The sequence below is a fragment of the Microbacterium sp. CBA3102 genome, assembly GCF_007954505.1.
Taxonomy (GTDB): Bacteria; Actinomycetota; Actinomycetes; order Actinomycetales; family Microbacteriaceae; genus Microbacterium; species Microbacterium aurugineum.
This window is the reverse complement of sequence record NZ_CP042412.1, coordinates 2,156,034-2,386,719: the sequence shown is the minus strand read 5'-3', so window position 1 is coordinate 2,386,719 and position 230,686 is coordinate 2,156,034. Positions and strand designations below refer to the sequence as shown.

The window sequence follows — 230,686 nt, the reverse complement described above, 5'->3', positions numbered from 1 at the left end:
CGAGGGCATGCGCACCGCATACGACCTCGGCTCCGAGTGGATCTGGATGATGGACGACGACGTCGAGGTCCTTCCCGAGGGGCTCGCGAGAATGGGAGCCTGGAGCAGCCGGTTCAAGAGCATCCAGGGCCGTCGATTCGACTACGACGGCAGCGAATTCTACTGGCAGTACCGCATCGCCGAGCGCATGGGCATCCCGATTCCGTTCGCTCCTTCCGCCTTCGATGAGAGCGGATACAAGGAGATGAACAGCGGTTGCTTCGAGGGCATGTTCATCCACCGCTCGCTGGTGCAGCAGATCGGTCTGCCCGATCCGCGCTTCTTCATCTACTGGGACGACCAGATGTACGGCTGGTTGGCATCGCGACTGACCACCGCGGTCATCGTCGATGAGTTCGTCCTGCGACGCACGCGGGAGATCAAGCAGTGGGACATGGGCATCCGCCACATGAACGCCTCGAGCAACGCCTACCGCTACTACATCATGCGCAACCGCGGCTTCATCAAGCAGTACTACCGGGTCCACGGCGTCTACAACCCGCTCCTCTTCGGCCTCGGCACCACGGCGACGTTCTTCAAGGAGCTCATCCGCCTCGTCTTCGTCGAGCGGACCGTTCGCGGCACGAGCAACCTCTTCCGCGGCATCCGTGACGGCGGCAAGGTCGGACGAGACCGCAGCTGGCAGCCGATGCCCCCGTTGGAGGCGTGACGATGGACGAACCGCAGCCCGAGCTCCGCTGGGCCCCGCTGCCCCCGCAGCCGAAGAAGACCGGAAAGGTCTGGCTGATCGTCGGGCTCGTCGTCGCTGCACTCGCCATCGTCGGTGCACTGTTGTTCTTCTTCCTCCCGCGCGGGGACGCGCCGGCACCGACGGATTCCGCCTCACCGTCGCCCTCGGCCACCTCAACCCCGACTGCGACTCCGACGCCGACATCCTCCCCCACGCCCGAACCGGTGCAGACGCCGCAGGTCACAGCGCCGCCGGTCGCTGACCCGTCGATCGAGGTCTTCCGCGAACGGGTCAGCGGATGGCTGGGCGACGCCCCCCGCGGCCTCGACATCATCGCCGGCGCGAGCGGCCAGGACGCTCTGCCGGTCCTCGACACGCTGCAGCAGGATGCACAACGACTATCGGACGCGCTCCCTCCGTCCTCGATCGAGCAGCAATGGCGCGAAGGGGTCTCGACCTACGCCACCCGCCTCTCCCAGCTGCGTAGCGCCATCACCGACGGCTCAGGCGTCGCCGCAGCCGTCGAGGCTGCCCGGTCGTCGGTTCAGCAGCTGAGGAGCCTGGCCGGACTCTGAACGACCGTCACGCCGCGTAATCGGCGTTGTAGCGGTCCAGAACCTCGCCGATCGGCGCATCGAGAGCGAGCTCGCCCTTGTCGAGGTAGAGGCCCCGCGTGCAGAACCGACGAAGATCTCGTTCGTTGTGACTGACGAAGAAGAGCGTGCGTCCGTCGGCGAGCAGCTCGTCGATGCGCTTGTAGCACTTGTCGCGGAATGCCTTGTCGCCGACCGCGAGGACCTCGTCCACGAGCAGGATGGGCTCGTCGAGCTGGGATACCACGGAGAAGGCCAGACGGACCTTCATGCCGTTGGAGAGGTGCTTGTAGGGCGTCTCCTCGAACCCCGCCAACTCGGCGAACGCGATGATGTCGTCGTAACGACGCGACACCTCGTCACGGGACATCCCGTGCAGGCCCGCCGTGAGCCGGACGTTCTCGCGCACGGTGAGGTCGCCCACGAAGCCTCCGGTGATCTCGATCAAGGGAGCCACGCCGCCGTTGACACTGACCGTCCCCTCATCGGGGAGCAGCACCTTCGCGACCAGGCGAAGCAGCGTGGACTTGCCCTGACCGTTGCGTCCGACGACGCCGATCGACTCACCGGGTTGCACGGTGAAGGAGACGTTGCGCAGCGCCCAGAACTCCCCCGGGCGAGACCTGCGGGAGGCACCGGCGAAGAGATCCTTGAAACTCCGGCGCCCGCGCCGGTTTCTTCGGAAGTGCACACCGAGGTTCGTGACTTCGATCGCCGCAGCCATCACAGCTCCTTCAGCACGGGTCGCTCCAGGCGTCCGAACGTCCACATCCCGAGCGCGAGAATTCCCACGCACATCACCGCGCTGATCAGGATCGGCATCGGATCCCAGAGGTCGGCGAAGAAGCCCACGCGGTAGAGGGTGAAGATCCCGGCGAGCGGGTTGAAGGCGCCGATCACGTCGAACGGCGCCGGGAGGTCCCGGAAACTGTAGATCACCGGCGAGGCGTAGAAGAGTGCCCGCAGGATGAGCGCCGTCGTCCGTTCCAGGTCGGTGTAGAGCGCGCAGAGCGGCGCGACCAGGAGCCCGAGCCCGACCAGAAGCATCGTCTGCAAGACGACCGCCACCGGGAACCACAGCAGCAGCCAGTTCACATGCGCACCGCTGAACACGGCGAAGAGCACCAGGACCGGCATCGAGAAGAGGAACTCGATGCCCTTGCTCAGCACGATGCGGTTGACCCAGATCGAGCGCGGGATCGCCGTCGAACGGACGAGCCGGGCATCCTTCTTGAACGCGCGGGTGAAGTCGGACACCGAGGTGTTGAACCATACCCACGGCAGCAGCGCCACGATGAGGAAGACGATGTAGGGATCTTCCCCCACGCTGCGTCGGAAGATCTCCGTGAACACGAACCAGTAGATCGCGCTCATCACCAGGGGGTCGAGGATCGACCAGAGGTACCCGAGGGAGCTCGTGGCGTAGCGGACCTTGAGGTCGCGAGCCGAGAGCAGCCACAGCGAATGCAGATAACGCCGGGGCGTCCCGGGCGCCCCGACAGCAGCGTGACTCACGATGTCGAGTCTAGGAGAGAGTGTTGTTCCAGAGCGACAGCGCCGAGCCGATGGCCATGTGCATGTCGAGGTACTGGTAGGTGCCGAGGCGCCCGCCGAAGTGCACGCCGTCCTCCCCCTTCGCGAGCTCGCGATAGGCCAGCAGCCCCTCACGGTCGCTCGGGGTGTTGACCGGGTAGTACGGCTCGTCCTCGCGCTCGGCGAACCGGGAGAACTCCCGCATGATGACGGTCTTGTCCGAGTCGTACACGTCCTTGCGCTCCGGGTGGAAGTGCTTGAACTCGTGGATGCGCGTGTAGGGCACGTCCATGTCGGGGTAGTTCATGACGCTGGTGCCCTGGAAGTCGCCGACGTTCAGCACCTCCTGCTCGAAATCGAGCGTGCGCCAGCTGAGCGCCCCCTCCGCGTAGTCGAAGTAGCGATCGACCGGGCCGGTGTAGACGACGGGAACCTGTCCGACGGTCGCCTTCTTGCTGAGCGGCTGGGCGTCGTCGAAGTAGTCGACGTTCAGCTTCACCTCGATGTTGGGGTGATCCGCCATACGCTCCAGCCACGCGGTGTAGCCGTCAGTCGGAAGACCCTCCCACGTGTCGTTGAAGTAGCGGTTGTCGTACGTGTAGCGCACCGGCAGGCGGCTGATGATGTCGCCCGAGAGCTTCTGCGGGTCGGTCTGCCATTGCTTCGCGGTGTAGTCGCGGAAGAACGCCTCGAACAACGGGCGTCCCACGAGGGCGATGCCCTTCTCCTCGAAGTTCGAAGCCGTCTTGACGTCGAACTCCCCCGCCTGCTCCTTCACGAGCGCACGGGCCTGGTCGGGTGTGTACGCCGACTGGAAGAACTGATTGATGGTGCCGAGGTTGACCGGCATGGGGAAGACCGTGCCCTTGTGCGTCGTGTAGACGCGGTGCACGTAGTTCGTGAAGCTCGTGAAGCGGTTGACGTACTCCCACACCGTCGCGTTCGAGGTGTGGAACAGATGCGCTCCGTAGCGGTGGACCTCGATGCCTGTCTCGGGCTCCGCCTCGCTGTAGGCGTTTCCTCCGATGTGGTGGCGGCGGTCGATGACTGTCACCTTGCGGCCGGCTTCGGCGGCACGCTCGGCGATGGTGAGGCCGAAGAAACCCGACCCGACGACAAGAAGATCCATGTCGTCCATCGTATCGGCGTCTGGCTGGGAGCTTCAGCCAGCGACCCCCATCGCCTGGGCGAGCGGCGGCGCCAACCGACGGACGTAGTCCAGATTGAGGTGATCGGCGTCGTAGTAGACAGACACTCCACCGATCACGGCGTAGCACGCGTCCGAGTCGCAGAAGTAGGGATCTGCATCGAAGGCGCGGATCGCCGGCGACGCCGACTGTGCGGCCGCGACGAGATAGGGGTCGCTGGGCTGCGCCTCCGATCTCGGAACGGCGCAGGCGCCAGGGTTGCCGGCGTTCACCACCACGCAGTCGGGAGAGCGCACCTCTCCGTTGAACGGCACACCGCCGAGGGGGATGACGGTGATGCCCGCATCAGCCCACTCCGTCCAGGTACGCACGAGCCCGTCGGCGAACTGGACGTCCTGAGGACGACCCGACCCGTCCTCGACGAGCTGTACGCGGCCGGCGGAGGAGGTCAGCACGAAATCGGGCTTCTGCTCGACGACGGCTGCGCGCACGGCCGTCGACCAGTCCCGACACTTTTGCTGATCGGCTCCGGGTGCCGCCTTGCGAAAGCCGACGAACGGGACATCGATGACGGGGCATCCGCCCCCGAAACTCGCCGTCACCGACCAGTGGTTCTGACGCGCGAGATCGAACACCGTCCCCTGCCACTGCTGCGCGTGCGAATCGCCGACGAGCCAGACTGTGGTCGGATCCTCGGTGCCATCGCTGAAGTCGCATTCCACCGTGGCGGTCTTGTCGCCGAACGGCAGCAGGTCCCGGCGGGCGACGCACTCTGCCGGGACGTGGAAGTACGAGTTCCGCGGCCCCATGACGGTCTCCACGGCTGGAGCGAAGCGGTCTTCGCAGCTCACCGACTGCGGCATTGCCTGCGGCCCGACACATTCCTGGATGGTCACGGAGATCGGCGGCACGTCCGCTGCCGCGCGGACGTTGCCGGCCAGCATCAGGGCACCCCCGGCGACGATCACAGTCGCCATGCCTGCCAGCATGGCAAGGAAGGTACGTCGATTCGACGCGGCGACCAGGCGCCAGCGTTGCCCGGGACGCTCCACCAGCCGATACGTCAGCCAAGCCAGGACGAAGGCGACACCGAGGATGCCGACCTTCATCATCGTCGTCATCGTGCTCGCCAATGCCGACGGGACAAGGACGATCAGCGGCCAGTGCCACAGATAGAGGGAATACGACACGTCCCCGAGCCATTGCACGGGGCGCAGGGAAGTGAGCCGCGAGTGCCACAGCCGCTGCGTGACAGTGCCCGCGGCGATTACCGCTCCCGCGCCGAGTACGGGGAGGAGCGCATACGCGCCAGGGAACGGAGTCTCCGGCCCGAACGCCACGGCCGACACGGCAATCACGACGAACCCGATGATCGCGACGACGTTGGCTGCGAGCCGTGGCAGTCGTCGGAACGTGACGAGAGACAGGAGGCCGCCGATGCCGAATTCCCACGCACGCGTGTAGGTGACGAAGTATGCCTGACTCGGCATCCCCGCGGTCGCGAACATGCTGATCGCGATGCCCAGCGTGACGACGACGCTGAGCGTGATCGCGGCCACGAGGCGCGGACGCCACGCCTTCTTCGCAGCCCACCACCAGGTGGCGAGGAGGAGAAGTGGCCAAACGAGGTAGAACTGTTCCTCGACCGACAGAGACCAATAGTGTTGCGCCACGGTTGCCTGGTCGTTGAGAGCCGAGTAGTCGACCGACATCGCGGCGAGGAACCAGTTCTCGACGTAGCCGGCACTCGCCATGATCTCGGCTCCGCCGCGCGTCCATCGCGGGTAGGGCAAGACCAGGAGGGTTCCGACCGCGCTCACGAGGAGTACGAGGAGCGCGGCCGGGAGCAGTCTCCGCACGCGCCGGGCGTAGAACGACGCGAGCGCGATACGTCCGCTCGAGGTCGCGTCGCGGACCAGATGACTCGTGATGAGGAATCCGGAGATCACGAAGAACACATCGACACCGATGTATCCACCGGTCAAGCGCATCGGCCACAGATGATTCAAGACGACCGCGAGGATCGCGATGGCGCGTAGCGCCTGGATGTCAGGGCGGAAGCCCCTCCTGACAGACGACGGGGCTTCCGGCGTCTGGATCAGCGTCAGCGTCAGGCCTCGGTGTGCGCAGTGCCGACGACGATGCGCGGCGTACCGGCCCAGCGCGCCGCATCTGTCGCCGCTCGTCCGTCGACGAGAAGCTTGATGCCCGGCAGCTGCGCAGGCGTGAGCTCCCTGTAGTCGGCGTGATCGGTCTGCAGGATCGCGAGATCGACTTCTCCGCCGATCGTGTACGGCTCGAAGCCAAGGCCTCGCAACTCCTCGTCGGTGTACAGCGGGTCATGCACGACGACCTCGGCACCGCGATCCTCAAGGGCCTTCACCGTCGGGAAGACGCCGGAGAACGCCGTCTCCTTGACGCCGCCGCGATAGGCCGCGCCGAGCACGACCGCGCGCTGCCCGCTCAGGTCGCCCAGGATGCCTTCTGCCTGCGCGACGAGCCGCTCCGGCATGGAGGCGTTCAGCTGACGCGCCACACGGACGATGTCGGCATCGGGGTCCGTCGACAGGTACAGACGCGGGTAGACGGGGATGCAGTGGCCGCCGACGGCGATGCCGGGTCGGTGGATGTGGCTGTAGGGCTGCGAGTTGCAGGCTTCGATGACCTTGTAGACATCGATCCCGTGCGAGGCGGCGAAGAGCCCGAACTGATTCGCGAGGCCGATGTTCACGTCGCGGTAGGTCGTCTCGGCGAGCTTGGCCATTTCGGAGGCCTCTGTCGTGCCGAGGTCCCAGACCCCGTTCGGACGAGGAAGGTCGGGGCGCTCATCGAACTGCAGCACCGCCTCGTAGAACTCGCGTGCGCGGCGGTTGCCCTCGTCGGAGAGCGCGCCGATGAGCTTCGGGTACTTGCGGAGGTCTGCGAACACCCGACCGGTGAGCACCCGCTCGGGTGAGTATGCCAGGAAGAAGTCCTCACCCTCGACAAGTCCGGAGCCCTCCTCGAGCATCGGCTTCCAGCGGGTGCGGGTGGTCCCCACGGGGAGCGTCGTCTCGTAGGAGACGAGGGTCCCAGGGGTCAGGTGCTCGGAGAGCGAGCGGGTCGCGGCGTCCATGTACTTGAAGTCCGGTTCCCAGGTCTCATCGTTCACGAAAACGGGAGCGACGAGCACCACGACATCCGCACCGGGGATCGCATCACCGTAGTCGGTGGTCGCCCGCAACCGTCCGGAGGAGACCAACTCGGAGAGCCGCTCCTGGAGTTCGGCCTCGCCGGGGAAAGGCTCCTGCGCTGCGTTGATCGTGTCGACGGCCTTCTGGTTCACGTCGACGCCGATCACCTCGTGACCGGAAGAGGCGAACTGGACGGCGAGGGGAAGCCCGATCTTTCCGAGGGCGACGACGGCGATACGCATGGTCTTCATTCTATGGTGCGAGGACCACGTGAACGCCATCCACGCTCCCGGCGTCAGCACGTCCGGTCAATGCTCAGGCGAGTCTCAGGCAGAATCGAAAGGTGGATTCCCTCATTGGGCGCCGGATCGCGCTCGTCTCGCGCATCTTCACGCCCGAACCCGGCGCTGCCTCTCTGCGTTTGCGAGCGCTCGCCCGTCGTCTGCACGACGGAGGAGCGAACGTCGCAGTCTTCACGAGCACCCCTCCACGTGGCACTCCGTCCGCCGAGCCCTCCGAGCACTACTCCGTCTCCCGCGCGCCGGTGCTACGCGATCGCGCCGGCTATGTCCGCGGGTATCTCCAGTATTTGAGCTTCGATGTGCCCGCCTTCTTCCGCGTGCTCTTCGCGCGCCGATTCGACGCGCTCATCGTTGAACCCCCGCCGACCACAGGCGTCATGATGCGCGTCGCTGCTTGGGCGCGCCGCACGCCGTATCACTTCTACGCGGCCGACGTGTGGTCAGAGGCAGCCGCTGTCGCCGGCGCGCCCGCTTTCGTCGTTCGAGTGGTCCGCTCGTTCGAACGTTTCGCCTATGTAGGTGCGCGTTCGGTGCTCGCTGTCTCGGAGTCCGTCGCTGAGCGCGTTCTCGCGGTGTGTGAAACCGCTACGGTCACCGTCGTCGGGAACGGTTTCGACACCGATGTCTTCCGCCCCGACGGCACCATGATCGTCTCCGAGCGACCGTACCTTCTCTACGCCGGCACGGCTTCAGAGGTTCATGGAGCGATCATTTTCATCCAGGCCCTGCCTCTCGTTCTCAGCGAAGTTCCGGATGCGAGAATCGTGTTCATCGGACAGGGTTCGGAGAGAGACGCGATCTCCGAGGCAGCTGAAGCGCTGGCACCGGGTGCCGTCGAATTCATGTCACGCATGAGCGCTGAGGAGACGGCGATGTGGATCCGCGGAGCACGCGCTACCTTGGCGAGCATGCTCCCGCACGGCTACGACGCGTTCCCGACGAAGATGTACGCATCCGCTGGTTGCGGTGTCCCTGTGGTCTATGCGGGTGACAATGCTGACCAGGAGTTCTTCGATCAACCGGGATCCGGATGGACCGCGGACTACGAGCCTGCTGCTGTAGCGAACGCGATGCTCGAAGCGCTTCGGCACGAGCGCGACGAGCAGGAGACCCGACAGCGGGCAGAGTGGGCAGAGGCGAATTGGTCACTCAGGGCCGTGGCCGATCGCATCGTCGACAGGCTGAACCCCGAAGCGAAACCCCACCCAAGCCGAGAAAGAGATGCCACAGAATGAGCAACGAGCGGCCACGCATCCTGTGCATATCCCTCTCCCCTCTGCGCAGCGACGCGCGCGTCCTCCGACAGATCTCGCTTCTGAGTGAGATCGGTGATGTCACCACGGTGGGCTTCGGAGCGGCTCCCGACGGCGTGTTCGCGCATCACCAAGTTCCCGAAGGCCTCTCGACCCTGCCCCAGACGCCGCTCGGAATCGTGCGCCTCGCATTGCGAATGCACAGGTCGGCTGAGATCTCCGCGCCGGCTGTTCGTTGGACAGCGAACCGCGTCGGCGGGCATACTTTCGACTTGGTCGTCGCGAACGAGGCACGAGCGCTGGGCGTGGCGCACCGCATAGCCGACGGAGCTCCTGTCTGGGCGGATATGCATGAATGGGCCCCCGAAGAGCGCACGCACATTCTCCGTTGGCGCTTGCTCGTCGCCCCGTTCATGGTGCATCTATGCAGGACGTATCTGCCGCCGTCGGCGCTCGTGACCACCGTAGGAGACGGCATTGCCGCCCTCTACCGGCAGCAGTTCGATGTGCCTGCCTTGGTCATGCGCAATGCCGGCGGATTCCGCGCCCTCAAGCCTTCGCCCGTGAGCGACGAACAGATCAGGCTCGTCCACAGCGGAGCAGCGATTCACGGGCGACGACTCGAACTCATGATCGAGACAATGAAACTGCTTGATGCGCGCTTCACTCTAGATCTCTATCTCATGCCCGGCGGCGACGGAGGAGCCTACCTGCGAGAGCTCCGTGCGTCAGCCGCGCCGGACAGCCGGATCACCTTCCACCCGCCAGTCCCGCCGGAAGACCTCCCCCGAGTGCTCAATGCGTACGACGTCGGGGTGTTCTGGATCCCCCCCACTCACACGAACGCACGCCTGACCTTGCCCAACAAGTTCTTCGATTTCGTACAGGCGCGTCTGATGGTGGCTGTCGGCCCGTCGCCGGAGATGGCCGAGTTGGTCACGCGCCACGACCTGGGTGTGATCAGCCATGACTTCACACCGGAATCGTGCGCACAGTCGCTAACGTCACTCGACATGGAATCCGTAAGATCAGCGAAGGCCGCCTCGGATGCGGCAGCGCAGGAGCTCAGCTTCGAAAACGACGCGGCTCACATCCGCGCAGTCATCGAGAGCATCCTGGGTGCGCGGTCCGGCGGCGAAATCCCCCCACAGGAGGAGAAAGCGTGAAGATCGCTCTGAACCTCTATCGCGAGCTCCTGCAGGCGCTTCCCACGGACGCACGTCGTTTCCTCAACGTCTACGCCACACTCCTCGCGTCACTCGCCGTGTTCGACGCTGCTGCCTTGGCTCTGCTGGCCGTCGTGATCGGCCCACTTTCCGTCGGCAATGCGGTGACCCTTCCGCTCGTCGGCACTCTCGACAGCGCAGGTGTAGTCGTCGCGATTCTCGTCATCTGCGCGCTGATGATCACGAAAGGCGCTCTTTCCGCGCTCGTGATGCGCTGGGGATCGCAGCGCATCGCCACCTACGAGGTCGCTCTCGGGGATCGACTGTTCCGGGCCTACCTCGGCGCATCCTGGCAGGAACGTCTCACGAAGAACTCCACAGACATGCTCCGTTTCACAGACGGCGGTGTCGACGCCGCAGTGAACTCGTTCATTCGGCCCGGAGCAACGTTGCTCGGCGAGGTAGTGAGCATGGTTGTGATGGTGGGCACCATAGCCATCGTTCAGCCGCTGATCGCTCTGGTGACTCTCGTCTATCTGCTGGCGCTGGCAGCCGTGCTCTATCTGTGGATCGCTCGCCACTCTCGCCGCGCCGGCGAGATCAACGTCGAATCAACGATCCGCACCTCCCGTCTCATCCTTGAGGTGATGTCGGCCCTGAAGGAGGTCACCCTCCGCCGAAAAGAGCCTGAGGTGGCCGAGGTCGTCGAGCGGAGCCGAACACGCAGCGCACGGGCACGGGCGAACATCTATTTCCTGGGTCAGGTGCCTCGCTACGTTTTGGAATCAGGAATCATCGGCGGCTTCATCGTCGTCGGCGGTGCCGGATTCCTGATCGGCGGACAGGAGCAGGCGATTACCGCCGTGGCGCTCTTCGCCCTCGCAGGGTTCCGCATGGCCCCCTCCGTGATCCGGTTTCAAGCGGCAATCTCGCAGATGCTGGCTGCTTCGATCTACCCCCGGCGTGTCATCGACGAGCTCACCGCTGCGGAGCACCACATCACTTCGGTCAACGAACGACCGACCGTGCCGCTGCCCTCGCCGATCCACAGGATCAGCTTCCGTGACGTCACCTTCGGCTACGACCCGACCGCTGACCCCGCGGTCGAAGGTGTCTCGTTCGACATCGATATCGGAACATCGGTGGCGTTCGTCGGCTCTTCGGGCTCGGGGAAATCCACCCTGGTCGATCTCCTCCTCGGACTTCTCGAGCCGCAGTCTGGACGCATCGAGATCGACGGGCTGGATGTGCAGCATGTCGCGAGGGCATGGCGAGATCACGTCGCGTATGTGCCGCAGGAAGTCGCGCTCTTCGACGCGAGCCTGGCACAAAATGTTGCTCTCACCTGGACGGATGACTACGACGAACAACGCGTCATCGAGGCGCTACAGAGCGCCCACGTTTGGGACATCGTCGCGAGCCGCCGAGATGGAATCCGGGGATCTGTGGGAGAGCGCGGCATGGCACTGTCGGGTGGGCAACGACAGCGCATCGGGATTGCCCGGGCGTTGTACTCCGATCCCCTCGTTCTCGTCATGGACGAGGCAACCAGTGCGCTCGACACGCAGACTGAGGCCGCAGTGAGCGATTCCATCCGCGCCATGACCGGCGAACGCACCATCGTCACCGTGGCGCATCGGTTGGCAACCGTGAAGCACGCCGATCAGATCTTCTTCATGAAGGGCGGCCGTCTTGTGCACTCGGGAACATTCGATGAAGTCGTCGCGGCCGTGCCAGATTTCGCGCGGCAAGCGGCGCTTGCAGGTCTTGCGCCCATGCCCGCTGAGGGAATCGGCGGCGCTCAGCCTTCGGGACCGCACGAAGTGTAATCTTGACGAAGAATTTCTGTCGCCCACACGCGACGAAGAACCGTCCCCACGACGAACCTCGGCGTCACCGAGGGATCAAGGAGCAACAGGTTGGCAATCGTAAACGGAGAATCCGTCCAGACTCCTGACGAGTCTCGGCCGTATCAGCGGTGTGTGCGAACCATCATGGACACCACCGATCCGGAAATCTGGTTCGACGAGCAGGGCGTCTCCTCTCATGCGCTCCGCTTCGATGAAATGATGCGGGCTGACGTTGAGGCAGCGCAGAGCGGACAGCGAGCTGGCGAACTCGACGAGCTTGTTGCAGAGATCAAGCGCGCCGGCCAAGGCAAGCCCTATGACTGTATCGTCGGCGTCTCCGGCGGGGTCGACAGCACCTTCCTCATTCTCCAAGCGGTCAAGCTCGGCCTCCGCCCCCTTGCCGTGCATTTCGACAGCGGCTGGAACTCAGAGCTCGCCGTCGACAACATCCACAACATCGTCTCCCGCCTCGATCTCGATCTCTACACCCACGTCGTCGACTGGCGGGAAATGAAGGACCTGCAACTGTCCTTCTTCAAGGCCTCAGTGGCCAACTGCGATATCCCCACCGATCACGCCTTCGGCTGGGTCGCCTACCAGCAGGCCGTCAAGTACGGGATCAAGTACATCCTCTCGGGGGCGAACCTCGCGAGCGAGTCGATCTTGCCTCAGTCCTGGGGATACAACGCCTCCGATGCCAAGCACGTCAAAGGCATCCAGAAGCGGTTCGGCTCCGTCAAGCTCAAGACCTATCCGTTGATGGGGCTCTTCAAGCGCCACATCTGGTACCCCTACTTCCGCGGTGTGAAGACCGTCAAGCCGCTCAACCTCATGCCCTATCGCTACAAAGATGCGAAGCGGGAGATCACAGAGGAACTCGGGTGGCGAGACTACGGCGGTAAGCATTACGAGTCTGTGTTCACGCGCTACTTCCAGGGTTACTACCTCCCCATGAAGTTCGGATTCGACAAGCGCATCGCTCACTACTCCTCGCTGATCCTGTCCGATCAGATGACTCGCGAGGAAGCGCTCGAACTCATGGAGACGGAGAACTACCCCGAGGGACTCCGGAAACAGGATCACGAGTTCATCGCCAAGAAGCTGGGCGTCAGCGTCGACGAACTCGAGCGCATCTATGCGCAGCCGCCGAAGGACTACAGCGAGTACCCGAATGCGAAGAAGCAATGGGAGCTCGCAATGGCACTCGTTCGTGTTCCCATGAAGGTGCTCAGGGCGCTCGGGATTCGCAAATGACTGTTTCCCTCGTCGACTACGGTCTGGGAAATCTCGGGTCTGTCGCGAACATGCTCAAACGCGTCGGCGTCCAGAGCAGGCGTGTGACGACCCCGGAAGAGGTTCTCGACAGCGAGCGGGTACTTCTCCCGGGGGTCGGAGCGTTCGACGCCGGGGTCCGCCTCCTCAAGGAGAGCGGTCTCCATGAGGGACTGCAACAGTTCGCGCGCACGGGGCGCCCGCTCTTGGGCATCTGCCTCGGGATGCAGTTGCTCGTCGACACGAGCGCCGAGGGAAGCGAACACGGCCTCGGCCTGATCCCCGGGCATTGCCAGCGCTTCGTTGAGAGCCCCCGGCTCCGCGTTCCCCACATGGGTTGGAATCACGCACGAGCTTTGCGCTCGGACTCCCTCCTCCATGGTGTCATGGAGGACAGCCGCTATTACTTCGTGCACAGCTACCATGTCGTCCCCTCGGCGACGGAAGATGCGCTCGCGGAGACTGAGTACGGCAACACCTTCGTCTCGATGGTCCGCCGCGAAAATGTCATGGGCGCCCAGTTTCACCCCGAGAAGAGCCACACCTTCGGCATGACCATTCTGAGGAACTTCGCGAACATATGAGTGCATTCCCCCGTGTCATCCCCGTCCTCCTCGTCAGCGACGGCTATCTTGTGAAGCCGGTGAAGTTCCACGGCGACAAGTACATCGGGGATCCGATCAACGCCGTACGCATCTTCAACGAAAAGCAAGTCGACGAGCTTGTTATTTGTGACATCGACTCGTCCGTCAAAGGCGCGGGGGTGAACTACTCACTCATCGAGGAGATCGCCAGCGAGGCCTTTATGCCCGTCGGTTACGGCGGCGGGGTGTCATCCGCCGCCGAAGCTCAGCGCATCACCGGTATCGGTATCGAGAAGGTGATCTTGAACTCTGCTGCTTTCAACAGACCCGAGGCGATCGGCGAGATCTCGGCTGCGCTCGGTTCTTCGAGCACGGTGGTGAGTGTCGATGCGAAGAAGCGCCTTACGGGGGGCTGGGATACGTACTCGCAACGGGGGAAGAAGAAGCTCGGGATGACGCCCGCGGAGGCCGCGCGGCTGGCCCAAGAGCACGGAGCAGGTGAGATCATCGTCTCTGCAATCGACCGGGAGTCGACGTTCTCTGGCTATGACCTCAAGCTCGTCACTGCCGTCTCAGAGGCAGTAACGGTGCCGGTGATCGCGCTTGGAGGCGCCTCCGGGTACGCAGACTTCGCGCCGGCCCTGGAAGCAGGCGCGTCCGCCGTTGCTGCAGGCAGCATGTTCGTCCTGAACGGCAAGCACCGCGCCGTGCTGATCACCTATCCGACGCCGGATCAGATACGCGCGTTGAAGTCCTGAGCGCGCCCGCCCCTTCCGTCGATCGAGGAGCTTCCTTGTGACCGTCCGTCGAAAAATTCTCGTCCTGACTTACACGCCCATCGCGAGGGAACCGCGAGCACTCAAACAGATTCGATTCCTCCGGCAGCACCATGACGTCACGACCGCCGGATTCGGGCCGGCTCCTTTCGATGATCTCCCCCATATCGAACTGCACGATAGCCGACCGTATCGCGGAGGTCTGCTCGGGCGCGCGCTCTACCTGGCCCTGCTCCTTCTGCGTCTCTACCCGTTGGTCACGTCGCTCAGTCCTCGCGACGACGCCGCACGCTCGCGACTGGCAGGCACGCAGTGGGACGCGATCATCGCACACGATCCGCAGACAAGTGCCCTCGCGAGCTCTCTGTCGACGACGCACGGAGTGATCGCAGACCTGCACGAATACTCGCCTCGGCAGAATGAGCATTCGCGGCTCTGGCGCATCCTCATCGCTCCGTACGTGCGGTGGCTGTGTCGCACATATGTGGCCAAATCGGCCGCGATCGTGACCGTTGGGCAGGGCATCGCCGACGAGTACTACCGAAACTTCGGCATCGTGTCCACGGTCGTGATCAACGCGACGCCTTTCCACGACCTGACGCCCGGCGCTGTCAAGCAACCGATCAAGCTCGTCCATTCAGGCGTCCCCGGCGTCCAGCGCAAACTCGAGATCATGATCGACGCCGTCCTACAGACGCGGGCAGACGTCACCCTGGACTTCTTCCTTGTCGACGATGGTTCTGCCTATTTGCAGTCCCTGAAGGAACGCGCTGGCGGTGATGAGCGGATCCGGTTCAACGACGCGGTTCCGTATGCCCAGCTCGTGCCCACGCTCAATCGCTACGACATCGGTCTGAGCATCTTCGCTCCGACCACCTTCAATCTTGCCTGGTGCCTCCCGAACAAGTTCTTCGACTTCATCCAGGCCCGCCTGGGAGTCATCGTCGGACCGTCGCCGGAGATGAAACGCATCGTCACGAGGAACGGTATCGGCCGGGTAATGCCCGACTTCGAGGCGTCTTCTCTCGCTGCTCTTCTGAGCGAGATCACGGTCGACGACGTGGAATCCTGGAAGAGCGCCTCTTCCGCGCACGCCGTCGAGCTTTCGAGCGAGAAGCAGTCGGAGATTTGGGGCGACATCATGGAATCGGTGTTCGGAGACGACGAGCAGGCGCGATGACCCCCTCAACGGGCCTGCCCTACAGCCGATCGGTTCGTCTACTTCTCGACGTCGAGGATTCCGAGCCCTCCGAACTCCTGGAACCGCTCCCCGGCACAGCATTGCCGCTCTGGCCTCGGGTGCGCATGTTCTTTGCGAGCGCCCTCGCCGCCGTGGAACTCGGCGAAACCGGGGTGCCCCAACGGCAATCTCGGGCGAAGACCTATCGCAGACTCGCACGGTCGTTCCTCCCTTCCAGGCATGACGCAGCGTGGCTTCGGGGGCGCTCCCCCGTTGTCATGGTCGCGAGCGGCGTCACGACCTCCCGGGAGGGCGGGTACGAGCGCAATTGGCTCGTCGGCGATCTCGCAGAAGCCCTCGGCCCGGAGGCAACTCTGCTCCAGTGGACCCCGCCGCACCCCGGAATCAAGCCGGCCTTCCCGCGCACGCGCAGCCTGGACGCGATCAACGCACGCACGGATCTACGTACGTATCGAAGAGAACTGTCCACGGAGACGGCAACAGCGATCGATGTTCTCGTGCACCGCTATGCGGCACTCTTCTCTGGTGCGATCTCCGCTGAGCAAGAGCGGACGATCGCAGCGTCGGTTCGCTACCAGGAACGGCGAGCACCTCTCCTGCAGGACGCATTTCTCACGGTCATCGATCGTCTCGACCCTCACACCGTTGTCCTGGAGGACGCGTCCTACGGTCACCGCGGCGGACTCATCCAAGCGATGAAAAAAGATGGCCGACACGTCGCAGAACCTCAGCACGGGTGGATCGGCCCGTCCCACGCTGCCTACAACTATGGCAGCATCTTCCGCCATGAGGGCCTGCATTCGCAGATTCCAGACGAGCTGCTTCTCTTCGGCGAGTACTGGGGCCGCAGTATCCAGCATCCTGCAACGCTGACGACTATCGGCAAGCCGCATCTGCAACGGGCGATGGCGTCGGCACCACCGGTCGCAGACCGCGAGAACATCGCCTTGATCGCCAGCAGCATCACTGACCCCGATGCAACGACGAGTCTCATTTTGGCCCTACGCAAGAAATTGCCGGGCTGGCGGCTACGCTTCCGTCCGCACCCCTCCGAGCGCGCGACTCTCGCCGACCGGTATCCCTCTCTGATCGACGTCGTCGGTGTGGAGATCGACCCCCACGACGACCTCTACGAGTCGCTCGCCGACTGCCGCGCGGTGGTCGGCGTAGCCAGCACCGTCCTCTTCGAAGCGGCCAGCTTCGGTTGCGACGTCCTGGTGCGTCGCAGCCCCTTCACCGAGTACTACGTGGGCGAGCTGTTCGGACCCGCCTACGATGATGCTCGAGACGTCGAGGCCATGGCAGCTCGTCTGCGCGCGGGCAACACGCCCGTCGACGTGGAATCGTTCTGGGCGTCACACAGTCTCGATCTGGTCCGACGTTGGGCCCTATCGACAGGAACGGCAGACTAGAGTTCCCTGGTGCGCTCAGGCCGCTTCACTCGACTACCGCGGATGGTCGATGCAACAGTCCGTCCGCGGCCATCCTTTCAGCAATCTGCACCACTTTGGCCCCCTCGTCGAGCGTCACGATACCTTTCGCCGCCCCGTTGATCACCGAATCGCGGAAAGCCTCGTGTTCGGCGAGTAGCGGTTCACGGCGCTCGAGCGCGAAACGGGTGACATCACCTTCGACGACACCACGGAAGGTCGAGACCTGCTCCCATTCGCTGCGGATCGTCCCGTTCTTGAAATACGTCAGGTCTGCCGTCAGCGTGTCCGCGACGAGCGAGCCCTTCTCGCCCGTGATCACGGTCGTGCGTTCCTTGAAGGGCGTCAACCAGTTCACCGTGTGCGACGTGATCGTTCCCGAAGAAAGCGTCCCCACCGCCAGCACCATGTCCTCATGCGGACGACCACTGCGGAACGTGGTGCGTGCATTGACAGACACGTACTGCTGTTGTGTCACCCACGCCGTCAGGTCGATGTCGTGAGTCGCCAAGTCCTTGATCACCCCGACATCCGCGATGCGCCCAGGGAACGGACCTTGGCGCCGCGTGGTCACCTGATAGATGTCACCCAGAAGGCCGGCCTCGATCCGCTGACGCGCGGCCTGCAACGCAGGATTGTATCGTTCGATATGGCCGACACCGCCGATCAGCCCCTTCGCGTCGAAGAGATCCCGCAAGGCGCGAGCATCCTCGCTCGTGGAGGCCACCGGCTTCTCGATCAACGCGTGGATGCCACTCTCCGCCAAACGCGTACCCATCTCGAGATGGTAGACAGTCGGAGCGGCGACGACCACGTATGAGAGGTCTTGGGCGAGGAACTCGTCGAGGTCGCGGAACACAGGGCGGTCGTGAACGAAATCCGGTGTGGATTCCGCCGGGTCAAAGACACCAACGAACTCGACTCCCGTGAGCCCGGCAAGAATTCGCGCATGATTGCGCCCCATCACTCCCAGCCCCATCACGCCCGCACGCAGAACCATCAGGCGCCTGCCTTCGCGACGGCGTTCACCGCGGCGACGACGCGCTCGAGGTCGTCACTGCTCAGCGACGGGTGCACGGGCAGCGATGCGACCTCGCGCGCGGCACGCTCCGTCTCCGGAAGGTCGAGCCCCGGCGCGAAGTGCGTCAGCGAAGGCAAGCGGTGGTTCGGGATGGGGTAATACACGCCCGCACCCACGTTGTACTCGCTCTTGAGCGCGGCGACGAATCCATCGCGGTCCTCGGGGACGCGGATCGTGTACTGGTGGTACACGTGCACCGCTCCGTCGGCGACCGGCGGGACGACGACGCCCTGCAGGTTCGCGTCGAGGAACGCGGCGTTGGACTGGCGGGTCTTCGTCCAGGCGTCGACCTTGGTCAGCTGCACGCGACCGATCGCGGCGTGGATGTCGGTCATGCGTGCATTGAAGCCGATGACCTCGTTCTCGTACTGGCGCTCCATGCCCTGGTTGCGCAGGAGCTTCACCTGACGTGCGAGCTCATCGGTCGCGGTCGTCACCATCCCGCCCTCGCCGCTGGTCATGTTCTTCGTCGGGTAGAGACTGAACATCGCGAACTCGCCGAACGAGCCGACCGGACGACCGTCGAGCGACGCACCGTGCGCCTGCGCCGCGTCCTCATAGAGAGCGACGCCGCGCTCCGCCGCCAACGCCTCGAGCTCACGCATCCGCGCGGGGTGCCCGTAAAGGTGCACCGGGAGGATCCCTTTGGTCTTCGGGGTGATCGCGGCCTCGACCGCCGCAGGGTCGAGAGTGAACGTCTCCGGCTCGATGTCGACGAACACCGGCGTTCCGCCCGTGAGCGCGACCGAGTTGCCGGTCGCGGCGAAGGTGAACGAGGGCACGATGACCTCGTCGCCCGGTCCGACCCCGGCCGCCAGGAGGCCGAGGTGGAGGCCTGCCGTACCCGAGTTCACCGCAACGGACGGTCGACCGGGCACGAAATGCGCCGAGAACTCCTGCTCGAAGGCGGCGACCTCCGGCCCCTGCGCGACCATGCCACTACGGAGCACGCGATCGACGGCCTCGCGCTCCTCGTCGCCGATGATGGGCTTTGCCGGGGGAATGAACTCGCTCACACGATCTCCTTGGTCAGTGTTCCGTCAGTCTCGATGTAGCGCGCGCCCGTCGAGGGGCACACCCAGGTGTTCTCGTCATCACCGACGACGAGCGGTACACCCGACTCCCCCACCCAGCCGATGCGCTTCGCGGGGACGCCGGCGACGAGCGCGAAAGCGGGGACGTCCTTGACGACGACGGCGCCGGCAGCGACCGTCGCCCAGGCGCCGATGGTCACCGGCGCTACGCAGGTGGCCCTCGCGCCGATGGCCGCCCCGCGCTCGATCGTCACGCCGACAGGCTCCCAGTCGTGCGCGCTCTTGATCGTGCCGTCCTCGTTGATCGCGCGAGGGTACGTGTCATTGGTGAGAACCACGGCGGGACCGATGAAGACGCCGTCGCCCAAGCGCGCCGGCTCATACACGAGCGCGTAGTTCTGCACCTTGCAGTTGTCTCCCATGACGACGCCCGTCCCGATGTACGCGCCTCGACCGATGATGCAGTTCTCGCCGAGCTGAGCCTGCTCACGCACCTGAGCGAGATGCCAGATGGACGAGCCGTCCCCCACACTCGCGGCCGGGGACACATCTGCGGATTCGACAATCCGGACGGGAGTAGGGTGGGTCACTTCGCACGCTTCCTGCGCCACCGTGACATGGCAGTCGCACTCCCTAGTCTATCGGCTGCGGGTGCGACACCTGGCGAATGGCCGAAAGCACGCACCCGCCCTGTCAGAATGGTTGCATGAGCGAAACACCGATCGGCTCCGAAGCCGACAGCACCGCATGGATCGTGATACCGCTCTACAACGAAGCGAGCGTCATCGGAGACGTCATCACGAGCCTCCTGCCACATTTCCCCCACGTGGTCTGCGTCGATGATGGGTCGACCGACGGCTCTGCCGAGGTCGCAGCGCGAAAGGGGGCACATCTTGTGAAGCACCCCGTCAATCTCGGACAGGGGGCCGCGCTCCAGACCGGGATCGAGTACGCTCTGGCCCACGATTCCTGCGAGTACATCGTCACATTCGATGCGGACGGTCAGCATCGGATCGAAGATGCCATCGAAATGCTCGAGTTCGCCCGAACTGAAGACGTCGCCATCGTGTTCGGATCGCGATTCCTCGACGATCGGACGGACCCGGGTTGGATCAAGAAAGTCGTGTTGAAGACAGCCATCCGCGTCACGAACCTCACGACCGGCATGAAGTTGACCGACGCGCACAACGGGCTCCGTGTGATCAGGCGCGACGCCGCCGCAAAGATCGACCTCAAGCAAGACAGAATGGCGCACGCCACGGAGATCGTCCTCGAACTCGGGCGCACGGGCCTCCCGTGGCGTGAGCACCCGGTCGAACTCCTGTATACCGACTATTCCAAGAGCAAAGGCCAGAGCGTGCTCAACTCCGTCAACATCCTCGTCGATCTGGTGGTGCGCTGAGCATGTGGATCCAGTTCCTCCTCATCGCCGCGATCATCGTTCTCGGACTGATCGTGATGCGTCGAACCGGTGCCGACAGTCACCTCGCTATCCGCCGCCTACTCATGATGCTGTTCATCCTCGCGGCGATACTTTCCGTGCTCTTCCCGCAGTGGCTCACATGGATCGCTACCCTCATCGGTGTCGGACGAGGCACAGACTTGCTTCTCTACGCCCTTGTCCTGATGTTCCTCACCTTCGTCTACACGCAGTATCGAAGGAACCTGCAGCTACAACGACAGCTGACGTTGCTGGCACGTAAGATCGCGTTGCTCGACGCGGAAGAAGACGAGGACCGCACTACCCGCAGCCAGTGACCTCATAGAGAACGGCGTCGCCAACGCGATCGACCTCGCTGAGCAACGGCGAATCGGCAAGGTGGTGCAGACCATCGAACGTTGTCCAGTGATTCTCAAACAGCTGACGATCCCCAAAGTCGAGCACGAAGGTCACTCCAAGACGCGCGGCCGCATCACACACGACCTCGCCTCCTTCAGAGAAGCTGCGTGCCAGCAGCTCAGCGTCGGCTCCATAGCGGCCGGTGACGTGAGGGAAGACCACACGGTGCCCGGTGTACGCGAAGAGAAGTCCGGCCCCGGTCAAGGGGTCGCCGAGCACGATGTCTTCACTGTTCAGCCGCCCCGCGATCTTCTCGAACAGGGCCGCTTCATCAGACGAAAGACCCTGCGAGTCCGGGGTGAACGCGAAACTCGAATTCCTCATGTAGGAGAGGTCATTGACGACCGCAGGAATGTGGGTCGCAGCGCCCAGCACCAAGAGCCCTGAGATCGCGCCTGCGAGAAGGCGGGATCCATTGCGCCAGCGGTCACCCACCCAGGAGACGACCACGGCGGCTCCGAGTCCGGCCAACGGGATGCCCCACATCGCGAGAAGCGCTCCCACCCGGGTCGTGTCGTCATACCAGACGCCGACGGCAAGGCTTCGGAGCGACAGCACAGGGAACCACGCCGAAGCGAGATAAAAGGCGATGCTCACGCCATACGAGTACAGGATCCACCACTGACGATCCTTCACGACCCGCCAGATACCGATCGCGGCGAGAGGACCGAGAAGGAGACCCGCAGTGCGCCCGACCGGGCTCAGGAACGCCACCTCACCGAATGCCTGGCTCATGGTTTCGTTCGGCAGCCATTCATGAGTCGTCACATTCGCGGCGAGCCAGACCGCGATCAGCAGTCCGCCGCCGAGCAGCAGCGATCCGACAAGCACCACACGACGCGTCGTGCCGCCCGTCGGCCAGAGCCGAAGCGCTCTCCACACCACGAACGGCACGCTGAGGGCCACGCCCGCGAGAAGAGATGACGGATGGGCAGCAGCGACCGCTGCGGCTGTTGCCGCTGCGGTGAGGATCCACAGGGCCTTCCCTGCTCTTCCGTCGCCGGGCTCGAAGCATCGCACGATGAAGGAAAGAAGAAGAGGGAGAAGCAGGTTGCCTAGGAGGTTCGGATACAGCACCCCCCAAGTCAGAAAGCCGAGCGGAAAGACACTGAAGCCGAAAGCAACCAACGGCGCCCACACCGCCACCGACGGGCGTGAGGGGAAGAGGATTGATGCCAGACAAGCCATCGCGAGCGGCCAGATCACGGCGATCACCGCCACCGTCACAGTGTTCGTCGCGGTGACCACGCCTCCTGAGACAGGCACGACCAAGGCGACGATCGCATGCCACAGCGTGGGATACGTGCCCGTCGCGGCGCCAGGCGTCACCATCGTCATGTGGAGGGGCGACGCATCACCGGTCTGGGTGATGAACTCGACCGCGTTCAGATGGAATAGTCCGTCGTAGAGCTGGCTAGGGTGCGTCGGATCGGCAATACCGAGCGCCACGACCACGACCCAGCCGGTGAATGCGGCACCCAGCGCGCCCCAGACAGCAGGTGTCCGCGAACCACCGAGCCCAGGAACGCCCCGCCCTGTCCAGCGCAGCAACGACGCGATAGCAGTGACGATCGATGCGACGATGGCTACGGGCAGCGGAGACCATGCGAGGCCGAAGACGGGCGCGATCACGGTTGCCGTGGCAACGATCCCGAGCGAAAGCGCGACGGCGGCTCCCACCCGCAGCAATGGGCTAGCCCTCAGGCACATCGCGGCTGGCAGGCCAGGCAACACGATGACCGCTATGGCGACGAGGAGCGCGGGAACTTGCCCGGCCCACGACAGCATCAGGCGTCCACCAGGGCGATCGCACCCTCGACGTCACCGTCGTAAACGACTTCACCTCGGTTGATCACGATGCCTCTGGTGCAGAGTTCCCGAACCATCTCCATGTCGTGACTCACGATCACGAGCGTCTTGCCCTGAGCAATCAGCTCCTCGAACTTCAGACGGCACTTCTCTCGGAACGGAGCATCGCCGACAGAAAGGATCTCGTCCACCAACAGCACGTCGAGTTCTACGTGAATGGCGACGGAGAAGGCCAGACGCATGAACATACCCGACGAATAGTGCTTGACTTCCTGGTCGATGAACTGTTCGATCTCGCTGAACGCCACGATCTCGTCATAGCGCCCCTCGATCTCATGCTTCTTCATTCCGAGGATCGCGGCGTTGAGGAAGACGTTCTCCCGGCCGGACAATTCCGGATGGAAACCCGCACCGACCTCGATGAGTCCAGCCACGCGTCCCCGAGTCAACACCTGCCCTTCATCAGGTTCCATCACGCCGGAGATCAGCTTGAGCAGCGTCGACTTCCCCGAGCCGTTGAACCCGAGGATGGCGACTGACTGCCCCTCGCCGATGCTGATGTCCACGCCCTTGAGCGCTTCGAACTGGCTCGTGAGCTTGCGCCGCTTGAACCAAGAAACGACGGTGTCCTTGAGCGAAAAAGCGTGATTGAGCGTGAAGTGCTTCTTCACGCCGTCGATGATGATGCTGGGACGAAGTGTCTGCGTCGTGCTCATAGATCCTGGGCGAACTTTCCCTCGAGGCGGCGGAAGACGAACTGGCCGATCAACAGTGTCCCGATCGCGATGATGAACGTCCAAAGCGTGTTCATCGCAAGGCCGGGCGGGAGAGCATCCATAGGAAGTCCGGCATAGCCGGGGGCTGAGGTCATCGCCTCCGTCGCGGGACGCCAGAACGCGAAATGGAAGAGCTCGACGCCTTGCGTGAGCGGATTTAGTAGGTAGACCTCGACGAGCCACTGCGGCCAACCCAGGGTCTTCACGACGGCGTCCTGAACCATGACCCACGAATACAAGACCGGCGATGCCCATGTCGCAAGCAACAAGAACAACTCGACGATGTTCTCAGCGTCCCGAAACCGCACGTTCGCAGCACCGAAGAGCAGACCCAGGCCGAGCGCGAATACCATCACGATGATCATCGCGGCCACGATCGCGAGCACCGCGAGAACGGACACGTGCGCGAACCAGCCCAGGAGAGCGCACACAATGAGGAGAAGCCCGACTTGCGGGAGGAAGTGCACGAAGGCCACGATCACGGCGGATACGGCAAAGAGCTGCCGAGGGAGGAACACCTTGCGCACAAGAGGCGCGTTGCCCACGATCGAAGTCGTCGCGTTCTTGAACGCCTCGGAGAAGAGGTTGATGACCACGATTCCGGAGAAGAGGTAGACAGCGTAGTTCGGGATGCCTTTGTCGAGGTTCATGAAGAGCCCGAGAACGATCCAGAAGACGAGGAACTGCGCTGCAGGTCGCACGTACGACCAGGTCCATCCCAACACGGAGTTGCGATAGCGCGTGGTCACGCCTGTGCGCACCAGAAGGCTCAGAAGATAGCGCCAGCGCACGACATCGATCAGCCCGCGGCTTTTTCCCGGGGTATCGAACTCGGAACGCGGGACGGCGGCAAAAAGATCTCGGGTTTCAGTCACTGGCCCACTCATTCGGACGCGACGGCGGGTGCCGTCGCAAGCCCGAGTAGTCTATCCCCTGGCCCGGCGAGACAACTGAACGACGCAGAGATCACCCTTGATCGGACTCGCGCCGAACCAGCTCCGGGTTCTCCTCGAGCAGCGCAAGCACCTCCGCCTGGCCGAACGCCGGCTGCTGATCGTAGAGACGCTCGTAGATACCACGAGCAAACTCCAGATCTGCCGGATAGTCCACGGTCCAACGAAGATCTGATCGATTCTGCGGCTGCGTGACGGAGTGCAGTGCGAAGACGTCAGGACGTCGATAGATGCCTAGAGTGACATGTTCGCGTTCGTCCGGCGCGTTCGAGATCCGATCCGCTTCCCGGAGAGCGGCTGCCCGGATCACCTCGACGTCGAGCCCCCTGGGATACGAACGCTCCAGCGTGTTCGCCGTGTAGTCGGCCCCGCTTCGCTCATGCGCGTCGATCACATCGTCGATCACCGAAGGATCGCAGAGTGCGTTGTCTCCGGTGAGGCGCACGATCGCCTCGGAATCGTCCTCACCGGAGATCACTTGGATGAATCGGGTGAGCACGTCGTCGAGCGGTCCACGGTGCACCCGATACCCCGCGTCTGCGACAGTTTCCGCAAGCAGATCGTCACTCCGATCCGTGGACGTTGCAAGAACGATCGCATCGATCCGCTGGGATCGGGCGATTCGCTCGAGAGCACGAAGGATCAGCGGAACTCCGAGAATCGGTGAAAGCACCTTGCCAGGGAGCCGTGCAGAGCTTGTTCGGGCCTGGAGGATCGCGAGCACCATGTCCCTAGTGTATTCAGGACGACGGTTAGGATGATCACCGTGATCATCATCCGCGCCGTAACGCCCGGGGACGCTGGTCTCCTCCTGTCCTGGCGGAATGATCCCGAGACGCGTGTCGCCTCATTGAGTTCCGCGAGCGTCGATTGGGAGACCCACGTCGCCTGGCTGACACGTACACTCAGCGATCCTCTCCGCACGCTGTACATCGGCGAGCTGGGTGGGACAGCGATCGGAACGGTTCGCTTCGATCAGGACGAGGCGGGCGCCGCCGAGGTCAGCATCACGGTTGCACCGGCCCAACGAGGAAGACGGCTGTCTTTGCCACTTCTTCGGGCGGGGATGGCCACCTACGCAGCGGCGCACCCCTCGACGAAGAACGTCATAGCGCGAGTCAGAGAAGAGAACACCGCTAGCCGATCTCTGTTCGCTGCGGGCGGGTTCACGGAGATGGACCGGTCAGCAGATGGCGTTATCAGGATGACATCGGCTCCAGCAACGTCCACGCAACTCAGCGGAGAAGGTCCCAACTGACCGGAGTTCCCTTTGCCGCCGGCCTGACGAAGGTTCGCTCCAGCACGCGCGGCAGGTCCGAAGGTGGCAGGCCGCCCGCAGGCCTCACGCTGCGAACGTTGTGGGTCGTCACGGCATCACCTGCCTTTACATCTGCGGCGACGTAAAGCGACGGGCGGAGCCGGAGAGACTCGGACTCCGCACCCGTAGCCCACACGTCCGCACTACCAAGCGCGCGCACAGCCGCATCGCAGCCCTCGACCAGCAGTCGAAGCTCCTCGGGTTCCAGAGAGAATGCCGAATCCACTCCCCCGTCCGCGCGACGCAGGGTGACGTGCTTCTCGATCACTGTGGCCCCCAGCGCGACAGCCGCGATCGACACCCCGACGCCCATCGTGTGATCGGAAAGGCCGACGTCGACGCCGAACATCTCTTTCATCACCGGAATCCGCCGCAGGTTGGCGTCGTCCGGCTCCGCAGGATACGAGCTCGTGCACGCCAAGAGCGTCAGATCCGCACATCCGCCCCGCCGGGCGGCCTCCACCGCTTGCGCCACCTCAGCGATCGAGGCGGTCCCCACGGAGAGGATCACGGGCTTGCCGGTCGACGCGACCTGCTCGATCAGCGGCAGATCGACGATCTCCAACGAGGCGATCTTATACATCGGTACGTCGAGACTCTCCAGGAACTCGACGGCCGTTTCATCGAACGGCGTGCTGAAGGCCAGCATCCCGAGCTCCTGCGCCAGAGCGAAGATCGGGGCGTGCCATTCCCAGGGCGTGTGCGCCTCCTCATATAGGGAGTGGAGCGTTCGCGCGCCCCAGAGGGAATGATCGTCGCTGACACGAAACGCTGGCGTGTCGACATCTAGGGTTATCGTGTCCGCCGTATAGGTCTGGATCTTTATGGCGTGCGCACCGGCCTTCGCCGCTGCCCTGACGATCTCCAGCGCTCGCTCGAGTGATCCGTTGTGGTTGCCCGAGATCTCGGCGATGATCAGGGGGCGCTGTTTCGTATCGTTCACAATGTCTCCTCAAGCGAGAATCGAACGCAGAGCTTCGATCACGCGGTCCTGGTCGCTTGCGTCGAGATGCGCGTACATGGGCAAGGAGATCTCTTCGCTGTAGTACCGCTCCGCGACGGGGCACAGCCCCCGACGATACCCGAGGTCCTCGTAATAGGGATGCCAGTACACAGGCATGTAGTTGACCTGGACGAGAATGCCCTCCTCGCGCAGGCGCTCGAAAACCTCGCGGCGACGACCATCATGCACGCGCACCGGGAACAGATGCCACATGGGGTCCACGTCGCTGCGTTTCGTGGGAAGGGTGAGTCCGTCGATGTCGCCGAGTCCGTCCTGGTAGCGCTCGAACACCGCGGTCCGTGACGCCTTGAACTCGGCGAGCCGGCGGATCTGGTTGACTCCGAGCGCGCAGAGGACATCGGGGAGTCGATAGTTGAGCCCGAGCTTGTGGATCTCCTGATGCCACGGGCCCTCGTTCGGATACCGCTGCTCAGCTCGGTCGCGGACGAGTCCATGCCCCCGGAATCCCCGAGAGGCAGTGATCAGAGCTTCGGAGTTAGAGACGACGGCGCCCCCTTCCGCCGTCGTCATGTTCTTGGTCGGGAAGAATGAGAACGTCGTCAGATCGGCGAGGGAACCAACCGGGCGCTCTCGGAGAGTCGAGCCGATGGAGTGCGCCGCGTCCTCCAAGACCAAAGCCCCAGCCGCGCGGGCGATCGGCAGCAGCACATCGATATCAGCCGGATGACCCGCGTAGTCAACGGCCGAGATGACGGCCGTCCGCTCTGTCGCGAGGGCCGCGACCGACTCAGGGTCGATGTTGCCGGTGTCTTCCTCCACATCGGCGAAGACGATCTCCGCCCCGAGCAACGATGCGGTCGACGCCGTCGCGGCGAATGTCAGAGCGGGCACAATGACCTGGTCCCCGGAAGTGACTCCGGCGGCCGCGTACGCGACGTGGAGCGCAGCGGTTCCGCTCGTCACCACCACAGCGTCGTCCGTCCCGGCGATCGCGGCGATCTCGGCCTCGAACGCGGCGACCGTGGGACCTGTGGTCAGCCACTCGCCTCGCAATGCTGCGGCGACAGCGGCGACATCCGATTCATCGATGTACTGATGACCGTAGGGGATCGGCTGTGCCACTAGTCCAAGGTTTCCAGGATCTCGCGGATTCCCTGGGCATCGAGCCACAGGTCGTTGCTGTCGGACTGGTACGCGAATCCGTCCGGGAGATCCTCACCCTGTGGCGGATTGAAGCCCCAGTTGGCGATCGTCGGCAGCACCACGAATCGATCGCCCAGTCGAAGCGTTCGTCGCGCGTCGTCGAGGCTGATCATCTCTTCGTGCAGCTTCTCGCCTGGACGGATCCCGATCTCGTACGTCTCGGCTCCGGGCGCGATCGCTTCGACGAGATCCGTGATCTTCATGCTGGGGATTCGCGGCACGTACAACTCGCCTCCCTGCATCTGATCGAACGAGTCGACGACGAACTCCACGGCCTGAGGGAGCGTGATCCAGAAGCGTGTCATCCGGCTGTCAGTGATCGGCAGCGGCTTCCCCTCGGCCGCGAGCTTGCGGAAGAAGGGAACGACTGAGCCGCGGCTTCCCATCACATTCCCGTACCTCACCACGCTGAAACGAGTCACGTAGCTCGCAGCATAGTGATTCGCCGACTGGAAGAGCTTATCGGCGGCGAGCTTCGTTGCACCGTAGAGGTTGAGAGGGCTCGAGGCCTTGTCGGTCGACAACGCGACGACCTTCTTCACACCGGCGTCGATCGAGGCTTCGACGACGTTCTGCGAGCCGACGATGTTGGTCTTCACGTACTCGAAGGGGTTGTACTCAGCGGTGTCGACCTGCTTGAGTGCCGCTGCATGCACGACATAGTCGACCTCATGCATAGCCCTTCGCAGTCGATCCTGGTCGCGGATGTCGCCGATGAACCAGCGCAGACGCGGGTCATCGGCGAACATCTGACGGGCCTCGTACTGCTTCAGCTCATCCCTCGAGTAGATCACGATTCGACGGGGACCGAGGTTGTCCAATGCGTAGCGAATGAACGCCTTCCCGAACGAGCCAGTGCCCCCCGTGACGAGAATCGACGAGTCCTGCAAGATGGTAATGATGATCCTCCAAGTCCGGGAACGACGGTCGTACTCTGAGAATCACGTTGACCGCCGACTGTCTAGGATATTACCCGTGAGGTGCCTGATCCGCGCAGACGCGACGTTCGAGACCGGCACGGGCCACGTCATGCGGTGTCTGACGCTCGCCGAAGAGCTACGCGCACGCGGTCATGAAGTTCTTCTCCGTGGCGAGCTCGGCGGAATCACCTGGCTGATCGAGCGTGTGGCAGAGGCGGGCGTACGACACGAGCATGTGCAGGCACACGACCTCGCCTGGGCCGATGAGGATGCATATTCCTTCGACGTGGTCGTCGTGGATTCCTACGTGATCGACGTCGATAGCGTGAACGCGATGGCTCGCGTGACGCCGACGCTCGCCATCGTCGATGCGGATCACCGTGGTCTCATCGTGGATCTGTATCTGGATCAGAACCTCGGTGCCGCGGACTTCCCGTGGGAGCACTCTCTCATCGGGGCTCCATTCGCGCTCGTGCGGGCCGACATCGTGCGCCTCAAGCGGGACCGGCTTCGTCCCCTGACGTCGCCTCCGCAAATCCTGTCCTTCATGGGAGGAAGCGACCCGACCGGAGCGATCGTGACAGTCACGCGCGAGCTGCTGTCGTTGCCGATGCCGGTCGAGGTGACTCTCGTCGTGGCCCCGCGTTGGCAGGACGACGTAGACGCACTGATCGCCGACCGGCCCGGCTTCCGCTCATTGGCTCCGACACCGGCTCTCCCCGAGCTTCTCGCTGGCGCCGACGTCGTGGTGTCGGCGACGGGGACAAGCGCCTGGGAGATCTGCACGATCGGCGTTCCCTCGATGTTCATCGCGGTCGTGGACAACCAGAGACCGGGCCTGCGCGCATTGGTCGAGGGTGGGCTCTCGTTGGGCATCGATCTGACCGACCTTCCGGCGCCCCCGGGGACCGCGCCGGAGATCGCACACGGGGTCGAGCGGCTCATCACAGAAGAGTCGCTTCGTGAGCGGCTCTTCTCCGCGTGTAATCACGTATTCGACGGACAGGGAGCGCGTCGCGTGGCCGCAGCGCTCGAAGACATCGCGCGCTCGGGACGTTAGCGGGCGATCGTCACCTTCCCCGTGCCATCCACATTGATCGTCCCGTTCTGGAACGACTGCGAGCAGCCACCATTCGGCAAACCACATGCCTGCGCCGCCGTCGGCCATCCCAACGGACCTCCCACGCCACCGGCCTTGCCATGCGCATCCCGGATCGCGCCCGTCATCAAGAACGCACCAGCCGGCCCCGCATTCACCAGACCATTCGTGAAAGCCTGCGCAACACCGCCACCGTTCGCCGAAACCGGAATCGTGTCACTCACCGGATAACCCAACGCACCCGCCGGACCACCATTGGACTGATAGAACGTCGCAACCGGACCCTTCGACACGACCCGAGCCACACCACCGACGACATAGATCGTCCCGTTCTGGAACGACTGCGAGCAGCCACCATTCGGCAAACCACATGCCTGCGCCGCCGTCGGCCATCCCAACGGACCTCCCACGCCACCGGCCTTGCCATGCGCATCCCGGATCGCGCCCGTCATCAAGAACGCACCAGCCGGCCCCGCATTCACCAGACCATTCGTGAAAGCCTGCGCAACACCGCCACCGTTCGCCGAAACCGGAATCGTGTCACTCACCGGATAACCCAACGCACCCGCCGGACCACCATTGGACTGATAGAACGTCGCAACCGGACCCTTCGACACGACCCGAGCCACACCACCGACGACATAGATCGTCCCGTTCTGGAACGACTGCGAGCAGCCACCATTCGGCAAACCACATGCCTGCGCCGCCGTCGGCCATCCCAACGGACCTCCCACGCCACCGGCCTTGCCATGCGCATCCCGGATCGCGCCCGTCATCAAGAACGCACCAGCCGGCCCCGCATTCACCAGACCATTCGTGAAAGCCTGCGCAACACCGCCACCGTTCGCCGAAACCGGAATCGTGTCACTCACCGGATAACCCAACGCACCCGCCGGACCACCATTGGACTGATAGAACGTCGCAACCGGACCCTTCGACACGACCCGAGCCACACCACCGACGACATAGATCGTCCCGTTCTGGAACGACTGCGAGCAGCCACCATTCGGCAAACCACATGCCTGCGCCGCCGTCGGCCATCCCAACGGACCTCCCACGCCACCGGCCTTGCCATGCGCATCCCGGATCGCGCCCGTCATCAAGAACGCACCAGCCGGCCCCGCATTCACCAGACCATTCGTGAAAGCCTGCGCAACACCGCCACCGTTCGCCGAAACCGGAATCGTGTCACTCACCGGATAACCCAACGCACCCGCCGGACCACCATTGGACTGATAGAACGTCGCAACCGGACCCGCGACGAAGAACGCAGTGGCACCGGTCTGAACGACCGAACCCTTTTGGTATGTCTGCACGCAGGCTCCCTTCGGGAGATTGCAGATGCTGTCGCTCGTGACCCAACCGAGTTGGCCGCTCACACCGCCGGCTCTGCTATGAGCGACGCGGATCTCTCCGGTCATGGAGAACACGCCTGCAGATGTCTTGCCGATCGCGCCTCCGACAAAGGCCTGTTCCTGTCCGCCCCCGCTCGCACTGGAGGAAACGAGGTCACTCGTCGGGATCCCCAGACGCCCCTTGGGCCCCCCTTCCGCGATGTACTTGGAAAGCACCGTCGGTTCCGCAACCGCGTAGGCGTGACCCCCGACTTCGGAGATGACGGCTTTCTGAAAGCTCTGAACGCAGTAGTCGGTGTTCTTCGAGCACGTCTTCGCAGAAGTCGGCCATCCAGTGGCCTGACGCACTCCGCCGAGCTCGCCATGGGCTGTGCGGGTGAGGCCGCTGACAGCGAAGATCCCGCTCGGACCCGCGTTCACAAGCACCTTCGTGAACGACTGGGCGACACCACCGCCGTTCTCGGTGACCGAAACGGGAGCTGAATCGGGGTATCCGGTCGTGGCGACCCCCTGCGAGCGCACCCACAGTGCAATGGATCCCGTCGCCAGAATCACCCCTTTCCCGGGTTGCCAGTATGCGATCGCCTTCTCGAAGACATGACCGCACGGTACCGATCCCGAGCACGCGGGCGCGTCGAGGCGATTGCCCCACGATCCGGACTTCCCGCCAGCCGCCGCCCACGCAGCGCTGATCGCCTGAGCCCCCTCTCCGAGAGCATTCGACTGCGTGGAGCCGAACCAGTCGGTGAAGTAGTTGTAGAAGTTGCGGTTGCCGTACGCCGAGCATCCGTCGCCCTCCCCGTAGCCCGCGCGCATCGCGGCGGCATTGGGCTGGTACGGCGTGTAGTAGTAGAGCGCCGAGGTCGCCTTGTTCGCGACGTAGACCGGGGCCGACCCGCAAGACGCCTTCGGGTTGTAGAGGATGTTCCAGGTCTTGCCCGGGGCGTACCACTGGAACCACTTGCCCTCCATGTAGATCTGCATCTGACGCGCCGCGCCGTAGATCTGATGGAAGAAGCCGATGTAGTTCGGGTCGCACGGGGCTGTATCGGGACATCCCTGCCCCAGCGCGATCCGGTAGCGCCACGCGCTCGGCCAGACGTGGGTGATCAGCCCCTGCTCCTTCTGCAGCATGACGATCAACACCTGTGGGTTGATGTTGCAGGCCTGGGAGACGCGATAGATGATGCGGGCCGCGGACTCGTTCGCGGCGCCGGAGTAGCCGGAGCAGTACGCGTCCGCAGGACGCGTGACGGTGTTCATCCGGAAGTCCTTGAGGCAGACGATCGGCTCGTTGTTCTCATCCCGACCGCCGAGGCATCGTGAGACCTTGCTGTTGAAGAAGGTCTGGATCTGCGCCTCGGTCATCGTGCTCTTGTTCGTGAACACGGCGTCGCTGATGATGTTTCCCGGCGTGAAGCCGACGAGCGTGCTCTTCGCGACTCCCGTCGTCGCCGGATCGGCGACGGCGCTCGAGACGCTGACCGTGGGCGCAGAGACGGAGGCCTGGGCAGCGGCGGCGGGGACCACCGTTCCGATCACCAGGGCGGAGACAGCGAGGAAACAGGTGAGGAGCGGGTGGGTCCTCAGGGTGTTTCGCGAGCGTGGGGCACGTCGAGACATGTGACCAGTGTGACGGAAGTTGCGCGATGATGCCACTGTTGCGCCGTTCACGACACAAGTTTTCGGCGTGTCGCCCTGATGTGCAGTTGACTCTCAGCGGATCACAGGTCGGCGTGCAGACCCCAGAGGCGCTCCCCCGAGCTGGCCCAGGAGAACGCCCTCGATCGGTCGGACGCGAGAATCCGGAGCCGCTCGGCCGCCGGCCCCGCCGCCTGCTCGATCGCACCTGCGATCTCGTCCGCCGCCACGAGCGTGCCGCCGTCCGCGACGACGTCACGATGGGAGCCGGTGTCGATAGCCACGACAGGGACTCCGAGGGCCATCGCCTCGACGGCCCGCCACGGCCAGCCCGCGAAGTCGCCAGTCGCAGCGAAGACCGACGCACCGGCGAGCACGGCCGCACGATCTTCGACTGCCAGCGCACCCCGCACATGGGCGCGACGCTCCGGGAGGCCTGCTGCGGATGCGATCTCGACGTAGCGAGGCTCCGCCCCGTCCGGAGCATCGAGCACGACGGCGTCGACCGCCGCCGCCACGGCCCCGCGGAAACCGTCCCGCAAGGACGACTCCGAGCCGGTGAGCACCACGTACTCGTCCGGCAGCGACAGCGCATTCCGGCGACGACCGGCGTCATCCGGGACGACGAACCCCCGAGGCGGCGCCCCCGCGATCACGCGCACACGATCACCCAGACGTGCGAGTTCGGAGAGCCGCGCAGCGACCGCGTGCGAGGGCACCACGACGGCATCGGCATGTTTGACCGCCCGGCGAAGCATGCCTCGCTGCCAGGAGACCTGGTTCTTCGACAGCAGCTCCGGTGCATCCCACGCGCGCAGGTCCCACAGGGTGACCGTCGTCTGGTCATCGTCGTGGACGCGGTCGTGCTTCACGAGAGGAGCGAACAGGCTCGGCGAATGGATCATGCCGCCCCCGACCCCGGGAGCGATGCCGAGCTGCCAGGAGGCCGCCAGCTCACGACGCGCCAGACCGAGGGTACGCACCTCTCCCACGCCTCGGATCGTCGCGTCGGAGCCCGCCGGAACGATGAGGTCCACCGTGCAACCGGAGGGTGCTGTCGCGATCACGCCGTCGGCCAGATCCACGGCCGCAGAGGCGAGATCGGGGTCGACGATCTGGCCGAGTTGATCCAGAACGAAACGCAGCCGAGCTCCCATGCGCTCAGGCTATCCTCGGGCCGCGACGCCCCCGTGGAGCGCACCACCCGTGGCGCATGAATATCAGCGTTCCCACAGTTTCCGGCCACCACCGGCACCACCGTTCATGCTTGAATGCTCGGGTGAGCGATGGCCGGCTTCCCGTCAGACGCCGATGGATCGGGTGGACCATCGGCGCGTTCCTCGCGTTTCTCCTCATCGCGATCGGGTGGGTCACCGTTCGGGGGATCGGGGCGGTGAACGACCTCCAGGACGTCGCAGACGGGGCGACGCAGCTGAAGAAGACGATCGCGGCGGGAGACCTCGACGGCGCGGAGCCGGTCGCCCGGAGTGTCGCACGCAGCGCAGCCTCGGCCGCCGACCTGACCTCGGACCCGGTGTGGCAGGCGTTCGGCCTCGTCCCCTGGCTCGGTCCGAACTTCCGTGCCGTGAGCGAGATCGCCGACATCGCCGACAGCGTCTCAACGGATGCTCTCGCCCCTCTGCTGGAGGTGGCGGACGGCCTCGATCTCGCAAGCCTCGGGTTCGTGGGCGGCACCATCGACCTCGCCCCGTTCGCCGAGATCGAGAAGCCGCTCCGCACGGCCAGCACCGCGCTCGGAACTGCGGAGCTGCAGGCCAGACGCATCGACGCCGACGCCACCCTCCCACCGCTCGCAGAGGCCATCGATCAGATGCGGTCCGCCGTCACCGAGGCTGCCACGGCGGTCGGTGCGCTCCACGGCGCCGCCGTCCTCCTGCCGACGATGCTCGGAGGGGAAGGCCCCCGCAACTACGTGCTGGCGATGCAGAACAACGCAGAGCTGCGCTCGTCGGGCGGGATCATCGGCTCAGTCGCTCTGCTCCACGCGGAGAACGGGAAGATCACCCTCCAGAAGCAGGCTTCGACACGGGACTTCCCCGCCCTCGACACCCCCCTGCCGCTCAGCGATTCGACGGTCGCCCTGTTCGAGGATCGGCCGGGCCGCTTCCTGCAGAACATCACCAGCATCCCGGACTTCACCGAGGCCGGAGAGACCATCGCCGCGCGGTGGACGGGACGATTCGGCGGAACGGTCGATGGCGTCATCGCCGTCGACGCCATCGTCGCGGAGAACCTGATGGCCGTGACGGGAGACCTCACGTTCGGGCCGTTCACCGCGACCGCCGAGAACATCACCGGCATCCTGCTCTCGGAGATCTACGCGGCCGTCCCCGACCCCGCCGTACAGGATGAGATCTTCGCCCAAGCGGCCGGTGCGCTCTTCAGCGCAGCCTTGTCCGTTGGGGACCCGAAGGCGCTGATCGGAGCCCTGGCCGAATCCGCCGAGGAGGGCCGGATCCGCATCTGGAGTGCGCACGCGGACGAAGAGGAGTTCCTCGCCTCGTCCGCGCTGGGAGGGACGATCCCCGAGGACGATGCGGACGCCACCTACGTGGGCGTGCTGATCAACGACAGCACCGGCGGGAAGATGGACTACTACGCCCGCGGCGCCTTCTCGACTTCCGTGGGCACCTGCAACGGCGCGCCGACGACTCAGGTGCAAGTGACGTGGACCAACGCCGCGCCCGCGGACGCCGCGACGTCCCTCCCCGCCTACGTCACCGGGGACGGCTACTACGGGGTCCCGGCCGGCACGGTGCGCACACTCATCGCGGTCTACGGCCCTGCCGGCGCGACGCCCTCCCACATCGACCGGGACGGCGAAGAAGAGGGCGTGCAGACAGCCATGCTCGATGGCCGCTCCGTGGTGCAGCACGAGGTCTCGCTCGCGCCGGGCGAGTCGACGACGATCACCGTGGAGTACCAGGGAACCGGCGCCGGAGAGCGGCTCACGCAGATCCTGCACACACCGCTGGTCGACGAGCCCGATGCGACACGCAAGCCACTGACCTGCGCATCGTGACATTCCCCGCTCGATAGGGTACTGTCGACTCACTGGGGAATATCTGGAGTCTGCAAACCTGCCGTGGGGGCAGGGAGGCTTCACGCAGTCGGATGCAGGGGTGTATCCGGAGGCGATTCCGCGTGAAATTCTGGGGAGAAATCATGCTGAAGAAACTGGCTGCCATCAGCCTCACCGCTGGCGCGCTCGTACTCGCTGCGCCGGCCGTAGCGACGGCGGCGCCGACGCTCGCTCCGACCGCGTCGTCCAACGACTACCCGACGCCTCCGGGAGTCAAGGTCAGCGACCCGATCATCGACACCTGCGAGGTCTCGACCATCGTTTTCGGAGCAGGATACTTCCTGCCTTCCGAGAACGTGAGCGTCTCCATCTCCGGACTCGAGGCCGCTCGGGCCGCGGGCTCGGGCAGCACCGCTGGCGCAGACGGCGGACTGACCTACACGTTCCGACCCCCGGCCGATGGTGAGGGCTCGTACGCTGTCTCCTTCAACGGATCGCGTTCGTACACCGCCACCATCACGGTGTCGCACGGCCACGACGCGGCCACGTCCTGCGACCACGATCCTGGTGTGGCCCCCGCGGGTACCGAGCTGCCGCTCACGGGCGGAGACAACGCGGCGTCTGCCGGCGGGTTCGAACTCGCCCTCACCGGCGGCAGCGTCTCGCCGTGGGTCCTCGGCGGTGGCGCCGCAGCGCTGGTCGCCGGTGGCGCCCTGGTCGCCGTCGGAGCATCTCGCCGCAAGCGCGCCTAGGTCCGGCTGCCGCCTCGCGCGGTGGTCGACTGGACGACGGTGATCCCTCCCCCTCCGATCACCGTCGTCTGGTGCGTCCGGCGGGCGCACCGCCAGCCCACGGCTCCCCCTCCTCGGAGGTGGTGACCGTGGGCTTCGTCGTGCACCTGGTGCCCGGCTCGCCCGTTCCCGCCGTGACGGAGTGCACCCGATGACTGGAAGGCACCGCGTCAGGGAGCGGGGGTCGGCGTCTCCGTCGGGGGGTGCAACGTCTGCCGGATCAGATCGTGGATGTACGCGTAGTCCGGCTGGTGCTCATCCACTCCGGAATCAGGGGTGAGCTCGATCGTCGTGACAGGCTGTTCCTTCGCCTTGAGCATCAGATCGAAGAACTCCGGCAGCTTGTCCGACGGGAGATCCGTGCTGATCAGAGCCGTCCCCGCCGCCGCCACCTCGTTGAACCTCGTGAGCACCGTCTGCGGGGTGAACTGCGCGAGGATCGCCTCCTGCAGCTCCCGCTGACGCTTCATCCGATCCCAGTCACTCGTCGTGTAGCGCGAACGGGCGTACCACTGGGCGGTGTCACCGTCCATCCGTTGCTCCCCCGGCTCGATCCAGCCGATAGCCCACTCGTTCACATCGGTGCCGGTCCAGCCCTCCGGCGGTCCGCCCTTGGGCAGACGCTCGGTGACGTTGATCTGCACTCCACCGAGCGCATCGACGAGCTCGGCGAACCCGTGCATGTCGACGAAGACGTAGTAGGGGATCTCGATTCCGAGAACACCCTCCGCCGCGTCCTTCGTCGCCTCGATACCCGGCTCGGAGCCGTTGGCCTTCGCGTCAGGATAGAGCCCGGTGCCGCCGTCTTCTCGACAGACCTCCGCGGCGTTGCGGATGTGGTTCATCCATCCGTTCCACCCGCAGGTGGAAGAGCCGTGCCCTTCGAAGCCGTTCGGGTAGAGCTCCTGCATCGGGCTCCCCTCGCTGAACGGCGCGCTCGGGAGTTCACGCGGGATGCCGGTGATCGTCACGGCCCCGGTATCGGCGTTCACCGAGACGACCGAGATGCTGTCGAAGCGCATCGAGTCACGCCCGTCGCCGCTGTCCGCGCCCAGGAGCAGGATGTTGTAGTAACCGTCGCTCGGCTCGACGCTCGGTCCGCTCTGCCCGAAGATCGCCCCGATCGTGCTGCGCACCGACCCCACCGCGGTCGCGGCATACCCGACGCCACCGCTCACGAGCCCCAGCAGCACCAGCGCGACGACCGGGATGGCGAGGCGAGAGGGTCCGGGGACCTTCACGAGTCGCACCAGCCGCAGGGCATCGAAGGTCAACACGACCCAGAGCACGATGTAGCCGACGAGGAGCACCTGGATGACGGTGAGGATCGCGGCGGAGAACAGCCCGCCTCCGATCGTGAGCCACAGCAGGGCCGGGCGGGCGAAGAGGGCGAGGCCGAGCGCCACCACCGCGAGGAGCCACGCCAGCAGAGTCGCGCCGAGCCCGAAGCGGCCGAGCCTGCGGTTGCCCGCGAGCACCTGCGCAGATCCGGGGACCAGGAGATTGAGGGCGACGAGCCACCACCCGCGCTTGGCCATCATCCCCGAGTCAGCCACATCGGGGTGCCGCAGAGGGCGTGTCTCGATGAGCGGGCGCTGTGTTGCGCGCGGAGGCGCAAGGGTCACAGCGACCCCTTCAACCGTTCGTTCTTCTCCTCGACCTGTGCCTCGAGATCGCGGGCGTACGCGTCCACCCGGTCGGCGAGATCCGTGTCCGCCGTCCCCAGGATGCGGGCCGCCAGGAGCCCCGCGTTGCGGGCGCCGCCGATGGACACGGTCGCGACGGGGATGCCGGCGGGCATCTGCACGATCGAGAGCAGGGAGTCCATGCCGTCGAGGTAGGCGAGCGGCACGGGAACGCCGACCACGGGAAGCGGCGTCATCGAGGCGAGCATGCCCGGAAGGTGGGCCGCTCCCCCGGCGCCGGCGATGATCACGCGGATACCGCGGGAGCGTGCCTCCCGCGCATACGACATGAGCTTGTCCGGTGTGCGGTGGGCCGAGACGACCTCGACCTCATGCGGGATGCCGAAGTCGGTGAGCGCCTGAGACGCATCGCTCATCACGCGCCAGTCGGAATCGGATCCCATCACGACGCCGACCAGAGGGGCGGCGGAGGAGTGCAGTGGCTCAGTCACCAGATCAGGCTACGGTCTACCGCTGTGAGAAACCCCGAACGGCGCGCGTCTTGTCCCGCATGTCCGACCGTGAGAGGTGCGCCGGCGTACAGGATTCAGACGAAATGTGCGGCGGCCGCACGCGCGATGTAGACGGCATCGTCGAGATCGTCATCCGCGACGTTCACGTGACCGACCTTGCGACCGGGCCGTGGCGCCTTGCCGTACGTGTGGATCTTCGCCTGCGGGTGCTCGACCATCGCCGCGGGGAAGCGCTCCTCGAGCGTGCCCTCCGCCGGACCGCCGAGGATGTTCACCATCACCGACCAGGCTGCACGAGGAGCCGTGCTCCCCAACGGCAGATCGACGACCGCGCGCAGATGCTGCTCGAACTGTCCGGTGACGGCGCCGTCCTGGCTCCAGTGACCGCTGTTGTGCGGTCGCATGGCCAGCTCGTTGACGAGGATCCGCTCATCGTCGGTCTCGAACAGCTCCACGGCGAGCATGCCCGTCACACCGAGTCCCTCCGCGATCGTGCGTCCGATCTCCTCAGCGACCTGCACGAGGCGCTCGGCTGCCGCGGGCGCCGGGGCGATGACCTCTGCGCATACGCCGTCGCGCTGCACCGTCTCCACCACGGGGTACGCGACAGTCTCGCCGCTGGGGCGACGCGCCACCTGCTGGGCGAGCTCGCGGACGAAGGGGGACGAGCTCCTCCACGAGGAGTGCATCGTCTTCGGCCAGCGCATCGAGCCAGTCCTGCGCCTCTTCCGCCGCGCGGACGACGCGCACACCCTTGCCGTCGTAGCCGCCCCGAGGCGTCTTCACGACACCGGAGCCCGCGTGGGCATCGAGGAAAGCCTGCAGCTCAGCGACGTCGCGCACCGCGGCCCAGTCCGGCTGAGGGACGCCGAGCTCGGCGAGGCGGGCGCGCATGACCAGCTTGTCCTGCGCGAACTGGAGAGCGTCGGGGGCCCGGGTGCACGACCACACCATCGGCGACGAGGGCACGCAGCACGGACTGCGGCACGTGCTCGTGGTCGAACGTGACGACGTCGACTCCTGCGGCGAACGCACGCACCACATCGATATCGCGATAGTCGCCGACCGCCGTCGCGGCGAGTCCGGCGGACATCCCTTCGTCTTCGGCGAGCACCCGGATCTCCAGCCCGAGTTCGACCGCCGGAGCGATCATCATCCGGGCCAGCTGCCCTCCACCGATCACGCCAACACGCAAAGCCATGTGCCGTCTCCCTTCGTCCGACCCCATTCTCCCGCACCTGCGCAGGAGGATCGGACACGTCTCCCCTGCGCGATCGTCGATCACCGGCAGGACGGATCGTGGTCACGCCGTGTCGAACTCGTCTCCGCCCGCCTGCGCGTCGCGATGCGCCAGGATCTGCCCGACCTCGATCTGGTCGGCGAGAGTCTCATGGACCAGCGTCACGTTCGGTACGTTCGCGAGACGCATCGGCGCGTCGACGCCGTTCGACAGGGTGATCGTGCCCGCACCCCACAAGCGCTGCAGCGGCCCGCGTCGGACGGCGATCGTGTAGCCGCGCGCGTGGGACATCTCCCGGCGTCGACGGGCACCGACGCCGTGGTGGGCGATGACACGTCGCGTCGTGACCGTCGTGCTCCGCGAGTACCAGACGATGAACGGCAGCACTACGGCGAGAAGCACGAGCGCGCCCGCCGCGGAGAGCAGCATCCAGTCCTCATACCCCGCCGGGAGGTTGCCGTAGAAGTAGGCCGTCGCGCCGAATGTCGTGATGAGGACGAGTGCAGACCAGAACAGTCGACGGGCATGGCCCCGGAAGCGTGCGATCAGCAACTCCTCCGAAGGCGTGCCGGGCGGCGGCATCAGAGGCCGTCCGCCGAGCGTCACAGGCTGGGTCACCCCACCATTGTGCCTGTGATCCCCGACAAGCCCGTGTGTGTCTCGGCGTGTCAGTTTCCCGCAGGACGCACGTGCACGACGTCACCCGCGGATATCGCGTGCTCCACGCCCTCGGAGATGACCAGCAGCCGCCCTTCCGCATCGAGGCCGATGGCCGTGCCCTCCTGTGTGCGATCGCCCGGCATCGATACCCGGATCGCCTGCCCGACAGTCGCGCATCGTTCGGTGACGGCACCGTGGGCGCCGCTCGCGACGGCGTCTCCGGCGGCGGCGACGAGGTCCGTGAGCCGGGTGTCGAGCGCCGTCACGTAGGTGGCGAGCAGCCGATCCTCGTCGACGTCGACGCCCTGCGCCGCGAACGATGTCGCCGTCGGGACGGGAAGCTGCTCCACCGTCATCGCCGTGTTCACTCCGGCGCCGACGATGATGGCGTCCGACGCCGCCTCAGCGAGGATTCCGCAGATCTTGCGGCCGTCGACGAGCACGTCGTTCGGCCACTTCACCGCGACCGCCTCGTCCGGGAGCTGCGCGGCCACGGCCTCCGCCATCGCCAGTCCCGCGAGCAGCGGTATCCAGCCCCGCGACGCCGGTTCCGCCGGAAGAGCGCGCAACAGCACGGAAACCGCAAGGGCTGAACCATCCGGCGCCACCCAGGTCCGATCGAGCCGCCCCCGACCCGCGGTCTGGTCGTGGGTCGCCAGGATCGACAGGTGCGGCCAGCCGTCCGCGTCGTGCGCATGCCCGCGAAGGTCCGCGTTGGTCGACCCCGTTCGCGCCACCAGTTCCAGGCGCGGCACGATCGCGGTGGAGCGCGGGAAGCCGATGCTCATGCGTCCTCCTCGTCGGCTTCTTCGTCGTCGTCATCCTCGTCTTCGCGGACCGCCCCGACCTCGTGGGCCTGCCATCGTTCCCACTCCTGCATGAGCCCGTCCACGGCGGCATGGAACTTCGCGGTCGCCACCCCCTGTGTGGTGTCACCGAAGTAGTGCTGCACCCACATCCGCAGTCGGGCGATCGCCGCCTCATCGACCCGCACGCGCTCGATCTCGGCGACGACGTCTGCCGCCGACTCGGCGGTCAGCCACTCGCAGTCGGACAGATAGCCCTGCGTGTCGACAGAGGCCTGGTCGTCCGTGGGGCGCGTGATCATCAGCGGCTTCCCCGCCGCGAGCCGGTCGTAGACCATGGCGGAGATGTCGACGATCGCGACGTCCGCGGCGGTGAGCTGCCAGCCGAGCTCGGGGCCGTCGTCGTAGACGTGCTGGGCGCGCGGGTCCGCGGCGTTCGCTGCAGCGATAGCCGCGATGATCCGTCGATGCGCGGCACCGTAGGCCTCATCGACGACGCCACTGCGCGGATGCGGACGGTAGATCACCCGGTGCTGTCCGGTGGCGAGCAGGCGTGCCACGAGGGTTTCGCCGTGCGATGCGATCGATCCGTAGTGCGCACTGGGCCTGTCGCCCTCCCACGTGGGGGCGTACAGCACGACCGTGCGGTCATCGGGGACGAAGGGCAGCGTGCCGGAGTAGTGATCGGCCTGAGGGCGCCCGATCTCGATCGTGCGGCGATCTACGTCGTAGTCCCAGAGCGTCCGCGAGAGGCGGTCCCGCGCGGCCTGGCCGGCCACGAACGCATAGTCGTACGCCTTGTACTGGTTCGTGGTCATGTACATCTTGTCGGACTCGCCGTGGTTGATGAACACGTGCCACCGCCGCCCGTAACGGAACATCTGGAAGTTGCGGGTGTTCTGGTTGACGTACAGCACGATGCGGATGTCCTGCGTCGCGATGAAGCGCTCGAGATCGCGGACCTTCGGCACGAACGCGACCGGAGGCGAGGGCTCGTCCAGGAGCTTCTCGGTGCCCGTCGCCTGCCGCGAGAGCACGACGACCGGCCAGCGGCGGGCGAGCTCCGCGAGCGGACGATACCACTGCCGCATCTGGTACATGTTGACCGCACCGTCGGCGAAGTACACCGCCACTTTGAAGTGCCCCGTCGGATACGGCTCGGTTTCGGCGAGGCGACGACGCACCCGCTGGACGGCGGTCCGGGATGCGAGCGCCCGCTTCAGCAGACGGTACGCCTTCTTCGCGTCAGACAGTGCACCCATCCCTCCAGAGTAGTTCGTCCACGCGGGGTGCCCCGGCCTGTGGACGATCCGGGATGCGACGCGCATGACGGCTTCCCCTCAGGCAAAGCCGGAAGCCGCCGTGACATGATCGTCATGTGCCAGCCGACGAGTCAGCCGCTCCCCTGCCCGGGGTGTCCTTCGTGATGCCGGTGCTCAACGAACACGCCTACCTGGAGCACGCGGTCGAGTCCGTGCTCGCTCAAGACGTCGATGTGCCCACGGAGCTCGTGCTGGCTCTCGGTCCCTCCACCGATGGGACGACGGAGCTGGCCCAGCGGCTCGCAGAGACGGACGAGCGCATCCGGCTCGTCGGCAACCCGGCTGCGCACATCCCCGTGGGGCTGAACGCCGCCATCCGCGCCAGCCGCTACGCGACGATCGTCCGCGTCGACGCGCACTCCGAACTCTCCCCCGGCTACGCCGCCCGAGCGCTGGCCACGCTGGAACGCACGGCGTCGGCCAACGTCGGCGGTGTCATGCACGCCGAAGGGCGTACGCCGTTCCAGAAATCCGTCGCACGCCTCTACAACTCCCCCGTCGGACTCGGCGGAGGCGCCTACCACGGAAGCTCGCAGGAGGGCGAGGCCGAGTCGGCCTACCTCGGCGTCATGCGCCGTGAGGTTCTCGATGAGGTGGGTCTCTTCGACGAGACGATCCGGCGCGGCGAGGACTGGGAGCTCAACCTCCGCATCCGACAGGCCGGCCACCGCGTCTGGTTCGATCCCGACCTGTCCGTCACCTACTGGCCCCGGGAGAGCTGGACGCGGCTGGCGCGGCAGTTCCGCGCGACGGGCGCCTGGCGGGGTGAGCTGGTGCGACGCTTCGGGCGACGCAACGGCCTCCGCTATTTCGCTCCCCCCGCGCTCGTGCTCGTGGCCGCGCTCGCCCTCGTCCTGGGGGCGCTCCAGCTGGCAGGAGTCATCACCGGCGCGGTCTCCTGGGTCGCCTCGATCCTCGTCTACGGGCCACTCGCCCTGTACGTGTTGCTGGTGATGGGCGTCGCTCTCGCGCCCGGCGGCGGCGGTGCGCGCCAACGGCTGTGGACTCTGCTCGTCCTGCCCACGATGCACCTCTCGTGGGGCATCGGGTTCCTCGGCGGCGTGCTCCGAGGCGCTCGGGACACCGTGGATGCTTCGCGCTTGGGCACGCGGAACACGCCACTCCCCTGAGACGGGTGAGCGGCCGGATCAGGGTGTGACGAAACCGAGGTCGAGGATGCGATCGACCACCCGCTCGGCAGCACGGCCGTCGTCGCGGGAGTTGAACTGTCGTCGCCACGCCGTATAGCGCTCGGCGAACGCGGCTTCGTGTTCCGGGTCTTCGAGCGCCGCGGCCAGCTCCTCCTGCGTACGCACCAGCGGACCCGGGGCCCGCTCCGCGAGGTCGAAGTAGAAACCTCGCAACTGACCGCGATAGTGGTCGAGATCCGGTACCAGGAAGTACATCGGCTTGCCCGTGACGCTGAAGTCGAACATCACCGAGGAGTAGTCGGTGATCAGCGCGTCCGCAGCGAGCAGCAGACGCGCGGTCTCCGGGTAGCCCGTCACGTCGATCACGCGCGCTCCGGCACGGTCTCGTCCTTGTTCCAGAGTCCGCGAGTGCCCACGCACGAGCACCACGGCATTCGCCTCCCGGGCGAGACGCTCCGCATCCACGAAGTCGACCATCTCCGCGCGATCGTCACGCCAGGTCGGGGCATAGAGAAGCACCCGCTCCTCGGTCTCGATGCCCAGATCCTTGCGGATCGCGGCGGGTCCCCCGTGATCAGCGCGTCGTTCCGGGGGTACCCCTCCACCCAGATCGGTCGTCCGAAGAACGCATATGCCTTGCGGAGTATGCGCTCGGAGTACGTGTTCTGAGCCAGCAGCACGTCCCATCGACGCGATTCCTTCACGACGGCGGCCATCCGACGCGGATCGAAACCGGGACGGTGCAGCGCGAGGCGCTTCAACGGCGTCCCGTGCCAGGTCTGCACGACCTTCTGTCCGGGTTTGCGGGCGAAACGACGGCGCAGCCAGTCGTTCACGACGAGGAGCCGGGCAGCGCCCCGCGCGTGCCACCACTGCGGGCTTCCTTCGACGACCGCGATCGCCCCGTCCGGCACCTCGACGGAGAGGTCGACGACGCTCCAGTAGCGCCGCACACCGGGCGCCCTCGCTGCGAGCTCCCGGTCGATCGCCCGCGGATTGCAGCCCACGCTGCGGCCGTAGAAGCTCTCGAAGAAGACCGCGTTCTCGGTGCCGCCGGACTGCGCGACGTACCGCTCCTCGAGGGTCGATCGTCCCTCGGCGGTCTCGTACACGGGGTCGATCGGCGGTGCGATGCGGACAGCGCTCCCGGTGACGGCGACGCGTACACCGCGGAGGACGACGGGATCGATGTGCAGAGCGTCGAGGTCGGCGTCCGCGATCTGCAGTTGATACGCGCCGGAGGGAAGCGGAAGCGAAGGCCCGCCCCACCGCGAGGCCTCCAAGGCGAACGTGGCCTTCCAGGTCTTGCCTCCTCCGCTGACGCGAGCCTCCACCCGCGCCCGCGGTCCGACGAGCGCCGCCGTGGCCGGACGCTGACCGGTCCCTGCGATGACCAGCGTCTCTGCCACGTCATCGATGCGGGCCGTTGTCATACTGCTCCCTTCGGCGCGGGGATCCCCCGTGCGCGGATCACGCGGTACACGCGCTCCGTGTTGCGACCGTCCCGATGCGCATGCATCGTCGCGCTGAGCGTAGCGGAACGTGCCGACGCCGCGTCGTACGAGTCGGCATCGGACAGGAGGTGCTCGAGCTGCGTGAGAAGCGACGGCCAGTCCGCGGCCGTCGCGGAGCCGGCGACCTCCTCGAACCGACCGTAGAAGCCTCGAGTGCGCGCATACTCCGCCGCGTCCGGGGCCAGGAAGAGCACCGGCATCCTCAGCAGTCCGACGTCGTAAGCGAGCGAGGAGTAGTCGGTGACCAGCACATCCACGGCGGCGAGCGCAGGCGTCGCATCGGCCAGGACGGACGCGCCGAGCGCGCGGACCCTCCGGCTCGGCAGCGGCGGCGCATAGCCCCCCGCTCCCAGAGGGTGCGACCTCACGAGCAGCACCGCGTTCTGCTCTTCGAGGAGGCGGAGGATCGAGACCCACTCCGCGGCGGACGGCACCGCCGGATCGGGCGCTCCGTCACGCCAGGTCGGCGCATAGAGGATCGTCCGCGCCCCCTCCGGGATCTCCCCGAGGACGCGGTGGAGAAGCGCGGAGGCCGCGTTCCGACGTTCCTCACCCGAGCCGGCGGAGAGCACATCGACGCGCGGCTCACCGGTCACGACCACCCGATCGTCCCCGAGACCGAATGCCGATTCCAGTCGCCCCCTGGCACGGGTCGAAGCCGCCGGCAGCACGCGGATCCGCTGGGCGGTCGCACGGTACAGGAGGGCGATCACCCGGCGTAGAAGCGGTGCCCCGGGAACCTTCGGCACCTGCGTCGTGGCCGGCGAATCCAATCCGATCCTCTTCAGCGGGATCCCGTGCCAGAGCTGGACGACGAAAGCGCCGCCGACGGCGTAGCGGTTGACGTCGCCGAGGCCGTGCGTCACGACGAGGACACCCGCTCCGGCTGTCGCCCACCAGCCGCGCAGACCGTTCTTCCGGACGAAGCGGATGCCGAGAGCGGTCGCCTCCCGCTCCTCGCGCGCGGACCCGGTGAGCCACACGGTCTCGTGGCCGAGCGAAGAAGCGTAGTGATACAGGGCGAGGGCTCCGTCGCCGATGCCTGCGCCGCAGCCGAACACCCAGCGTCGCCCTCGCGGGACGAGGAAGGTGCCGAGGCGCCCGACGGCGTACAACGGGATCCGGAGCAGCTTGGCCGCGTTGCCGGAGCCGAAAGAGAAGGACGCCACCTCGCGAGCCTATCGCGGGGCGGCGTCCTTCTCTGTGAGACCGGGGACTCAGCCGGCGAGTTCGCCGAGCGTCACCTCGATGTCGTAGGACTTGCCGCCACGGACGTAGGTGACCTGGGCATCGCTGCCGGCCGCCGCCGCGCGGACCTGCGCCGTGAGGTCGGTCGCGCTGGTGATCGGAACCCCGTTGAACGAGGTGACGATGTCACCCTTCTCGATGCCGGCTGCCGCCGCAGCGCCGCCGTCGCTCGCCTCGGCGATGTACGCGCCGGCGACGGTCGCACCCTCGACGTTCGAGGCGTCCTGGACGGAGGCGCCGAGGAGGCCGTGCGTCGCTGCGCCATCGGCGATGATCTCGTCGGAGACCCGCTTGGCGATGTTCGACGGGATGGCGAAGCCGATGCCGATGGAACCGGAGTCCTCGGAGTTGCCCGAGCTCGCGATCGCCACGTTGATGCCGATCAACTCGCCCTTGCTGTTGACGAGCGCACCCCCGGAGTTGCCGTGGTTGATGGCGGCGTCGGTCTGGATCACGGCGATCGAGATGGAGTCGGACGTCTGCTGACCAGAGTTTCCGGGGATGTCGAACTGGAAGGGCCCCTGGCCCTGATCGGGCGACTGCTGCTCAGGAGCATCCTCGGAGGAGGAGTCCGGCAGTGCCGACGACGCGATCTGGATACTCCGGTTCAGTGCGCTGACGATGCCGGTGGTGACCGAGTTCGCCAGGCCGAGCGGGGCGCCGAGCGCGACCGTGGTGTCGCCGACGTTGAGCTTCGACGAATCGGCGAACTTCATGGGCGTGAGCCCCTTGGCGTCCTTCAGCTTGATCACGGCGAGGTCGTAGATCGGGTCGGTGCCCACGACCGTGGCTTCGTAGAGCTTCCCATCCGAGGCGGTCACCCGGATCGCGGGATCGGCGACGGCTCCGCCCAGCGTCACCACGTGGGTGTTCGTGAGCACGTAGCCGTCATCGCTGATGATGACACCGGAGCCGCTTCCGGCCTCCTGGGAGCCCGCGACCTCGATGGTGACCACGGAGGGGAGGGCCGACGTCGCGACGGCGGTGGTCTCGTTGACCGACCCGGGGTTGTTGACCGTGACGGTCTGCGGCCCCGAGGCCGTGCCGGAGGACGGCGGGTTCTGAAGACCGTTCAGCAAGGCGCCGCCACCGAACCCGGCGACACCGCCGACGAGCGCGGCCGCGACGATGAATGCCGCGATCTTCGCGCCGCCTCGGGACTTCTGGTCTTTGGCCTTCGCCTCGCCGGGAAGCGTGTCCGCACCGAGGGGCTGCGTGGGCTGCGTGTAGGACGCGGCGGTGGGGATGCCGAACGCGGCACCCGGGGCCGTTGCCGTCGCGGAGTTCGCGGGGGCGGCGAAGACATGCGGCACGGGCTCGACCACGGGCACCGCCGGCACCTGCGAGGTGAAGGTCGGCGGTACGACGTGTCCCTGGACGGGGGCGACGGGAGCCGGCGCGGAGGGACCCGGCGAAACGGCGGACGGCGCGGTGGTGTCAGCGGCGGCCTCCGTCGCCGGCTGAGCGGCGACCTCTGCTGCCTCGGTGGACGGCACGGCGTCGTTCGACGCGGGTACCGAGTGGTCCTGTGTGTTGTCTTCGTTCATGGTGTGTGCTCCTTCAACGACCACTTCAGAATGACGCCTGTGTCTGTGCGTTCCTTATGTCGAAGATGAGTTTCAGCTATGGCCTTAGCCTGTTCTTCATGAGTGTCATCCCCGGCGCATGGCGTCGCACGGCGGCGGGCGCCGGTCTGCTCGCCGCAGACGGAACCGTCGCGCCCACCATCTTCGCAGAGATGTCCGCTGCCGCGGCCCGAACCGGGGCGATCAATCTCGGACAGGGATTCCCCGACGAGGACGGCCCTCCGGAGGTGCTCGAAGCCGCTCGGGCCGCGATCGCCCACGGGGCGAACCAGTACCCGCCGGGTCGCGGCGCACCCGACCTGCTCCAGGCGATCAGCGAGCATCAACGCCGGTTCTACGGGCTCGATGTCGACCCCGGTACCGAGGTGATCGTGACGGCAGGGGCGACCGAGGCGCTCACGGCCACGCTGCTCGCACTGATCGACGGTCCCGACGACGAGGTGGTCGTCTTCGAGCCGTACTACGACTCCTACGCCGCAGCGGTCGCTCTGGCGGGAGCGCGCCTTCGCACGGTTCCGCTCCGCGCGCCCGACTTCCAGCCCGATCTGGACCAGCTCGCGGCCACCGTGAACGATCGCACGCGGATCATCCTCGTCAACGACCCGCACAATCCGACGGGTGCGGTCTTCGGACACGACGTCCTCACCGCGGTGGTGCGGCTCGCTGCGCGGCACGACGCCGTCATCGTGACTGACGAGGTGTACGAGCACCTCTCCTTCGAGGCACCCCACACGCCGATCGCGACGCTGCCCGGCGCCGCCGAGCGCACCCTGACGATCTCTTCCGCCGGCAAGACCTTCTCGGTCACCGGATGGAAGATCGGCTGGGTGCACGGACCCGCCGCTCTCATCACGGCGGTGCTCACGGTGAAGCAGTACCTCACGTACGTGAACGGATCCCCCTTCCAGCCCGCCGTCGCCACGGGGCTCCGACTCTCCGACTCCACCTTCGCCGATGCCTCATCCGCGCTCGCCCACAAGCACGGGATCCTCGGCGACGGACTGCGCGCGGCCGGGTTCACGGTGCACACCCCACAGGGCGGTTACTTCACGGTGGCCGATGCGACCGCGCTGGGCGGCAGGGACGCCGCGGCGTTCTGCCGAGCACTGCCGGAACGTGTCGGGGTCGTCGCCATCCCGTTGACCGCGTTCGTGTCGGAACCGCATCGACAGGAGTACGCGGGACTGGTGCGCTTCGCCGCGTGCAAGCGAGTGGATGTCCTGGAGGAGGCGGCGTCCCGCCTGGCCGATTTCACCGCCTGAGCGTTCGAGGGACCGGATCGTTCCCTCAGCGCGGCACGACGGCGTACCGCCGCACACGGAGCGAGGGGTTCACGGCGCGCACCCGGTCGATCGCAGAGCGTTCCACGACCGCCACCGCGATTCCGGGCGCGGTGCCGACCCCGGCGAGGACGACGCCCTGCGGATCGATGATCTGCGAATGCCCGACGCCGATCGGCGTGGGGTGGTCCGCCGCGACCACGTACACGGTGTTCTCGATCGCACGCGCGGCGAGCAGCGTGGTCCAGTGGTGCTCCTTGAGCGGACCTCGCACCCACTCCGCAGGCACGACCAGCGCATCGGTCCCCGCGTCGACCAGCGACCTGGCGACCTCCGGGAAACGCAGGTCGTAACAGGTCATGAGCCCGAACCGCAGACCGGCGAGCTCGAACGTCGATGCCTCACCCACGTCGCCGGCCTCGATCCAGTCGGACTCCGTCTGTCCGAACGCGTCGTAGAGGTGCTGCTTGCGATAGACCGCGAGGACACCGTCACCCCGCACCGCGACGAGCGTGTTCCGCACGCGGCGGTCGTCCGACGCGCGCTCCACCAGCCCTGCGACGATCACGACCGCATGATCGGCGGCGAGCGCGGTGAGCGTCGTGACGAAGTCCCCGTCGAGGTCTTCCGCGTTCGCCGCGAGGCTCTCGTCCATCGGGTCGACGAAGTAGCTCGAGTACTCGGGGAAGACGATCAGCCTGGCCCCGCGAGCCGCTGCCTCCGCCGTCAACTCCGCGATCTTCTCGCGGTTCTCCGAACGGGAAGCGGTCGGCGCGAACTGACACACGGCGACGGGGACGGCTGCTGTCTCGGACATACATCCATCCTCCCGCATCGACACGCCCGGGGCGTCATCCCCGAGCGCCTCGATTCGCCGAGGTCCGCATTCCGTGATAAGTTACTTCTTGTGCCGCGGGGTGGAGCAGTTCGGTAGCTCGCCGGGCTCATAACCCGGAGGTCGCAGGTTCAAATCCTGTCCCCGCAACAAATGAAAGGCCCTCTGATCTAGAGAAATCCAGATCAGAGGGCCTTTCGCCTTTCCTGCAAGAGCACGTGCGCGTGGACGTCGCCCGCGGGCGCGAAGCCGGCCGGATCACGAGATCTCCCCGGTTCGGATGAGTCGTGGAACGAGCCGGACGAACGCCACCATCACGATCAGCTCGACGATCGTCTGCGTCACCACCACCAACGGTGCGAGAGCGAAGGATGCCGGAAGAGCGAGCGCCAGCGGAAGGACGACGAGCGAGTTGCGTGTCGCGCCGGAGAAGACGATCGCACGTCGAGCGGGGACGCCGAGCTTCGAGACACGACCGGCGACTGCGCCGAGAGGGAGCATCAGGGCGGCGAACCCGAGGAAGATCGGCACGGCGACCCAGAGGTCCGCCAGGCGCGCACTCACGCCGTGCACTTGGGAGGCGACGACGACGGCGAGCGTCAGCATCATCAGCGGCACCATCGCATCGGCCGCCACCGCCTCGACGCTCCGCCCCCACCGCGACCGAGACGCCGCGTACTGCACCGCCCCCGCGGCCGCGAGGGGCAGGAGGATCACCCAGACGAAGGCCTCGATGAACGGGGTGAGCTCGACGGTTCGGACCAGATCCACGCCGACGAACCACCACAGAAAGAGCGGGAGCAGCAGCATCTGTCCGAGCATCAGGATCGGTGCTGCCGCGAGCAGCCGTTCCTTCGCCCTTCCCCCGAGCCCGGTGAACACGATCACATAGTCGACGCAGGGGGTGAGCAGCACCAGGAGGACGCCGGCCAGCAACGCCGCGTCATGCGCCACGAAACGCGAGAGCCCGAACACCACCACGGGCACGATCACGAAGTTCACCGCGAGGAGGACGGCGAGGAACCGCCCGTCGCGCAACGCCCGGCCGATCGCCGGGAAGGGCACTCCGAGGAAGGTGGCGAAGAGGAGCACACCGAGCACCGGGGTGATCGCGAGTTCGAGCGGACGCGCTGCAGAGGGCACCAGCAGTCCCAGCACGCCACCCGCGGCGATCGCCGCGAGATAGAGAGCGACCTGGTGACGCTCACCCCAGACGATCACGCTTCGCATGCCACCAGCATGTCCTGCCGCACGACCACTCGCGAATCGGAGCCGCGCCGGTGGAACAGAAATGGGCGCCCCCTCACGGGGGCGCCCATTTCACTGGGGTGCGGGACGACTCACTTCTCGGCGGCGGCGTCCAGCTCCAGGAGCTTCTCGACGGCCGCGGTGAGGCGCTCATCGGCCTCCGCGAACTTCGTGAGGTCACCCGACTGCAGCGCCGTCTCACGGTCGACCAGTGCCTGCTGCGCGGCAGCCAAGGCGTCGGCCTGCGCATCCGTCGGCTGCGTGGGCTCGGTCGGCGTCTCGCCGGCGTCCGGGGTCTCCGTGTCCGGGTCACTCGGCTCGACCGTGTCGTCACCACCGGCGGCACCGGAATCCCCGCCGAAGAGCGTGTCCAGAGCCTCGGTCAGCGTGTTCTCGAAAGCGACGCGATCACCGAACGCGACCAGCACCTTCTGCAGACGCGGCAGCTGCGTGCCCTCGGAGGACTGCACATACACCGGCTGCACATAGAGCAGACCGCCACCGACCGGCAACGTCAGCAGGTTGCCGTAGATGACCTCCGACTCTCCCTGTTGCAGCAGGTTGAGCTGAGGCACGACGGACGTGTCGGAGTTGTAGGTGTTCTGCACCTGGCCGGGGCCCGGCACCGTCGTGTCCGTGTCGATCTCGAGCATCCGCAGCTGGCCGTAGCCCTCTGCCTTCACGCCCTTCTCCGAACCGGCGTCCGAGTCCACCGCGAGGTAGCCCATGAGCACGTCGCGGCTGCCGCCCGAGCCCTGCGAGTTCGGGATGAACGTCGAGAACATCGAGAACCGCGGGGAATCCTGGCCGGGCATCTGCATCGTCAGGTAGTACGGCGGCTGCAGCATCGACTCGCTGCGCGGGTCGTTCGGCGTCTGCCAGCGGTTGTCCTGCTGTGCGAAGGAGCCGGCCTTGTCGACGTGGTAGACGCCGAGGATGTCGCGCTGCACCTTGAACAGGTCCGTCGGGTAGCGCACATGGCTCATCAACTCACCCGACATGTCGCTGATCGGCTTCAACGTCGACGGGTAGATCTTCTGCCAGGTCTTGAGGACCGGGTCCTCATCGTCCCAGGCGTACAGCGTCACGGAGCCGTCGTAGGCGTCGACCGTGGCCTTGACCGAGTTGCGGATGTAGTTGATGTCGTCGATGGCCAGCGTCGGCGACGTGACGTTGGAGTCGGCGATCGCGTCCGACAGGCTCACGCTCGTCGAGTACGGGTAGGTCTGGCTCGTGGTGTAGCCGTCGACGATCCAGACGATACGACCGTCCACCACACTCGGGTACGGATCGCTGTCGAGCTCGAGGTAGGGCGCGACCTTCTGCACACGGGTCGTCGGATCGCGGTCGTAGAGGATCTGCGACTCCTCGTTCACGAGGTTCGAGAACAGGATCTGCTCGGACTGGAACTTCAGCGCGTACAGCAGCTTCGTGAACGTGTCGCCGATCTTGGGTCCGCCGTCCCCGGAGAACGTCGTCTTGGTCTCGCTGGAGCCGTCCTTGCCCCGCGGGTAGTCGATCTCGGCCGGCTCGGCGCCTTCGGGCGCTCCGACGATCGAGTACTCGGGCGACTTCTCGCCGAAGTAGACGCGAGGCTCGAAGTTCTCCCGGTCCGTCAGGAACCCGGAGGACGGGATGCCGCGCTCGAGGAACACCGGCTCGCCGTCCGAGGTCCGCTGGTTGCCCGCGGCGGCCACGAGACCGTAGCCGTGCGTGTAGACCGCCACACGGTTGTTCCAGTTGTCGCCGTCGCCGAGACCGGACATGTCGAGGTCACGCACGGACACCACGGTGTCCTGCATCTGGCCGTCGATCTCGTAGCGGTCGACGTCCATGGTCGTCTGGAACTGGTAGTAGCCGCGGTACTGCTCGAGCTGACGCACCGTGGGCGGGATGACCTTGGGGTCCATGATGCGGGTCGACGCCGTGGTCTCGGCATCGGCGCGCAGCTGACCGGCCTCGGCGTCCGTCTTGGCGGCGAACGGCGTGGTCTCGAGGTCTGCGACGCCGTAGGCCTCCTTCGTGCCGTCGATGTTCCGCTGGTAGTACTCCGCCTGGTAGGCGTTCTGGTTCGGCTTCACCTGGAAGGTGGTGACCACCCAGGGGTAGCCGACCCCGACGACGAGCGCGGCGACGATCAGGAGCGCCGTGGCCGCGAGCGGGAAGCGCCAGCGGCCGATGACCGCGGTGACGAAGAACAGGATCGCCACGACGGCGGCGATGATGGCGAGGATCGCGAGGCCCGGGATCGTCGCGTTGACACCCGTGTACGCCGCACCCGTGATGCGGTCGTCGGGCTCGACGAGGGTCTTGTACTGGTCGAGCCACAGGCTCGCCGCCTGCACGAGCAGGTAGAGACCCGCGATGACCGCGAGCTGGATACGCGCAGGCTTGGAGATGCGCAGCTCTCCCTGGCCCACACGAACCGATCCGTACAGGTAGGAGACGAGCGCGGTGACCAGCAGCGCGAGGAGCAGGACCGCCGACACGAACGCGAGCAGGATCGAGTAGAACGGCATCGCGAACATGTAGAACCCGGTGTCGATGCCGAACTGCGGGTCGACACTGGACGTGGCGACACCGTTGGCCCAGAGCCACACCGTCTTCCACTGCCCCGCGGCGGCGAATCCGGCGAAGAGCCCGAAGAAGATCGGCATGCCCCACATCGCGAGTCGACGCAGCGGCTCGATGACCTCCTGGTAGCGGTCCAGCTGAGAGCTGAGCCGCACGTACACCGGGCGCAGCCGGTACGCGAGCTGGATGGCGACGAACAGCGGCACCGCCATTCCGAGGAAGCCCACCACGAACATCACCGCCGTGGCGATCCACTGCGTGGTGAGGACACCGGTGAAGCCCAGCTGGTCGAACCAGAGGAATTCGGTGTAGAGGGAGGCGAACACGAAGAACACCGCGATCAGGGCGGCGATGATCACCAGAGAGATGCCGAGAATACGTCGGGACGTTCGAGGCGTGGCCGGAGTCGGAGCTGAGGTCGAGGTCACCCCTCCATCCTAGGCATCGCTCACTGTGCGCAGGCTGTCATCCCGGTCACGGCGAGGTCACGGTGCCCGGTCGGGGATCAGCTGCCGGCGGTCTCGCACGTCGGCAGCGCGGCGACGTCGCCGTCGTCGGCGATCACCTCGAGCGCGGCGAGCGACTCGTCGAGCGTCGCGGTGCGGATCACCTGGAGTCCGTCCGGGACGTGCCCGACGACCTCGTCGCAGTTCGCCGCGGGCGCGAGGAAGAACTCCGCGCCGGCGTCGCGCGCACCGTACAGCTTCTGCCGGATCCCGCCGATCGGACCGACGGTGCCCGCGGCATCGATGGTCCCGGTACCGGCGATATTCTCCCCACCGTTGAGCTCCCCCTCGGTGAGGGTGTCGATGATCCCCAGCGCGAACATCATCCCTGCACTGGGCCCGCCGACGTTGTCCAACTGGATGGTGACATCGATCTCGAAGTCGTAGTCCGTGCGGAGCGTGACGCCGATGAGCCAGGTCGTGACCCCGCCCTCCACGTGCTCCACCGGTGTCACCTCGACCGTCTGCTCCTCGTCATCACGCAGCACGGTGAGCGTCACGGGGTCGCCCGCCGCCACCTGGATCGCCTCTCGCAGCTGCGTCGCCGAGGCCACTGGTGCGCCGTCGATCGCGGTGATCACGTCGTCGGCCTCGAGCACGCCCTGTGCCGGTGAGTCGGGGACGGCGTCGACCACCACGACCTGCGCGCCGGTGTCGTACCCGAGCTCGTTCAACGCGGCTGCGGTGGCCTCGTGCTGTGAGTCGATCATCAGCGTGGCGTTGCGCTCGTCGCGCTGCTCGGTCGTCACGCCTTCAGGGAAGACGGAGTCCAGCGGCACGACGGCGCGCGAGGAGTCCATCCAGGCCAGGGCCAGCTCGAACCAGCTCGGGGTTCGCTCACGGTTCCCCACGACCTGCACGGTGGTCAGATCCAGCGTGCCGGCCGTCTCGAACGTCTCGGCGCCGTCGACCTTGATCAGCGGAACCTCGTCGCCGTCCTTGTCGGTCGCGGTGCCGAGCGTGTCGTAGACCGGACCGGGCCGTTGGATCACATAGGGGGACGGCAGGAACGTCAGTACGACGAGGGCGACGAGCGCGACGATCAGCGCCCAGACTCCGAGTCCAGGCTTTCCAGACCGCGTTCGATCCACAGCATTCCTCCGTCGTTCGCGAGCGGCGTACACCGATCTGCCCGCATCGGGGTCGCGCGCAGAAACCTGTGACTAGCGTAGATGCCACGGCAAGAGATGTGCTGAGAGGCGAGCGACATGGCAGACAACGACCCGACCCCCGAGGACTTCCAGGAGTTCCTCCGACGGATGCTCGCGAACCAGGGCGGTGGCGACATCGACCCCGAGGCGCTGCGCGGCGCGTTCGAAGGCATGGACGGCTTCAGTCTCGACCCCGCGATGATGCAGACGATCATGTCGCAGCTCCAAGGCGCATTCGGCGGTGACCCCTGGGAGAACGCCCTGCGTCAGGCCCTGTTCATCGCCAACCGCGACGGGCAGGGCATCAGCGGCGGATCACGCACCTCACTCGCCGATTCCTTCTCTCTCGCCAACCTGTGGCTGGGCGAGGCGACCACGATCTCGGAGCTCGCCGAATCCCCGATCGCGATGACGCGCGGCGAGTGGGTCGAGAAGACCCTTCCGGTGTGGAAGGAGATCGCCGATCCGGTGTCGACCAGCATCGCCGATGCACTGACCTCCGCGCTGGACACGCAGGTCCCCGAGGAGATGCGCGGCGTCGTCCAGGGCGCCGGAAAGCTGATGCGGGGTCTGGGCGGATCCGTGTTCGCGGCGCAGTTCGGGCAGGTGCTCGGGAACCTCTCGCTCGAGGTCGTCTCCGGTGGCGACGTGGGAATCCCTGTGCTCCCCGCCGGCACGGCGGCCGTGATCCCGCAGAACCTCACCGCTTTCGGCGAGGGCCTCGAGATCCCGGAAGACCAGATCGCGCTCTACCTCGCCACCCGGGAGCTCGCGTATGCGCGTCTCTACCGGCACGCGAAATGGCTGCACCTGCACGTGATGGCGCAGATCACGGACTTCGCCCGCGGCGTCACGGTCGACGTGGATGCTCTGGAAGACGTCGCGAGCCGGCTCGACCCCTCCGACCCGGAGGAGTTGCGTGCGGCCATCGAGGGCGGCGCACTGCTCCCCGTGCAGAGCGAGGCCCAGCGCGAGGCGCTGACCCGGCTGGAAAACCTCATCGCGACGATCGACGGGTGGGTGGACGTGGTGACCGCACAGGCGACATCGCGGCTCCCCGACGGTGCGCGCATCGCGGAAGCAGCCCGCCGGAGGCGCGCGGTGGGCGGCCCCGCGGAGGACGCGCTCGGCGCACTCGTCGGGCTCAAGCTTCGTCCGCGGCGGATGCGGGAGGCGTCGGCGATGTGGCAGGCCGTGACGGACGCCGTGGGTATCGGTGCACGGGACTCGCTGTGGGACTACCCTGACCTGATGCCGACCGCCGAAGACATCGACGACCCCCGGGCGCTCGTGGCGCGACTGCAGGCCGCGGAGCGCGGTGAGCAGCCGGTCGCCGACGAGTTCGACGAGGCGCTGGCGCGGCTGCTCGACGGCGACGACTTCGCGGAGGACAAGCCCGAAGATGGCGACGACGACGACGCTGCCCCGGAAGACGACCGACCCGTCTGACCGACGCGGCGCGGACGGAACCGAGAAGTCGCACTTCTCCTCCCCCGTCATGCGAATCGCAGGGAGTTCTCCACCGAAGCGGCGGAGTGGCGATCGCTGTGCGCGTGCCCCCTCCAGAATCGGAGGGATGCCGCTCACTCCCCCGATCCTCACGCGCGTGGACCCGAACGCGCCACTGCTGTGGCGCGACGAATGCACGCTCCAGCTCGGCTACGACAGTGCCCTGAGCTTCGATGCTGTCGCCCCCTGGGTGGAGCGCCTCCTCAGCCGCTTGCGCTCGCCCTTCCGCCGGGGATCGTTCGACGTGATCGCCCATGCCGCCGGCGCCCCGCGCGAAGAGGCTCGCGCCCTGCTCGCCCGGGTGGAACCGCTCCTGGTCGATGAGCCAGCCGCGGCACGTGCCGCCTGGGTCGAGAGCATCGGCATCTCCGACGGCAGGTGCGAATACCGCGTGCGGGAGTCGCTCGTGGACGAGGGCATCACCCTCGTCGATCCTGCTCAGCCACCCGCTGTCGCCGTCGTGCTCGTGCGAGGCGCCGCCGCCGCTCTGCCGTTCGCCCGCTTCCTCCGTGACGACGTCCCGCACCTTCCCGTGTCGTTCGAACCGGGACGCGTGACGGTCGGCCCCCTCGTCATCCCCGGAGCGTCCGCGTGCCTCGCCTGCCGGGACGCACAGGCCACGGATCTCGACCCGGCCTGGCCCCTGCTGCACGCACAGCTGATCGGTCGCGATCCCGGGCCGATCCGCGCGGTGCAGGTCGCCGAGGCCGGACGGATCGCCGCAGTGCTCCTGGGTGAACATCCGGCTTCGGAGAGCCGCATCGCGCAGGTCAGCGCCGACGGCTCGATCGGGTGGCATTCGGTGAGGTTTCACGAAGAATGCCGGTGCCGCGAGCCGTGGTCCCCATCTCAGCGAGGAACCTCGACGGAGACCGCTCTCCCCGCCCCGCCGTTCTCGCCCACGACAGCGACAGGGTCCTCGCGGCGCGCGTGACACCGACGTAGGCCAGGCGCCGCTCCTCATCGACCGATTCGAAGCTCGTCGCGTAGGAGATCGGCAACGACCCCTCGGCCCACCCGGCGAGGTGCACGTGGGGCCACTCGAGGCCCTTCGCCGCATGCAGGGTCGACAGGGTCACCGTGCGCATCGTGGGCTCGTGCTGGTCTTTCGCGCGGGCCATGAGCGCGTCGCTGAAGCTGCGCAGATCCGCCTCGGGACCGGCATCCTCCGCGAGGCGCAGGATGGCACGACGCGCCTCCCATCCGCCGCGCTGCGCACCGCCCGCAGCCGGCGGCTCCTCCGTGAGACCGAGCTCGCGCAGGACCCGCTGGACCGCGGGGAGGAACCCGTGCTCGGAGGGAGCCACGGCGGCCGCCCGCAGCGCCAGGATGGCCTGACGCACCTCCGGCATCGCGAAGAAACGAGTACCACCCAGTACCGTCGTCGCGATGCCCTCGGCCGCGAGCGCCTGCTGCAGGACCGCGGACTGGGCGTGCGCGCGGTAGAGGACCGCGATCTCCGAGGGCGATGCCCCTGCGGCGAGCTGAGCCGAGATCGAGGCCGCTATCCCCGCGGCCTCCTCGCTCTCGGAGTCGTACGCGGTCACGGTGGGTGCATCGGCCGTGAACTGCTCGCGCGCGGGCACGAGCTCGAGCGCACCGGGGCGTCCGTGCATCAGCGCGTTCGCCACGGTCAGGATCGGCGCCTGGGAACGATAGTTCGTCTCCAACCGCACCACCGTGGCGTCGGGGTGGCGACGCTCGAACTCGAGCAGGAAGCGCTGGTCGGCGCCGGCGAAGGAATAGATCGTCTGGCTGGCGTCTCCGACGACACAGATGTCGTGCCGATCTCCCAGCCAGAGCTCGAGCAGCCGGTTCTGCAGCGGTGAGACGTCTTGGAACTCGTCGACCGTGAAGTGCCGGTACTGCTCGTGGACGGATGCGGCGACCCGTGGCTCCGTCTCCAGCATCCCCGCGCAGGCGAGGAGCACGTCTTCGAAATCGAGCTGACGGCGGTCGTCCTTCAATGCCTCGTACCCGCGCATAAGTTCGATGAGCTGACCGGTGTCCACTCCGCTGATCGGACGGTCGAGCGCCGCATACTGGTCGATCGAGAGCATCGAGACCTTGCGCCACTCGATCTCGGAGGCGATGTCGCGGAGAGTCGCGGTGCTGGGCCGCAACCGGATCGCATCGGCCGCCTGCCCCAGCATCCGTACCTTGTTGTCGATGATCGACGGAGCGGGCGAACCCGCGAGCGTCGGCCAGAAGAAATTCAGTTGCGCGAGCGCGGTCGCGTGAAACGTCCGAGCGGCGACTCCCTCGACGCCGAGCGCCCGCAGACGCCCTCTCAGCTCGCCGGCGGCCTTGGCCGTGAACGTGACCGCCATGACGCGGGAGGGCGAATAGGCCCCGGTATCGACGCCGTGGGCGATGCGATGCGTGATGACGCGCGTCTTCCCCGTACCTGCGCCCGCGAGCACGGCCACGGGTCCGCGCAGGACCGATGCTGCCGCTCGCTGCCGCTCGTCGAGGGCATCGAGTGCGCTCACGCGCGCTCCTCGTACCAGTCGACGATCAACGCGCGGGCGATCGACGCGGGCCCGGGGAGGCCCACCGGTCCCCGCCCTGCCAGCGCGGAGCCGATCTCCGCGCGGGAGAACCAGCGCACGTCGATGATCTCCTCACCATCGGCGAGCGCAGCGGACTCCTCGTCGACGACGGCCCGGAAGCCGACCATGAGGGAACGCGGGAACGGCCAGGCCTGCGAGGAGACGTACCGCAGCGACGACAGCCGCACGCCCGACTCCTCCTCGATCTCCCGGTGCACGGTCGACTCGAGCGACTCCCCTGCCTCGGTGAACCCGGCGAAACAGGAGTACATGCGACCGCCCCAGTTCGCGTTCGCTCCGAGCAGCAGCCGCTCGCCGTCACGGCTCTCGACCGCGACGATCACCGCCGGGTCGGTGCGGGGGAAGTGCTCGCGAGCGCACACCATGCACCGTCGTGACCACCCCGCCTGCCGCAGCTCCGTCCCACCCCCGCATGTCGGGCAGAACGGCGCATCGCGGAGCCAGCCGGCGAGGGCGATGGCGCCGATGAGGAGTTCGGACTCCTGATCGTCGATACGGCCGCCGAGGTCGCGGAGCCCGAGCCAGATCTCATCCGGCGCCGCGTCGAGGGAATCGGTCTCCGGAGGGGCTGCGGCGAGGAGCACCACGGCACCATCGGAATCCCGTCCGAGCAGAGCCCAGGTGGCTTCGACGACGGCCGAGGGAGGAACCCGCAGCAACGTCGAATCGACCACCCGGACGCGCCCTTCACGGACGACGATCACGCGGGTGGCGGGGTCTTCTCGGAGGCGTTCGAGGACGTCCGCCTCATCGCGGAGTTCGGCTGCACGGTCGAGAGACGGGCGCTGACTGGTCATCGACTCCCTCTTTCACGGGCGTGGCGGAGGCGGGACCGCCCCTGAGCCGACCTACCCTGGGGGCATGGGACGCTCTCCTTTCACTCTAGCCGCGGCAGTGACCGCTGCACTGCCCGGGGCGGAGGTCACGGGGGCGCGCCGTCTGAGCGCCGATGGCGATGGACGGTTCGACTCGGCGATCGCCACTCTCACCGATGGCCGTGAGCTCGCGATCCGCGTCGCCGACGATGACGAGACAGCGCGGGAACTGGCTGCCGAAGCGCTCGCCCTGCGCGCGCTGACCGACGGGGCACGCGCCATGCTCCCCTTCCGTGCCCCGGCCTACATCGGCGAGACTCGGCTCGGCGAGGGACGTGCTCTCGTCACCGAACTCCTCCCCGGATTCCAGATCGAGGCGGCCATGGTGCCCGCCGGTCGCGGCGCCGCGGAGTCCATGGGCGCCTCGATCGCCGCCGTCCATGGCCTGCCCACCTCGGTCGTGCGCGGTGCCGGTCTCGCCACGCGCAGCGCCGAGGAGAGCCGCGCAGAGCTGGAGCGCCTGGTCGACACCGCGGCCGCCACCGGCCGCGTCCCCGCGCGCCTCACCGTGCGGTGGCGTGACGCCGTCGCCGACGATGAGCTGTGGCGCTTCGAATCCACCGTCATCCTGGGCGGCGTGCAGGCGACCTCCTTCCTGTTCGACGATCACCCCGAGCGCGGCCCCGAGGTGGTCGGCGTGGTCGGCTGGCACGGCCTCTCGGTGGGAGACCCTGCCCTCGACCTCTCCTGGTTGTCCGCTGCACCGGACGCTGCAGAAGACGTCCAGCGCGCGTATTCTCACGCGATCGACCGGGCGCCGGACGCCGGCCTCGAGGTGCGCGCCCGCCTTCTCGCCGAGCTGGAGTTCGCCCGCTGGCTCGTGCACGGCGACGCGATGCATCGGCCCGACATCGTCGACGATGCGGCGTCCCTGCTGGAGGCACTCGCCGAGGGACTGCGCACCGACGACCTCGCCATCATCGACGCCCGAGGTGTCGGCGTCGACTCCGCACTCGATGCTCTCGACCGCGTGCCGAAGGACGCCGTCGCCGAGGTCGACACGTCGATGCACACCGATGCGTACAACCCCGAGGAGCTGTGGGCGGACTCGGCGGACTCGGCGGACGGGGAAGACACGGTGACCGCGTCCTCCGCCGAACCGACCGCGACCGTGCCCGGCGAGCGCGTCGACGACGCCGACCGTCGTGCCGGGATGCTGGATATCGAGACCGAAGATCTCTCCGGGGTCGCGAGCCTGTTCGCCGGGACGAGCGGTCCGGCCGGCGCGCGCGAGGACTCCCACCCGCGTCCCCCGCGATCCGACGACGAGTACGGCGATTTCGACGAGAACGACTCGGACGAGGCTCAGCGGGCGGCGCGCGCGGCGCTCCAGCGCTGGAAGAGCTCTTCCTCGGAGTAGACCCGGTCGCCGCGGATGATCAGGTCGTCCGCCACGTAGTACAGCGCGACGTCGATCGCCTCCAGCGGCACGTCGTACCGCCGGTGGTATGCGAGTCGATAGAGCGCGAGCTGCAGCATCCGCTCGTCGCGCTCCTTCGCCGTGCGCGGAGCCCTGCCCGTCTTCCAGTCCACGATCTCGATGCGATCACCGCGATCGGCACGCCGGTACACGGCATCGAGCTTGCAGATGACGATGTGTGCCGCTCCCGCATCGACGTCCGGCAACCCGGCGCCGAGGGCGAAGTCGATCTCGATCTCCACCGCGATCGGCTGCAGCGGGCCCCACTCACTGCGCTCGAACGTCGCCTGGAGGACCGCGAGATCCGCGGCATCCGCCGATGCCCCCGGCGCGTCGATCGCCGCCGTCGCTCCGACCGCAAGCTCCGGGGCGACCTCGTCTTCGTCCACCTCCCAAAGCGCCTCGTCCACACGCGTGCCGACGCCGACGAGTTCGGATCTCTGTTCCACCCACGCATGGAAGAGGGTGCCGAGGCGGGTCTGTCGGTACGGTCTCTCCGGCATCGGCCGGACGATCGACGACAGCGTGCCGGAGAAATCCGTCACGTAGTCCTTGAACCGCGATGCCGGCACACGGGTCGGGGCCTCGGCGTCGTTCCCGCGTTGCCGGGCGGCACGTTCGGCCAACAATCGCGTGAGCTCGATCGACGGCTCGGCGGCACCGACACGGACCGCCTCGTCGACGGCCCTCGCTGCCGCCGAGACGGTCGCGCGCCGGGCACCCAGCGGGTCGAGCGGCCAATGCAGGGTCGATCCGGGACCGTCGTAAGGGTTGTCGTCGGGATCCACTGGGGCGATCGGCTCGACTCCCACCACTTCCATCGCCTCGACCAGGTACGGGCTCGGCGTCCGTGGCGCCTTCTGGCCCGCCCAATGTGCGCCGCTGAGCAGGAGATCGGTCCGCGCACGTGTCACTGCGACGTAGGCGAGACGCCGCTCCTCCTGCTGCTGATACGCCCGGTACGCGTCCTTGAAGCGCTTGAGCGCGCCGCCCAGCGGATTCGCCTTCGTCGCGCCGCCTGACAATGAAGCCTGCGCGAGCTTCTGCCTCTTCTGCGGATCCGCCTCCTCCCCCATCGCCTGGACGGGGTCCCACTCGAAGCGAGGGAGCGCATCCCGATCACCGCGGAGGGCGAACGGAACCACGCCGAAGCCGAACCACCCCGAGGTGTCGGAGACACGGCTGGGGAGCTCGTCGACCACGAGACGCACGACGGCGACCGCATCCCATTCCAGGCCCTTCGAGCCGTGAATGGTCAGCAGCTGCACGACACCCGGCTCCGGAGGCTCAGGGCGCGGCATCAGCTCGTCGGTGCTCTCGGCCTTGTCGAGCCACGCCAACAGGCTCCCGATGCTCCCTCGCTCGTCGGCCGCGAGGAAGGCCCGCACCTCGTCTGTGAACGCCCGCAGTTGCGTGGCGGCGATCCGGGCCGGCCCTCGTGTCTCGTTGGCGGCCAGTTCGATGTCGAGTCGGAGCTCGAGTTCGATGAGACGGATCAGTTCCGGGATCGGTTGCGACGCTGCCCGCCGAAGCCGTTCCAGCATCTCCCCTGCGGCACGGACGCGTGCACGTCCGTCCGGGCTGATCGTCTCGAGCAGACGGTAGTCATCACGCACCGCGCGCACCACGTCGACCGCATCGACGATGGACACCGCCTCATCGGCACCGCGCGAGGAACGCAACCGCGCGCGCACCTCTTCCGGCAGCGGTGCCAACGCGGTGTCTCGCTCCGAGAGCGCGCGACCGAGGTCGTAGAGGGCGGCCATGTCGGCGACCCCACCCCGAAGCGGGGTCCCGTGAGGAGGCGGATCAGGGCGGACCCCGCCGTGGGGTCATGCACGACCCGGAGTGTCGAGACGACATCGACCACCTCGGGAGTCGCGAGCAGCCCGCCCAGGCCGAGGATGCGGTGCGGGATGCCCCGAGCGGCGAGCGCAGCCGCGAAAGTCTGCATGTGACGCTTCGACCGGAACAGGATCGCACCGGTGTGCGGACGCAGACCCTGCGCAGCGCCGACCCCGCGCGCCTCATGCTCCTCCCTCCGCGCGGCGAACCAATCCGCGACGGCGGAGGCCTCGTCATCGACCGTGAACGCGTACTCGACGGACACCGAGCCGTCCCCCGCTCCGGGACGAGGCTCGAGGGGCGGCACGTCGAGTCCCGGCCGCTGCAGGGGCTCGAGCACACGGTTGGCGATGCCGAGGATGCCGCGGTCGTTGCGCCAGCTCGTCATGAGGCTGTAGGTCTGCGCCGTTCCGGTGCTCGAGAACGTCCTCGAGAAGGCGTAGAGGTTGTCGGCGCTCGCACCGCGCCAGCCGTAGATGGACTGGTGGGGGTCGCCGACCGCCATCACCGCGGAGTCCCGGAAGAGTTCGGCGAGGAAGCGGGTCTGGATGACCGACGTGTCCTGGTACTCGTCGAGCAGCACGACACGATGCTGCTCCCGAAGCTCGTCGCGCACGTCGGGCGCGGACTCGACGATGTCGTACGCACCGCCCACCTGATCGGCGAAGTCGAGCACGCCGCGGCGCTCCTTCTCGGCGATGTAGTCACGCACCAGACGGGCGAGCGTCGGCAGGCTGAGCAGGTTCACAGCCGCCTTCTCCACGTCGGCATTGCCCCGGTAGGGCGCGAAGGCGAGTGCCTGGTCCCGCGCGATCCGTTCTGCCACCTCCAGGTCGACTCGATGGTCGAGGGCGTCGCCGGCGAGGCGCTGGACCGCGTCGATGATCGTGCCGAGCGCGAAGTCGATGTTCTCCAGCTCAGGAAGATCGCTGCGGAGCACGACCTCACGGGCGAGCATCCAGGAGGCGGCCTGGCTGAGCATGGCCACGTCGGGATCACGGCCGATGCGCGCAGCATGTTCGCGGACGATCCCGTCGGCGAAGGCGTTGTAGGTCGACACCCGCGGACGGATCATCACGTCTTCCGCCGCGCGAGGAATGGCGGGGTCCCACCCGGTGCTGTGATGAGCGGCGAGCTCGTCGAGGACATGCCTGCGCACCACCTCGCGCTGCCGGCCCTCAGCGGACTCCTCGACACGGCGAAGGGAGCCGTCGGCCACGATCTGCGCCAGATGGGGCAGCAGGCCCCGGTGGCCGTACTCGTCGATGACCGCCAAACGGTGGCCTATCCGTTCCGCGAGTTCTCCCGCGGCCTTGCGGGTGAACGTGAGTCCGAGGATCTCGTCACGTCGTACGTGCCCGTTCGCGACGAGCCACACCACTCGCCCGGACATGGTCTCGGTCTTGCCGCTGCCTGCTCCGGCGACGACGAGCGCCGGCTCCGGGGGCGCCTCGATCACCCGCTGCTGCGCGGGTGTGGGCGGAGGCTGTCCGAGCGCGGCCGCGATGTCGGTCGCCGAGATCCCCTCGCCGCCGCTCCACCCGGTCATGCGCTCACCGCCGGGACGGTGTGGATGCGACACGGATGCACGCGGCGCTGGGTGTCGGCGCAGTGCGACTCGACCTGCGCCGTGAAGCTCGACGCCGACATGCCGCGGGCGGCATCCGAGACGCGGCGCAGGAAGGCCGCCCGCGATTCGTCGCTGAGCGTGTGCTGATGCGCGATGCGGTACTCGCTCTTGGCAAGCGTCTTGGAGACGATCACGAGACGCGCCCCGGCCAACGACCCCGGCGGAGCGTCCTCCACCAGGCCCTGCTGGACGGCGACCTGATAGGCCGCGAGCTGCGCGTGCTCGCGCACACCGGGATCCGACTCAGGGTCGTTCTTCCCGGTCTTCAGATCGACCACCACGATGCGGCCGTCCGGGCCGCCAGACATCCGTTCCCAGCCGCGTCCGCGTGCGGCGCCGTGCTCGCCCGCATCCGGCGGATACGCCTCGACGCGATCGATGTACCCGTGGATGATCGCCTGGTTCGCGCGGTCCTCCCCGACGGGATGCACGGCGGGCACCGCGTGCGCATCGCCCTCAGCCACCACGTCGACGGCGAAACGGAACTCCACCTCGCTGCCGAGGACCCGCCCGCCTTCGCGGCGCACCTCGCCGAGATACGTGTGCAGGCGCCCGACGAGCAGATCGGCGCGTCGACGCTCCTTGCGGCCGATCCACTCGGTCTCGAAGTCGAGTTCCGGCCATCGCTCCGCGACGATCGCACGCATCTGCTCGACATCGCCGTCGGGCACCCGCTCCATCGCCTCGTGCACGATCGTGCCGATCCCCGCCGTCGGCGGCATCACCGTGTCTCCGCCGAGAGCCGAGACGACCCAGTTGAGTCCGCACTCCTCGAAGGACTCCATCTTCGAGGGCGAGACCCGCGCGCCGTCGACGGCGAGATCGCGCAGCGGCGCCTGCGTGGAGGGGGCCGTGACGCCGTACCACTCGGCGGGGTCGGCGCCCGGCACGCCTTCTCGGGCGAGGACGGCGAGCTGGCCTGCCGCGTCGCGTCTGAGCGAATCCGAGTGCGCCGCGGTCAGCGTCCGTCGGTACCGGGCGACCAGCCCCCGCAAAGTGAGCGGATGCTCGGCCGATGCGTGGCGCTCCGGCGGGTGCGGGGCGGGCAGGAAGGCGAAGAACGGGCTCGGGGTGAGGTCGTCGTCATCGACCGCGGTGATCAGGAGTCGCTTCCGTGCCCGCGATACGGCTCGCACGAACAGGCGGAGCTCGTCATGCAACGCTGCCCGCCGGCGGTCCAGTACCCCGGGCGGTTCGATGCTCACGCCGGTGCGAGCGGCTTCGAGCGCATCGGCCAGACGCCAGGTCTGCAGCAGACCGCCGCGGAGACGGACGTTGGGCCAGACGCCGTCCTGCACCCCGGCGACGACGACGGCGTCGAACTCCGTGCCGAGCGCCGTGGCCGGAGTCAGCAGCGTGACCTTGCCAGGACGGTCCGGGGTCGACAGGGAATCCTCGGGGACCTCGCTGTCGAGGACGTCGCGCACGAAGGCCTCGGGCTTCTCGTTCGGAGTGCGCTCGACGAAGCGCTTCGCCGCGTCGAAGAGCGAGACGAGCGCGTCGAGCGAACGGGCCGTCTCCGCTCCGGTGGGCAGCAGGGAGATCTCGCGCCACGCCACCTGCAGACGCCGACCGTCGACGGCACGAGCCTGCTCCCACACCCGCCACAGCAGATCGTGGATCGTCTCGCCCTGGTCGGCGGCACGCGCCACCGCCTCGATCGTCTCCGCGAAGCGCTCGGCGGAGCGGGATTCCGGCGAGTCGATGAGCGTCAGGTGGCTGGGGTTCGCCATCGCCTGGCGCAGCAGCTCGCGCGCAGGCGTCGACCCGCCCTGTGCGAGTTCGATGTGCCGGAGGCGGGCGCGGAGACGGCGGAGCCCGATCGCGTCCATCCCCCCGAACGGGGTGCGCAGCGCCTCCTCCAGCGCCTCCGGGGTGCGCTCCTCGACCGGCGTCAACGCGAGGCGCACGATGCCGACGATGTCACGCACGATCCCTTCGCTCCCGAGCGGACGCTGCACACCGGCGGCGCGCGTGGGGACCTCCCTGGCCGCGAGCTCGGTCTCCAGCGTGGTCACCTGACGCGTGTCGTGAGCGATGACGGCCATCCGATCCCAGCGGATTCCCTCGGACAGATGCCAGTCGCGCATCACACCGGCGATGCGGTCCAGCTCTTCGTAGGGAGACGGGGCGACGAAGGTCGACACGTGCGCATCGACCGCCTCCGGGTCGACGGGCACCGGCGCCCGGCGATGCTCGACGCGTCCGGAGACTCCGATCGCCTGTGTGACGGTGCGAGTCAAGGCGGTGAGCGCCGGATGCTGCCGGTGCGCGCCGTCGAGCACATGCACCTCGCCGACGGCACCGGCGAGCTGCGCGAAGAGCTCCGGGCTCGCGCCACGGAACGACCCGGATGAGATATCGGGATCGCCGAACGCCAGCACCGCGATGCCCCGCCCCCGCAGCGCTCTGACGACATCGATCCCTCCGCGGGTGAGCTCCTGTGCGTCATCGATCAGCACGACGCGCAACGGCGCGAGCGGGCCGAGCGTCGCCGCCTCGGCCGAGCGCAGGATGGCAGCTGCCTCGCTGAGCAGGTCCGCGGCGTCGCGGTGCGCGGAACGCAGAGCGTCGAGTACCGTCCGGTACTCGACGAGGAACTCCGCGGCTGCCACCCACACGTCGTTCCCCGATGCGCGGAGCTCGTCCGGCCGGGCCCCGATCTCGGTGCACTCCGCGAGGAACGCGCGGAGCTCCGAACGGAATCCCTTCGACGCGCGCACCGAGCCGCTGAGCGCGTCCGGCCAGGGGATGCGACCGTCTTCGGTGTCACCGGCGAGCAGATCCGCGATGATGCGGTCCTGGTCGGCTCCGGTGAGCAGCGCAGGCGGCTCCGCTCCCTCGCGCACCATCGCCCCCCGGACCAGCTGGAAGGCGAAGGAGCCGAGCGACCGCGCCAACGGCCCCGGGGTCGCCTGCCCGATGCGGACACCGATCCGGTCACGCAGTGCGGTTGCGGCCTGGCGGCTCGGCGTGAGTGCCAGCACCTGCTCGGGTCGCAGATCGGCCGCATCGAGCAGGTGCACGACGCGGTCGACGAGCGTTCGCGTCTTCCCTGTTCCCGGCGCCCCGATGATGACACCGGAGGCGAACGGCTCGGCGGCGATCACAGCTCGCTGCGCGGCATCCGGTGTCATGCCCTCCACGCTATCCGGACGCGGGGACATCGTCGTGCGCGCCTGCACGCGACACCCTCGCGACCCGCCACCCCCGACCTGTGCGCTCACGGCGAAACCGACGCCGGGTGCCGATCCCGCCCGATGCCCGCGGGGTAGAGTTGGGCCAGTCCCCGAACTTCAAGGAGCACGCGTGGAAATCCGCATCGGCATCATCAACACCGGCCGCGAACTGAGCTTCGACACCGGCGTGAGCGCAGACGAGGTCCGCACCCAGGTCACCACGGCGCTGGAGCAGAACGCGACGCACGTGAGCTTCGCCGATGTGAAGGGCAACTCCTACATCGTCCCCACGGCGAACCTCGCCTACATCGAACTGGGCACCGAGGAATCGCGTCGCGTCGGCTTCGTCGCCTGAGCAGACGATGTACATCCTGCTCGCACTGATCGGCGCGTGTGCCCTGGGCATCGCGGTGCATTTCCTGATCTCCGGGCGCGAGCTGCGCGGAGTGGCGCTCGCGCCCGCCGTGGCGACAGCGGTCTCAGCGATCACCTACACGGGTCTGCAGTGGGCCGGCGTCGGTGAGGACAGCATCTGGCTGTGGCTCGCGAGCGTGCTCGGTGCTCCCGTCGTCGCCGCGCTGGTGACGGTGGCGATCACCGGGATGCGCAAGCGGTCCGATGCAGATGCCAAGGCGGCACTCGGCATCTGACGGGCGGCCCAGGCCGTGCCCGGGCGGGGCATGCCTGGCTCGAAGCTCAGCGAGGCCAATCAACTCGCGGCCACGGTAGGCTGGTGATGATGTTGACCAGTCAGGCCCATATCGGCCGCTCCCAGAACGGCGATCTGGTCCTGGCCTGATCCGCGCACCTCCTTGCGTGAGTGAACCGAACTCACCCTCACAACGCAAGGAGAATCATGACAGCACGTTTCAACCACACGATCATCGCCTCGATCGACGCGGCCGAGATGGCCGACTTCTATCGTGATCTGCTCGAAGCCGCCGAGGCGCCATCATGGGGCCCATTCGTCAACGTCGAGATCGCGGACGGCGTCCTGCTGCAATTCGCGGCTCCGCCGATGGAGTTTCCGCCGCAGCACTACGCATACCTCCTCGACGACGCCCACTTCGACCGCGCCTATGGAATCATCACTGATCGCGGCTTGGACCACTGGGCGGACCCCCAGCGGTCCACGCCGGGAGAGATCAATCACGAGCATGGCGGCCGAGGCGTATATCTTCTCGACCCCTCGGGACACTATCTCGAGTTGATCACTCAGCCCTACCTCTGACCAGGTTGGAGCGAGGGCTGGCATCCCCAGCCGTCTACTCCTCACGCTGCGCCGGGGTCGGACCCCACACACAGGACCAGCCCCGGTTCAGCGACACAACCTACGAGGCGAGGCCCATCGCGTCCATGCGCCGCGCGTGGGCTCCCATGAGTTCGGTGTAGACCGGCTCGACGCGCTCGTCGTCGACCTGGAGCAGCTCCGGCCGCAGTGCGGAACGGCAGACCAGGATGGTGTCACCGACGAGGCGCCGCGCCCACATCGACAGCAGGGACCGCCACTCCTCATCGCTCTCGATCGTCTCCTGGATGATCGCGACGATCTCATGGCCGGCATCGTCTTCGCGGAGGATCTCCGCCACCCGACGACCGGTCTCGCCGTAGCTCGACGCGAGCGCGAGGTAGAAGTCGTCGAGCATCCCGGCGGTGATGTACACGGCGAGGAGCGTCTCCCGCGGTCGCGCACCGATGGTCTTGCGTCGGAACGCGTCGAGGTTCTCGCGGAACGGCAGCATCACCTGCGTGGGGTCGCCACCGCGCTCGGCGATGACCTCCACGATCCCGCGATGCTTCGTCAACGCCGCCCCGGCCGCACGCGACAGGGACTCCTTCTCGGAAAGCTCGGGGGTCGCCCGGATGAGCCTGGTGAGCGTCTCGAAGTAGCCCAGCTGCAGGTACGCGGCCTGACCGAGGAACCGATCGAGCTCGGGGGCGAGTTCGGCGAAGTCGACCCTCGTCGCATCGCTCTGCTCGCCTCGGCTGCGCAGGGTGAGGATTCGCCGTGGCGCGTCATCGCGCTGCCAGAACCACTTAACCACGAGGTCTTCCTCCCGAGTCCACCACGAGATTCACAATACCCGCGCCGGGCACTCCTTCCTGGTCCGCACCACCCCTCCGGTAGGCTGGGCGTGTCCCCGCCGTCGGAGCGGGGCCCCGCGCCTGTGGCACAAGAGACGGCGTGGATCCGTTTACGTGGCGATCCCCCAGGGTCGCCGGACAGGCAATCTGAATAAAGTGACAACTTTCGCCGATCTCGGCATCGATCAGGACATCGTCGACGCACTCGCGGCCAAGGGCATCATCGATGCCTTCCCGATCCAGGAGCAGACCATCCCCCTCGGCCTTCCGGGGCAGGACATCATCGGCCAGGCGAAGACCGGAACGGGAAAGACCTTCGGGTTCGGCATCCCCGTCGTGCAGCGCCTCGGCAAGGACCCGGAGCACGGCGTCAAAGCACTCGTCGTCGTCCCCACCCGCGAGCTCGCCGTGCAGGTCTATGAAGACATCGACCTGCTCACCAGCAACCGCTCCACCAGCGTCGTCGCCATCTACGGAGGCAAGGCGTACGAGGGTCAGATCGACCAGCTCAAGGCGGGCGCGCAGATCGTGGTCGGCACTCCCGGCCGCCTGATCGACCTCGCGGGCCAGCGCCTGCTCGACCTCTCCAACGCGACGGAGGTCGTGCTCGACGAGGCCGACAAGATGCTCGACCTCGGCTTCCTCGCCGACATCGAGAAGATCTTCCAGAAGGTCCCGGCGGTCCGCCACACGCAGCTGTTCTCGGCGACCATGCCCGGCCCGATCGTGGCCCTCGCCCGCCGCTTCATGTCGAACCCGATCCACATCCGCGCCAACGACCCCGACGAGGGCCTCACCCAGGCCAACATCAAGCACCTCGTCTACCGCGCGCACTCGATGGACAAGGACGAGATCATCGCCCGCATCCTGCAGGCCGAGGGCCGCGGCAAGACCGTGATCTTCACGCGCACCAAGCGCGCGGCGCAGCGCCTCGTCGACGAGCTCAACGACCGCGGCTTCAACGTCGGCGGCGTGCACGGCGACATGGGGCAGGACCAGCGCGAGCGCTCGATGGCCGCGTTCAAGGCAGGCAAGCGTGACGTTCTCGTCGCGACCGACGTGGCCGCCCGTGGCATCGACGTCGACGACGTGACGCACGTCATCAACCACACCATCCCCGACGAGGACAAGACGTACCTGCACCGCGCCGGCCGCACGGGGCGTGCAGGCAAGACCGGCATCGCGGTCACGTTCGTCGACTGGGAGGACCTGCACAAGTGGGCCCTCATCAACCGGGCGCTCGAGTTCGGTCAGCCGGAGCCTGTCGAGACCTACTCGTCGAGCCCCCACCTGTACGAAGACCTGGACATCCCGCAGGGCACGAAGGGCCGCCTCGTGTCCGCGCCGAAGACCGAATCCGTGAAGACCGAGCGCACCCGTCGGCCCGAGCGTGCCGCGGACGCCGCCGCGGAAGGCACCGACGAGACCGGGACGCGTCGCCGTCGCCGCCGTCGCAACAGCGCGACTCCGGTCGGCTCGACCTTCGCCGAAGGCGCGTCGGGGACCACCACCGGCGAAGGACAGTCCGCTCCGGCCGCAGACCGCAGCGCCGAGGGCGCCGGCACCCACGACGGGGCGGGCAAGGAGCACCACGACGGCAAGCCCGCGCCGGCGCGCCGTCGCCGTCGCCGCCGTGGAGGTTCCGGCGCAGGCGCAGCGCCGGTCACCGGAGCCTGACACCTCGACGTCTCAGAAGGGCGCGTGCCGCGGACGAAGTCCGCAGCACGCGCCCTTCGTCGTCGCCGCCGCTCAGCGAAGAGAGGCCGCCCGCTCCCCGTGGAGTATCGCCGCAGGAACCTGCGGCGGATAGACCCACGCGACCAGCACGACCGAGATGATCATGAGCAGGAACCACGAACTCAGCTTGCTCGGCGAGACCGGCTGCCATCCCGCCGCCTGATCGGGGTATGCCCATGCTCCTGCCCAGGTGCCGATGTTCTCCGCCACGTAGATGAAGACGGCGACTCCGACGAACACGACGAGCAGCGGGATCCGGATCGTCCGACGCCAGATACGCGCGTGCATCACCGTCGGCAGCCACAGCACGATGACGGCAGCCAGCAGGATCCACCGCGCATCCCACCACCAATGGTGTGCGAAGAAGTTCACGTAGATCGCGATCGCGAGGATCGCGGTCATCCACCGCTGGGGGTATCGCGTGAAGCCGAGGTCGAAGAGCCGGTAGACGCGCACCATGTAGGAGCCGACAGCGGCATACATGAACCCGCTGAACAGCGGCACTCCACCGATGCGCAGGAAGCCGTCCGCGGCATACGCCCAGGAGCCGACATCGGTCTTGAACAGCTCCATCACGGTTCCGGTGAGGTGGAACAGGACGATCACCCACAGCTCTCGTCCGCTCTCCCAGCGGAACACGAGCATGGCCACCTGGATGAGCACGGCGGCGATGGTGAGGGCATCGTTGCGCGCGAGCGCCGCATCCGGCGGGTACCAGAACCGCGCCGCGACGATCACGAGCAACAGCGTGGCCCCGAACACGCACGCCCATGCCTGCTTGACCACGAACACCGCGAACTCGATCAGGCCGGCGCGGAAGCCGCTCGTCGGGGCGCCGAGCAGCAGGCGGTGGGCCCACGCATCGACACGGCGTTCCGCGGACGTCGCTCGTTGCATGCTCGGAATGTAGCGCTCCCGGTCGACAGGTCACCGGGAGTATCCCGACAGTATCCCGACCGTCAGGGGAAGCGCGGGGCGATGCCGGTGCCCTGCGCCAGGAGGCGGGCGACCATCTCGTCGGACGTCGTGTTCTCCCCCGGACGGTTCGGCTTGCCGCTGCCGTGATAGTCGCTGGACCCCGTGACGATGAGGTCGTGCTTCTGCGCCAGCTCGCGCAGCATCCGCTTGCCCGCTTCGGTGTTCTCGCGGTGATCGACCTCGAAGCCGCCGAGTCCGGCCGCGATCAGCCGCTCGATGTACGGGATGGGCATCATCCGGTCGCGACCCGCGGTGACCGGGTGGGCGATGATAGCCACTCCCCCGGCTTGCGTGATCAGGCGCACCGCGGTCAGCGGGTCCGGGGCGTAGTGCGGCTCATAGTATCCCTCGCGCGGATGCAGGATCCCGTCGAACGCCTCCGTGCGATCGCGCACGATGCCCCTCGCCACGAGAGCGTCCGCGATGTGAGGGCGCCCGACCGTCGCATCCAGAGCCGTCTGCGCGACCACGTCATCCCAGTGCAGGTCGTAGTCCCGTCCGATGTTGCGCACGATCCGCTCCGCGCGCCCGATCCGATCCCCGCGGATGCGATCGGTCTCGGCCCGCAGAGCCGGGTCTCCGGGATCGAAGAGGTAGCCGAGCACGTGCACGCTGCGCCACTCGTGCTTCGCCGACAGCTCCATCCCGGGGATGAACGTCATGCCGAGCGCGACGGCGGCGTCACCGGCCTCATCCCACCCGGTGGAGCGATCGTGATCGGTGAGCGCCACGGTGCGGATCCCGTGCGCGTGTGCCTGCCTGATCACCTCGGCCGGCGCCTCCGTCCCGTCGGACTGGTTGGAGTGCAGGTGCAGGTCGGCGGGACCGGCGAACCCGGCGGACGGAGAGGCCATCCTCCGAGCGTACCGAGGGCGACGGCCAGTGGGGGCGGAGGCACACGGAAGCGGATGTCGGGGCAGGGACTTCACAGGCGGCGCTCCTAGGCTTGAGGGGATGTTTCGACTACTGGGGATCCTCTTCACCGTCCTGCTCGCGATCGCGACGGCGATCGTCGTGTGGCCGCAGTTCTTCCGTCTCGAGCAGACCTATCCGTTCGCGCAGCTGGTGTCCGCGCGCGGCCTGGTCCTCGGCGGATTCCTGGTGATCGCTGTGCTCGCGCTCCTGCTGCTCTTCGCTCGTCCTCTGCGCGGATTCGCCGCGTCGGTCCTCATCGTCGCGCTGCTGGGTGCGGGGGCCACCGGCGTCATCGGAGCGACCCGCGGCTTCGGCACCACCGAGCTCCCCCAGAAGACGGAGAGCAGCATCCGGGTGCTGACCTGGAACACGGCGGGCGAAGCCGTGTCCGCCGAGGTGATCGCCCAGCAGATCCTCGCTCAGGGCGCCGATGTCGTGGCCCTGCCGGAGACGACCGAGGACGTCGGCGAGCGCATCGCGATCATGTTGCGCGAGCAGGGGCATCCGATGTGGGTGCACCACGTGCAGTTCCGCCCCGATGTCCCGAACGGCCCCCAGTCCTGGCACACCACGGTGCTGGTGGCCCCCGACCTCGGCGAGTACTCGGTGATCGAATCCTCGAAGGACGGCAGCAGCAACACGGGCTCCGTGCCGAGTGTCGTGCTGATGCCGGTCGACGGCTCCGGACCCACGATCGTCGCCGTGCATGCCGTCGCTCCCCGTGTGGAAGAGATGCAGCAGTGGCAGAGCGATCTGCAGTGGATCGCCGATCAGTGTCCGCAGGGCGACTTCATCCTGGCCGGAGACTTCAATGCGACGATCGATCACATGGCGCCCCTCGGAGTGGACGGTGGTGACATCGGATACTGCCGCGATGTCGCGTCGCGCACCGGCAACGGTCTCGCGGGAACGTGGCCGAGTTCGCTCCCGCCCCTCGCCGGGGCGCCGATCGATCACGTGATGGCCTCGCCGAACTGGACACCGACGGGCTCGGTCGTCCTCGGCGATGCCGGGGGCAGCGACCACCGCGCGCTCGTCGTCCAGCTGGAGCCGGCCGGCTGAACTCCCGAAACACGCCCTGCAGGTGACAGACTGGAGGGATGAGCACCGGAGAACGCGACACGATCGCAGAGCCCACCGTCGAAGCGTCTGTCGAGAACAGCAACACGAACCGCAAGCAGCCCTTCCCGCAGGGGTTCCTCGACACCATCTCGACGGGATGGGCCGAGCGTCCGGAAACCCTTCCCGCTCCGCGTGCGCAGGCACCGTACGCCGCCGCCCGTCGAGCCGCGGTCTCTGCCGCCTTCCCCGGGAAGCGTCTCGTCATCCCCGCAGGATCGCTCAAGCAGCGCAGCAACGACACCGACTACGTCTTCCGGGCACACTCCGCCTTCGCCCACCTCACGGGGTGGGCCGCGGATGCCGAGCCCGACTCGGTCCTGGTCTTCGCGCCGACCGACACGGGGCACGACGTCACCCTCTTCTTCCGCGAGCGCGCCGACCGCACCACGACGGAGTTCTACGCCGACGCCACGATCGGTGAGTTCTGGATCGGCCCACGCCCGTCCCTGGACGGTGTCGCGGCCGACCTGGAGATCGCGACCGCCCATCTCCACGAGCTCGAGGCCGTGGAGGGAGAGCTCGTGCTCGACGAGGACGAGACCCTCACCCGTTTCGTGTCCGAGCTGCGCCTCATCAAGGATGAGTTCGAGATCGCCGAGATGCGCCGTGCCGTCGAGATCACCGCGAACGGCTTCGACGACATCGTCCGCGAGCTTCCGTCCGCCGTCGCGCACGCCCGCGGCGAACGTGTCGTGGAGGGTGTCTTCCACCGCCGCGCCCGTGAAGACGGCAACGGCGAGGGCTACGACACGATCGCGGCGTCCGGTCCGCACGCCTGCTACCTGCACTGGACCCGCAACGACGGCACCGTGGCCCCGGGCGATCTGATCCTCGTCGACGCCGGTGTCGAAGCCGACAGCCTGTACACGGCGGACATCACCCGTACGCTGCCCGTCTCGGGAACCTTCACCGAAGTGCAGCGCCGGGTGTACGAGACCGTGCGCGAGGCCGCCGACGCCGCATTCGCCGCTGCGCGGGTGGGCGTCCGTTTCCGCGACGTGCACGCGGCCGCCATGAAGGTCATCGCTGCACGCACCGCGGAGTGGGGCCTGCTGCCGGTGACCGCCGACGAGGCGATCGACGCGGACAAGGGCGGCCAGCACCGTCGGTACATGGTGCACGGCACCTCCCACCACCTCGGCATCGACGTGCATGACTGCGCGCAGGCGCGCCGCGAGATGTACTACGACGGCGTCCTGACACCCGGCATGGTGTTCACGATCGAGCCCGGGCTGTACTTCCAGATCGACGACCTGACGGTGCCCGCAGAGCTCCGCGGCATCGGCGTGCGGATCGAGGACGACATCCTGATGACCGAGGACGGCCCCGTGAACCTCTCGGCCGATATCCCCCGCACGGCCGACGAGGTCGAAGCATGGATCGCCCGGCTCCAGAGCTGACCTCGGCGGATGCACGACGGTGAGCTCGCGCTCGAGACCGAGGTCGCGGCACGGCTGATCGCGCGCCGCTTCCCCGAGCTGCGCCGAGAGGAGCTGCGACCGGTCTCGTCCACCGGGACGGTCAACAGGATCATCCGGGTAGGCGACGGCCTGGTCGCCCGCTTCCCGCGCCTCGCGGCATCGGAGCCCACTCTCGCGCGTGAGGCCGCGGCGCTCGATGAGTTGGCCGCAGCGAGTCCGTTCCCCGCCCCGCGTTCCTACGGGATCGCTGCCGCGTCGGAAGAGTTCGACTCGGCCTGGGCCGTCCAGTCCTGGATCGACGGCGAGCCGCCGGGCCCCGTGCGTGCTGCCGCGTCGGAAGCCTTCGCTCACGATCTGGTCGTCCTCATCCGTGCACTGCGCGCGGTCGACGTGCGCGGACGGGTGTTCGACGGGAACGGTCGCGGCGGGCGACTCGGCGACCACGATGAGTGGGTCTCGGAGTGTCTGTCGCGGAGCGCACACCTGATCGACGTGGCACGCACCGCGATGCTCTGGGCGGCCCTGTGCGCGCTTCCGCCCGCCGACGCTCCGCTGATGTGCCACCGCGACCTCACGCCGTTCAACCTCCTGGTCATCGAGCGCGACGACGAGGTCCGGCTGGCGGGCGTGCTCGACGGCGGGGACTTCGGACCTGCGGACCCTGCGCTCGACCTCGTCGCCGCCTGGCACCTCCTCGATGCCCCGACACGACGCCTCGTCCGCGACGGTGTCTCCGCCGGCGAGGCCGAGTGGCAGCGGGGTGCCGGGTGGGCCCTGCAACAGGCGCTGGGCCTCGGGTGGTACTACGAGAAGTCGAACCCGCAGATGAGCGCGCTGGGGATCTCCACCGTCCGCCGCGTGCTCGCGGACCCCGAGCTGTCGATGCTCGTCGGCTGAGAGTCAGTCGACAGCATGTCCGAGGGCGAACTCGGCCACGATCGGGGCGAGCGACGCACCGATCTGCTCCGCGGGGAGCTTGCGCCCCTTCACCTCGAACGTGTGCCCGCCGCCCTCGATCCAGACGATCCGGGCTTCTCGACAGGTCGCGACAGCCTGTTCGAACTGCGAGATCGGCTGGATGAAGGAATCGTTCGTCCCCTCCACGAAGAGCTGTGGCACGGTGATCGCGGGCAGGTGCTCGACCCGCGGCTTCTCCGGCCGTCCTGGCGGATGAAGGGGATAGCCGAGATAGACGAGTCCGTCCACCCGTAAACCCTCCGCGACCGCCATCGATGCCATGCGTCCGCCGTAGGACTTCCCCGTCGCCCAGATCGTCGCCGCGGGGTCTGATGTGCGCGCGAACGTCGTGACCGCGTTCCAGGTGGCGATCGCATGCGCGGCCGGCCCCGGCATCCGCCGCCCCTGCTGCACGTACGGGAAGTTGAAGCGCAGTGTCGAGAAGCCGATCGCGCGGAGTGCCTCGACGTACCCGGTGAGGAAGGGATGGTCCTTTCCCGTTCCCGCACCGTGGGCGACGATCACCGTCGCCCCGTTGTCGCCGCGCGTCCAGTCGGCCGACACGACGGTGGTTCCCTTCGGCAGCGCGACCTGGATCTCGACCATCAGGAGGAACGTCCGGGGATCGTCGTCACGCCCGCTCGCCCGGGGCGCCTTCTGCACCCGGCGTCGCGTCGGGCTCGATCGGTGCGGGCGTCCCGGGCTCGGGCGTACCCGGCTCCGGATCGGCGGCCGGTTCGGCAACGGGGTCTGCCGGCCGCGGGGGGATCACGGGCTCCTCGGGTGCCGGCGCCGTCGCGCCAGGCGTGATCCGTTCTCCGTATCGCGGCGGCTCGTCGAGGTTCACGGGAGGCCGGACCGGAGCGACGCGCGTCGCTCCGAGAACGTCGCGAGCCTTGGCGAGCGAGGCGGCCTGGACGGTGACCTCGTAGTGATCCGCCGCGAACTGCGTGACGCTCGCGAAGTCGCGACGACGCCGGACGATCGCGTAGGTCACGAGACTCAGGAGCATCCCGACCGCGACGCCGATGAGGACGAAGCCGACGAAGAGCTGGATCGGGACCTCCGGGTTGCCGAGCACGAGGATCGCGGAGAGGAACAGGCCGATCAGGACTCCGTTGATGGCTCCGGAGCGGGCGGCAGCGGCGTATCCGAGCTTGCCGGTCACGCGCTCGACCGTCCGCACGCTCTGCCCGACGATCGCGATGTCCCGTGCTGGGACCTCCCCGGCGATCAGCTTCGAGACGGTCTTCTGTGCGTTCTCGTAGTCGCGCGTGGAAGCGACGATCTCGCCGGTCTCCGAGCTGTTCGCGGGGCGGTTCAGCATACTCATCCGACTATTCTTCCACGCGCACCGTCAGACCGCCCGAGGCGCGGCCATCCCGCCGATGACCGGGCCCGCCGACTACTCTGGAGGGGTGAGCACACAACGGGTTTTCGCCGCGCGCCTGGCCGGGTGCGCCGTCTTCGATCCCGTCGGCGACCGGCTCGGCAAGGTCCGGGACGTCGTCGTGGTGTACCGAAGTACCGCGGCACCCCGCGTGATCGGTCTCGTGGTCGAGATCCCGGGACGACGACACGTGTTCCTCTCGATCGGCCGCGTCACATCGATCCGCTCCGGTCAGGTCATCACCACCGGACTCATCAACGTGCGACGCTTCTCTCCGCGGGCCGGCGAGGTGCGGGTGCTCGCGGAGCTGCTCGGAAGACGCGTCAGCTTCGCCGACGGCAGCGGTACCGCCGTGATCGAAGACGTGGCGATCGAGCCCAATCGCCTCGGGGAATGGGCCATCAGCCAACTCTTCCTGCGCCGGCCGAAGACCAGCGCCTCGCCCTTCGCGAAGGGGCCCACGACGTTCGCCGCGTGGAACGAGGTCGCCGAGGAACGCGCGCCGGGCGAATCCCAGTCCGCCGAACAGCTCGTCGCTTCGTACTCCGAGCTGCATGCCGCCGACCTCGCGAACACTCTTCTCGATCTGCCGCAGCAGCGGATGATCGAGGTCGCCGAGGAGCTCTCGGACGACCGCCTCGCCGATGCCCTCGAGGAGATGCCCGAGGACGAGCAGGTGCACATCCTCGACCGGCTCGGCGACGAGCGCGCGGCCGACATCCTCGACCAGATGGAGCCGGATGATGCCGCCGACCTGCTCGCCCAGCTCACCCCGGACCGCCTGGAGCAGCTCCTCGAACTGATGGAGCCCGAGGAGGCCGAGGACGTCAGGATGCTGCTGCGCTACGGCCCGGACACCGCCGGCGGTCTGATGACCCCGGAACCCATCATCCTGTCGGCCGATGCGACCGTCGCCGAGGCCCTGGCTCTGATCCGGCGCCACGAGCTGCACCCGGCGCTGGCCGCGGCCGTGTTCGTGACACTCCCCCCGTTCGAGACGCCCACCGGTCGCCTGCTCGGGCTCGTGCACTTCCAGCGGATGCTGCGCTATCCCCCGCATGAACGACTCGGAGCGATCCTCGATGACAGCCTCGAGCCCGTTCCCGTCACCGCGTCGGCGGCCGAGGTGGCGCGTCTGCTGGCGAGCTACGACCTCGTCTCGTTGCCGGTGATCGACGCAGCCCATCGGCTCGTCGGCGCCATCAGCATCGACGACGTGCTCGACTATCTCCTCCCCGATGACTGGCGTTCACAGGACAGCGACGACATCGCCGCCGCTGCGAAGGAGACGAGCTGATGGCCCGCGAGTCGCGTCTGGACGCGCCGGGACGCAGCACGGCCCGCCCGCGCACCACCTCTCGCGACCGCTTCGGACGGTTCACCGAGTGGGTCGCGCGGGCGATGGGGACGCCGGCGTTCCTCGTGATCCTCAGCCTGTTCTGCGTCGTCTGGATCGTCTGGAACACCCTGATGCCCGAGCATCTGCGTTTCGATGATGCGGCGCTCGGGTTCACGGCCCTGACACTCATGCTCTCGTTGCAGGCCTCCTATGCCGCACCGTTGATCCTACTCGCGCAGAACCGCCAGGACGACCGCGACCGGGTGCAGATCGAGCAGGACCGCCAGCGCGCCGAGCGCAACCTCGCCGACACCGAATACCTGGCCCGCGAGATCGTGGCACTGCGCATGGCGCTCGAGGAGCGCAACTCGCAGACCGTGACCCGAGACGTGCTGCGCCAGGAGTTGAAGACCCTGCTCGCCGAACTCGAGGACACCGACGACAGGGCATCGGGGGGCGCCGCATCGTGACCGAGGCCGACCTCGTCCGCACCGCGGTCTCCGCCGTGACGGACCCGGAGTTGCGTCGACCGATCGGCGAGCTCGACATGGTGCGCGACATCTCCGTCGACGGTGCCCACGCCCAGGTCGGCATCGTGCTGACGATCGTGGGCTGCCCCGCCGCGGCCCGAATCGAAGCCGACGTGCGACAGGCCGCGGCGTCCGTCCCCGGCATCGCTGACGTCGACGTCGAGGTGGGCGTGATGACCCCCGCCGAACGCAAGGCGCTGACCGAGAAGCTGCGCGACGGTCGCCCGGCACGGCACATGCCGTTCGGCCCCGACTCCCTCACCCGCGTGATCCTCGTCTCGAGCGGCAAGGGCGGAGTGGGCAAGTCGACGGTCACCGCCAACCTCGCGGTCGCCCTCGCCGACCAGGGGCTCTCGGTCGGACTCGTCGATGCCGACGTGCACGGCTTCTCCATCCCCGGTCTCCTCGGGATCCCGGCCGGGACGCAGCCGACCCGCATCGACGACCTGATGCTGCCACCGGTGGCCCACGGCGTGAAGACGATCTCGATCGGGATGTTCCTGCGCGACGGCGAGTCTGTCGTGGCCTGGCGGGGGCCGATGCTGCATCGCACCGTGTCCCAGTTCCTCACCGACGTCTTCTTCGGCGACCTCGATGTGCTCCTCATCGACATGCCGCCCGGCACGGGCGACATCGCCATCTCGATCGGACAGCTGCTCCCGCACGCCGAAGTCCTGGTCGTGACGACTCCGCAGACCGCTGCCTCCGACGTGGCGATCCGCAGCGGTCTGGTGGCACGGCAGACCGGTCAACAGGTGATCGGCGTGGTCGAGAACATGGCCGCGTACACGCTCCCCGACGGAACCGTGCTGGACCTGTTCGGGTCGGGCGGAGGAGCGGCCGTCGCCGATGCGCTCTCCGAACCGGACGAGGTCGTCCCGCTGCTGGCCTCGATCCCCCTGAGCCCTGCGCTGCGCCAGAGCGGAGACGCCGGCGCGCCCCTCGTCTCGGGGGCAGCCACGGATGCCGCCGCCACCGCGATCCACGACCTCGCTCGCGCGCTCACCCGGCGAGGACGCGGCCTCTCCGGCCGTTCGCTGCCGATGACCGTCGGCGGACCACGCAAGGAAGAGTGACCGATGCCTCCCCGCTCCCTGATGATCGACGAGGGGCTGCTGCAGCGGATGGCTCGCGATGCGGCGATCTACTCGCTGACCCGGCCGGCCGCCATCGTCATGTGGGTCGCACTCGCCGGCGCGCTGACGCTCAGCATCCTGAATCTGAGCACCCCCCTGCCCGCGGGCGCAGAACCGCCGTTCGGCGCGGGCTGGATGCCGCTGCTGATCATCGGTCTCGCGGTGTTCGCCGTCGTGATGTCGGTGTCGTCGGCCCGCCAGGCCGTGCGGACGGCGATGCCCGTCGAGACCGTGGTGTGGGCACAGCTCGAAGACGACGTGCTGAGGCTGGGCAGCGGCAGGAGACAGTCGGAGATCGCCTACGGGACGTTCCAGAGCATGCGCGTGGGCAGGGATGCGGTGCTGCTCAAGGTGCGTGGGACGAGCGCGGCGACCGCCATCCCCCGTGCCCTGCTCAGCGACGCGGACATCGCGACCCTGCGCTCACGGATCTCCTGAGAGCCCCTTCGCGCCTGAAGGTCAGGTGGCCTCGGGATCGAACGGGGGGCGGTTCGTCGCGCTGAACTCCTGCGGGGCGGCGCGGGGGGCGATGGGCTCGGCGATCGTCTCCTTGGCCTGTACCGGCGTCGCCGGCTGCGGCTCCTCGAACAGGGCGTCGCGGATGATCCGACGCGGGTCGTACTGACGGGGGTCGAGCTTTCGCCAGTCGACGTCGTCGATCTCGGGCCCCATCTCCTGGCGCATCCGACTCTTGGTGTCGCGAAGGTATTCGCCGGCCTTGCGGACCATGCGGGAGAAGCTCTCGGCGGCCCGCGGAAGACGCTCAGGACCGATGATCAGCACCGCGATGAGGCCGATCAACAGCATCTTCTCGAAGGTGAGCCCGAACGTCATCTCTACAGGCTACCGCCGCGCCTGCGGTCCCCGCGCGCGACGAGCGAATACGCTGGAGGGAATCACCGGGCAGGCAGGGAGAACAGGCCATGAGCGAGCACGACGCGAACGCGCGTTTCCTTCGCGAGTCCATAGTGGAGCCGGACTCCATCGCCCGCGCTCGGGCACATGCGGTCGAGCTGGGCGCGATGCCGGTCAGCACGGTCGTCGGCTCCCAGATCGCCGTGCTCGCCGCCGCGACGGGTGCGCGGTCGATCGTCGAGATCGGCACCGGTGCCGGTGTCTCCGGCCTCTGGCTCCTGCGCGGTGCCCCCCACGCCGTGCTCACCACGATCGACAACGAGCCCGAGCACCTCGCAGCGGCACGTCAGGCGTTCGCCGATGCGAGGGTCCCCTCCACGAGGGTCCGTTTCATCACGGGACGCGCCATCGACGTGCTGCCTCGGATGAACGAGGCTTCCTACGACATCGTGCTGGTCGACGCCGACCCCGAGCACATCATCGAGTACGTCGAACACGGGCTTCGTCTCGCCCGCACCGGCGGCCTGGTGCTGGTCCCCCGCGTCCTCGCCGGCGGCCGCGTCGCCGATCCCGTCCAGCGCGACGAGATCACGTCCGCCTACCGTTCCCTGGTGCAGGAGACGCAGGAATCGTCGGCAGTGCTCGCGACCGTATCCCCTGCCGCCGAAGGCCTGCTGCAGCTCATCAGCCTCCCCGAGCGCGACTGAGCCCTCCGCACGGATCGCTCCCGAAGAGCCCGGAATCGACGAAGGGCGGTGGATCCGAGGATCCACCGCCCTTCCGGATCCGCGGACGCGGATCCGAGATCGATCAGGCCGGTGCCACGACGGCGGCCAGCACGTCGTGAAGCTCCTTGGCCTCTGCGTCGTTCACGGAGACGACCAATCGGCCGCCGCCTTCGAGTGGAACACGCACGATGATGAGTCGTCCTTCTTTCACGGCCTCCATGGGTCCGTCTCCGGTCCTCGGCTTCATCGCTGCCATCGTGGCTCCCTTTCCTCCGGTGGTATGGGATGAGTTTATCGGGTGTCACCGGGACCTGGAGGTCACCGAGCAACAATTGGGTCGAGCTTCACGATCACGGCACCTGCCAGAACGTGTTCCCGAGCGCGTACATGTGGTAGATCCAGAACCACTGACCGACGAGACACAGCGCGAGGATCCCGAGCCTCCAACGCCGTGAGCGCGGGACGGCGACCGCACCCCACATCGGGCTGAGCGGCAGGAGCAGACGGAAGGTGCTCGACTGGGGGAAGAACACCGCGAGCAGGTAGAGCAGGTAACTCGCGCTCCACAGCCGCAGGTCTCCGCCCAGGGCACGGACCTGCGGGGAATACAGCAGCGTGGCCGCGAGCCCGACGACCAGCAGCGCCAGTGCGATCGGCCCCCACCACTGCGGAAGCCCCCAGAAACCGAACCAGAACTGCGCTGCCTGGACCCAGCCTTCGAACGGGACGAAACCGTCGACACCACCGACGATCCAGTGGCGGCGCCATGCGAGTTCGGTGGCGAGGTACGCGCCGGGGTCGCCGGTGACGATGCCGGCGATCACCTGCCAGGCGAAGCCGGTCACGCTCGCCAGCGCACCCAGCGCGAGGATGTGCGCGATCTCGCGACCGGACAGCGGATCCTCCTGCCGGCGAACCCATCGCATGATCCCGCGCAGCCCCAGGTAGAGGGCGAAGGCGAGTACACCGGGGCGGGTGAAGGCCATCACCGGGATGAGCACGTAGAGCCAGGAGTAGCGGTGCGCGGCAGTCGCGTCGAGTGCGAGGAACAGCAGCAGGAGGAAAAGAGTCTCGGCGTAGCCGACCTGGAACATGGCCGCGATGGGCCCGGCGGCGAAGAAGACGACCGCCCAGGTCGCCGCGCCGCTTCCGATGCGCTTACGGAGCAGGCGGTGCAGGGCGAGGCAGGCGAGGTACCCGGCGACGAACGAGATCACGAGAGCGCCGACGCCCCACGAGCCGAACAGGAACCCGACCGTCTTGGCCGCATAGGCGAACACCGGCATGAACGCCCAGGCGTTCTCGGCGACCTCCCCGGAGTCGGTCAGGGGGAGGTCGGTCGGATACCCGTTCTCGGCGACGAGCCAATACCACTGGGCGTCCCAACCGAGGATGAAGTCGACGACGCCCGCGTCTGCACCGAACCGAGAGGCCCCGGTCGACAGGGAGCCCGCCACGAGGAAGAAGGCGGTGGTGACCACCCGCGCACCGAGATAGATGAAGGCGATGCGCAGTGCGAGCGGTGTCTGCGCCCACCGGCGGGCCGCACTCAGTGCGAAGCGAGCCATACGCGCAGGCCCCGCTCCACGGCGTCGATCTGCGCGAGCGGCACGCGCTCCTCGTCGTGGTGCGCGAGGTGCGGGTCGCCCGGGCCGTAGTTCACCGCGGGGATGCCGAGGGCCGAGAACCGGGCGACATCCGTCCATCCGTACTTCGGTCGCGGCTCCGCGCCGACAGCAGCCACGAACTGCTTCGCGATCTCGGCATCGAGCCCGGGGCGCGCACCCTCGGCGGCGTCCGTGATCTCGATGTCGAAGCCCGCGAGAACACCGCGGAGATGGGACTCGGCGTCCGCAGCCGACTTGTTGGGAGCGAAACGGTAGTTGACCTCGACCTCGCAGGCATCGGGGATGACGTTCCCCGCGACGCCACCCGCGATGCGCACGGCGCTCAGGCTCTCACGGTAGAGCAACCCTTCGACCAGCACCTCCTTGGCGCGATACTCCGCCAGCCGGGTGAGGATGGGCGCGGCACTGTGGATCGCGTTCTCGCCGATCCAGGCGCGGGCACTGTGTGCTCGCACGCCGGTCGTCCGGACGAGCGCCCGGAGGGTGCCGTTGCAGCCCCCCTCCACCTCACCGTTGGACGGCTCTCCGAGGATCGCGAAGTCCGCCTGGAACAGATCGGGACGAACGGCCGCGAGCAGCCCGAGACCGTTCTTTGAGGCTTCGATCTCCTCGTTGTCGTACCACATCCAGGTGATGTCGACGGCGGGAGCGGTGAGCTCGGCCGCGAGTTTCAGCTGCACGGCGGTGCCGGCCTTCATGTCGACCGTGCCGCGTCCCCACAGGTAGGGCACTCCGTCGATCTCGATGTCCCGCGTCGGGAGGTTCGCATTGATCGGCACGGTGTCGATGTGACCGGCGATCGCGACGCGCTGCGCACGGCCGAGGTCGGTGCGGGCGACGATCGTGTTCCCGTGCCGGAAGACCTCGAGATGGGCCAACGGCGAGATCGCGGCCTCGATCGCATCGGCCAGCGTCTTCTCGTCGCCGGAGACGCTCGGGATGTCGCAGATCGCACGAGTGAGTTCGACGGAGGACGCGGTCAGATCGAGCACCATGCGTCCAGCCTACTTACCTCGTCATGCGTGAAGTCGTCGCCGGCCGGGCGCGATAGCGTGGAGGGATGAGCGACGCACGCACGGTATGGGGTAACGGACTGACCACGATCGCCGGGGACGGCACGGTTCTCGATGCCTGGTACCCGGAGGTGCGACGCGGGGAGCTCGTCGCGGATGAGGCGGGCGTCGCCGCACTCGAACCCCTCGTCGGACGCGACGAGCGACGAGACGTCACGGTCGAGGTCGTGCAGCTGCAGATCAACCTCGACGAGGCTCCCGCCTCCACCGCCGACGCGTATCTGCGTCTGCACGCGCTCTCGCACCTCGTGGCGCGTCCCAACGAGCTGAACCTCGACGGCATCTTCGGACACCTGCCCAACGTCGCCTGGACGAACGCCGGACCGGTGCACCCCGACGTCGCGGCGCGTCGTCGTCCGCACCTCCAGCGCGCGGGCATTCAGGTGCAGGGGCTGGACAAGTTCCCCCGTCTGACCGACTACGTCCAGCCGGCCGGCGTGCGCATCGCCGACGCGTCCCGCGTGCGTCTCGGCGCCTACCTCTCCCCCGGCACGACGGTGATGCACGAGGGCTTCGTCAACTTCAACGCCGGCACTCTCGGTGCCTCGATGGTCGAGGGGCGCATCTCGCAGGGTGTCGTCGTCGGGGACGGCAGCGACATCGGCGGTGGCTCCTCCATCATGGGCACCCTCTCGGGCGGCGGCACGCACCGGGTGTCGATCGGAGCGCGCACGCTCCTCGGCGCCAACGCCGGCATCGGCATCTCGCTCGGCGATGACTGCATCGTCGAAGCGGGCCTCTACGTGACAGCCGGCACCAAGGTCGTGCTCGCCGACGGTCCTGCGACGCCGGATGGCGGGCGGCGGACGGTGAAGGGTGCGGAACTCTCGGGCCAGGACGGACTGCTGTTCCGCCGCAACTCGCTCAGCGGGGCGGTCGAGGCTGTGCGACGGGCGGGCGTCGGAGTGACGCTGAACGAGGCGCTGCACGCCTGATCCGCCGTCGACGACTCGCGCACGCAGCGGGCATGCAGCTGACGGCATGCCCGCGCTGATAGACTGACCTCGTTGCACGGACCGCCGGTCCCACAACATCGTCGTCGTCACGGGGTCTCCGAGGACCGAAGCGAGCGGAACTGCTCCCATCACCAGCATCAGCTGGCCTTTCGAACGGCGAATCGATGCGCAATTCCTGCGCCGTCGCCCACCTCACCCCTTATCTCGCGCCGTTCACTCGTGCGCTGACGGAGTTTCTGCATGTCTACTTTCCTTGAACTCGGCGTTCCCGCCGAGCTCGCCGCCGTTCTCGCCGACTCCGGCAAGACCGAAGCGTTCGCCATCCAGCGCGACACGCTCCCCGACTCCCTTGCCGGACGCGACCTCCTGGGGCGCGGACGCACGGGCAGCGGCAAGACCATCGCCTTCGCGCTCCCGCTCGTCGCGCGACTCGCCGCGTCCGGGGGGCAGCGCCGCGCAGGCCTGCCGCGCGGACTCGTCCTCGCTCCGACCCGAGAGCTCGCAACCCAGATCGCTGCGACGATCGCTCCTCTCGCCGAGGCCGCGGGCCTGCGCGTCACGACCGTCTTCGGCGGCGTCAGCCAGCGTCCGCAGGAGCAGGCGCTGCGCGGCGGCGTCGACATCGTGGTCGCCTGCCCCGGTCGACTCGAAGACCTCATGAAGCAGCAGGTCGTGCGCTTGAGCGCGATCGAGGTCACCGTGCTGGACGAGGCCGACCACATGGCCGACCTCGGCTTCCTCCCCGGTGTCACCCGCATCCTCACGGCGACCCCGGCCGGCGGTCAGCGCCTGCTGTTCAGCGCGACGCTCGACCGCGGCATCGACACCCTGGCCCGCCGCTTCCTCTCGAACGCGGTCAGCCACGAGGTCGACGAGGAGAGCGTGCCCGTCGGCGAGATGACGCACCGTGTGCTCGTGGTCGACTCGACCGACAACAAGACCGCGCTCGTGCGCGACCTCGCATCGGGCACCGGGCGCCGCATCCTCTTCACCCGCACCAAGCACCAGGCGAAGAAGCTCGCGAAGCAGCTCACCGCTGCAGGCATCCCCGCGGTCGACCTGCACGGGAACCTCTCGCAGAACGCTCGCGAGCGCAACCTCGGCGCATTCTCCGCGGCGCCGGAGGACGGCGGCGTGCGCGTGCTCGTCGCGACCGACGTCGCTGCGCGCGGGGTGCACGTGGACAACGTGGACCTCGTGGTGCACGTCGACCCGCCCGTGGAGCACAAGGCGTACCTGCACCGTTCCGGTCGCACGGCGCGCGCCGGAGCCGCCGGTACGGTCGTGACCGTCGTGCTGCCCGAGCAGCGTCGTGACGTCAAGGATCTGCTGCGCAAGGCCGCCATCAGCGCTCCGCTGGAGGACGTGACCACGGCGGCCGTCACCGCTCTCGTCCCCGAGCGCGCACCGCACGTGCGCCCGGCCCCGGTGCAGGCGCCGCAGCAGCAGCGTCAGTCCTCGAAGCAGCGTCCCGCGGGCGGCGAGCGGAACGGGGCGGCGAACCCGCCTTCTCGTCGTCGTCGCCGTCCCCGCTCCGGCGCATCCGGTGCCGGCCAGGGCGGAGGCTACTCCACGCAGAGCGGCCAGTCCCGTCAGGGCGGCGCCCGGGGGCGCTGACGCATCCCGCTCCACCCCTTTTCACGTCGAGGCCCCCTCAGCGCGTCGACGCCCCCTCTGACAGTCGTCAGTGTGAGGGGGCGTCGGCGGGCAGAGGGGGCCTCGACCGCTTACGGCCGCGCGCGGCCGAGACTCAGCGGGTCGGGAAAGAGCGCTCCGAGGATCCGGTGTACAGCTGCTGCGGGCGGCCGATCTTGGTCTGCGGGTCGAGCTGCAGCTCACGCCACTGCGCGAGCCAGCCGGGCAGACGTCCGATCGCGAAGAGCACGGTGAACATCCGCGTGGGGAAGCCCATCGCCTTGTAGATCACACCCGTGTAGAAGTCGACGTTCGGGTACAGGCGACGCTCGCGGAAGTAGTCGTCGGCGAGCGCGAGCTCCTCGAGCTCCTTGGCCAGGTCGAGGAGGGGATCGGTCACGCCCAGCGAGGAGAGCACCTCGTCGGCCGCGTCCTTGACGAGCTTGGCGCGCGGATCGTAGTTCTTGTAGACCCGGTGCCCGAAGCCCATCAGCTTCACGCCCTCTTCCTTGTTCTTCACCCGCTCGACGAAGCGCGAAACGCTCTGACCGGAGTCACGGATCTGCCCGAGCATGGTCAGCACAGCCTCGTTCGCGCCGCCGTGAAGGGGGCCGGAGAGAGCCTGGATGCCGGCGGAGATCGACGCGAACTGGTTCGCACCGGTGGAGCCCACGAGGCGGACGGTCGAGGTCGAGGCGTTCTGCTCGTGGTCTTCGTGCAGGATGAGGAGCAGCTCGAGAGCCTTCGACATCACCGGGTTGACCTCGTACTCCTCGCTGTGCACACCGAAGTTCAGCTTCAGGAAGTTGTCCACGAAGCTCAGCGAGTTGTCGGGGTAGAGGAAGGCCTGGCCGACGCTCTTCTTGTGCGCGTACGCCGCGATCACCGGAAGCTTGGCGAGCATGCGCACCATGTTGAGTTCGACGTGCTCGGGGTTGTGCGGGTCGGTCTGACCTTCGTAGTAGGTCGAGAGCGCCGCGACCGCCGACGACAGCACCGACATCGGGTGCGCCGTGTGCGGCAGGGCGGAGAAGAAGCGCTTGAGGTCTTCGTGCAGCAGCGTGTGGCGGCGGATCTTCTCGTCGAACTCCGCGAGCTCGGATGCCGAGGGCAGTTCGCCGTAGATCAGGAGCCAGGCGACCTCGAGATAGCTGGTCGATCCCGCCAGTTGTTCGATCGGGTATCCGCGATAGCGCAGGATGCCCTTGTCGCCGTCGATGAAGGTGATCTCGGACTTCGTCGACGCGGTGTTCACGAAGCCGTAGTCGAGGCCGGTGTAGCCGGTCTGACGGGTCAGCGTCGAGAAGTCGATGCTGTCGTGCCCCGCCGTGCCGCGCAGTACCGGGAATTCGGCGGTCGTCTCACCGATCGTCAGCTTCGCCGTCTGGTCTGCCGCTGCACTCACGCGGACCTCCTCCTGGTGTCCGCCCCCGCTCGTCGCGGTGGAGTCGGACATGATCTTGATCAAGTCGGAACTGGCGATCTCACGGCGCTGAGGCACCAGGTCGGGTCACGACCGAATCGCTTTTACAGCCTAGTAGGCACTCCGGCCTACTGTGACATCCGCCAAACAGACGGCCACTTCAAGGGGATAACCTACAGAGCTTCGACAGTGAGGCGTCGCGCCGCCTCGAGGATGCGCTCGGTCGGGGCGGTGAGGGCGAGCCGGACATGCTGCGCGGCGTCAGCACCGTAGAACGGCCCCGGGCCCGCGAGGATGCCGAGCTCAGCGAGCCTCGCCATCGAATCCCAGGCATCCCGTCCCTCCGTCGCCCACAGGTACAGCCCCGCTTCTGAACCATCGATACGGAAGCCGGCCGCTGCGAGCGCAGGACGCAGCGCATCCCGCCGAGCGCGATAGAGCTCCTTCTGCGCCGCGACGTGCGCGTCGTCGCCGAGGGCCACCGCCATGGCGTGCTGCACCGGAGCGGGCGGCATCAGGCCGAGATGCTTGCGCGCCGTGAGGAGGTCGCCGACCACGCGCGCACAGCCGGCGACGAACGCGGCGCGGTAGCCGGCGAGGTTCGACTGCTTGCTCAAGGAATACACGCTGAGCAGATTCGCGCGGCTGCCACCGGTCACCCGCGGGTCGAGGATCGACGGAATCGGCGAGGCGGCCCATTCGCCATCCCACCCGAGTTCGGCATAGCACTCGTCGCTCGCGAGCACGGCGCCGAGTTCACGGGCGCGACGCACGGCCGCGGCGAGCTCGTCCACCGTCCAGGTGCGGCCGTCCGGGTTGCCCGGGGTGTTGATCCAGATGAGCTTCGTGCCCTCCGGCCAGTCCGCGGGGTCGTCGGCGGGGAGCGGTGTCGCGCCGACGACGCGGGTGCCGACCTCGTAGGTCGGGTACGCCACTCGGGGGTGCACGACGATGTCGCCCTCCCCCAGACCGAGCAGCGTGGGCAGCAGCGCGACGAATTCCTTGGAGCCGATCGTGGGCAGGACGTTGTCGACGCGGAGGTCGGGCACACCGCGGCGGCGCGCGTACCAGTCGACGATCGCCTCGCGCAGGGTCGGCGTGCCGACCGTCTGCGGATAGGCGTGGGCGTCGGTCGCCTCGGCGAGAGCGCGCCGGATGATGTCGGGAGTCGGATCCACCGGCGAGCCGATGGAGAGATCCACGATCCCTTCCGGGTGGCGGGCCGCACGCTCGCGGAACGGGACGACGGCATCCCAGGGGTAGTCGTCGAGGTCTCGGACGCTCACAGCGCGCGCCTACTCGCCCTGCGGCGGGAGCGCGGCGACGATCGGGTGATCGAACGCGTAGACGCCGACCTTCGCCGCGCCTCCGGGAGATCCGATCTCGTCGAAGAACTCGACATTGGCCTTGTAGTAGTCCTGCCACTCGTCGGGCAGGTCATCCTCGTAGTAGATGGCTTCCACCGGGCACACGGGCTCACAGGCGCCGCAGTCCACACACTCGTCGGGATGGATGTACAGCGAGCGTTCGCCCTCGTAGATGCAGTCAACGGGGCACTCGTCGATGCAGGCTCGGTCCTTGACATCGACGCACGGGAGGGCGATCACATACGTCACCGCTCCAGTCTACGACTCGCGCGCCTCGGATTCCTGCGCGGCGGGTGCCTCCGTGCGCACCGGGACCCGCGAGAAGGAGGGCCAGGCGACGACCAGGAGCACGATTCCCGCGACCACGTACGTCCAGATCTGACCGCTCAGCGAGTCCGGCACGACCACGGACCCGCCGGGACCCACGCCGGAGATCAGCACCAGCATCCCGATCATCCCCAGTCCGGCGGCGACCGCTGCCCCTCGGTCGTGGGTGAGCGCGCGCACGGCGACGAGGATCGCTGCGCACGCGATCGCAGCGACGATCAGTCCGATCGGGATGGGCCCCCACATCACACTGTGGGCGATGGTGCCCGCCACGCCGTAGACGCCGCCCACCAGGGCTGCAGCCACCCAGGACAGCACTCTCGACAACCAGCTCACGCGCACCCGTTGAGCTTACCGGCGCCGGCGGTGTGCCGACGAGATCCGGGGTTCACGATGCGAGGCCGAAGACGCGCAGCAGGGCCGCCACCAGTGCAGCAGCCACCACGACGACGAGGAACGACTGCCGCAACCACAGGAGTCCCCCGGCGACCAGCAGAGCGGGCACACGCGCATCGACCATGATGGCCTGTCCGTCACCGAGGGTCTGCACGGCGACGAGCGCCGCGAGGAGGGCCACGGTCAGCAGATCGGAGATCCGGGCGACGCGGGGCTCTTCGAGTACCGAAGACGGCACGAGATAGCCGGCCGCCTTCATGGCGAGACAGATCACCGCCGCGAGGAGGATCGCGCTCCAGAGGCTCATGAGGGGGCCTCCGCGCCATCCAGCGGCTCCTCGGCCGGCGACACGGGTCGTCCGAGCCAGTTGAACCAGCCGACGGCGATCGCGACCACGGCCGCGACGAGCACCGGAAGGCCCGGCATGAGGAACGGAGTGAACGCGGCGGCGACCACGGCGGCCGCCACCCCCACCGCGATGGCCTGCCGCTGCCGGAGCCGCGGCCACAGCAGCGCGAGGAACGCCGCGGCGGCTGCAGCGTCCAGCCCCCACGTCTTCGGATCCCCCAGCACGTCACCCACGAGCGCGCCGACGAGGGTGGTGATGTTCCAGCCGATGAAGATACCGACGCCGGTCACCCAGAAGCCGATCTGCCGCAGCCGCGGGTCGCTCTGCGAGATCGCCACCGCGGTCGATTCGTCGATCGTGAAGTGCGCCGCGATCGCCTTGCGCCCGGGCCCTCCCCCGACGATCGGCGACATCCGCATTCCATAGGCGACATTGCGCACCCCGAGAAGGGCCGCCGACGCGATGGCCGAGGGCAGGGCAGCGAGACCGCCGGCCGTGAAGACGCCGACGAACGCGAACTGCGAGCCGCCGGTGAACATCAGCAGGCTCAGGACGCAGGTCTGCCAGACATCCAGGCCGGAGGCCACGGCCAACGCACCGAAGGAAACCCCATAGGCACTGGTCGCGAGCACGACACCGAGCGCCTCGCGCCAGACCTCACGCTCCGCGGTCATGGCGCCGATCGCATCCAGGTGTTCGCTTCAGTGAACGCATGACCATCATTCTGAACATTTCTGAATGCATAGTCAAGCGAACGATCGTTTGACATGATGAACACATGGAGGATCTCCGCACACGTCTCGCTCGAACCCTGCGCCGCGAAAGGGAGGCCGCGAGCCTGTCGGTCTCGGAGCTCGCCCGGCGAGCCGGGGTGTCCAAGGCCACTGTCTCGCAGCTCGAGAGCGGCTCCGGGAACCCCAGCGTCGAGACGCTGTGGGCACTCGGAGTGGCACTCGGCGTGCCGTTCGCGGTGCTCGTCGACCAGCAGGCCAACGCCCCGACCCTGATCCGTGCCGACGACCTGGCCGGCGTTCCCTCCTCCGCCGCGGCCTACAGTGCGACCCTGCTCTCTGCCAGCCCTCCGGGAGCACGCCGCGATGTGTACCTGATCCAGGCCGACCCGGGCGATCCCCGCCTATCGGACCCTCACCACCCGGGCACGATCGAGCACGTGATCCTGGTCGCCGGCGAGGCGCGGGTCGGACCCGCGGGCGAACCCGTGGCCCTCCACCCCGGCGACTACCTCACCTATGCCGGCGATGCCCCGCACATCTTCGAGGCGACGAAGCCCAACACGAGCGCCGTGCTCATCTCCGAATTGCGCTGAACGAGGGGCGACCGCGCCGGGTCAGTACCAGTTCACGGCCTGGGAATGCCCCCACGCGCTGCACGGGGTGCCGTACACCGAGGAGATGTACCCGAGCCCCCAGGCGACCTGGGTGGCGGCGTTGGTCTGCCAATCGGAACCGGCTGACGCCATCTTGCTACCGGGGAGCGCCTGCGGGATCCCGGTGGCGCCGCTCGGGTTGTACGCCTGGTAGTTCCACCCGGATTCCTTGTTCCACAGGGAGTCCAGGCAGGAGAACTGGTCGCCACCCCATCCGTAGGTGCTCGACATGAGCTGCCGTGCGGTGGCCTTGGCACCCTCCGGCGTGTTGGCTGCGGCCAGGGCGGCCGCCGCCTGCTTCTCCGCCGCGGCCCGAGCGGCGGCCTCCTCTGCGGCGATCCTGGCCGCCTCTTCCGCTGCGCGCTTCTGCTCTGCAGCATCGAGCGCACTGCGCAGCTCTGCGGTCTCGGCGACGACATCTGCCGTCTCCCGCTTCGCCTCCTCGGCGACGGGGACGACCAGGAGCACCGGAGTCACGTCGAGCTCTTCGAGCTTGTCGATGTCGCTCTCCAGATCGGAGGTGTCGACGGACGACGTGGTCTCGAGGTCGAGGCCCGAGCTGACGACCTCGCCGTTCAGCGTCTCCGCCGCGACGACCGCGACCTTCGCCTGCGTCAGCGTCGCGGACGCGACTTTCGTGATCTGCGCCAGGGGCTCCGCACCGGAACGGACAGCCGAGGTGACGGCGGAGGGGATGTCCACCGCACCCGACGCGGGCACGGACGCGAGACCGACGCTCACGGTGATGCCGACGAGAGCGGCCGCCGCCACTCCGAGGACGGACAGGGGACGGTGGATCGCTGTGCGGGCTGAGGCCGCTGCGGAGGCGCGCCGAAGCGCACGAGTCTTCTGAAGCATGGGGTCGACTTTCGGGTTGTCGTACGCCGTTGCAGGAGACTCATCGGGAGCTCGTCCCCGGCGCAGTGAACCACCCTGACTCACGAACCTGAACGAAAACCATCCCTCACCTGGGATTTACATGAGAAGAGGGTCTCGCACGCGCCATCCGGCGGTGCGAGACCCTCTCACTCGGAGCGTGTCCGAGGCTGGTGTCAGACGTTCGCGTCCTGACGCTTCAGGCGAGCCGTCTCCCGTGCACGGGTGTTCGCATCGAGGTTCACCTTGCGGATGCGGACGACCTCCGGGGTCACCTCGACGCACTCGTCATCGCGGGCGAACTCCAGGCTCTCCTCGAGCGTCAGCTGACGCGGGGGCGTCATCGACTCGAACGTGTCGGAGCTGGCCGCACGCATGTTGGTGAGCTTCTTCTCCTTGGTGATGTTCACGTCCATGTCGTCGGCGCGCGAGTTCTCGCCGATGACCATGCCCTCGTAGACCTCCTGCGTGGGCTGCACGAAGAACGACATGCGCTCCTGCAGGGCGATCATCGCGAACGGGGTGACCACGCCCTGGCGATCGGCGACGATCGAGCCGTTCTGACGAGTGGTGATGGAGCCCGCCCACGGCTCGTAGCCGTGCGAGATCGCGTTCGCGATGCCGGTGCCGCGCGTGGTGGTGAGGAACTCGCTGCGGAACCCGATCAGGCCACGCGACGGGACGATGAACTCCATGCGCACCCAGCCGGTGCCGTGGTTGGTCATGTTCTCCATGCGACCCTTGCGGTTCGCGAGCAGCTGGGTGATCGCACCGAGGTGCTCTTCCGGGGTGTCGATGGTGAGGTGCTCGAAAGGCTCGTAGGTCTTGCCGTCGATCTTCTTCGTGACCACCTGCGGCTTGCCGACCGTGAGCTCGAAGCCCTCGCGACGCATGTTCTCGACGAGGATGGCGAGGGCCAGCTCTCCACGGCCCTGCACCTCCCAGGCGTCCGGGCGTCCGATGTCGACGACCTTGAGCGAGACGTTACCGATCAGCTCCTTGTCGAGACGGTCCTTGACCATGCGAGCGGTGAGCTTGTGGCCCTTGACCTTGCCCATGAGCGGCGAGGTGTTGGTGCCGATCGTCATGGAGATGGCGGGGTCGTCGACCGTGATCGCCGGCAGCGGACGCACATCCTCGGGGTCGGCGATGGTCTCACCGATCGTGATGTTCTCGAATCCGGCGATGGCGACGATGTCGCCGGGGCCGGCGGAGTCGGCCGGGTAGCGCTCGAGAGCACGGGTCTTCAGGAGCTCCGTGATGCGCGCGTTGCTGGTGGTGCCGTCGGCACGGACCCAGGCCACGGTCTGGCCCTTCTTCAGCGTGCCGTTGAAGACGCGGAGCAGAGCGAGACGACCGAGGAAGGGGCTGGAGTCGAGGTTCGTGACCCAGGCCTGCAGCGGGTGCTCGTCGTCGTACTCCGGAGCGGGAACGTGCTCGAGGATCGCCTCGAACAGCGGCTCGAGGTCGTCGTTGTCCGGCAGCGAGCCGTCGGCGGGACGATTCTGCGATGCGGCACCGGCGCGACCGGAAGCGTAGACGACAGGCACGTCGAGCAGCGCGTCGACATCGAGGTCGGGCACGTCGTCGACCAGGTCGGAGGCGAGACCCAGGAGCAGGTCGTGTGCCTCCTCTTCGACCTCCGCGATACGGGCGTCGGGACGATCAGTCTTGTTGACCAGGAGGATCACGGGAAGCTTGGCCTCGAGCGCCTTGCGCAGCACGAAGCGCGTCTGCGGCAGCGGGCCCTCACTCGCGTCGACGAGCAGCACGACACCGTCGACCATGGACAGGCCGCGCTCGACCTCGCCCCCGAAGTCGGCGTGACCGGGGGTGTCGATCACGTTGATCGTGATCTCCTCGCCGCCTGCGTGCTTGCCCTTGTACGTGATCGCCGTGTTCTTGGCGAGGATCGTGATGCCCTTCTCACGTTCCAGATCGTTCGAGTCCATGGCGCGCTCATCGACGTGGGCGTGTTCACCGAAGGAGCCCGTCTGACGCAACATGGCGTCGACGAGAGTGGTCTTGCCGTGGTCGACGTGCGCGACGATCGCGACGTTGCGGAGGTCAGAGCGAAGGGCGTGCGCCATGCAGGTGTCCTAAAAGATGTGGGGTTTCGCCGGGAAGCCGACGTTCCAGGATAACGCAAGCACAGAGCTTGTTCCTGAAAGCAGGTCGTAGCATCGAGATCGTGACCAGACCGCAGGCTCCGTGGGACCTCCCCGACCTCTCCCCCGCCCCGTCCCGTGCGCGACTGTGGTGGGAGATCGCGATCGTCCTGGCGCTCGGCCTCGGACAGTCCGCCGTGTATGCGATCGTGCAGCTCGTCTACCGGCTCACGGATGAGGTCCCGATCGCCGACCAGGTCGCGAAGCTGAACCCGTCCCGGAGCGACCGCGAGATCTTCGACCTCATCTACCAGGTGCTCGCGATCGGGTTCTCCCTGATCCCGGTGGTGCTGGTGTGCTTCCTGCTCTGGCACTCACGGCGCCCGCATCTGGCACGGCTGGGTCTGGACGGCACCAGGTCAGGACGCGATGTCGGTCGCGGAATCCTGCTCGTCCTCGCGATCGGCATCCCCGGCCTCGGTCTCTACCTCGCCGGTCGCGCTCTGGGACTCACCGTGGCCATCGACCCCGCGGGGATCGACGCGTATTGGTGGACCGTTCCCGTCCTGCTGCTGGCCGCGGCCCGCGCATCGCTGCAGGAGGAGTTCGTCCTGCTCGGCTATCTCTTCACCCGGCTCCGTCAACTCGGCTGGAGTCCGTGGACGATCATCGTCTCCACGGCGGTGCTGCGGGCGAGCTACCACCTCTATCAGGGGTATCCGGCGTTCCTCGGCAACCTGGCGATGGGCCTGCTCTTCGGCTGGCTGTATCAGCGCAGCGGACGCCTCCTGCCGTTCCTGGTCGCACACTTCGTGATCGACGCCGCCGCATTCGTGGGGTACCCCTGGGCGGCGGCGACGTGGCCCGCACTGTTCGGGCTTCCCGGCTGAGTCGATCAGACCGAAGCGGAACCGGCGAGGAGGATCGCGACGACCGCCCAGATCACGATCACCACGAGCGCGATGACCGCCGGCCGATCCCACTCGCGTCGGATCGGCGCATCGGACGCGGGCGCGGCGTCCCAGAGGTCGCGGATGTCCGTGAGTGCGTGAAGGCCGGATGACGGCTTGGGTTCGGCGTCCTCCCCGCGACCGGGGCGAGGTGGCCGGGCGCGGGCGGGTCCGCCGTAACAGCTGACCTCGCGCCCGTCGTCCAGGGAGAACAGCAGCTGCCACCGCAGGTCGACGTCGCGCACGCGACTCCAGTCGAAGCGCGTGCGGCGGAGCATGTTCTGGACGACGACACCGTGGGCATCCACGCGGACATACGAGACGTAGCTGATCTCGTACACGATCCAGAGGGCGAGCAGCACCCACGGAGCGACGAGCAGCATCTGCTCCCAGCTTCCCCGAACGGCGGTGTCGCCGAGCAGGAACAAGGCCAGGAGGGCGCTGAAGACGAGGACGACCACGCCCGAGGGCGCGCGGTATGTGCGCGCGCCCTCGGGTTGTTGCGATGAGGTCACGCTCCGGCGCCTCCGAGCGTGAGGGACGCACCCGGGATCGCCTGGAGGAGGCGCTCGGTGTACTCCTCCTGCGGATTCGCGAAGATCTCGTCGACGGTGCCCTGCTCGACGATCTTCCCCTTCTCCATGACGCAGACGAGGTCGCTCGACACGCGGACGACGGCGAGGTCGTGCGTGATGAACAGATACGTCAGGCCCAGCTCGGACTGGAGGTCCGCCAGGAGTTTCAGGATCTGATCCTGCACCAGCACGTCCAGCGCGGACACGGCCTCGTCGAGGACGATGATGTCCGGCTTGAGCGCCAGGGCCCTGGCGATCGCCACGCGCTGGCGCTGTCCGCCTGAGAGCTCGTTCGGATAGCGACTCGCAAGGGCCTGCGGGAGGGCGACCTGCTCCAGCAGTTCCTTGACACGAGCCCGCTGCGACGCCTTGTCGCCGACACCGTGGATCTGCATGGGTTCGGCGATCGTGCTGCCGATGTTGCGCAGCGGATCGAGCGAGCCGTACGGGTCCTGGAAGACCGGCTGCATCCGACGACGGAGACCGAAGGACTGCGCGCGCGACAGGTTGGACACGTCGCGGCCGTCGATCTCGATCGTGCCGCTGGTGGGATCCTCCAGCTTGAGCACCATCTTCGCCACGGTCGACTTGCCCGAACCGGACTCGCCCACCAGCGCGAGGGTCTTGCCGCGCGGGATCTCGAAGGACACATCGTCCACTGCACGGAAGGCTTCACTGCGGAAGTTCCCCTGGCGGATCTTGTAGTCCTTGGTCAGCCCTGCGACGCGAACGGTCGGCGGGATCGCGGCGAGGTCTTCGCGCGTCTCGATGCCGCGGTCCGCGACCACGGCCTGGATCCGCTTCGACGCCACACTCGGTGCCGCCGCGACCAGCCGCTTCGTGTACGGGTGCTGCGGATCCTCGAGGATCTGTCGGCTCGGACCCGCCTCGACGATGTTGCCGCCGTTCATCACGATGATCTTCTCGGCGCGTTCCGCCGCGAGTCCCAGATCGTGGGTGATCAGCAGCACCGAGGTGCCCTTGTCCCGCGTGAGCGTTGCCATGTGGTCCAGGATCACGCGCTGCACCGTGACATCGAGAGCCGATGTCGGCTCATCGGCGATCAGCAGCTTCGGATTGGCTGCGAGCCCGATCCCGATCAGCGCCCGCTGGCGCATGCCGCCGGAGAACTGATGCGGATACTGGTGCAGTCGGCGCTCAGCATCTGCGAGCCCCGCCTGCTGCAGCACCTCGACGGTCCGCGCCTTGACCGCGGCACGGCCCTGGGCGATGCCGTTGGCTCGGACGGCCTCCTTCACCTGGAAACCGATGCTCCACACCGGGTTCAGGCTCGACATCGGGTCCTGCGGCACGAATCCGATGTCGCGCCCACGCACCGACTCGATCTCCCGGCGGCCGAGGCTCGTGAGTTCACGTCCCTCCAGCGTGACGGATCCCTTCGTCACCACGCCGGTGCCGGGAAGCAGGTTCACGATGGCCGTGGCGGTGGTCGACTTGCCGGAGCCCGACTCACCGACGATCGCGACGGTCTCGCCGGGCATGACGTCGAAGCTCACGCCGTGGAGGACCTCGCGCATCCCCTCCTGAGAGCGGAAGGCGACCGTGAGGTCGCGCACGCTCAGCAGCGGGGTCTGATCAGCAATACGATCGCTCATCGCCGAGCCCTCGCCTTCGGGTCGAGGGCGTCTCGGATGAGCTCACCCAGAGTCACGAACGCGAGCACCGCCAGGGTGAGCGCGATCGACGGATAGATGAGCGCCATCGGAGCGACGCGCAACGAGGCCTGCGCCTTGCCGATGTCGAGGCCCCAGGACATCACGTCACTGCCGAGACCGACACCGAGGTACGACAGGGTCGCCTCGGCGACGATCGCCGCCGCGAGCCCGAGGGTCGAGACCACGAGCAGCGGCGCGAGGGCGTTCGGGATGACGTGGCTCACGAGGATCCGGAACTTCGACTGCCCCACGGCCTGTGACGCCATGACGAAGTCCGCTTGGCGGACCCTCAGCACTTCTGCGCGGACCACACGGGCTGTGGAAGCCCAGGCGAACCCACCGATCGCGAAGGCGAGCGTCCACACGGAACGGGAGTCCCGGAAGACGGTCATCACGACCACGGCGGCGAGGATGTAGGGGATCGCGAAGAAGATGTCGCCGACGCGCGAGAGCACCGAGTCGAGCCATCCTCCGTAGAACCCCGCGAGCGCCCCCATGATGAGGCCGAGGATCGACGCGATCACCGTGGCGATCAGGCCGACCGCGAGCGACGTCTGCGACCCCCAGACGATACGGGAGTAGATGTCGCAGCCCTGGAAGGTGAAACCCAGCGGGTGCCCCTCGGTCGGGCCGCCGTTGCTGTCTGACAGGTGACAGTCGCTGTTCGGCGGCACCTGTGTGAACAGCGTGGGCCACAGCGCCATCAGCAGGAAGACGAGCGCCAGCACCACCGAGAACCAGAACAGCGGGCGCTTGCGCAGGTCACGCCAGGCGTCTCGCCACAGGTTGCTGGGCTTGTCGGCGATGCGCACGGCGTCGACGTTGACGGATTCCGTCTCGACGGGAGCAACGTAGTGCTTCTGAGTGGTGGGATCAGGCATAGCGAATCCTCGGGTCGAGCAGACCGTAGAGCAGGTCGATGACAAGGTTGACCAAGACGTAAAGGATCACGAAGACCGTCACGAACGAGACGACGGTCGGACCCTCACCGCGCTGAATCGCCTGGAACAGCGTGTTTCCGACGCCCGGGACGTTGAAGATGCCCTCGGTCACGGTCGCGCCGACCAGCAGCACACCGAAGTTGGTGGCGGAGTTGGTGATGACGGGGATCAGCGAATTGCGCAGCACGTGCACGGGCAGCACGCGATTGCGTGACAGCCCCTTGCTGTACGCCGTGCGCACCCAGTCCTGGTTGAGCGTGTCGATCACGGAGCTGCGCATCAGACGCATGCTGACCGCATAGAGACTGAAACCGAGGACTATGGCCGGAAGCCACAGACCTCCCCAGTCGTTGTCCGCGCCCACGGTCGGTTTGAACCAGCCGAGCTGGATCGCCAGGAAGTACTGGGCGAGGAAGGCGACGACGAAGATCGGGATCGCGATCGCGACGAGCGCGATCATGAGCGAGACGTTGTCGAAGAACTTTCCCTTGCGCAGCGCCGAGATCGTGCCGATGACGATGGCGAGGAAGAACTCGATGCCGATCGCCATGACGGCCAGGCGCCCCGTCACAGGAAGCGTCGCCGCGAGAACCGCGGAGACGGGCCTCCCGGAGTAGGTGGTGCCGAGGTCACCCTGGAATACGCCGGTGATGTAGTACCAGTACTGCACCAGGAACGGCTGGTCGAGGTGATACTGCGCGCGCAGCTGTTCGATGACCGCCGGGTTCGGGGTCTTGTCACCGAAGAGCGCGAGGATCGGGTCGCCAGGCATGGCGAACACGAGGAAATAGATGAGCAGGGTGGCTCCGAAGAAGACCGGGATCACCTGCAGAAGACGTCTCAGAATGTAACCGAGCATCCGCTTGTCCCTTCTTGAGGGCAAAGAAAGCGAGGCGAACACAGCCCATGAGGCGGTGACGAAGAATCGTCACCGCCTCATGGGTGAAGTGCCGTCAGACTTTACTCGCCGGCCTTCGTGATCTCGTAGTACAGCGGGACCGAGTTCCAGCCGAACGTCACGTTGTCGACGTTCTCGCTGAACCCACCGGTCACGTTCGAGTACCACAGCGGGATCGCAGGCAGATCCTGGAACAGGATCTCCTGTGCCTTGGTGAAGTCCTCGAGCTGCGCGTCGGGGTCAGGGTTGCTGATGCCCGCCGAGATGAGGTCGTCGAACTCGGGGTTCGAGTAGTCACCGTCGTTGGAACCGGCGCCCGTCGCGTAGAGCGGTCCGAGGAAGTTGTACAGACCCGGGTAGTCGGCCTGCCAGCCCGAACGTGCCGCCGTGGTGATGGTGCGGTCGTTGATCTTGGTGCGCAGGTCCTGGAAGGTCGGGTACGGGTCGCCCGATGCCTCGATGCCGAGCGTGTTCTTGATGCTGTTGCTCACTGCGTCGACCCAGGCGTCGTGTCCGCCGTCGGAGTTGTAGGCGATCTTGAAGTCGCCCTCCCACGGAGCGATGGCGTCAGCCTCGGCCCAGAGTTCCTTGGCCTTCTCGGGGTCGTAGCTGAGGACCTCGTTGCCGGGGATCGAGTCGGACCAGCCGGCGATGACCGGGGACGTGAAGTCCGCCGCCGGGGTGCGGGTGCCGGAGAAGATCGTCTCGGTGATCTCCTCGCGGTTGATCGCCATCGACAGCGCCTGACGACGCAGCTTGCCCTCTTCGCCGCTGAAGTGCGGGAGGAACTGGCCGATGGTGAACGACTGGAAGACAGCCGAGGGCTGGTTGACGGCCCGGTCCTCGAGCTCGTCCTGGAAGACGGGCAGCGAGCTGGTCGGGATCTGGTCGATCACATCGACGTCATTGCCCTGCAGGTCAGCGTAGGAGGCTTCCTGCGTGGCGTAGAACTTGATCGTCAGACCGCCGTTGGCCGGCTTGCGCCCGCCCTCGTAGTCGTCGTTGCGGACGAGGTCGATCTGCACGTCGTGCTGCCATGCGTCTTCGCCGTCGATCATGTACGGGCCGTTGCCGATGGGGTTCTGGCCGAACGCGTCCATGTCCTCGAAAGCGACATCGGGGAGCGGGTAGTAGGCCGAGTAGCCGAGACGCAGCGCGAAGTCCGAGGCCGGCTTGTTGAGCGCGATCGTGAACGTGTAGTCGTCCACCTGCTCCAGACCGGTGAGCTCGGAGTCCTCGTCGTAGCTGAAGCCCTCGATGTCCTCGAAGAAGTAGCTGGAGAGGTGAGCGTTGGAGGCCTTCGCGCCCTCGTTCCACGCCTTGATGAAGTTGTCGGCGGTGACCTCTTCACCGTTGGTGAACGTCTGCCCCTCCTTCAGCTTCACGGTGAGGTGCTGAGGGTCTTCGGTGGTGATCTCCTCGGCCATGTCGTTGACCGGCTCGCCATCGGCGTCGTAGTAGACCAGACCCGCGAAGATCTCGTCGAGGATCTTGCCTCCGCCGACCTCGTTGGTGTTGGTCGGGATCAACGGGTTCTCGGGCTCGGAGCCGTTCGTGGTGATGATGGCGTCGGGATCGGCGTTCGAGCCGTTGCCACTGTCACCGTTGTTGCCGGATCCGCTTGCGCAGCCCGCGAGCGACAGAGCGCCGACCGCGAACAGCGCGACGCCCGCGAGGGCGATCTTGTTGCGCTTCACTTTGTGTCCTCCTGTGGACGTGGGAATTCTGCGCACTCACCATCGAGCGAGCAGGGATACCTGAGCGTAACCCGCACCTTCGCCCCCGCCGCGCTCAGCTAACGAACCGTTACTGAGTGGTGACCATCCGTAATCTCGCCGAAACACTCGCAGACACGAAGACGGTGCCGCACCCCACGGAGGTGCGGCACCGTCTGCTCACATGAGCACGAGAGCTCAGGCGAACGCCTCCACCGGCGGGCACGCGCACACGAGATTGCGGTCACCGTAGGCCTGGTCGATCCGGCGCACGGGCGGCCAGTACTTGCCTGCGACGAGGGCAGGCACGGGATAGGCCGCCTCCTCTCGCGTGTAGGCGTGGTCCCACTCCCCCGCGATCAGCGAGACCGCGGTGTGGGGTGCACGCACGAGCGGGTTGTCGTCGGCGGGCCAGCGTCCTGCGGCCACGGCGTCCGCTTCCGCCTTGATCAGGATCATCGCCTCGATGAAGCGCTCGATCTCGTCCAGGTCCTCCGACTCGGTCGGCTCGACCATGAGTGTGCCGGCGACCGGGAACGACATGGTCGGCGCGTGGAAGCCGTAGTCGATGAGGCGCTTGGCGACGTCGTCGACCGTGATGCCGGTCGCCTCCTTGAGCGGACGCAGATCGAGGATGCACTCGTGCGCGACCCGGTCGTTCTCACCCGTGTACAGGACGGGGAAGTGGGCCGAAAGGCGCTCCGCGATGTAGTTGGCCGAGAGCACGGCCGCCGCGGTCGCCCGTCGCAGCCCGTCAGCGCCCATCATGCGCACGTACGCCCAGGAGATCGGCAGGATGCCGGCGGAGCCGTAGGGCGCAGCCGAGATCACCCCGCCGTCGAAGGTGAAGCCGCCGAAGTGCTCGGCGCGCTGCGCGAGAGGGTGCGAGGGGAGGAACGGCGCGAGGTGGGACTTCGCCGCCACCGGTCCGATGCCGGGTCCACCGCCGCCGTGCGGGATGGCGAACGTCTTGTGCAGGTTGAGGTGCGAGACGTCGCCGCCCAGATCACCGAAGCGCGCATAGCCGAGCAGCGCGTTGAGGTTCGCACCGTCGACGTACACCTGCCCGCCCGCGTCGTGCACGGCGGCCGTGATCTCGACGACCTGCTCCTCGTAGACACCGTGTGTGGAGGGGTAGGTGATCATCAGGGCCGACAGGGAGTCGGCGTGCAGGGCGATCTTCGCGCGCAGATCGTCGAGGTCGACGTTGCCGAGCTCGTCGGTTGCGACGACCACGACCTTCATGCCGGCGAGCACGGCGGAGGCCGCATTCGTGCCGTGGGCGGACGACGGGATGAGGCACACCGTGCGGTGCTGGTCGCCGTTCGCGTGGTGGTAACCGCGGATCGCCAGCAGACCGGCGAGCTCACCCTGCGAACCGGCGTTCGGCTGCAGCGAGACGGCGTCGTATCCGGTGACCTCGGCGAGCCAGCCCTCGAGCTGCTCGATGAGCTCGAGGTAGCCCTGCACGTCGGAGGCCGGCGCGAACGGGTGGATACTCGCGAACTCGGGCCACGTGATCGCCGCCATCTCGGTCGCCGCATTGAGCTTCATCGTGCATGAGCCCAGCGGGATCATGCCTCGATCGAGCGCGTAGTCGCGGTCGGCCAGGCTCTTGAGGTACCGCATCATGGCGGTCTCCGAACGGTGCGAGTGGAACACGGGGTGCGTGAGGTACTCGTCCTGACGGAGCAGGTCGACCGGAAGCGCCCGCAACTTCTCGGCGCCGAAATTCCCGAAAGCCCGCTCGTTCTTGCCACCGAAGACGCGTGTCACCTGGTGCAGCTCGCCGAGGGTCGTGGTCTCATCGACCGCGATCCCGACCGTGTCGGCGTCTGCGACATGGAGCAGGATGCCGTAGCCGTCGTGCGCCTGCGCGGCGTACTCGGCCGCACGTCCGGGGACCCGCACCTGCAGGGTGTCGAAGAACTGGGCATGCACGATGTCGACGCCCGCCTCAGTCAGCCAGTCGCGCAGCAATGCGGCCTTCGCGGCCGTCTGCGTCGCGATCTCGCGGAGCCCGTCCGGACCGTGATAGACCGCATACATCGACGCCATGACGGCCAACAACACCTGGGCCGTGCAGATGTTCGACGTCGCCTTCTCGCGACGGATGTGCTGCTCGCGCGTCTGCAACGAGAGGCGGTAGGCGGGCTTGCCGTCGGCATCCACGGACACTCCGACGAGTCGGCCGGGCAGCTGACGCTCCAGACCGGCGCGAACCGCCATGTAGCCCGCGTGCGGCCCGCCGAACCCCATCGGCACGCCGAAGCGCTGGGTCGTGCCGACCGCGACGTCGGCGCCGAGCGAGCCCGGCGATGCGATCAGGGTGAGGGCGAGCAGGTCGGCCGCGGCCACCGCGAGTCCGCCCGCGAGGTGCGCAGCATCGAACACGGCGGTCGGATCCCAGAGCCGACCCGATGCTCCCGGATACTGGACGAACACGCCGAACAACTCGGCGGGCAGCTCCTCCCCCGCAGCGAAGTCGACGAAGACGAGCTCGATTCCGAGGGCCTCGGCGCGCGTCGCGAGCATCGCCTTGGTCTGCGGAAGCGCGTCCGCGTCGACGGCGAACACCGTGGAGGTCGACTTCGAGGCGCGCCGCGCGAGCAGCATCCCCTCGACGACGGCCGTGGACTCGTCGAGCATCGAGGCGTTGGCCGTGGTGAGCCCGGTGAGTTCGGCGACCATCGTCTGGAAGTTGATGAGAGCTTCCAGACGCCCCTGGGAGATCTCCGGCTGATAGGGCGTGTACGCCGTGTACCAGGAGGGGTTCTCGAGCACGTTGCGCTGGATCACCTGCGGCGTGATGGTGCCGTAGTAGCCCAGGCCGATCATCGGACGGTTCACCGTGTTTCGCGAGGCGAGGTCCCGCAACTCGGCGAGTGCCTCGGTCTCGCTCGCGGCAGCAGGGATCCGCGACGTCGCGCTCCCGGCGCCGGACGACGGGCCGGTGTAGATCGACGCGGGGACGGCCTGACGCATCAGCGTCTCGACCGGACTCAGAGCGTCGCCTGCTCCGGAGATGTCCAGACCGAGAGCGCTGAGCATGGTGTGCTGCGCGGCATCCGTCGGTCCGATGTGACGATCGGCGAAAGTGACCACTGCGCGATCAGCCCTCCGTCAGTGCGACGTAGGCGTCGCGGTCGAGCAGTCCGTCCAGCGCGCCCGCGGCGACGGACACCTTGAGCAGCCAGCCGCCCTCGAACGGCGCCGCATTGACGAGCGAGGGATCGTCGACGGCCGCATCGTTGATCTCGACGACCGTTCCCGAGACCGGCGCGTACAGCTCGCCGACCGACTTGGTGGATTCGATCTCACCGACGACCGCTCCCGCGGTGACCTCGGTGCCGACCGCGGGAAGCTCGACGAACACGACGTCACCCAGCTTCTCTGCGGCGTAATCGGTGATGCCGATCGTCACGGTGTCGCCGTCAGCGGCGATCCACTCGTGTTCTTCGGTGTAGTGGAGTGCGGCGAGGTCGGTCATTTGGTCCTCCGGTAGAAAGGCAGGGCGGTCACGGTCGCGGGGATTCTGGTCCCCCGCACATCAAGGAATACTGCGGTTCCCGCGTCAGCGGAAGAAGGGTGCACATAGGCCATCGCGATCGGATGTCCGAGTGTCGGGCTGAGGGCCCCGCTGGTGATCTCACCGAGCGTGATCCCGTCGCCGTCGACCACGGCGTATCCGGCTCGCCCGGCACGTTTGCCCTCGGCGACGAGGCCGACCAGCACCGGTGCATCGGATGTCTCGTCCTGCTCAGCGGCGAGGAGTGCCTCCTTGCCCACGAACCGCTCCTTCGCCGTCACGACGACGCGACCGAGGCCGGCCTGCGCCGGACGGGTCTCGAGGCTCAGCTCGTGGCCGTAGAGCGGCATGCCCGCTTCGAGGCGCAGCGTGTCGCGCGCCGCGAGTCCGGCGGGAACGAGTCCGTGCGGAGCGCCCGCTGCGAGCAGGGCGTCCCAGAGGGCGACCGCGTCGTCGGCTGCGACGAGCAGCTCGAAGCCGTCCTCGCCGGTATAGCCGGTGCGCGCGAGGAGAACGGGCTTGCCGGCGTATCCGGCCGACGCCCAGGCGTAGTACTTCTGCTCATCCCAGGGGGTGCTGACATCGGTGAGGTCGGTGGTCGCCGCGAGGACAGCCTCCGCGTGCGGGCCCTGCACGGCGATGAGGGCGTAGTCGTCGGACACGTCCTGCACGACGACCCCGAAGCCCTCGGTGCGAGCGCTCAACGCGGCGGACACCGCGTCTCGATTGCCCGCGTTCGAGATGATGAGGTAGTCGTCATCGGCCAGGCGGTAGACGATCACGTCGTCGATGATCCCGCCGGACTCGGCGAGCAGCAGCGAGTACTTCGCCTTGCCGACCGCCAGCGCCGACAGACGACCGGCGAGCGCATGGTCGAGGAACGCCCCGGCTCCGTCGCCACGCACGGTGAATTCGGCCATGTGCGAGATGTCGAACATCCCCGCGCTCTGGCGCACCGCATGATGCTCGGCGAGGTCGGACGTGTAGCGGACCGGCATCTGCCAGCCGCCGAAGTCGGTGAACGAGGCGCCGAGCGCTTCGTGGCGTTCACGCAACGGGGTGTAGCGAGGTTCGGACATGGAGTTCTCCCGGGCTGTGTCGGGCGGAACGGCGGTGGGCCGTCCCTCGGAACTCCCCCTCTGTCATAGGCCTGAGAGTTTCACCCGTGCACAGAGGCGGGGCTTTCACCGTCGGCGGATCCGCACGGTCGCGGGATCGCTTTTCAGAGTGGCCGGACCCGCGCGGTACGCATACCTGAGAGATTGGCGGGGAGGCTTGCTCCTTCGGTGCCCGGCTGCGTTCGCCGGGGCTCTCCCGCGTGGGTCATACGGCCTGTCTTCAGTTGTGGGTCCAGTCTAGCCGGTCGGATTCTCGGTGCCGGATCCTCCGGAACGGCCTTCGAATCACGCGATTCGAAGGCGGAGTGCCGACCGTCAGTGCACGATGCCGAGTTCGCGGCGGACATCGTCACGGAGACGTCCGAGGTTGTCCGGCTCGGGCGCCGCGCCCAGGAGGGTCTTGGTGTACTCGTGCTGCGGGTTCAGGATGACCTCGTCCGCCGGGCCCCGTTCGACGACATCGCCCTTGTAGAGCACCATGATCTCGTCGGAGAAGTGCCTCGCCGTCGCCAGGTCGTGCGTGATGTAGAGCACTCCCAGGTTCTCCTCGCGCTGCAGCTCTGCCAGCAGGTTCAGGACCCCGAGGCGGATCGACACGTCCAGCATCGAGACCGGCTCGTCCGCCACGATGAACCGTGCCCCGGGCGCGAGAGCCCGCGCGATCGCGACGCGCTGCCGCTGTCCACCGGACAGCTCATGCGGACGACGCTCGGCAAAACTCTCCCCCGGCGTCAACCGCACACGCTCGAGGAGCTCCACCGCGCGCTCCCGCACCTGCGTGCGCGACAGCTCCGGGTGGTGCAGGCGCAGCGGCCGCTCCAGGTGGTGCACGATCGTGTGGAACGGGTTCAGCGAGGCGAACGGGTCCTGGAAGACCATCTGCACATCCGAGCGATAGGCCTCCAGCGCCCGACCTCCGGTCCCCGACGGCTTCCCGTCGAGGAGGATCTCCCCGCTGGTGGGAGTCTCCAGCTTCATGAGCATCCGCGCGATCGTCGACTTCCCCGACCCGGACTCCCCCACCAGAGCGACCGTCTTGCCCGCTTCGATCGTGAAGGACACATCCTTCACCGCATGCAGGACGCTCGATCGGAACCCCGAACGCAGATGGAAGTCCTTCACCAGGTTCCGCGCCTCCAACGTCGCCGTCCCCCCGGCGCCGGTCGCGGCCTCTGTGGTGGTGTTCGCGTTCATCGCACGCCCTCCTGGCTGACGCCGGTGCGGACGAAGTCGCCCCGCTCGCCCTTGAGCGACGGGAAGCTCGACAGCAACCGCCGCGTGTATTCGTGCTGCGGGGTGCGGTAGATCTCTTCCGCCGTCCCCTCCTCGACGATCTGCCCCTGCAGCATGATCGCGATCCGGTCACTGATCTCGATCAGCATCGGGAGGTCATGCGTGATGAAGATCACCGCGAACCCCAGCTTCTCGCGAAGACGCATGATCTCCCGGATGATGCCGCGCTGCACGACCACGTCGAGCGCGGTGGTCGGCTCATCCATGATCATGACCTGCGGGTCGAGTGCCAGGGCCATCGCGATCATCATGCGCTGCCGCATACCGCCCGAGAGTTCGTGCGGGAAGCTCGTGAGCCGACTCGGATCGACTCCGACCAGTGTCAGCAGTTCCTCGGCGCGCTCCTGCTTGGCCTTCTTGCTCATGCCAGGGCGGTGCGTGTCGAAGATGTCGAAGATCTGCGCCTTGACGCTGATCACCGGGTTCAAGGAGTTCATCGCTCCTTGGAAGACCATGGAGATCTTGTCCCAGCGGAAGGCTCGGAGCCCTTCGCCATCGAGCCCGACGACGTCGATGTCCTGACCGTCTCGGTCATGGAACACGATCTCCCCGGCCGTCATCAGCGCGGGTGCCTTGAGAAGGCGGTTCATCCCGTACGCCAGCGTCGTCTTCCCGCAGCCCGACTCCCCGGCGAGGCCGAGGATCTCCCCGCGGTTCAGGGTGAGCGAGACATCACGCACCGCCTTCACCGGCGGGTCGACTTCGTACTCGATCGACACGTTCCGTGCCGTCAGCACCGGCTCGCTCATGCGGTGACTCCCTTGGTCTTGGCGGCCTTGCGCACACGACGCGCGGCCTCCGGCGCATTGCGCAGCTTCGGGTTGATGACCTCGTCGATCGCGAAGTTGATGAGCGACAGCCCGGCGCCGAGCAACGCGATCATGAGTCCGGGCGGCACGAACCACCACCACGCTCCGCGACCGAGCGCCTGCCCCGATTGGGCGTCGTTCAGGATCGATCCCCACGTGATCGAAGAATTGGGGCCCAGGCCGAGATAGGACAGACCCGCCTCACCGAGGATCGCGAAGATGATGGCGAAGAGGAACTGTGCCGCGAGCAGAGGGAGCAGGTTCGGCATGATCTCCACGAGGATCACGCGGAAAGAGCGCTCCCCCGCGACCTTCGAGGCGTAGACGTAGTCCCTCGTGCGCAGCGACCTCGTCTGCAGCCGCAGAACGTAGGCGGCGCCGGCCCATGACGTGATACCGAGCACGAACGCGACGAGCTGCCAGCTGCGCTGCGGCACGAAGGAGGCGATCACCATCACGAGCGGCAACCCGGGGATCACGATCATCACGTTGGTGAGGAGCGCGAGTCCGTCTTCCCGCCATCCGCCCAGATAGCCCGCCAGGACACCGAACAAGAGGGAGAGGATGATCGCGATGCCGCCGGCGGTGACGCCGATGAGCAGGGAGCCCTGAGCACCGATGGCGAGCTGGGCGAACATGTCGTTGCCGAGCTTGGTCGTACCGAGCCAGTGCTCCGCGGAGGGCGGCTGGAGCGCGGGGTTCGCGGTGCTGCGCGGATCCTGCGTGAAGAAGGGCGCGATGATCGCGAAGAGCACGATCGCGACCACGATGCTCGCGCCGACGATGAACTTGGGTGAGGTGCTGGGCAGGATACGGCGCCGCTTGCGTCCTTGCTGAGTGGCCAAGGAGATCGTGCTGGCCGGTGCCGTGATCGGCGGCTCCTGCGTCAGGAGCGGGTTCTTCGTGTCAGACATTCTGGCGAGCCCTCGGGTCGATGAAGCCATAGACGAGGTCCATGATGAAGTTGGCGGCGAGCACCGTCAGGGTGATGACGAGGAACAGTCCCTGCATCAGCGCGTAGTCGTTGTTGGTCACGGCCTGGAACATCAGCTTGCCGATGCCGGGGTAGGTGAACACCTGCTCCATGACGATGGAACCGGCGACCACGAAGCCGAGTGTGATCGAGAACCCCGCGATCGAGGGGATCGCCGCGTTGCGAGCCGCGTACGTCGTCATGATGCGTCGCGGACGAAGCCCCTTGGCCTCCGCCGTGAGCACGTAGTCCTCGGCGAGGGTCGACACCATCATGTTGCGCATGCCGAACATCCAGCCACCGACCGAACTGATCACGATCGTGATCGCCGGGAGGATCGCATGCGCCACAGCATCGGTGAAGAACGCCCACGTCGGTTCGGGGCCGTCCGGATAGTCGAACACGTCGTAGCCGCCGAAGATCGGGAACCAGCCGAGGCCGACCGCGAACACGGCGACCAGGATCAGGGCCATCCAGAAGTACGGGATCGACTGGAGGACGGTGGTCGCGGGGATCAGGTGGTCGACCCAGGTGCCGCGCTTCCATCCGGCCCAGGCGCCGAGCACGACGCCGAGGACGAAGGAGATGACGGTCGCGGTGCCGACCAGGACGAGCGTCCACGGAAGAGCGCCGGCGATGAGCTCCGTCACCGGAGTGGGGAACTTCGTGACCGAGACGCCGAGGTCGCCCTGGAACATGCGTCCCCAGTACGCCAGGTACTGCTCCCACAGGGAGGAGTCGTCGCCGCCGAGCAGGAGCTTGATGTTGCGGATGGCCGTCTCGGAGACGTCGCCGCCGGCCCGCTGCATCTTGGCGATCATGATGTCGGCCGGGTTCCCCGGCATGAGCCGGGGAAGAAGGAAGTTGATGGAGATCGCGGCCCAGAGCGTGAACGCGTAGAACCCGATTCTTCGTGCATAGAACTTCATGTCACTGTGTCCTGACTTCCTTCTTCCCCGACTCCTCTCGGTTACTTGACCGGCTGCAGCTGCGTCAGGACGTAGCCTGCCGCAATCGCACCCCAGGACGGCGGGAAGGCGTAGAGGTCCTCCTCGGTCGGCCACCCCGTGAAGTCCTTCGTGTTGTAGAAGGTCTGCGTCGCGTTGATGACGAGCGGGATGTAGGGCAGGTCACGCACGATCTCGGTCTGGATCGTGCCGTAGAGCTCCTTCTTCTCCGCCTCGTCGTTCGTGCTGATGGCCGACTGGATCGCCTCGTCGACGACGGGGTTGTTGTAGCGGCTGAAGTTCCAGCGTGTCGCCGGGATCTCCTCGCCGACCGGTCCCGTGGAGCCGACGGTGGTGCCGCCGAACCAGTCACGGTAGATCTGGAACGGGTCCGCCACGGAGGTGCCGATGACACCACCGACGATCAGCTGGAACTCGCCACCCTGCCGAGCGTCGGAGAACTCCTGCCACTGCACCGTCGACGCGGTGATCTTGATTCCGGCGGCCTCGGCCTGCTCGGCGATCAGCTTCGCGGCGTCGTTGTAGTCCGTCCACCCGTCGACCGAGGTGAGGGTCAGCTCGAGGGGCACGCCGTCCTTCTCGTAGATGCCGCTCGAACCCTTGGTATAGCCCGCCGCCTCGAGGATCTCCCCCGCCTCGGCGACGTTCGCCTCCTGCGGGCTCACCTCGTTGGCCGGGTCCGCGACCCACTTCTCGTCGCGCGGCAGCAGGGCGAACGTCGGCGAGATGTCACCGGTCAGACCGACGAACGCCTTGTCCTTGATGGTGGCGCGGTCGATCGCGACGTTGAGCGCCTGGCGCACGGCGACGTCGGTCTGCGGACCTGTGCAGCCGAGGTCGGCGTTCGAGCAGGTGTACAGGACGGTCGGGTCCTGCGGGGTGTTGATCCAGTCGATCTTCCCGTTGCCGGTCACGTCGTCCGGGTTCGGGATGAACATGCCCGTCCAGTCGAGCTTGCCGGCGGCCAGCAGATCCTGAGCGGTCTGGTTGTTGTCGACGGCGATGTACTGGACCTTCTTGACGCCGAGCTTGTCGGCATCGCGGAAGTTCTCGTTCGCGACGAGCGTGTACGACTCGCTCGTGGTCTTGTCGACGACGTAGGCCCCGGAGCCGACGGGCTCCTCGTTCGTGAAGTTCGCGAAGTCGGTGATGTCCGCCCAGATGTGCTCCGGGAGGATGTAGGTCGAGCCCAGACGCTGGAACTCGGTCGTGTACTGCGCCGAGGAGTAGGTCAGCACGACGGTGGTGTCGTCCGTGGCCTCGGCGGAGACCAGGCCGTTGCCCTCGGGGTTGTTGGCCTCGTAGTTGAAGGAGAACGCGACGTCCTCCGCGGTGAGCGGCTCGCCGTCGCTCCACTTGAGGTCGGGCTTGATGGTGATCGTGATCGCCGTGCCGTCCTCGTTGTACTCGAACGTGTCGCCGATGAGTCCGACGGGCTCGGAGTCAGCCGTCTTGTTGAAGAAGAACAGCGGCTCGTAGATCGGCCCGAGCGCGCCGTGGAGCACGGTCGGTGCGAACGGGTTGTAGTTCACGGCGATCGGCGTCTGGCTGCCGGCCCAGACACGAAGGGCGCGGTCGCTGTCGGCGTTGTCATCGCCGCTGCCGCCGGTGCCACAGGCGGTGAGGCCCAGGGCGAGGACGGATGCTCCGGCGATGGCGGTGAGCGCGAGCTTGCGCTTTCCGTTTCGGATCATTTCTCTTGTTTCCTCTCGGTGCTGCACTGCAGGAGGGATCGCTCCGGATGGAGCAGAACCCCGGGTCTGGGGTTCGCGGGCCCCGGGAGGCGACCGGCTGGCCACCACGAAGGGGTTTGTTAGGACAGTAACCTAACAAACCCGTATGCCGATAAACAAGGCTCCTTGCGCTCGCTGGATAACGTTTCGGACTCGGCGACGGATCGCGTCACACGTGCGCACTAAGGGTCCGCATGACACTAAGATCGTTCTCGGAGGTTAAGGTGTCTATGACTCAAAGCAGTGACATCCGGGTCGCCGTCTCGACGGTGATCCTGACGCTGCGGCGCACGGATGACGGGCGGGCGCGGCTCGCGCTGCCACTCGTGCTGCGCACCCGCGAGCCCTTCGCACAGCAGTGGGCGCTTCCCGGCGGCTGGCTGACCGTGGCCGAGTCCCCCGTCGATGCGGCGGCGCGCACACTCGCGGAGACCACCGGCCTCGCGCCCAGCTACCTGGAGCAGCTCTACGCCTTCGGTGCGGTCGACCGCTCCCCCACCCGTGTCGTCTCGATCGTGTACTGGGCGCTGCTCCGCCAGGACGACGTGACCGCCCAGATCGCGGCGCACCAGGCTTCCGGCCGCGCCCCCGAGAACGTGCGCTGGTTCGATGTGGATCAGCTGCCCCGACTGGCTTTCGATCACTCCGAGATCGTCGAATACGCGCTGTGGCGACTCCGCAACAAGGTCGGATACAGCCGGGTCGCCCAAGGCTTCCTCCCCGAGGAGTTCACGCTCGCCGAGCTCCGGGAGGCCTACGAGTCGATCCTCGGCCGGACCCTCGACCCGGCGAACTTCCGCCGCCAGGTAGAGGCCGCCGGAAACCTCCTCCCCACCGACCGCTTCCGCACCGGAAGCCATCGTCCTGCACGTCTGTACCGCGACAACACCGATGTCGAGCTGGCCGACCGCGGCCCGCTCGGTCCCGAAGAAACGAGCACCCGATGAGCATCACCTTCGTACCCGCTCCCGCCGTTCCACCGCTGGACCCCTCTGTGGACCACGCGATCCAGGCGATCGTCACCGGCGCGTCGACCGACGCCACCTGCGCCACGGACCTCGCCGCCGGCCCCTGGGACTTCGACGCGCGCCCCGGATACGGTCCCGGTTCCTCGATGGGCGACGTCATCCCGACCGGAGCCCCGCGGCAGGGCGAGCTGCCCGCCGAGTACCGGGAGGCATCCGAGGAAGAGCTCGACGGACGGATCCGCGCGGCCAAGGAGACGCTCGGCGACCGGGTCGTCATCCTCGGTCACTTCTATCAGCGCGAAGAGGTCGTCCAGCACGCGGACTACGTCGGCGACTCGTTCCAGCTCGCCACCGCCGCCAAAGGCCGGGCCGACGCCGAGGCGATCGTGTTCTGCGGGGTGCACTTCATGGCCGAGACCGCCGACCTGCTCTCCCAGCCCGACCAGGCCGTGATCCTCCCGAACCTCGCCGCCGGCTGCTCGATGGCCGACATGGCCGACATCGACCAGGTCGAGGAGTGTTGGGAACAGCTCGAGGAGGTCTTCGGCGACCTCGAGGCCACAGACACCGAAGGCCGGGTACCGGTGATCCCGGTGACCTACATGAACTCCTCCGCCGCGATCAAGGGCTTCGTCGGGCGTCACGGCGGGATCGTCTGCACATCGTCGAACGCCCAGACCGTGCTCGAGTGGGCCTTCGAGCGCGGCCGTCGCGTGCTGTTCTTCCCCGACCAGCATCTGGGGCGCAACACCGCCAAGGCGATGGGCGTACCGCTCGAGCAGATGCCGATGTGGAACCCGCGGCGAGCGCTCGGTGGTTCGTCCGCCGAGCATCTCCTCGACTCCCGGGTGATCCTGTGGCACGGCTTCTGCTCGGTGCACCGGCGCTTCACCGTCGGCCAGATCGAGCAGGCCCGCGCCGAACACCCCGGCGTGCGCGTGATCGTGCACCCCGAATGCCCGATGGAGGTCGTCGACGCCGCCGACGAGGCCGGCTCGACCGAGTACATCCGGCGGGCGATCGACTCGGCGACCGAGCCTTCCGTCTTCGCGATCGGCACCGAGATCAACCTCGTCCGGCGACTCGCGGCGCAGTATCCGCAGCACGAGATCTTCTGTCTCGACCCCGTCGTGTGCCCCTGTTCGACGATGTACCGCATCCACCCCGGCTACCTGGCCTGGGTACTGGAGGAGCTCGTGGCGGGCCGCACCCCGAACCGGATCACGGTGTCCGGCGACGTCGCCGATCCCGCGCGAGTGGCGCTGGAGCGGATGCTCGCCGCCAAGCCACCGGTGGCCGCAGGCGTGCGATGAACGTCGTCGTCGTCGGAGCGGGCATCGCGGGCCTCACCGCTGCGCTCCACGCCGAGGAGGCCGGTCACTCGGTGACGGTGGTCACCAAGGGTGCGCTCGGAGACGGATGCACCGCGCTCGCGCAGGGCGGTGTGGCCGGGATCTACGGGCCCGGAGACTCGGCAGAGCAGCACGCGGACGACACGATGGAAGCGGGCGCAGGACTCGCCGACCCCGCTGCGGTGCGAGCGCTCGTCGCCGACGCGGCAGAGCGGATCGCAGAGCTGATCAGCCGAGGTGTCGCCTTCGACAGGACGGCAGACGGCGAGCTGCAGCTCGGGCGGGAGGCCGCGCACGGCCACGCCCGCATCGTGCACGCGGGCGGAGACGCCACCGGAGCCGCGATCTCCGCAGCGCTCGTCGCCGCTGCCCGCCGGGCGTCCATGAGCATCGTGGAGCACGCGCTCCTGACCGAGGTGATCGTCGCGGATCACGCCGCGTGCGGCGTCGTCCTCCTCATCGGCGGGGAAACCGTCGAGCTCCTCGCCGATGCCGTGATCCTCGCCACCGGCGGCGCCGGGCATCTCTACGCGCACACGACGAACCCCCGTGGCGCGACGGGCGACGGCATCGCCGCGGCCCTGCGCGCGGGAGCCGCCGTCGCCGATCTGGAGTTCGTCCAGTTCCATCCGACGATCCTGGCGTCGGGACCGGCATTCCTCATCTCGGAGGCTGTGCGCGGGGAGGGGGCGACACTGGTCGACGACCGCGGCCGTCGTTTCACCTTCGACAGTCACCCGGACGGAGAACTCGCTCCGCGGGATGTCGTGTCGCGCGCCATCGCGAGGCACGCAGCGATCCAGGCGACACCTGTGCGTCTCGACGCCACCATGCTGGACGCCGAGAAGCTGGCGGCGCGGTTCCCGACCATCGATCGCGTGACGAGGGAACGCGGATACGACTGGTCACGCGAGCCCATCCCCGTCACTCCGGCCGCCCACTATCTGATGGGCGGCATCGTCACCGACCTCGATGGCCGCACCACGATCCCCGGGCTCTATGCGGTCGGCGAGGTCGCACGCACCGGCGTCCACGGCGCGAATCGACTCGCCTCCAACTCCCTGTTGGAAGGGGCCGTGTTCGGGGCCCGAGCCGCGGCCGCGCTCGGGACTCCCTGGCGCCCGATCTCCCCGGAACCGTCTCCCGCGGCCGTCCACGAGCCCGCGCCCCTTTCGTCTGCGCCACCCGCCTTCACCCGCACCGCCTTGCAGCGGCTGATGTGGGAGGACGTCGGGCTCCTGCGCTCCGGCACGCAACTCGCCCGAGCCTGGGCCACCGTGCGTGCATGGGCCGCCGCCGTCCCCGCTCCGGCCACGGCCACGGAGCACGAAGACGCGAATCTGCTGCTGCTCGCCGAGGCCACTGCTGCCGCCGCCCTCGCCCGCACCGACTCGGTGGGGGCACACCATCGCGTCGACGCCCCCACCCCTGAAGCGCTCCCGTCGTCCCGCGACCGCTCATCGATCCTGGAGACCGTCTGATGCTCACCCGCGCCACCCTCACCCGCGTCGTCGGAGCAGCCCTCGAAGAAGACGCCCCCTGGGGAGACCTCACCAGCACCACCCTGCTCCCGGCGGAGGCGACGGCCACGGCTGACCTCGTGGCCCGCGAACCCGGCGTGTTCAGCGGTGGCGCGGTCTTCGCGGCCGCCTTCGGCCTCACCGATGACGAGCTCGTCGTCGACGTGCACGTCGGCGACGGCGACGAGTTCGCCGCGGGCGATGTCCTCGCTTCGGTGTCGGGCTCGGCACGCAGCATCCTGACGGCCGAACGGGTGGCGCTGAACTTCGCGCAGCGGATGAGCGGCATCGCGAGCCTCACCGCGGCGTACGTCAGCGCGATCGAGGGCACGGCTGCGCGCATCGCCGACACACGCAAGACCACGCCAGGGCTGCGCGCCTTCGAGCGGCATGCGGTCGAATCGGGCGGCGGCCGCAACCACCGCTACTCCCTGTCGGACGCGGTGATGGCGAAGGACAACCACCTGGCCGTGCTCACCCGATCGGGTCTCGACCTCGCGACCGCTCTGCGTCAGGCACTGTCGCGGCTTCCGCACACCACGCACGTCGTCGTCGAAGTCGACCGTCTCGACCAGATCCCGGCGGTCCTCGACGGCGGTGCCCACACGGTGCTGCTCGACAACTTCTCCCTCGACGATCTGCGTGCGGGCGTCGCTCTGATCGACGGGCGAGCGACGGTCGAAGCCTCCGGTGGGGTGAACCTCGACAGCGTCGGCGACATCGCCCGCACCGGGGTGGACGTGATCTCAGTCGGGGCTCTGACCCACTCGGCCCGCGCCCTCGACCTCGGCCTGGATCTGCGGATCGACTGAACATCGTGCTCTACCTCGACCATGCAGCGACCTCTCCGGTGCGTCCGGAGGTGCTCGACGCGATGCGTCCGTACCTCACCGGAGTGTTCGGCAATCCCTCGAGCCATCACACGGCAGGCGAAGCGGCAGCGAGGGCACTCGACGATGCCCGTGCCCGGGTCGCGCGGGTGCTGGGAATGCGCACCGGCGATGTGGTCTTCACCGCGGGCGGGACGGAAGCGAACAACCTCGCAGTGAAGGGCATCACGCTCGCGACCCTCGAGACCGGGAAGCGGCATCTCGTCATCTCCCCGATCGAACACGAGTCGATCCTGGAATCCGCCGCGTACCTGCGACGCTTCCACGGGGTCGAGGTGACGATGCTTCCCGTCGACGACGCCGGTCGGATCGCACCGGCTGCGCTCGCGTCGGCGATCAGAGACGACACGGCACTGATCTCCATCGGCCATGCGAACAACGAGGTGGGCACGGTCCAGGACGCGACGGCGCTGGCGTCCGTGGCCCGGACTTCTCGCGTGCCCCTCCACCTGGATGCGGTGCAATCGGCGGGGTGGCTTCCGCTTGACGGGCTCGGCGCCGACGCCGTCTCCATCGCCGGTCACAAGCTCGGCGCTCCCAAAGGCATCGGCGCTCTGGCCGTGCGAGGTCGCATACCCCTGGAACCGGTGCTGCACGGGGGCGGTCAGGAACGCGGGCGTCGGTCGGGCACGGAGAACGTCGCCGGAGCCGTCGCACTGGCGACCGCCCTGGAACTCGCGGAGAGCGAGCGGGAGGTCCTGGCACCCCGTGTCGCGGCGACGACGGCACGGTTCATCTCCCTCGTGCTCTCCGGCATCCCCGAAGCCGCGCTCACCGGCGACCCCGCTAACCGCCTGCCCGGCACAGCGAGCTTCACCTTCGCCGGGACCAGCGGCGAATCGGTGCTGCTCGAGCTCGAACGCCGGGGGATCATCTCCTCGAGCGGCTCGGCCTGCGCGGCGGGCAGCGACGACCCCTCGCACGTCCTCCTCGCGTGCGGCGTGCCCCCCGAGGTGGCGCAGACCTCGGTCCGATTCACCTTCGGCAGGGAGGCACTGCCCGATGACGCACCGGAACGACTCGCGGAACTCGTCATCGACTCCGTGCACGCGGCCCGAGGCTGATGCCCGGCCATAGACTCAGCTGGTGACTGCCTCCGACCCGATCGTGACGCTGGTCGTCCCCGGACGCGATATCGCCGCCTTCGCCCCTGCAGCCCTCGACTCCCTGCGTGCGCAGACCGAGCGCCGGTGGCGGGCGATCCTCATCGACGACGGTTCCACCGACGACACGGGAGCGATCTTCGATGCGGCTGCGGCCGCGGACCGACGCTTCACGGCGATCCACCACCCGGCCTCCCGCGGCCTCGGAGCCGCGCGCAACCTCGGACTCGACCGCGTCGACACCCGATACCTCGGATTCCTCGACGGCGACGATGAGCTCCTCCCCGATGCGCTCGCACGGATGACCCGCACGCTCGACCACACCGGAAGCGACTTCGTGGCCGGTGCGTACGTGCGTTCCCGCCCGGAGGGGTCCGGCTACGTTGCAGGGCGGGTGCAGCCCTGGGTGGCGGCCGCGACCTCTCCGGAGCGACTCGGCACGACCCTCACCGCGCACCCGCAGGCGGTGTCGAACATCGTCGCGTGGTCGAAGGTGAGCCGCACCGCCTTCTGGCGGGACCTCCGGTTCCCCGAGGGTGTCGCGTACGAAGATCAGGTGGTCGCGCAGCTGATGTACACCCGGGCGCGCGCCTTCGACGTGATCCCCGATGTCGTCGTGCGATGGCGCCTCCGCGCCGACGGCACGTCGATCACGCAGAGCAAGTCGCAGCTGTCCGTCCTGCGCGACTACCTCGCGGCGTTGCGTGGCGGCATCCGCGTCCTGCACGACGCGGGCGCCCGCGCATCCGTCACCGCCCGCCTCGACCTGATCCTCGCGATGGACATCGCACCCCTGCTCGAGATCGCGAGCACCCACCCCGACCCGGCCTACGCGGCCGAGGTCGATGCGTTCATCGCGGAGCTCCGGGCACTCCCCGAGTTCGCCGACGCCGCGCCCGACCCCGCCATCGCCGCCGCGCTCGCGTGGTGACGCACGCCCTCCGACCGAACAGGTACCCACGACATGCACGACTACCTCTCCTCTCTCTTCTCCCTCGACGGCCGCACGGCGGTCGTGACGGGCGGCAGCTCCGGGATCGGCCGGGGCATCGCCACCGCGCTCGCCCGCGCCGGTGCCGCGACCGTCATCGTCGCCCGCGGTGAGGCGCGCATCGACGAGACCGTCGAAGAGCTCCGCGCGCACGGATGCCGCGCCGCGGGGGTCGTCGGCGATCTCCGCACCCGTGCGGGCATCCACGCGGTCGCAGAGGCGGCCACGGAGCCGTTCGGCGAACCGGACATCCTCGTCAACTCCGCCGGGATCAACATCCGCCCTCCGTTCCCGGAGATCACCGAGGATGACTGGGATGCAACGATGACGGTCAACGCACTCGCGCCCTTCCTCCTCGGACAGCGATACGCACCCGGCATGGCGGAACGCGGCTACGGCCGACTCATCCACATCAGTTCCCAGCAGGCCCACCGCGCCTTCGTCGGCAGCGGGATCTACGGTGCGTCCAAGGGAGCTGTGGAGTCGCTCATGCGTTCTGAGGCGGAGGCATGGGGCGGCACCGGCGTGACCAGCAACACCCTGGTGCCCGGGTTCGTGCTCACCCCACTGAACGCCCGCCTTCAGGAGGATCCTGCGAAGATCGCCGAGCTCGCGGCACGCACCATGATCGGCCGCAACGGTCTTCCGAGCGACTTCGCCGGTGCTGCCGTCTTCCTCGCCGGCGCAGGCTCGGCCTACGTGACCGGACACTCGCTGTTCGTCGACGGAGGCCTCTCGGTGCACTGAGGCCGAACACAGCGGCTCAGGACTCCGGCGGGTAGATCGGCTCATCGGGCCGAGGCTCCGCGAGCAACGGCACCGCCGCCGTGATCGTCGCGACCGCATCGGCACCCGCAGAGTCGGCGGGCGCCCTGTCCGCACGACGATCGGCGAGCGGGGCGGGGGCTCCGCCGGTCACGGCCTGTTCGACTGCGGCCTCGGTATCGAGCACGCGGGACGCCGCGACCTGTTCCGCTGCGAGCTCGGCATAGAGACCGCCGAGCGCGAGGAACTCGGTGTGCGTGCCGGACTCGACGATGCGCCCGGCTTCGAGGACGTGGATCACATCCGCCCCCATCACGGTCGACAGTCGATGCGCGATCGACAGCGTGGTCCGTCCCTTCGCGGCCTCATCCAGCGCCTCCTGCACGACACGTTCCGAGACGGTGTCGAGAGCGGAGGTCGCCTCGTCGAGGAGCAGGACCGGCGGATCCTTGAGCAGCACGCGGGCGATCGCGATGCGTTGCTTCTCGCCACCGGACAGCCGGTACCCGCGCTCGCCCACGACGGTGTCGTAGCCCTGCTCGAAGCCGGCGATGATGTGGTGGATGTTGGCAGCCGTGCAGGCCGCGATCAGTTCGTCCTCGGTCGCATCCGGCTTGGCATAGCGAAGGTTCTCGCGGATGGTGGCGTGGAAGAGATACGTCTCCTGCGACACGATGCCCACGTGGTCGATGATCGACTCCTGGGAGAGTTCCCGGACATCGGCACCGGCGAACAGCACGGCGCCCCCCTTGGCTTCATACAGACGCGGAGCCAGGTAGAGGATCGTGGTCTTGCCTGCGCCGGACGGTCCGACGAAGGCGACGTGCTGTCCCGGTTCCGCGACGAACGAGACCCCGTCCAAGGTCGCACGTGCCTCGGCGGACGCGTCCGGGTAACGGAAGACGACGTCGACGAATTCGAGCCTTCCGCGCGGACCCGGAGCCTGGTCGACTGTGATCGCGTCGGGGGCATCCTGGATCTCGGGCACCAGGTCGAGGTACTCGAAGATGCGCGCGAACAATGCCGAAGAGGTCTGCACGTCGAGGGAGACACGCATCAGTCCCATCAACGGCATGAGCAGTCGCGCCTGCACCGTCGTGAACGCGACCACGGTTCCTGCGGTGATGGCCCCGGTTCCGCCCGCGATCAGATACCCCGAGACGAGGTAGATGACGGCGGGCACACTGGCCATGAGCACCTGCACGACCGCGAAGAAGCCCTGACCGCTCATCGCCCTCCGCACCTGCAGGACGACCTGGTTGCGGTTCTCCGCCTGATAGCGCTCGGACTCCGTGCGCTGGCGGTTGAACGCCTTCGACAGCAGCATCCCCGACACGCTCAGCGTCTCCTGCGTGATCGAGGTCAGTTCGGAGAGGGATTCCTGCGTCTCGCCGGCGATCCGCGCACGCACCTGGCCCACACGGCGCTGGACGAAGATGAGGAACGGCATCATGACGACGGCGATGAGCGTCAGACGCCAATCGATCAGGATCATGGCGACGAGCGAGGCGATGACGGTGACGACGTTGCCCAGGATGCTGGTGACGGTGTTGGTCAGCACGCCCGAGACCCCGCCGACGTCGTTCTGCAGCCGGGACTGGATGACCCCCGTCTTGGTGCGGGTGAAGAAGCCGAGTTCCATCGCTTGCAGGTGCTCGAAGAGTTTGACCCGCAGATCGCCCGTCACGTTGTTGCCGACCGTGGACGTCAGCCAGGTCTGGGCGACACCGAGCACCGCGGAGAGCAGGAACAGGCCGACCATCGCGGCGACGAGCCAGGCCAGCAGCTCGGGGTGCGGGCCTCCCCCGGCGACGGGGAACAGCGCGTCGTCGAAGATGCGCTGCACGATCAGGGGCGGGACGACGGCGATCGCGGCGCCGACGATGACGAGGATCCCCGTGAAGAAGATGCGCCAGCGATAGGCGCTGAAGAGCGAGACCACCCGCGAACCCAGCCCGGCGATCCGTGGCGCCTCGGCGTTCAGCTTCCGCTGCGCGTCTTCGTCGACTCCGCGGAACCCACCGCGGTGTCCGCCGCCCATGCCGCCGCCCATGCTCATGGCGCCAGCGTACCCACGCGCGGGGACATCACGGCCCGCGCACCCGTCCTCCACGGATATCTGTGAGTTCGGAATGAAATGTCGGCGATTGCCGTTACGCTGATTGACTCTTGCGAACTCTCGCGAATTCCGTTTCTTCTTCGCCCTGGAGGCCGCCCATGTCTGCCGTCGATACCGGCTCCATCTCGACGACCCCCGCGACGGCAGGGGGCGAGATCTCCCGCACCGACATGCGCGTGATCTGGCTGCTGCTCGTCGCCGCCTTCGTCGCGATCCTCAACGAGACCACGATGGGGATCGCGATCCCCCACCTGAACACCGACCTGGGCATCCCGCCCGAGCTCGGCCAGTGGCTCACGAGCGCGTTCATGCTCACGATGGCAGTCGTGATCCCGACCACGGGCTTCATCCTGCAGCGGTTCACCACGCGCCAGGTCTTCATCGCCGCGATGACCGCGTTCTCGCTCGGCACCCTCGTGGCCCTCGTCGCACCCGGCTTCACCGTGCTGCTGGTCGGTCGCGTTATCCAGGCCGCCGGCACCGGCATCATGATGCCGCTGCTGATGACGACGATCATGAACGTCGTGCCACCGCAGTCGCGTGGCCGCATGATGGGCCGTGTCGGCCTCGTGATCTCGCTCGCTCCGGCGATCGGTCCGACCCTCGCCGGTGCCGTGCTCGAGTTCGCCAGCTGGCGCGCACTCTTCGGGATCATCCTGCCGATCTCGCTGATCGCCCTCCTCATGGGCGTGAAGTGGATGACGAACCTGGGTGAGACCCGGTCCGTCCCGCTCGACATCCTCTCGATCCCGCTCGCAGCGCTCGGCTTCGGCGGCGTCGTGTTCGGGCTCAGCCAGTTCGGTGCCGAGGGCGGATCGGGTGAGACCGCCGGCATCATCTCGCTGATCGTCGGTGCGCTGTCGCTGGGGCTGTTCGTCTGGCGTCAGCTCCTGCTGCAGCGCATCGATGACGCACTGCTCGATCTGCGCGTCTTCCGCTCCCGCAACTTCACGCTGTCCGTGATCATCATGTCGATCCTGGCGCTGTCGATGTTCGGCACCCTGACGCTCCTGCCGCAGTACCTGCAGAACGTCGCCGGGCTCAACCCGCTCCAGTCCGGCCTGATCCTCCTCCCCGGTTCCCTGCTGATGGGACTGCTCGGACCGATCATGGGCCGTGTCTACGACGCCCGCGGCACTCGCCCGCTGCTCATCCCCGGCACGATCCTGGTCTCGTCGTCGCTGTTCTTCTACTCGACGGTCGGCGAACACACCATCTGGTGGGCGCTCATCATCGTCCAGGCGGCCATGTCGGTCGGGCTGGCGATGTCGTTCACGCCGCTGTTCTCCGCCTCGCTGGGTTCGCTGCAGCGCTCCCTGTACTCCCACGGTTCCGCGGTGTTGAACACCCTGCAGCAGGTTGCCGGGGCTACAGGAGTCGCCCTGCTGCTGGTGACCTACTCCACGATCCTGCATGCCGGAGAGCAGGAGGGCCTGTCGACCGCGGTCGCGGGTGCTCCCGGTGCTCGCACGGCGTTCCTGATCGCGGCGTTCATCTCGCTCGCAGCCGTGGCGCTGAGCCCGTTCGTCCGCAAGCCTTCCGACGACGCCGGGGAGGCACTCCCCGGCGGACACTGACCGTTCGGAGGCTGCCCTCGATGGCGTCTGTCGCTTACTCGCTCTTCGGCGCGGGGAACTGGCAGACGCCATTGCTGCAGTAGCCCGCAGCGTCGCCCTCGAGGAGGTTCAGGGAGTCCAGGAGCGGTTGCAGCCCGGCGGGCTCGTCCTGCTGCACGGAATCCTGCCGCGTGTTCTTCATCCCTCGATGCTACGCCTGTCGGGAAGGGGTGGCGCCGGATCCGCACGGTCGGACATGCCCGCAGATCGACCGCGGTTCTCCCGTACGGTTGAGGGATGGTCAAACGACTCCTCGCCCGCATGTTCTGGGCGTTCAGCAGATGGACGCTCGTGAGCGAGGCAGCGCCGACGCGGCCGACCGTTCTGGTCGGCGCTCCGCATACGTCCAACTGGGACTTCGTGCTGATGCTGGCGATCGCCTGGCGACTCGGCATCGACGTGCATTGGCTCGGCAAGAAGAGCCTCTTCCGTGGATGGCGCGGTCCGATCATGCGTGGGCTCGGCGGAATCCCCGTCGACCGCGCCGACCCCGCGAGGGTGGTCAACGACGTCGTGGGCCAGGTGCACGCGGGTACCGTCTTCGGGCTCGTCGTGACACCTGACGGCACCCGAGGCGGCAACGAGTACTGGAAGTCGGGGTTCTATCGGATCGCTCGCGAGACAGGTATGCCGGTGACGCTCGGCTTCGTGGATCGCACGACCATGACGAGCGGGCTCGGTCCGACCATCGATCTGACCGGCGATGTGGCGGCCGACATGGATCGGATCCGAGCGTTCTACGCGGACAAGGCCGGCGCGCGGCCCGAACGTCGCACCGAACCACGGCTGCGCGAGGAAGGCGCCGAGACCACGGAGCCCGACGCCGCGTAGGCGCGGGTTCCTGCGATCAGCCCGTCTCCGCGGGGTGTGCACGGGCGTACTCGAGATCCTCGTCACTCAAGGACTCCACCATCCCGACGACAGCACCGGTGATCACGCGGATCTCCTCGCGCACCGCCTCGTCGAGGTGCGGGGTGTCGGCGTCGAGCACGGCCCGTCGCCCGTCTTCGGAGAGTTCAGGCCACCAGTCGCGGATCGGAGGGAGCGTCATCATGCCTTCTTTCGTTCCACGGATGCAAGCGTCTGGACAGCGGCCGAGCGGGGAAACCACACTGAGACCATGACATCAGATCCTTCGGGTGGAGGGAACGGTCTCGACGGCCGTCACGAGACCGCGAACGAGCGGGCCGATCGCAACTGGGAAGAGCTTCTTCAGGAGCTTCGCGTCATGCAGACGGGGACCCAGATCCTCACCGGCTTCCTCCTCGCGGTCGCCTTCCAGCCACGCTTCACCGACATGGACGCGCTCCAGCGCGATCTCTACGTCGTGCTCGTCGCGCTCGCGGCGGTGGCGACGATTCTCGCTCTCGCACCCGTGGGGATGCACCGCGCACTGTTCGGTCGGCGTCGCAAGCCGGAGCTGGTGCGGATCGCGGCGCGGATCGTCCGCATCGACCTCGTCGTGATCGGCGCGCTGACCATCGGCGTGACGACGCTGATCATCGACTTCACGGTCAACCGCGTCGCCGGCATCATCGCGCTCATCGCGGCGCTGGTCCTCGTGACGGCGCTGTGGGCGGCGCTTCCGCGGATCATGCGCGGCAGCGCCCACGCCCGCGGAGCCGCCGCCGAGTGACGGCCCCGCGGTACCCGCAGTCAGCGTCCTGCCGGGCTCCGGTTCTCTGCGCTGACCATCCATGCGAACTGCTCGAGCCGTTCGATGATGGCGTGCAAGAGGTCCGCAGAGGTCGGGTCCTCCTCGTCGACGGCGTCATGCACGTCTCGTGCTGTTCCGACCGCCGCCTCCAGTCGCTCCGTGACGAGGTCGATCGTCTCGGTGGTCGAGACCTCGCCGGCGGGGAACTCGGGAAGCGAGCTCGTCTTCGCGATGGTCGCACTGCGCCCGTCGGGGACGGCATGCAAGGCCCGCATGCGCTCCGCGATCGTGTCGCTGAAGGTGCGTGCATCGTCGATGATCTCGTCGAGCTGGCGGTGCGTGTCGCGGAAGTTGCGCCCCACGACGTTCCAGTGCGCCTGCTTTCCCTGGATCGCGAGATCGAGCAGATCGACGAGCACGGCCTGCAGGTTGTCCGCAAGGGTCTTCGAAGCTGTGAAGCCCTTCTCCGCGTTCTGCTGCCTGGTCGTCTTCGCCGCGCGCTTCGTCGAGTCGCCGGCCTTCTTGGTGGTCGTGCTTTTCGCCATGATGTACCTCCTGTGGCTGACGTTAATCCGGCGCGCAGCCGAGAGCGAGGGGGTTGACACCGCGGGGGCGGAACCCGGAATCTGACACGCGTGAGTGACGCGGACATCGTGAACGAAGACCAGGAAAAGACGCAATCGGAGATCGTCATCTCTCCGATCAGCGATGAGGACGCCGGCGAGGTGCTGACGGTGCAACGCGCTGCCTTCGTCTCGGAAGCCGCCATCTACGGCAGTGTCGACATGCCGCCCCTGACCCAGACGCTCTCCGAGTTGGAAGCAGAGCTGCGCTCCGAGTCGGGACTGACCGCGCGCATCGACGGGCGCCTCGTCGGCGCCATCCGCTACGTCGAGAGAGACGGTCTGCTGCTGATCGGCAGGATCGCGATCGCACCGGACGTGCAGGGCGAGGGAATCGGCAGACTACTGCTCGAGAGCGCCGAGAGGGCGTCCGGAGCGGACGTCGCGGAGCTGTTCACGGGGAGCTTGAGCGAAGCGAACATCCGCCTCTACCGATCGTGCGGGTATGAGGAGCACGAGCGCGTTCCGGACGGCGACGGCACCGCGCAGGTGTTCCTCCGCAAGAACCTGCGAGCAGGGTAAGAGTCTCCTCCGAGGACGCGCAAGGGGGTTGAGAGCATTCCCGACGTCGGGCATCGTAGCCAGGACATGTCGCGACCGCGGCATGCCCCAACCGGAAGGAGAGTCTCGTGCTCACCCTCACCGACAACGCCTCCGCAATCGTGACGACTCTCGTCAGCCGTCAGACGGACGCCCCGGACGCCGGGCTCCGCATCCACTCGACCGAGGCCCAGGGCCCGGAGGGCAGTGCACGTCTCGCCGTGCTCGTCGCCACCGACCCGGAGCCGCAGGACCAGGTCGTGGAGGTCGCCGGTACCCGGCTGTTCCTCGACGAGTCCGCTGTCGCCGCCCTCGACGACAAGATCCTCGATGCCGGCGTCGACGACGAAGGCTCCGTGTCGTTCGCCGTCACACCGCAGGTCGCCTGACCGAAGGATTCCGGATGCCGCGGCCGACTCGGCCGCGGCATCCGTCTGTCTGCACCGCGTAACCTGGAGCGAGCTCGCACGCCCGTGTGCGCAGTCGAAAGGCCATCGTGAAGATTTCCCTGCTCCGCCGCTTCGTCGTCCTCGCGGACGAACTGCACTTCCCGCGCGCGGCGGAGAAGCTCGGCATCCCGCTGGCTTCTCTCTACACTTCGATCGACAAACTCGAGGCCGAGGTGGGTCACCCGATCGTCCATCGCGACGGGCCCACGCGTTTGACGCCCGTCGGCGAACTTCTGCTGGTGGAGGCGCGGGCCGAGGTGGCCGCCGCACCGGAGCCGGTGCGCAGCGCCCCTGCCCCGGCCGGAGGCAAGGCCAAAGCCTCGAAGGGCAAGGGCCGGGCGCCCGCGGTGAAGGGGCAGCCGAAGCCGTACAAGAAGCGTCAGGGGCGCTGAGCGCCCGTCAGGGGCTCAATCCCAGTCGAGGTACTCCTCGATGACGACCGCGGTCTCGATCGGGTGTGTCATCGGGAACAGGTGATCAGCGCCGTCGATGCTCTTGACGCTCGCGCGCTCGGGTGCCGTGGACTGCAGCTGCTCACCGTTGGCGAACCGATTGGCGAGGTCCTTGGTGCCCTGGATGATCAGCACGGGCATCACCGGCGCGAGAGGCAGGTCGTTCTCTTCGACACCGAGCAGTGCGAGACCGTTCACCCGGTCGGCGTGCGCCAAGGCGAAGGCCCGTGCGACCGTGCCGCCGAAGCCGTGCCCGCCGATCCAGGTATCACCCAACCCGACGTGGTCGATCACGGCGAGGGCGTCCTCGACCCGATCGTCGAGGGAGACCTCTTCGCGCTTGGCCTCGGCTCGATGGCCGATGCGCAGCACGTGGAATCCCGCTTCCTCGGCGAGGTAGTGCGCCACGACACCGAGGACGTCCGCCGCCAGATCGCGCTCCTGGATCAGGACGAGCTTGACAGGACCGTCGCCTTCATCGACGAACGGGATCGCGCGACCGTCGGGTTCGAAGATCTGGGTGTCGGTCATCGGCGTGAATCTCCTCGTGCCGTCGGTGTCAGGAACTCAGGCGGGACGTCCACGGCGGACGCCAGCGACCGGACCGCGGCCGGAGCCACCGTCCTCCAGCCTAGCCGCATGTTCTCTCCGGCCGACGCTGCCGCTCAGACCTCCGTCACCTGCCCGGCCTTCACCCGCCAGTGCCGGTCGGTCTTCACGGTCGCGAGCATTCGACGGTCGTGGGTGACGAGCAGCAGAGTGCCCTCGTAGGACTCGAGCGCCTGTTCGAGCTGCTCGATCGCGGGCAGGTCGAGGTGGTTCGTCGGCTCGTCGAGCACGAGCAGGTTGACGCCCCGCGCCTGCAGCAGCGCCAGTCCTGCGCGGGTGCGTTCCCCGGGCGAGAGCTCATCGACGGCGCGCATCACGTGATCGGCTTTGAGACCGAACTTCGCGAGGAGCGTGCGCACCTCCCCGGACGCCATCTCCGGCACGAGTTCCTCGAAGGCGCCGGCGAGCGGCTGCGTGCCGACGAGCTGCGCACGGGCCTGGTCGATCTCGCCGATCTGCACGCTCGCACCGAGGCTCGCCGTTCCCTCATCGGGGAGTTGCCGCCCGAGCAGCCCGCGCAGCAGCGTCGATTTCCCGGCGCCGTTCGGGCCGGTGATGCCGATCCGCTCGCCCGCGTTCACCTGGAGCGACACCGGGCCGAGCTGGAAGGATCCCTGTCGGAAGACGGCGGAACTCAGCGTGGATACCACCGAGCTGGAACGCGGCGCCGAACCGATCGTGAACTCGAGCTGCCACTCCTTGCGCGGCTCCTCGACCTCTTCGAGCCGAGCGATCCTGCTCTCCATCTGACGCACCTTCTGCGCCTGCTTCTCACTCGACTCCGCAGAGGCCTTGCGTTTGATCTTGTCGTTGTCGGGCGCCTTCTTCATCGCGTTGCGCACGCCCTGGCTCGACCACTCACGCTGGGTGCGGGCTCGGGCGACGAGGTCGGCCTTCTTGTCCGCGAACTCGTCGTACTTCTCACGCTGGTGTCGACGGATCGTCGCCCGCTCCTCCAAGTACGAGTCGTAGCCGCCACCGAACACGCGGTTGCTCCCCTGCGCGAGATCGAGCTCCAGGACGCGGGTGACGCATCGGGCGAGGAACTCGCGATCGTGGCTGACCACGACGACACCCCCGCGGAGGCCGCGCACGAACGCCTCCAGCCGCTCGATGCCGTCGAGGTCGAGATCGTTCGTCGGCTCGTCCAGCAGCGCGATGTCGAAGCGCGACAGCAGCAGTGCGGCCAGACCGACGCGCGCCGCTTGTCCGCCCGACAGCGATGTCATCAGCGTGTGGGCCGGATCCTCGCCCAGATCGAGGCCGAGGTCGGCGAGCACTGCCGGAAGCCGCTCTTCGAGGTCTGCCGCCCCGCTGGCCAGCCAACGATCCAGCGCGGCCGAGTAGGTGTCGGCGGGGTCTGTGCCAGGCGCAGCGAGCGACGGATCCCCGAGGGCCGCTGCGGCAGCATCCATGTCTCTGGTCGCCGCCGCACACCCAGTCCGGCGTCCGATGTAGTCGACCACGCTCTCACCCGCGACGCGCTCGTGTTCCTGCGGGAGCCATCCGACGAAGGCATCCGCCGGCGAGAGCCGAATGGTCCCGGCCTGCGGCTCGTCGACACCGGCCAGCAGCTTCAGGAGGGTCGACTTCCCTGCGCCGTTGGCCCCGACGAGGCCCACGACATCACCCGCGGTGACGGTCAGGTCGAGGGAGTCGAACAGGGTGCGGTGGCCGTACCCGCCGGCCAGCCCTTGGGCCACGAGTGTTGCGGTCATCCGTCAATCCTGTCACCCGTGCGGATGGTGCACGGACGCGGTTCCTCCGACAGCGGTGACGACATTCGATCTCTCGAGTCGTCGCGTCAGCACGAGTGCGATCGTGAGAGGCACCGCAGCCACGACCCCGAAGGAGATGTCGATGAGCTGCCAGCCGATCGGCAGACCACGGATGGCTCCGGCGATCACCGCCAGCGGGACGATACCCGCGCACATGATGAGGCCCCAGATGGTCACCCACACGTTGCGCACTGGATCGATGAGCGGACCGATGAAGGCCACCGCGATGGCCAAGTGCGCGAACGCCAGCCAATCCGTGCCATAGGCCAGGAACGGATACGCGCTCCCGGTGACGTCGAGCCCTTCCGCTACCCGCTGCACCCAGAAGGCGACGTCGGGGAAGGTCGCGCTGAGGCCCGTGTTGTTCAGGATGTCGCGCCCGAGCGACAACTCTTCGCGGAGCGGGAAGGCGGTGACCCCGCTCACCACGAGCCCGACGATGACGATGACCAGGCAGACACGGATGACCAGCGCGCGGCGTCTCCCGAGCGCGGCGGGATACGAATCCGGTGTCTCGACTTCCATCACTACCTCCCGGTTTCGCCGAGCTCCGGTGTCGGCCGGGTCTCATCGATCACCATGGGTCCTCCGACCGGTGGGAGTCAGTTGTGGTGGCGGAACCCCACCGAGTTCCACCACTAAAGGCTGCGCTACGCAGCCTGAAGTGGTTTGATCGCCGCGATCTGCTCGGCGGCACGATCCTCAGCCAGATCCAGTTCGTAGCGCGTCTGAAGATTGAGCCAGAACTGTGCCGAGACACCGAAGTATCGCGCAAGCCGCAGGGCGGTATCAGCCGAGATCCCCCGCTTGCCGTGCACGATCTCATTGATCCGACGCGGCGGCACACCGATGGCGACAGCGAGCTTGTTCTGCGTGATCTCGAAACCCTTGATGAAGTCCTCCATGAGGACCTCACCCGGGTGAATCGGGGGAATCTTGTCAGTGGTAGTCAACGATCTCCACCTCCTCTGGGCCAGCGTCGGTCCACACGAAGCAGATCCGCCACTGGTCATTGACTCTGATGCTGTATTGGCCGGCTCGATCACCCTTCAGAGCTTCCAGCCGGTTTCCTGGCGGGAGACGAAGATCGTCAATCGATTCTGCAGACCCCACTTGCCGAAGCTTGCGCAACGCCACCGAGAGGATCCGAGGATCGACCGACGGTACGCGCTCACGACGCCACAGACGTTCGGTCGCCTTGCTCCCGAACGATCTGATCACACCCAAGAATATAACGGATCCCGTTAATAACGCTAGACGTTATACCGGGACCCCGCGACGTGCCGTAACCAAGCAGCCTCATAGGATCGCCGGATTCGCGGCACGCCTTCGCCTATTCGGCCACCCCGCTATTCACAAGCGTTGATTGGGAGCGTACGGTCGGTAACGTTGCCGACTGGGTGACGCTCGGAGCGAACTCGACCTGAATGAGTCTCATCGGATACGTACTTTCGCCCGATAGCAGCCCGGCGCACGTCGACGGTGGAGAGCAGCGACGCCGTGTAGCTTCGTCAATTGGCTCGATCCCGGGAAGGCGAACACGCGGCACCGTCTGCACGCGCATTGCCTCGATCCGCCGTGGCTCGGATCGAGGCGATGCGAGTGGTGATCAGTCGATCACGGAGCGGACGATGTCCGCGATCCGCTCCTGCGTGGTGGAGTCGACGTGATCTTGTCGATCACCTCGGCCAGGTTCTGTCACATGGAAGCGAAACGGTGGCATACCACCGCGATCAGGCCAACAGAACCTGTCACTGTCACGCCGGTGTCGAAATGAGCCGCGCCCGTTCGTGGTCCTGATAGCCGGATGCAACGATTCCGGCCCGATCAGGAAGGGCCTCCTCCATGTTTATGGATCCGATGTTGACGATCATCTATCACCAGGCCGAGACCCGGCGGGCCATGGTTGAGGCGGAGCGACGTCGCGTTGCCGCTGAACGCAGGGCGGCCGCCGAGGCCGAGGGCCCGCGGCGAAAGTCTTCCGACCGCACACCGATCCGGCGGCTTTTCCGGAAGACTGTCGCAAGCTGAACGGCCCGCTCGGAGTATATGCAGCGAGGAGATGATGGCGATGCCGGAACCCCGGGACGACACTCGGGATGTCGCGACGGTGATCACGCGCACGCATCGGGAGGAGTGGGCGCGGATCGTCGCGGGACTCACGCGGCGGTTCGGAGACCTCGACCTGGCCGAGGAGATGACCGCGGAGGCGTTCGCGACCGCTGTCGAGCATTGGCCAGCACACGGCATACCGCCGAACCCTGCCGGGTGGGTGACCACGACAGCGAATCGCAGGGCGATCGACCGGCTGCGACGTGAGGCGCGTCGAGACGAGAAGCACTGGGAGGCGCTGCGGCTGCACGATCCGGAACCCGCCGCCCCGACCGGCGCCATCGAGGATGATCGGCTTCGGCTGCTGTTCATCTGCTGCCATCCGGCGCTCTCGCTCGACGCGCGCGTCGCGCTGACCTTGAGGATCGTCGGCGGGCTCACCGTCGCCGAGATCGCCCACGCGTTCCTCGTGCAGGACACGACCATGGGTCAGCGGATCAGCCGGGCTAAAGCGAAGCTCAAGGCGGCCGGCGTCCCCTTCGCGATCCCCACGGCGGAGGACCTCCCCGAGCGCATCGATGCCGTCCTCGTTGTGCTGTATCTCGTCTTCAACGAGGGATACCTCGCTTCCGGCCCCGACACGCCCGCGATCCGGCGCGAGCTGACCGCCGAGGGGATCCGACTCACCCGGCTCGCACAGGGACTCCGTCCTGACGATGCCGAGGTGGTCGGTCTGCTCGCGTTGATGCTGCTCACCGACGCCCGCTCTCAGGCCCGCGTCTCGGTCGACGGTGAGCTGGTGCGGCTCGATGAGCAGGATCGGGGGTCCTGGGATCGAGAGTTGATCGCTGAGGGTCTGCAATTGCTCGGATCACGGGAGGCTGATGAGCCCTCCGGCAGATACCGGCTACTCGCGGAGATCAATGCCGCCCACGTGACCGCCCCGCACCCGCGTGACACCGACTGGGCGCGCATCGCGAGCCTCTACTCCCGGCTCGAGGAGATCGACCCGAGTCCACTCGTCACCCTCAACAAGGCCATCGCGATCTCCGAACACGACTCACCCGACCTCGCTCTCGCGATCATCGACCGACTCGCCGACGCGCTCGACAGCCACCACGCCTTCCACGTCACCCGTGCGGAACTGCTGCGCGCGACCGGCCGCTCCGCCGACGCCCGAGCGGCCTATGACCGCGCAATCGGTCTGGCCGCGAACACCGCCGAGACCACTCACCTCATCCGCCGACGGAATCAGCTCGCACCATCGAATGGAGAACTCTCATGAGCAGCAAGTACCTCGTCATCCACATGTCCGACCCCACCGGCACCGATCTGACCCAATCCGAGGACCAGGCGATGCTCGAACGCTGGGCTGCCGAGGGCGAAGCGGCGGGACGTCTGGGTGAGGGGGCACCGGTCGCGGGTCCCGAGCAGGCGAAGTCCGTCGTCGTCCGTGACGGCCGCGCCCTGATCACCGACGGCCCGTTCCCCGAGTTCAAGGAGTGGTTCGCCGGCTACGACCTCATCACCGCCGATTCGATCGACGAAGCCGCCGAGTACATGACGAGGCATCCGGTCGCGACCCTCGGCCGCATCTACATCCTGCCGCAGGTGAGACTGCCGTGGGATCAGGAGTGATCGTCACCAAGAATGACGCTAGTTGTTGAAGCGGAACTCCACGACGTCGCCGTCCTGCATGACGTAGTCCTTGCCTTCGAGGCGCGCCTTGCCCTTGGCGCGGGCTTCCACGACGGAGCCCGTCTCGACCAGGTCGTCGAACGAGACGATCTCCGCCTTGATGAAGCCCTTCTCGAAGTCGGTGTGGATGACACCGGCCGCCTGCGGCGCCTTTGAACCCTTGGGGATCGTCCACGCACGAGCCTCCTTCGGACCGGCCGTGAGGTAGGTCTGCAGGCCGAGGGTGTCGAAGCCGATGCGGGCGAGCTGGTCCAGGCCCGACTCGTCCTGGCCGGTCGACGCGAGCAGTTCTGCCGCATCCTCCGGATCGAGGTCGATGAGCTCGGACTCGATCTTCGCGTCGAGGAAGATCGCCTTCGCGGGAGCGACGAGAGCGGCGAGCTCCGCCTTGCGCGCATCGTCGGTCAGCACGGCCTCGTCGACGTTGAACACGAAGATGACGGGCTTCGAGGTGAGCAGACCGAGTTCCCGGATCGGCGTCAGATCGATGCCGGCGACCGACAGCAGCACGCCACGCTCCAGAGCGTCCTTCGCCGCCTTCGCGGTCTCGAGCACGACGGGCTCGATCTTCTTGCCGCGGACTTCCTTCTCGTACCGGGTGATCGCCTTGTCGACGGTCTCCAGGTCGGCGAGCATGAGCTCGGCGTTGATCGTCTCCATGTCGGACGCGGGATTCACCGTGCCGTCGACGTGCACGACGTCGTCGTCGGCGAACCCACGGACGACCTGTGCGATGGCATCGGCCTCGCGGATGTTCGCGAGGAACTTGTTGCCGAGTCCCTCACCTTCGCTCGCGCCGCGCACGATGCCCGCGATGTCGACGAACGAGACCGCAGCGGGGAGGATCCGCTCGCTGCCGAAGATCTCGGCGAGCTTCTCCAGACGCGGGTCGGGCAGGTTCACCACGCCGACGTTGGGCTCGATCGTCGCGAACGGATAGTTCGCCGCGAGCACGTCGTTCTTGGTGAGTGCATTGAAGAGGGTGGACTTGCCGACGTTGGGCAGGCCGACGATACCTATGGATAAGTTTGGCATGGCTATACGAGCATAGTCCCGCGACCATCACAGCCCGTGACGGTGCCAATATCAGCACATGACAACGAAGTTCAAGAACGGCGACATCGTCTTCGTGCCAGCCCGCGTTCTGCCGAACCCCGACCGCGAACCGTTTGCTCTCAAGGACGTCACAGTCACCGGGCAAGTGAAGCGAAAGATACAGATCGATCGCCAGGACGGACACGGCAATGACATCATCGTGGCCTCGCGGCTTGTGCACGGGCCCAACTTGGGTATCACGGTGCTTGAGATCGGAGATCTCTCGACCGAGGATCACACACTCGACCCGCTCGCGAAGTCAGTCCTGCACTACCTGCGGTTGCTCGTCCGACCGGAGAACATACGACTGCTCAAGATCCGTACGGTCTCGGAACTACAGCATCTCTGGTCCAAGTACGAGCCTGCAACTAGCCATGTCGTGTTTATCGGGCACGGTTCTGAAGACTCAATACGATTTCTGGATCGCAGCGACCCCGTCACTGGTTCCGAGCTCGCCAAGTTGATGCTCGACGCCGCGCCAAGCACCGATGCCAAGCTCTTTCTATCGTTGAGCTGCCTCACTGGAAGAGCCCCGTTCGCGAAGCCGTTCAGCAAGTCCCCCGTCTGTCGGGACTACATCGCACCGTTCCAATCCGTGCATTCTGCCGCTGCCTCTCTTTACAGTCAGAGCTTCTTCGCGCACCATCTCCTCAGCGGCGAGGAGGTCAGGCCGGCACACGCGAAGGCTAGATCCGCCGTGGGTGCTGGCGTTAGCTTCCGCCGATGGCGGAACGGAGCGATGATCGCGAACTGAACGGTGTGGATCAGGGGTGCCACGTCTGATTCGTTGCTATATCTCTTTGCTGCGCCCAGAAGAGTCTGAACGTCGCTGAATGACCCAGCGTCCGCCTTCGTTGCGAAGCACGGTGCCGCCGCTGACATTCACCACCTCGCCACGGCCCTGCGTCGTCTTCGCCTCCTGCTCTGTGATGGATGCACCTCCCGCACCATCTTCATCAAACGCGAAGATGGACGCCGGCTCGGCAGCCCGAAGGCTCTTAAGTAGTCGCAACGAGGCAATGATCAGAAGCGCGACATAGAAGAGAGACATCACGATGAAAAGTACGATAAACGTGGGGTCAGACGCAGCTTCCCCCTGGCTAGCCACCCTCTGAGCAAACTCCGCCTGGCCTTCTATCGAGCCAAGATCGTAACCAGATCTCTCGACAAGCATCGGCGTTCGGTTCAACCTAGTGAACATGAATGAGACGGCGAGCCCGATACCAACAAGAGCCAGGATGAGGTTGCCAGTCCAAAAGATTCGCTGCCCCCTTCCTGGCCCCGAGAAGAGGCGCATGCGCGCCGGGAGAACTCTCGCGCTTCGTCCACGCGGACTGAGATCGCTTGCGACTGCCGTCCGGACCTTTGCGCCTCGCACCGTTCCCGCGATGCGGGCGGGCTCGTCGCCTATGTGAAGCACCTCCAGCACGCCGCCATCGCCGGCATCTAGGAAGTCGAACTTCACGTCCCCGCCATCGAGCGTAAGCCCGATCTGCTCCCGGCTGAAGCTTCCGATTCGCACCTGGAGTATCTCGTCGTCGTCCGCCACCTCAACTCGAAGCCGGTCGCTGGCTACGATGTCGACGCCTCGCACCATATCCCCGCGGTGGTTCCAGAAGGCGATATTCGTTCTCGAGACCTGCGTCAGAGAACGCCCCCTCCAGGTGAGACTCAGTCCTCCGGCGAATGACAGAGGGGCCATGACTTGATCGAAATCGGTGGAAGCCCTAAGATCTGGTCGCTGCCGGTTCCGGCGGCCGAAGAAGTAGGCAAGCGGGATACCGACCACAGTCACCAAGAGACTGACGATCCCGAGCAGAAGTTCCATGGTCGAACTCTACTGATATCTTCCGCTCGCCCCTCACCTACAAAGAAGCCGGCAACGAGCTACCCAACTTAGACGTTGCAGTCACCGACGATTCCTATGGATAAGTTTGGCATGGCACTTTCGATCCTGCCGGCAGGCCGCTCGCCGCACCCTCGGAGCGCTAGTTCGTTGCTCCGCTGTTCTGCCAACTTCGAAAGGATTCAACGATGTCGATCTACGAGCACCTAGCGACGCCGGAGGGTGTCCCAGTCTGCCTCTTCTGCCTTACTCCGATTGAGTCACAGCGTGCTCGATCCAAGGAGCATCTCCTCGCGAAGTCCTGGTCGACTCTCTTGGATCCAGCGACCTCGACATATACCCCGGATCAGTGGCATCAGACGCGACACGGCGAGTGGGTGCAGCGCCAGGAGGATCGACATGCCAAACCACCATTCGCAACGACGGTGCCGGTCGTGTGCCACAAGTGCAACAACGAATGGATGAGTCAGCTCGAGGATCGCGTCAAGCCGATCCTGTGGCCACTCGCCCAGGGGAAAACCGCCGTGATCACACGAGCCGAAGGGGCCGTTATTGCCCAGTGGATGGCCAAGACCGCCCTCGTTCTGGAGAGCAGTACGCCTCCCGGAGAGGCGAAAGCTCAGAACGGCGTTCACAACTTCAACGTGATGAATGCAGCCTACGCTGACACCTATCCAGTGCAGTTCGCCACTTGGGCGTTCCCGGTCGTTCCCAATGAGACCACCCAGATGCGGTCGAAGGTCGGCACCGTGTTCTTCGGGGACCACCCGTGCACTGGTCATCACGTCCGCGCATCACTAGTGCAGATTCGAGAGATTGCGATCTGCTCCGTACACGCTGCAGACCGGCGTGTGTGGGAACAACGCGTCCAGCCGTTTCTCGCAGTCGCGGCTCCTGCGCTCTTCCCGGAGTATGGGGACTTTCACCTTCACCGCGATGAAGCGTTCGGCGTCGATCGAGCTGACGCGCTTGCCCTCGACCTTCTGCGCGGCATCATTGGGGAACCAACCTTTCGTCCCCCTGCGGCCTCACCGAAATCGGGAACACCAGATTAGCCCGCTTGGCTCCGGCCGACAGCGTGCTCGCGGCTCTGGCAGCTAGATGTTGCCATCACGGACGATACCGATAGTGAGAGCCACGGGGCACGAGTCTACCTGGCCGGGGCCCGCGGCTCAGTCGCGGATCGCTCGGAACGCCCTGGTCACATAGGGCAGGTCGATCGTGCTCTCGCGGTCGAGTCCGAGTTCGTCGAAGAGGTCGTCCATCTCTCGCCGGATCCGCCGTTTCTCCTCGTCGGACGCAGTGATCACGTAACTTCGTGAGGAAGCCATCCGATGCAGGTGGTCGCGCGAGATCGGACGCACCCACTCCCACGACTCCTCCTCCAACGGCCCGAACGGCGCGGCGACCTCGGGCCCGCCGTCGGCCAGCATGACCTCGGCATTGCTGCCGTGCATGATCTCGGTGAGACGGCTCACCCAGGAAACACGCTCATCACGGATGTTCCAGATCAGGCCGAGCACTCCCCCACTGCGCACCGCGCGGCCGATCTCGGCCGAGCCGGCGACCGGATCCACCCAGTGCCAGGCCTGTCCGAGCACCACGGCATCGAGGCTGGAGTCAGGGAGCGGCAGGGATTCCGCCGTGCCCGCGAACGTCGGCACGCCGGGCACAGCGGCCCGAAGAGCGGTGAGCATCTTCGGGTCCGGATCGATCGCGACGATCTCCGCTTCCGGCGCCCCGGCCAGGACCCTGGTGAGTTTCCCGGTGCCCGCGCCGACATCGGCGATCCGCCGCGAACCGACCGGCATCTTCTCCAGCATCCACGCGACCGCATCGAACGGGTACTCAGGCCGTCCCACCTCGTAGTCCCCGGCCCGTGCTCCGAACGACGTCGCCATCTCCTCAGCCATGCCGCCAGCCTACGGCGAGTCTGCGTGCCGCTCGGCGCGCTCGGAGGGAGAGTGGTTGTGTGCCCTTGGACTTCACTGCGATCGACTTCGAGACCGCGAACTCCAGTCCTGCCTCGGCCTGCTCCGTCGGACTCGTCCGTGTGCGCGGAGGCGAGGTCGTCGCCACCACGGGATGGCTGATCCAGCCGCCGCCCGGGCACGACGAGTTCCAGGAGTGGAACGTTCGCATCCACGGCATCCAGCCCGAGGATGTGCTTTCGGCCGCCACGTGGGTCGACCAGTTCGACCGCCTGTGCGCGTTCGCCGGAGCCGACGTGCTGGTCGCCCACAACGCCGGGTTCGACCTCAACGTCCTGCGCCGCGCCTCCGAGGCCACGGGACAGAATTGCCCGCCTTATCGTTCACTGTGCAGCCTTCAGGTCGCTCGCAAGACGTACGAGCTCGAGTCCTATCGCCTGCCCGTGGCCGCAGCCGCCGCCGGCTTCGCGGAGTTCGCACATCACGACGCTCTCGCAGACGCCCGCGCATGCGCACAGATCGTGATCGACGCGGCAGCCCGAGCGGGCGCCGCCGACGTCTTCGCCCTCGCCGATGCCCTGAGTCTGCGCGTGACCGCCCCTGTCCCCCCTGTCGCACCCGTACTGGAGCGCGCGGTCGCCTGATCCACCGCTCACCCCTGTGCGCGTCGACCGCGGAATGTCGGACGCCGGGAGCATCATGAACACATGGATGCACTCTCTGTCGTTCTCGTCCTCGTCGCCCTCGCGGCGGGCGTCACGGTGGGCTGGTTTCTGCGGGCCGGCCGCGGAGCCGCGGAGCTCGCCCGTGCGCAGGCCGAACTCGCGGCTGCGCGCGACGACCGTGACCGCCAGTACGACCTCTACCGCGACGCCGTCGAGCATGCCAGGACCGAGCAGCGCGCCGAAGCCCAGAGAGTCCAGCAGCAGAATGCCGTCCTGACCGCCCTCGCGCCGGTGCGGGAGAGCCTGCAGCAGATGCAGACCAAGGTCGCCGCGATCGAGCGGGAGCGTCACGCGCAGTTCGGCACGCTCGAGGAGCAGCTGCGTCGTGCCCAGGAGTCCGACGAGGCGCTGCGGGCAACCACGGAATCACTCGCGGGAGCCCTGCGCTCGACCGCCACGCGCGGTGTCTGGGGCGAGACTCAGCTCCGCCGTGTGGTCGAAGCCGCCGGCCTCACTCGGCACATCGACTTCGACCTGCAGGCGACGATCTCCTCCGACCGCGGACAGGGACGACCCGACATGGTCATCCGTCTCGCGGGCGGCAGCTCGATCGCCGTCGATGCCAAGGTGCCCCTCGACGCCTATCTCGAGGCCTCCGCACTTCCGCAGGGAGACGCACACGAATCACAGCGCCGCGCGCACATGCAGAAGCACGTCAAGGCGGTCCGCGCGCACATCGACGCGCTGGCGAAGAAGGCGTACTGGACCGGCCTCGACGCGAGCCCGGAGTTCGTGATCTGCTTCCTGCCGAGCGAATCGCTTCTGGCCGCCGCCATCGATGAGGATCCGACGCTGCTCGACTACGCATTCAGCCGCCGCGTCGCACTCGCGTCACCCGTCAACCTGTGGGCGGTCCTGAAGACGGTGGCCTTCACCTGGACGCAACAGGAAGTGTCCTCCGAGGCCCGCACCCTGCTCGCGCTCGGCACGCAGCTGTACGACCGCCTGGGAACCCTCGCCGGGCACGCCGACGATCTGCGCCGCGCTCTGGAGCGGGCGGTCGACAGCTACAACCGCTTCGCCGGCTCCCTCGAGACGCGTGTGCTGGTCACGGCCCGACAGTTCCCGGGGGTCGACGAAACCGCGCTCGCATCCGTGCCTCCGTCGACCGCGGCGAGCGCACGCCGCTTCACGGCTCCCGAACTGCTCGCCGCAGACGATCTTCCCGAGAGCGCCGATGTCACGGTGGGGCGCGTGAGCGCCGCGGCAGTCACCGCTGACGTCGGCGACGTGCGAGCACGTCTGGCAGAAGACGAGACGTCGACGCCATGACCGAGCGCGTCGGGGGTGCGACAGAAGAGGTCAGGCGATGCCGGGGACGCCGCTGAGAAGCAGGATGACCAGACCGCTGGTCGCGAGGAAGGCTCCGATCATCCACCACGCGCTGATCTCGTGACCCTCGTCGCGGCGGACCCGGAACAGGACGTCAGCGCGACGCGCGGGATCCACCAGAGCTGCGGGTGGCGGTGTCACGGGAGGAGTGACACCGAGGCCGGGTTCGGCATCGGCACTCACCCGGAGAATACGCCCCGTGTTCGTGGTGACTATCTTCGTCGCGGCGGCCTTCGAACCGCTCGTGTGCTGCGTTGTCATCCGTTCGCCCTCCTGTGCCTGCGGTGCCTTGCGGCTCCGTCCACGGCGACAAACCCAGTGACAATTGTGACACGGCGCTTCCGAAAGCGTGGCGCACGCCACTCGGAACCGATACCGGCTCGATAACGATGACCCGATGCGCCGCGCGGCCGTCACCGCGAGGACGCGGCCTCAGACCGGGCGGAAACCGGGGACACGCAAGCTCAGAGCCACTTCGAGACGAGGTGCTCCGAGGCGATACGACGCAGTGTTCCGGAGGCACCGCGAAGCACGACGCTCTCGGTGTACACGTATCCCCGCTCACGCCGTACCCCGGCGACGAGCTGCCCGTCCGTGACACCGGTCGCGACGAAGATCGTGTTGCTCCCCCTGCACCAGGTCATCGGCCTCGTAGACCTTGTCCATGTCGAGTCCGGCGTCGATCCCCCGCTGGCGCTCCTCGTCGTCGCGCGGCCAGAGGCGTCCCTGGATGTGTCCGCCCAGGGCCTTGATGGCGCACGCGGTGACGATCCCCTCCGGGCTCCCCCCCGACGCCGACGCACATGTCGGTGCGGGCATCGTGCCGAGCTGCGTTGATCCCGCCGGCGACGTCGCCGTCGCTCATCAGGCGGGTACCGGCCCCGGCATCGCGGATCTCCTGGATCAACCGCTCGTGACGCGGACGGTTGAGCACGGAGACGACGATCTCATCGACGGGCTTGTCGAGCGCACCGGCCAGCTTGCGGATGTTCTCGCCGATCGGAAGGCGGATGTCGACGACTCCGACGCCGGCGGGCCCCGTGACCAGCTTGTCCATGTAGAAGACGGAGGAGGCGTCCAGCATCGTCCCCCGGTCCGAGACCGCGATCACGGAGAGTGCGTTCTGCCGACCGGCTGCAGTCAGCGAGGTGCCGTCGATGGGATCCACGGCGATGTCGCACAGCGGGCCGCGGCCGGTTCCGACGACCTCGCCGTTGAAGAGCATGGGCGCGTTGTCCTTCTCGCCCTCACCGATCACGACACGGCCCTGGAAGTCGACGGTGCCGAGGAACGCGCGCATCGCATCGACGGCGGCACCGTCCGCGGCTTCCTTCGCACCCCGCCCGATGAAGGGGACCGCGCGGATGGCTGCGGCCTCGGTCGCACGGACCAACTCCATCGCGAGGTTTCGATCGGGACGAAGAGGGCTCAGATCCGCTGTCAGACTCACCATGCGGTCAGCCTAGCGAGCGAAGAAGCGGAACTGCCCGGTTTTCCTGCCCGTGACAACGAAGGAATCTCGATTCTTAACGTCACCGCAGAAGCTGGGCCGCCCGCACCCCGTCACGTCTGCGGCAAGTCCGTATGCGCCCCGATAGAGTGGCACCTGTCCCGGCTTCACCTACCGCAGGAGTTCATATGCCCGTCGCCACCCCGGATCAGTACGCCGAAATGCTCGACCGCGCGAAGGCCGGCGGCTTCGCATACCCCGCTTTCAACGTCTCGAGCTCGCAGACGATCAACGCCGTCCTCCAGGGGCTGACCGAGGCCGGCTCCGACGGCATCATCCAGGTCACCACCGGCGGTGCCGACTACTTCGCCGGCCACACCGTCAAGGCCCGCGCCACCGGTGCGCTCGCGTTCGCCCGATACGCCACCGAGGTGGCGAAGAACTACCCGGTCACGGTGGCTCTGCACACGGACCACTGCCCGAAGGACGCTCTGGCCGGCTTCGTGGAGCCGCTGATCGCCGCCTCCGAGGAAGAGGTCAAGGCCGGGCGCAACCCGATCTTCCAGTCGCACATGTGGGACGGCTCGGCGGTTCCCCTCGCGGAGAACATCGAGATCGCGAAGGACCTCCTCCCCCGCATGAAGAACATCAACGCCATCCTCGAGGTCGAGATCGGCGTCGTGGGCGGCGAAGAGGACGGTGTGCAGCACGAGGGCTCGAACGAAGCCCTCTACACGACGTTCGCCGACGTCGACCAGGCTGTGCAGGCACTCGGCCTCGGCGAGCAGGGTCGGTACATCGCCGCCCTCACGTTCGGCAACGTGCACGGTGTGTACAAGCCCGGTGGCGTGAAGCTTCGCCCGGAGCTCCTCGGCGAGATCCAGGCGCAGGTCGCGGCGAAGTACAACACGGGCGCGAAGCCGCTCGACCTGGTCTTCCACGGCGGATCCGGCTCGACCGATGATGAGATCGCGCTGGCTGTCGCCAACGGCGTGATCAAGATGAACATCGACACCGACACGCAGTACGCGTACACGCGCGCGATCGCCGACTACATGTTCAAGAACTACGACGGCGTGCTCAAGGTCGACGGCGAGGTCGGAAACAAGAAGCAGTACGACCCGCGTGCCTGGGGCAAGATCGCGGAGACGGCGATGGCCGCCCGCGTGGTGGAGTCGACCCGTCAGCTCGGCTCGTACGGTCAGTCCCAGAGCTGACCTTTCCGCGTCGAAAGAGATGCCCCGGCCGCGACGGCCGGGGCATCTCTCGTCTGGGGGTCGGTCCGGCTGCCGGACGACCTATCCCTGGCGTCCGCGACGGATGCGTGTGATCCAGATCGCGAGATCGATCAGCGCGTCCACGACGAGCAGGACGCCGAACGACCTGCCGCCTCCGCGCGTCCGTGAGGTCAGCCACATTCCGGCCGAGAACTCCGCCAGTGCCAGCGCGATCCCGACCACCGGCCGCCGCCGAATCGCGTCTCCGAGGCGCGCGAGGGGTCGGTCCCGACGGGTCAGAGCCGTGAACTCTCCAACGCCGGCGATGGCCGTCTCCCGCACCGTCGCCCACGGCCCCAGAGGCAGGAACCGTCGGTTCGGACACGCGCCCTGACCGCCGAATGCGGCGTCGATCAGGTCGGGCGCGATCCCGAACGCTGCCAGGAACGCACGCTGACGAGCTTCGGTACCGACCACTCCCCCCAGCGACTCCGGCATCAGCGCGCGATGGGCCGCATCCACATCGAGCCGCACCATCGCGGCGAGCTCGAGGAGTTCATCACGGCTTCCGTCCCCCTCAGCGAGCAGCCGTCGGCAGATCTCCGCCGTCTCGGGGATACGGATGGCTTCGATGTCGAGAACGGGTCGGGTGCCGCGCTCGGCATCGATCCAGAACGGGATCGGGCCTCCCTTCGGTGGCGTCACTTCGATCCAGGCGTCGGAGTCGACGCGGTTCAGCTCGATCACGGGCAGCTCCGCCCGGGAGGTGGTCCAATCGCCCGTCGGCTCCGAGGTCTCGAACTGCTGGAGAGACCATTCCCCGGACTCCTGGTGATCCACCACCATCCGACGAATCGACGAGAGCAGGCGCGCGACGGCGGGACCCCGATGCGAGAAGGCGCAGACCTGCACGGTGGGGAGGGTGAAGGTCGAGGTGTCCGAGTCGAGCTCCTCGTCTTCCAGATCGTCCTCGTCTTCCTCGTCTCCCACGTCTTCGGGGTCTTCGGGGTCTTCGGCATCGATTCCGTCGTCGTCAGGATCGGTGCCGTCCTCCAACCAGAGCGTGAGCCCCTGAGATCGGAAGGCCTCACGCAGGTCGGCGACAGAGAGCGTCGACGCGATCCGGTCCTCCTCGGAGAGCGTCAGCACATGCCCATCGTCCGTCACCGGGATCGCGAGCAGGGCGGCGGAGTGGTCGTCCCACTCGTCCTCCGCCTCCCGCACGCCCGCGGGGACACGCAGACCGGCCAGGATGTCGTGCGCGAGCGACCGAGGGTCGGAGCCATCGCCGCGATCGACGGACGCAGAAGAGATGTGGACGCCGAAGCTGTTCTGAAGCATCCTTCGACAGTACCGGGGCGTCGGCCGCCGCTACGGCCCGACCGACGTGAGGTAGGCCGTGAACGCCGGGTCGCTCATCATCGGGACGGCGATGCACATCGAGACGATGATCCCCGTCACGATCGCACCCACGATCGGCAGCCACCACGTGAGACGCCCGCGACGCAGGCGACGAATGGAGAGTGCAGCTGTGATCGCCCACCCGACGGCCAGGACGATCGCACCGATCGTGCCCCACGTGCGTCCCTGCGCGAAGTTCGTGAACTCCCCGTCGATGCCGAGGATCCTCATGGTCTCGTTCATCACGTTCGGAAGGTCGAGATACGACAGCCCCGTGACGATGACGTTCACCAAGCCGTACGCGAGAAGCGCGATCGTCACGAGCCGATCCACGGGGCGCCGACGCGTGGTCGAGCCATCACCCGGTGCCGGGGACGCAGCGGCGGCGGTCGGTGCGACGGAAGGCGTCGGCGGCGCGACGGCGACCTCGTCCAGCGGCGGCAAGCCGGCGGCTCGGCGCTGCTCCTCCGGCGTTGCGAGTTCGCCGTACTGCGGACGTTGATCGGTCATCCCGCCATGCTAACCGTCCCGGCTTCGCACGGCTCACAGCGAAGCGGCCGGACAGCGTGACACCGCATCACGCCCGGATACGATAGCGGCCCCGGAGAAGTGGGGACTCCTCGGGGCCGCGGACGTGAAGCGCTGGGGACGCATCTCATCCATAGTGACCGCCTGCGCTGGGGACGCTCGGACGATCAGTAGCGATCTCGTATGGCGCTACTCCCCTGATCATAGGAAAACGCATGCCGCGGCACCAGGGGTCTCTGTTCAGATAGTGAACTCCGGGCCTGCATCGCCATCGAGAGAAGCGGCGCCGAGCTGCAGGGACAGTCGCCGCGCCTCGCGCTGCAACGTCGTGACCAGCGCGCGGTCGACCACGGCGCGGTCCGTGGGCAGGGAGATCGCCAAGGAGGCGGTGACCCCGGGCGCGATCACCGGCACGGCCACACACGTCGCGCCGATCGCGTACTCCTCCTGATCCACCGTCCACCCCGGGGAGTGCTCCAGCTGCGTCAAGAGGGTCCGGCGATCGCTGATCGTGCGCGGTGTGAGCTCCTCCAGGCGATGTCGCGAGAGGTAGTCGAGCCTCTCGTCATCCGGGAGGTCCGCGAGGATCTGCTTGCCCAGCGCCGTCGCGTGGGCACTGGACTGCAACCCGACCCACAGCTCGACGCGCGGGTTGCGGACCGCATCGACGATGTCGACGAGGTGCATCTCACCGTCGTGGAAACGGGAGAGGTAGGCGGTGGCTCCCGCGACCTCCGTCACGTCGCGAAGAGCCGCACGGACGCGTGCGAGGAAGACGCCCCGCGAATCGACCTGCTGCTGGAAGGCGGGGAATCGCGCACCGAGCACGAGCCCGTCCGGTTCGGCGTTCAGATAGCCCTCATGGACCAGGGTGCGAACGAGGTTGTAGGTCGTGCCCGGCGTCAATCCCGTGATCGCCGCGAGCATCTTGGCAGGCAGCGGACGGGGAGAGTTCGCGACGATGTCGATCAACCGCAGAGCGCGCTGCACCGACCCGATGAGGGTGGGCTCCGCCTCCGCGGCGCTCAACGCTACGCGCCTCCTCCAGCTGCGCGACCGCCGAGCGCCCGCTCGTCGCGTTTCCCCGCGGCGTCCTGACGCAGTTCCTTGGGGAGGGAGAACATCAGATCCTCTTCGGCCGTCTTCACCTCTTCGACGTCACGGTAGCCGGCGTCGCCGATCGCGTCGAGGACTTCGCGCACGAGCACCTCGGGGACGGACGCCCCGCTGGTCACCCCGATGGTCTCGACCCCGTCGAGCCACTCCTGCTGGATCTCCTCGGCGTAGTCCACCCGGTACGCGGCCTTGGCGCCGTATTCGAGGGCCACCTCGACCAGGCGCACGCTGTTGGACGAGTTGGACGACCCGACGACGATCACCAGGTCGGCGCCCGCAGCGACCTTCTTGATGGCCACCTGGCGGTTCTGCGTGGCGTAGCAGATGTCATCGGACGGCGGATTGTGCAGTTCGGGGAAGCGCGTGCGCAGACGGTTGACCGTCTCCATGGTCTCGTCGACCGAGAGAGTGGTCTGCGAGAGCCAGACGACCTTGTTCGGATCCTTCACGACAACCGTGTCGGCCTCTTCGGGAGAGTTCACGACCGTGACGTGCTCGGGAGCCTCTCCCGCCGTACCTTCGACCTCTTCGTGCCCGTCGTGGCCGATGAGCAGGATCTCGAAATCGTCCCGCGCGAAGCGCACGGCCTCCCGGTGCACCTTGGTGACCAGGGGGCAGGTGGCGTCGATCGCGTGCAGGCCGCGGTCGGATGCTGCGTTCACGACCGCCGGGGAGACACCGTGGGCGCTGAACACGACGTGTGCGCCCTCGGGGACCTCGTCGACCTCTTCGACGAAGATCGCACCCTTCTCCTCGAGTTCCGTCACCACGTGGATGTTGTGCACGATCTGCTTGCGCACGTACACAGGCGCTCCGTAGCGCTCCAGCGCCTTCTCGACGGCCACCACGGCGCGGTCGACACCGGCGCAATAGCCGCGCGGTGCGGCGAGCAGGACCCGCTTGCGTCCGACCACCGGGTTATCCTGAAGCCGCCCGGCCGCCGCCCGCACTCGAGGGAGACGGGGAATGGGAAGATGAACGGCAGTCGAAGTCACCCCTGAATTCTACCGCCGCACAGCTGTGCGGGGCCGGGGAGACTCCAGACGGGAGCGGGAGCGGATGACAGTCTTCGAAGCGACGACGGGACAGGGAGAGACTCCGCCCGCCGACTCCGTCGCCCCGCGCGACTCCACGGCCGACGCACCCACCTCGGTCACCCGCCTCAACTCGACCATCCGCGACTTCATCGCGCGCTGGAACACGGTCTGGGTCGAAGGGGAGATCACCTCCTGGAATGTGCGTGCCGGCAACGTCTTCGCACGCCTGAAGGACACCCGATCCGACGCCCAGATCTCGATCCGCGTGTGGTCGAGCGTTCGCGGGCGCATCCCTTCCGACCTCGGCATCGGCGATCACGTCGTGGCTGCGGTGAAAGCCGACTACTTCGTCAAGGCAGGAGACTTCAGCTTCACGGTCTCGGCGATGAAGCACGTGGGCCTGGGCGATCAGCTCGAACGCCTCGAGAAGCTCCGTGTCCAGCTGCGCCAGGAGGGCCTGTTCGACCCCGCCCGCAAGCAGCGCCTGCCCTTCCTCCCCCACGTCATCGGGCTGATCACGGGTGAGCGGTCGGACGCCGAGAAGGACGTGCACCGCAACGCCGAGCTCCGCTGGCCCCAGGTCCGGTTCCGGACCGAGTACGCCGCGGTCCAGGGCGACCGATGCGTGCCGGACACCCTCGCCGCGCTCGCACGGCTCGACGCCGACCCGGACGTCGACGTGATCATCATCGCCCGGGGCGGCGGCGACCCGCAGACCCTCCTCGGCTTCAGCGACGAGCGACTCATCCGCGCCGTCGCCGCTGCGTCCACCCCGGTCGTCAGCGCGATCGGACACGAGAACGACCATCCCCTGCTCGACGACGTCGCCGACCTGCGCGCATCGACGCCGACCGATGCGGCGAAACGCGTCGTGCCGGACGTGGGTGAACAACGTGCCCTCATCGCCCAGCTGCGCTCGCGCGCGACGACGCGCCTCACCCAGCGCCTCTCGCACGACATCGCGCAGCTGGAGCAGCTCCGCTCGCGCCCTGTCCTGCGCTCCCCCGATCCGATCATCGACGCCCGCTCCCAAGAGCTGTGGCTGCTGCTCTCACGCGGGCGCGACACCGTGACCCGGGAGATCGATTCCGCCGGTCGGCGGACCGGGGAGCTGCGTGCCTCCCTCCGCGCGCTCTCCCCCGCGGCCACGCTCGCGCGCGGCTACGCGATCGCGCACCTGGACGGCGGCGTGATTCTGCGCGACGCCGCCGATGCCCCGGCAGGCAGCGCCCTCACGATCACCGTCGATCGCGGCTCCGTCGCTGCGCGTTCGGAGGGCGAGATCCCGGAGTCCCCCTGAGCCGGAGCGCCACGCCGCACGACGTAGGATGGAGGAGTGAGCGCCCTCAACGACACCCCCGTGGACACGCTGTCGTTCGAGGCAGCCCGTGACGAGCTCGTCAAGGTCGTCGCCGAACTCGAACAAGGGTCGCCGACCCTCGAGCACTCGCTCGCGCTCTGGGAGCGTGGCGAGGCGCTGGCCGCCCGGTGCGAGGAATGGCTCCTGGGCGCGAAGCGCCGTCTGGAAGAAGCCAGGGCCGCATCATCCACCACCGAGACCTCGGGCGCGGAGTCATGAGCAAGCAGACCAAGCAGCCGCCCATCATCGCGGAGCTGGGTCGTCCGGAGACGCCGGACGAGACCGCAGCGCGCAAGGCCGCCTCCAGCAAGGCGTATCGCTCGAGTCAGACGTTCCGGAACCTCATCGCAGCTCTCCTCGTGACGGTCGCCGTGGTCGCCGTGATCATCTTCGCCGTCCCCCGCGGGGAGCCGGTCGAGCCCGAGCCGATCGACGTCGCCGGCATCGCCGCGGGTGTGGAATCCACGATGGACAGCCCCGTGCTGGTTCCCGAGCTGGGCGACTTCTGGCGGGCGAACAGCGCGAAGCTGCTCGGCGGCGCCACCGTCGTCTGGGAGGTCACGCTGGCCCCGTCCGCCGATGACGAACGCGGGTTCATCAAGGTCGCTCAGGCCTTCGACGCCGGTGCGTCCTGGGCTCCGCAGCGCCTGAACGGCATCGCCCCCACGGACACGGTCCGCATCGGCGGCCTCGATTGGGACGTCTACGAGCCGGGCAACGCCGATTCGAACGCCAACGTCACCTACGCGATCGGCACCCAGGCCGGCGACGACTACATCCTGCTCTACGGCTCGCGCTCGCCCGATTCCACGGCAGAGCTCGCGGAGTCGCTGATCCCACAGATCCGTTCACTCTCGGAGGCCTCATGACGCACCCCTTGACTCCTTCCGCAGCCTGGCAGCAGATGCTGGACGGCAACCGTCGATTCGTCGCGGACGAGCCCCGGCACCCGAACCAGGACGTGGTACGGCGCAAGGATCTCGCCGCGGCGCAGCACCCCGTGGCGACCCTCTTCGGCTGCTCGGATTCCCGCCTTGCGGCCGAGATCATCTTCGACCTCGGTCTCGGTGACCTGTTCGTCGTGCGCAACGCCGGTCAGGTCATGGGCGAGTCGATCGTCGCGAGCCTCGAGTACGCGGTCGCCGTGCTCGAGGTTCCGCTGATCGTGGTCCTCGCGCACGATTCGTGCGGAGCGGTCCGCGCCGCGATCGACGGGACGGCGATCGATGCCGCTCCCCTCCCGCCGCACATCTGGAAGCTCGTCGCGCCGATCGTGCCCGCCGCGCGGAAGGTCCTCGCCGAGAGCGGCGGCGGCACGGTCGCCGACATCGACTCGGAGCTCGTCGGACGCGAGCATCTCCGCAACACCGTGAACGACCTGCTGCAGTCCTCCGAGATCATCAGCAACGCCGTCGCCGAAGGTCGTCTCGGCCTCGTCGGCGCGAACTACCGTCTGGCCGAGGGCACCGCGACGCCGGTGATCACGGTCGGCATCGACACCGAGGGGAACAGCCCCGTGACCAAGGAGGGTTCGGAATGACCGACAACGACCAGCGCAGCGGCGAGAGCTCGCAGGGCTACCGGATCGAGCACGACACCATGGGTGAGGTGCGGGTGCCCGTCAACGCGCTCTACGGGGCGCAGACGCAGCGGGCCGTGGAGAACTTCCCGATCTCGGGCAAGGGTCTGGAGTCGACGCAGATCGCCGCGCTCGCCCGGATCAAGAAGGCCGCCGCCCTTGCCAACAAGGAGCTGGGCACGCTCGACGGTGCCATCGCCGACGCGATCGCCCAGGCTGCCGACCAGGTGGCTTCGGGTGCCCACGACGGTGAGTTCCCGGTCGACACCTACCAGACCGGTTCCGGCACCTCGTCGAACATGAACATGAACGAGGTGCTGGCGACTCTCGCGACCCGCATCCTCGGTGCGACCGTGCACCCCAACGACCACGTGAACGCTTCCCAGTCCTCGAACGACGTGTTCCCGACCTCGGTGCACATCGCCGTGACCCAGGCGCTCATCGACACGCTCATCCCCGCGCTCGACCACCTCGCCGTCGCACTGGAGGCGAAGGCGGAGCTGTGGAAGGACGCCGTCAAGTCCGGCCGCACGCACCTCATGGATGCGACGCCTGTGACCCTCGGCCAGGAGTTCGGCGGCTACGCCCGCCAGGTGCGCCTCGGCATCGAGCGCGTGCAGTCCGCCCTCCCCCGCGTCGCCGAGGTTCCCCTGGGCGGCACGGCTGTCGGCACCGGCATCAACACCCCGCTCGGCTTCCCGCAGAAGGTCATCGCGCTGCTCGCGTCCGAGACGGAGTTGCCGATCACCGAGGCGAAGGACCACTTCGAGGCACAGGCCAACCGCGATGGTCTGGTCGAGGCATCCGGCGCACTGCGCACGATCGCCGTCTCGCTGACGAAGATCAACAACGACCTCCGCTGGATGGGCTCCGGCCCCAACACGGGTCTCGGCGAACTGCACATCCCCGACCTGCAGCCCGGCTCCTCGATCATGCCCGGCAAGGTCAACCCCGTGGTCCCCGAGGCCGTCCTCATGGTGTGCGCCCGAGTGATCGGCAACGACGCGACCGTGGCCTGGGCCGGGGCCTCCGGGTCTTTCGAGCTCAACGTCGCGATCCCGGTCATGGGCACGGCGGTGCTCGAGTCCATCCGCCTGCTCTCGAACGCCTCCCGTGTGCTCGCCGACAAGACCATCGACGGTCTGCAGGCGAACGTCGAGCGTGCCGCCGCCTTCGCCGGCATGAGCCCGTCGATCGTGACCCCCCTCAACAAGCTCATCGGCTACGAGGCGGCGGCGAAGATCGCCAAGCACTCGGTGGCGAAGGGCATCACGGTGCGCGACGCCGTGATCGATCTCGGCTACGTCGAGCGGGGCGACCTCACCCTCGAGCAGCTCGACGAGAAGCTCGACCTCCTCTCGATGACCCACCCGGGCTGATCCGAGCGTTTTCCGGATGCCGCGAGGACACGTTCCTCGCGGCATCCGTGGTTTGCGGCTCCGTTTCGGGCTTCGGCTCCGAGGCTCCGGTCCTCCGTCCCTCCGTCTGCCCCGTCCGGCCCCGTCTGAACGACCGCCGACACGCCAGATGCCGGACCTTGCATGAGGATGGATCCGACATCTGGCGTGTCGGCAGGCACGTGCGCGAGGGACTGCTCCTGCTCCACGCGAAGGATCCTGGTTGTTGTTCACAGTCGCGGCCTCGACGTCGGTCCGCGTATCGGCGCAGAGCCGAAACTGGACGAGTGCTCGATCCTACGGTTCTTCTGGCCCGACTCGGCGGCCTCGCGCGCGGCGTCGAACTTCAGCGATGCGGCATGTCGCGCCCGGAACTCGCGAAGGCCGTCCGAGAGAAGCGAATCGACCGCGTGCGACCGGGTGTGTTCGCGTCGCCCGCGCTGAACTCACATCTGCGACGGGCCGCACTACACGGGGGTGCGCTCACGTGCGGTGCAGCACTGCGGTTGCACGGAGTATGGGTCCTCTGTGACGACTCGCCCCTTCACGTCTGGGTAGGAAGGCGAGGACGCGTTAACCCGCACGTCGGGTGCCAGTGTGTCACCCACTACTTCCGAGGCACACCGGGTCTCGGACTCGTCGACGTCGAAACCGCCCTGATTCACTTCCATCGGTGCCGCGGCGACGAGGCATTCTTCGCGGCGTTCGAGTCGGCATGGAAGAATCGACTGCTCTCCTCGGCCGCAAGAATGCGAATCCGCAAGGCACTTCCGGCCTATGCACGGTGGCTGGTCGACATCGGGCGTTCCGATGCCGATAGCGGGCTCGAGTCCCTGGTCCGACTGCGGCTGCATATGCTCGGCATCCTCGTCGAGTGCCAGGTGCTGATCAGTGGCGTGGGGAGGGTCGATTTCATCATCGATGGTCGTTTGATCCTCGAGATCGACGGAAGGCGAAACCACGACGGTGCCTCACACCGCCATAAGGATCTCGCCAGAGACGCGGCCGCATCGGCACGAGGGATGGAGACACTGCGGTTCGACTTTGCGCAGGTCGTCTACGACTGGTCAGCAGTGCAGACAGCCATCATCGCTGCTCTCGCACGTTGCCGAGAGCACGCGTGAGGGCACGCGACGCACGCCGACACACCAGATGTCGGACTTGTGGGCCTTCAACGTCCGATATTTGGCGTGTCGGCCGCAGTTTGCAACGCCCCACCGCCCCGCCCCCGCCCGCGCACGGTCCCCGGACACACGACAGCGGATGCCGCGGGGCAGTCCGCGCGGCATCCGCTGTCGCCCGTCGTCAGCTGAGCTCTCCACCCTCCAGGAGCTCGGTGACGAGGGCTGCGATCGCTGAACGCTCGGAGCGTGTCAGGGTCACATGCCCGAAGAGGTCATGTCCCTTCAGCGTCTCGATCACGCTGGCGATGCCGTCGTGTCGGCCGACGCGGAGGTTGTCGCGCTGGCCCACATCGTGGGTGAGGATGACTCGCGAATTCTGGCCCATCCGACTCAGCACCGTGAGGAGGACGTTGCGTTCGAGCGACTGCGCTTCATCGACGATCACGAATGCGTCGTGAAGGGAACGACCGCGGATGTGGGTGAGCGGCAGCACCTCCAGCAATCCGCGTTCGATGACCTCTTCGATGACGTTGCCGGAGACGACCGAGCCGAGCGTGTCGAACACCGCCTGCCCCCACGGTCCCATCTTCTCGCCCTGGTCCCCGGGGAGGTAGCCGAGCTCCTGCCCGCCGACGGCGAACAGCGGCCGGAACACGATGATCTTCTTCTGCTGCTGCCTCTCCAGCACCGCTTCGAGACCCGCGCACAGCGCGAGTGCCGATTTGCCGGTACCGGCCCGACCGCCGAGGGAGACGATGCCGACTTCCTGGTCGAGGAGCAGGTCGATCGCGATCCGCTGTTCGGCCGAGCGACCGTGCATCCCGAAGATGTCGCGGTCGCCGCGCACCAGTCGGTATTCGCCGTCCCCGGTGACGCGTCCGAGCGCGGAGCCGCGTTCGGAGTGGATGATCAGGCCCGTGTTGACCGGAAGGCCCCGCGCCTCCTCGCTGATGCCGACCTCGCTCTCGTACAGGTCGCTGATGTCGTCGCCGGAGAGGTCGAGCGTCGAGATGCCGGTCCAGCCGGAGTCCACGGCCTGCTCGGCGAGGTACTCCTCGGCGCGCAGCCCCAGCGACGCCGCCTTCACGCGCATCGGGAGGTCCTTGGAGACGATCGTGACGTCCTGCCCGTCCTGCGCGAGGTGCATGGCGACGGACAGAATCCGCGTGTCGTTGTCGCTGAGCCGGATGCCTGCCGGGAGGACCGAGGAGTCGGTGTTCGCGAGCTCCACGCGAAGCGTTCCCCCTTCACCGACCTCGACCGGGAAGTCCAGTCGCCCGTGCTCGATGCGCAGGTCGTCGAGGTGTCGCAGCGCCTGGCGTGCGAAGTAGCCGATCTCCGGGTCGTGACGCTTGCCCTCGAGCTCTGTGATCACGACGACCGGAAGGACGACCGAGTGCTCGGCGAACCGGAAGAACGCCTGCGGATCACTCAGCAGGACCGAGGTGTCGAGGACATACGTCCGCAGATCCTGATCAGGCTCCGCGGATGATGCGCGTCTCGTCGTCTTACGGGTGGACTGCTGCGCGGTGCTGGTGGCCTGCTGCGCTGTACGTGTGGTCACGACCCACTCCCGACCCGGGGAATCCCGGCTATTCGAACGAGTCGACCAGGGGGTCACGAGTCGTCAACCTGAGGCCGACCCGACCGGGCGCCTTGCCCGATGCCTAGAACGTACGACCGCGAGGCGCGTACCCGACACCGACACGCCAGTGGATTTCGTTACGTGCTGGTGAACGTCTCGTTGCCGAATGCGTGCAACGCCTCATCGAGGAGCTCGAAAGTGGCCGCATCGGTTCCCGCGTGCGGCGCGAGACGCACCGAGGAGCCGCGTGCCGTCACCACGAGACCGGCGTTCGCGAGAGCAGCGGCGAGACGCGCCGGTTCGTCCGGCTCGAGGGCGACGATGCCCGCCCGCTCTCCCCGCTCCCGCGGCGAGCTCACCTCGATGCCGTGACGATCGGCGATCTCGATCACGGTGTCGACGTGCTCGGCGAGACGCGCCTCGATCGCGGCCACGCCGGCATCCCGCACATCCCGGACACCGATCGCGAGTCGGCCGGCGGCGAGCGTGTCCGGTTGGCTGACCGTGTACGCCCGCGCCGATGCCGCCGGCGCCGGAAGCTCGTCGACAAACAATCCGGTCGCGGTGGTCCCGGTGATCCCGGAGAGCACGGGCGTGATCCGCTCCCGTGCTCGCGGCGCGAACCACGCGAAGGCACTGCCCCGCCCGGCGCGCAGCCACTTGTAGCCGTGGCCCACCACGACATCGGCCGGGCCGTAGTCGACGTCCATGATGCCGAAGGACTGGACGGCATCGACGATGAGCAGGCGATCGGGGCCGATGAGCTCACGAAGCGCCGCGAGATCCACCCGATAGCCCGTTCGGAAGTCGACGTGGCTCACGGCGAGCGCGACCACGTCGTCGTCCAGCGCCTCGGCGACGGCGTCGGTGGTCACGCGTCCGTCTGCGGGGGTGATCCATCGCGGCGTCACGGCGCGGTCCGACGCCGATGCGGCCCGCTCCACGGTGAGACTGACACTGGGGAACTCCGCCGTACTCGCGATGACGGCGCCCTTGAGCCCGTACAGGGCGTGCATGAGCCCGTGGGTCGACGAGGGCTGGAGCGTGACGTCGTCCGCCTCGCCGCCGAGGAGTTCTGCGACGAGCTCCTGTGCCTGGCCGATCCGCTCGGCGACGAGCGACAGTGAAGACGGGCGTCCACTGCCGAGAAGGTCGGCGTCGGCGAAGACCTCTTCGCGCACGGAGGGCGACAGCGGGCCGAAGGCGGCCCAGTTCAGATAGCCGGACTCATTGTCGAAGGTGTCGACGTAGTCCTGGAAAGTGCTCACTGCGTCATTGTGGCACGGCGCCGTGCATCGCGCGGACGGTCACCGGCCGTATCTGCGGTCGCGGTCGGCATAGTCGCGGATGGCGCGGAGGAAGTCCACCTGCCGGAGATCGGGCCCCAGCGCTTCCACGAAGTAGAACTCGCTGTGCGCGCTCTGCCAGAGCAGGAAGTCGCTGAGCCGCTGCTCGCCGCTCGTCCGGATCACCAGATCGGGATCGGGCTGTCCTCCGGTGTAGAGGTGCTCGCCGATCATCTCCGGGGTGAGGTGGGCGGCGAGGTCCTCCATCGTTCCGCCCGAGGCCTCGTGCTTGGTGATGATGCTCCGCACCGCGTCGACGATCTCGTTGCGGCCGCCGTATCCGACCGCGAGGTTCACGTGGAGTCCGCTGTGCCCCTTCGTGCGCTCCTCCGCGTCGGCGAGCACACGCGCCAGTTCCGGCGGCAGGAGGTCGGATCGTCCGACGTGCTTGACCCGCCAGTTCCCCTCCTGCGACAGGGCTTCCGCCAGCTCGGCGATGATCTCGATGAGGTCGGCGAGCTCGGCCGAGTCCCGCTTGCGCAGGTTGTCGCTGGAGAGCAGATACAGCGAGACGACACGCACGCCGAGTTCGTCGCACCAGCCGAGGAACTCATGCATCTTCGCCGCGCCCGCCCGATGTCCCTCGGCCGGAGTGGCGAACCCGAGCTGACGCGCCCAGCGCCGGTTGCCGTCGATCATCATCGCGACATGGTGCGGCACCGATGCAGGATCGAGGTGGCGACGCAGCCGACTGGTGTAGAGCCGATACAGCGGCCCCCGCACCGGATTCTCGCGTGATATCACCTCCCTACGCTATCGTGCCGACGTCTCGCCCACCGTGTGCGGATGCTGAGGATATGTGCCCTGCGGGGAATGCCGCGCGGCTTAGAGTGAGGACGTGAGCACACCCGAGCAGTCCGGTCCCGATGTCCCCCAGCTGCCGCTTCTCGAAGCCGCCGCCGTGGATGCTGCGGTCGATATCAAGCCGACCTGGCGCGGCTGGATCCACGCCGCCACTTTCCCGGTAGCCATCGCCGCGGGCATCGTCCTGATCATCGTGGCCGACGGCGCCCCGGCGAAATGGGCGTCCGCCGTGTTCATGCTCACGTCGTTGCTGCTGTTCGGCAACTCCGCCCTCTACCACCGGTTCGACTGGTCCCCCCGGGTGAAGGTCGTCCTGAAGCGGATCGACCATGCCAACATCCTGCTGCTGATCGCCGGGACCTACACCCCCCTGGCGACACTGGCGCTGCCCCCGGACAAGGGCCTGCTGCTGCTCTGCGTGGTCTGGGGCGGAACTCTGGTGGGCATCCTCTTCCGCGTGTTCTGGATCAACGCCCCGCGCTGGCTCTACGTCGCCCTCTACCTGCTGCTCGGCTGGGCAGCGGTGATGTACATCGTCGACCTCATGAACGCGAACTTCGCGATGATGGTGCTGGTGATCGTCGGCGGCCTCCTCTACACGGGCGGCGCCGTCGTCTACGCGCTGAAGAGGCCCAATCCGTGGCCCGGCCATTTCGGCTTCCACGAGATCTTCCATGTGTGCACGGTGCTCGCGTTCCTCTGCCACTGGACCGCGTGTCTGCTCATCACCCTCGCCCCGCTGTCGCCCTCGCTGGGCGCGCCGTAGCCTCTGCGTGGTGCGGCTCCCCCGTCCGCCATGCAGGGTCTCTCAGCGTGTCGGGGGGTGGTCGTCCCCGTCGCGGGTGCTCGCCCCATCGGGTGAGGGCGAATCCGGAGCCGACGTGCCGCCCTCCGCTGCGGCCGCGGCTCGCGCGGCTTCCTCGGCGTCGAGCTCTTCCCGCACCTCGTCGCGGTAACGGACCCGGCGGATGCGACGATTCATGTCCCAGATCAGCAGGATCACCGCGATCACGACGACGACGATGGCGGCGAAGCCGATGAAGCCCGGCGTGACGGCCTCCGGTGCCACGGTCATGGATGGCGTCGGCATCGGGGTCTCGGTCAGAGCGAGCATGAATCGGCCTTTCGTGCGCAGGTCGCATAACCTGGTAACACCAGCCTAACGACCGGGAAGACCCACCAGTGACGACCGCACAGCAGCTCGACGAACGCTATGGCCGAACGCGACGGCGTCGGCTGCCGTGGATCATCGGTGGCGCTGTCGCGCTCGTGGTCATCGGTGCCTTCAGCTGGATGACCGTATCGCAGTCGATCGCCTCGGTGGACGCCGACGACCTCGGCTTCACCCTCGTCGATGAGTACTCCGTCGATGTGAGCTTCCAGGTCACCGGCGTGCAGGGCAAGGACGTGGTGTGCGCCCTCGAAGCACTCGACGAGGAGTTCGGCGTGGTGGGCTGGAAGATCGTCGAGATCGCCGCCGGAGACAGCCACTCCCAGGCCGTCTCGGTCACCATCCCGACCGTCGCTCAGGCCACGACAGGTTTGGTGAACACCTGCTGGGTCGCTTAGACTCGTGCCAGACAGACGACGCCCCGGCACCGTGCCGGGGCGTCTTGGCATATCCCCCGCAGCATGTCGGTGGGATCCCGAAAGAAGGAGCTTCGCCATGTCCACCGATGCTCAGGTCCCCTTTCTCACGCAGGAGGCGTATGACCGGCTCGTCGCCGAGCTGGAGCACCTGTCGACCGTCGGTCGCGATGAGATCGCCAAGCGCATCGAGGCGGCCCGCGAAGAAGGCGACCTCAAGGAGAACGGCGGATACCACGCCGCCAAAGACGAGCAGGGCAAGCAGGAAGCCCGCATCCGCACCCTCGAGGGCCTGTTGAAGACCGCCAAGGTCGGCGAAGCTCCGGCCAGCCGCGGGATCGTCGAGCCCGGCACCGTCGTCACGGCGCTCGTGGCCGGCGGCGAAGAGGTCTTCCTCCTCGGCAGCCGCGAGATCGCTTCCGGCGGCGACCTCGACGTCTACAGCGAGGCCAGCCCGCTGGGCCAGGCGATCCTCGGCCTCAAGGTCGGCGAGAAGTCGTCGTACGAGGCCCCGAACGGACGCAGCATCGACGTCGAGATCGTGAACGTCGAGACCTACACGGGCTGACGCACCGTCGACGAGCGCCCCCGCATCCTCTCGGACGCGGGGGCGCTTCTGCGTGGAGGGGGCCGCGGAGGATCCGGGCGCTCGTGCTCAATCCGGGACGAGGATGGGCGCGAACCCGGCGCGACGCAGCGTGTCGAGCGTGTGCTCCGAATGCTCGGGTCCCCGTGTCTCGACGCTGAGCTCCAGGATCACATCGCTGATCTGGAGTCCGTGACCGTGCCGAGTGTGCATGGCTTCGATGACGTTCGCCCCGGCTTCGGCGATGAGCTCCGACACACGAGCGAGCTGCCCTGGCCGGTCGGGGAGCGGAATCCGGATCGTCAGGTACCGGCCGGAGGCCGCGAGGCCGTGAGAGACCACGCGCTGCAACAGGAGCGGGTCGATGTTGCCGCCGGAGAGCACCGCCATCGTCGTTCCCGTTCCGGAGACCTTGCCGGCCAGGATCGCCGCTACACCCGCGGCACCGGCGGGTTCGACCACGACCTTCGCCTGCTCCAGCAGGATGAGGATGGCCCGCGCGAGGTCATCGTCGGAGACGGTGACCACCTCATCGACGAGGTCTTTGATGATCTCGAACGGGACAGCTCCCGGACGGGCGACGAGGATGCCGTCGGCGATGGTCGGACGAGTGACGATGTCGACCGGCTCCCCCGCCGCGAGCGACGGCGGCACGGCGGCGGCATTCTCCGCCTGGACCCCGATGATGCGGACTGTCCGCCCGAGCTCGGCGGCTCGGGCCTTCACGGCCGCGGCGACACCCGCGATGAGACCTCCTCCCCCGATGCCGAGGACGACCGTGTCGACGTCCGGCGCATCCTCCAGCAGTTCGAGGCCGAGCGTTCCCTGTCCGATCACGACGTCGCGGTGGTCGAACGGGTGGATCAGCACGGCCCCGGTGCGCTCGGAGAATTCCGCCGCCAGTCGCAGCGAGGTCGCGACGGTCTCCCCCTCCAGCACGACCTCTGCGCCGTACCCGCGGGTGGCGAGGAGCTTGGGCACGGGAACGCCGAGCGGCATGAAGATCGTGGCCGGGATCCCGAGGGCCTGGGCGGCGAGGGCGACACCCTGGGCATGGTTGCCCGCGGAGGCGGCGACGACACCGCGGGAGCGCTCCTCAGCGCTCAGCCGCGACAGCCGGTACGCGGCACCGCGGATCTTGAAGGAACCCGTGCGCTGAAGATTCTCCATCTTGAGCAGGACCGTACTGCCGTGGATGTCTGACAGCGCTCGCGACGGCAGCGTCGGCGTGTGCGAGATCACCTCAGCCAGACTCTGAGCTGCGTGCTCGAACTCGGTCAGGCTGGGGACTTCGCTCATCGATTCCTCCGTCTCCGCTCGCGCGGTACTGTGCTCCAGATAAGGTCTCCGCTCGGGCCCGCGCCGGTGCGCCAGGATCCCGTGCTGATGGTCACCGCCGCGACGTTGACGAAAGCTGCCAACGGTACGGCGAAGAGGGCTCCGGGGATTCCCGCGATCATCGCGCCGCCCGCGACCACGAGGACGACGGCGAGGGGGTGCACCTTGACCGCCGAGCCCATCATGATCGGCTGCAGGATGTGCCCCTCGATCTGCTGGACGGCCAGCACGACCACGAGCATCCACAGCGCGATCCAGGGACCGTTGTAGACGAGCGCGAGGAAGACGGCCACGGCGCCGGTCACGACGGCACCGACGATCGGGATGAAGGAGCCGAGGAACACCAGGACGGCGACGGGAAGGGCGAGCGGCACCTGGAGCAGGAAGGCTCCGAGCCCGATGCCGATCGCATCGATGGTCGCCACGAACAACTGGGTGCGGGCGTAGTTCACGATCGTGGCCCAGCCGTTGCGCGCGGCCCCATCGACCGCCGGCCGTGCTTTGCGCGGGAAGATCTTGACCGTCCACCGCCAGATGCCCGCACCGTCGGCGAGCAGGCAGATGAGGATGAACAGCGACAGCAGTGCGCCGGTGGCGACGTGCCCGACGGTCGTGCCGATGGCGAGAGCGCCCGTCCAGAGGGCCTGGGTCTGCTCGGTGAGGAAGTCGAGTCCCTGCTGCAGGTAGTCGGCGATCTGCGTGTCGGAGAGCTTCAGCGGCCCTTCGTGAAGCCACACCTGGAACTGATCGAACGCCTCGGTCGATCGCGCCTGGACGTCAGGGAGCTGAGCGCGCACCTGCCAGACCACCAGCCACATCAGCCCCGTGACGACGGCGGCTGTACCGATGAGGGAGAGCGTGATCGCCAACCAGCGCGGGACGCCGTGACGCAGCATCCAGGAGAACGCCGGCCAGAGCAGAGCGGTGATGAGGATGCCGACCATGAGCGGGATGACCAGGAGCTTGAGCAGCATGACCAGCCAGATGAAGACGCCGATCGCCGCCGCGATGAGCAGCAGACGCCAGGCGTAGCTCGCCGTGATCCGCAGTGGCAGCGGTACCGCCTCGTCGGCCTCGGTCGTCACGGTGCGGTCCGTGGAGACCGGGCGCGGACGGAAGAGATCTCGCAGCCGGGGTCGCTGATCCTCACTCATCGCCCAAGTCTACGGTCATGCCGTATGCCGTTGGACGCATCCTTCACCGCCGGACCGCGATGTCTGACGCCGGCGATACGCTGACGACGTGACCGAATCCCTCAGCGCCACCCAGGCGCGCCGCATCGCGCTGGCAGCTCAGGGCTTCACGCGAGCACGACCCGCGTCGGTCGCTGCGCGCCACGTGCACCGGGTGATGGATCGTCTCGGCGTGCTGCAGATCGACTCCGTGAACGTGTTCGCGCGCTCCCACTACCTGCCGCTGTTCTCCCGTCTCGGCGACTACGACCCCGCTCTCCTGGACCGGGTCTTCCTCTCCCGCACCACGCACTACGTGGAGTACCTGGCGCACGAGGCAACGTTCATCCCGATCGCGGACTGGCCGCTCTGGCGTTTTCGCATGGAGGACTTCCGTCGGCGCTGGGCGGACGAAGATTCCTGGCTGAGCCGCAACGCCCGCACCGTGGCGTGGGTGCAAGACGAACTGCGCTCCCGAGGTCCGCTGCGCCCGGCCGACCTCCGCGCGGACGCGCCCCGCGAACGAGGCACCTGGTGGGACTGGGACGAGGTCAAGCTGGCGCTCGAGCACCTCTGGCGCACGGGAGACGTCGCCGTCAGTGGGCGCAAAGGCTTCGAGCGGACGTATGCCCTCGCCGAGCAGGTCATCCCCGACCCGATCCGTTCGCAGGAGGTCTCGCGCGCCGACGCGATCCTCGAGCTGACGCGCCGTGCCGCCCGCTCGAGCGGCGTCGCGACGCAGTCCGACCTCGCCGACTACTACCGGATCCGCGATCGCGCGACCATCGCGCGATCGATCGCCGCGTTGGTCGACGAGGGTGAACTGATCCCGGTGCAGGTCCGCGGATGGGAACGAGGCGGACGCCCGCTCCCCGCCTGGCGACACCGTGACGCCGTGCTCCCTCGCAGAGTCGACGCGGCAGCCCTGCTGACTCCGTTCGATCCGGTGGTCTGGTTCCGCGAGCGCGCTCTTCGCATCTTCGACCTCGACTACCGGATCGAGATCTACGTGCCCGCCGAGAAGCGTCGGTTCGGCTACTACTCGCTCCCGGTCCTCGTGGGCGACCGCATCGTCGCGCGCGTCGATCTCAAGGCCGATCGCGCCACCTCCACCCTTCAGGTGCAGTCCGCCTGGTGGGAGCCCCACGCCCGCCCCGAGGATACCGATGCGATCGCCGCCGAACTGATGCTCGCCGCGCACTGGCAGGATCTCGAGCACGTGTCGGTGTCGGGCTGGGGCGACGCCACCGCCGAGGTGCACGGCGCATTGGTCCGGGCCGGTGGCTCCGTCGGGCGGCACGCACATGTCAGGGAGGGCGCGACGTGAGTCGGGCTCGGTGGTGGGTGATCGGCGGAGTCGCAGGAGTCGTGCTCGTGGCTGCCGCCGTCTGGATCTGGCAGTCGACCTCAGGTTCCCCGACGCCGGAGGATGCCGCCATCAGCTATCTCCGGGCGCTCGAATCCGGTGATCCCGATGCCGTCGAGGCGACGGGAGTCGACGTCTCCACCGAGGCTCTCACCGCGTTCGCGGCCGCGACCGGTGTCATCGAAGACGCCGCGGTGACATCTGCGAGCGACGACCGACGCGCCCGCGGCGGTGAAGAAGCGACCGTGGGGATCTCGTTCGTGCTCGACGGTGAGGAACACACGGCAGAGCTGTCTCTGACGCCTGTCGGCGGACGCTGGATCGTGGACGCGTCCGGCCTGGGCACGGTGACGCCCACGACCACGATCGGCTCCTTCGTCGCGGTCAGCGAGCAGACCCTGCCGACCGCAGAGATGGCCTCCCTGCTCCCTGCCGCCTACTCGGTCGCCCCCGCGCCGGTCGCACTGCTCGACGGCCGCAGCGCGCTGGTGGTGCTCCCCGGCGAAGAGTCGGAGCTCGCGGTGGAGGCCACGCTCCGACCGGAGGCGACGGTCGCTGCGCAGAAGCAACTCGACGACTACCTCACGGCGTGCACGACGCCGTCGGACGCGGCACCCGAGGGGTGCGGAATCCGGATCCCGTGGGGCACCGAGTTCCGCGCGGTGTCGGAGTTCCGCTACCGCGTCGACGAGCTGCCGACCGTGACGCTCGACGGCACCGGGTTCCGCGCCGACGGCGGGGCACTCGTCGCCACGCTGGTCGGCGCCGGTCAGGACGGCACGGCGCGCACCACGACGTACCGCACGGATTCCTGGGGCGTGCGCGGAGAGGTGACCTTCACCGACGAGGGCCTGGTGCTGTCCGTCTGGTGAGTGCGCTCTCCGTCAGAACTGCACGCGAGGTCAGAACTGCACGCGAGGCGGCTCGGAGATCGCGCTGCTGTCGGCGACCTCGAAGAACTCGCGCTCGGTGAAGCCCAGCCCCTTCGCGAACAGGTTGTTCGGGAAAACCTTGATCTTGGTGTTGAGCTCGCGCACACCGCCGTTGTAGAACCGGCGCGCGGCTTGGATCTTGTCCTCGGTGTCGACGAGTGCCTGCTGCACCTGGAGGAAGTTGGTGCTGGCCTGCAACTGCGGGTACGCCTCGGCGACCGCGAACAGACTGCGCAGGGCCTGTTGCAGGTGTCCCTCCGCGATGCCCGCCTCGCCGGGCCCACCGGCCGAGAGCGTCTCGGCGCGCGCACGGGTGACGTTCTCGAAGACCGCCTTCTCATGGGAGGCGTAGCCCTTGACGGTCTCGATGAGGTTCGGGATGAGGTCGGCTCGTCGCTTCAACTGCACCGTGATCCCGCTCCACGCCTCATCGACGCGCACCTTGAGCTGCACCAACGAGTTGTACGTGGCCCACAGATAGATGCCGGCGAGCAGGATCACTCCGACAACGATCAGTACCGGCACGAGCCATTCCATCAGAGGCCCACCCTTCCTCGTGTTTCTCCCATCCTAGACGCGCACCCTGCACGTGGACTGGGCGCCGACGCACTCTCCACGGACGTCGGATCAGCTCCCGAGGACTCGCTCCAGGTAACGGTTCCCGAACCGGCGCTCCGGGTCGAGGCGGTCGCGCAACGCGACGAAGTCCTCGAAGCGCGGGTAGCGCTCCCGCAGCGTTTCTTCGGTCAGCGTGTGGAGTTTGCCCCAGTGCGGGCGACCGCCGAACTCGAGCATGATCTCCTCCACCGCGCCGAAGTACTCGGTCGGGTCGGCCCGCCAGTACCGGTGCACTGCGATGTACGCCGTCGCGCGCCCGTGCGCCGTCGACAGCCAGCGGTCGTCGCCGGCGGCGAAGCGCACCTCGATCGGGAACTCGATCCGCCACCCGCGTCGGGCGATGAGAGCACGCACCGCCTCGAACGCCGGCACCACGTTCTCCGCGGGGAGCGCATACTCCATCTCGCGGAACCGCACGGTGCGACTCTGGATCAGCACTCGGTGCGAGAGCTCGGTGTACTCGCGATTCCCCGTGAGCGTGACCGCGAGCCGGCTGAACGGCGGGGTGATCGCGGGAACCGCTTGTCCCGCGGCACACACCATCCGATACACACCGTTGGACAGGAGCGTCTCGTCGATCCACCTCCCCACGACAGGGAGCGGCTGGCGCACGGTCGACTCAGGCAGGCGGGTCTGACGCTTGGTCAGGGCGACATCGGTGTGGGGGAACCAATAGAACTCGAAATGATCGGACGCCGCCACCCGCTCCTCGAGCGTCTCGAGCACGTCGTCGAGCGGAGCCGGTTCATCGATCGCATGCATCACGAAGGCCGGCACGCACTGGAGCGTGACTTCGACGATGATCCCGAGCGCGCCGAGGCCGAGCGCGACGGCCGGGAGCAGCTCACTCTCGCGCTCGTCATCGATGCGGAGGAACTCGCCGGCCGCCGTGACCATCGTGACTCCGACGACCTGGGTCGCGAGCCCGCCGAACCCGGCGCCGGTGCCGTGGGTCCCGGTCGAGATGGCACCCGCGATCGACTGGCGGTCGATGTCCCCCAGGTTCTCCATCGCGAGTCCGAAGGGTGCGAGCAAGCGCGGGATCCGATGCAGCCGAGTTCCTGCGAGAAGCGTCACCCGGCCGGTTGCGGCATCCGCGGAGACGAGTCCCTGCAGATCGTCGAGCTCGAGCAGGACTCCCGGCGCCACGGCGATGCCCGTGAAACTGTGTCCGGCGCCCACCGCCTTGATGCTGAGCCCCTGCTTCACCGCAGCCAGAACCGCCCGCTGCACACCCTCCGGGCTGCGCGGACGCTCCACACGCACAGGCCGCACCGAGGCCGAGCGGCCCCAGTTCTGCCAGGATCCGCCGATTCTCGTCACAGGAACGCCTTTCCCTCGCCGCGATAGGTCGGCAACTCGTCGATGATCTCCTCACCCGACACCAGGTGGTATCCGTCGATGCGCTCCGCCGGCTCGCCGCTCTTGGCGTGACGGAACCAGACCCGATCCCCCACTCCGAGTGACCTGGCGGCAGGACCCTGCAGCGGTGTCTGCACCTCACCCGCCGCTTCGCGGGAGAGCGTGTGGAGTCCCTGTGGCCAGACGGCTCGCGGCTGGCGCGAGGCGACGGCAGGCCCGGAGGCGATCCATCCGCCGCCGAGCACGGTGGCGATGTCCGGGGCCGGGCGTCGGACGACGTCGAACGCGAATGCGGAAGCCGGCGCGGGACGGAAGGAGCGGTAGCCGTCGAACAGGTGCCCTCCGAGCAGGCCGCTGCCGGCGCTCGCCTCAGTGAGGGACTCATCGCTCCCGGTGAACTCGAGCGAACCCGTCCCCCCGCCGTTGAGGATCTCCAGAGACGCGATCGCTCCGACCGCGGCCACGATGTCCGCCCGACGCTCCCGCAGTTCGTTCCGGGAGCGCGCCTGCACCATCCGGATCAGAGGCGCGTCGGGGCCGGCGTCGTCGCCCTGCCCGGCGATCTGCGCGTCGTACATCTGCAGTCCGACCAGCCGGAAGCCTGGGCGCGCGACGACCTTTCGGGCGAAAGCGGCCACCTCTCCCGCCGAGAACAGAGCCGAGCGTCGCACACCGATGTGTCCGAGCAGCGAGGAGCGCCACGAAGCGTCGACGTCGATCGCCACTCGGATCTCCGGACGGGATCCCGGTCCGGCGACACTGTCGATCACATCGAGGTGGACGAGGTCATCGACCATCAGCGTGATGCGCTGCGCCGCCTGCTCGTCGGCGAAGAGCTTCTCCAGCCCCGCGCGGTCCACGGTCGGGTAGCCGAGCATGATGTCGTCATGCGTCTCAGCGAGCCAGAGCGCCTCCTCGAGCGTGAACGCGAGGATGCCCCGGAACCCGGGGAGTTTCAGCACCGCATCGATCACGGCACGCACACGCACCGACTTCGACGCCACGCGGATCGGAAGTCCACCGGCGCGGACCAGGAGATCCATGGCGTTGTAGCGGAGCGCTTCCCGGTCGATCACCGCGACGGGCGCCGGCAGATGGCCCGTCACGGCGGAGAGGCGCGGCCAATAGCGGGCCGGATCCTCCCATTCGGGGGCGACCGCGAGCGCGCCGGGGGCCGGGCTCAGTTCGTCGATGAGGTCGAGCACTCCCCCACCCTACGGCCTCCTCGTACTCCGGATCACCCCCGACGGCACCGGGTCGCGTCCTCTGACCGGGCTAGGCTGACGAGCAGGCCCCCGTAGCCCAATGGCAGAGGCAGGCGACTTAAAATCGCTTCAGTCTGGGTTCGAGTCCCAGCGGGGGCACCGCTTTCAGTCCTGTGCGCGTGCGAGCTTCTTCCGCTCACCCGCCGCCTCACGTATCCGACGCACGACCAGCACCACGAGAGCGATCGCGATCGCCGTGTAGACGGCGTAGTCGAGATAGCCGAGATACTGCTCAAGCTGCTCGTGCTGTGTGCCGAGGGCCGCGCCGACCCCCAGGAGCAGCGTGTTCCAGAGCCCGCTGCCGACGATCGTGAAGAGGCTGAAGGTCACCGGGTTCATGCGAGCGGCACCGGCGGGGATCGAGATGAGGCTGCGCACGCCGGGCACCATGCGCCCGACCAGCACCGTCCACGCGCCGCTGCGCACGAACCACTCGGATCCGCGCTCCAGGTCCGAGCGGCTCACCAGTCGCGTCGCCGCGAGCAGACGCACCGCCCGGTCCATCCCGATCGCTGCGCCGAGGCCGTAGAGCAGGAGCGCACCGCTCCACGATGCCAGCGTGCTCCAGAAGATGAGCCAGCCCAGGTTCAGCTGACCGCTCTGGCTCAGGTACCCCGCGAACGGAAGGATCACCTCGCTCGGGATCGGCGGGATCAGCACTTCGAGGAAGACCAGAAGGCCGACGCCGAAGTCGCCGAGAGCGATGAGCACATCGGCCGCGAATCCGGTGAGGCCGGTGAATCCGTGATCGGTGTCGATGGACAGAAGCATCACTGGGCGAGCCTTCCCATGGTGGTCCCTTCGTGGAGCAGACCACCGGGCATCCCCACGTCGGAGAAGACGGCAGGGGTTTCTCAGCGGCCCGCGATGCGGGTGCCAAGGTCTCCTCCACCCTCGCGGGCCAGCGGGCCGGAGCACATTCTCGTGCTCGTAATGACGACGACGCTGCAGACGGGAGTACTCCCCTTCGCGGTGACGACACTATCGGAGCACGCCTGAGCAACGCCTCGGAAACGCACAGGTGCCGAGAAAACGAGGAACGGCCCCGGCGCTGAGCGCACGGGGCCGTTCCGGAGACGCGAGAGCGTCCGCCTACTTCGCCGAAGCCTCGACGGGTTCAGCGGCCTTCTTCGCGGAAGCCTTCTTGGCGGGAGCCTTCTTGGTCGCCGGCTTCTTCGCCTCCGGCTCACCCTCCGCGTCGGAGACCTTCGCCGCGGACTTCTTGACGGGAGGCTCGGACTTCGCGGCCGGAGCCGTGTCCGCAGCCGGCGCCGCGGGAGCAGCCGGACGCGGGCGGGCGGCGAACTCCTCGAACACGTAACGCGGGTTCTGCACGGTCTCGAGGTTCACCAGGTCGCGGCCCAGCCACAGGTTGTTCCACCAGCCCCAGATCACGCGGAACTTGCGCTCCCACGTCGGCATCGCGAGGCCGTGGTAGCCACGGTGCGCGACCCAGGCCACGAAGCCCTTGAGGGCGATCTTGCCGGACTGGAAGACACCGTTGTAGAGGCCGAGGCCCGCGACGGCGCCCAGGTTCTTGTGGAAGTACTCCTTGGGGTTCTCTCCGCGCAGGACGGCGACGAGGTTCTTGGCGAGGAGCTTCGCCTGACGGACCGCGTGCTGAGCGTTCGGCACGCAGAAGCCGCCGACTCCCCCACCGGAGAGGTCGGGCACAGCGGACACGTCACCCGCGGCCCAGGCGCCCTCGACGAAGGCCTCGGGGGTACCCACGCGCAGGTCGGCGCGGGTCTGGATGCGACCGCGCTCCTCGACGGGAAGGTCTCCGCCCCGCACCACCGTCGGGTTGGCCATGACACCGGCGGTCCACACGATGACGTCGGTCGGGATGACCTCGCCCGTGGAGAGCTCGACGTTGCCGTCGATCGCCCCGGTGACCTGGGTGTCGAGGTGCACGTTGGCACCACGCTTGGCGAGGTCCTTCAGCACCCACTCGCTGGTCTTGAGCGAGACCTCGGGCATGATGCGCCCCATGGCCTCGATGAGGTGGAAGTGCGTGTCCTCGAAGCTCAGCTGCGGGTACTTGCCGACGAGCGAGGAGGCGAGCGAGCGCAGCTCCGCGAACACCTCGATGCCGGCGAAGCCACCACCGACGACGACCACGGAGAGCAGACGGTCGCGCTCGGGGCCGGCCGGCAGCGACGCCGCCTTGTCGAAGTTCGACATCACCTTGTCGCGGATCGCGACGGCTTCCTCGATCGTCTTCAGCCCGATCGCGTTGTCGGCGATCCCGGGAATCGGGAACGTGCGCGACACCGCTCCGGCGGTGACGACGATCTGGTCGTACGCGAACTCGTACGGCTCGCCCACGGGCGGCGTGATCGTCGCGACCTTCTGCGCGTGGTTGATGTTCGTCACCTTCGCGGTGAGGACGTGCGTGCGCTTGAGGTGACGACGGTGGGCGACCACCGAGTGCCGCGCTTCGATCGAACCGGCGGCGACCTCGGGGAGGAACGGCTGGTAGGTCATGTACGGCAGCGGGTCGACCATCGTGACATCGGCCTCACCCTTGCGCAGGTGCTTCTCGAGCTTCCACGCAGTGTAGAAACCTGCGTACCCTCCGCCGACGATCAGAATCTTGGGCACAGTGCTGTTCTGAGGCACAGAAGAACTACTCCTCGGAGTCGGGGATTTGGCGTACGGGAACGCGCGCCGATCGGATGCGCCGGGCAGCTGCGGTGACGCCAAGCGCTATCAGGATACCAGGGACCGTGAGCGCAATGAGCGGCAGGGTACCGTAACGCAACGAATCAGCGCTGGGAAGCAACGGTGAACCGGCCTCGCTGGGCGCGTCCGCGGCCGGGAGAGGCGGCACGGCGACCGGTGTGACGGACGCCTTGGGTTCCGGTTTCGCCTCCGCGCGGCGGAACCACCGGATCCACTCGGCGAGATCGCCCATCGGGTTCTCGGTCACCGGCGCGATGTCCGCGGAGATCGCCGCTGCCGCATCCACGAGCCCGTAGCCGTAGAGCGGATCCCGCGGCTTGACGGCATCCGGAACCGGGATGGCGGTCTGGATGATCCGGTTGATCACGTCGATCGCCTTGATGTCGGGGTGCGCCGAACGGATCAGCGCTGCGACGCCGGCGACGATGGGGGCCGCGCCGCTCGTTCCGCGCCAGGGCTGGACCGTCCCGTCGGCCGAGACGCCGATCAAGCCCTCGCTGGGCGCCGAGATGCCGATCGTGATGCCCTGCGTGGAGGCCTCGACACTCGCCGTACCCGTCTGGTCCACCCCGCCGACCGTGAGCACACCGGGGATCGTGGCCGGGGCGCCGATGATGTTCGTCCCGCTTCCCCTGTTCCCTGCAGCGACGACCACGACGACGTCGTGCTCGAAGGCGTAGAGGAACGCATCGTCCCAGCTCTCGTCCCAATCCAGCGTGTTCGTCGTGAAGGAGAGGTTGATGATGTCGGCGCCGTTGTCGACGGCCCAGCGCATGCCCTTCGCGACCTGCTCCGTGAACGGGACGGCCGCCGCCGCACCGAACCCCACGGAGATCGACAGCAGGTTCGCCTCGGGCGCCACACCGATCATGCCGGTGCCGTCCGCCGCGCCGCGCCCCGCCGCGAGCGACGCCACCCAGGAGCCGTGGTTGCCGTCGACCGCGCCCAGCGGTGTGCGTCCGTCCGGAGTTCCCGCGCCGGACACGTCGGTCCCGCCCACCACGGCATCGCCGAACACCTGTGGCACCTTGCCGATGCCCGTGTCGATCACGGCGATCGTCACGCCCTCGCCCCGTGTGGTCTGCCAGGCCTCGCGGATCCGCGCTCCGTCGAGCCAGTACTCCGACGCACGCGTCGGGTCGGCCGGATCATCCGGGATCGGCGGCGGGGTCGCGGAGGCTCCGAGGAGCAGGACGGAGGCCGCGACCACCACGATGGCGGCAGCGCTGCGGAACGTCCGACGCACGGTCATTCCGGGAGAGCCGCCTCTTCACGCGTGGCGGCGCCGGGGTCCTCACACCGGCAGACCGTCGGGGACCACGAGGAGCGCGACAGCGCGGCGTCGCCGATGGGGTTCACTCCAGGGCCCGCCGCGAGAGCGTGTCCGGCGAGCGCATGGAGGCACTTCACGCGCGTCGGCATGCCCCCGGCGGAGATGCCGTCGATCTCGGAGACCTCTCCGAACCTCGTGCGGTCGGCGAGGTACGCCTGATGGGCGGCGAGGTAGGCCGCGGCCACCTCCTCGTCGTCGACGAGCAGGGCGGCGAGCTCCGGCATCACCTGCGTGGCTTCGAGCGTCGACATGGCCGCGGTCGCTGCCGGGTGGGTCAGGTAATAGAAGGTCGGGAACGGAGTGCCGTCCGGAAGACGGGGGGTCGTGGCGACCACCGTCGGGTTGCCGCAGGCGCATCGGGCGGCGATGCCCACCACACCCCGAGCGGGACGGCCGAGCTGGGCCGATACGACGGCGAGTTCGGCGGGAGTGGGGGCGGGGAACGGCGGCGTGGTCACCTCTCCAGCGTACGGGAGCCGCCCGAGAAGATGCTCGACGCGACCCCTCAGCGAGCCACCGCCGCCGTGTCGCTCAGGCCCGTCGAGACGAGCGTGCGCAACAGGTGCGGCATCCAGTCCGCGGGCTTCTCCTGGATGGTGTCGCTGACCGGCGCCTGCTCACGAGGCAGCGCGGAGGGATCGAGATCGTTGTCGATCAGGTACACGACCTCCCCCGGCTTCACGTAGTACAACCGTTCCCGGGCCTGGGTGGTGATGTAGGCGGGGTCATTCCAGCGGTCCCGCTCTGCGATGAGCGCCGAGATCTCGTCCTCGCTCACCTGCACGGAGGCCTCGAGCGCCGCGATCTTCTGGCGCTGATCGATGAAGGTGCCGAGCGTGGGCACGAGGACCCACGCGCCGAGCACCACCAGCGAGAGCATGATGACGGAGAAGGCGGACAGACGGATACCCGCCGCCCATTCGCGGACGTCGACACGCGGAGCGGAGCCACGCGTCGACCTCGATGCGGACGCGGCCTTCGGTTTCGTGGCCGACTTCCCCGTCGTCCGCGGAGTCTTCGGCGCGGGAGACGCCGAAGGAGGAGCCGGTCGTCGTACCACGGCTCCTCCTTCGTCGTGCTGCCCGGCGGGTCCTTCGTGCATCCTCCGCCAGGCGAGATGTCTCGCTGTCTCGGCTGCGCTCAGGCCTGGTAGCGCGGGAACGCCGAACGACCGGCGAAGACCGCGGCATCGCCCAGCTCTTCTTCGATGCGCAGAAGCTGATTGTACTTCGCCACGCGCTCGCTGCGGGCAGGCGCACCCGCCTTGATCTGACCGGCGTTCGTCGCGACGACGAGGTCGGCGATCGTGGTGTCCTCGGTCTCGCCCGAGCGGTGCGAGAGCATCGCCGTGTAGCCCGAGCGCTGAGCGAGGCTGACCGCGTCGAACGTCTCGGTCAGCGTCCCGATCTGGTTCACCTTGACGAGCAGGGAGTTCGCGACGCCGCGCGCGATGCCGTCGGCCAGACGTGCCGGGTTCGTGACGAACAGGTCGTCGCCGACCAGCTGCACCTTGGAGCCGAGGACGTCGGTGAGGTGCTTCCAGTTGTCCCAGTCGTCCTCGGCCAGCGCGTCCTCGATCGTGACGATCGGGAAGTCGTTGACGAGTCCGACGTAGTACTCGGTGAGCGCGGCGGCGTCCCAGTCCTTGTTGTCGAGACGGTAGACACCGTCCTTGAAGAACTCGGTGGCGGCGACGTCGAGGCCGAGCGCGATGTCGGCACCGGGGGTGAAGCCGGCCTTCTCGATCGCCTTCACCAGGAAGTCCAGGCCCTCGCGGTTGCTGGGCAGATCGGGGGCGAAGCCACCCTCGTCGCCGAGGCCGGTCGCGTAACCTGCGGCCTTCAGCTCCGCGCGCAGCACGTGGTAGGTCTCGACGCCCCAGCGGAGAGCTTCGGAGTAGGTCTCCGCACCGATCGGGGCGAGGAAGAACTCCTGCATGTCGATGCCGTTGTCGGCGTGCTCGCCGCCGTTGATGACGTTGAACAGCGGAACGGGCAGCACGTGCGCGTTCGGGCCGCCGAGGTAGCGGAACAGCGGCAGATCGGCCGAGTCGGCGGCAGCCTTGGCGACCGCGAGGCTCACGCCGAGGATGGCGTTGGCGCCGACGCGCTTCTTGTTCTCGGTGCCGTCGACCTCGTTGAGGATCTCATCGACGATGCGCTGCTCGCTCGCCTCGACACCTTCGATCGCCGGGCCGAGCTCATCGATGATGGCCTCGACGGCCTTGAGCACGCCCTTGCCGCCGTAGCGGTCCTTGTCGCCGTCGCGGAGCTCGTACGCCTCGAACGCGCCGGTGGATGCGCCGGACGGGACAGCCGCCCGCTGCACGATGCCGTCGTCGAGGAGGACCTCCACCTCGACGGTCGGGTTTCCGCGCGAGTCGAGAATCTCGCGTGCGCCTACAGCCTCGATCAGTGCCACTGATGTGCTCCTTGCTCAGGGGGAAAACGTGGTGTGGAGCGTCGTCGATCCGCGCCCAGTCTAGCCCGCGCTCCCGACCGGCTCAGGGACTCTTTCCTCCCGGTACGCGCAGTCAGACAACGACCGCGATCGCGAAGCCGTCCCAGCCCTTGACCCCGACGGTCTGCAGCGCCGTGGCGTCGAAGCGCGGATCGTCCCCGAGCATGCGGAGTCCGTCACGGGTGCCGACCACCTTCGGGTCGACGGCGTCCTCACGCACGATCTCCCCCTCGCGCCCGATGTTGTCCAGCACGATCACGGTTCCCGCGTGCCCGAGCTTCGCCGCCCAGTCGAGGTAGATCGTGTTGGACTCCTTGTCGGCGTCGATGAACACCAGATCGAAACCGCCGACCAGGCTCGGGAGCACGTCCGCCCCCCTGCCCACCCGGATGTCGACGCGATCGCCGACGCCCGCCGCATCGATGCTCGCCCGGGCGACGGCGGCGTTGTCCGGCTCCGCCTCGACCGTCACCACCCGCCCCTCGGGCCCGACGGCGCGAGCGAGCCAGATCGTGGAGTAGCCGCCGAGCGTGCCGATCTCGAGCACCCGCCGCGCGCCGCTGATCCGGACGAGGAGGTTCAGCAGCTTGCCCGCCACGGGGGCGACCTCGATCTCGGGCAGACCCGCTGCCCGCTGGGCCGTGAGCGCCGCCTCGAGGTGGGCATCGGAGCCGATCAGTGTGTCGGCGAGGAACGAATCGGTCTGCGACCAGGCCGCGGGAGTGGATTCCATGCCCTCAGCCAACCCCCGACGCCTCGGCCCGTCAAGGCTGCGGTGGGGAGAACCGGGGTGCCGGAGCGGCGAGTTCCGGCTGCGTGCGGAACTGCCCGGTCAGCGCGAGCACGACCGCGACGAGGAGGAGCACGATCCACCCGGCGAGCCCGAGCGGCCCGGCGAGAGCCATGTCCGGCTGCGAGGCGGCGAAGATCAGCACGAGTCCGGCGGCGGCATTGAGCGATCCGTGCGCGATCACGGCGGGCCACACCGACCCCGAGCGCAGACGCAGCCACCCGAACAGGACACCCCAGGCGACGCATCCGCCGATCATGAGCACCACGCCCAGGATGTCGGTACGCCCGAAGTTGTACCCGAGCAGGATGATCGGGCTGTGCCAGGCGCCCCAGATGACACCGCTCAGGATCAGGGCGGGCCAGGTCCCGAGCGGGCGCAACGCGGGCAGCAGCCAGCCCCGCCAGCCGAGCTCCTCGCCGAACGCGAAGAAGCTGTTGATCAACGCGCCCACCGGGATCGCGGCGAGCTGCGCGAACACGAGGATTCCGACCGGGGGCAACGGCGTGCCGGCCGGCACGGCCTTCTCGAGTTCGGCGGCGAAGGCGGGGAAGGTCGGGTCGAACTGCACGAAGCCGAACGCCGCCGCCACGAGGAGGCTCGCTCCGACCAGGAGGGGCGGAACCAGCCATCCGACGACGATGAGCCATACGACGCGCTTCGCGGGACGCAGCGGCCAGAGTCCGAGGAACCGAGCGCGCCCACCCCGAGCGGGAACCCCCATCGCGAAGGTGACGATGACCGCGGCGACCGCCGGAGTGCACATCATCAGCGGGAGCAGCACGACGGTCAGCGGTTCGGCGAGTCCGTCACCGAGCCACAGCGGCAGCGCCACCAGCCACGCCAGGGCGAAGGCCACGACGACGAAGAGAAGGACGGCGGCCCAGGGCACGCGCCGCAGCTGTGGAGTGGAGTCGATCATGACGTCGCCTTTCCGGTGTCGGTGGGCATCGTGCCCGATGTTCGCGTGCGGTCGACATACGCCTGCAGCAGTGCGGCCGCCTCTTCTGCGCCGTCGATCGTCACGAGGAAGGGACGTCGACCGCGGCGCGTGACCTCGATCGCCGACCCCCGGCGCAGGACGATGCCCGAACGGCCGTCGACGGCGACGCGCCATCCCCATCCGCCGAACTCACCGAACGGCGAGATGTCGACGGCGCGCGCCGACTCGACCTCGTCGAGCGGGACACGGACCCGCGGCCACCCCAGGAGCGCCCGCGCAGCGAAGCCCTCCGGCGTGATCATGACGCGGAAGGAGGCCGTGGCCGCCAGCGAGATGCCCACGACGAGCACCACGAGAGCGACGATCCCTCCTCCCTCGGTTCCGGTCCCGAGCAGGTACGCGGCGAGCGCGACGAGTCCGAGCAGCACGACGAGGAGGAAGGCGACCACACCGCGGGGCATGCTCGTCGTGGCGATCCACACGACGCGTTCCCCCTTCTCGATGTGCACGGCGTAGCGCGGCTCGAGCGTGCGGCCCCGGGGAGCGCGGACGCGAGGCTGCACGGCCCAGGCCGCTCCGGCGACGACGAGGAGCGCGACGAAGGAAACGGCGACGACACCGCCGATGCCGGGGATTTCGGAGGACTCGGACAGATCGCGCTGGATCGCGAGCGACCCGACGCTCGTCACGGCGGCGAAGGCCGCCATCCCGGCGGCGAGCGCACCCATCAGCCGCGCTGCGCCGCCCCAGTGCGACCCGACAGCGACGAGTGTCGTGACGACCATCAGTGCGGGGATCCCGAGGCCCACCCCGAGCAGGAGCCAGAGATACGTGGCCGCGGGTCCGAACCCGTCGGCGCCGTCGACACCCCAGTGGGTCGCGACCTGCTCCGGAAGCGACGGCAACCAGGAGAGCAGCACCACCAGCGAGACCGTGGTGATCACGATCGGCACGAGCACGGCGACGAGGAGGAACATCCGTCGGGCGCGCTTCAGGAGCGGCGGTGGCGTGCGGGTGAGGTCGTAGGTGGTCATGGCGAGTCCTCCTCGCGACGGTCGGAGTGGTCGGGGTCGGAGCGGACCTCTCGATGGGAGCGCACGATGCCCGCGAGCGTATCGGCCGAGACGCCGAGCGCAGCGGCGCGGCGCACCAGGTCGTCGATGTCATGGGCGAGTTCGGCGAGCGGTGCCGCGGACGCCGCGATGACCGCCCCTCGACCCCGGCGCAGGTCGACGAGCCCTTCGTCGCGCAGCCGCTGGTAGGCGTGGAGCACGGTGTGCTGATTGATCGACAGCGCTTCGGCGACATCGCGCGCCGCGGGGAGCCGGTCCCCGGGGGCCAGGACGCCGGCGAGGATGTCGGAGCGGACGGAGGTCGCCACCTGGTCGTACAGCGCACGAGGGCTGTCGACATCGACACGGATGAGCATGCGGCCCCCTCTCCTCGAATCTCTAGTTATTCTATGCGAACTAGAATAACTGTCACAATCCTCCACACGTCTTTGTCGCTCTCGGAGCGGTACTCCACACTGACCTCATGCGCATCACTCCCCGCCGTCTCGCGATCGGTATGAGCCTGTGGATCCCCAATCTCTTCAGCGGAATCCGCATCCGCCGCTTCAGTGAGGACTGGACGCACGCCACCGTGGAACTGCACGTCAACGTCTTCACCCGCAACTACGTCAAGACCGCGTTCGGCGGCTCGATGTCGGCGATGACCGACCCGTACTTCTTCATGCTGGTGATGCACCAGCTCGGACGCGACCATGTCGTGTGGGACACGCGCGGCGAGATCGAGTTCCTCAAGCCGGGACGAGGCGTGCTCACGGCCGAGTTCGAGGTGTCGAAGGAGAAGGCCGAGGAGATCCGCGAGCGTGCGCGGGGCGGAGCCAAGGTGCTCGAGTGGTTCGAGACGGTCATCACCGACCGCGAGGGCGACGTCGTCGCGAAGGTGCGCCGCGAGGTCTACATCCGCGAGAAGAAGCGGGTCACCGCCGCACGGAGCTGACCGCCGTCACCCGCCGTTCACCGTCGCATGCCACGATGACGGGATGCCCCTCGCTCGTCGCCTGACGCTCACGGACGCCGTCGCCATCGGCCTGGGTTCCATGATCGGTGCCGGCGTGTTCGCGGTGTGGGCACCGGCGATCGGCGTCGCGGGAAGCGGAGTCTTCGTCGCACTCGCCATCGCCGCCGTCGTCGCGTACTGCAATGCCACATCATCGGCGCAGCTCGCCGCTGCCCATCCTGTCGCCGGCGGGACCTACGCCTATGCACGCGCGGAGATCGGCCCCTGGTGGGGCTTCGTCGCCGGCTGGAGCTTCGTGATCGGCAAGATCGCCAGCTGCGCCGCCATGGCGATGACGTTCGCCGCCTATGCCGCCCCCGAAGGATGGACCGTTCCGGTGGCGGTCGCCGCGGTCGTCGCGCTCGCGATGGTGAACTGCCTCGGCGTCACGCGCACCGCGATGCTCACGCGCGTGCTGGTCGTCTGCTCGCTCCTCGGGATCGCGGTCGCGGTCGGGTTCGGGTTCGGGTTCGGCGCCGGCGCGATCACCAGCGCGGCTCCGCTGCCCGACGCCACGGCGTACGGCGTGTTGCAGGGGGCTGGCCTGCTGTTCTTCGCCTTCGCCGGTTACGCCCGCATCGCGACGATGGGCGAAGAGGTGGTCGACCCCGCGCGCACCATCCCCCGTGCCATCGTGGTCGCGCTGGGCGGCGCCGTCGTCGTCTACCTGCTCGTGGCGGTCGCGGTGGTCCTCGTGCTCGGCGCCGACGCGGCAGAGTCGACCGCTCCCCTCGTCGACGTGCTCGCGGCGGCCGGATGGCCCGCGCTCACGCCGATCGTGCGCGTAGCCGCCGCGGCCGCCTCACTCGGAGCCCTCCTCGCACTGCTGACCGGCATCGGACGCACCACGCTGGCCATGGCCCGGGAGAGCGACGTGCCGAGGTTCCTGGCGAAGATCGATGAGCGCCATCAGGTGCCGCAGCGCGCAGAGATCGTGATCGCGATCGCCGTGATCGCGATCGTCCTCGTCGCTGATCTCCGCGACGCCATCGGGTTCTCGTCGTTCGGAGTGCTCCTGTACTACCTCATCGCGAATGCGGCCGCCTTCCGACAGGCCGGAAGCGCTCGCCGCTACCCCCGCGCGCTGCAGGTGCTCGGAGCACTCGGCTGCCTCCTGCTGGTGAACACGCTTCCCGTGCTCGCCTCGCTCATCGGAGCAGCAGTGGTCCTCCTCGGCGTCGCCTATCGGCTGGTGCGTCTGCGCGTCTCCCGATCCTGATCTCAGAGGCTCGACTCGGCGCGGTACACCCGCGGCGCGATGCCCAGGACCGACTGGAAGTCGCGGGTGAGATGGGCATGGTCGGAGTACCCGAGGTCGGCCGCGATCGAGGCGAGGTCGACGCCCGGCTGATCCCGGACGCGCTGCGCCGCCTCCTGCAGACGCCGTCGCCGGATCATCGCGGCCGGCGAGATGCCCACATGACGATGCGTCATCCGCTGCAGGGTCCGCACGGAGACCCCCAGGCGCGTCGCCGCCTCCTCCGGCGTGAGCACCGCCGCGTCGTCCATCAGCACGTCCGTCAACGCGTTCGCCTGCCGATCGGGCTCGCTCACCGCCCCGACCCGATCCGCGAGCCACCGTGCGAAGACCTCCACCGCTCGTTCCCGGCGCCCGTCGCCCGAGTCCATCGCGGCCACCACGTCGTAGCGGAGCGCGGCCACCGCGGTCTCGGGTGCGGTCAGTGCGCGCTCGCCGTCGATCAACGCAGCCGGGTCGTCGATCAGCGCGGCCACCGCGGCGGGGCGCAGCAGGGCACCGACCGCCCAGCCTCGCCCTCGCAGGTCGCGGTGGGAGACGCGGGTCGTGACACCGGACAGCGTCACGGCATCGGCATCCACGACGAGGTTGAGCGCGGGGTAGGCCACCATCTCTTGCCGCGATGAGCGCCCGGCGGCGATGTCCCACTCCGGGATCCAGAACCACACGACCAGCTCCGCGACCTCCGCCGGCGCGGGCAGCCGATGGAATTCCGGGAGCCGCGCCGGATAGAGCACGCCACGAGTCGGATTCACCATGGGGCCAGGGTAGGCGCTGCCACCGACGTGCAGAGGTTGTCGCGGATCTTCAAGCCGTGGTCCGCCCGCGCGACGTACCGTGGCGACATGAGCGACGACACCTCCACGACAGCCACCCCGACCACCGGTGCCACCGGCACCCACACCACCAACGGCCGCCCGCACGGGACCACCTCCCTCACCCCGTTCCTGGCGATCCGAGGCGCGAAGCAGGCGATCGACTTCTATCGCGACGTGTTCGGCGCGCGGGTCGTCGACGTCACCGAGTTCGGCGGCGTCGTCGTGCACGCCGACCTCGACTTCGGGCTGGGCCGTCTCCAGCTGGGCGAACCGAATCCGGAGTACCACCTCGTCCGCGCACCCGAGGGCGATGACGACTGCTACTCGATGGGTCTCTACGTCTCCGACGTCGACACCGTCGTCGAGAAGGCCGTGGTCGCCGGAGCCACCGTGCGCGAAGCACCGGCCCTCTTCGTCTCCGGCGATCGGTTCGCCAGCATCCGCGATCCGTTCGGCGTGCGCTGGTCCGTCATGACGCGCGTCGAGGACATCTCCGAGGAAGAGAGCAGCCGACGGGTCGCGGAATGGGCGGCATCGTTCAGCGAGGCTCCCGCCGACGCGAGCTGAGCGACCGCTCCGCCGCCCGGCACACGGCGGGTGTCAGGGCCTCGGCCGTACGGCGGTAACCCAGGGCACTCGGGTGGAACCGGTCCAGGCTGAACATCGTCTCCGGCTCGTCGAAGAACATCGGCCCCACCGCGCGACGCAGATCGACCGCCTCCGCGCCTGCCTGTCGCGCCGTCTCGTCCTGGATCTCGGCGAGGCGGCGCGACAGGCTCGACGCGATCCGACGGAGGGGCTGCGGCACCGGGCGCAACGCCCCGAGGTCGGGGCACGTGCCCACGACGACCTCGACCCCGAGCGCGCTCAGCCTGCGGATCGTCTCCTGCAGGTGCTGCGCCGACAGCGCCACGGGCAGCCGATGCGTCACATCGTTGCCACCCACCACGATCACCGCGACGTGCGGACGGTACCCGGCGGGGAGGGCATCGAGCTGAGCAGGCAGGTCGGGTGACTCCGAGCCGACGACCGCCGCCGTACGCAGCCGCACCGGACGGTGCATCCGGCGTCCGATCGCCTTCGCCAGACGCCCGCCGAGCGTCTCCTTGCGACGCTCGGCCCCGAGACCGGCGGCGATGGAGTCGCCGAGCATCAGCAGATCGAGCGGTTCCCCGTCGAGCGCGCCACGCCAGACGCGATCCGCATCGAGCGACTCCTCCCCCAGCGGCTTGCCGATGCGCTTCCGTGCGAGCGCAGCCTGCTGCACGAGCACCAGACGGACGGACGCCGCCACCGTCACGGCGATCAGCGCCGCGAGCATCACGAGACGGAACCGGCTCATGACCCGATTCGACCCGATCACCGTGAACACGGCGTGAACGGCCCGACGCCGCTCTCGTGCCCCGGGCAGGCATCAGGAGAGCGGCTTGACCTCCAGGTCGCCCGCGCCTGCCGTGACCATCGCGAAAGCCGTGTAGCCGTCGGCCGCCGACCGCTCGAGCAGCGCCTTGACGTTCTTCGTCCGTCGCTCCAGCCGTACGCGGGTGCCCTCGGCGATCAGCGCGGCCTTCTGCCGGACCAGCTCCTGCACCGGGACGTCCGCATCGTGGATCAGGACCACGGCCTGCGCCACGGTGTCTTTCTCCTCGGCGATCAGGTCGACGAGACGCTCGAACCCGAGCGAGAACCCGACCGCCGGAACCTGCTGGCCGAGGAACCGCCCGATCATGCCGTCGTAGCGCCCGCCGCCGCCGAGCGAGTATCCGACCGAGGGGTGCGCGAGCTCGAAGATCGTGCCCGTGTAGTAGCCCATGCCACGCACGAGGAACGGGTCGAACACGAGCGGGATGTCGGACTGCCCACGCCCGGCTGCGACCGCCTCGCCGATGCCGACCAGGTGCTCGACGAGCTCGACGGGTGCGCCCTCGGGCAGCGCCTTGCGGATCTGCCGCTCCCCGAACGGGTGGTACTCCATCGTCTGCGGGCGCTGCAGGAAAGCATCGAAGGCGTCGGCGGCGGCCGCGGAAGCGCTGCGCTCGCGCAGCTCCGCGGCGACGCCCTCCGGTCCGATCTTGTCGAGCTTGTCGATCGTGATGAGCACCCCGGGGCGCTCCTCGGCCGTGAAGCCGAAGCTGTCCAGCATCCAGTCCAGCACCCGGCGGTCGTTGATCCGCACGGTCGCGCCGTCGAGTCCGAGCGCGTCGACGGCGTCGAGGGAGGCGACCATCAGCTCCGCCTCGGCCCGTGAGGAGTCATCGCCCATGATGTCGATGTCGCACTGGACGAACTGCCGATAACGCCCCTTCTGCGGCCGCTCGGCGCGCCACACCGGGCCGATCTGGATAGACCGGAAGACGGTGGGGAGCTGGCCGCGGTTGCTCGCATAGAAGCGCGCGAGCGGCACGGTCAGGTCGTAGCGGAGACCGAGGTCCGAGAGTGCGGCGGGGTCGTCGGCCGCGGCCCGGATCGCGTCGGCATCGAGGCCGCGACGGAGGATGTTGTACGAGAGCTTCTCGTTGTCGCCGCCGATCCCGGCATGGAGGCGATCGTAGTCCTCGACGACGGGCGTCTCGATCTCGTCGAAGCCGTGCGCGAGGTAGCGCTCGCGGATGACGGAGAGGACCCGCTCACGGCGGGCCTTGTCGGCGGGGAGGATGTCGCGCATACCGCGCGGCGGGTTCACAGTAGCCACGGGTCCATCTTCCCAGGTCGGCCCGACGGTCCGTGCGCCCGGACGGTCAGGAGGCCGCTTCGGCCGCTCTCACGTCGTCCTCGAGCACGCGCAGGCGCTCGCGGAGTGCGCGCTCCGCATCCCACCCTGCGACGCGGGCCGTCGCCACCAGCGCGAGCAATGCGTCACCGAGCTCGGCTTCCGATGCCGGAACGCCAGCCTTGTCGCCAGGTTCGACCGCCACCTCCACCTGAGCGGCGCGGCCGACCAGTTTCTGGGCGAGGGCGAGTGCCGGCATCCCCCGCGGCACGCCGTCGAGCACGCTGCGGCGGGTGCGCTTCTCCGCGGCCTTCGCCGCGTTCCAGTGCACGAGCACCTGCTCCGGGGTCTCGGCGACCTCACCGGCGAAGACATGCGGATGCCGGCGCACCATCTTCTCGGTGAGCGTCCGTGCCACGTCGTCGATGTCGAACGGATCCTCGGGGTCCTGCGCGGCGATCGCCGCGTGGAACAGCACCTGCCAGAGCAGATCGCCCAGCTCCTCGCGCAGATCGTCCCGGGTGCCGGTCTCGACCGCGTCGATCACCTCGTGCGATTCCTCGATCAGATACGGCACCAGGTCCTGGTGCGTGATGCGCTGCGACCAGACGCAGCGCGCGCGCACCTCCCGCATGGTCTCGGCAGCGGCGCGGAGCGGGTCGTCCACCCCGGCACCGGGCTCAGGATGAGAGCTCATGCGTCCTCCTTCGAACAGAGCGGAACCGGCTCCGCGCTCAGGACGAGGCGGATGCGGTGCGACGGTACCAGCGCGCACGCAATGACACGATGAGCGCAGAAAGCAGAAGGGCGATCAACGACCCGACGAGCACGCCGAGGATCGCCTGGTCCCGGATACCGCGATCATCGGCGAAGGCGAGATTCGCCAACAGCAGCGACACCGTGAACCCGATCCCGCCGAGCGCCCCGGCCGCGAGGATGTCGGCGAACGGCAGCGCCGGATCCGAGCCCTTCGGACGGATGTGCATCGCAAGCCAGCCGAACAGCGAGATCCCGATGATCTTGCCGACCGGCAACGCGACCACGATCCCCCAGAAGGCCGGAGAGAGCTGCGTGGGCGAGAGGGCGGGGATCACCACGAACGCCGCGACGAAGGCGAAGATCGGGAGGATCACCCCGTTCACGGACGGCTCGAGCGCGTGACGCGTGCGGGCGGCCGGAACCGGAGCCATGACGAGCCCCAGCAGCACACCGGCGATCGTGGCGTGGATGCCCGACGAAGCCACGAGGCCCCACGTCACGACACCGACCACGACCATCGCGACGGCGATCAGCGGGTGCCCCTTCGCATGCAGGAAGCGGCTGAGGGCCCAGAACACGGCGACCCCCACGACCGCGAGGCCGAGCAGCAGCCACTGCACGTCGCCGGCGAAGAGGACCGCGATGAAGATGATGCCGATGATGTCATCGAGGATCGCGAGGGCGAGCAGGAAGACGCGCACACGAGACGGCAGCCCCTTCCCGAACATCGCCAGCACACCGAGGGCGAAAGCGATGTCGGTCGCGGTCGGAATGGGCCACCCCGAAGACGTCGAGCTGTCTCCCCCGGCGATCAGCAGGTACACCGCGATCGGGACCAGCACACCGCCGGTCGCCGCGATCGCGGGCTGCACGGCCTTGCGCAGCGAATCGAGCTCGCCGTGGGTGAGTTCGTGGCGCAGCTCGATGGCGACCACGAGGAAGAAGACCGCGAGGAGTCCGTCCGACACCCAGTGCTCGATCGACAGGTCGAGGTCCGTCCCCGGCACCGCGATGTGGAAGTCGAGGAAGGCGGCCAACGGATCGTGCGTGGGCAGGTTCGCGAGCAACAAGCCGAGACCGGCCGCGAGGAGGAGGAGGACGGCGGGGAACTGCTGCCCGCGGAGGGGGTTCGCTGAGATGCGCATCCGTCCCATCGTATGGTCCCGGCTCACCCCGCGGCCCCGTGCCTTCCGCGATCCGCGCTCCGCGGTCAGGCGTCCGTCCGGCGTCCGTCATGCGTGCAGAACACCCTCGGCGTGCGGGATACTCTCGAAGTGTGACCCCCGCACACTCCTTCTCCGAACCCACGAACACCGAGGCGATCCGCGTGATCGGCCGTTTCGAAGCCGGCCGCGGCATCCCCGATGCCATGCGCACCGACGTCAGGATGCTCGGGCAGCTGCTCGGGCAGGTACTGCGCGAAGCCGGCGGCGACGGACTCTTCGAAGACGTCGAACGCCTCCGGCTCGCCACGATCCAGGCCTACGACCAGGAGACCCCCGACGCATTCGAACGCGCCGCGGCGATCGCCGAGTCGTTCACGGTCGCCCGCGCCGACGAGGTCGCGCGCGCGTTCACCTGCTACTTCCACCTGGTGAACCTCGCCGAGGAGCACCAACGCGTGCGCGTGCTGCGCGAGCGCGCAGGGCAGCCGGGACGCGAGGATGCCGCCGACACCGTCGCGACCGCATACGCGCGACTGCGGACCGAGGTCGGCGACGACGAGGCGCGCCGCCGCCTCGAAGGCCTCCGCTTCCACCCGGTCTTCACCGCGCATCCGACCGAGGCCCGCCGCCGCGCGGTCTCGTCGAGCATCCGTCGCCTGTCCGAACTCCTCACGCAGCACGACGCAGCGAGCGAGGGCGGCTCGGAGGAGCACCGTGCTCGCCGACGCATGCTGGAGGAGATCGACACGCTCTGGCGCACGGCTCCCCTGCGGTCGCAGAAGCCGTCCCCGACCGACGAGGTCCGCACCGTGATGGGCGTGTTCGACGAGACGCTGTTCACGACCGTGCCGCACGTCTATCGCCGCATCGATGACGCCCTCCGCGGCGAGGAATCCGGCGCCAGCGCCCCGGTCGTGCCCGCGTTCGTGCGGATCGGCTCGTGGGTGGGCGGCGATCGGGACGGCAACCCGTTCGTCACCGCCTCCGTGACCCGCGAAGCCTCGCAGATCGCCGCCGACCATGTGCTGCGCGGCCTCGAGCGCGCGCTCGAGCGGATCGGTCGTGCACTCACGCTCTCGGCGGACGACACCCCGCCGAGCGCCGACGTCACGGCACTCTGGGACCGCTTCGCGGCCGGAGACCCCGAGCTGGCCGCGGAACTCGCGACCCGCTCGCCGGACGAGCCCCACCGTCGCGTGCTGCTGGTGATGGCGCGCCGCATCGCCGCCACCCGTCAGGGCGACGGCGCACGGGCCTACGCCCGCCCCGAAGAGCTTCTCGCCGATCTGCGGGCCGTGCAGTCGTCGCTCGCGGATGCCGGCGCGAAGCGTCACGCATTCGGCGGCGTGCAGCACCTGATCTGGCAGGTCGAGACCTACGGCTTCCACCTGACCGAGCTCGAGGTGCGTCAGCACTCGCAGGTGCACGCGAAGGCGCTGGCCGAGCTGGACGCCGGCGAGGCTCTCAGCGCCCAGACCGAGGAGGTGCTGGAGGTCTTCCGCGCGATCGCGGACATCCAGCGCGATCGCGGTGTGCGGGCCGCGGGGCGCTACGTCGTCTCGTTCACCCAGGCCGCCTCTGATCTCGCCAACGTGCATCGCCTCGCGCGGTACGCCCTGGGCGACGACGCCCCGGTGCTCGACGTGGTCCCGCTGTTCGAGACGTTCGCCGACTTGCAGGCCGCGCCGGGCATCCTCGCCGAAGCCGTGACGTTCCCGGAGTTCCGCGAACGCATGGCGGCCACGGGCAACCGCCTCGAAGTCATGCTCGGCTACTCGGACTCGTCCAAGGACGTCGGTCCGGTCGCCGCGAACCTGGCCCTGTACGAGGCGCAGGAGAAGATCGCCCGCTGGGCGCAGGAGTCCGGCATCGTCCTGACGCTCTTCCACGGTCGCGGCGGCGCCCTCGGGCGCGGTGGAGGGCCTGCGAACTCCGCCATCCTCGCGCAGCCGCCGCACTCGGTGGACGGTCGGTTCAAGCTCACCGAGCAGGGCGAGGTCATCTTCGCGCGCTACGGCGAGCCCGCCATCGCGATGCGGCACATCGACCAGGTCGCCGCCGCGACGTTGCTGGCGTCCTCCCCCACGGAGGAAGCGCGCACCAGCCGCGCCGCCGAGCGCTACGCCGAGATCGCCTCGATCATGGACACCGCTTCACGGGAGCGCTTCTTCTCACTCGTGAAGGCGGAGGGCTTCGCCCCGTGGTTCGCCACCGTGACGCCGCTCGAGGAGATCGGCCTGCTCGCACTCGGGTCCCGCCCCGCACGCCGAGGACTCTCGGTCGAGTCGCTGGAAGATCTGCGGGCGATCCCGTGGGTGTTCGCGTGGACGCAGGCGCGCATCAACCTCGCGGGCTGGTTCGGGCTCGGCACCGCACTGGACGCCGTCGGCGATGAGGAGCTCCTTGCCGAGGCGTACCGCGAGTGGCCGCTGCTGCACACGATGATCGACAACGTGGCGATGAGCCTGGCCAAGACGGATGAGCGCATCGCCCGGGAGTATCTCGCCCTCGGCGACCGCGACGACCTCGCTCAGCTCGTCCTCGATGAGCTGGCGACCACGCGGCGCTGGGTGATCCGGCTCACCGGCGGCGACAGCCTCCTGGAGAACAAGCCGGTCCTGCAACGCGCCGTGCAGCTGCGCAGCCCCTACGTGGATGCGCTCTCGCTCCTGCAGTTGCGTGCACTGCGCGCGCTGCGCTCCGCGGACGAGGAGCCGACGGGCTCGGGAGCCGACGCCGAACAGCAGCGGCTGCTCCTGCTCTCGGTGAGTGGAGTCGCCGCGGGCCTGCAGAACACCGGGTGACCGGCGCCCCGCCTGCCGCGTGCGTCGCCCACGATGGACCGCCGCTAGAGTGAAATCTCGCGCCGGATCCGGCGAAGCCTCACGCGACACGATCGCCTGCACCACCATCCCCCACCAGAAAGCCCCTTCCGCGTGACCGCTACGACTCCCGTCGACTTCCACCCGCTCGCCCCCGCCGTGCAGCCCGTCTTCGACACGGTGCTCGCCCGCAGCCCGCATGAGCCGGAGTTCCAGCAGGCCGTCCACGAAGTGCTGCACTCGATCGCGCCGGTCCTGGAGCAGCACCCGGAATACGTCGAGGGCGGCATCCTGGAACGGCTCGTCGAGCCCGAGCGTCAGATCCTGTTCCGCGTGCCGTGGGTCGACGACTCCGGAAAGCTGCAGGTCAACCGGGGCTACCGCGTGCAGTTCTCCTCGGTGCTCGGCCCGTACAAGGGTGGGCTCCGGTTCCACCCCTCGGTCGATCTGTCGATCATCAAGTTCCTCGGATTCGAGCAGATCTTCAAGAACGCGCTCACCGGTCAGGGCATCGGCGGCGGCAAGGGCGGATCCGACTTCGACCCGCACGGCAAGTCCGACGCCGAGGTCATGCGCTTCTGCCAGTCGTTCATGAACGAGCTCTACCGTCACCTCGGAGAGCACACCGACGTCCCCGCCGGCGACATCGGGGTGGGCGGCCGCGAGATCGGCTACCTGTTCGGCCAGTACCGCAAGATCACCAACCGCCACGAGTCGGGCATGTTCACCGGCAAGGGCACCGGATGGGGCGGCGCGGAGGTGCGCACAGAGGCGACCGGATACGGCGCGGTGTTCTTCGCCCAGGAGATGCTCGCTGTGCACAACGACTCCCTCGCCGGCAAGCGCGTGGGCATCTCGGGCTCCGGCAACGTCGCGATCTACGCGATCCAGAAGGCCACGCAGCTCGGCGCGACCCCGGTGACCGCCTCTGACTCCTCCGGCTACGTCGTCGACGACGCCGGCATCGACGTCGACCTGCTCCGTCAGCTCAAGGAGGTCGAGCGCGCCCGCATCGTCGAGTACGCCAACCGTCGCCCGAGCGCACGCTTCATCGAGGGCGGCAGCGTCTGGGAGGTCCCGGTCGACATCGCGGTGCCCTCGGCCACGCAGAACGAGGTCAGCCTGTCCGACGCCGAAGCGCTGATCGCCAACGGCGTGTGCGTGGTGTCGGAAGGCGCGAACATGCCGTGTGTGCCGGATGCCGTCGACGCGTTCCAGAAGGCGGGCGTGCTGTTCGCCCCCGGAAAGGCCGCCAACGCGGGCGGTGTCGCGACCTCGGCCCTCGAGATGAGCCAGAACGCGTCGCGCCAGCGCTGGAGCTTCGGGGACAGCGAGAACAAGCTGCGAGAGATCATGGCGGACATCCACGATGCCGCGTTCGACGCCGCGGAGCGTCACGGTGTCGCAGGTGACTACGTGGCCGGTGCCAACATCGCGGGCTTCGAGCGCGTCGCCGCCGCGATGCTCGCCCAGGGCGTCATCTGATCCCTCGCACCCTCCGTTCCGGTCGCGATATGTCACCGTTTCGGCTGATTTCGGCTGACATATCGCGACGGGAAGGGCTCGTGAGGGACCGCGCCGGCGGTCAGGAGCGGTGGGGGCGGCGGTGTGCGTCGTCGAGATGCACGTCCTGCGCATGCCGTGCGAGGGAGCTGCCGTAGCGCTCGGTGAGCTGCACCATCAGGTCGGGGGTGTCCCGGTCGACGCCGAAGACGTGCCCGGGGAAGTCGAGGTCGGGCTGGGCGGCCGCGATGTCGTCCTCACGGTCCGGTGAGAAGAGCTGCACCGGATGACCGACCGCCACCCAGCCGATCGGGACCACCGTGCCTTCGGGCAGGACGGCGCGACGGAGGACGATCGCGTTGACGCGTACCTCGCAGCGCGCCCCCACCAGGGAACCGTTGAACAGACGCGACCCCGAGGCGAGGAACGTCTCCTCACCCACGGTCGCGCCCGCGATGCTCGACAGTGTGCCGATCAGGGTGTGCGCGCCGATGTGCACCGCGTTCGCGGCGGTCGCCCGGATGAGCGCGTTCTCCATCACGATCACGTGCTCGCCGAGGGTGATCGCTCCTCCTTCGGCCGTGATCACGGCGCCGTGCAGCACCTGGCAGCCCGGCCCGATCTCCACGTCGCCCGAGACGACGGCGGTGGGGGCGATGACGGCGGTGTCATGGATGCGGGGCCGAGCCCCGAGGTGCTCGTACAACATGCGGCCAGACTAGTACCGCCGCCGGTCGCCGCGCGCTACTCGGCCGCGACCGGCTCGGGGAAGATCGCGGTGAACAGCTGTCCGACCCACTCGAGCAGCTGTGCATCGGGCAGCGGCTCGAGACCGACGCCGACCGCTGCGGGAACCATGGGCATCGGCACGACCAGCGCCTCTCCCCCGGCCACGAGCTTCGCCTTCGGATACAGTCGCTGCAACCGCACCTTGATCGAGTCTTCGAGGCGTGCGGGCGCGATGCGCAGGTTCGACCCCATCACGACCACATCCGTGAGCCCGGCGCGGGCGGCACGGCGCCGCAGACGCGAGACCGCGACCAGGCCCTCCACCTCTTCCGGCGGTGTGCCGTAGCGGTCGACGAGCTCCTCGATCACGAGGTCGATGGCCTCGTCCTTCGCCGTCGCCGCCGAGGCCGCCGAGAGCTTCTGATAGGCCTCGAGTCGCAGACGCTCGCTGTCGATGTAGTACTCGGGGATGCGCGCATCGAGCGGCAATTCCAGTCGCAGCTCCTGTCCGGTCTCGACCTCGTCGCCGCGGAAGGTCGCCACGGCCTCGCCGATCATGCGCAGGTACAGGTCGAATCCGACGCCGGCAATGTGTCCGGCCTGCTCGGCACCGAGGAGGTTGCCCGCCCCCCGCAGTTCGAGGTCTTTCAGCGCGACCTGCATGCCGGAGCCGAGGTCGTTGTTGACCGCGATCGTCTGCAGACGGTCTGCCGCGGTCTCGGAGAGCGGCTTGGTCTCGTCGTAGAGGAAGTACGCGTACGCGCGCTCGCGCCCTCGTCCGACACGACCTCGAAGCTGGTGCAGCTGGCTGAGCCCGTACTTGTCGGCGCGGTCGATGATGATCGTGTTCGCGTTGGCGATGTCGAGGCCGGTCTCGATGATGGTCGTCGAGACGAGGACGTCGAACTTGCGCTCCCAGAAGTCGTCGACGACCTGTTCGAGCTGGTGCTCGCCCATCTGTCCGTGGGCGACGGCGATGCGGGCCTCCGGCACGAGTTCGGCGAGCTCGCTCGCCACGCGCTGGATGGACTGCACGCGGTTGTGCACGAAGAAGATCTGCCCCTCGCGCAGGATCTCACGTCGGATCGCGGCGGCCATCTGCTTGTCGCTGCGGGGACCGACGAACGAGAGGATCGGATGACGGTCCTCGGGCGGAGTCGCCAGCGTCGACATCTCCCGGATGCCCGTGACCGCCATCTCGAGCGTGCGCGGGATGGGGGTGGCACTCATGGCGAGGATGTCGACGTTGGTCTTCATCTTCTTGAGCGAGTCCTTGTGCTCGACCCCGAACCGCTGCTCCTCATCGATGATCATGAGGCCGAGATCCTTGAACATCACCTGATCGGTGAGGATGCGGTGGGTGCCGATCACCATGTCGACCGAGCCCTCCAACAGCCCCTGGAGGGTGAGCCGGGCTTCCTTGTCGGTCTGGAAGCGCGACAGCGGCCGCACCTTGACCGGGAACCCGGCGAAGCGCTCGGTGAAGGTCTCGAGGTGCTGCTTCACGAGAAGCGTGGTGGGCACGAGCATCGCGACCTGTTTGCCGTCCTGGATCGCCTTGAACGCGGCACGGACGGCGACCTCGGTCTTGCCGAAGCCGACATCCCCCGAGAGCAGTCGGTCCATCGGGATCGGCCGCTCCATGTCGGCCTTGATCTCGTCGATGGTCTGTAGCTGGTCCTGCGTCTCGGCGAACGGGAACGCCTCCTCCAGCTCCCGCTGCCACGGCGTGTCCGGACCGAAGGCGTGTCCCTTGGCGCTCATGCGCGCGGAGTAGAGCTTCACGAGCTCGACGGCGATGTCGCGGACCGCCTTGCGCGCCTTGCCCTTGGCCTGCGACCAGTCGCTTCCGCCCATCTTCGAGAGCGTGGGCGCTTCGCCGCCGACGTACTTCGAGAGCAGGTCGAGCTGGTCGGTCGGCACGAAGAGCTTGTCGCCCGGGTAGCCGCGTTTGGACGGTGCGTACTCGAGCACGAGGTAGTCGCGGACCGACTTGGCGGCATTGCGCCCCCCGGTCGACACCTCCCGCTGCGTCATCTCGACGAACCGGCCGATGCCGTGCGTGGCGTGCACGACGAAGTCGCCCTGCTTGAGCTGGAGCGGATCGACGACGTTCTTGCGGCGGGAGGCGAGCTTCTTGACGACGCGCTGGTCGCCGCCGATCGTGCGGCCGTAGAACTCGTTGTCGGTGAGGACCGCGAGCTTCGCCTCCTCGATCTGGAAGCCCGCTTCGACCGAACCGGTGACGAGCGTCGCGACACCGGGCTCCGGCGCCTCGTCGAGCGTCTCGAGCACGCGAGCGGCCAGGCCCCGGTCTGCGAGGACGTCGCGTGCACGATCGACCAGTCCGTGACCGGCGGCGATCACGACCACGCGCCATCCGTCGGTCACCTTCGCCTCGACGAAGGAGATGGCCCCGTCGACGTTGCCGTGGAAGGAGGGGATGACGGCGGCGCCGAGGTTGGTCGCCTCCACCTCGCCCTCGCCGAGGCCGGCGCCGAACGGGCTGAGCCGCCACCACACGCCGCCGCGGTCGCGTACGACCTCCCGGAGCTCGGCGATCGTCAGGAAATCCCCGGCCCCCAGATCGATGGGCGCGGAAGCGCCGGAGGTGGCCGCGCTCCAGGCGGCGTCGAGGAACTCGCGGTTCGTGTCGCCCAGGGTGATGGCACGTGCGCTCGCGCGCTCGGGATCGATGACCGCCGTCGCACTGCCGGCCGGCAGGTACTCGGCCAACGACTTCAAGGGTCCGGCGACGGCGGGGAGCAGCGACTCCATCCCCTCGACCGGGATCCCCTCGGCCATCTTCTCGAGCATGCCGGAGATCGCGGGGAAACCGCCGATCAGCGCGCGGGCGCGTTCGCGGACGTCGGCCGTGAGCAGCAGTTCACGGGTCGGAGGAAGGTCGACGCTCGGGACATCGCCCGGAAGCGAACGCTGGTCGGCCACCGAGAAGGCCCGGATCTGATCGATCTCGTCGCCGAAGAACTCCACGCGGTAGGGATGCTCGGACGTGGGCGGGAACACGTCGAGGATGCCCCCGCGCACCGCGAACTCCCCGCGCCGCGACACCATGTCGACGCGCGAGTACGCCCGCTCGACGAGCTGCTCCACCACGCGGTCGAGTTCGTGACCCCGACTGCCGACCAGGAGCTCGAGCGGCGCGATCTCGCCGAGGTTCCCTGCGATCGGCTGCAGCGCGGCGCGGACGGACGCGACCACGATCAACGGGTGGTCGCCCGACCACTCCGCGATCCGACGCAGCGTCTGCAGCCGCTGACCCACGGTGTCGGGGCTCGGGCTGAGGCGCTCGTGCGGGAGCGTCTCCCACGCGGGGAACGTGAGGATGTCGGCATCGGGCATGTAGGCGTGCATCGCCAGCGCCAGACTCTCCGCCCGCCGACCGGTGGGCACGACCGCGAGAAGAGCGGCCGGATGTCCCGCCGCGGTCCGTCGAGCCAGCAAGCCGGCCAGAGTCGGCGCGTCGAGCCCGTCGACCAGGCCGAGGTCGGCGTCGGTGCGCGCCCAGCTGAGGGCGTCGCGGTACAGAGACGCCTCTTCCAAGGCGCGCAGAATCCCCGGAACAGTCACCGGACAAGACTAGTCGCGCCCACGGACACTCCCGCCGCCGTCCGACGACGAGCGCTCACCTGCGTAGGCTGTCGGGATGGAATCCGTCGTGCTGACCACCGAACGTCTCGTCCTTCATGCTCCGACGGATGCCGACGTCGATGCCATCACCGACGCGTGCCAGGACCCCGAACTCCCCCGCTGGACCACGGTGCCGAGCCCGTACTCGCGCGAGGATGCGGAGGCCTTCGTGCGCCTGGTGACCGAGCACTGGAACGCGGGAACAGAGGCCGTCTGGGGCGTCTACGCGGACGGCGGGCTCGTGGGCATGATCGGTCTCCACAACAGGACCGACCACTTCACGGGCGCGACGGCCGAACTCGGCTACTGGGTCGAGGCCTCCGCGCGCGGCAAGGGCTACCTCGTCGAAGCGGCCCATGCCGTGATCGACTGGGGGTTCACCGACCTCGGCCTCGCCCGCATCCGGTGGCAGGCCGTGGTGGGGAACGTCCCTTCCGCACGGGCCGCCCGCGCTCTCGGCTTCCGCTACGAAGGTCTGCAGCGCCAGGCGCTGACCAGCCAGCGCGGCCGTGACGACGGGTGGATCGCGGGGCTGCTGCCCGACGACGACCGCACCCCGGTGGACTGGCCGGTGCTCTGAGGACCGCCCGCCGGGTGACAGTGTCGGCGGCCGGTGACAGGATGAACGCATGCCGGAGATGCCGGAAGTCCAGGGCCTGACCACCTTCCTCGACGAGCGCGCCGTGGGGCGGACGATCACGCGGGCGACCGTCGCCGCCATCGCCGCGCTCAAGACCTACGACCCACCGATCACTGCGCTGCAGGGACGCACGATCACGGCCTGCGCTCGCCTCGGCAAATTCGTGGTTCTCTCGTGCGGCGACGACCTGCACCTCGTGTTCCACCTCGCGAAGGCGGGGTGGCTCCGGTGGTACGACGCGCTGCCGACCACGCTCCTCAAGCCGGGCAAGTCCCCCATCGCGCTGCGCATCGCACTCGACGACGGCAGCGGCTTCGATCTCACGGAGGCCGGGACGAAGAAGTCACTCGCCCTCTCCGTGGTCCGCGACCCGCAGGAGGTCCCCGGCATCGCGCGGCTCGGGCCCGACCCTCTCGACCCCGCGTTCACCAGAGAGGCGTTCGCGGCGCTGCTGGATGAGCGCCGGATGCAGATCAAGGGGCTGCTGCGCGACCAAGCGGTGATCGCGGGCATCGGCAACGCGTACTCCGACGAGATCCTGCACGCCGCGCGCATGTCGCCGTATGCGATCGCCGGAAAGCTGGACGATGCCGAGATCGACCGCTTGTTCGCCGCCCTGCGCGAGACGCTGACGGAAGCGGTCGCCGAAGCCTCCGGCAAGCCGCCGGCCGATCTGAAAGACGCCAAGCGCCGCGGGATGCAGGTGCACGCCCGCCGCGGAGAGGCCTGCCCGGTATGCGGCGACACGGTGCGCAGCGTCTTCTTCGCCGACCGTTCGCTCGAGTACTGCCCCACCTGCCAGACCGGCGGCAAAGTGCTCGCCGACCGGCGGCTCTCGCGGCTGCTCAAGTGACGGCGGTGGCGAGCGGCGGGCGCAAGGTCCCTGTCGTGGAATGACAAGGTCCCTGTCGTGGAATGAAATGCGTGCAGGCGCGTTGAGTACACTCAGAGCAACAACGTGCTCCGGGGTCGGTGAGAATCCGAACCGGCGGTGACAGTCCGCGAGCGTCTCGAGAGATCGGGATGCCGATCCGGTGGAACTCCGGGACCGACGGTGATGCGAGGGAGACTTCGCTAGTCCGGAAGGGAGGCAGCACGAGACGCATCCGTGCGTCCGTTCCGCCATCCCTCCGACCCCCGGAGCCTCAGAGGAGGACGACGGATGGCAGTGAACGCGGCAGAGCGCGACGCGATGGTTCGCGCGCTCCACCTCGCCGCCCGCGGACCACGAGGGGCGAACCCGCAGGTGGGCGCGGTCATCCTCTCCCCCGAAGGCAGGGTGCTCGCCGAGGGGTGGCACCAGGGCGCCGGCACCCCGCACGCCGAGGTCGACGCGCTCTCGAAGCTCGACCCGCTCGAGGCCCGCGGCGCCACGGCCGTCGTCACCCTGGAACCCTGCAACCACACCGGCCGCACGGGTCCGTGCGCCGTCGCGCTGATCGAGGCCGGCATCGCCCGCGTCGTCTACGCACTCGACGACCCGGGCGCCGTCTCCGGCGGCGGGGCCGATCGGCTGCGTGCGTCCGGGGTCGACGTCGAGTCGGGAGAACAGGCCGAGGCCGCGCACGCCGTGATCGACGGGTGGCTCACCGCGCAGCGGCTCGGACGCCCGCACGTCACGGTCAAGTGGGCGCAGAGTCTGGACGGGCGCGCCGCTGCGGACGACGGTTCGAGCATGTGGATCACGGGCCCGGAGGCGCGCGCCGACGTGCACCGACGCCGTGCGGAGGCCGACGCCATCGCGGTCGGCACCGGCACCGTGCTCGCCGACGACCCTTCCCTCACCGCCCGCGACGGCGACGCCCTGCTGCCCCACCAGCCGATCCCGGTGGTCATCGGCGCGCGGGTCACTCCGGACGATGCCGCAGTGCGTCGGCATCCCCACACGCCGCTGTTCTTCGACACCCATGATCTGCACGCGGTCCTGGCCGATCTGCACTCCCGTGGTGTGCAGAGCCTGTTCGTCGAAGGGGGCCCGACCCTCGCCAGCGCTTTCCTCGCGGCCGGGTTCGCCGACCGCATCCTCGCGTACGTCGCGCCCGTGTTGCTCGGCGGCCGGCGACTCGCGCTGACCGACATCGGGGTCGGTTCCCTCACCGAGGCCCGGCGCCTCACCATCGACGAGTGGGTGCCCCTCGGGGGCGACCTCCTCGCCATCGCACACCCCGTGGAAGAGACCGACCCGCAGCACGAAGACCCGCAGCACGAAGGAGCCGCCTGATGTTCACCGGAATCATCGAGGAGATGGGCGAGATCACCGCGATCGCCCCGTCCGGAGACGGCTGGCGCCTGACCGTGCGCGCGCCCCGAGCCGCCGCGGATGCCGTGCACGGCGAGTCGATCGCCGTCTCGGGAGTCTGCCTGACCGTGGTCGGCTCGACAGCGGACACCTTCGACGCCGACGTGATGAAGCAGACGCTCGACGTCTCGGCCATCGGGTCGGCGACGGTCGGCACCCGGGTGAACATCGAGAAGGCCATGCCCGTCGGCGCCCGGCTCGGCGGTCACATCGTCCAGGGCCATGTCGACGGCACCGGCGACGTGCTCGAGGTGCGCCCGGGGGTCGAGTGGAGCGTGCTGCGCATCAGCCTCCCCGCCGACCTCGCGCCGCTGGTCGTCGACAAGGGGTCGATCTCGGTCGACGGCACCTCGTTGACCGTGAGCGCCGTCAGCGCCCCCGCCGCCCCCTCCCCGTGGTTCGAGATCTCGCTGATCCCGGAGACCCTGGCCGCGACGACCCTCGGCGTCCGCGCCGTCGGGGACCGCGTGAACCTGGAGACCGACATCCTCGCCCGGCACGTCGAGCGCTTGCTCGCGTTCCGCGCCGCACCGGAAGGAGGCTCACGATGAGCCTTTCCACGATCGCCGAGGCCCTGGCCGCACTGCGCGCCGGGCGACCCGTCCTCGTCGCCGACGACGAGAACCGTGAGAACGAAGGCGATGTCATCCTCTCGGCAGAGCTCGCGACCCCGGAGTGGGTGGCGTGGACCGTGCGCTGGTCGTCCGGATTCATCTGCGCCCCGATGCCCGCCGACCTCGCCGATCACCTGAACCTGCCGCCGATGGTCGCCGCCAGCGAAGACGCCCGCTCCACCGCATACACCGTGAGCGTCGACGCCGCCCAGGGCGTCACGACCGGCATCAGCGCGCATGATCGCGCACACACCCTGAACGTGCTGTCGGATCCGGAGTCGACGTCGACCAGCATCATCCGCCCCGGACACGTCCTGCCGCTCCGCGCCGTGGACGGCGGCGTGCGCGAGCGCAGCGGGCACACCGAGGCCGCTGTCGAGCTGATGAAGCTGGCCGGGCTCCGCCCCGTCGGAGCGATCGCCGAGGTCGTCGCGGAGGACGGCAGCATGATGCGCCTTCCGGGCCTGATCGAACTCGGCGCCCGCGACGGGGTGCCGGTCATCACGATCGAACAGCTCATCGACCACCTCAACGAGATCGACCCCGACGGCGCGACGCCGAGCGCGCACCGCGGTCGTCGCGTGAGCCTGCGCGCCGACGCCACGGTGCCGACGACCCACGGCAGCTTCCGATTCCTGGCGTACAAGGACCGCATCACCGGCACCGACCACATCGCCGTCGTCTCCGGTGAGCCCGGCGAGACGGCGCTCGTGCGGGTGCACTCCGAGTGCCTGACGGGTGAGGCGTTCGGGTCGCTGAAGTGCGAGTGCGGTCCGCAGCTCGACTCCGCCCTCGACGCGATCGAGAAGGAGAGCGGCGTCGTCATCTACATGCGCGGGCACGAGGGGCGCGGGATCGGGCTCATCAACAAGCTGCGCGCGTACAGCCTGCAGGAAGAGGGGCTCGACACGGTCGACGCCAACCTCGCGCTGGGTCTGCCCGCCGACGCCCGTGACTACGCGGCAGCGGCCGGGATCCTCGCCGACCTGGGTGTGTCGAAGGTGCGCCTCCTGACGAACAACACCGACAAGGTCGCACAGCTGCGCGAACTCGGCCTCGACGTCGTCGAGCAGGTACCGCTGATCGTCGGCGTCGGGCCCAACAACCACCAGTACCTGGAGACCAAGCGTGACCGGATGGGTCACATCATCGGCGAAGCAGAGCTCGCAGAAGCTCTCGCCAAGGGAGAGGACGAGAAATGAGCGGCGCAGGAGCACCCGAGACCGGCAACATCGACGGGCGGGGACTGAACGTCGTGATCGTGGCCGGCACCTGGCACGAGACGATCTCGAACGGCCTGATCGCCGGAGCCGAGCGTGTGCTGTCGGCGGCGCAGGCCACGCACCGACTGGTACGCGTGCCCGGATCCTTCGAACTCGCGATCGCTGCGCAGGCGGCTTTCGCCGGTGGCGCGGATGCGGTCGTCGCGCTGGGCGTCATCATCCGCGGCGGGACCCCTCACTTCGAGTACGTGTCGGCGGCGACCACCGACGGCCTCACCCGGGTCGCGCTCGATGCCGGCAAGCCGGTCGGTTTCGGTGTGCTGACCCTCGACGACGAGCAGCAGGGACTCGACCGCGCGGGCCTCGACGGCTCGAAGGAGGACAAGGGTGCCGAAGCTGCGGACGCTGCCCTGCGCACCGCCCTCGTGACCCGGGAGCTGCGCGGCTGAGGCGGGCGCGTGCACCTGTCGGGAGAATGACCGGACGAAAGGGCGAGACCGACGTTTCCGCCCGACATCCGTGCAATCTCCCGACAGGTGAACACAGGCGCACGTCGATAGCCCGTTCCTGAGGTCAGCCTGCCCTTGCTAGCGCAGAAGGGCGCCGCACTCGTACGGTGAGGGCATGGAGACCCTCCGCCACATCGTGCTGTTCGTCCACCTCATCGGATTCGCCGTGCTCTTCGGCGCCTGGGCGGCCCAGGCATTCGGGGGCAAGCGCCAGATCACGAAGATCATGGACTACGGCCTCGCCATCGCCGGTGTCGCGGGCCTCGCTCTCGCCGCACCGTGGGGTATCGAGTACGAGCTCAACTACGTCAAGATCGGCGTCAAGCTGGTCGTGCTGCTGATCATCGGCGCCCTGCTCGGCATCGGCTCCGCCCGTCAGAAGCGCGGCGCCGCTGTGCCGCCCGCCGTGTTCTGGCTGATCGGCATCCTGGCGCTCCTGAACGCGGGTCTCGCCGTCATCTGGCGCTGACCGGCTCCTCTGCTCAGCGCTTCCGCGGAGGTGCCGTGCTCGCGCGCACGATGAGTTCGCAGCTCACGAGCGGCGTCTGCTGACGTCCGGTGCCGTCGAGCTCGGCGAGCAGCGCGTCCACCGCGAGGGCCCCCACGCGTTCCGGATGCTGCTGCACGGTGGTCAGGGGCGGCCACAGCTGTGCAGCGTCGGGCAGGCCGTCGAACCCGACGATGCTGACGTCGCCCGGCACCTCGCGGCCGACTTCGCGGAAAGCACGCAGCACGCCGATCGCCATCTGGTCGTTCGCGGCGAAGACGGCCGTGACCTCGCCGCGCTCGCGCAGTTCGACACCGGCTTCGTAACCCGACGCGGCGGACCAGTCCCCCGGCAGCGGCTCCGGCACGCGACGCCCGTGCTGCTCCAGCGTCTCCCTCCAGGCCTCTCTGCGTCGCTCCGCGGAGTAGGAACGGGCGGGACCGGCGACGTGCCAGACGGTCTCGTGGCCGAGTTCGAGCAGGTGCTCGGTCGCCAAGCGGGCACCCTGCGCCTGATCCGTGTCGACGAACGGATGGGTCTCGCCGCGGTTCGAGTCGACGAACACGACGGGGAGGGCCTCGGGGATCTCGATGTCAGCCTCGTCGAGCTGGTGCGCCTCGATCACGATGATGATGCCGTCGACGGCATGCTCTTCGAGCCTCCGGAACGCACCGGCCACGGTCTCACCGGCACTCGACTCCACCGGGATGAGGGTGAGGGCATAGCCGAGCTGGGCGGCGCGCACCGCGATCGCGTCGAGCGTGCGCTGGTTTCCGTACGAGCTGAACGAGAACATCACGACGCCGATGGTGCGGAAGCGTCCTGATCGCAGAGCACGCGCCGCGCTGTTGGGCCGGTAGCCGAGACGGTGCATCGCGGCTTCGACGCGCTCACGGGTGGTCGCACCGACGTAGCCCCGGGCGTTCACGACGCGGGACACGGTCTGCCCTGAGACTCCGGCCTCCCGGGCGACGTCCTCCATGGAGGGCTCACGACGACGCGTCGACGTCTCGGTCGGATGCTCTGGGCTCACGATCACCCATCCCCTCATGTGTTGACGTTGACACACTAGCAGTCGATCGAATATGTTGACGTTGACACACGGCGCAGCAAGCGCCCGGATCGTAAGAAGGACTCGTCGATGACGACTGAAATCCCCGCACCCCTGGGCGCCCCCGGCGTCCGACGGCGCGACAGGCGCGACTGGAAGGGCTGGTCCTTCGTCGGCCCATTCATGGTCGTGTTCGCCCTGGTGTTCCTGACACCGCTCGCCTACGCGCTGTATCTCAGCTTCTTCCAGGAGAAGCTGATCGGCGGAACCGCCTTCGTCGGCCTGGACAACTACGTCCGCGCGCTCACCGACCCGCAGTTCTGGGAGGCGTTCGGTCGCGTGCTCATCTTCCTGGTGGTGCAGGTGCCGATCATGCTCCTCCTCGCGCTCGGCGCCGCCCTCGCCCTGGACAGCGCACGCCTGCGCGGAGCGTCGTTCTTCCGCATCCTGATCTTCCTCCCCTACGCGGTTCCCGCCGTCGTCGCGGTCCTCATGTGGGGCTACATCTACGGCGACCAGTTCGGCCTCACCAGCAACATCAACGACTTCCTCGGCATCGACGCGATCACGCCGTTCGCCAAGGAATGGATGCTCGTCTCGATCGGCAACATCGTCACCTGGGAGTTCGTCGGCTACAACATGCTGATCTTCTACTCCTCGCTCAAGACCATCCCGACCGACATGTACGAGGCGGCCGCCCTGGACGGCGCGGGCGCCTGGCGCACGATCTTCTCCATCAAGATCCCCTCCGTGCGCGGGGCGCTCGTGATCGCGACGATCTTCTCGATCATCGGCAGCTTCCAGTTGTTCAACGAGCCCAACATCCTGCGCCCGCTGGCTCCGAACGTGATCACCACGTTCTTCACCCCGAACATGTACGCGTACAACCTTTCGTTCGCCGGTCAGCAGTTCAACTACGCCGCGACGATCGCCATCATCATGGGCGTGATCACGGCCGTCATCGCCTACGTCGTGCAGCTGCGCGGCTCGACATCGGAGGTGCGCTGACATGGCACTCCCCCTCGCCCGCCCCTCGCGCCGACGCGACGATCCGCTGAAGCCTCGCAAGTCCAACACGCTGCTGATCGTGATGGTCGTCTACGCGCTGTACACGCTCGTCCCGCTGGTGTGGCTGCTCTTCAGCTCGACCAAGACGCAGGCCGGACTCTTCAGCTCCTTCGGCCTCTGGTTCGCCGACGACTTCGCGTTCTTCGACAACCTCGTCGCCACGTTCTCCTACCGCGACGGTATCTTCCTCCGCTGGCTGGGCAACACCCTGCTCTACGTGGTGGTCGGCGCCGGCGGTGCGACGCTGCTCGCCACGATGGCCGGCTACGGACTCGCGAAGTTCCGCTTTCCCGGGCGGCGCGCGGTGTTCGCCGTGGTCCTCGGCGCCGTGGCGGTGCCGGGTACGGCACTGGCCGTGCCGACCTTCCTGCTCTTCAGCGAGCTCGGGCTCACGAACACGCCCTGGGCCGTGATCATCCCCTCGCTCATCAGCCCGTTCGGGCTGTACCTGATCTGGGTGTTCGCCTCCGAATCGGTGCCGACCGAACTCCTCGAGGCCGCACGCATCGACGGAGCCGGCGAGTTCCGGACGTTCTTCACGATCTCGATGCGGCTTCTCGCCCCGGGCATCGTCACGGTCGCGCTCTTCACGGTCGTCGCCACCTGGAACAACTACTTCCTGCCGCTGATCATGCTGTCGGACCCCGCCTGGTACCCCCTGACCGTCGGCCTGAACCAATGGAGCGCTCAGGCCATCGGCGCGGGATCCCAGCCGATCTACAACCTCGTGATCATGGGCTCGCTCCTCACGATCATCCCGATCGTCATCGCCTTCCTGCTGCTGCAGCGCTTCTGGCAGTCAGGTCTCACCGCGGGAAGCGTCAAGCAATAGCTCCCCGCATCTTCTGCAACACCCCCGCGATCCGATGCTGGACCGCACCTCCCGAAAGGACACAGCAATGAAGCACCTTCCCTCACCGACCCGGCGCAGCCTCGCCGTGCTCGCCGCCGGAACCGTGGCAGCACTGGCGCTGGCCGGCTGCAGCACCGGTGGCACGACCGACTCCGGTTCCGGCACCGATGCGGGCTCCGGCTCCTTCGACGCCGTCGAAGCCGCCCTCGAGAAGGGCGGCAAGATCACGTACTGGTCCTGGACCCCGTCCGCCGAGGCGCAGGTCGAGGCCTTCCAGAAGGAGTACCCGAACGTCACCGTCAATCTGGTCAACGCCGGGACGAACAACGAGGAGTACACCAAGCTGCAGAACGCGATCAAGGCGGGCTCCGGCGCCCCCGACGTCGTGCAGATCGAGTACTACGCCTTCCCGCAGTTCGCCCTCACCGACGCCTTCGCCGACCTCTCGGCCTACGGGTTCGCCGACTTCGAGGACGACTACACCGCCTCGACCTGGAACTCCGTCACGAACGGGGACGCGATCTACGGTCTGCCGCAGGACTCCGGCCCCATGGCCCTGTTCTACAACAAGACCGTGTTCGACGCCGCCGGTGTCACGGTGCCCACCACGTGGGACGAGTACTACGAGGCCGCCAAGAAGATCCACGCGGCGAACCCCGACGCATACATCACCAACGACGCCGGGGACGCGGGCTTCGCGACCTCGATGATCTGGCAGGCCGGCGGAAAGCCGTTCGAGACCTCGGGCACCGACGTCACGATCGACCTGCAGGACGCGGGCTCGAAGAAGTGGACCGAGAACTGGAACCGCCTCGTCGAGGAAGACCTGATCGCGCCCTACGGCAGCTGGAGCGACGAGTGGTTCCGTGCCCTCGGCGACGGAAGCCTCGCCAGCCTCGTGATCGGCGCCTGGATGCCCGGAAACCTCATCTCGGGCGCACCCGACGGCGCAGGCGACTGGCGCGTCGCCCCCATGCCGACGTATGACGGCACCCCGGCGAGCGCGGAGAACGGCGGTGGCGGCCAGGCCGTCACGACGCAGAGCGAGAACCCCGAGCTGGCGGCCGGCTTCCTGTGGTGGTTGAACAACTCCGAGGAGAGCATCTCGATCTTCCTCGAAAGCGGCGGGTTCCCGTCCACGACCGCCGAGCTGTCCAGCGAGGAGTTCCTCTCCGACGCTCCCGAGTACTTCGGCGGCCAGAAGATCAACGAGGTGCTCGCCGCCGCGGCCGATGACGTCGTCGAAGGCTGGAGCTACCTGCCCTACCAGGTGTACGCGAACAGCATCTTCGGCGACACCGTCGGCCAGTCGTACCAGAACGGCACCGATCTGAACGACGGCCTGACCGCCTGGCAGGACGCGCTGGTCGAGTACGGCAACGCGCAGGGCTTCACCGTCAACAAGTAATACCCGCGAGCTGTGCCGGTCCCGGATCCCCCGTCACGGGATCGGCACAGCTCGCCTCATCGAAAGCACCACGACTCGTGACCTCCTTCTCCCTCGGTGACACCGACTTCCTCCGCGACGGACGACCGCACCAGGTCATCTCCGGCGCGATCCACTACTTCCGCGTGCACCCGGACCAGTGGCAGGACCGCATCCGCAAAGCCCGGCTGATGGGGTTGAACACGATCGAGACGTACGTGGCCTGGAACGCGCACGAACCTCGACGCGGCGAGTGGGACGCGAGTGGATGGAACGATCTCGGGCGCTTCCTCGACCTGATCCACGCGGAGGGTCTGGACGCGATCGTCCGCCCCGGTCCGTACATCTGCGCGGAGTGGCACAACGGCGGGCTGCCGGTCTGGCTCACCGGTGGCACGGGTGGGCTGCGTTCCTCGGCGCCGGAGTACCTCGTGGAGGTGAGCGCATACCTCCGCCGCGTGTACGACATCGTCGCACCGCGCCAGATCGATCGCGGCGGTCCGGTCGTGCTCGTGCAGATCGAGAACGAGTACGGAGCCTACGGCTCGGACGCGGCGTATCTCGAGACACTGGTCACGGTCACCCGCGAGGCCGGGATCACGGTGCCGCTGACGACCGTCGACCAGCCGGTCGACCGGATGCTGTCGAACGGGAGCCTCCCCGGGCTGCACAAGACCGGGTCCTTCGGGTCGCGCAGCACCGAGCGCCTCGCGACGCTGCGCCGTCATCAGCCCACCGGCCCCCTGATGTGCTCGGAGTTCTGGGACGGATGGTTCGACTGGTGGGGCGGCGTGCACCACACGACGGACGTCGCGACCACGGCCGCCGACCTGGATGCGCTCCTGGCCGCCGGCGCCTCGGTCAACATCTACATGTTCCACGGCGGCACGAACTTCGCACTCACGAACGGCGCGAACGACAAGGGACGCTATCTGCCGCTCGTGACCTCCTACGACTACGACGCCCCGCTCGACGAGGCGGGCAACCCGACGGAGAAGTTCTTCGCCTTCCGCGACGTGATCGCGCGCCATGCGCCCGTGCCGGACGAGCTGCCCGCGAGCGCGACCCCCGCCCCCGCGCTCGAGGTCCCCCTCGTCGCCGGAGGTGCCTGGACGACGACCGCGGGATCGGCGGAACCGACGGCCCACCCCGAGACCTTCGATGCGCTCGGACACCAGAGCGCGTTGATGCGCTACGACGTCGACCTCCCCCACGGCAACGGCGGGGTGCTCCTCGTCGATGAACTCCGGGACCTGGGCTGGGTCAGTGTCGACGGGCGCACGGTCGGCACGATCTCCCGCACCCGCCACGACCGCGCGATCCGGATCCCCGGTGGCCGCACCCTGAGCATCCTGGTGGAGGACCAGGGGCGGGTGAACTACGACCACCGGCTCGGCGAGGAGAAGGGACTCATCGGGGCGGTCACCCTCGACGGGGCACCGCTGAGCGGATGGCGCTCCACGCCGTTGGACGTCGCCGCCATCGCCGCGGGGATCGGGAGGGACGCTGTCGCGGACGCCGAGGCAACAGCTGCCGGAGACGGTCCGACCGCATGGACCGCCGAGTTCGAGCTGGATGCCCGCGCCGATCTCTTCCTCGACACCGCGAGCTGGAGCAAGGGCTATGCGTTCGTGAACGGGTTCTTCCTCGGCCGCTACTGGCGCAACGGACCGCAGCGCACGCTCTACGTGCCCGCCCCCGCCACCGTCGCCGGGACGAATCGCCTCGTCGTCCTGGAGCTCGAGCAGCTCGTCGAGCGCCGGGCCGCTTTCGTTCCTTCCCCGTCGCTCGGCGCCACGGAGGAGTGACCCTCGAATCGAACAGGTCGCGGCGCACACAGGCAACACTCAGGAAGGCGTAAACTCGCCCAGGTCCCCGGCAGACCGGGGCTGATCGGAGAAGCGTCATGAGTACTGCCACTGCGCCCGCGAATCCCCGCTCGCGCGTCATCACCGCGAGCCTGGTCGGCACCACGATCGAGTTCTACGACTTCTACGCGTATGCCACGGCGGCCGTGCTCGTCTTCCCGGTGCTGTTCTTCCCCACGGGCAACGACACCACCTCGCTCCTCTCCTCGTTCGCGGTCTTCGGCGCCGCGATGGTGGCCCGCCCGATCGGCGCCGTGGTCTTCGGGCACTTCGGTGACAAGTTCGGCCGCAAGGCCACGCTGGTGGCGTCGCTGCTGACGATGGGCATCGCGACCTTCGTGATCGGACTGCTGCCGACCTTCCAGCAGATCGGCTGGTGGGCGGCTCTCCTGCTGCTCATCCTGCGTCTCGCGCAGGGCTTCGCGCTCGGCGGCGAGTGGTCCGGCGCGGCGCTGGTGGCCACGGAGAACGCCCCGAAGGGCAAGCGCGCCTGGTACGGCACCTTCCCTCAGCTGGGCGCCCCGCTCGGCTTCATCATCGCCAACTTCCTCTTCCTCACGATCAACTGGCTGCTGCCGCACTCCGAGAACCCGGCCCTGAAGTCCGAGGCGTTCCTGGCGTGGGGCTGGCGCATCCCGTTCCTGTTCTCCGCGGTGATGGTCATCATCGGCCTGTGGGTGCGGCTCAAGCTCGTCGAGTCCGACACCTTCAAGAAGGCCGAGACGAAGGGCGCGATCCGCAAGCTCCCCCTCGCGACCGTGTTCCGTCACCACTGGAAGCAGCTCATCCTCGGCACGTTCATCATGTTGGCGACGTATGTGCTCTTCTACCTGATGACCAACTTCACGCTCGCGTACGGCACCAAGCCCGCGTCGCTGGAGACCGCCTCGGCCGCGGCGAAGGCAGCAGCGGAGGCGACCGGCGCCCCCTTCGACCCGAGCGAGTTCGCGGCGCAGTTCTACCCGGGACTCGGCTTCGGATACACCGACTTCGTGCTGATGCAGATCATCGGCGTGGTGTTCTTCGGCATCTTCACGCTCCTGTCCGGCCCGATCGCCGACGCGGTGGGCCGCAGGAAGTTGCTGCTGTGGGTGACCGGGGCGATCATCGTCTTCGGCTTCACCTTCAACACGTTCCTCCTCCCTGCCGTCGACCCGAAGTTCACCGGTGCGCTCGCCCAGGCGTTCCTCGTGTTCGGGTTCCTGCTGATGGGGGCCACGTTCGGCCCGATGGGCGCGCTGCTGCCGGAGCTCTTCCCGACCAACGTGCGCTACACGGGCTCGGCGATCGCCTACAACGTGTCCTCCATCCTCGGTGCGGCCGTGGCCCCATTGATCGCCCTGTGGCTGTGGGCGCTCGGCGACGGCGCCCCGTGGCTGGTCGGCCTGTATCTGTCGGCCATGGGCGTCCTGACGTTCATCGCGCTGCTGTTGAGCCCGGAGACGAAGGACCATGACTACGACGGCGACCTCGGCGTCGCCGCCGCCGTCGAGCTCTGATCAGTACGCGGCGGTGATCGTGCGCGCAGCGCCGTCCACGCTCATCGTCCCGCCGTAGGGCAGGATCCACTGCGGACGCGTGTGCCCGAACGGCGGGCCGACGCAGATGACGGCGTCGGGGTTGTAGTGCGTCACGACGTCGATCACTGCGTCCCGCTGCGCCGCACGCAGCGCAGCAGCCTCGGCGGGAGACGGGTGGTATTCGAAGTCGCTCACGGGCGGGCGGGCGACGACCACGGCTGCCGCAGCCGCGAGGATGCCGCGCTCCCCCAGTCCGCGCAACCACCGGGCCACCCAGCCCGCGGACGGCCGCTCCTCGCTGGTCTCGAGCAGCAGGACAGCTCCTTCCAGGTCCGCCGCGCGCGGCAGCCGGTCGGCGAAGGCCAGGCCGTCGATCACCTCGAGACAGCCGCCCCAGGTCACGCCTTCCACCCGTGATGCGGGCCCTGCCCAGGCCCACGGCTCGGTCGGGACGCGGTCGCCGAACTCGAGGAGCGCCCGAGGGTCGTGCCACCGTCGCCCGACGTCTTCCGACTCACCCGGCTCGGTGATCTCGAGCACACCACCGGTCAGGAGCGGGGCACGCAGGGAGCGCAGGTGGATGTCGTCGACGAACGGTCCGGGCCCGAGATGCACGGCGGTCGAGCCGCCGTAGTAGCCCCGAACCCCGAGGCCCCAGAGCCAGTTGAGGATGTTCGTGTTGTCGCTGTACCCGACGAACGGCTTGGGGTCGGCCACGGGCAGCGCCGGGTCGAGGTGCGGGACGACGAGGAGCTGGTCGTCTCCGCCGATCGTGGCGAGGATCGCGCGGATGCTCGGGTCCGCGAACGCCGCATTCACGTCGGTGGCGCGGGCCTGTGGACTCGCGCCGAGCTCACGCGTGGTCGGATACTCGATCGGGATCAGCCCCGTGAGGTCCTCGAATCGGCGCATCGCCTGTGCATGCAGGTCCGGTGCGACGGCCGGAGCGGCGAATGACGGGGAGAGGACCGCGACACGGTCCCCCGGGGTGAGGCGGGGTGCGGACAGCATCCGCCCAGTCTGGCACGTCAACATATATTGACAGCGCGTACCGCGTCAACGATGATTGACGCAGGAGGACATCATGACAATGCCGACCGCGATCGCACAGGACGACGGAAGCGAGCCGCTGGCCGCCTTGCACAGACTCGCCGAGCTGCGCACGGAAATCGCCCGCGCCGAGGAGGCCAACGTGCGCCGCGCACGGAACCTCGGATACTCCTGGCAGGCGATCGCCAGCGCCCTCGGTGTGAGCAAGCAGGCCGCGCATCGGCGATTCGGCCGCTCCTGATCCGCATACAGCCCCTCCATAGGATTCGTCCACGCACGAAGTACGGTCGAAGTACCATCTCCAGATAGAGGTCCCGCATGTCCGGTTCGGCGACAGCACGCCGCCGCGGACGGGGCGCGCAGTCCGAGGGCCCGCGCGCCACCTTCCGCCAGCTCCTCCCCTTCCTGTTCGAGCACAAGCGCACGCTGATCGTGGTCGCGGTGCTCAGCGTCGTCGGTGCCGCGACCTCGCTCGTGCAACCCCTGCTCGTGGGGCAGGTCATCGAAGCGGTGCAGTCCGATGCCGGGATCGGGATCCTCGTGTGGCTGCTGGTCGGGTTCGTGATCGTGTCGTCGATCATCTCCGGTTTCCAGCACTATCTGCTGCAGCGCACGGGAACCGCGGTCGTGTACTCGAGCCGGCGCAAGCTCATCGCGCGCATCCTGCATCTGCCCACCTCCGAGTTCGACGCCCGCCGGACCGGCGACCTCGTCTCGCGCGTGGGCACCGACACGACTCTGCTCTACGCCGTCCTCACCCAGGGGCTCGCGGACGCCGTCGGCAGTGCCGTCCTGTTCCTGGGCGCCCTGATCGCGATGCTCGTGATCGACCCCGTGCTGCTGCTGATGATCGTGCTCGTGATCGGCCTCTCGGTCACGGTCGTCGTGCTGCTGAGCGGCCGGATCCGCACGGCCTCGACCGCCCAGCAGATGAAGGTCGGCGAGCTGGCGTCCGGCGTGGAGCGGGCGATCGGCTCGATCCGCACCATCCGCGCCTCGGGAGCGACCGAGCGCGAAGCGGACACCGTGACGACGCTCGCCTCCGAGACCTACGGCATCGGCGTGCGCATCGCCAAGATCTCCTCACTGGTGGTCCCGGTCTCCGGCATCGCTCTGCAGCTCTCGCTTCTGGTGGTCCTCGGCGTGGGCGGGTTCCGCGTCGCCGCCGGTGCCATCACGATCGCGTCGCTGATCTCGTTCATCATGTTCCTCTTCCTGCTCGTGATGCCGTTGGCGACCACTTTCGGGGCGATCACCTCGGTGAACCAAGCGCTCGGCGCGCTCGGCCGCATCCAGGAAGTGCTCGATCTTCCCACCGAGTCGCAGGACGACGAGAAGATCGCCGCCTCGTTGCCGCGTGAGGCCGCAGCGGCGGATGCGCCGGCGATCGAGTTCCGTGACGTGCGCTTCCACTACCCCGCGAACGTGGTGGCCGCCCGCCAGGCGGCGGCGAAGGAGGCGCGATCCCTGCTCGCGGACGCCCACCTGGAATCCACCGAAGATGCTGCCGACGCCCCGCAGGACCACGAGGTGCTCCGCGGCGTGTCGTTCGCCGTCCCGCACGGCTCCCGCGTCGCCCTGGTCGGGCCCAGTGGCGCGGGCAAGAGCACGATCCTGTCGCTGATCGAGCGGTTCTACGACCCGACCGGAGGGTCGATCCGCGTGCACGGCCATGATGCCCGCACCTACCCGCGCGACGACCTGCGCGCCCACTTCGGCTACGTCGAGCAGGACGCGCCGACGCTGGCGGGCACGCTGGCCGAGAATCTGCGACTCGCATCCCCCGACGCGACCGATGCCGACTGCGAACGCGTGCTGCGCGCCGTGAACCTGGGCGATGTGCTCGAACGCAATCCGCTCGGCATCGAGGCCCCCGTGGGCGAGGACGGCGTGATGCTGTCGGGCGGCGAGCGTCAGCGCCTCGCGATCGCCCGCGCACTGCTCACGGACGCCCCGATCCTGTTGCTCGACGAGTCGACATCCTCCCTCGACGGCGTGAACGAGCAACGGATGCGCGAGGCCATCGACGCCGTGTCCACCGACCGCACGCTCATCGTGATCGCGCACCGCCTCTCGACAGTGGTGGACAGCGACCTGATCGTGGTGCTGCAGGATGGCGTCGTGGTCGGCCAGGGAACGCATGCGGAGCTCGTGGAGTCGACGCCCCTCTACCGCGACCTCGCCCGCCACCAGCTGCTCGCCTGACGGGCACCCCGCCCCGCCCCCCGTTCCGCGTCCACGCCCAGCGCCGACACCCCCGTCCAGCGTCCACGCCCCCGACCATCGTCCACACCCCCGTCTCCTGGCGTCCCTGCGGAGGGGTGTGGACGAGCAGGAGGGGCGTCGACGAGCAGGAGGTGTGTCGACGAGCAGGAGGGGCGTCGACAAGCAGGAGGTGTGTCGACGAGCAGGAGGGGCGTCGACAAGCAGGCGGGTGGACGACACGAAGGCTGGCGCCGACACCCCCGCCCAGCGTCCACACCCCCGTCTCTTGGCGTCCCTGCGAAGGGGTGTCGACAAGCGGGAGGGGTGTCGACAAGCGGGCGGGGTGTCGACGAGCAGGAGGGGTGTCGACACGAAGGCTGGCGCCGACACCCCCGCCCAGCGTCCACGCCCCCGTCTCATGGCGTTCCTGCGGAGGGGTGTGGACGAACAGGAGGGGCGGACGACACGAAGGCGGGACGTCGGAGACCACTCAGCCATGGGTTCGTCTCTGATGTCCCGCCTTCGCGGGTCTGCAGGGCACGAGGCCCTGAGGGTGCCGGCTCCCCCGAACCGGCACCGGTCTGGGGGCTACGCCTTGTCGAGGCGGTAGCGGAGCGAGGCGAGTTCCGCGCGCAGCGCCGCGGGGACCTTGTCGCCGAAGGTGTCGTAGAACGCCTCCGTCAGGTCAGCCTCGGTCTTCCAGGCCTCGGCGTCGACGGAGAACAGCTCATCGAGGTCTGCGGCCGGGATGTCGAGGCCGGCGAGGTTGAGGTCCTCCACGCGCGGCAGGCGTCCGATCGGGCTGTCGACCGCCGGGACGTCGCCCGCGATGCGCCGGATGATCCAGTCCACGACGCGGGAGTTGTCGCCGAACCCGGGCCACAGGAAGCGGCCGTCCTCCCCGCGACGGAACCAGTTCACCTGGAAGATGCGCGGTGCGCGGTCGAAGCGCAGGCCACGGCCGACCTTCAGCCAGTGCCCGAAGTAGTCGGCCATGTTGTAGCCGCAGAACGGCAGCATCGCGAACGGGTCGCGGCGCAGCTCCCCGACCGTGCCCTCGGCGGCAGCGGTGCGCTCCGACGAGATGTTCGAGCCGAGGAAGACTCCGTGCGTCCAGTCGGTGGCCTCGACCACGAGCGGCACGTTGCTGGCGCTGCGTCCACCGAAGAGGATGACATCGAGCGGGACGGCCTCTTCCCAGTCCTCGGAGATCTGCGGGCACTGCGCCGCCGACACCGTGAAGCGGGAGTTCGGGTGCGCTGCGGGCCGGCCGGACTCGGGCGTCCAGTCGTTGCCCTCCCAGTCGATCAGGTTCGCGGGCGGCGCGTCGGTCAGGCCTTCCCACCACACATCCCCGTCGGGTCGGAGCGCGACGTTCGTGAAGATCGTGTTGCCCCACAGTGTCTCGACGGCTGTGACGTTGGTCGACTCACCGGTTCCGGGCGCGACCCCGAAGAAGCCGGCCTCGGGGTTGATCGCCCACATGCGACCGTCTTCTCCCGGACGGATCCAGGCGATGTCGTCGCCGAGCGTCTCGACCCGCCACCCGGGGATGGTGGGCCGCAGCATGGCGAGGTTCGTCTTGCCGCACGCCGAGGGGAATGCGGCAGCGACGTGGTACGCCTTGCCCTGCGGGTCGATCACACGGATCAGCAGCATGTGCTCGGCGAGCCATCCCTCGTCGCGGGCGATGACCGAGGCGATGCGCAGGGCGAAGCACTTCTTCGCCAGGATCGCGTTGCCGCCGTAGCCCGAGCCGTAGGAGTAGACCTCGAGCGTCTCGGGGAAGTGCACGATGTACTTGTCGTCGTTGCAGGGCCACTCGACATCCTGCTCGCCCGGAGCGAGGGGCGCACCGACGGAGTGCACGGTCTTGACCCACGGGGCGCCCTCGGCGATCTGACGGGTCACAGCGTCTCCGACGCGGGTCATGATGCCAATCGAGGCGACGGCGTAGGCGCTGTCGGTGATCTGGACGCCGATGTGCGAGAGGGGACCGCCGACGCGTCCCAGCGAGAACGGCACGACGTACATCGTGCGGCCGCGCATCGAGCCCGCGAAGATCTCGTTCATCTTCGCGTGCATCTCGGCCGGAGCGGCCCAGTTGTTCGTGGGACCGGCATCCTCCTCGCGCTCGGAGGCGATGAAGGTGCGTCCCTCGGTGCGTGCGACGTCGCTGGGGTGCGAACGCGCGAGGTAGGAGCCGGGACGCCACTCGGGGTTGAGCTTGATCAGCTTGCCCTCGTCGACGAGATCGCGCAGGAGTCGGTCGTTCTCGGCCCGCGAACCGTCGACCCAGTGCACGGCGTCGGGCTGGGTGAGCTCGCGGATCTCCTCGACCCAGGCGGCCAGCTCGGCCATGGCAGGGGTGTCATACGTCGGGGCCTCGCCGAACGTGCGCGTCGCGGCGACCGGAGACGTGCGGGGGGTGAAGACTTCGGCGATGGCCATGACGTGTGCTCCTTCGAAGTGTGGGGCGTTGCACCTATCTTCTTCCGATTCAGGCGCAACTTTCGGGCGAATCGAGCGATAAGAAATGCGATTCTTTCGCTACACTCAAGGAATGGCGTCCTCCGGCATCCACCTCACGACCCTCGGCCACCGCATCCGTCACCACCGGCTGGAGAACGGCTTCACTCTCGATGAGCTCGGCGCGCTCGTCGGTGTGGCCGGCTCGCAGCTGAGTCTGATCGAGAACGGCAAGCGCGAGCCGAAGCTGTCCCTCCTCCAGGCGATCGCGCAGGCCACGAGCACGGAGGTCACCGACCTGATCTCCGGCGAACCGCCGAACCGACGAGCGGCTCTCGAGATCGAGCTCGAGCGCGCACAGGAGAGCCCCGTCTTCCGACAGCTCGGCGTCGCTCCCGTGCGCGTGACCAAGGGCATGAGCGATGAGACGATCGAGTCGGTCCTCGGCCTGCACCGCGAGCTCGAGCGTCGCGAGCGTGAGGCGATCGCGACACCGGAAGAAGCGCGTCGTGCGAACACCGAGCTGCGGCTGCGGATGCGCGCGCAGAACAACTACCTCCCCGAGATCGAGAAGCTCGCCGAGAAGCACCTCAAGGCGGCCGGTCACGTCCAGGGCGCACTCACGCACCGCACCGTGAGCATCATGGCCGAGAAGCTCGGCTTCGAGCTGATCTACGCCAACGACCTCCCCCACTCCACCCGTTCGGTCACCGACCTCGAGAACGGACGGATCTACCTGCCGCCGGCTTCCATCCCCGGCGGCCACGGACTGCGCTCGATGGCTCTGCAGGCCATGGCGCACCGCCTGCTCGGACACACGCCGCCGACCGACTACGCCGACTTCCTCCAGCAGCGCCTGGAGATCAACTACTTCGCCGCGTGCTGCCTGATGCCCGAGACCGCCGCCGTGGCCTTCCTGCAGCAGGCCAAGAAGGACCGCAACCTCGCGGTCGAGGACTTCCGCGACGGCTTCGGCGTGACGCACGAGGCCGCGGGCATGCGCATGACCAACCTGCTGACCCAGCATCTCGGGATGGCGCTGCACTTCCTGCGCGTCGACTCCACCGGCGCGATCACCCGGGTCTACGAGAACGATGACCTGCCGTTGCCGATGGACGTGACCGGCGCGGTGGAGGGCCAGCGGGTGTGCCGCAAGTTCCAGGCACGCGCGGCGTTCACGCAGCAGAACCGCACGGTCGAGCACCACCAGTACACCGACACACCCTCCGGCACGTTCTGGTGCTCGACCCAGACCGGATCGTCGAGCGACGGCGAGTTCTCGGTGACCGTCGGAGTGCCGTTCGACGATGCCCGGTGGTGGCGCGGACGGGAGACCAACGACCGGGCCGTCTCCACCTGCCCGGACGAGTCGTGCTGCCGCCGCCCGTCGGCCGAGCTGAGCGAGCGCTGGAGCGGACGGGCGTGGCCGAGTGCACGCGTGCACACGCACATGTTCTCGCCACTCCCCCGCGGCGCCTTCCCCGGCGTGGACGACAACGAGGTGTACAGCTTCCTCGCACGGCACGCCGGAGAGTAGTCGCGACCGTCCTCGCGGCGAGGGGGATCAGTCGTCGAGGAACCGTGCGAATCGCCCCAGAGCGGCGGTCACCCCTGCGGGATCGGCCGGGTCCGCGAAGAACTCGGGAGGCGTGTCGCGCGTCGCGGTGGCGTGCGACCAGGTTCCGATCACGCGGCCCTGCTCGATGAGCGTCGCGCGCACCATCCCGTTCTTCCCCGGACCGACAGCAGCCAGATGCTCCGGGGCGCACACGTCCGTGCGGTCGGCGTAGGAGATGTAGTACTCGTCGAAGGCACCGAGCGCGTGGACGGCGGACGCATCCGTCATCCGTCGCGGTCGCCGGACAGCCGTGAACAGTCCCTCCTCGACCTCGACGACGCGCTCTGCCGCGCGTGCGGCGGCCTCGCGGGACTGCCCGAGCGTGAGTCCGGACCACCAGGAGAAGTCCGCGACGCCCGCCGGACCGTGGCCGTCGATGTAGCGCACGAACAGCTCCGCGAGTGGGTCGTCGGGGCGCGCCGGGTCGGGGATGTGGTCCTCGACGAGGACGAACCGCTGCTCCCGCGTCACGCCGGCGCGCCGGGAGACGGGTCCCTGGCAGATGAGTCCGTCGATCGTGAGGGTGAAGAGCAGGTGGATCCCCCGTTGCCCCGCGGGGTCGATGCCGATTCCCTCGAGGATCTCGAAGAGCTCGGCGCGGGTGCGGCCGCCGTCGCGCAGCGCCGGTGTCACGGCCCGCACGACCGCGGCGATCATGTCGTCGTCGATGCCGAGCTGTCGATGACGCGTCGCCGCCTGCTGGCGCTGCCGCGCGGCCGTGACCTCCAGCACCCAGCCGAGGTCACGCGCCGGAACCGTGTGCAGCGTGCCGCGCATGGTCCAGCCCCGCACGAGGTCACCGCGGTCGAAGGCGCGATCGACGTCGCGCAGGGTCACGTCTCCCCGGGTGCGCACTGCGAGGGCCCATCGGCCGGCGGTGAAGTCCTGACTCTGTACGGCCAGCATGTGGTGCGCGGCATCGGAGACCGTGGGCGTCGGCGCGGTGAGGCGATGCGAGCGGAGGCGCTCGGCGAGCAGGGTCGCGGACTTCATGACCCCATCATGCCGGGCGCCTCCGACGCCGCGCACGAGCGACGTCAGCCCTGCAGCGTCACCTCACGGCGCTCCGGGAGCACGATCGGGTGCGAGCCCGCCATGACCTCGAGCACGCGGATCACCTGGCAGGAGTAGCCGAACTCGTTGTCGTACCAGACGTAGAGGATGAGGGTGTCCTCGTCGGCGATCGTGGCGAGTCCGTCGACGATGCCGGCCCGGTGCGACCCGACGAAGTCGGTGGAGACCACGTCGGGGCTCTCGACGTAGTCGATCTGCTGACGCAGCTTCGAGTGCAGGGAGACGCGGCGCAGGTAGTCGTTGACCTGGTCCTTGGTCGCCGGACGCTCGATCGTCAGGTGTAGCACCGCGAGCGAGACATCGGGGGTGGGGACGCGGATCGAGCTGCCCGTGAGCTTTCCCTCGAGCTGCGGGAGCGCCTTCGCGACGGCCTTCGCCGCACCGGTCTCGGTGATGACCATGTTGAGCACCGCCGAACGCCCGCGACGATCACCCTTGTGGAAGTTGTCGATCAGGTTCTGGTCGTTCGTGAACGAGTGCACCGTCTCGACGTGTCCCTTGACGACGCCGTAGGCCTCGTCGATCGCCGCGAGCACCGGTGTGATGGCGTTCGTCGTGCACGAGGCCGCGGAGACGATGCGGTCGGAGTCGGTGATGGTGTCGTCGTTGATCCCGTGCACGATGTTCTTGAGCGGGCTCTTGCCCGGAGCGGTGAGCAGTACCCGGGCGACCCCCTTCGACCGCAGATGCTGCGAGAGCCCCGCCTCGTCACGCCAGCGGCCCGTGTTATCGACCACGATGGCGTCGTCGATCCCGTGGGCGGTGTAGTCGATGGTGGCGGGGTCGTCGGAGTAGATCACCTGGATGCGGGTGCCGTTCGCGATGATCTGCTCGGCCTCCTCGTCGACCGTGACGGATCCGGCGAAGCGGCCGTGCACGGAATCGCGCAGCAGCAGCGATGCCCGCTTGACGAGGTCGTTCTCGGAGCCGCGCCGCACCACGATCGCGCGCAGCCGCAGTCCGCTGCCGCCACCGGTGTGGGCGATGAGGATGCGGGCCAGCAGACGGCCGATGCGTCCGAAGCCGTAGAGCACGACGTCGGTGGGTTCGGCGGCGACGGCACCCATCGCGGGTGCCAGCACGTCGGCGAGGTAGGTCTCCAAGGACTCGCCGCTGGAGGCATGCCCGGCCACGAGACGGGCGACATCGAGCGAGGAGGCGCCGGGCGCGAGCGCGTGGATCGCTTCCAGCACGGCCAGGCTGTCTTCGATCGGGAGGCGCTCGTGTCCGAGCTGGGCCACGCGCTCGTGCACCTCGACGAGCCCGGTCGCCGACAGGCCGAGCAGGCGGTGCCCGTGGAGGGAGGTGACCACGTCGTGCTCACGTCGAAGCGCCCCGATGAGCGGGATCATCCGCTCCGCCAGTTCTTCGCTCGCCGTCCAGTCTTCGCGGTGTGCCGCGGAATCGTTCATCTGCGTCCTTGCATGTGTGAGCGCGCACCGAGGTCACCGGCGCGCGGGTTGCCGGGTGATCGGGGGATGGCTCCAGCGTACAAGCCCCGGAACCGCGCGCCGAATCCAGGTCTTCCCGGTCGCACCGCGGGTCCCGTTTTACGTCTACACTGGTGGAATAATGAGTGAGACACTGCCCGGCGACGACGCCGACCTGATCATCCGCGGCGGCCGCATCCACACCCTCGACGGGACGGACTCCATCGCCCACACCCTCGCCGTGCGAAACGGCGTGATCGTCGCGGTCGACGAAGCCGTCGCACCGCTCCGAGCGCGCACCACCCTCGAACTCGACGGGCGCACCGCGATCCCCGGCATCAACGACGCCCATCTGCACGCCGCCTGGCTCGGCGCGCGCTGGCCGCACCTGTTCTTCTCCGACACGTCATCCGCAGAGCAGCCGTCCGGGCGTCTCGTATCGAGCCGGGAAGAGCGGCGCACCGCCCTTCTCCGCGCATGGAGCCTCCTCGCCGAACGCGGCATCACGAGCTACACCGAGCCCGGGATCGGCCCGGGAGAGGACGCCGGCGAGACCGGCTGCTTCGGCACGGCCATGCTCGACACCTACGGCGAGCTGCACCGCGAAGGCGCCCAGACCTCGCGCGTGACCCTGCTTCGGCTGTTCGGCACGATCGACGGCGAGAGCACACTGGAGGACTTCGAGCGCGGCATCCGCACCCCGGCGCCGACACACGACCCCCGGTGGCTCGCGATCCCCGGGGTCAAGATCTTCGCCGACGGCATCCCTCCGATGGCCACCGCCTGGGTCGAGGAGCCCTACACGGACGGCAGCACCGGCGCCCTGCTCACGCGGGGCGGGGATGATCCGCTCTCCGCGTTCCAGCGGATGGTGGAGCTCGCCGCCTCCCGCGGCATGCAGATCGCCGTGCACGCGACCGGCGACCGATCGATCTCGGAGTTCCTCGCCGTCCTGGAACGCCTCCCCGACGCGCCCCGGCCGCCCGCACCCCACTACGTCGTCCACGGAGACCTGGCCACGCCCGAGCAGATCGCCCGGATGGGAAGGGTCGACGCCGGATTCGCCGTGCAACCGTTGATCGCCACGCACACGCACTCCTGGGCGGCGCTCCAGCTCGGCGAAGCACGCCTCGCCACCGCCTGGCCCCTGGCGGCGATGCTCACCTCCGGAACACTCACGACGGTGACGAGCGACTCGCCGATCGCGAGCCCGGACTGGCGGCTCGGCCTCGACGCCTCGCTCGGCCTGCTCGGCGACGCCGGCGTCGCCGATGACGCACGGTCGCGCCGCCGCCTGCTGCGTTCGATGACGGTGGATGCCGCGCGACAGGACGGCGCGTCCGCCTGGAAGGGAACGCTCGAGATCGGGAAGGTCGCCGATCTGACGATCCTCGATGAGGATCCCCTGACTCCCGGGCGTCCGTTCTCCTCCCTCGAGGTCGAGCGCACGATGGTCGACGGCCGCACGGTGTTCACCCGCGAGTGAGCTCTCGCACGACCGAACGCGGGTGCGCACGGAAACGGCGGGCGGCATGTTCACGCATGCCGCCCGCCTCTGATCCCCCTCGGACCAGTCCATGACCCCGGCGCCGGTCCCCCGACGCCGGGGTGGCCTCACACCGCGGTCGCCACGAGCACCCGGGGACTCCCCGGCAGAGCGACCTTCTCGCGCACCTCCCAGCCGGCATCGCTCAGCCAGCCGCGCACCTGGGCCTCCGGATACACGACGGTTCCGTCGATGACGAGGTACTCCCCCGCATGCAGCGCGTCGATCCCGCGCTGCGCCGGATCGTCGTCGAGGAAGAAGTCGAGCACGGTCAGGGTCGCCCCCGGCGCCGCCGCCGCTCGCAGATTGCGGAAGATCCGGGCGTTCTCCTCGGCGCCGAAGCGGTGGATGACGTGGTTCGCGAAGATCGCGTCGTAGGCGCCCTCCGGCGCCGCGGTCGCGGTGTCGGCGACCTCCACCACGGCACGATCGGCGACCCCGGCCGCCTCGACGGCCTCGGCGATCCCGTCTTCGAAGCCGGGCGCGTACAGGAACGTCGTCCGCAGCTCGGGATTGCGCGCCATCACCGACAGCGCGAAGTCGGCCGAGAGGCCGCCGAAGTCGAGCGCGTGGGTGGCACCGGAGAGGTCGAGGTGACGGCCGAACTCCTGCGCGTGCAGGCGGTTGTACGTCATCACCCCCGCCATGAACGTCGCCCAGCGGGCGTCGTCCATCTGCAGATCGCCGGGCTCGGTGGTGTCGACCGTGTGCGCGAACTGGAGCCAGTGCGGGTAGCTGATCTCATCGAGGAACGTCAGGAAGGGGGCGAGGTCGATCGCGGCATCGGCGCCGGTCAGATACGCGGCGGCGTCCGGGGCGACGACGTACCGCCCGTCCGTACGCACCAGGAGGCCCTTGGCCGCCATCGCATCGGCGAGCAGACGGGCGATGCGCTCGCTCACCCCGCACGTCTCGGCGATCGCCGCCACCGTGTCCGCTCCGCCGTCGACGGCACGGAAGAGGCCGATGCGGCTGGCGTGGAAGAGCTGCTTGGACGCCATGTACCCCGTGGCGATGTCGAGGATCCGTGCCGCATCCGCGGTGGGCGTGTCGGTCATGTGTGGGCCTTTCCCTATATTTCTACGATTGTTGGAATTAAACGGCAGAGGTGTTCCCGTCGCGGTTGCGGCTCAGTCCGCCAGGAAGTCCCGCACGGCAGCACGGAACTCCGCCGTGTGCAGGGCCGAGAGGTGATCGCCGGGGACGCGCCGCACACGGGCGCTCGGGAGCATCCGCGCGAGGTCGTCGATCCCGGCCGCCATCGGATCGTCGGTGCCGCCCAGCAGCAGCACGGGCACGGCGATTCCCTCGGCCCGTGGCACGAACGGCTCTGCGGCGAGGCCCTCGATCAGGTCGATCAGATCGTGCGAACGGTTGCCGGACGACGACGCCATGTGCACGATCATGCCCGTGAGGGGATCCGTCGGCATGGCGCCACCGTCGACCGCGGCGCGCGCGGCCGCGAAGTCGACCTGCGCGAACGGCTCCCCCGCGCTGAGACCGCCGAGCACCAGGCGGTGCACGGAGACGCGCGGATGCGCCGCCAGATCCCACGCGAGGCGAGCCCCGAGTGAGTATCCGACCAGGTCGATCTCGTCGCTGCCGACGGCCGAGGCGAGTGCGTCCAGCACTGCGGTCGTGGGCGCCGTGCCGAGTGCCGGGCTCTCACCGTGCGCCGGGAGGTCGACCACCAGGCGGGGACGGTCGCCGACGACGCCGGCCCACTCGTGATCCGGCCAGTCCTGCGCTCCGCGCGACGCGAGGCCGTGCAGGAACACGACCGGACGCCCGGTGCCCTGGTGGAGCTCGATGAACAGGGATGAGGTCATGACGCGCCGTCCTCTCGGACCCGGCGCGCCGTGCTCAGCGCAGGCGTGCCAGGAACTGGTCGATGTAGGTCTCGTAGTCGGCGATCCGCTCGCCGTCGGGGTACATGAGGTTGATGACGGTCGCACCGACCGCCGCCGAGATGTACTCGTTCGCGAGCGGACCGTAGTCCTGATCGCGGATCGACCCCTCGTCCCGCGCGGCCTCCATCCGCTCGATGAGAGAAGCACGCCAGGACGCCAGGTGTCCGCGATACAGCTCGGCCAGCGACTCGTTCGCCATGGCGTACTCCCACAGCGCGAGCAGCACCCGCCCCGCGGCGATCTGCTCCTGATCGCGAGGGATCGTCGCCTGCAGGAACCCCCGCAGCGCGGCATCCGCGGACGTCGGCTCCTCGCCGGCGGCCTGCACGCCCTCGGACATCTGCTGGAGTATCGTCTCGAACGTCGCCGCGACGATGCTCTCCTTGCCCGGGAAGTAGTGCTTCAGCGCACCGTTCGCGAAGCCGGCCTCCGCCGCGATGCTGCGCATGGTCGCGGCCTCGAAGCCACCCTTCAAGATGATGCTCTTGGCGACCTCGACGATGTCCCGTCGACGCTGGTCGTGATCGATGATCTTCGGCATGAGGTCCTTCCGGCCGATTCCGAGGCATGGAGTGATCGGGCCTGGAGCTACCGTACCGCCGCATCGCGCACCTCCCGCAGAGCGAGCCACTGGGCACGTCGCTGACGCTGCGCGACCGGGTCGGCGACGGGCGAGGCGAGGCGCAGCCGCTCGGAGTACGGATGCTGCGGGGCACGGGTGACCTGCTCCCCCTCGCCGACCTCGACGAGCTCTCCGCGGTACATGACCGCCACGCGGTGACAGACGCGGCGCACGACTCCGAGGTCATGAGAGACGAAGAGGTAGGCCACGCCGGTGTCGCGCTGCAGCTCGATGAACAGATCGAGGATCGTCGCCTGCGTGGTGAGGTCGAGGGCGCTGACGGGCTCGTCGCACACGATGAGGCGCGGTCCGCGGACGAGGGCTCGGGCGATCGCGATGCGCTGACGCTGGCCGCCGGAGAACTCGCTCGGGTAGCGATCCATGGCCGATTCGGGCAGGCGCACGCGGTCGAGCATCTCGCGCACCTTCGACTCGGCGGCTCTCGTGCCGATACCGGTGGTGAGCAGCGGTTCGGCGAGGATGTCGCCGATCGTCATCGCGGGGTTGAGCGATCCGTACGGGTCTTGGAAGACGACCTGTACGTCATCGGCGAGCGCACGCCGGGCACGGCCGCCGAGCCTGCTGATCTCCTTGCCGTCGAAGCGGATGCTCCCACCCGTGACGGGTGCGAGGCCGAGGATCGCCTTGCCGAGCGTCGACTTCCCCGAGCCGGATTCTCCGACGAGGCCCAGGCACTCGCCCGGCGCGATGTCGAGGGAGACGCCGTGCAGTGCGCGGAAGGCGTGTCGGCCACGGCCGTACTCCACGACCAGGTCGTCGACTTCGAGCAGGGCGCTCATGCGGTCACCTCCGTTCCGGTGCGGTCGAGTTCGGCGCGCCCCTCCGCATCGTCCAGGGACGCGGCGATCAGTTCACGTGTGTATTCCTCGGCGGGTGACGCGAACAGCGAGTCGACCGGTCCTGTCTCGACGACGTCACCGCCGCGCATCACGATCACCCGGTCGCAGATGTCGGCCACGACGCCGAAGTTGTGGGTCACGATCAGCAGGGCCATACCGTATTCGGCCTGCAGCTCTCGCAGGAGCTCGAGCACCTCGGCCTGCACCGTGACGTCGAGCGCCGTGGTCGGCTCGTCGGCCACGAGCAGAGACGGCTTGCCCGCGATCGCGCCGGCGATGAGCACGCGCTGCGCCATACCGCCCGAGACCTGGTGGGGGTAGCTGCGCATGACACGGTCGGGGTCAGTGAGGCCGACGCGCACGAGCATCGCACGCGCCCGCTCCCTGGCCTCCGCCTTGCGGAGCCCGTGGGTGCGGCGCAGCGGCTCGATGAGCTGGTGGCCGATCGTGTACGACGGGTCGAGGTTGCTCATCGGTTCCTGGGGCACGTAGCCGATCTCACGTCCGAGCAGAGCGTGTCGCTGCTTCGGCGTCGCTCTCGTCACGTCGGCCCCGCCCACCCAGATGGCGTCGGCGGTCGCGCGCCCGCTGGACGGCAGCAGGTCGAGCACCGAGAACACGGTCTGCGACTTGCCGGAACCCGACTCGCCCACGATGCCGACGACCTCACCTGGTGCCACGTCGAGGGTGACGCCGTGCACGACCTCGGTCTCGCCGGTCGGGGTGGCGTGCACGACCCGCAGGTTCTCGACGCGCAGCGCGGACTCCTCTGCGGTGTGCTGCGCGCTTCCGGTCGCGGGGGCGAGCGCCGTCGCGGTCCCGGCGGTGATACCGGCAACCGTGCCTGCACCGGTACCGGCAGCGGTGCCGGCGGCGGTGCCGGACCGGCGGGCAACGCGCGGCGTGCGCACCTGCACCAGCTCGGCGAGCGTGGATCCCATGATCGCGAGCACCGCGATCGTGAGCCCGAGGGCGGCCGACGGCCACAGCAGCATGAGCGGGTAGGTGAGCATCAAGCGGAAGCCCTCGAGCATCATCGCGCCCCAGCTGGGCACGTTGGAGTCGCCGATGCCGAGGAACTGGAGGCCGGCCTGCATACCCATCGCGATGCCGGCGGTGAGGGCCGTCTGGATGATGACCGGCGGATACACGGCCTTGATGACGTGGCGGAAGATGATGCGCCCGTCGGACAGGCCCGACACGCGAGCGGCGTCGATGTAGGGTTCGCTGCGCACGGCCAGGGTCTGAGAGCGCGCGATGCGGAAGTAGCCGGGAACCATGAACACACCGACGGTGGCCATGAGCAGTTCGAAGTTGTTGCGGCTGCCCGCGGCGACCACGAGCAGGATGATCATTCCGGGGATCGACTGGAGAGCATCGCTGATCCAGGTGGCGATGCGGTCGAACGTGCCGCCGAAGTAGCCGGCCGCGACGCCGGACGGCACACCGATCACGAGCGCGGTGACGATCGTGATGAGCGCGCCCCACAGGGTCGTGCGCGTGCCGTAGATGAGTCGGCTCAGGATGTCCCGGCCGGTCGAGTCGCCGCCCAGGAGGTGCTCGGGCCCGGGAGGCGCCTTGGCCGCGGCGAGGTCGACGAAGTTCGGGTCCATCGGCGCGAGCAGGGGTGCGAAGACCCCGACGAGCACGATGAGCAGGAAGATCGCCAGCGGGATGTATCCGCCGGGGTGACGGAGGAAGCGTCGAAAGAGGCTCGAGCGTCGCTTCTGCGCCGCTCGGTCGAAGGCGACCCGGATGTCTGTGGTGGTCATGCGACGCGCACCTTCGGGTTGATCCAGCCGAGCACGAGGTCGAGCAGGAGGTTGACGAGGACGACGAAGACGATCGAGATGACCGTGATGCCGAGGAGCATCGGGATATCGCCGTTCTGCGAGGACTGGTTGGTGAGCTGTCCGAGACCGGGGAGGCTGAAGATCTGCTCGACCACGATCGCGCCGGACAGCAGCCCCACGAACATCAGGGCGATGACGGTGAGGGCGGCGGGCGAGGCGTTGCGGAGGATGTGCAGGTTGACCCGGGTGGCGGAGAGGCCCCGACTGCGAAGCGTGCGCACCCAGTCCTGGCGGCTCTGCGCGATCACGGCGTTGCGCAGCTGCTCGGCGACGGCAACGATGCCGCCGAGGGCGAGCGAGATCGCCGGGAGGGTGATGGAGCGCAGCCATCCGTCCACGGATTGCGTCGGCGGCACGTAGCCGACGGCCGGGAACCACTTCAGCTGCACCGCGAGCCACATCACGAGCACGAGGCTCACCCAGAAGCCGGGGAGAGCGAAGAGCACGACCGAGATGCCCTTGATGATGCGGTCGAACCAGGTGCCGGGGCGGAGTCCGGTGATCATCCCGAACGTGACGCCGACGACCGCGGTGATCAGCGTCGCGAACGTCACCACCGACAGGGTCACGGGGACCTTGATCGCGAGCTGTGCGCTGACGGGCTGGAAGTTGCGCCAGGAGACGCCGAAGTCGAGCAGAACCGCGTGCGAGAGCCAGTCCCAGAACTGCACGAGGAGCGGACGGTCGAGGCCGATCTTCTCGGCGAGCGCCGCCTGCTGAGCCGGACTCGCCGTGGTGCCCAGAAGCGAGGCCGTCGGGTCGCTGATGGCGAGATGGGCCAGGAAGAAGGTGCCGATCGAGACCGCGACGAGCAGGAGGATGCCGGACAGCACCCGCTTCGCCGTGAACAGGAACATGGGGGCCTCTCGGAGGATGGGGTCGGAGGGGGAAGGTTGCCGGGGCGGCCGGTGTCGCGGCCGCCCCGGCGGGCGTCAGCCCTGGGTGATGTAGCGGAGCGTCGGGAACATCATGCCCACGACGGGCTGCAGCTGGATGCCGGGCGCCGTGTAGTAGATGTTGTTCGCCTGGTACCAGACCGACCACCATGCCTGGTCGACGAGAGCCTTGTTGAGCTCCTTGACGGCGTCGGTCTGCGCGTCGCCGCGCTCGGTCTGCACCTTCTCGACGAGAGGAGCGATGACCTCGTTCTCCGCATAGTCGGGCGCGGGGTTGAACCACTGCACGCTGGTCACCTGGCGGGCGACGGTGGCGACGTCGTTGCCGTCCATCGCGAGGAACGAGATGAACATCGGGTAGTTCGGCGCGTTCAACTGGTAGTCGGGCATCTGCATGTTGTCCCAGGTGACCTTCACGCCGAGCTCGTTGAGCGCCTGCTCGGCCGAGGGCTTCCACATCTCGAAGATGGGAGACATCGGCATCGAGATCTCGAAGCCGTCGGGGTAGCCGGCGTCCGCCAGCAATTGCTTGGCCTTGTCCATGTTGTAGGCGTAAGTGTCGTTGAGCGACGGATCGTTGATGGGGCCGCCGTCGGGGAACACCTGGTTGGTGGCGACGCCCGCTCCGCTGCCGACCGCGGCGAGGACCGCCGCTCCGTCGAACGCGTAGTTCAGCGCCTGCCGCACCTCGAGCTTGCCGAGCGGCTCGCTCTTCACGCCGGTGTGGTCGGTGATGACGAGGCCCGCCCATCCCGAAACGCGTTCGGCGGTGTTCCACCCCTGCTGCTTCGCCTGCTCGAGGTTGGCGACATCGCCGTACTGCACGTTGATCTGGCCGCTGAGCATGGCGTTGTGACGGGCGGTGGCATCGGTGATCGGGAAGATCGCGAGCTCGGAGAAGGGATACGCGTCGGCGTCCCAGTGGTCGGCGGTCTTGGTGAAGTGGTACTCGGCACCGGCGACGCTCGTCGCGCTGTCGAGGACGTAGGGGCCGGAGCCGATGGGCTCGCTGCCCAGCGTGCCCGCTTCGATGGCGGCCGGGGAGGCGACGTAGCTGCGTCCGAGACCCATGAAGTAGAGGATCGTGTCGTCGCGCTGCGTGAGGGCGATGCGGACGGTGTCGTCGTCGACCTTCTCGAAGGAGGCGACGTTGACGTAGGCCTCACCCGAGCGGGCACCCGCCTTGAGGTACTCGAGGCTCGTGATCACGGCGTCGACATCGACCGGGGTGCCGTCGCTGAACACGGCGTCGGTGCGGATGTCGAGGTCGATGCTGAGGTCGTCGTCGGCGACGGTCCACTCGGTGGCTAGTGAGGGGATCGGTTCGCCGTCGGCGTCGAGGGCGATCAGAGCGTCGTACACGGCGGAGAGATACGGGCCGTCGAAGCCGATGTCGGCGAGCGAGGGATCCCACGACGTGACGTCGAGGAAGTTCCCGATGTTGAGGGCGTCGGGGCTGTCGACCCCGCTGCCGTCGGACGGCGAGGGCGAGGCGCCGCCGCTGCAGCTGGTGAGGGCGAGCGTCACGGCGACAGCCGCGGCGAGCGCGAGGGGCATTCGTTTCATGATTCCTTCTCTCGGGTGCAGGGGGTGGTGAAGAAGGGTCGAGGTGCCGCTGATCGGAAGCCGGGTCCGACGTCACTTCGATGTGTCGTGCTGGTTAGTCTACATGCGTGGAAAAAGAGCGCAAGGGCGATTCTCCCCCGCGGTGTGCCGGACCATGCCCGGGGGCGCACCGGGCTTGACCGAGCGCGCAGGCATGAGCGCGTGGGCTTGAGTAGACCAGCACATCCCGAGCCGCACACGCAGGCAGCGGTATCAGGCGTCGATGTCAGGCAGCGGCATCAGGCGTCGATGTCAGCCGTCGATGTCAGGCACCGGCATCAGACGTCGATGTCAGCCGTCGATGCCAGGCACCGATGTCAGGCGGCGAGGTCAGGCGGCGATGTCGAAGCGCGCTCGACCGCCGAGGCGCGGGCTGCGCGCAGGGTCGACCGAGGCGGGAGGGACGAACCACACCCGCCCCACCGGACCACCCCCATCGATACGGATGTCCCACCCGTTGTCATGCACTCGGTGGTGGCAGGTCTCGCACAGCAGCACGCCGTTCGACAGATCCGTCGGCCCCCGATCTCGCCTCCACCAGCGAATGTGATGCGCTTTCGTCATCTCCGGCGGCAACCCGCACATCGCGCACCCACCGTCCCGCTCCACCAGCGCCAACCGTTGCGATCGCGTGAACAAGCGCTTCTCGCGCCCCCAGTCGAGCACTTCACTCGCGGCGCCGAGCACACACGGAATCACACCCCCGCCGGCGGCCATCCGTCGCGCGGCTCCGATGCTGATCGGCTGCTCGACCCCGTCGATCTCCGCAGAGCCGGTGCCGGCCTCGAGATCATCGAGGCTCATTCTCACCACGATCGTCGCTCCTGCCAGCGGCACCCTCGCTTCGCACCCGAGCACGTGGGCGGCGAACACAGCGAGCGCATCAGCCTGCAGCATCGGCACGGTGCGACGGTCGGCGTCGGGCGCGTCGGGAGCGGCCGCATCCTTCCGAGCGGCGAACGCGGCCGTCACGTAGCCACGGATCGCCGTCATGACAGGGGCAGCCGTCTCGGCATCGAGGACCGCGTTCAGATGCACCATCCCCTCACGCTCGTGGATGGTGAGTGATCGACGGGAACGCTGCTCCTCGAGTCGCGGCTCCACCCCATCCGGGTCCAGCCACGCCTCCGCCCGCACCACCAGCTTCCGCACATCGTCCAGCGCGAGCCCGCACGCTTTCTCCACCAGCACACGCTCTGCCTCGGCGACGCGCGTCAGGCCCACCGCGACGCGACATCTATCGAGCAATGAAATGATCACCGCCGCCGACTGAGCGCTCAGCGTTCCCGCGCCGAGCGCCTCCCGCACGACCGGGTATCTCGCCGGCAGCGGCGCCCCCAGGAGGTCTGCACGCGGGGCAACGGCCTCTCCCACCTTCACGAGCCGGGTCGCATCACCGCGTGACACACCCACAGTCGCCGCGATCAACGTCGCCGGATTGCGGAACCCCTGCTGCTTCGCGAGACTCTCGGCACCGAGTTCGGGGCGGGACTCGCGAGAGATGCACGCGGCCACCTCGACGTGCACGGCATCCAGCCGGCGCTGGAGCACCCCGAGCGACGCGCTGACCGCGATGAGCTGCTCTCGCGACAACTCACCCGAGTCGTCGGCATCAGCCCACGCCGCGTCGAGACGGGACATCGCCTCATGCAACACGGCCAACTTCGACATACCCAGATTCTATCGAAGAATCGCCTGACTTTCGTAGATTTGTTCGAATGAATGCCAGCATTTCGCAGACCACCCAGGGTCCTTCAGGCAATCCCAGAGCCACCCCCGCCCCGTCACGGAAGGTGCGCGGCGAAGCCGGATCCTCAGTCGTCGCGAAGGGCTCTCTTCACTCGGAGCAATTCGGCCGCCGATTCGATCTCCGCTTCGCGCGGGCCTCGCATACCGGACCCGTTGGTCGGTGTGAGGATGAAGGAGAGCAATCCTCCGCGCACGGTGATGTCGAGCCGCCCATACGACATGCTCGTCTCGTTGCGCCGTGATACCGAAACGATGTCGCGAAGAGCATAATCCTGCCTCTCGACTGAATGGCGCGGCCTTCCCAGCCCTGCGTGGATGCACACCGTCAGGCGGTCCGGGTGAACCAGCAACCACCCGGCGCTCACACGATCCGCGGGGGTGCCATCCACGTCGAGATCGGCCCGCGAAAACGCGAAGCCAGCCAATGCTCCGGCACCCTGCACGTCGCGCGCGGCGGCTCGAACGAGCCACCGCCACCGAAGCGCGTTCCATCCCGCGGCAGCGATCAAAGCGAGTCCGGCGGCGGCGAACAGCATCACACTGCCGATCGATGCCCCTTGCAGCGCCGGGAGCACGAGAACGACGACGCCGAGGAGAACAGCACCGCACATCGAGATGTTGCGGCCGAGCGTCGTCAACGGCCCGTCGGGGGCGAGGCGAAGAAGCTCCACTCGAGAGAAGCTTCCCTCTTCGCTAGGCGACCCGTTGCGCGTCATCACCTCAGCCCACCCGCACGTCGGACACACCAAGCACCGTCATTCGCAGCTCCGCTCGTCCAGCGGTCGCCTCGGCTTCGAGGGGACTGCATCGGTCAAGCCACCGTCCTCCTCGACAGCCCGGCGTCTCGCATCGGCGCGTCTGTCGAGAATCAGATACCAACCGACGAAGAAGACCACCAGAAAGAGGAATCCGCCGAAGACCAGGGCCATGAGCAGCGTGGGCTCCGGGCTCATCTCATCTCCACTCCCCCGACATCCACGGCGGATCTCGGCGCGCCTCATGTTCCCACACCGGCAGCGCGCAGCCCCCAGAACCCCGGCTCCCTTCACCACGCCCCGTCGGCGCGCACCTCCCGGTCGACCCAGCAGTCGGCGAGCGCGCCCCGCACCTCGGCTCCGTGGTCTCGCGCGAGGGTGAGCGCCGCATGGTTCTCCTCGAGTTGCGCGAGACGCGAGGCACCGAACAGCACGTTCGCGGTGGCGGGGTTCGACAGGCAGAAGGC

The 230,686-nt window shown here is 68.0% G+C and carries 212 protein-coding genes, 2 tRNA genes, 3 pseudogenes and 1 riboswitch (2 of these 218 only partly in view); of the genes and pseudogenes, 91 read left to right on the top strand and 126 right to left on the bottom strand.

What is annotated here, in order from left to right; genetic code table 11:
- On the top strand, positions 1-709 hold the 3' portion of the coding sequence (locus FGL91_RS11365) for a glycosyltransferase (protein ID WP_153243870.1). Its footprint begins 254 nt before the window's first position; only the last 709 of its 963 coding nucleotides appear in the window; the start codon falls outside the window, past its left edge; it ends in the stop codon at positions 707-709.
- Between the two features lie 2 nt (positions 710-711).
- On the top strand, positions 712-1,305 hold the full coding sequence (locus FGL91_RS11360) for a hypothetical protein (protein ID WP_153243869.1): 594 nt from the start codon (positions 712-714) through the stop codon (positions 1,303-1,305).
- 7 nt (positions 1,306-1,312) lie between these two features.
- Here FGL91_RS11360 and FGL91_RS11355 read toward each other — a convergent pair whose 3' ends face one another.
- From FGL91_RS11355 to FGL91_RS11335, 5 genes are all read right to left on the bottom strand, one after another.
- Positions 1,313-2,047 (bottom strand): ABC transporter ATP-binding protein, encoded by a 735-nt coding sequence (locus tag FGL91_RS11355; RefSeq protein WP_131491967.1) that lies wholly within the window; start codon positions 2,045-2,047, stop codon positions 1,313-1,315.
- Complete coding sequence (locus FGL91_RS11350; protein WP_131491966.1) at positions 2,047-2,838, bottom strand: ABC transporter permease; 792 nt, start codon at positions 2,836-2,838, stop codon at positions 2,047-2,049. The genes FGL91_RS11355 and FGL91_RS11350 overlap by 1 nt, the downstream gene beginning before the upstream one ends.
- Positions 2,839-2,848: 10 nt before the next feature.
- Positions 2,849-3,985: a UDP-galactopyranose mutase gene (gene glf, locus FGL91_RS11345; protein WP_131491965.1), complete on the bottom strand. Its 1,137-nt coding sequence runs from the start codon at positions 3,983-3,985 to the stop codon at positions 2,849-2,851.
- Positions 3,986-4,018: 33 nt separating this feature from the next.
- On the bottom strand, positions 4,019-6,052 hold the full coding sequence (locus FGL91_RS11340; protein WP_227992066.1) for an acyltransferase family protein: 2,034 nt from the start codon (positions 6,050-6,052) through the stop codon (positions 4,019-4,021).
- Between the two features lie 62 nt (positions 6,053-6,114).
- Positions 6,115-7,419 carry a nucleotide sugar dehydrogenase gene (locus FGL91_RS11335; protein WP_131491963.1) on the bottom strand — a complete coding sequence of 435 codons (1,305 nt, stop codon included), beginning with the start codon at positions 7,417-7,419 and terminating at the stop codon, positions 6,115-6,117.
- 101 nt (positions 7,420-7,520) lie between these two features.
- Between FGL91_RS11335 and FGL91_RS11330 the strand changes: the two genes are divergently transcribed.
- The 8 genes from FGL91_RS11330 (at position 7,521) to FGL91_RS11295 (ending at position 16,993) form a co-directional block, all read left to right on the top strand.
- A complete protein-coding gene (locus FGL91_RS11330; RefSeq protein ID WP_131491962.1) occupies positions 7,521-8,714 on the top strand; it encodes a glycosyltransferase in 1,194 nt (397 codons plus the stop codon).
- Complete coding sequence (locus tag FGL91_RS11325; RefSeq protein WP_131491961.1) at positions 8,711-9,898, top strand: hypothetical protein; 1,188 nt, start codon at positions 8,711-8,713, stop codon at positions 9,896-9,898. Before FGL91_RS11330 ends, FGL91_RS11325 begins: the two co-directional genes overlap by 4 nt.
- A complete protein-coding gene (locus tag FGL91_RS11320; RefSeq protein ID WP_153243868.1) occupies positions 9,895-11,727 on the top strand; it encodes an ABC transporter ATP-binding protein in 1,833 nt (610 codons plus the stop codon). Before FGL91_RS11325 ends, FGL91_RS11320 begins: the two co-directional genes overlap by 4 nt.
- A gap of 153 nt (positions 11,728-11,880) precedes the next feature.
- Positions 11,881-13,002 carry an N-acetyl sugar amidotransferase gene (locus tag FGL91_RS11315; RefSeq protein ID WP_227991543.1) on the top strand — a complete coding sequence of 374 codons (1,122 nt, stop codon included), beginning with the start codon at positions 11,881-11,883 and terminating at the stop codon, positions 13,000-13,002.
- Complete coding sequence (gene hisH / locus FGL91_RS11310) at positions 12,933-13,604, top strand: imidazole glycerol phosphate synthase subunit HisH (RefSeq protein ID WP_322619393.1); 672 nt, start codon at positions 12,933-12,935, stop codon at positions 13,602-13,604. The genes FGL91_RS11315 and hisH overlap by 70 nt, the downstream gene beginning before the upstream one ends.
- Positions 13,601-14,362 carry an AglZ/HisF2 family acetamidino modification protein gene (locus tag FGL91_RS11305; RefSeq protein ID WP_131491957.1) on the top strand — a complete coding sequence of 254 codons (762 nt, stop codon included), beginning with the start codon at positions 13,601-13,603 and terminating at the stop codon, positions 14,360-14,362. The genes hisH and FGL91_RS11305 overlap by 4 nt, the downstream gene beginning before the upstream one ends.
- Positions 14,363-14,399: 37 nt before the next feature.
- Positions 14,400-15,560, top strand: coding sequence for a glycosyltransferase family 1 protein (locus tag FGL91_RS11300; RefSeq protein ID WP_131491956.1), 1,161 nt, complete (start codon positions 14,400-14,402; stop codon positions 15,558-15,560).
- 518 nt (positions 15,561-16,078) lie between these two features.
- Positions 16,079-16,993 (top strand): hypothetical protein, encoded by a 915-nt coding sequence (locus FGL91_RS11295; RefSeq protein ID WP_153243867.1) that lies wholly within the window; start codon positions 16,079-16,081, stop codon positions 16,991-16,993.
- Between the two features lie 25 nt (positions 16,994-17,018).
- On the opposite strand, the gene FGL91_RS11290 is transcribed toward FGL91_RS11295, so the two are convergent.
- The 3 genes from FGL91_RS11290 to FGL91_RS11280 are packed head-to-tail and all read right to left on the bottom strand — an operon-like array spanning position 17,019 to position 19,674.
- On the bottom strand, positions 17,019-18,011 hold the full coding sequence (locus FGL91_RS11290; RefSeq protein WP_131491954.1) for a Gfo/Idh/MocA family protein: 993 nt from the start codon (positions 18,009-18,011) through the stop codon (positions 17,019-17,021).
- Entirely contained in the window at positions 18,011-19,108 is a 1,098-nt protein-coding gene (locus FGL91_RS11285) for a DegT/DnrJ/EryC1/StrS family aminotransferase (protein ID WP_131491953.1), read from the bottom strand. The genes FGL91_RS11290 and FGL91_RS11285 overlap by 1 nt, the downstream gene beginning before the upstream one ends.
- Positions 19,105-19,674, bottom strand: a complete 570-nt coding sequence (locus FGL91_RS11280) for an acyltransferase (RefSeq protein ID WP_227991542.1) — start codon at positions 19,672-19,674, stop codon at positions 19,105-19,107. The genes FGL91_RS11285 and FGL91_RS11280 overlap by 4 nt, the downstream gene beginning before the upstream one ends.
- A 158-nt stretch (positions 19,675-19,832) precedes the next feature.
- On the opposite strand from FGL91_RS11280, the gene FGL91_RS11275 reads away from it, so the two are divergent.
- Both FGL91_RS11275 and FGL91_RS11270 read left to right on the top strand, forming a co-directional pair.
- Entirely contained in the window at positions 19,833-20,528 is a 696-nt protein-coding gene (locus FGL91_RS11275; protein ID WP_131491951.1) for a glycosyltransferase family 2 protein, read from the top strand.
- 2 nt (positions 20,529-20,530) lie between these two features.
- Positions 20,531-20,884, top strand: a complete 354-nt coding sequence (locus tag FGL91_RS11270; protein ID WP_131491950.1) for a DUF2304 domain-containing protein — start codon at positions 20,531-20,533, stop codon at positions 20,882-20,884.
- On the opposite strand, the gene FGL91_RS11265 is transcribed toward FGL91_RS11270, so the two are convergent.
- The 4 genes from FGL91_RS11265 to FGL91_RS11250 all read right to left on the bottom strand — a co-directional run bounded on the left by FGL91_RS11265 (position 20,868) and on the right by FGL91_RS11250 (position 25,231).
- Positions 20,868-22,754 carry a DUF6541 family protein gene (locus FGL91_RS11265; RefSeq protein WP_153243866.1) on the bottom strand — a complete coding sequence of 629 codons (1,887 nt, stop codon included), beginning with the start codon at positions 22,752-22,754 and terminating at the stop codon, positions 20,868-20,870. The two genes, FGL91_RS11270 and FGL91_RS11265, sit on opposite strands and share 17 nt — an antisense overlap.
- The gene (locus tag FGL91_RS11260) at positions 22,754-23,491 is read right to left on the bottom strand and encodes an ABC transporter ATP-binding protein (RefSeq protein WP_131491948.1); all 738 of its coding nucleotides are present in this window, start codon (positions 23,489-23,491) and stop codon (positions 22,754-22,756) included. The genes FGL91_RS11265 and FGL91_RS11260 overlap by 1 nt, the downstream gene beginning before the upstream one ends.
- The gene (locus FGL91_RS11255; protein ID WP_227991538.1) at positions 23,488-24,426 is read right to left on the bottom strand and encodes an ABC transporter permease; all 939 of its coding nucleotides are present in this window, start codon (positions 24,424-24,426) and stop codon (positions 23,488-23,490) included. Before FGL91_RS11255 ends, FGL91_RS11260 begins: the two co-directional genes overlap by 4 nt.
- A 91-nt stretch (positions 24,427-24,517) precedes the next feature.
- Positions 24,518-25,231, bottom strand: coding sequence for a cytidylyltransferase domain-containing protein (locus tag FGL91_RS11250; protein ID WP_131491946.1), 714 nt, complete (start codon positions 25,229-25,231; stop codon positions 24,518-24,520).
- A 39-nt stretch (positions 25,232-25,270) separates the two neighbouring features.
- Here FGL91_RS11250 and FGL91_RS11245 point away from each other — a divergent pair, with 39 nt between their 5' ends.
- The gene (locus FGL91_RS11245; protein ID WP_194239205.1) at positions 25,271-25,762 is read left to right on the top strand and encodes a GNAT family N-acetyltransferase; all 492 of its coding nucleotides are present in this window, start codon (positions 25,271-25,273) and stop codon (positions 25,760-25,762) included.
- Here the strand turns inward: FGL91_RS11245 and pseI are convergent.
- Genes pseI through pseB form a run of 3 tightly spaced genes read right to left on the bottom strand, consistent with a single transcriptional unit; the run spans position 25,740 to position 28,879 of the window.
- Positions 25,740-26,765 carry a pseudaminic acid synthase gene (gene pseI / locus FGL91_RS11240; RefSeq protein ID WP_227991535.1) on the bottom strand — a complete coding sequence of 342 codons (1,026 nt, stop codon included), beginning with the start codon at positions 26,763-26,765 and terminating at the stop codon, positions 25,740-25,742. The genes FGL91_RS11245 and pseI overlap by 23 nt on opposite strands.
- Before the next feature lie 9 nt (positions 26,766-26,774).
- Positions 26,775-27,908, bottom strand: coding sequence for a DegT/DnrJ/EryC1/StrS family aminotransferase (locus FGL91_RS11235; RefSeq protein ID WP_153243864.1), 1,134 nt, complete (start codon positions 27,906-27,908; stop codon positions 26,775-26,777).
- Positions 27,908-28,879 carry a UDP-N-acetylglucosamine 4,6-dehydratase (inverting) gene (pseB, locus tag FGL91_RS11230; RefSeq protein ID WP_227991530.1) on the bottom strand — a complete coding sequence of 324 codons (972 nt, stop codon included), beginning with the start codon at positions 28,877-28,879 and terminating at the stop codon, positions 27,908-27,910. Before pseB ends, FGL91_RS11235 begins: the two co-directional genes overlap by 1 nt.
- Positions 28,880-28,964: 85 nt before the next feature.
- Here pseB and FGL91_RS11225 point away from each other — a divergent pair, with 85 nt between their 5' ends.
- The gene (locus tag FGL91_RS11225; RefSeq protein ID WP_153243863.1) at positions 28,965-29,969 is read left to right on the top strand and encodes a PseG/SpsG family protein; all 1,005 of its coding nucleotides are present in this window, start codon (positions 28,965-28,967) and stop codon (positions 29,967-29,969) included.
- Here the strand turns inward: FGL91_RS11225 and FGL91_RS11220 are convergent.
- Positions 29,966-32,731: a hypothetical protein gene (locus tag FGL91_RS11220; RefSeq protein WP_194239204.1), complete on the bottom strand. Its 2,766-nt coding sequence runs from the start codon at positions 32,729-32,731 to the stop codon at positions 29,966-29,968. The genes FGL91_RS11225 and FGL91_RS11220 overlap by 4 nt on opposite strands.
- Between FGL91_RS11220 and FGL91_RS18930 the strand changes: the two genes are divergently transcribed.
- On the top strand, positions 32,694-32,990 hold the full coding sequence (locus FGL91_RS18930) for a hypothetical protein (RefSeq protein WP_194239203.1): 297 nt from the start codon (positions 32,694-32,696) through the stop codon (positions 32,988-32,990). The genes FGL91_RS11220 and FGL91_RS18930 overlap by 38 nt on opposite strands.
- A gap of 97 nt (positions 32,991-33,087) precedes the next feature.
- Here FGL91_RS18930 and FGL91_RS11215 read toward each other — a convergent pair whose 3' ends face one another.
- The gene (locus FGL91_RS11215; RefSeq protein WP_153243861.1) at positions 33,088-34,161 is read right to left on the bottom strand and encodes a glycosyltransferase; all 1,074 of its coding nucleotides are present in this window, start codon (positions 34,159-34,161) and stop codon (positions 33,088-33,090) included.
- Between the two features lie 122 nt (positions 34,162-34,283).
- On the opposite strand from FGL91_RS11215, the gene FGL91_RS11210 reads away from it, so the two are divergent.
- Both FGL91_RS11210 and FGL91_RS11205 read left to right on the top strand, forming a co-directional pair.
- Entirely contained in the window at positions 34,284-36,047 is a 1,764-nt protein-coding gene (locus tag FGL91_RS11210) for a DUF4012 domain-containing protein (protein WP_153243860.1), read from the top strand.
- 143 nt (positions 36,048-36,190) lie between these two features.
- Entirely contained in the window at positions 36,191-36,799 is a 609-nt protein-coding gene (locus tag FGL91_RS11205; RefSeq protein WP_131491938.1) for a hypothetical protein, read from the top strand.
- A gap of 209 nt (positions 36,800-37,008) precedes the next feature.
- Here FGL91_RS11205 and FGL91_RS11200 read toward each other — a convergent pair whose 3' ends face one another.
- The 6 genes and pseudogenes from FGL91_RS11200 to FGL91_RS11175 form a co-directional block, all read right to left on the bottom strand.
- On the bottom strand, positions 37,009-38,463 hold the full coding sequence (locus FGL91_RS11200) for an LCP family protein (protein WP_153243859.1): 1,455 nt from the start codon (positions 38,461-38,463) through the stop codon (positions 37,009-37,011).
- Positions 38,460-38,927 (bottom strand): 5-(carboxyamino)imidazole ribonucleotide mutase, encoded by a 468-nt coding sequence (gene purE / locus FGL91_RS11195; protein ID WP_131491993.1) that lies wholly within the window; start codon positions 38,925-38,927, stop codon positions 38,460-38,462. The genes FGL91_RS11200 and purE overlap by 4 nt, the downstream gene beginning before the upstream one ends.
- 143 nt (positions 38,928-39,070) lie before the next feature.
- Positions 39,071-40,197, bottom strand: a pseudogene (locus tag FGL91_RS11190) (5-(carboxyamino)imidazole ribonucleotide synthase).
- 102 nt (positions 40,198-40,299) lie between these two features.
- Positions 40,300-40,818: a PH domain-containing protein gene (locus tag FGL91_RS11185; RefSeq protein ID WP_194239367.1), complete on the bottom strand. Its 519-nt coding sequence runs from the start codon at positions 40,816-40,818 to the stop codon at positions 40,300-40,302.
- A gap of 86 nt (positions 40,819-40,904) precedes the next feature.
- Positions 40,905-41,684, bottom strand: a complete 780-nt coding sequence (locus FGL91_RS11180) for a biotin--[acetyl-CoA-carboxylase] ligase (RefSeq protein ID WP_131491934.1) — start codon at positions 41,682-41,684, stop codon at positions 40,905-40,907.
- A complete protein-coding gene (locus FGL91_RS11175) occupies positions 41,681-42,964 on the bottom strand; it encodes a CDP-glycerol glycerophosphotransferase family protein (RefSeq protein WP_153243858.1) in 1,284 nt (427 codons plus the stop codon). The genes FGL91_RS11180 and FGL91_RS11175 overlap by 4 nt, the downstream gene beginning before the upstream one ends.
- 116 nt (positions 42,965-43,080) lie before the next feature.
- On the opposite strand from FGL91_RS11175, the gene FGL91_RS11170 reads away from it, so the two are divergent.
- Complete coding sequence (locus FGL91_RS11170; protein WP_227991527.1) at positions 43,081-44,154, top strand: glycosyltransferase family 2 protein; 1,074 nt, start codon at positions 43,081-43,083, stop codon at positions 44,152-44,154.
- Between the two features lie 18 nt (positions 44,155-44,172).
- Here FGL91_RS11170 and FGL91_RS19350 read toward each other — a convergent pair whose 3' ends face one another.
- The 4 genes and pseudogenes from FGL91_RS19350 to FGL91_RS11155 all read right to left on the bottom strand — a co-directional run bounded on the left by FGL91_RS19350 (position 44,173) and on the right by FGL91_RS11155 (position 48,484).
- Positions 44,173-44,862 (bottom strand): CDP-glycerol glycerophosphotransferase family protein, encoded by a 690-nt coding sequence (locus FGL91_RS19350; protein ID WP_322619392.1) that lies wholly within the window; start codon positions 44,860-44,862, stop codon positions 44,173-44,175.
- Positions 44,799-45,608 (bottom strand): annotated as a pseudogene (locus tag FGL91_RS19345) (CDP-glycerol glycerophosphotransferase family protein); the annotation flags it as partial. The gene FGL91_RS19350 and the pseudogene FGL91_RS19345, both read right to left, overlap by 64 nt.
- Positions 45,605-46,858, bottom strand: a complete 1,254-nt coding sequence (locus FGL91_RS11160; RefSeq protein WP_153243857.1) for a CDP-glycerol glycerophosphotransferase family protein — start codon at positions 46,856-46,858, stop codon at positions 45,605-45,607. The pseudogene FGL91_RS19345 and the gene FGL91_RS11160, both read right to left, overlap by 4 nt.
- A 48-nt stretch (positions 46,859-46,906) precedes the next feature.
- Positions 46,907-48,484 (bottom strand): S1C family serine protease, encoded by a 1,578-nt coding sequence (locus tag FGL91_RS11155; protein WP_131491930.1) that lies wholly within the window; start codon positions 48,482-48,484, stop codon positions 46,907-46,909.
- Between the two features lie 98 nt (positions 48,485-48,582).
- Here FGL91_RS11155 and FGL91_RS11150 point away from each other — a divergent pair, with 98 nt between their 5' ends.
- Positions 48,583-49,785, top strand: coding sequence for an aminotransferase class I/II-fold pyridoxal phosphate-dependent enzyme (locus FGL91_RS11150; RefSeq protein WP_153243856.1), 1,203 nt, complete (start codon positions 48,583-48,585; stop codon positions 49,783-49,785).
- Between the two features lie 25 nt (positions 49,786-49,810).
- On the opposite strand, the gene FGL91_RS11145 is transcribed toward FGL91_RS11150, so the two are convergent.
- Positions 49,811-50,620 carry a carbon-nitrogen hydrolase family protein gene (locus FGL91_RS11145; RefSeq protein ID WP_153243855.1) on the bottom strand — a complete coding sequence of 270 codons (810 nt, stop codon included), beginning with the start codon at positions 50,618-50,620 and terminating at the stop codon, positions 49,811-49,813.
- Between the two features lie 94 nt (positions 50,621-50,714).
- Here FGL91_RS11145 and FGL91_RS11140 point away from each other — a divergent pair.
- Positions 50,715-50,788 (top strand) — tRNA-Met (locus FGL91_RS11140).
- Positions 50,789-50,896: 108 nt separating this feature from the next.
- Here FGL91_RS11140 and FGL91_RS11135 read toward each other — a convergent pair.
- The 3 genes from FGL91_RS11135 to FGL91_RS11125 form a co-directional block, all read right to left on the bottom strand.
- Entirely contained in the window at positions 50,897-51,868 is a 972-nt protein-coding gene (locus FGL91_RS11135) for an arsenic resistance protein (protein ID WP_153243854.1), read from the bottom strand.
- Positions 51,869-51,978: 110 nt separating this feature from the next.
- The gene (locus FGL91_RS11130) at positions 51,979-54,888 is read right to left on the bottom strand and encodes a UPF0182 family protein (RefSeq protein ID WP_131491927.1); all 2,910 of its coding nucleotides are present in this window, start codon (positions 54,886-54,888) and stop codon (positions 51,979-51,981) included.
- Positions 54,889-54,965: 77 nt separating this feature from the next.
- Positions 54,966-56,057 carry a PDZ domain-containing protein gene (locus FGL91_RS11125; protein WP_131491926.1) on the bottom strand — a complete coding sequence of 364 codons (1,092 nt, stop codon included), beginning with the start codon at positions 56,055-56,057 and terminating at the stop codon, positions 54,966-54,968.
- 117 nt (positions 56,058-56,174) lie between these two features.
- Here FGL91_RS11125 and FGL91_RS11120 point away from each other — a divergent pair, with 117 nt between their 5' ends.
- Positions 56,175-57,566, top strand: a complete 1,392-nt coding sequence (locus tag FGL91_RS11120; RefSeq protein WP_153243853.1) for a zinc-dependent metalloprotease — start codon at positions 56,175-56,177, stop codon at positions 57,564-57,566.
- A gap of 830 nt (positions 57,567-58,396) precedes the next feature.
- Here FGL91_RS11120 and FGL91_RS11115 read toward each other — a convergent pair.
- Positions 58,397-60,118 carry an ATP-dependent helicase gene (locus FGL91_RS11115; protein ID WP_047523049.1) on the bottom strand — a complete coding sequence of 574 codons (1,722 nt, stop codon included), beginning with the start codon at positions 60,116-60,118 and terminating at the stop codon, positions 58,397-58,399.
- Positions 60,115-60,996, bottom strand: a complete 882-nt coding sequence (gene nudC / locus FGL91_RS11110) for an NAD(+) diphosphatase (RefSeq protein ID WP_153243852.1) — start codon at positions 60,994-60,996, stop codon at positions 60,115-60,117. Before nudC ends, FGL91_RS11115 begins: the two co-directional genes overlap by 4 nt.
- Positions 60,997-61,060: 64 nt before the next feature.
- On the opposite strand from nudC, the gene FGL91_RS11105 reads away from it, so the two are divergent.
- Entirely contained in the window at positions 61,061-62,434 is a 1,374-nt protein-coding gene (locus tag FGL91_RS11105; protein ID WP_227991523.1) for a hypothetical protein, read from the top strand.
- On the opposite strand, the gene FGL91_RS19100 is transcribed toward FGL91_RS11105, so the two are convergent.
- The 3 genes from FGL91_RS19100 to FGL91_RS11095 all read right to left on the bottom strand — a co-directional run bounded on the left by FGL91_RS19100 (position 62,380) and on the right by FGL91_RS11095 (position 69,106).
- On the bottom strand, positions 62,380-63,795 hold the full coding sequence (locus FGL91_RS19100; protein WP_227992062.1) for a PD-(D/E)XK nuclease family protein: 1,416 nt from the start codon (positions 63,793-63,795) through the stop codon (positions 62,380-62,382). The two genes, FGL91_RS11105 and FGL91_RS19100, sit on opposite strands and share 55 nt — an antisense overlap.
- A 194-nt stretch (positions 63,796-63,989) precedes the next feature.
- On the bottom strand, positions 63,990-65,888 hold the full coding sequence (locus FGL91_RS19095; RefSeq protein WP_227991520.1) for an ATP-dependent helicase: 1,899 nt from the start codon (positions 65,886-65,888) through the stop codon (positions 63,990-63,992).
- On the bottom strand, positions 65,885-69,106 hold the full coding sequence (locus FGL91_RS11095; RefSeq protein WP_153243851.1) for an ATP-dependent helicase: 3,222 nt from the start codon (positions 69,104-69,106) through the stop codon (positions 65,885-65,887). Before FGL91_RS11095 ends, FGL91_RS19095 begins: the two co-directional genes overlap by 4 nt.
- A 172-nt stretch (positions 69,107-69,278) precedes the next feature.
- Here FGL91_RS11095 and FGL91_RS11090 point away from each other — a divergent pair, with 172 nt between their 5' ends.
- The 3 genes from FGL91_RS11090 (at position 69,279) to FGL91_RS11080 (ending at position 70,379) form a co-directional block, all read left to right on the top strand.
- Positions 69,279-69,503 (top strand): DUF3107 domain-containing protein, encoded by a 225-nt coding sequence (locus FGL91_RS11090; RefSeq protein WP_131491920.1) that lies wholly within the window; start codon positions 69,279-69,281, stop codon positions 69,501-69,503.
- 7 nt (positions 69,504-69,510) lie between these two features.
- Positions 69,511-69,798, top strand: coding sequence for a hypothetical protein (locus FGL91_RS11085; RefSeq protein ID WP_131491919.1), 288 nt, complete (start codon positions 69,511-69,513; stop codon positions 69,796-69,798).
- Between the two features lie 206 nt (positions 69,799-70,004).
- A complete protein-coding gene (locus FGL91_RS11080) occupies positions 70,005-70,379 on the top strand; it encodes a VOC family protein (protein WP_153243850.1) in 375 nt (124 codons plus the stop codon).
- A 100-nt stretch (positions 70,380-70,479) separates the two neighbouring features.
- On the opposite strand, the gene FGL91_RS11075 is transcribed toward FGL91_RS11080, so the two are convergent.
- On the bottom strand, positions 70,480-71,193 hold the full coding sequence (locus tag FGL91_RS11075; RefSeq protein WP_047523057.1) for a ferritin-like fold-containing protein: 714 nt from the start codon (positions 71,191-71,193) through the stop codon (positions 70,480-70,482).
- Between the two features lie 196 nt (positions 71,194-71,389).
- Between FGL91_RS11075 and FGL91_RS11070 the strand changes: the two genes are divergently transcribed.
- Positions 71,390-72,910: a DEAD/DEAH box helicase gene (locus tag FGL91_RS11070; RefSeq protein WP_153243849.1), complete on the top strand. Its 1,521-nt coding sequence runs from the start codon at positions 71,390-71,392 to the stop codon at positions 72,908-72,910.
- Between the two features lie 72 nt (positions 72,911-72,982).
- Here FGL91_RS11070 and FGL91_RS11065 read toward each other — a convergent pair whose 3' ends face one another.
- Together FGL91_RS11065 and FGL91_RS11060 are read right to left on the bottom strand one after the other, a co-directional pair.
- Positions 72,983-73,867, bottom strand: a complete 885-nt coding sequence (locus FGL91_RS11065) for a DUF817 domain-containing protein (protein ID WP_153243848.1) — start codon at positions 73,865-73,867, stop codon at positions 72,983-72,985.
- 62 nt (positions 73,868-73,929) lie between these two features.
- Complete coding sequence (locus tag FGL91_RS11060; protein WP_131491916.1) at positions 73,930-74,802, bottom strand: PHP domain-containing protein; 873 nt, start codon at positions 74,800-74,802, stop codon at positions 73,930-73,932.
- Positions 74,803-74,902: 100 nt separating this feature from the next.
- Here FGL91_RS11060 and FGL91_RS11055 point away from each other — a divergent pair, with 100 nt between their 5' ends.
- The 3 genes from FGL91_RS11055 to FGL91_RS11045 are packed head-to-tail and all read left to right on the top strand — an operon-like array spanning position 74,903 to position 78,303.
- The gene (locus FGL91_RS11055) at positions 74,903-75,925 is read left to right on the top strand and encodes an endonuclease/exonuclease/phosphatase family protein (protein WP_047523060.1); all 1,023 of its coding nucleotides are present in this window, start codon (positions 74,903-74,905) and stop codon (positions 75,923-75,925) included.
- Between the two features lie 38 nt (positions 75,926-75,963).
- Positions 75,964-77,385 carry an aminopeptidase P family protein gene (locus FGL91_RS11050; RefSeq protein WP_153243847.1) on the top strand — a complete coding sequence of 474 codons (1,422 nt, stop codon included), beginning with the start codon at positions 75,964-75,966 and terminating at the stop codon, positions 77,383-77,385.
- 9 nt (positions 77,386-77,394) lie between these two features.
- Positions 77,395-78,303: a phosphotransferase gene (locus tag FGL91_RS11045; RefSeq protein WP_153243846.1), complete on the top strand. Its 909-nt coding sequence runs from the start codon at positions 77,395-77,397 to the stop codon at positions 78,301-78,303.
- A 3-nt stretch (positions 78,304-78,306) separates the two neighbouring features.
- Here the strand turns inward: FGL91_RS11045 and FGL91_RS11040 are convergent, their stop codons facing one another.
- Both FGL91_RS11040 and FGL91_RS11035 read right to left on the bottom strand, forming a co-directional pair.
- Positions 78,307-78,969: an alpha/beta family hydrolase gene (locus tag FGL91_RS11040; protein WP_153244730.1), complete on the bottom strand. Its 663-nt coding sequence runs from the start codon at positions 78,967-78,969 to the stop codon at positions 78,307-78,309.
- Between the two features lie 25 nt (positions 78,970-78,994).
- Positions 78,995-79,696: a general stress protein gene (locus FGL91_RS11035; RefSeq protein ID WP_194239202.1), complete on the bottom strand. Its 702-nt coding sequence runs from the start codon at positions 79,694-79,696 to the stop codon at positions 78,995-78,997.
- Between the two features lie 85 nt (positions 79,697-79,781).
- Here FGL91_RS11035 and FGL91_RS11030 point away from each other — a divergent pair, with 85 nt between their 5' ends.
- From FGL91_RS11030 to FGL91_RS11015, 4 genes are read left to right on the top strand one after another with little or no spacing between them, the layout of a single operon-like run.
- The gene (locus tag FGL91_RS11030; RefSeq protein ID WP_153243845.1) at positions 79,782-81,050 is read left to right on the top strand and encodes a magnesium transporter MgtE N-terminal domain-containing protein; all 1,269 of its coding nucleotides are present in this window, start codon (positions 79,782-79,784) and stop codon (positions 81,048-81,050) included.
- Entirely contained in the window at positions 81,050-81,562 is a 513-nt protein-coding gene (locus FGL91_RS11025) for a DUF1003 domain-containing protein (RefSeq protein ID WP_047523065.1), read from the top strand. Before FGL91_RS11030 ends, FGL91_RS11025 begins: the two co-directional genes overlap by 1 nt.
- Entirely contained in the window at positions 81,559-82,698 is a 1,140-nt protein-coding gene (locus tag FGL91_RS11020; protein WP_047523066.1) for an Mrp/NBP35 family ATP-binding protein, read from the top strand. The genes FGL91_RS11025 and FGL91_RS11020 overlap by 4 nt, the downstream gene beginning before the upstream one ends.
- 3 nt (positions 82,699-82,701) lie before the next feature.
- Positions 82,702-83,196, top strand: coding sequence for a YcxB family protein (locus tag FGL91_RS11015; RefSeq protein ID WP_153243844.1), 495 nt, complete (start codon positions 82,702-82,704; stop codon positions 83,194-83,196).
- Positions 83,197-83,217: 21 nt separating this feature from the next.
- On the opposite strand, the gene FGL91_RS11010 is transcribed toward FGL91_RS11015, so the two are convergent.
- On the bottom strand, positions 83,218-83,592 hold the full coding sequence (locus FGL91_RS11010; RefSeq protein ID WP_131491909.1) for a twin-arginine translocase TatA/TatE family subunit: 375 nt from the start codon (positions 83,590-83,592) through the stop codon (positions 83,218-83,220).
- An 89-nt stretch (positions 83,593-83,681) separates the two neighbouring features.
- On the opposite strand from FGL91_RS11010, the gene FGL91_RS11005 reads away from it, so the two are divergent.
- A complete protein-coding gene (locus FGL91_RS11005) occupies positions 83,682-84,320 on the top strand; it encodes an O-methyltransferase (protein ID WP_131491908.1) in 639 nt (212 codons plus the stop codon).
- A gap of 103 nt (positions 84,321-84,423) precedes the next feature.
- Here the strand turns inward: FGL91_RS11005 and FGL91_RS11000 are convergent, their stop codons facing one another.
- The 3 genes from FGL91_RS11000 to dapE all read right to left on the bottom strand — a co-directional run bounded on the left by FGL91_RS11000 (position 84,424) and on the right by dapE (position 86,964).
- Positions 84,424-84,597 (bottom strand): DUF3117 domain-containing protein, encoded by a 174-nt coding sequence (locus FGL91_RS11000; protein ID WP_017203323.1) that lies wholly within the window; start codon positions 84,595-84,597, stop codon positions 84,424-84,426.
- 94 nt (positions 84,598-84,691) lie between these two features.
- Complete coding sequence (locus FGL91_RS10995; RefSeq protein ID WP_153243843.1) at positions 84,692-85,909, bottom strand: hypothetical protein; 1,218 nt, start codon at positions 85,907-85,909, stop codon at positions 84,692-84,694.
- Positions 85,891-86,964: a succinyl-diaminopimelate desuccinylase gene (gene dapE, locus FGL91_RS10990; RefSeq protein ID WP_131491906.1), complete on the bottom strand. Its 1,074-nt coding sequence runs from the start codon at positions 86,962-86,964 to the stop codon at positions 85,891-85,893. The genes FGL91_RS10995 and dapE overlap by 19 nt, the downstream gene beginning before the upstream one ends.
- 65 nt (positions 86,965-87,029) lie before the next feature.
- On the opposite strand from dapE, the gene dapD reads away from it, so the two are divergent.
- Both dapD and FGL91_RS10980 read left to right on the top strand, forming a co-directional pair.
- The gene (dapD, locus tag FGL91_RS10985; RefSeq protein ID WP_153243842.1) at positions 87,030-87,977 is read left to right on the top strand and encodes a 2,3,4,5-tetrahydropyridine-2,6-dicarboxylate N-succinyltransferase; all 948 of its coding nucleotides are present in this window, start codon (positions 87,030-87,032) and stop codon (positions 87,975-87,977) included.
- A gap of 261 nt (positions 87,978-88,238) precedes the next feature.
- Positions 88,239-89,615, top strand: a complete 1,377-nt coding sequence (locus FGL91_RS10980) for a DEAD/DEAH box helicase (RefSeq protein ID WP_153243841.1) — start codon at positions 88,239-88,241, stop codon at positions 89,613-89,615.
- A 133-nt stretch (positions 89,616-89,748) separates the two neighbouring features.
- Here the strand turns inward: FGL91_RS10980 and FGL91_RS10975 are convergent, their stop codons facing one another.
- The 6 genes from FGL91_RS10975 to FGL91_RS10950 all read right to left on the bottom strand — a co-directional run bounded on the left by FGL91_RS10975 (position 89,749) and on the right by FGL91_RS10950 (position 94,169).
- Positions 89,749-91,089 carry a citrate synthase gene (locus tag FGL91_RS10975; RefSeq protein WP_372491360.1) on the bottom strand — a complete coding sequence of 447 codons (1,341 nt, stop codon included), beginning with the start codon at positions 91,087-91,089 and terminating at the stop codon, positions 89,749-89,751.
- A 140-nt stretch (positions 91,090-91,229) separates the two neighbouring features.
- Positions 91,230-92,342, bottom strand: a complete 1,113-nt coding sequence (gene dapC, locus FGL91_RS10970; RefSeq protein ID WP_153243840.1) for a succinyldiaminopimelate transaminase — start codon at positions 92,340-92,342, stop codon at positions 91,230-91,232.
- A gap of 9 nt (positions 92,343-92,351) precedes the next feature.
- Entirely contained in the window at positions 92,352-92,672 is a 321-nt protein-coding gene (gene fdxA, locus FGL91_RS10965; protein WP_131491902.1) for a ferredoxin, read from the bottom strand.
- Positions 92,673-92,681: 9 nt separating this feature from the next.
- Positions 92,682-93,086 carry a histidinol dehydrogenase gene (locus tag FGL91_RS10960; protein ID WP_227991515.1) on the bottom strand — a complete coding sequence of 135 codons (405 nt, stop codon included), beginning with the start codon at positions 93,084-93,086 and terminating at the stop codon, positions 92,682-92,684.
- A gap of 52 nt (positions 93,087-93,138) precedes the next feature.
- Positions 93,139-93,453, bottom strand: a complete 315-nt coding sequence (locus FGL91_RS10955; protein ID WP_047523077.1) for an AzlD domain-containing protein — start codon at positions 93,451-93,453, stop codon at positions 93,139-93,141.
- Entirely contained in the window at positions 93,450-94,169 is a 720-nt protein-coding gene (locus FGL91_RS10950) for an AzlC family ABC transporter permease (protein WP_153243838.1), read from the bottom strand. The genes FGL91_RS10955 and FGL91_RS10950 overlap by 4 nt, the downstream gene beginning before the upstream one ends.
- A 104-nt stretch (positions 94,170-94,273) precedes the next feature.
- Here FGL91_RS10950 and FGL91_RS10945 point away from each other — a divergent pair, with 104 nt between their 5' ends.
- The gene (locus FGL91_RS10945; RefSeq protein WP_153243837.1) at positions 94,274-94,822 is read left to right on the top strand and encodes a helix-turn-helix domain-containing protein; all 549 of its coding nucleotides are present in this window, start codon (positions 94,274-94,276) and stop codon (positions 94,820-94,822) included.
- 21 nt (positions 94,823-94,843) lie between these two features.
- On the opposite strand, the gene FGL91_RS10940 is transcribed toward FGL91_RS10945, so the two are convergent.
- Both FGL91_RS10940 and typA read right to left on the bottom strand, forming a co-directional pair.
- Positions 94,844-95,740: a phospholipase gene (locus FGL91_RS10940; protein WP_194239201.1), complete on the bottom strand. Its 897-nt coding sequence runs from the start codon at positions 95,738-95,740 to the stop codon at positions 94,844-94,846.
- 194 nt (positions 95,741-95,934) lie between these two features.
- Positions 95,935-97,848 (bottom strand): translational GTPase TypA, encoded by a 1,914-nt coding sequence (gene typA / locus FGL91_RS10935; RefSeq protein ID WP_047522661.1) that lies wholly within the window; start codon positions 97,846-97,848, stop codon positions 95,935-95,937.
- 101 nt (positions 97,849-97,949) lie between these two features.
- On the opposite strand from typA, the gene FGL91_RS10930 reads away from it, so the two are divergent.
- Positions 97,950-98,756 carry a CPBP family intramembrane glutamic endopeptidase gene (locus tag FGL91_RS10930; RefSeq protein WP_153243836.1) on the top strand — a complete coding sequence of 269 codons (807 nt, stop codon included), beginning with the start codon at positions 97,950-97,952 and terminating at the stop codon, positions 98,754-98,756.
- Positions 98,757-98,761: 5 nt separating this feature from the next.
- Here the strand turns inward: FGL91_RS10930 and FGL91_RS10925 are convergent, their stop codons facing one another.
- From FGL91_RS10925 to FGL91_RS10865, 13 genes are all read right to left on the bottom strand, one after another.
- On the bottom strand, positions 98,762-99,331 hold the full coding sequence (locus FGL91_RS10925) for a PH domain-containing protein (protein WP_153243835.1): 570 nt from the start codon (positions 99,329-99,331) through the stop codon (positions 98,762-98,764).
- Positions 99,328-101,007, bottom strand: a complete 1,680-nt coding sequence (locus tag FGL91_RS10920) for a dipeptide ABC transporter ATP-binding protein (protein ID WP_153243834.1) — start codon at positions 101,005-101,007, stop codon at positions 99,328-99,330. The genes FGL91_RS10925 and FGL91_RS10920 overlap by 4 nt, the downstream gene beginning before the upstream one ends.
- Complete coding sequence (locus FGL91_RS10915; RefSeq protein WP_134353355.1) at positions 101,004-101,948, bottom strand: ABC transporter permease; 945 nt, start codon at positions 101,946-101,948, stop codon at positions 101,004-101,006. Before FGL91_RS10915 ends, FGL91_RS10920 begins: the two co-directional genes overlap by 4 nt.
- On the bottom strand, positions 101,941-102,867 hold the full coding sequence (locus FGL91_RS10910; RefSeq protein ID WP_131491894.1) for an ABC transporter permease: 927 nt from the start codon (positions 102,865-102,867) through the stop codon (positions 101,941-101,943). The genes FGL91_RS10915 and FGL91_RS10910 overlap by 8 nt, the downstream gene beginning before the upstream one ends.
- 101 nt (positions 102,868-102,968) lie before the next feature.
- Positions 102,969-104,603 (bottom strand): peptide ABC transporter substrate-binding protein, encoded by a 1,635-nt coding sequence (locus FGL91_RS10905; protein WP_131491893.1) that lies wholly within the window; start codon positions 104,601-104,603, stop codon positions 102,969-102,971.
- Between the two features lie 216 nt (positions 104,604-104,819).
- The gene (gene gcvP / locus FGL91_RS10900; RefSeq protein ID WP_416202667.1) at positions 104,820-107,672 is read right to left on the bottom strand and encodes an aminomethyl-transferring glycine dehydrogenase; all 2,853 of its coding nucleotides are present in this window, start codon (positions 107,670-107,672) and stop codon (positions 104,820-104,822) included.
- A gap of 61 nt (positions 107,673-107,733) precedes the next feature.
- A complete protein-coding gene (gene gcvH / locus FGL91_RS10895; protein WP_046749583.1) occupies positions 107,734-108,111 on the bottom strand; it encodes a glycine cleavage system protein GcvH in 378 nt (125 codons plus the stop codon).
- The gene (gcvT, locus tag FGL91_RS10890; protein WP_153243832.1) at positions 108,108-109,229 is read right to left on the bottom strand and encodes a glycine cleavage system aminomethyltransferase GcvT; all 1,122 of its coding nucleotides are present in this window, start codon (positions 109,227-109,229) and stop codon (positions 108,108-108,110) included. The genes gcvH and gcvT overlap by 4 nt, the downstream gene beginning before the upstream one ends.
- 153 nt (positions 109,230-109,382) lie before the next feature.
- A riboswitch (glycine riboswitch) is annotated at positions 109,383-109,477 on the bottom strand.
- A 106-nt stretch (positions 109,478-109,583) separates the two neighbouring features.
- Positions 109,584-110,462, bottom strand: coding sequence for an ABC transporter ATP-binding protein (locus tag FGL91_RS10885; protein ID WP_153243831.1), 879 nt, complete (start codon positions 110,460-110,462; stop codon positions 109,584-109,586).
- Positions 110,459-111,310 carry an ABC transporter ATP-binding protein gene (locus FGL91_RS10880; protein WP_047523249.1) on the bottom strand — a complete coding sequence of 284 codons (852 nt, stop codon included), beginning with the start codon at positions 111,308-111,310 and terminating at the stop codon, positions 110,459-110,461. Before FGL91_RS10880 ends, FGL91_RS10885 begins: the two co-directional genes overlap by 4 nt.
- Positions 111,307-112,284 (bottom strand): ABC transporter permease, encoded by a 978-nt coding sequence (locus FGL91_RS10875; RefSeq protein ID WP_047523248.1) that lies wholly within the window; start codon positions 112,282-112,284, stop codon positions 111,307-111,309. Before FGL91_RS10875 ends, FGL91_RS10880 begins: the two co-directional genes overlap by 4 nt.
- Entirely contained in the window at positions 112,277-113,272 is a 996-nt protein-coding gene (locus FGL91_RS10870) for an ABC transporter permease (RefSeq protein ID WP_131491889.1), read from the bottom strand. The genes FGL91_RS10875 and FGL91_RS10870 overlap by 8 nt, the downstream gene beginning before the upstream one ends.
- 41 nt (positions 113,273-113,313) lie before the next feature.
- A complete protein-coding gene (locus tag FGL91_RS10865; RefSeq protein ID WP_131491888.1) occupies positions 113,314-115,005 on the bottom strand; it encodes an ABC transporter substrate-binding protein in 1,692 nt (563 codons plus the stop codon).
- A gap of 269 nt (positions 115,006-115,274) precedes the next feature.
- Here FGL91_RS10865 and FGL91_RS10860 point away from each other — a divergent pair, with 269 nt between their 5' ends.
- From FGL91_RS10860 to FGL91_RS10830, 7 genes are read left to right on the top strand one after another with little or no spacing between them, the layout of a single operon-like run.
- A complete protein-coding gene (locus FGL91_RS10860; protein ID WP_047523245.1) occupies positions 115,275-115,991 on the top strand; it encodes an NUDIX hydrolase in 717 nt (238 codons plus the stop codon).
- Entirely contained in the window at positions 115,988-117,325 is a 1,338-nt protein-coding gene (nadA, locus tag FGL91_RS10855) for a quinolinate synthase NadA (protein WP_131491887.1), read from the top strand. Before FGL91_RS10860 ends, nadA begins: the two co-directional genes overlap by 4 nt.
- Entirely contained in the window at positions 117,322-118,845 is a 1,524-nt protein-coding gene (gene nadB / locus FGL91_RS10850; protein ID WP_153243830.1) for an L-aspartate oxidase, read from the top strand. Before nadA ends, nadB begins: the two co-directional genes overlap by 4 nt.
- Entirely contained in the window at positions 118,845-119,696 is an 852-nt protein-coding gene (gene nadC / locus FGL91_RS10845) for a carboxylating nicotinate-nucleotide diphosphorylase (protein ID WP_131491885.1), read from the top strand. Before nadB ends, nadC begins: the two co-directional genes overlap by 1 nt.
- A 5-nt stretch (positions 119,697-119,701) precedes the next feature.
- Positions 119,702-120,838, top strand: a complete 1,137-nt coding sequence (locus FGL91_RS10840) for a cysteine desulfurase family protein (protein ID WP_153243829.1) — start codon at positions 119,702-119,704, stop codon at positions 120,836-120,838.
- 22 nt (positions 120,839-120,860) lie between these two features.
- On the top strand, positions 120,861-121,808 hold the full coding sequence (locus FGL91_RS10835; RefSeq protein WP_134353334.1) for a glycosyltransferase family 2 protein: 948 nt from the start codon (positions 120,861-120,863) through the stop codon (positions 121,806-121,808).
- A gap of 33 nt (positions 121,809-121,841) precedes the next feature.
- Positions 121,842-122,615, top strand: a complete 774-nt coding sequence (locus tag FGL91_RS10830; RefSeq protein ID WP_153243828.1) for an SDR family NAD(P)-dependent oxidoreductase — start codon at positions 121,842-121,844, stop codon at positions 122,613-122,615.
- A 16-nt stretch (positions 122,616-122,631) separates the two neighbouring features.
- Here the strand turns inward: FGL91_RS10830 and FGL91_RS10825 are convergent, their stop codons facing one another.
- Positions 122,632-124,686 carry an ABC transporter ATP-binding protein gene (locus FGL91_RS10825; protein ID WP_153244728.1) on the bottom strand — a complete coding sequence of 685 codons (2,055 nt, stop codon included), beginning with the start codon at positions 124,684-124,686 and terminating at the stop codon, positions 122,632-122,634.
- A gap of 164 nt (positions 124,687-124,850) precedes the next feature.
- Between FGL91_RS10825 and FGL91_RS10820 the strand changes: the two genes are divergently transcribed.
- Complete coding sequence (locus FGL91_RS10820) at positions 124,851-126,329, top strand: DHA2 family efflux MFS transporter permease subunit (protein WP_153243827.1); 1,479 nt, start codon at positions 124,851-124,853, stop codon at positions 126,327-126,329.
- A gap of 34 nt (positions 126,330-126,363) precedes the next feature.
- On the opposite strand, the gene FGL91_RS18925 is transcribed toward FGL91_RS10820, so the two are convergent.
- Positions 126,364-126,510, bottom strand: a complete 147-nt coding sequence (locus FGL91_RS18925; protein WP_166804714.1) for a hypothetical protein — start codon at positions 126,508-126,510, stop codon at positions 126,364-126,366.
- Between the two features lie 95 nt (positions 126,511-126,605).
- Here FGL91_RS18925 and FGL91_RS10815 point away from each other — a divergent pair, with 95 nt between their 5' ends.
- Positions 126,606-127,199, top strand: a complete 594-nt coding sequence (locus tag FGL91_RS10815) for a 1-acyl-sn-glycerol-3-phosphate acyltransferase (RefSeq protein ID WP_153243826.1) — start codon at positions 126,606-126,608, stop codon at positions 127,197-127,199.
- Positions 127,200-127,215: 16 nt separating this feature from the next.
- On the opposite strand, the gene FGL91_RS10810 is transcribed toward FGL91_RS10815, so the two are convergent.
- Positions 127,216-127,422, bottom strand: a complete 207-nt coding sequence (locus FGL91_RS10810; protein WP_153243825.1) for a hypothetical protein — start codon at positions 127,420-127,422, stop codon at positions 127,216-127,218.
- Between the two features lie 66 nt (positions 127,423-127,488).
- On the opposite strand from FGL91_RS10810, the gene FGL91_RS10805 reads away from it, so the two are divergent.
- Positions 127,489-128,004, top strand: coding sequence for a DUF6328 family protein (locus FGL91_RS10805; RefSeq protein ID WP_153243824.1), 516 nt, complete (start codon positions 127,489-127,491; stop codon positions 128,002-128,004).
- 20 nt (positions 128,005-128,024) lie between these two features.
- Here FGL91_RS10805 and FGL91_RS10800 read toward each other — a convergent pair whose 3' ends face one another.
- A complete protein-coding gene (locus FGL91_RS10800; RefSeq protein WP_134353324.1) occupies positions 128,025-128,570 on the bottom strand; it encodes a Dps family protein in 546 nt (181 codons plus the stop codon).
- A gap of 90 nt (positions 128,571-128,660) precedes the next feature.
- On the opposite strand from FGL91_RS10800, the gene FGL91_RS10795 reads away from it, so the two are divergent.
- The 3 genes from FGL91_RS10795 to FGL91_RS10785 all read left to right on the top strand — a co-directional run bounded on the left by FGL91_RS10795 (position 128,661) and on the right by FGL91_RS10785 (position 130,029).
- Positions 128,661-129,170, top strand: coding sequence for a GNAT family N-acetyltransferase (locus FGL91_RS10795; protein WP_227991513.1), 510 nt, complete (start codon positions 128,661-128,663; stop codon positions 129,168-129,170).
- A 107-nt stretch (positions 129,171-129,277) separates the two neighbouring features.
- Complete coding sequence (locus FGL91_RS10790; RefSeq protein WP_047523232.1) at positions 129,278-129,577, top strand: Fe-S cluster assembly protein HesB; 300 nt, start codon at positions 129,278-129,280, stop codon at positions 129,575-129,577.
- Between the two features lie 107 nt (positions 129,578-129,684).
- A complete protein-coding gene (locus FGL91_RS10785; protein WP_153243823.1) occupies positions 129,685-130,029 on the top strand; it encodes a helix-turn-helix domain-containing protein in 345 nt (114 codons plus the stop codon).
- A gap of 15 nt (positions 130,030-130,044) precedes the next feature.
- Here FGL91_RS10785 and FGL91_RS10780 read toward each other — a convergent pair whose 3' ends face one another.
- The 5 genes from FGL91_RS10780 to FGL91_RS10760 all read right to left on the bottom strand — a co-directional run bounded on the left by FGL91_RS10780 (position 130,045) and on the right by FGL91_RS10760 (position 133,697).
- Positions 130,045-130,620, bottom strand: a complete 576-nt coding sequence (locus FGL91_RS10780; protein ID WP_131491875.1) for an alpha/beta fold hydrolase — start codon at positions 130,618-130,620, stop codon at positions 130,045-130,047.
- Between the two features lie 134 nt (positions 130,621-130,754).
- Positions 130,755-132,416, bottom strand: a complete 1,662-nt coding sequence (locus FGL91_RS10775) for an ABC-F family ATP-binding cassette domain-containing protein (RefSeq protein ID WP_153243822.1) — start codon at positions 132,414-132,416, stop codon at positions 130,755-130,757.
- Positions 132,417-132,428: 12 nt separating this feature from the next.
- Positions 132,429-133,001, bottom strand: a complete 573-nt coding sequence (locus FGL91_RS10770; RefSeq protein ID WP_153243821.1) for a hypothetical protein — start codon at positions 132,999-133,001, stop codon at positions 132,429-132,431.
- 125 nt (positions 133,002-133,126) lie between these two features.
- Positions 133,127-133,429, bottom strand: a complete 303-nt coding sequence (locus FGL91_RS10765) for a HigA family addiction module antitoxin (RefSeq protein WP_131491872.1) — start codon at positions 133,427-133,429, stop codon at positions 133,127-133,129.
- Positions 133,416-133,697, bottom strand: a complete 282-nt coding sequence (locus FGL91_RS10760; protein ID WP_081997026.1) for a type II toxin-antitoxin system RelE/ParE family toxin — start codon at positions 133,695-133,697, stop codon at positions 133,416-133,418. The genes FGL91_RS10765 and FGL91_RS10760 overlap by 14 nt, the downstream gene beginning before the upstream one ends.
- 850 nt (positions 133,698-134,547) lie before the next feature.
- Here FGL91_RS10760 and FGL91_RS10755 point away from each other — a divergent pair.
- Both FGL91_RS10755 and FGL91_RS10750 read left to right on the top strand, forming a co-directional pair.
- A complete protein-coding gene (locus FGL91_RS10755; protein WP_153243820.1) occupies positions 134,548-135,813 on the top strand; it encodes an RNA polymerase sigma factor in 1,266 nt (421 codons plus the stop codon).
- On the top strand, positions 135,810-136,166 hold the full coding sequence (locus tag FGL91_RS10750; protein ID WP_131491869.1) for a YciI family protein: 357 nt from the start codon (positions 135,810-135,812) through the stop codon (positions 136,164-136,166). Before FGL91_RS10755 ends, FGL91_RS10750 begins: the two co-directional genes overlap by 4 nt.
- Positions 136,167-136,184: 18 nt before the next feature.
- Here FGL91_RS10750 and ychF read toward each other — a convergent pair whose 3' ends face one another.
- Positions 136,185-137,261, bottom strand: coding sequence for a redox-regulated ATPase YchF (gene ychF, locus FGL91_RS10745; protein WP_153243819.1), 1,077 nt, complete (start codon positions 137,259-137,261; stop codon positions 136,185-136,187).
- A gap of 58 nt (positions 137,262-137,319) precedes the next feature.
- On the opposite strand from ychF, the gene FGL91_RS10740 reads away from it, so the two are divergent.
- Positions 137,320-138,075: a hypothetical protein gene (locus tag FGL91_RS10740; protein ID WP_153243818.1), complete on the top strand. Its 756-nt coding sequence runs from the start codon at positions 137,320-137,322 to the stop codon at positions 138,073-138,075.
- A 36-nt stretch (positions 138,076-138,111) separates the two neighbouring features.
- Here the strand turns inward: FGL91_RS10740 and FGL91_RS10735 are convergent, their stop codons facing one another.
- Positions 138,112-139,149 (bottom strand): hypothetical protein, encoded by a 1,038-nt coding sequence (locus tag FGL91_RS10735; protein WP_153243817.1) that lies wholly within the window; start codon positions 139,147-139,149, stop codon positions 138,112-138,114.
- A 206-nt stretch (positions 139,150-139,355) separates the two neighbouring features.
- On the opposite strand from FGL91_RS10735, the gene FGL91_RS10730 reads away from it, so the two are divergent.
- On the top strand, positions 139,356-140,222 hold the full coding sequence (locus tag FGL91_RS10730; protein WP_153243816.1) for a hypothetical protein: 867 nt from the start codon (positions 139,356-139,358) through the stop codon (positions 140,220-140,222).
- A 117-nt stretch (positions 140,223-140,339) separates the two neighbouring features.
- Here FGL91_RS10730 and FGL91_RS10725 read toward each other — a convergent pair whose 3' ends face one another.
- Positions 140,340-141,080: a class I SAM-dependent methyltransferase gene (locus FGL91_RS10725; RefSeq protein ID WP_153243815.1), complete on the bottom strand. Its 741-nt coding sequence runs from the start codon at positions 141,078-141,080 to the stop codon at positions 140,340-140,342.
- Positions 141,081-141,139: 59 nt separating this feature from the next.
- Between FGL91_RS10725 and FGL91_RS10720 the strand changes: the two genes are divergently transcribed.
- Positions 141,140-141,742, top strand: a complete 603-nt coding sequence (locus FGL91_RS10720) for a 3'-5' exonuclease (protein ID WP_153243814.1) — start codon at positions 141,140-141,142, stop codon at positions 141,740-141,742.
- A 63-nt stretch (positions 141,743-141,805) separates the two neighbouring features.
- On the top strand, positions 141,806-143,095 hold the full coding sequence (locus FGL91_RS10715) for a DNA recombination protein RmuC (protein ID WP_153243813.1): 1,290 nt from the start codon (positions 141,806-141,808) through the stop codon (positions 143,093-143,095).
- Positions 143,096-143,125: 30 nt separating this feature from the next.
- Here FGL91_RS10715 and FGL91_RS10710 read toward each other — a convergent pair whose 3' ends face one another.
- Positions 143,126-143,416: a hypothetical protein gene (locus FGL91_RS10710; RefSeq protein WP_047523223.1), complete on the bottom strand. Its 291-nt coding sequence runs from the start codon at positions 143,414-143,416 to the stop codon at positions 143,126-143,128.
- Between the two features lie 203 nt (positions 143,417-143,619).
- Positions 143,620-144,608: pseudogene (gene glpX / locus FGL91_RS10705) on the bottom strand (class II fructose-bisphosphatase).
- 185 nt (positions 144,609-144,793) lie between these two features.
- Here glpX and fbaA point away from each other — a divergent pair.
- Positions 144,794-145,822 (top strand): class II fructose-bisphosphate aldolase, encoded by a 1,029-nt coding sequence (fbaA, locus tag FGL91_RS10700; protein WP_047523221.1) that lies wholly within the window; start codon positions 144,794-144,796, stop codon positions 145,820-145,822.
- 81 nt (positions 145,823-145,903) lie between these two features.
- Here fbaA and FGL91_RS10695 read toward each other — a convergent pair whose 3' ends face one another.
- The 4 genes from FGL91_RS10695 to FGL91_RS10680 form a co-directional block, all read right to left on the bottom strand.
- Positions 145,904-147,163: a hypothetical protein gene (locus FGL91_RS10695; protein ID WP_153243812.1), complete on the bottom strand. Its 1,260-nt coding sequence runs from the start codon at positions 147,161-147,163 to the stop codon at positions 145,904-145,906.
- Between the two features lie 30 nt (positions 147,164-147,193).
- Positions 147,194-147,733: a DUF6264 family protein gene (locus FGL91_RS10690; protein WP_131491862.1), complete on the bottom strand. Its 540-nt coding sequence runs from the start codon at positions 147,731-147,733 to the stop codon at positions 147,194-147,196.
- Positions 147,734-147,991: 258 nt separating this feature from the next.
- Positions 147,992-148,780, bottom strand: a complete 789-nt coding sequence (locus tag FGL91_RS10685; RefSeq protein WP_153243811.1) for an IclR family transcriptional regulator — start codon at positions 148,778-148,780, stop codon at positions 147,992-147,994.
- Positions 148,781-148,782: 2 nt separating this feature from the next.
- On the bottom strand, positions 148,783-149,835 hold the full coding sequence (locus tag FGL91_RS10680; protein ID WP_372492651.1) for a 4-hydroxy-3-methylbut-2-enyl diphosphate reductase: 1,053 nt from the start codon (positions 149,833-149,835) through the stop codon (positions 148,783-148,785).
- A gap of 91 nt (positions 149,836-149,926) precedes the next feature.
- Between FGL91_RS10680 and xseA the strand changes: the two genes are divergently transcribed.
- From xseA to FGL91_RS10650, 6 genes are all read left to right on the top strand, one after another.
- Positions 149,927-151,204 (top strand): exodeoxyribonuclease VII large subunit, encoded by a 1,278-nt coding sequence (gene xseA / locus FGL91_RS10675; protein WP_131491860.1) that lies wholly within the window; start codon positions 149,927-149,929, stop codon positions 151,202-151,204.
- Positions 151,205-151,240: 36 nt separating this feature from the next.
- Positions 151,241-151,483: an exodeoxyribonuclease VII small subunit gene (locus tag FGL91_RS10670; RefSeq protein ID WP_047523214.1), complete on the top strand. Its 243-nt coding sequence runs from the start codon at positions 151,241-151,243 to the stop codon at positions 151,481-151,483.
- Positions 151,480-152,133 (top strand): DUF4245 family protein, encoded by a 654-nt coding sequence (locus FGL91_RS10665; protein ID WP_153243810.1) that lies wholly within the window; start codon positions 151,480-151,482, stop codon positions 152,131-152,133. The genes FGL91_RS10670 and FGL91_RS10665 overlap by 4 nt, the downstream gene beginning before the upstream one ends.
- A complete protein-coding gene (locus tag FGL91_RS10660; RefSeq protein WP_047523212.1) occupies positions 152,130-152,804 on the top strand; it encodes a carbonic anhydrase in 675 nt (224 codons plus the stop codon). The genes FGL91_RS10665 and FGL91_RS10660 overlap by 4 nt, the downstream gene beginning before the upstream one ends.
- A complete protein-coding gene (locus FGL91_RS10655; RefSeq protein WP_047523211.1) occupies positions 152,801-154,222 on the top strand; it encodes a class II fumarate hydratase in 1,422 nt (473 codons plus the stop codon). The genes FGL91_RS10660 and FGL91_RS10655 overlap by 4 nt, the downstream gene beginning before the upstream one ends.
- A 305-nt stretch (positions 154,223-154,527) precedes the next feature.
- Positions 154,528-155,364, top strand: coding sequence for a type IV toxin-antitoxin system AbiEi family antitoxin domain-containing protein (locus FGL91_RS10650; RefSeq protein ID WP_227991510.1), 837 nt, complete (start codon positions 154,528-154,530; stop codon positions 155,362-155,364).
- 181 nt (positions 155,365-155,545) lie between these two features.
- Here the strand turns inward: FGL91_RS10650 and FGL91_RS10645 are convergent, their stop codons facing one another.
- From FGL91_RS10645 to FGL91_RS10635, 3 genes are all read right to left on the bottom strand, one after another.
- Complete coding sequence (locus FGL91_RS10645) at positions 155,546-156,928, bottom strand: PhoH family protein (protein WP_131493506.1); 1,383 nt, start codon at positions 156,926-156,928, stop codon at positions 155,546-155,548.
- A 158-nt stretch (positions 156,929-157,086) separates the two neighbouring features.
- Positions 157,087-158,217, bottom strand: coding sequence for an aminotransferase class V-fold PLP-dependent enzyme (locus FGL91_RS10640; RefSeq protein ID WP_153243809.1), 1,131 nt, complete (start codon positions 158,215-158,217; stop codon positions 157,087-157,089).
- A 39-nt stretch (positions 158,218-158,256) separates the two neighbouring features.
- Entirely contained in the window at positions 158,257-159,036 is a 780-nt protein-coding gene (locus FGL91_RS10635) for an isoprenyl transferase (RefSeq protein ID WP_047523269.1), read from the bottom strand.
- A 97-nt stretch (positions 159,037-159,133) separates the two neighbouring features.
- On the opposite strand from FGL91_RS10635, the gene trhA reads away from it, so the two are divergent.
- On the top strand, positions 159,134-159,865 hold the full coding sequence (trhA, locus tag FGL91_RS10630; protein WP_052193639.1) for a PAQR family membrane homeostasis protein TrhA: 732 nt from the start codon (positions 159,134-159,136) through the stop codon (positions 159,863-159,865).
- Positions 159,866-159,907: 42 nt separating this feature from the next.
- On the opposite strand, the gene FGL91_RS10625 is transcribed toward trhA, so the two are convergent.
- The gene (locus FGL91_RS10625; protein WP_153243808.1) at positions 159,908-160,213 is read right to left on the bottom strand and encodes a hypothetical protein; all 306 of its coding nucleotides are present in this window, start codon (positions 160,211-160,213) and stop codon (positions 159,908-159,910) included.
- A gap of 68 nt (positions 160,214-160,281) precedes the next feature.
- Between FGL91_RS10625 and FGL91_RS10620 the strand changes: the two genes are divergently transcribed.
- A complete protein-coding gene (locus FGL91_RS10620) occupies positions 160,282-160,668 on the top strand; it encodes a DUF4307 domain-containing protein (RefSeq protein WP_047523207.1) in 387 nt (128 codons plus the stop codon).
- 97 nt (positions 160,669-160,765) lie between these two features.
- Positions 160,766-161,254 (top strand): transcription elongation factor GreA, encoded by a 489-nt coding sequence (gene greA, locus FGL91_RS10615; RefSeq protein WP_047523206.1) that lies wholly within the window; start codon positions 160,766-160,768, stop codon positions 161,252-161,254.
- An 87-nt stretch (positions 161,255-161,341) separates the two neighbouring features.
- Here the strand turns inward: greA and ilvA are convergent, their stop codons facing one another.
- Together ilvA and FGL91_RS10605 are read right to left on the bottom strand one after the other, a co-directional pair.
- Positions 161,342-162,571 (bottom strand): threonine ammonia-lyase, encoded by a 1,230-nt coding sequence (gene ilvA, locus FGL91_RS10610; RefSeq protein WP_047523205.1) that lies wholly within the window; start codon positions 162,569-162,571, stop codon positions 161,342-161,344.
- Positions 162,568-163,764: an AI-2E family transporter gene (locus FGL91_RS10605; protein ID WP_131493498.1), complete on the bottom strand. Its 1,197-nt coding sequence runs from the start codon at positions 163,762-163,764 to the stop codon at positions 162,568-162,570. Before FGL91_RS10605 ends, ilvA begins: the two co-directional genes overlap by 4 nt.
- 88 nt (positions 163,765-163,852) lie before the next feature.
- On the opposite strand from FGL91_RS10605, the gene FGL91_RS10600 reads away from it, so the two are divergent.
- Complete coding sequence (locus tag FGL91_RS10600; RefSeq protein WP_153243807.1) at positions 163,853-165,109, top strand: winged helix-turn-helix domain-containing protein; 1,257 nt, start codon at positions 163,853-163,855, stop codon at positions 165,107-165,109.
- Entirely contained in the window at positions 165,106-166,020 is a 915-nt protein-coding gene (locus tag FGL91_RS10595; RefSeq protein WP_153243806.1) for a hypothetical protein, read from the top strand. Before FGL91_RS10600 ends, FGL91_RS10595 begins: the two co-directional genes overlap by 4 nt.
- Positions 166,021-166,050: 30 nt before the next feature.
- On the opposite strand, the gene FGL91_RS10590 is transcribed toward FGL91_RS10595, so the two are convergent.
- From FGL91_RS10590 to FGL91_RS10580, 3 genes are all read right to left on the bottom strand, one after another.
- Entirely contained in the window at positions 166,051-166,617 is a 567-nt protein-coding gene (locus tag FGL91_RS10590; protein WP_029262976.1) for a LemA family protein, read from the bottom strand.
- Between the two features lie 90 nt (positions 166,618-166,707).
- On the bottom strand, positions 166,708-168,021 hold the full coding sequence (locus tag FGL91_RS10585; protein WP_153243805.1) for a D-arabinono-1,4-lactone oxidase: 1,314 nt from the start codon (positions 168,019-168,021) through the stop codon (positions 166,708-166,710).
- Positions 168,018-169,265 carry an alanine racemase gene (locus tag FGL91_RS10580; RefSeq protein ID WP_153243804.1) on the bottom strand — a complete coding sequence of 416 codons (1,248 nt, stop codon included), beginning with the start codon at positions 169,263-169,265 and terminating at the stop codon, positions 168,018-168,020. The genes FGL91_RS10585 and FGL91_RS10580 overlap by 4 nt, the downstream gene beginning before the upstream one ends.
- Positions 169,266-169,351: 86 nt before the next feature.
- On the opposite strand from FGL91_RS10580, the gene FGL91_RS10575 reads away from it, so the two are divergent.
- Positions 169,352-169,424 (top strand) — tRNA-Leu (locus FGL91_RS10575).
- 6 nt (positions 169,425-169,430) lie between these two features.
- On the opposite strand, the gene FGL91_RS10570 is transcribed toward FGL91_RS10575, so the two are convergent.
- The 10 genes from FGL91_RS10570 to FGL91_RS10525 form a co-directional block, all read right to left on the bottom strand.
- A complete protein-coding gene (locus FGL91_RS10570; RefSeq protein WP_153244727.1) occupies positions 169,431-170,096 on the bottom strand; it encodes a DedA family protein in 666 nt (221 codons plus the stop codon).
- Between the two features lie 321 nt (positions 170,097-170,417).
- A complete protein-coding gene (locus FGL91_RS10565) occupies positions 170,418-171,929 on the bottom strand; it encodes an NAD(P)/FAD-dependent oxidoreductase (protein WP_153243803.1) in 1,512 nt (503 codons plus the stop codon).
- Positions 171,930-171,954: 25 nt separating this feature from the next.
- On the bottom strand, positions 171,955-173,262 hold the full coding sequence (locus FGL91_RS10560) for a S8 family serine peptidase (RefSeq protein WP_153243802.1): 1,308 nt from the start codon (positions 173,260-173,262) through the stop codon (positions 171,955-171,957).
- Positions 173,259-173,801 (bottom strand): DUF501 domain-containing protein, encoded by a 543-nt coding sequence (locus FGL91_RS10555; RefSeq protein ID WP_153243801.1) that lies wholly within the window; start codon positions 173,799-173,801, stop codon positions 173,259-173,261. The genes FGL91_RS10560 and FGL91_RS10555 overlap by 4 nt, the downstream gene beginning before the upstream one ends.
- A gap of 47 nt (positions 173,802-173,848) precedes the next feature.
- Positions 173,849-174,403 carry an FtsB family cell division protein gene (locus FGL91_RS10550; RefSeq protein WP_227991506.1) on the bottom strand — a complete coding sequence of 185 codons (555 nt, stop codon included), beginning with the start codon at positions 174,401-174,403 and terminating at the stop codon, positions 173,849-173,851.
- Between the two features lie 80 nt (positions 174,404-174,483).
- On the bottom strand, positions 174,484-175,764 hold the full coding sequence (gene eno, locus FGL91_RS10545) for a phosphopyruvate hydratase (protein WP_153243799.1): 1,281 nt from the start codon (positions 175,762-175,764) through the stop codon (positions 174,484-174,486).
- Positions 175,765-175,876: 112 nt separating this feature from the next.
- Complete coding sequence (locus FGL91_RS10540) at positions 175,877-176,536, bottom strand: O-methyltransferase (protein WP_047523195.1); 660 nt, start codon at positions 176,534-176,536, stop codon at positions 175,877-175,879.
- Positions 176,537-176,567: 31 nt separating this feature from the next.
- Complete coding sequence (locus FGL91_RS10535; RefSeq protein ID WP_153243798.1) at positions 176,568-177,515, bottom strand: CPBP family intramembrane glutamic endopeptidase; 948 nt, start codon at positions 177,513-177,515, stop codon at positions 176,568-176,570.
- Complete coding sequence (locus tag FGL91_RS10530) at positions 177,512-178,570, bottom strand: DUF1648 domain-containing protein (protein WP_153243797.1); 1,059 nt, start codon at positions 178,568-178,570, stop codon at positions 177,512-177,514. The genes FGL91_RS10535 and FGL91_RS10530 overlap by 4 nt, the downstream gene beginning before the upstream one ends.
- The gene (locus FGL91_RS10525; RefSeq protein ID WP_153243796.1) at positions 178,567-178,965 is read right to left on the bottom strand and encodes a GntR family transcriptional regulator; all 399 of its coding nucleotides are present in this window, start codon (positions 178,963-178,965) and stop codon (positions 178,567-178,569) included. The genes FGL91_RS10530 and FGL91_RS10525 overlap by 4 nt, the downstream gene beginning before the upstream one ends.
- A gap of 107 nt (positions 178,966-179,072) precedes the next feature.
- Here FGL91_RS10525 and FGL91_RS10520 point away from each other — a divergent pair, with 107 nt between their 5' ends.
- Together FGL91_RS10520 and FGL91_RS10515 are read left to right on the top strand one after the other, a co-directional pair.
- Complete coding sequence (locus FGL91_RS10520; protein ID WP_047523192.1) at positions 179,073-179,543, top strand: PaaI family thioesterase; 471 nt, start codon at positions 179,073-179,075, stop codon at positions 179,541-179,543.
- A gap of 43 nt (positions 179,544-179,586) precedes the next feature.
- Complete coding sequence (locus FGL91_RS10515) at positions 179,587-180,822, top strand: APC family permease (protein ID WP_153243795.1); 1,236 nt, start codon at positions 179,587-179,589, stop codon at positions 180,820-180,822.
- 2 nt (positions 180,823-180,824) lie between these two features.
- Here FGL91_RS10515 and FGL91_RS10510 read toward each other — a convergent pair whose 3' ends face one another.
- The gene (locus FGL91_RS10510) at positions 180,825-181,619 is read right to left on the bottom strand and encodes an AraC family transcriptional regulator (protein ID WP_153243794.1); all 795 of its coding nucleotides are present in this window, start codon (positions 181,617-181,619) and stop codon (positions 180,825-180,827) included.
- 87 nt (positions 181,620-181,706) lie between these two features.
- Between FGL91_RS10510 and FGL91_RS10505 the strand changes: the two genes are divergently transcribed.
- Positions 181,707-182,246: a VOC family protein gene (locus tag FGL91_RS10505; RefSeq protein WP_153243793.1), complete on the top strand. Its 540-nt coding sequence runs from the start codon at positions 181,707-181,709 to the stop codon at positions 182,244-182,246.
- Here FGL91_RS10505 and FGL91_RS10500 read toward each other — a convergent pair.
- The 4 genes from FGL91_RS10500 to nhaA all read right to left on the bottom strand — a co-directional run bounded on the left by FGL91_RS10500 (position 182,218) and on the right by nhaA (position 186,293).
- Entirely contained in the window at positions 182,218-183,021 is an 804-nt protein-coding gene (locus tag FGL91_RS10500) for an SGNH/GDSL hydrolase family protein (RefSeq protein WP_153243792.1), read from the bottom strand. The genes FGL91_RS10505 and FGL91_RS10500 overlap by 29 nt on opposite strands.
- A gap of 72 nt (positions 183,022-183,093) precedes the next feature.
- Positions 183,094-184,344 (bottom strand): histidine--tRNA ligase, encoded by a 1,251-nt coding sequence (gene hisS / locus FGL91_RS10495; protein ID WP_227992060.1) that lies wholly within the window; start codon positions 184,342-184,344, stop codon positions 183,094-183,096.
- 73 nt (positions 184,345-184,417) lie between these two features.
- Positions 184,418-185,086 carry a MazG family protein gene (locus FGL91_RS10490; RefSeq protein ID WP_153243791.1) on the bottom strand — a complete coding sequence of 223 codons (669 nt, stop codon included), beginning with the start codon at positions 185,084-185,086 and terminating at the stop codon, positions 184,418-184,420.
- A 37-nt stretch (positions 185,087-185,123) separates the two neighbouring features.
- Entirely contained in the window at positions 185,124-186,293 is a 1,170-nt protein-coding gene (nhaA, locus tag FGL91_RS10485; RefSeq protein WP_047523187.1) for a Na+/H+ antiporter NhaA, read from the bottom strand.
- Between the two features lie 131 nt (positions 186,294-186,424).
- Between nhaA and FGL91_RS10480 the strand changes: the two genes are divergently transcribed.
- Together FGL91_RS10480 and gdhA are read left to right on the top strand one after the other, a co-directional pair.
- Complete coding sequence (locus tag FGL91_RS10480) at positions 186,425-189,118, top strand: phosphoenolpyruvate carboxylase (protein WP_153243790.1); 2,694 nt, start codon at positions 186,425-186,427, stop codon at positions 189,116-189,118.
- A 132-nt stretch (positions 189,119-189,250) separates the two neighbouring features.
- Positions 189,251-190,621 (top strand): NADP-specific glutamate dehydrogenase, encoded by a 1,371-nt coding sequence (gene gdhA, locus FGL91_RS10475; protein WP_153243789.1) that lies wholly within the window; start codon positions 189,251-189,253, stop codon positions 190,619-190,621.
- A gap of 100 nt (positions 190,622-190,721) precedes the next feature.
- On the opposite strand, the gene FGL91_RS10470 is transcribed toward gdhA, so the two are convergent.
- The gene (locus tag FGL91_RS10470) at positions 190,722-191,348 is read right to left on the bottom strand and encodes a gamma carbonic anhydrase family protein (protein ID WP_153243788.1); all 627 of its coding nucleotides are present in this window, start codon (positions 191,346-191,348) and stop codon (positions 190,722-190,724) included.
- Between the two features lie 35 nt (positions 191,349-191,383).
- On the bottom strand, positions 191,384-194,959 hold the full coding sequence (gene mfd, locus FGL91_RS10465) for a transcription-repair coupling factor (protein WP_153243787.1): 3,576 nt from the start codon (positions 194,957-194,959) through the stop codon (positions 191,384-191,386).
- 76 nt (positions 194,960-195,035) lie between these two features.
- Between mfd and FGL91_RS10460 the strand changes: the two genes are divergently transcribed.
- From FGL91_RS10460 to FGL91_RS10430, 7 genes are all read left to right on the top strand, one after another.
- Entirely contained in the window at positions 195,036-195,599 is a 564-nt protein-coding gene (locus tag FGL91_RS10460; protein ID WP_134353274.1) for a GNAT family N-acetyltransferase, read from the top strand.
- Positions 195,600-195,648: 49 nt separating this feature from the next.
- The gene (locus tag FGL91_RS10455; RefSeq protein ID WP_153243786.1) at positions 195,649-196,512 is read left to right on the top strand and encodes an Fpg/Nei family DNA glycosylase; all 864 of its coding nucleotides are present in this window, start codon (positions 195,649-195,651) and stop codon (positions 196,510-196,512) included.
- A gap of 309 nt (positions 196,513-196,821) precedes the next feature.
- Positions 196,822-197,880: a bifunctional diaminohydroxyphosphoribosylaminopyrimidine deaminase/5-amino-6-(5-phosphoribosylamino)uracil reductase RibD gene (ribD, locus tag FGL91_RS10450; RefSeq protein ID WP_153243785.1), complete on the top strand. Its 1,059-nt coding sequence runs from the start codon at positions 196,822-196,824 to the stop codon at positions 197,878-197,880.
- Complete coding sequence (locus FGL91_RS10445; RefSeq protein ID WP_131493452.1) at positions 197,880-198,509, top strand: riboflavin synthase; 630 nt, start codon at positions 197,880-197,882, stop codon at positions 198,507-198,509. The genes ribD and FGL91_RS10445 overlap by 1 nt, the downstream gene beginning before the upstream one ends.
- Positions 198,506-199,774 (top strand): GTP cyclohydrolase II, encoded by a 1,269-nt coding sequence (ribA, locus tag FGL91_RS10440; protein WP_153243784.1) that lies wholly within the window; start codon positions 198,506-198,508, stop codon positions 199,772-199,774. The genes FGL91_RS10445 and ribA overlap by 4 nt, the downstream gene beginning before the upstream one ends.
- Positions 199,771-200,244 carry a 6,7-dimethyl-8-ribityllumazine synthase gene (gene ribH, locus FGL91_RS10435; protein WP_047523177.1) on the top strand — a complete coding sequence of 158 codons (474 nt, stop codon included), beginning with the start codon at positions 199,771-199,773 and terminating at the stop codon, positions 200,242-200,244. The genes ribA and ribH overlap by 4 nt, the downstream gene beginning before the upstream one ends.
- Before the next feature lie 175 nt (positions 200,245-200,419).
- The gene (locus tag FGL91_RS10430) at positions 200,420-200,773 is read left to right on the top strand and encodes a hypothetical protein (RefSeq protein WP_047523176.1); all 354 of its coding nucleotides are present in this window, start codon (positions 200,420-200,422) and stop codon (positions 200,771-200,773) included.
- A gap of 13 nt (positions 200,774-200,786) precedes the next feature.
- Here the strand turns inward: FGL91_RS10430 and FGL91_RS10425 are convergent, their stop codons facing one another.
- Positions 200,787-201,773: a LacI family DNA-binding transcriptional regulator gene (locus FGL91_RS10425; RefSeq protein ID WP_131493510.1), complete on the bottom strand. Its 987-nt coding sequence runs from the start codon at positions 201,771-201,773 to the stop codon at positions 200,787-200,789.
- A 159-nt stretch (positions 201,774-201,932) separates the two neighbouring features.
- Here FGL91_RS10425 and FGL91_RS10420 point away from each other — a divergent pair, with 159 nt between their 5' ends.
- From FGL91_RS10420 to FGL91_RS10400, 5 genes are all read left to right on the top strand, one after another.
- On the top strand, positions 201,933-202,850 hold the full coding sequence (locus FGL91_RS10420; protein ID WP_047523174.1) for a carbohydrate ABC transporter permease: 918 nt from the start codon (positions 201,933-201,935) through the stop codon (positions 202,848-202,850).
- Position 202,851: 1 nt separating this feature from the next.
- Positions 202,852-203,742 carry a carbohydrate ABC transporter permease gene (locus FGL91_RS10415; protein ID WP_165875474.1) on the top strand — a complete coding sequence of 297 codons (891 nt, stop codon included), beginning with the start codon at positions 202,852-202,854 and terminating at the stop codon, positions 203,740-203,742.
- Positions 203,743-203,809: 67 nt separating this feature from the next.
- Entirely contained in the window at positions 203,810-205,171 is a 1,362-nt protein-coding gene (locus FGL91_RS10410; protein WP_153243783.1) for an ABC transporter substrate-binding protein, read from the top strand.
- A gap of 77 nt (positions 205,172-205,248) precedes the next feature.
- Positions 205,249-206,997, top strand: coding sequence for a glycoside hydrolase family 35 protein (locus tag FGL91_RS10405; RefSeq protein WP_153243782.1), 1,749 nt, complete (start codon positions 205,249-205,251; stop codon positions 206,995-206,997).
- A gap of 98 nt (positions 206,998-207,095) precedes the next feature.
- On the top strand, positions 207,096-208,556 hold the full coding sequence (locus FGL91_RS10400; protein ID WP_153243781.1) for an MFS transporter: 1,461 nt from the start codon (positions 207,096-207,098) through the stop codon (positions 208,554-208,556).
- Here the strand turns inward: FGL91_RS10400 and FGL91_RS10395 are convergent, their stop codons facing one another.
- Entirely contained in the window at positions 208,557-209,588 is a 1,032-nt protein-coding gene (locus FGL91_RS10395; protein WP_227991492.1) for a S66 family peptidase, read from the bottom strand.
- A 73-nt stretch (positions 209,589-209,661) separates the two neighbouring features.
- On the opposite strand from FGL91_RS10395, the gene FGL91_RS10390 reads away from it, so the two are divergent.
- Together FGL91_RS10390 and FGL91_RS10385 are read left to right on the top strand one after the other, a co-directional pair.
- Complete coding sequence (locus FGL91_RS10390) at positions 209,662-209,868, top strand: hypothetical protein (RefSeq protein WP_047523260.1); 207 nt, start codon at positions 209,662-209,664, stop codon at positions 209,866-209,868.
- A gap of 77 nt (positions 209,869-209,945) precedes the next feature.
- The gene (locus FGL91_RS10385; RefSeq protein WP_153243779.1) at positions 209,946-211,832 is read left to right on the top strand and encodes an ABC transporter ATP-binding protein; all 1,887 of its coding nucleotides are present in this window, start codon (positions 209,946-209,948) and stop codon (positions 211,830-211,832) included.
- A 588-nt stretch (positions 211,833-212,420) separates the two neighbouring features.
- On the opposite strand, the gene FGL91_RS10380 is transcribed toward FGL91_RS10385, so the two are convergent.
- Entirely contained in the window at positions 212,421-214,283 is a 1,863-nt protein-coding gene (locus tag FGL91_RS10380; protein ID WP_153243778.1) for a phosphoenolpyruvate carboxykinase (GTP), read from the bottom strand.
- A 112-nt stretch (positions 214,284-214,395) separates the two neighbouring features.
- Here FGL91_RS10380 and FGL91_RS10375 point away from each other — a divergent pair, with 112 nt between their 5' ends.
- Entirely contained in the window at positions 214,396-215,838 is a 1,443-nt protein-coding gene (locus FGL91_RS10375) for a helix-turn-helix transcriptional regulator (RefSeq protein ID WP_047523168.1), read from the top strand.
- Positions 215,839-215,865: 27 nt separating this feature from the next.
- Here FGL91_RS10375 and FGL91_RS10370 read toward each other — a convergent pair whose 3' ends face one another.
- Positions 215,866-216,912 (bottom strand): winged helix DNA-binding domain-containing protein, encoded by a 1,047-nt coding sequence (locus tag FGL91_RS10370; RefSeq protein ID WP_153243777.1) that lies wholly within the window; start codon positions 216,910-216,912, stop codon positions 215,866-215,868.
- 44 nt (positions 216,913-216,956) lie between these two features.
- Positions 216,957-218,405, bottom strand: coding sequence for a glyceraldehyde-3-phosphate dehydrogenase (locus tag FGL91_RS10365; RefSeq protein WP_134353260.1), 1,449 nt, complete (start codon positions 218,403-218,405; stop codon positions 216,957-216,959).
- Between the two features lie 160 nt (positions 218,406-218,565).
- Here FGL91_RS10365 and FGL91_RS10360 point away from each other — a divergent pair, with 160 nt between their 5' ends.
- The gene (locus FGL91_RS10360) at positions 218,566-219,909 is read left to right on the top strand and encodes an amidohydrolase (RefSeq protein ID WP_153243776.1); all 1,344 of its coding nucleotides are present in this window, start codon (positions 218,566-218,568) and stop codon (positions 219,907-219,909) included.
- A gap of 128 nt (positions 219,910-220,037) precedes the next feature.
- Here FGL91_RS10360 and FGL91_RS10355 read toward each other — a convergent pair whose 3' ends face one another.
- From FGL91_RS10355 to FGL91_RS10305, 11 genes are all read right to left on the bottom strand, one after another.
- Complete coding sequence (locus tag FGL91_RS10355) at positions 220,038-221,027, bottom strand: methyltransferase domain-containing protein (RefSeq protein ID WP_153243775.1); 990 nt, start codon at positions 221,025-221,027, stop codon at positions 220,038-220,040.
- Between the two features lie 72 nt (positions 221,028-221,099).
- Entirely contained in the window at positions 221,100-221,798 is a 699-nt protein-coding gene (locus FGL91_RS10350; RefSeq protein WP_153243774.1) for an alpha/beta fold hydrolase, read from the bottom strand.
- A 34-nt stretch (positions 221,799-221,832) separates the two neighbouring features.
- Positions 221,833-222,420 (bottom strand): TetR/AcrR family transcriptional regulator, encoded by a 588-nt coding sequence (locus tag FGL91_RS10345; protein WP_131494410.1) that lies wholly within the window; start codon positions 222,418-222,420, stop codon positions 221,833-221,835.
- A 47-nt stretch (positions 222,421-222,467) separates the two neighbouring features.
- Complete coding sequence (locus tag FGL91_RS10340) at positions 222,468-223,301, bottom strand: ATP-binding cassette domain-containing protein (protein ID WP_153243773.1); 834 nt, start codon at positions 223,299-223,301, stop codon at positions 222,468-222,470.
- On the bottom strand, positions 223,298-225,133 hold the full coding sequence (locus FGL91_RS10335; protein ID WP_153243772.1) for a dipeptide/oligopeptide/nickel ABC transporter permease/ATP-binding protein: 1,836 nt from the start codon (positions 225,131-225,133) through the stop codon (positions 223,298-223,300). Before FGL91_RS10335 ends, FGL91_RS10340 begins: the two co-directional genes overlap by 4 nt.
- Entirely contained in the window at positions 225,130-226,071 is a 942-nt protein-coding gene (locus tag FGL91_RS10330; RefSeq protein ID WP_153243771.1) for an ABC transporter permease, read from the bottom strand. The genes FGL91_RS10335 and FGL91_RS10330 overlap by 4 nt, the downstream gene beginning before the upstream one ends.
- A 75-nt stretch (positions 226,072-226,146) precedes the next feature.
- Positions 226,147-227,676 carry an ABC transporter substrate-binding protein gene (locus FGL91_RS10325; protein ID WP_227991489.1) on the bottom strand — a complete coding sequence of 510 codons (1,530 nt, stop codon included), beginning with the start codon at positions 227,674-227,676 and terminating at the stop codon, positions 226,147-226,149.
- A gap of 369 nt (positions 227,677-228,045) precedes the next feature.
- On the bottom strand, positions 228,046-229,386 hold the full coding sequence (locus FGL91_RS10320) for an HNH endonuclease signature motif containing protein (protein WP_153243770.1): 1,341 nt from the start codon (positions 229,384-229,386) through the stop codon (positions 228,046-228,048).
- 143 nt (positions 229,387-229,529) lie between these two features.
- A complete protein-coding gene (locus FGL91_RS10315; protein ID WP_153243769.1) occupies positions 229,530-230,102 on the bottom strand; it encodes a hypothetical protein in 573 nt (190 codons plus the stop codon).
- Positions 230,103-230,219: 117 nt separating this feature from the next.
- Positions 230,220-230,417 (bottom strand): hypothetical protein, encoded by a 198-nt coding sequence (locus FGL91_RS10310; RefSeq protein WP_153243768.1) that lies wholly within the window; start codon positions 230,415-230,417, stop codon positions 230,220-230,222.
- Between the two features lie 92 nt (positions 230,418-230,509).
- A protein-coding gene (locus FGL91_RS10305; RefSeq protein ID WP_153243767.1) for an aldo/keto reductase crosses the window boundary here: on the bottom strand, positions 230,510-230,686 show its 3' end. 786 nt of this gene lie beyond the right edge of the window; the window shows 177 of its 963 coding nt (coding positions 787-963); the start codon falls outside the window, past its right edge; its stop codon occupies positions 230,510-230,512.

Coding starts and splice junctions, on each gene's coding strand:
- FGL91_RS11360 (WP_153243869.1), top strand. CDS start 712: ATGGACGAACCGCAGCCCGAGCTCCGCTGGGCCCCGCTGCCCCCGCAG.
- FGL91_RS11355 (WP_131491967.1), bottom strand. CDS start 2,047: ATGGCTGCGGCGATCGAAGTCACGAACCTCGGTGTGCACTTCCGAAGA.
- glf (WP_131491965.1), bottom strand. CDS start 3,985: ATGGATCTTCTTGTCGTCGGGTCGGGTTTCTTCGGCCTCACCATCGCC.
- FGL91_RS11335 (WP_131491963.1), bottom strand. CDS start 7,419: ATGCGTATCGCCGTCGTCGCCCTCGGAAAGATCGGGCTTCCCCTCGCC.
- FGL91_RS11325 (WP_131491961.1), top strand. CDS start 8,711: ATGAGCAACGAGCGGCCACGCATCCTGTGCATATCCCTCTCCCCTCTG.
- hisH (WP_322619393.1), top strand. CDS start 12,933: ATGGGAGCTCGCAATGGCACTCGTTCGTGTTCCCATGAAGGTGCTCAG.
- FGL91_RS11305 (WP_131491957.1), top strand. CDS start 13,601: ATGAGTGCATTCCCCCGTGTCATCCCCGTCCTCCTCGTCAGCGACGGC.
- FGL91_RS11290 (WP_131491954.1), bottom strand. CDS start 18,011: ATGGTTCTGCGTGCGGGCGTGATGGGGCTGGGAGTGATGGGGCGCAAT.
- FGL91_RS11275 (WP_131491951.1), top strand. CDS start 19,833: ATGAGCGAAACACCGATCGGCTCCGAAGCCGACAGCACCGCATGGATC.
- FGL91_RS11270 (WP_131491950.1), top strand. CDS start 20,531: ATGTGGATCCAGTTCCTCCTCATCGCCGCGATCATCGTTCTCGGACTG.
- FGL91_RS11265 (WP_153243866.1), bottom strand. CDS start 22,754: ATGCTGTCGTGGGCCGGGCAAGTTCCCGCGCTCCTCGTCGCCATAGCG.
- FGL91_RS11260 (WP_131491948.1), bottom strand. CDS start 23,491: ATGAGCACGACGCAGACACTTCGTCCCAGCATCATCATCGACGGCGTG.
- FGL91_RS11250 (WP_131491946.1), bottom strand. CDS start 25,231: ATGGTGCTCGCGATCCTCCAGGCCCGAACAAGCTCTGCACGGCTCCCT.
- FGL91_RS11220 (WP_194239204.1), bottom strand. CDS start 32,731: ATGACCGAGGCGCAGATCCAGACCTTCTTCAACAGCAAGGTCTCACGA.
- FGL91_RS11215 (WP_153243861.1), bottom strand. CDS start 34,161: ATGGGAGCTCGGCTGCGTTTCGTTCTGGATCAACTCGGCCAGATCGTC.
- FGL91_RS11205 (WP_131491938.1), top strand. CDS start 36,191: ATGCTGAAGAAACTGGCTGCCATCAGCCTCACCGCTGGCGCGCTCGTA.
- purE (WP_131491993.1), bottom strand. CDS start 38,927: ATGGGATCCGATTCCGACTGGCGCGTGATGAGCGATGCGTCTCAGGCG.
- FGL91_RS11185 (WP_194239367.1), bottom strand. CDS start 40,818: ATGCCGCCGCCCGGCACGCCTTCGGAGGAGTTGCTGATCGCACGCTTC.
- FGL91_RS11180 (WP_131491934.1), bottom strand. CDS start 41,684: ATGAGCATCGGCTTCCCGCGCTCCACCGCGATCGTGCCGCGCCTGGAA.
- FGL91_RS11175 (WP_153243858.1), bottom strand. CDS start 42,964: ATGGGTGCACTGTCTGACGCGAAGAAGGCGTACCGTCTGCTGAAGCGG.
- FGL91_RS19350 (WP_322619392.1), bottom strand. CDS start 44,862: ATGGGACGTGCTGCTGGCTCAGAACACGTACTCCGAGCGCATACTCCG.
- FGL91_RS11155 (WP_131491930.1), bottom strand. CDS start 48,484: ATGAACGAAGACAACACACAGGACCACTCGGTACCCGCGTCGAACGAC.
- FGL91_RS11150 (WP_153243856.1), top strand. CDS start 48,583: ATGAGTGTCATCCCCGGCGCATGGCGTCGCACGGCGGCGGGCGCCGGT.
- FGL91_RS11145 (WP_153243855.1), bottom strand. CDS start 50,620: ATGTCCGAGACAGCAGCCGTCCCCGTCGCCGTGTGTCAGTTCGCGCCG.
- FGL91_RS11135 (WP_153243854.1), bottom strand. CDS start 51,868: ATGCGAAGCGTGATCGTCTGGGGTGAGCGTCACCAGGTCGCTCTCTAT.
- FGL91_RS11120 (WP_153243853.1), top strand. CDS start 56,175: ATGGCAGACAACGACCCGACCCCCGAGGACTTCCAGGAGTTCCTCCGA.
- nudC (WP_153243852.1), bottom strand. CDS start 60,996: ATGACCAGTCAGCGCCCGTCTCTCGACCGTGCAGCCGAACTCCGCGAT.
- FGL91_RS11105 (WP_227991523.1), top strand. CDS start 61,061: ATGGGACGCTCTCCTTTCACTCTAGCCGCGGCAGTGACCGCTGCACTG.
- FGL91_RS19100 (WP_227992062.1), bottom strand. CDS start 63,795: ATGCCGCGCCCTGAGCCTCCGGAGCCGGGTGTCGTGCAGCTGCTGACC.
- FGL91_RS19095 (WP_227991520.1), bottom strand. CDS start 65,888: ATGACCGGGTGGAGCGGCGGCGAGGGGATCTCGGCGACCGACATCGCG.
- FGL91_RS11095 (WP_153243851.1), bottom strand. CDS start 69,106: ATGACACCGGATGCCGCGCAGCGAGCTGTGATCGCCGCCGAGCCGTTC.
- FGL91_RS11085 (WP_131491919.1), top strand. CDS start 69,511: ATGTACATCCTGCTCGCACTGATCGGCGCGTGTGCCCTGGGCATCGCG.
- FGL91_RS11080 (WP_153243850.1), top strand. CDS start 70,005: ATGACAGCACGTTTCAACCACACGATCATCGCCTCGATCGACGCGGCC.
- FGL91_RS11065 (WP_153243848.1), bottom strand. CDS start 73,867: ATGCAACGAGCGACGTCCGCGGAACGCCGTGTCGATGCGTGGGCCCAC.
- FGL91_RS11060 (WP_131491916.1), bottom strand. CDS start 74,802: ATGGCCTCTCCGTCCGCCGGGTTCGCCGGTCCCGCCGACCTGCACCTG.
- FGL91_RS11055 (WP_047523060.1), top strand. CDS start 74,903: ATGTTTCGACTACTGGGGATCCTCTTCACCGTCCTGCTCGCGATCGCG.
- FGL91_RS11050 (WP_153243847.1), top strand. CDS start 75,964: ATGAGCACCGGAGAACGCGACACGATCGCAGAGCCCACCGTCGAAGCG.
- FGL91_RS11045 (WP_153243846.1), top strand. CDS start 77,395: ATGCACGACGGTGAGCTCGCGCTCGAGACCGAGGTCGCGGCACGGCTG.
- FGL91_RS11040 (WP_153244730.1), bottom strand. CDS start 78,969: ATGGTCGAGATCCAGGTCGCGCTGCCGAAGGGAACCACCGTCGTGTCG.
- FGL91_RS11035 (WP_194239202.1), bottom strand. CDS start 79,696: ATGAGTATGCTGAACCGCCCCGCGAACAGCTCGGAGACCGGCGAGATC.
- FGL91_RS11025 (WP_047523065.1), top strand. CDS start 81,050: ATGGCCCGCGAGTCGCGTCTGGACGCGCCGGGACGCAGCACGGCCCGC.
- FGL91_RS11015 (WP_153243844.1), top strand. CDS start 82,702: ATGCCTCCCCGCTCCCTGATGATCGACGAGGGGCTGCTGCAGCGGATG.
- FGL91_RS11010 (WP_131491909.1), bottom strand. CDS start 83,592: ATGACGTTCGGGCTCACCTTCGAGAAGATGCTGTTGATCGGCCTCATC.
- FGL91_RS11005 (WP_131491908.1), top strand. CDS start 83,682: ATGAGCGAGCACGACGCGAACGCGCGTTTCCTTCGCGAGTCCATAGTG.
- FGL91_RS11000 (WP_017203323.1), bottom strand. CDS start 84,597: ATGGCAGCGATGAAGCCGAGGACCGGAGACGGACCCATGGAGGCCGTG.
- FGL91_RS10995 (WP_153243843.1), bottom strand. CDS start 85,909: ATGGCTCGCTTCGCACTGAGTGCGGCCCGCCGGTGGGCGCAGACACCG.
- dapE (WP_131491906.1), bottom strand. CDS start 86,964: ATGGTGCTCGATCTGACCGCGTCCTCCGTCGAACTCACTCGTGCGATC.
- dapD (WP_153243842.1), top strand. CDS start 87,030: ATGAGCGACGCACGCACGGTATGGGGTAACGGACTGACCACGATCGCC.
- FGL91_RS10980 (WP_153243841.1), top strand. CDS start 88,239: ATGTCTACTTTCCTTGAACTCGGCGTTCCCGCCGAGCTCGCCGCCGTT.
- FGL91_RS10975 (WP_372491360.1), bottom strand. CDS start 91,089: ATGTCCGACTCCACCGCGACGAGCGGGGGCGGACACCAGGAGGAGGTC.
- FGL91_RS10955 (WP_047523077.1), bottom strand. CDS start 93,453: ATGAGCCTCTGGAGCGCGATCCTCCTCGCGGCGGTGATCTGTCTCGCC.
- FGL91_RS10950 (WP_153243838.1), bottom strand. CDS start 94,169: ATGACCGCGGAGCGTGAGGTCTGGCGCGAGGCGCTCGGTGTCGTGCTC.
- FGL91_RS10945 (WP_153243837.1), top strand. CDS start 94,274: ATGGAGGATCTCCGCACACGTCTCGCTCGAACCCTGCGCCGCGAAAGG.
- FGL91_RS10940 (WP_194239201.1), bottom strand. CDS start 95,740: ATGCTTCAGAAGACTCGTGCGCTTCGGCGCGCCTCCGCAGCGGCCTCA.
- typA (WP_047522661.1), bottom strand. CDS start 97,848: ATGGCGCACGCCCTTCGCTCTGACCTCCGCAACGTCGCGATCGTCGCG.
- FGL91_RS10920 (WP_153243834.1), bottom strand. CDS start 101,007: ATGAGCGATCGTATTGCTGATCAGACCCCGCTGCTGAGCGTGCGCGAC.
- FGL91_RS10915 (WP_134353355.1), bottom strand. CDS start 101,948: ATGCCTGATCCCACCACTCAGAAGCACTACGTTGCTCCCGTCGAGACG.
- FGL91_RS10910 (WP_131491894.1), bottom strand. CDS start 102,867: ATGCTCGGTTACATTCTGAGACGTCTTCTGCAGGTGATCCCGGTCTTC.
- gcvP (WP_416202667.1), bottom strand. CDS start 107,672: ATGCTCAGCGCTCTCGGTCTGGACATCTCCGGAGCAGGCGACGCTCTG.
- gcvH (WP_046749583.1), bottom strand. CDS start 108,111: ATGACCGACCTCGCCGCACTCCACTACACCGAAGAACACGAGTGGATC.
- gcvT (WP_153243832.1), bottom strand. CDS start 109,229: ATGTCCGAACCTCGCTACACCCCGTTGCGTGAACGCCACGAAGCGCTC.
- FGL91_RS10885 (WP_153243831.1), bottom strand. CDS start 110,462: ATGAACGCGAACACCACCACAGAGGCCGCGACCGGCGCCGGGGGGACG.
- FGL91_RS10880 (WP_047523249.1), bottom strand. CDS start 111,310: ATGAGCGAGCCGGTGCTGACGGCACGGAACGTGTCGATCGAGTACGAA.
- FGL91_RS10875 (WP_047523248.1), bottom strand. CDS start 112,284: ATGTCTGACACGAAGAACCCGCTCCTGACGCAGGAGCCGCCGATCACG.
- FGL91_RS10870 (WP_131491889.1), bottom strand. CDS start 113,272: ATGAAGTTCTATGCACGAAGAATCGGGTTCTACGCGTTCACGCTCTGG.
- FGL91_RS10865 (WP_131491888.1), bottom strand. CDS start 115,005: ATGATCCGAAACGGAAAGCGCAAGCTCGCGCTCACCGCCATCGCCGGA.
- FGL91_RS10860 (WP_047523245.1), top strand. CDS start 115,275: ATGACTCAAAGCAGTGACATCCGGGTCGCCGTCTCGACGGTGATCCTG.
- nadA (WP_131491887.1), top strand. CDS start 115,988: ATGAGCATCACCTTCGTACCCGCTCCCGCCGTTCCACCGCTGGACCCC.
- nadB (WP_153243830.1), top strand. CDS start 117,322: ATGAACGTCGTCGTCGTCGGAGCGGGCATCGCGGGCCTCACCGCTGCG.
- nadC (WP_131491885.1), top strand. CDS start 118,845: ATGCTCACCCGCGCCACCCTCACCCGCGTCGTCGGAGCAGCCCTCGAA.
- FGL91_RS10830 (WP_153243828.1), top strand. CDS start 121,842: ATGCACGACTACCTCTCCTCTCTCTTCTCCCTCGACGGCCGCACGGCG.
- FGL91_RS10825 (WP_153244728.1), bottom strand. CDS start 124,686: ATGGGCGGCGGCATGGGCGGCGGACACCGCGGTGGGTTCCGCGGAGTC.
- FGL91_RS10820 (WP_153243827.1), top strand. CDS start 124,851: ATGTCTGCCGTCGATACCGGCTCCATCTCGACGACCCCCGCGACGGCA.
- FGL91_RS18925 (WP_166804714.1), bottom strand. CDS start 126,510: ATGAAGAACACGCGGCAGGATTCCGTGCAGCAGGACGAGCCCGCCGGG.
- FGL91_RS10815 (WP_153243826.1), top strand. CDS start 126,606: ATGGTCAAACGACTCCTCGCCCGCATGTTCTGGGCGTTCAGCAGATGG.
- FGL91_RS10810 (WP_153243825.1), bottom strand. CDS start 127,422: ATGATGACGCTCCCTCCGATCCGCGACTGGTGGCCTGAACTCTCCGAA.
- FGL91_RS10805 (WP_153243824.1), top strand. CDS start 127,489: ATGACATCAGATCCTTCGGGTGGAGGGAACGGTCTCGACGGCCGTCAC.
- FGL91_RS10800 (WP_134353324.1), bottom strand. CDS start 128,570: ATGGCGAAAAGCACGACCACCAAGAAGGCCGGCGACTCGACGAAGCGC.
- FGL91_RS10780 (WP_131491875.1), bottom strand. CDS start 130,620: ATGACCGACACCCAGATCTTCGAACCCGACGGTCGCGCGATCCCGTTC.
- FGL91_RS10775 (WP_153243822.1), bottom strand. CDS start 132,416: ATGACCGCAACACTCGTGGCCCAAGGGCTGGCCGGCGGGTACGGCCAC.
- FGL91_RS10770 (WP_153243821.1), bottom strand. CDS start 133,001: ATGGAAGTCGAGACACCGGATTCGTATCCCGCCGCGCTCGGGAGACGC.
- FGL91_RS10755 (WP_153243820.1), top strand. CDS start 134,548: ATGCCGGAACCCCGGGACGACACTCGGGATGTCGCGACGGTGATCACG.
- FGL91_RS10750 (WP_131491869.1), top strand. CDS start 135,810: ATGAGCAGCAAGTACCTCGTCATCCACATGTCCGACCCCACCGGCACC.
- ychF (WP_153243819.1), bottom strand. CDS start 137,261: ATGCCAAACTTATCCATAGGTATCGTCGGCCTGCCCAACGTCGGCAAG.
- FGL91_RS10740 (WP_153243818.1), top strand. CDS start 137,320: ATGACAACGAAGTTCAAGAACGGCGACATCGTCTTCGTGCCAGCCCGC.
- FGL91_RS10735 (WP_153243817.1), bottom strand. CDS start 139,149: ATGGAACTTCTGCTCGGGATCGTCAGTCTCTTGGTGACTGTGGTCGGT.
- FGL91_RS10730 (WP_153243816.1), top strand. CDS start 139,356: ATGTCGATCTACGAGCACCTAGCGACGCCGGAGGGTGTCCCAGTCTGC.
- FGL91_RS10725 (WP_153243815.1), bottom strand. CDS start 141,080: ATGGCTGAGGAGATGGCGACGTCGTTCGGAGCACGGGCCGGGGACTAC.
- FGL91_RS10715 (WP_153243813.1), top strand. CDS start 141,806: ATGGATGCACTCTCTGTCGTTCTCGTCCTCGTCGCCCTCGCGGCGGGC.
- FGL91_RS10710 (WP_047523223.1), bottom strand. CDS start 143,416: ATGACAACGCAGCACACGAGCGGTTCGAAGGCCGCCGCGACGAAGATA.
- fbaA (WP_047523221.1), top strand. CDS start 144,794: ATGCCCGTCGCCACCCCGGATCAGTACGCCGAAATGCTCGACCGCGCG.
- FGL91_RS10695 (WP_153243812.1), bottom strand. CDS start 147,163: ATGCTTCAGAACAGCTTCGGCGTCCACATCTCTTCTGCGTCCGTCGAT.
- FGL91_RS10690 (WP_131491862.1), bottom strand. CDS start 147,733: ATGACCGATCAACGTCCGCAGTACGGCGAACTCGCAACGCCGGAGGAG.
- xseA (WP_131491860.1), top strand. CDS start 149,927: ATGACAGTCTTCGAAGCGACGACGGGACAGGGAGAGACTCCGCCCGCC.
- FGL91_RS10665 (WP_153243810.1), top strand. CDS start 151,480: ATGAGCAAGCAGACCAAGCAGCCGCCCATCATCGCGGAGCTGGGTCGT.
- FGL91_RS10660 (WP_047523212.1), top strand. CDS start 152,130: ATGACGCACCCCTTGACTCCTTCCGCAGCCTGGCAGCAGATGCTGGAC.
- FGL91_RS10655 (WP_047523211.1), top strand. CDS start 152,801: ATGACCGACAACGACCAGCGCAGCGGCGAGAGCTCGCAGGGCTACCGG.
- FGL91_RS10625 (WP_153243808.1), bottom strand. CDS start 160,213: ATGCTCGCTCTGACCGAGACCCCGATGCCGACGCCATCCATGACCGTG.
- greA (WP_047523206.1), top strand. CDS start 160,766: ATGTCCACCGATGCTCAGGTCCCCTTTCTCACGCAGGAGGCGTATGAC.
- ilvA (WP_047523205.1), bottom strand. CDS start 162,571: ATGAGCGAAGTCCCCAGCCTGACCGAGTTCGAGCACGCAGCTCAGAGT.
- FGL91_RS10605 (WP_131493498.1), bottom strand. CDS start 163,764: ATGAGTGAGGATCAGCGACCCCGGCTGCGAGATCTCTTCCGTCCGCGC.
- FGL91_RS10590 (WP_029262976.1), bottom strand. CDS start 166,617: ATGGAATGGCTCGTGCCGGTACTGATCGTTGTCGGAGTGATCCTGCTC.
- FGL91_RS10570 (WP_153244727.1), bottom strand. CDS start 170,096: ATGCTTCTGTCCATCGACACCGATCACGGATTCACCGGCCTCACCGGA.
- FGL91_RS10560 (WP_153243802.1), bottom strand. CDS start 173,262: ATGACCGTGCGTCGGACGTTCCGCAGCGCTGCCGCCATCGTGGTGGTC.
- FGL91_RS10540 (WP_047523195.1), bottom strand. CDS start 176,536: ATGGAATCCACTCCCGCGGCCTGGTCGCAGACCGATTCGTTCCTCGCC.
- FGL91_RS10535 (WP_153243798.1), bottom strand. CDS start 177,515: ATGATCGACTCCACTCCACAGCTGCGGCGCGTGCCCTGGGCCGCCGTC.
- FGL91_RS10530 (WP_153243797.1), bottom strand. CDS start 178,570: ATGACCACCTACGACCTCACCCGCACGCCACCGCCGCTCCTGAAGCGC.
- FGL91_RS10525 (WP_153243796.1), bottom strand. CDS start 178,965: ATGCTCATCCGTGTCGATGTCGACAGCCCTCGTGCGCTGTACGACCAG.
- FGL91_RS10520 (WP_047523192.1), top strand. CDS start 179,073: ATGCGCATCACTCCCCGCCGTCTCGCGATCGGTATGAGCCTGTGGATC.
- FGL91_RS10515 (WP_153243795.1), top strand. CDS start 179,587: ATGCCCCTCGCTCGTCGCCTGACGCTCACGGACGCCGTCGCCATCGGC.
- FGL91_RS10510 (WP_153243794.1), bottom strand. CDS start 181,619: ATGGTGAATCCGACTCGTGGCGTGCTCTATCCGGCGCGGCTCCCGGAA.
- FGL91_RS10505 (WP_153243793.1), top strand. CDS start 181,707: ATGAGCGACGACACCTCCACGACAGCCACCCCGACCACCGGTGCCACC.
- FGL91_RS10500 (WP_153243792.1), bottom strand. CDS start 183,021: ATGAGCCGGTTCCGTCTCGTGATGCTCGCGGCGCTGATCGCCGTGACG.
- hisS (WP_227992060.1), bottom strand. CDS start 184,344: ATGCGCGACATCCTCCCCGCCGACAAGGCCCGCCGTGAGCGGGTCCTC.
- FGL91_RS10490 (WP_153243791.1), bottom strand. CDS start 185,086: ATGAGCTCTCATCCTGAGCCCGGTGCCGGGGTGGACGACCCGCTCCGC.
- nhaA (WP_047523187.1), bottom strand. CDS start 186,293: ATGCGCATCTCAGCGAACCCCCTCCGCGGGCAGCAGTTCCCCGCCGTC.
- FGL91_RS10470 (WP_153243788.1), bottom strand. CDS start 191,348: ATGTTGTACGAGCACCTCGGGGCTCGGCCCCGCATCCATGACACCGCC.
- FGL91_RS10460 (WP_134353274.1), top strand. CDS start 195,036: ATGGAATCCGTCGTGCTGACCACCGAACGTCTCGTCCTTCATGCTCCG.
- FGL91_RS10455 (WP_153243786.1), top strand. CDS start 195,649: ATGCCGGAGATGCCGGAAGTCCAGGGCCTGACCACCTTCCTCGACGAG.
- ribD (WP_153243785.1), top strand. CDS start 196,822: ATGGCAGTGAACGCGGCAGAGCGCGACGCGATGGTTCGCGCGCTCCAC.
- FGL91_RS10445 (WP_131493452.1), top strand. CDS start 197,880: ATGTTCACCGGAATCATCGAGGAGATGGGCGAGATCACCGCGATCGCC.
- ribA (WP_153243784.1), top strand. CDS start 198,506: ATGAGCCTTTCCACGATCGCCGAGGCCCTGGCCGCACTGCGCGCCGGG.
- ribH (WP_047523177.1), top strand. CDS start 199,771: ATGAGCGGCGCAGGAGCACCCGAGACCGGCAACATCGACGGGCGGGGA.
- FGL91_RS10430 (WP_047523176.1), top strand. CDS start 200,420: ATGGAGACCCTCCGCCACATCGTGCTGTTCGTCCACCTCATCGGATTC.
- FGL91_RS10425 (WP_131493510.1), bottom strand. CDS start 201,773: ATGGAGGACGTCGCCCGGGAGGCCGGAGTCTCAGGGCAGACCGTGTCC.
- FGL91_RS10420 (WP_047523174.1), top strand. CDS start 201,933: ATGACGACTGAAATCCCCGCACCCCTGGGCGCCCCCGGCGTCCGACGG.
- FGL91_RS10415 (WP_165875474.1), top strand. CDS start 202,852: ATGGCACTCCCCCTCGCCCGCCCCTCGCGCCGACGCGACGATCCGCTG.
- FGL91_RS10410 (WP_153243783.1), top strand. CDS start 203,810: ATGAAGCACCTTCCCTCACCGACCCGGCGCAGCCTCGCCGTGCTCGCC.
- FGL91_RS10400 (WP_153243781.1), top strand. CDS start 207,096: ATGAGTACTGCCACTGCGCCCGCGAATCCCCGCTCGCGCGTCATCACC.
- FGL91_RS10395 (WP_227991492.1), bottom strand. CDS start 209,588: ATGCTGTCCGCACCCCGCCTCACCCCGGGGGACCGTGTCGCGGTCCTC.
- FGL91_RS10390 (WP_047523260.1), top strand. CDS start 209,662: ATGACAATGCCGACCGCGATCGCACAGGACGACGGAAGCGAGCCGCTG.
- FGL91_RS10385 (WP_153243779.1), top strand. CDS start 209,946: ATGTCCGGTTCGGCGACAGCACGCCGCCGCGGACGGGGCGCGCAGTCC.
- FGL91_RS10380 (WP_153243778.1), bottom strand. CDS start 214,283: ATGGCCATCGCCGAAGTCTTCACCCCCCGCACGTCTCCGGTCGCCGCG.
- FGL91_RS10375 (WP_047523168.1), top strand. CDS start 214,396: ATGGCGTCCTCCGGCATCCACCTCACGACCCTCGGCCACCGCATCCGT.
- FGL91_RS10370 (WP_153243777.1), bottom strand. CDS start 216,912: ATGAAGTCCGCGACCCTGCTCGCCGAGCGCCTCCGCTCGCATCGCCTC.
- FGL91_RS10365 (WP_134353260.1), bottom strand. CDS start 218,405: ATGAACGATTCCGCGGCACACCGCGAAGACTGGACGGCGAGCGAAGAA.
- FGL91_RS10360 (WP_153243776.1), top strand. CDS start 218,566: ATGAGTGAGACACTGCCCGGCGACGACGCCGACCTGATCATCCGCGGC.
- FGL91_RS10355 (WP_153243775.1), bottom strand. CDS start 221,027: ATGACCGACACGCCCACCGCGGATGCGGCACGGATCCTCGACATCGCC.
- FGL91_RS10350 (WP_153243774.1), bottom strand. CDS start 221,798: ATGACCTCATCCCTGTTCATCGAGCTCCACCAGGGCACCGGGCGTCCG.
- FGL91_RS10345 (WP_131494410.1), bottom strand. CDS start 222,420: ATGCCGAAGATCATCGATCACGACCAGCGTCGACGGGACATCGTCGAG.
- FGL91_RS10340 (WP_153243773.1), bottom strand. CDS start 223,301: ATGAGCGCCCTGCTCGAAGTCGACGACCTGGTCGTGGAGTACGGCCGT.
- FGL91_RS10335 (WP_153243772.1), bottom strand. CDS start 225,133: ATGACCACCACAGACATCCGGGTCGCCTTCGACCGAGCGGCGCAGAAG.
- FGL91_RS10330 (WP_153243771.1), bottom strand. CDS start 226,071: ATGTTCCTGTTCACGGCGAAGCGGGTGCTGTCCGGCATCCTCCTGCTC.
- FGL91_RS10325 (WP_227991489.1), bottom strand. CDS start 227,676: ATGAAACGAATGCCCCTCGCGCTCGCCGCGGCTGTCGCCGTGACGCTC.
- FGL91_RS10320 (WP_153243770.1), bottom strand. CDS start 229,386: ATGTCGAAGTTGGCCGTGTTGCATGAGGCGATGTCCCGTCTCGACGCG.
- FGL91_RS10310 (WP_153243768.1), bottom strand. CDS start 230,417: ATGAGCCCGGAGCCCACGCTGCTCATGGCCCTGGTCTTCGGCGGATTC.